We start from the raw sequence: 226,963 nt of genomic DNA, 5'->3' as shown, positions 1-226,963 counted from the left end.
CTCGTGCCGGACCGTGCCGGTCGCGGCCTGCGCCCCACCGACCAGGCCGCGCAGGCGCTTGAGCGGGGTGAACCGCCAGTCCTCCTCCATGCCGGTGAGGGCCGGGAAGTCGGCGACGTCGTACGAGCGGAGCGCCTGCGACTTGGTGCTGGGCGGCGCGGAAGCCTGGGTAGTCATCTCTTCCTTGGTCTGTTCTGCGACGACGGTGTCAGTTGAAGCGGAGGGCGGGCCGAGCCAGGCACGGCCCGCCGCAACGTGGACGGCGTCAGCCGACCGCGCCCTCCATCTGGAGCTCGATCAGGCGGTTGAGCTCCAGGGCGTACTCCATCGGGAGCTCCTTGGCGATCGGCTCGATGAAGCCACGCACGATCATCGCCATCGCCTCGTCCTCGCTCAGGCCCCGGCTCATCAGGTAGAAGAGCTGGTCGTCGCTGATCTTGGAGACGGTCGCCTCGTGCCCCATCGACACGTCGTCCTCGCGGATGTCGACGTACGGGTAGGTGTCCGAGCGGGAGATGGTGTCGACCAGCAGCGCGTCGCACTTGACCGTGCTCCGGCTGCTGTGCGAACCCTCCAGCACCTGCACCAGACCGCGGTACGAGGTGCGGCCGCCACCACGGGCGATCGACTTCGACACGATGGTCGAGGAGGTGTGCGGCGCGGCGTGCACCATCTTGGCGCCCGCGTCCTGGTGCTGGCCCTCGCCGGCCATGGCCACCGAGAGCACCTCGCCCTTGGCGTGCTCGCCGGTCATGTAGACCGCCGGGTACTTCATGGTGACCTTGGAGCCGATGTTGCCGTCGACCCACTCCATGGTCGCGCCCTCGTGGCAGACGGCGCGCTTGGTGACCAGGTTGTAGACGTTGTTCGACCAGTTCTGGATGGTCGTGTAACGGCAGCGGGCGTTCTTCTTGACGATGATCTCCACGACGGCGCTGTGCAGCGAGTCGGAGGAGTACAGCGGCGCGGTGCAGCCCTCGACGTAGTGCACGTACGCACCCTCGTCGACGATGATCAGCGTCCGCTCGAACTGGCCCATGTTCTCCGTGTTGATCCGGAAGTAGGCCTGCAGCGGGATCTCCACGTGCACGCCCTTCGGCACGTAGATGAACGAGCCACCGGACCACACGGAGGTGTTCAGCGCGGCGAACTTGTTGTCGCCGACCGGGATCACCGTGCCGAAGTACTCCTTGAAGATGTCCTCGTGCTCCTTGAGGGCGGTGTCGGTGTCCAGGAAGATGACACCCTGCTCCTCGAGGTCCTCGCGGATCTTGTGGTAGACCACCTCGGACTCGTACTGCGCCGCGACGCCGGCGACCAGCCGCTGCTTCTCCGCCTCCGGGATGCCCAGCCGGTCGTAGGTGTTCTTGATGTCCTCCGGCAGGTCCTCCCAGCTGGTGGCCTGCTTCTCGGTGGACCGCACGAAGTACTTGATGTTGTCGAAGTCGATCCCGGTGAGGTCCGCGCCCCAGGCCGGCATCGGCTTGCGGCCGAACAGCCGCAGGCCCTTCAGGCGCAGGTCGAGCATCCAGGCCGGCTCGTTCTTCTTCGCCGAGATGTCCCGCACCACCGCCTCGTTCAGGCCACGCTGAGCGGCGGCCCCGGCGACGTCGGAGTCGGCCCAGCCGTACTCGTAGCGACCGAGGGCGGCGAGCTGCTCCTCCTGGGTCAGGGGCTGGACGATCTGCTCGGTCATCTATCTGTCCTCACAGTGGTGACGGTGTTACCGGACTGGGCACGCGGCTGGGCCGGGATGTGCGTGGTGCACACCCCGTCGCCGTGCGCGATGGTCGCCAGGCGCTGCACGTGGGTGCCGATCAGACGGGAGATCACCGCGGTCTCGGCCTCGCACAGCTGGGGGAACTCGGCGGCCACGTGCGCCACCGGGCAGTGGTGCTGACACAGCTGGCCGCCGGAGGCGATCGTGGACGCGTTGGCAGCGTAACCCTCGGCGGTCAGCGCCCCGGCGAGCGCCTCCGCCCGCGCGAGGGGGTCGTCGCCGGCGTCCTCCATGGCGGCCCGGCAGCGGTCCTCCAGGGCGGCCACCTGGTCGGCGGCGAACGCCTCCACAGCGTCCGAACCGCCGTTGCTGGCGATCCAGCGCAGCGCGGCGGTGGCGATGTTGTCGTAGTGGTGGGTGCCGCAGCGGACCCGGGCCGCGTCGGTCAGCACGAACACCTTGGCCGGGCGACCCCGACCGCGGCTGCCCCGCACCGTCTGCTCGCGGGCGAGCACGTCGCCGTCGGCGAGCATCGCGTCGAGGTGCCGGCGGATCGCCGCCGGGCTGAGCCCGAGCGCCGAACCCAGCTGCGCGGCGGTGGTCGCCCCCCGCTCCAACAGGAGCTGGGTGACCCGGTCCCGGGTGGAAGGATCGGACGCGGCCTGCGACAACTCCAGCTCGGCGCGTCTGACGCCGCGCCGCGACCTGGAGCCGTCGCCGGCGACCGGAGCGGTCGCCGGCAGGTGCCCGGAGAGCTCCGCCGCGTTTTTCACAACGCCAACGTTACGTAATTCATCGGAGGCCCGCAAACCCGGGTCCCGGTGATCCCGACCACCGGCCCCGCCGAGTCACCTGATCGGGGTCAACTACGGTGCGTAGGATTCGCTCCGTGAAGCCTTCCGTCCGGTTCCCGGTCTCCGCCTCGCTGCTGCGCCGCCTCGCGTACGCCTCGATCATCGCGAACGTCGCGATCGTGGTCACCGGCGGGGCCGTCCGGCTCACCGCCTCCGGCCTCGGCTGCCCCACCTGGCCCCGGTGCACCGACGCGTCGTACCACACGACCGCCGAGATGGGCGTGCACGGAGTGATCGAGTTCAGCAACCGGCTGCTCACCTTCGCGGTCGGCATCATCGCGCTCGCCGTGCTGCTCGCCGTGCTGGCGCGGCGGCCCCGCCCGCGCGGGCTGCTGCCGCTGGCGGTCGCGGTCTTCCTCGGCATCCCGGCGCAGGCCGTGATCGGCGGGATCACCGTGCTGACCAACCTCAACCCGTGGGTGGTCGGGCTGCACTTCCTCGCCTCGATGCTGGTCATCGCCGCCGCGTACGCGCTCTGGCGGCGGACCGTCGAGCCGGACGGGCCGACGACCCCCACCGTGCCCGGCCCGCTGCGCACCCTCGCGCTGCTCACCACGCTGGTCGGCGCGGCGGTACTGGTGGTCGGCACCTGGGTGACCGGCAGCGGCCCGCACGCCGGAGACCAGGGCGCCGCCCGCAACAGCCTGGACCCCCAGGCGATCTCCCAGGTGCACGCCGACGGCGTCTTCCTGCTCATCGGCCTCTCGGTCGCGCTGCTGTTCGCCTTCCGGGCGGTCGGCGCGGCGCGGGCCACCCGGGCCGCCGCGGTGCTGGTGGCGGTGGAGCTGGGGCAGGGCCTGATCGGCTTCGTGCAGTACTTCACCCACCTGCCGGCGGTGCTGGTCGCCGCGCACATGCTCGGCTCCTGCCTGGTCCTGCTGGCCACCCTGGCGGTGCTCTGGTCGACCCGCGAGCGCCAGCCGGTCGCGCCGGCCCCGGACACGCTCCGCACCGACCAGCCGGTCCCCGCCACCGCCTGACCCCCCGCCCCGCGCCGCCCGCACCCCGGCCGCGTCGCGGCCAAGATCCGCGCAGTTTCCCTGAAAGAGACGCACCCGTGCCGGGTCAGGCGGGGCGGGCCAGGTGGGTGACGATCGCCTCGGCCAGTCGGTCGGGGGCGCCGTCGGCGTAGCCGATGAAGAGCGACGGCTCGGTCAGCTCCAGCTCCACCAGGACGGGCGAGCCGTCCGCGCCCGGGATGAGGTCCACCCGGGCGTAGAGCAGCCGGTCACGGCCGCCCGGCACCACGGCGAGCGTCCGCTCGGCAACGGCCAGCTGCTCGGGCGTGGCCGTCCGGGCGGCGATCTCCTCGGGCTTGTACAGCCCGTCCACGCCCAGATCCGGGCCGGTCAGCATCGCGCCCTTGCGGATCGCGTGGCTGAACCGCAGACCGTCCCGGCCGGCCAGGAAGAGCAGCGCGGTCTCCCCGACCGCGTCCACCGCCTCCAGGTACGGCTGCACCATGGTGACCCGCCCGGCGTCGGAGAGCCGCCGTACGTGCCGTACGGCCAGCTCCCGGTGCTCCGGGTCGGCGAGGTCGTAGCGGCCGGTGTCCTGGCTGCCGGCGCTGACCGCCGGCTTGATCACGTACTCGCCGCGCTGGGCGGGCGGGGCCCAGGACCGCCCGGGCTCGACCCACGAGGTGGGCACCGTCGGCACGCCGGCCGCGGAGAGCTCGGCCAGGTAGCGCTTGTCGGTGTTCCAGGCGACCACGTCGGCCGGGTTGACCAGGCGCGGCACCGTTCGCGCCCAGGCGACGAACTCGTCGCGGCGCAACGCGTAGTCCCAGGGCGACCGGAGCACGACCAGGTCGTACCCCGCCCAGTCGACGGCCGGGTCGTCCCAGACCGCGATGTCGGCGTGGACGCCTCGGGCGCCCAGCGGCGCGAGCACGAGCCGGTCGTCCGGGTCGAGGTCGACGAGCCGGTCGCAGGTGACGAGAGCGACCCGGGGTTCCCCCCGGGCCGACTGGTGGTGATTGATCAATTTATCTGTCAACGGGCCATCGTGCGCCGTGCCATCGACCGCCAGAGGTCGTTGCTCGGGCGCATCTGGTCCATCAGTTCACGCTCCCAGGCGTTCTCTACGGTGACTCCCGCCTTGGCGCAGGCCTGCCGCGCGACATCGGTGCCGTCCGCGAACTGGTCGGCCCACGCCCCGTCCTCACCCACGAGGACGATCCGCGCACCGCGCTTGCCGACGTACTCGATGACCGCCTTCGCCCCGCCGTGCCCGGCGGCGAACGACTTGATGCCCGAAACCAGACCGTTGGGGGCCTGCTCCGGTGCGGCCTGCTGAGCCGTCAGCGTCGTATCGGAACCATCTGCCATGACGCGAAGCCTAAGCAGACTTCCACCCCCATGTGCGAGAACCATGAACAATTTGTGATGCCAATTACCTACGGGTTTAAGGAAGACCACAGGTGATTCGCCCTGACATGTCCTGCTAAGTCGGGGCGAAACGGGCAGGGGGGATAGTCACGTTCTGTCCGGCTTGAGTCACCGAACTCAGGGCGAAAAAAATTCTGATGAATTCCGTGACCTGCGAGAGGTCATCCACTCCGGTGAGTGCCGGGGCTGGGGTCAGATCAGCGCGTCGAGCGCGACGGCCGCGAAGAGGATCGTGAGGTACGTGGTCGACCAGTGGAACAGCCGCATCGGCTTGACCGCCTCGCCACGCGCCGCCCGCCGGCACAGCTTGTGCGCCTCGACCACGAAGATGCCACCCACCACCAGCGCGGTGACGCCGTAGATCGGGCTCATCCCCAGCGGCCAGACGGCCAGCGAGGAGAGCAGGGTCAGCCAGGAGAAGATGATGATCTCGGCGTTGACCCGGCGCACCGAGGCCACCACCGGCAGCATCGGGATGCCCGCCCGGGCGTAGTCGGCCTTGTACTTGATGGCCAGCGCGTAGAAGTGCGGCATCTGCCAGAAGAAGACCACCGCGAACAGGCCCCACGCGGCGGGGGCCAGCGAGCCGGTGACCGCGGCCCAGCCGATCAGCACCGGCGCCGCCCCGCACGCCCCGCCCCAGAAGGTGTTGGCGGCGGTGGTCCGCTTCAGCCAGAGCGTGTAGACGAGGTCGTAGTAGGCGATCGCCGCCAGGGTCAGCCCGGCGGCCAGCCAGTTGGTGGCGGCGGCCATCAGGGCGACCGAGACCACCGCCAGCACCAGCCCGAAGACCAGCGCGTTGCGGGGCGTCACGGTGTGCGCCGGCAGCGGACGGCGCTTGGTGCGCCGCATCAGCTGGTCGATGTCCCGGTCGATGTAGCAGTTGAGGACGCTGGCCGCGCCGGCGGCGAGCGAGCCGCCGACCAGCACCACGGCGACCAGCCAGAGTGACGGCATGCCCCCGCCGGCGAGCATCATCGCCGGCACGGTGGTGACCAGCAGCAGCTCGACAATCCGCGGCTTGGTCAGCGCCACGTACGCCGACACCACCGCCCGCACGTCCCGCCGGCCGGTCGCCGACGCCTCCCCCACCGTGCGCACCGGCGGTTGCCCGGCAGAGTTGCTGACGGGGCGCTCAGTGATCATGCTCACGGATTGCCACCTTCCGGCGTCGGCAGGGGGGAGATCGGGTCGGCCCGGGCCCCGTCCGGGGTCCACACACCGCCCCACAGACTACGCGTCGTCGTTTTGGCTGCCCGGCGGACCCGACAACGGTGCGGGTCGTCACAGTGGGCATTGAACGACCGATCCGGTCGGAGACGTACAGACCGGCATGCAGAGATCCCCGGGCGCAGGTTTAGGGCCGCTCGATAGGGTCATCAGTGAGGGTTCCGCCCATCTGCCGAGGAGCACAACCATCGTGGCTGCCAACCGACCCGAGCTTCCCGCTCTCAACTGGTCCGACCTCGACCGCAGGGCCGTCGACACGGTCCGCGTGCTGGCCATGGACGCCGTGGAGAAATCCGGCAACGGCCACCCGGGCACGGCGATGAGCCTGGCCCCGGCGGCGTACCTGCTCTTCAACCGGGTCATGCGGCACAACCCGGCCGACCCGAACTGGCCGGGGCGGGACCGCTTCGTGCTCTCCGCCGGGCACTCCAGCCTGACCCTCTACATCCAGCTCTTCCTCTCCGGCTACCCGCTGGCCCTGGCGGACCTGAAGTCCCTGCGGCAGTGGGGCTCGCTCACCCCGGGTCACCCGGAGCACGGGCACACGCCGGGCGTGGAGACCACCACCGGGCCGCTCGGCCAGGGCCTGGGCAACGCGGTCGGCATGGCGATGGCGGCCCGGCGCGAGCGCGGCCTCTTCGACCCGGAGTCGGAGCGCGGCGAGTCGGTCTTCGACCACGACATCTGGTGCATCGCGTCCGACGGCGACATCGAGGAGGGCATCTCCCACGAGGTCAGCTCGCTCGCCGGCCACCAGCAGCTCGGCAACCTCACGGTGATCTACGACGACAACGAGATCTCCATCGAGGACGACACCCGGATCGCCAAGAGCGAGGACGTCGCGGCCCGCTACGAGGCGTACGGCTGGCACGTGCAGACGGTGGACTGGCGCCGCGGCGACGCCGACCAGGGCGACTACCACGAGGACGTCGAGGCGCTGTACCAGGCGCTGGTGGCGGCGAAGGCCGAGACCGGCCGCCCCTCCTTCATCGCGCTGCGCACCATCATCGGCTGGCCCGCGCCGAACAAGAAGAACACCGGCAAGATCCACGGCTCGGCGCTCGGCGCCGACGAGGTGAAGGCCACCAAGGAGATCCTCGGCTTCGACCCGCAGCAGACCTTCCAGGTCGACGAGGAGGTCCTCGGGCACGCCCGCCAGGTCATGGAACGCGGCACGCAGGCCCAGCAGGCGTGGACGACGGCCTTCGACGCCTGGGCCGGGGCCAACCCGGAGCGCAAGGCGCTCTACGACCGGATGGCCGGCCGGGTGCTGCCGCAGGGCTGGACGGAGGCGCTGCCGACCTTCCCCGCCGACGCCAAGGGCGTGGCCACCCGGGCCGCCTCCGGCAAGGTCCTGGAGGCGCTCGCCCCGGTGCTGCCGGAGCTCTGGGGCGGCTCGGCCGACCTGGCGGAGAGCAACAACACCACGATGAAGGGCGAGCCGTCCTTCATCCCGGCGGTGCACGCGACCAAGGACTTCCCGGGCGACGAGTACGGCCGCACGCTGCACTTCGGCATCCGTGAGCACGCCATGGGCGCGATCCTCAACGGCATCGCCCTGCACGGCGGCACCCGCCCCTACGGCGGCACGTTCCTGGTGTTCAGCGACTACATGCGCCCGTCCGTCCGACTCGCCGCGCTGATGAGGCTGCCGGTGGTCTACGTCTGGACGCACGACTCGATCGGCCTCGGCGAGGACGGCCCCACCCACCAGCCGGTGGAGCACCTGACTGCGCTGCGGGCCATCCCCGGCCTGGACGTGGTCCGCCCGGCCGACGCCAACGAGACCGCGTGGGCGTGGCGGCAGGCGCTGGAGCACACCGACCGGCCGACCGCGCTGGCGCTGAGCCGGCAGCCGCTGCCGACCCTGGACCGGAACGCCCTGGCGGGCGCGGAGGGCGTCGCCAAGGGCGGCTACGTGCTGGCCGAGGCGTCCACCGGCAAGCCGCAGGTGATCATCGTCGGCACCGGTTCCGAGGTGCAGCTCTGCCTCACCGCCCGGGAGCGGCTGGAGGCCGACGGCACGCCGACCCGGGTCGTCTCCATGCCCTGCCAGGAGTGGTTCTTCGAGCAGGACGAGGCCTACCGGGAGTCGGTCCTGCCACGCGGGGTAAAGGCACGGGTGAGCGTGGAGGCGGGCATCGCCATGTCCTGGCGCGGGATCGTCGGCGACTGCGGCGAGACCGTGAGCCTGGAGCACTACGGCGCGAGTGCCCCGCACACCGTGCTCTTCGAGCAGTTCGGGTTCACCCCCGACCGGATCGTGGCCGCGGCGCACGCGGCGCTGACCCGGGTGGGCGACATCACCGGTAACACGACCGGTAACTGAGGGGAGCGTGGACGGCATGACGGACAGGCTGGGTGAGCTCAGCGCCGCGGGTGTGGCGATCTGGCTCGACGATCTTTCGAGGACCCGACTGAGTTCCGGCGGACTGGACCAGCTGCGCCGGGAGAAGCACCTGGTGGGGGTCACGTCCAACCCGACCATCTTCGCGAAGGCGCTGAGCGACGCGGACGAGTACAACTGGCAACTGAAGGACCTCGCCATCCGTGGGGTGGACGTCGAGGAGTCCGTCCGCATGCTCACCACGTACGACGTGCGCTGGGCCTGCGACGTGATGCGCCCGGCGTACGACGCGTCCGCCGGGGTGGACGGCCGGGTCTCCATCGAGGTGGACCCGCGGCTGGCCCACGAGGCGGAGAAGACCGTCGCGGAGGCCGGGGCGCTGTGGTGGCTGATCGACCGGCCCAACCTCTTCATCAAGATCCCGGCCACCGAGGCGGGCCTGCCGGCGATCACCGCCACCCTCGCCCAGGGGATCAGCGTCAACGTGACGCTGATCTTCGGGCTGGACCGCTACTCGGCGGTGATGGAGGCGTTCCTCGCCGGCCTGGAGCAGGCGAAGGCGAACGGCCACGACCTGTCCAAGATCGGCTCGGTGGCGTCGTTCTTCGTCTCCCGGGTCGACACCGAGGTGGACAAGCGGCTGGAGAAGATCGGCTCCGACCAGGCGAAGGCGCTGCGCGGCAAGGCCGCCGTCGCCAACGCCCGGCTGGCGTACGAGCGGTACTGCGAGGTCTTCGGCTCCGACCGGTGGCAGGCCCTGGCCGACGCCGGCGCCCACCCGCAGCGCCCGCTGTGGGCCTCCACCTCGACGAAGAACCCGGACTACCGGGACGTCATCTACGTCGAGGAGCTGATCGCCCCCGGCACGGTCAACACCATGCCGGAGTCGGTCATCCACGCCTACGCCGACCACGGGGAGACCCGGGCCGACACCATCACCAGCTCGTACGACGAGGCCCGCAAGGTCTTCACCGACCTCGAGGCGGCCGGCGTCGACATGGCCGACGTGATCGCCACGCTGGAGCGCGAGGGCGTGGAGAAGTTCGAGGCGAGCTGGCTGGAGCTGCTCGACGGCGTCAAGAAGTCGCTGACCGAGGCGGCGAAGGGCGCCGGCAAGCCGGGTCGGGCCGCCAAGGGCAGCGCCCGGGCCGCCGAGCGGGCCGGGGGCAACGCGTGACGAACGGCGCCGGACGCGCCCCGGGCCGGCCCGGGGTGCTCCACGCCGTCGCCGTACCTCGTGGGGTGGCGACGTGAGCGACCTGCTGGCCGGCCTGGCGGATGCGGCCGCCGGGCTGGCCGTGTACGGCGCGGACGCGGTCGACCGGTCCGCGCCCGCGTCGGTGCGCGACGCCCTGGTGGCCCGGGGGGTGCCCGCCGCGCTGGCCGGGAGGGACCCGACGCTGTGGGGTCCGGAGGCCGAGGCGACGGCGAAGGCCCGCCTCGGCTGGCTGGACACCCACCTGCGCAGCCGGGAGCTCCTCCCCCAGCTCGCCGAGCTGACCGCGGAGCTGGCCGACCTGGACCACGTGGTGCTCGCCGGGATGGGTGGCTCGTCGCTCGCCCCCGAGGTGATCGCCCGGACGCTGGGCCGGCCGCTGACCGTGCTGGACACCACCGACCCGGGTCAGGTCCGGGCGGCGCTGGCCGACCGGCTGGAGCGGACCGTCGTGGTGATCTCCAGCAAGTCGGGCTCGACGGTGGAGGCCGACAGCCACCGCCGCGCCTACTGGCAGGCCTTCCTCGACGCCGGCATGACGGACGCGGAGGCCGCCCGGCACTTCGTGGTGGTCACCGACCCGGGCTCGCCGCTCGCGGACACCGCCGCCGAGATGGGCGTGGTCACCATCTTCGCCGACCCCGAGGTGGGTGGCCGGTACTCGGCGCTGACCGCGTTCGGGTTGGTCCCGGCCGCGCTGGCCGGGGCCGAGGTGCTGGAGCTGCTCGACGAGGCCGAGGCGCTGGCGGGGTCACTGGGCCGGGACCGGGACAACCCGGGCCTGGCGCTGGGGGTGGCCCTGGCCGCGGCGGCCACCACCGGCCGCGACAAGGTCGCCCTGGTCGGCGACGGCACCGGCATCGACGGGCTGGGCGACTGGGCGGAGCAGCTGCTCGCCGAGTCGACCGGCAAGGCCGGGGTCGGCATCCTGCCGGTGGTGGTGGAGTCCCCGGGGGCGCCGGGCGCCGCCGGCCCCGACGTGCTGACCGTGTCGTACGGCGGGGCGCTGACCGCCGGGGACGTGCCCGGCGCGGGGGGCACCCCCGACGTGGCGGTCAACGGCCCGCTCGGCGCGCACTTCCTGACCTGGGAGTACGCCACCGCGATCGCCTGCGTGGTGCTCGGGGTCGACCCGTTCGACCAGCCGAACGTCACCGAGAGCAAGGAGAACACCGCCCGGATCCTCGCCTCGGGTCCGCCGGCGGAGACGCCGTCGTTCGTCGAGGGCGCCGTCGAGGTGTACGCGCCGCCGGCCGCCCCGGGCGACCTGGCCGGCGTGCTGCGGTGGCTGCTCGACGGACTGGGCGACGACGGGTACCTGGCGGTCATGGCGTACCTCGACCGGCGGGCCGACGCGGCGGTGGCCGGGCTGCGCCCGCTGCTCGCGGAGGCGGCCGGCCGGCCGGTGACCTTCGGGTGGGGGCCGCGCTTCCTGCACTCGACCGGGCAGTACCACAAGGGCGGCCCGCAGGTCGGCAGCTACCTTCAGGTGACCGGCGCGGTCACCGAGGACCTGCTGGTCCCGGGGCGCCCGTACACCTTCGGAGAGCTTCAGGCGGCCCAGGCCGCCGGCGACCGGCGGGCCCTGGCCGGCCGGGAGCGGCCGGTGCTGCGACTGCACCTGACCGAGCGGGCGGCGGGCGTCGCCCAGCTGCTGGATGCGGCCGGACGGACACGGACGTGACGATGAATGACGTGAACCAGGCGGAGCGAGGAGGCGGCGTGAACCCGCTGCGCGACGCACAGGACCGGCGGCTGCCGCGGATCCCGGAGCCGTGCGCTCTGGTGATCTTCGGCGTGACCGGGGACCTGGCGCGCAAGAAACTGTTGCCGGCGGTCTACGACCTGGCCAACCGGGGCCTGCTGCCGCCCGGCTTCGTGGTGCTGGGCTTCGCCCGCCGCGACTGGGGCGACGGGGACTTCGAGTCCCTGGCCCACGAGGCGGCGAAGAAGCACGCCCGGACCCCGTGGCGGGAGGAGGTGTGGGCCCGGCTCGCCGGCAACATCAGGTTCGTCGGCGGCTCGTTCGACGACGACGCCGCGTTCGACCACCTCGCCGCGACCCTGGACGAGTTCCGCGACACCCACGGCATCCCGGGCAACGCCGCCTTCTACTTCTCCATCCCCCCGGCGGCCTTCCCGGTGGTGCTCAAGCAACTGGCCCGCACCGGCATGGCGGACAACGCCAAGTCCGGCGGCTGGCGCCGGGTGGTGGTGGAGAAGCCGTTCGGCAACGACCTGCCGTCGGCGAAGGCGCTCAACGACCTGGTCGACGACGTCTTCACCCGCCAGGACGTCTTCCGGATCGACCACTACCTGGGCAAGGAGACGGTCCAGAACATCCTCGCCCTGCGGTTCGCCAACAACCTGTTCGAGCCGCTGTGGAACTCCAAGTACGTCGACTCGGTGCAGATCACCATGGCCGAGGACGTCGGCATCGGCACCCGGGCCGGTTTCTACGACACCGTCGGCACCGCCCGGGACGTGCTGCAGAACCACCTGCTCCAGCTCCTCGCCCTGGTGGCGATGGAGGAGCCGACCAGCTTCGACGCCGACGAGATCCGCACCGAGAAGCTGAAGGTGCTCAAGGCGATCACCGTGCCGAAGGACGTCGCCCGGGACACCGTCCGAGGGCAGTACCTGCCCGGCTGGGTCGGCGGCGAGCGCGCGGTGGGCTACCTGGAGGAGGAGGGCGTGCCGGCGGACTCCACCACGGAGACCTACGTGGCCGTCCGGCTCGGCATCCAGAACCGCCGCTGGGCGGAGGTGCCCTTCTACATCCGGGCCGGCAAGCGGTTGCCCCGGCGGGTCACCGAGGTGGCCATCATGTTCAAGAAGGCGCCGCACCTGCCGTTCAACCCGGCGGACATGGAGTCGCTCGGCCCCAACCAGCTCGTCATCCGGGTCCAGCCCGACGAGGGCGTGGTGCTGAAGTTCGGCTCGAAGGTGCCCGGCACCACCATGGAGGTCCGCGACATCGCGATGGACTTCCAGTACGGCGAGGCGTTCACCGAGTCCAGCCCCGAGGCGTACGAGCGGTTGGTGCTGGACGTGCTGATCGGCGACCGGACCCTCTTCCCGGACGCCGCCGAGGTCGAGCAGAGCTGGCAGGTGGTGGACCCCCTGGAGCAGGCCTGGGCGGGTACGAAGCCGGAGCCGTACCGGGCCGGTGAGTGGGGGCCGCGGGCGGCCGACGAGATGCTGGCCCTCGAGGGCCGGGCCTGGCGGCGGGCATGACCGAGCAGAGCTGGAGGATCCGTTGATCGGCTTGTGGGACACCACCGGCAACGAGGTGGTCAAGGCGCTGGCCGCGGAACGCCGCAGCGCGGGCGGGGTGGCCAGCGGCATGGCGCTCACCCTGGTCGTGGTGGTGGACGAGAAGCGGGTCCGCGAGGCGGAGGCGGCGGCGACGATAGCCGCCGCCGCCCACCCGTGCCGGATCGTGGTGGTGGTCCGCGCGGACGTCGAGCGGGACCGCAACCGGCTGGACGCGGAGATCGTCGTCGGCGGCCGGCTCGGCCCGTGCGAGGCGGTGGTGACCCGGATGTACGGCCGGCTCGCCCTGCACGCCGAGTCGGTGGTGATGCCGCTGCTGGTGCCCGACGTGCCGGTGGTCACCTGGTGGCACGGCGAGCCGCCGGCCGAGATCGCCACCGACTTCCTCGGCGTGGTCGCCGACCGGCGGATCACGGACGCCGCGCAGGCCGCCGACCCGATCGAGGCGATCCGGCAGCGGGCCCGGGACTACGCCCCCGGCGACACCGACCTGGCCTGGACCCGGATCACCCCGTGGCGCACCCTGGTCGCCGGGGCGTTCGACACCACCCAGGCCCGGATCACCGAGGCGACGATCGTCGCGCCGCGGACGGACCCGACGGCGGCGCTGATGCGCGGCTGGCTGGCCGCCCGGCTCGGCATCGACCCGGGGTGGGAGCACACCGACCAGCACCCGCGGATGCGTGAGGTGCAGCTGCGCTGCGCCAACGGTGACGAGCTGACGCTCACCCGGGACGACAGCATCGCCATCTTCCGGCGTACCGGCCAGGAGGACCGGACCCTGCCGCTGGTCCGCCGGCCGCTCGGCGACGAACTGGCCGAGGAACTGCGCCGGCTCGACGCCGACCAGGTGTACGCCGAGGCGCTCGGCGCGGCGGCCGGTCTCACCGGCCTGGAGCGGCGCCCGGGCAACCGGGTGCACGTGTGGAAGGATCCGGCGACCGCCCAGCGGGCCGAGGCCGGGGTCACCGCACACGCCGGCACCAGCGCCACCCCCTGACCCGGACGGCGTGGGACGGGCCGGCGCGGCTCCTGCCACGCCGGCGGACAGACGCGACGGACGGGCCGACCGGCCCCCGGGCACGACGAACTGGGACCGCGCGAGAGCGGTCGGGAAACGAAGGCACAACATGAGTGAGGCGAGTGTCGCCGTACACGCCGACGCCGACCTGCTGGCGCAGGCGGTGGCGGCCCGGTTGGTGGTGAAGCTGCTGGACGCGCAGGCGGACCGGGGCCAGGCGTCGGTGGTGCTGACCGGCGGGCGGATCGCCGCGGCGGTGTACCGGGCGGTGGCGGCGCTGCCGGCCCGGGACGCCGTCGACTGGTCCCGGGTCGACGTCTGGTGGGGCGACGAGCGGTTCCTGCCGGGCGGCGACCCGGAGCGCAACGAGACCCAGGCCCGGGCGGCGCTGCTGGACGTGGTGCCGCTGGACCCGGCCCGGATCCACCCGATGCCGCCGTCGGACGGCCCGGCGGGCAACGACCCGGAGGCGGCTGCCGCCCGGTACGCCGAGGAGCTGGCCCGGGCGGCCCGACCGGGGCACGCCGCGCTCCCCCACTTCGACGTGCTGATGCTCGGCGTCGGGGAGGACGGGCACGTGGCATCGGTCTTCCCGGAGCACCCTGTGCACCACGACAACCGGCCGGTCAGCGCGGTGCGGGGCAGCCCCAAGCCGCCGCCGGTGCGGACCACGCTCACCCTGCCGGCGATCAACACCGCCGAGGAGGTCTGGCTGGTCGCCAGCGGGGCCGACAAGTCCCGGGCGGTGGGCATGGCGCTGGCCGGGGCGGGGCCGGTGCAGCTGCCCGCGGCCGGCGTGCACGGCGTGGGTCGTACCCTCTGGTTGCTGGACCGGGCCGCGGCGGCCGAGGTGCCGCCCCGGCTGCGCAGCCTGCGCTGAACGACGGACGGTGAGCCCCGGTCCCGGCGGGACCGGGGCTCCGGCGGGTCAGGCCCGGCCGCGACGTTGGCGCAGCGCGGCCAGGGCCTCGGCGAGGATCTCCTCGCCCTGCTCCGGGGTGCGCCGCTCCTTCACGTACGCCAGGTGCGACTTGTAGGGCTCGGTCCGGGCCCGGCCGGGCGGGTTCTGCGCGTCCGGCCCGGCCGGCTGGCCGCAGCGCGGGCAGTCCCACAGCGGCGGCGCCTCCGCCTCGGCGGCGATCAGGATCTCGACCCGGTGGTCGTTGCGGCACCAGTAGGCGACCGCCCGGCGTGGGGCCGGTGCGGCCCGCTCGGTCGGCCGCTCGGGGGTGGACCCGACCCGGGCGCCACGGATGACGTTGCCACTCGGCACGGCTGCTCGCTCCTGTCGTCGGTCGGGGGACCGCCGCTCGGGGCGGGCGGCGGCGACGCGGTGCGGCGGACAAAGAACTGCGCGCGGCCCGTCGTGACGGACCGCGCGCAGATTGTACGACCGGACGGGCTCGATCAGGACCCGCTGCTCATCTGCAGCCGCAGCCAGAGGCCGATCCCGACGATGCACGCGAACCAGACGATCCCCACCAGAACGGTGTATCGGTCGAGGTTCTTCTCGGCCACCGATGAGCCGGCCAGGCTGGAGCTGACGCCGCCGCCGAACATGCTCGACAACCCGCCACCCTTACCTCGGTGCAGCAGGATCAGCAGGGTGAGCAGGATGCTCGTGATGATCAACAACACGATCAACGTGTACGCGAACGCGATCGGCATGGCTGGGGTCAGTCCTCTCGTAGCGATCATCTGCCCGGGCAGGTCGGGCACGCGGCACCGACCGGCGGACGGGCGGAGTCAAGAATAGCGAGCCGTCAGCGGGCGATGTGCTCCGGGAACCGGCAGATCTGCGCGAATTCCTCGGCGTCCAGGCTCGCCCCGCCCACCAGGGCACCGTCCACGTCCGGCTGGGCCATGATCGCGGCGACGTTCGACGCCTTGACCGACCCGCCGTAGAGGATACGGACCTGCTGCGCGGTGCCCTCGTCGAAGGTCTTCACCAGGCGCTTGCGGACCTCGCCGCAGACCTCCTGGGCGTCCTCCGGCGTGGCCGTCTTGCCCGTGCCGATCGCCCAGACCGGCTCGTACGCGACGACGACCTGGGTGACCTGCTCCGGGGTCAACCCCTGCAACGCGGCGTCGAGCTGGTCGCAGCAGTGCGGCACGTGCCGGAGCTGCTCCCGGATCTCCAGGCCCTCACCGATGCAGAGGATCGGGGTGAGCCCGTTGGCCAGCGCCGCCGCCACCTTCGCGTTGACGACCGCGTCGTCCTCGTAGTGGTAGGCCCGCCGCTCGGAGTGCCCGACCACCACGTACGTGCAGCCCAGCTTCGCCAGCATCGGCCCCGAGATGTCCCCGGTGTACGCCCCGGACTGGTACGGCGACAGGTCCTGCGCGCCGTAGCCGATCAGCAGCTTGTCGCCGTCCACCGCGGTCTGCACGGTACGCAGGTCGGTGAACGGCGGCAGGACCACCGTCTCCACGTCGGTGAGGTGCTTCTCGGTCAGGCTCGCGGCCAGCTTCTGCACCAGCAGGTTGGCCTCGAGGTGGTTCAGGTTCATCTTCCAGTTGCCGGCCATCAGCGGCCGGCGGGTGACGCCCGCCATCAGTCCTCCAGTGCCGCGATGCCGGGGAGGGTCTTGCCCTCGAGGTACTCCAGGCTGGCGCCGCCGCCGGTGGAGATGTGGCTGAAAGCGGTCTCGTCCAGCCCCAACGCACGGACCGCAGCGGCGGAGTCACCGCCGCCGACCACGCTGAACGCGTCGGCCTTGGCGATCGCCTCGGCCACCCCGCGGGTGCCGTTGGCGAACGCGGCCATCTCGAAGACGCCCATCGGGCCGTTCCAGAAGACGGTCTTCGCCTGGGAGAGGGCGGCGGCGAAACCGGCCACCGTCTCCGGGCCGATGTCCAGGCCCACCCGGTGGCTCGGGATGCCGTCGGCGGGAACCGTGTCGTGCGCGGCGTCCGGGGCGAAGGCGTCCGCGGCCACCACGTCGACCGGGAGCATGATCTTGCCCGGGGACCGCTGCAGCAGGTTGCCGCAGGTCTCGACCATCTCCTCCTCGAGCAGCGAGCTGCCCACCTCGTGGCCCTGGGCCTTGAGGAAGGTGAAGCACATCCCGCCGCCGATGAGCAGCCGGTCGACCTTCGGCAGCAGCGCCTCGATCACCGCCAGCTTGTCGGAGACCTTCGAGCCGCCGAGCACCACCACGTACGGGCGCTCCGGCTCGCCGGTCAGCCGGGAGAGGACCTCGACCTCGCGCAGCACCAGCCGGCCGGCCACCTGCGGCAGCCGCGCCGGCACGTCGTAGACGCTGGCGTGCTTGCGGTGCACGGCGCCGAAGGCGTCGTCCACGTACGCGTCGCCGAACGCGGCGAGCTGGTCGGCGAAGCCGCCCCGCTCGGCGTCGTCCTTGCTGGTCTCGCCCTTGTTGAAGCGCAGGTTCTCCAGCAGCGCGACCTGGCCGTCGGCCAGGCCCTCCACCGTGGACCGGGCCGAGTCGCCGACGGTGTCCGAGGCGAAGTGCACCGGCGCGCCGAGCAGCTCGCCCAGCCGCCCGGCAACCGGGCGGAGGCTGAACTGGGGGTCCGGCGCGCCCTTCGGGCGACCCAGGTGCGAGCAGACCACGACCTTCGCGCCGGCCCGCACGAGTGCGCTCAGCGTCGGCAGGACGGCCCGGATGCGGCCGTCGTCCGTGATGTCACCGGTCTGCTTGTCGAGCGGGACGTTCAGGTCGGCGCGCACCAGCACGCGCCGACCCGACACCCCCTCGGCGAGCAGGTCGTCGAGGGTCCGGATGCTCACAGCGACGAACCCACCAGCTTGACCAGGTCCACCAGGCGGTTGGAGTAGCCCCACTCATTGTCGTACCAGCCGACGACCTTGACCTGGTTGCCGACGACCTTGGTCAGCGGCGCGTCGAAGATGCACGACGCCGGGTCGGTGACGATGTCCGCGGAGACGATCGGGTCCTCGTTGTAGACCAGGATGCCCTTGAGCGGACCGTCGGCGGCGGCCTTCAGCGCGGCGTTGACCTCGTCCACGGTGGTCTCGCGGTTGACGTTGACCGTCAGGTCGGTGACCGAGCCGGTCGGGATCGGCACCCGCAACGCGTACCCGTCCAGCTTGCCCTTCAGGTCCGGCAGCACCAGGCCGATCGCCTTCGCGGCGCCGGTCGAGGTCGGCACGATGTTCAGCGCGGCGGCCCGGGCGCGGCGCAGGTCCTTGTGCGGCGCGTCCTGCAGGTTCTGGTCCTGGGTGTACGCGTGGATCGTGGTCATCAGACCGTGCTGGATGCCGAACGTGTCGTGCAGGACCTTCGCCATCGGGGCGAGGCAGTTGGTGGTGCACGAGGCGTTCGAGATGATGGTGTGCTTGGCCGGGTCGTACTGGTCGTGGTTGACGCCCATGACGACCGTGACGTCCTCGTTCTTCGCCGGGGCGGAGATGATGACCTTCTTGGCCCCGCCGTCGACGTGCGCCTTCGCCTTGCTGGCGTCGGTGAAGAAGCCGGTGGACTCGATGACGACGTCGGCGCCGACCTCGCCCCACGGCAGCTTCGCCGGGTCCTTCTCGGCGTACGCCTTGATGGTCTTGCCGCCCACGGTGATCTCGTCGGCGGTTGCCTTCACCTCGTGCGGGAGGCGGCCCAGGATGCTGTCGTACTTGAGCAGGTGGGCGAGCGTCGCGTTGTCGGTCAGGTCGTTGACCGCGACGACCTCGATGTCAGCGCCGGACGCCAGCACTGCCCGGAAGAAGTTACGGCCGATCCGGCCGAAGCCGTTGATGCCAACCCGGATGGTCACAGGTCCCATCTCCTCGCGTTCTGGTCCGCCGGCGTCAGACCCGGGCCGGCGGAGGTGTGTTCGCCGACCGGTGGAGCCGGCCGTTGACGGTTCATCTCGGCCACCCCGCCGCGGTCCTGAAGGACCTGACCGCCCGAGGCGGTTTGCACGGCGAGGGATGCCTGTGCCGGCCCCCTTGCCGTACGCAGCGACCTTATCCGAGCGTGCGGTGTCGCGCTGCGGCGGGTGGTGATCCCGCTCGCATCACGCCGCCCCACCGTCCTATCAGACCACGAGCATGTCGGGTGTGACGGCTGCTTCCGTATCCGGGATGCCCAGGTCGCGGGCCCGCTTGTCGGCCAGCGCCAGCAACCGGCGGATCCGCCCGGCGATGGCGTCCTTGGTCAGCGGCGGGTCGGCGAGGGCACCCAGCTCCTCCAGCGAGGCCTGCCGGTGCTCCAGCCGCAGCCGACCGGCCGAGGTCAGGTGGTTGGGCGCGTCTTCGGCGAGGATCTCCAGCGCGCGGGTCACCCGGGCGGCCGCGGCCACCGCGGCGCGGGCGGAGCGGCGCAGGTTGGCGTCGTCGAAGTTGGCCAGCCGGTTCGCGGTCGCCCGGACCTCCCGGCGGACCCGCCGCTCCTCCCAGGCCAGCACGCTGGAGTGCGCGCCGATGCGGGTGAGCAGCGCGGCGATGGCGTCGCCGTCCTTGACCACCACCCGGTCCACCTGGCGCACCTCACGGTTCTTGGCCACGATGCCGATCCGGCGGGCGGCGCCGACCAGCGCGAGCGCCGACTCCGGGCCGGGGCAGGTGATCTCCAGGGCGCTGGAGCGGCCCGGCTCGGTCAACGAGCCGTGCGCCATGAACGCGCCCCGCCACGCGGAGACCGCGCAGCAGACGTTCGCCGCGACCACGTGCGGGGGCAGGCCGCGAACCGGCCGCCCGCGCACGTCCAGCAGCCCCGTCTGGCGGGCCAGCGCCTCGCCGTCCTTGACCACCCGGACGATGAAGTGGCTGCCCTTGCGCAACCCGCCGGAGGCGAGCACGTGGATCTCGCTCGGGTACCCGTAGACCTCGGCGATCTCCCGCCGGAGCCGCCGGGCCACCGCGCCGGTGTCCAGCTCGGCCTCCACCACCACCCGACCGGAGACGATGTGCAGCCCGCCGGCGAAGCGCAGCAGGGCCGCCATCTCCGCCCGCCGGCAGCAGGGCTTGGGCACGTCGACCCGACTCAGCTCGTCCTTGACCGCAGCCGTCATCGCCATAGTGCGCCCCTCCACGGACCGGTACCGGCGTGTCGCCGGTGATTACGTACGTGCTTAACGATCGGCGCCCAGGACAGGCACCAGCGCGGCGCCCAGGGCGGCCGGATCATGCCGGGGCGTGCCGTCGGTGACGGCGACGGGCGCGAGGAGCAACCGGGCACCCAGCGATTCTGCCGCACGTTCGACCGCTTCAGGGTCACCCACCGCCTTGGAGTCCGCCAGCACCACGTCCACCTTCAACTCGGACAGATAGCGGTGCAGGGTGGCCAGATGGTCGGCCTGGGACAGCCCGAGGGTCTCCTTCTCGGCCACCAGGTTGAGGGTGACCAGCCGTCGGGCCGGACTCGACACGATCGCGTGGGCCAGCCCCGGCACCAGCAGGTGCGGCAGCACGCTGGTGTACCAGCTGCCCGGCCCGAAGATCAGCCAGTCCGCGTCGTACACCGCGGCCACCGCCTCGGCGCAGGCGGCAGGCGCCGCCGGGGTGAGCCGCAGCGACTCGACCCGGCCGCTGATCACCGCGACCTGGTGCTGGCCGCGCACCGTGCGAACCTCGTCGGGGTGCTCGGCGTCGGCGCCGCGCACCCGGGCCTCGATGCCGACCGGCTGGCGGGACATCGGCAGCACCCGGCCGACCGCGCCGAGCATGGCGCCGGCGTGGTCGAGCGCGGCGACCGGGTCGCCGAGCAGCTCCATCAGGCCGCAGAGGACCAGGTTGCCGACCGCGTGCCCGGCCAGCGGGTCGCTGCCGCCCCCGCCACTCCCCCGACGCCCGCCGCACCGGCGGCCGCGGGGTTCGCGCCGGGATTCGCGGCAGGGTCCACCGCGGGGCTCGCGGCGCGGTTCGCGGCGGCGAAGCGGTGCTGGAAGAGCCCGGCGCTGCGCCGGGTGGCCGGGTGGTCGCCGGCCAGCGCGACGAGGGCCTGCCGCAGGTCACCCGGGGGCAGGCCGCCGCGCTCGGCCCGCAGCCGGCCGCTGGAGCCGCCGTCGTCGCCGACCGTGACCACCGCGGTGATGTCCAGGTCCAGCTCCGGTACGCAGTGCCGCAACGCCCGCAGGGACGCCGACAGGCCGTGCCCGCCGCCGAAGGCGACCACCTTCGTCGGGATCATTCCCGCCCCAGGTCCCGGTGCTGCGGGTTGGCGGCGATGCCGGACTGGCGCAGCCGGGCGGCCAACTCCTCGGCGATCGCGACGCTGCGGTGCTTGCCGCCGGTGCACCCCACCGCGACGGTCAGGTAACGCTTGCCCTCACGTTCGAAGCCGGCGGTGGTGGCGTTGACCAGGTCGGCGTACCCGGCCACGAAGGCGTCCGCGCCCTCCTGGCCCAGCACGTACGAGCTGACCGCCTCCTCCCGCCCGGTGTGCTCCCGCAACTCCGGCACCCAGTACGGGTTCGGCAGGAACCGGGCGTCCATCACGAAGTCGGCGTCGGGCGGCAGCCCGTACTTGAAGCCGAAGGAGAGCACCGTGATCCGCAGCCGGCGGGCCTCCTCACCGCCGAACAGCTCCTCGACCCGTCGCCGGAGCTGGTTGACGTTGAGGTGGCTGGTGTCGATGATCACGTCGGCCTGGTCGCGGGCCTCCTCCAGCAGGGCGCGCTCGACGGCGATGCCGTCGGCCAGCCGCCCCTCGCCCTGCAACGGGTGCGAACGCCGGACGCTCTCGAACCGGCGGATCAGCACTTCGTCGTCCGCGTCGACGAAGACCACCTGGGGAGAGAAACCGCGCTCCTTCAGCTCCCGGATCGCCCCGGCCAGGTCCGTGGAGAAGGCGCGCGAGCGGACGTCCAGCACCATCGCGGTACGCCGGGCGGCTCCGCCGGCCTTGAACGCCAGCTCCGCCATGTCCAACATCAACGCCTGGGGCAGGTTGTCGACCACGTAGTAGCCGACGTTCTCCAGTGCCCGGGCCACCGTGCTCCGCCCGCCGCCGGAGAGCCCGGTCACCACCACCAGGCTGGTGTCCCCCTCCGTGGGCGCCGGCTGCCCCGCAGCCGTGTCCGCCGGCACCAGGTCCGCCGTCGTCCGCGCCTCGCTCACCCGCTACCCCCCAGCCGTGGCGCCGCGGCCGGTCCGCCGCGCGCGGTCAATCAGCGACTCTAACGGCTCGGACCCCGTCCGTGATTCCACGGGGTGACGACCGGAACACCCGCTTGTCCGGTTCCGTCCCGAGCGCCCGCGTCGCTCGCGGCCGGCGCGCGTGGACCGGGGTGTCGGGGGACGCTCGTAGACTGCGCGGATGGTCTCCCCCACCGATCTGCGGACCGAGGACGCGCTGCGGGTGCTCCGGCGGGTGTTCGGCTACGATGCCTTCCGCGGCTTCCAGCAGGAGGTCGTCGACCACGTGGTGGCCGGCGGCGACGCGCTGGTGCTGATGCCGACCGGTGGCGGCAAGTCACTCTGCTACCAGATCCCCGCGCTGGTCCGCGACGGCGTCGCGGTCGTCGTCTCCCCACTGATCGCCCTCATGCAGGACCAGGTCGACGCGCTCACCGCGGTCGGCGTCCGGGCCGGCTTCCTCAACTCGACGCAGGACCTGGCCGAGCGGCGACGGGTCGAGGCGGCCTTCGTCGCCGGCGAGCTGGACCTGCTCTACCTGGCCCCGGAGGGGTTGGCCGTCCGGTCGACCCTCCAGCTGCTGGAACGTGGCACCATCGGGCTCTTCGCGATCGACGAGGCGCACTGCGTCTCGCAGTGGGGGCACGACTTCCGCCCCGACTACCTCAACCTCTCGATGCTGCACGAGCGGTGGCCGGGGGTGCCCCGCATCGCGCTGACCGCCACCGCCACCAGCGCCACCCGGACCGAGATCGCCACTCGGCTGAAGCTCACCGACGCTCGGCACTTCGTGGCCAGCTTCGACCGCCCCAACATCCAGTACCGGATCGTGCCCAAGCGGGAACCGCGCAAGCAGCTGCTGAGCCTGCTCCGCGACGAGCACCCGGGCGACGCCGGGATCGTCTACTGCCTCTCCCGCGCCTCCGTCGACAAGACCGCAGAGTTCCTCGTGCAGAACGGCATTTCCGCGCTGCCGTACCACGCCGGCCTGGACGCGACGACCCGCGCCGCCAACCAGCAGCGCTTCCTGCGCGAGGACGGCCTGGTCATGGTCGCCACGATCGCCTTCGGGATGGGCATCGACAAGCCCGACGTCCGCTTCGTCGCCCACCTCGACCTGCCGAAGTCCGTGGAGGGCTACTACCAGGAGACCGGCCGCGCCGGCCGGGACGGCCTGCCGTCCACGGCCTGGCTGGCGTACGGCCTCCAGGACGTGGTGCAGCAGCGGAAGATGATCGAGACGTCGGAGGGCGACCTCGCCCACCGCCGCAACCTCGCCGCCCACCTGGACGCGATGCTCGCGCTCTGCGAGACGGTCCGCTGCCGCCGTGTCCAGCTCCTCGAATACTTCGGCGAGTCGGGGACGGCCGCCTGCGGCAACTGCGACACCTGCCTCAACCCGCCGGAGTCGTGGGACGGCACGGTCGCCGCGCAGAAGCTGCTCTCCACCGTCTTCCGGCTGGACCGGGAGCGCAACCAGCGCTTCGGCGCCGGCCACTGCATCGACATCCTGCTCGGCAAGCAGAACGACAAGATCAGCCAGTACGGTCACGACTCGCTGACCGTCTTCGGCATCGGCACCGAGCTGCGCGAGGCCGAGTGGCGGGGTGTGGTCCGGCAACTGCTCGCCGAGGGCCTGCTCGCGGTCGAGGGCGACTACGGCACGCTGGCGCTGACCGAGGCCAGCACCGAGGTGCTGGGCCGCCGGCGCACGGTGACCATGCGCCGGGAGCCGGAGAAGGTGGCCTCCACCCGGTCGGCGAAGCCGCGGGGCGCGGCCACCGTGGTCGCCGAGCTGGACCCGGCCGCCACGGCGGTCTTCGAGCGGCTGCGCGCCTGGCGGGCGGCGACCGCGAAGGAGCAGGGCGTGCCCGCGTACGTCATCTTCCACGACGCGACCCTGCGCCAGATCGCCAGCGAGGCGCCGACCTCGCTGGCCGAGCTGTCCCGGATCAACGGCGTCGGCGAGAACAAGCTGGCGAAGTACGGCGACCAACTCCTCGCCGTGCTCGCCGAGGGCACACCCGCCTGACCGGACCGCTCTGGTCCGGCCCGGCCGACGCCGGGTGGGGAAGAGACGACGAAAGGGCCGGCCCCCGGGTGGGAGTCGGCCCTTTCGTTGGTTGGTGCTGGTGGGGTCAGGAGGCGGTGTAGCCGCGGGTGGCGATCCAGTCGGCGAGGTTGTCGACGCTGATGCGGTAGGAGGCCATGTTGGGGTCGGCGGAGTCGGCGATGGTGACGGTGTGGCCGTCGTCGCGGTAGCCGACGACGCTGATGTAGTGGCCGCCTTCGAAGGAGTGGGTGTTGCCGTCGGTGTCGGTGGTGGTGCCGGCGATGTTGGCGACCACGGCCCGGCCGTTGTCGACGGTGTGGACGATGTCGGCGCGCAGCTTGTCGGTCTGGGTGTCGTCGGCCTTGGGGCTGCGGATTTCGACGCTGTGGTAGACGTTGCTACCGGTTTCCTTGTTCAGGACCGGGGTGATGTCGTTGACGCTGTTGGTGCCGTTCTCGGTGGTGCCCATTTCCTTGGCCATGGCGTCGACGTCGATGGCCTTGCCCTGCACTGACAGGGCGTTGCGGGTGGCGGCGGGGCCGCAGTAGTAGAAGTTCGGCTGGGCCTGGTAGCGGACGTTGAGTTCCCGCTCACCGTGGTGCTTGCGGTCGGTCTGCACCTGCGCCGTGGCCTTGGCGGCGGGGGCGGCGTGGGCGGCGACGGCGGGGCCGGCGATGCCACCGGCGGTGGCGGCGATACCAGCGGCGGTCAGGACGGTGGCGCGGATCAGATCGGTACGCATGATGGCGTGCTCCTCTGCTCTGGGGGTGTGCACGACACCCGCACGGGGGTGCGGTCGCGCCGCGCGAAGGGGGGAAAGTCTTGAGGGGGATCGGCCCGGCGATCAGGGGGGACCTGCTCGGGCGTCCAGGGGGTGTAACGACCCGGGCCGGCGACACATTCCACCAGGGTTCTGGCCGCTGGGGCCGCGGGTTCCGGGGGATGTAACCGGGCCGGCCGGCCGGGTGTTCCCACGGCCAGGGCTCCAGGCCCCACCACCGGGCGAGACCCGCGGTGGTATGCCATGTTCAACGCCCCGACCCCGCCCCCCATTCCACCGCCGAGGTGCCCCCAGCCACCGGACGCCGGGCCACGAACCGACGCCAGGCGCACGGAGGGCCATGCTGATCCGGACATGCGGTCACAGACGGGCTGGGCCGTCCGGTTTCAAGATCCGCGCATTTTCGGGGACTCCAGGGACATTCACCCCGAACTCCGGCCGTCCATCGAGTTACGGACGGTCACCCTCGCTCGGCCCGCCAACCACCCCATCGCTCCCTTTGCTCTGCTTCACCATAGGCAACAGAAACGGCCCGCAACTGTTGCCTATGGTGAAGCAGAGCAAAGCGCGGGCGAGGAGTGGTCGCCGGTCGAGGCGGCCGAGTCGAAGAAGCCTGGGCAGGAGCTCCGGCGAACGACGAAACCGGGAACGCGACCTGAGCGATCTGGTCGGAAAAGGTGAAATGGCCGGGTCGCCAGTATCCGGGGGGGGTGGCCGACGTACTCAGGGAACCGGTCGATTAGCTCTGCGGTGTCTTGGTGCCCTCGTCCAGGGCGGCCAGGATCGCCTCGGCCGTCCGCTTCCCCACCCCGGGCACCTCGGTGATCTCCTCGACGGTGGCGGCGGAGAGGCGCTTGAGCGAGCCGAAGTGTCGCAGCAGCGCCTTGCGCCGTACGTCGCCCAGCCCGGGGACGTTGTCCAGCGCTGACTCGGTCATCCGCTTCGAGCGCCGCTGGCGGTGGAAGGTGATGGCGAAGCGGTGCGCCTCGTCGCGGACCCGTTGCAGCAGGTAGAGCCCCTCGGAGGTGCGCGGCAGGATGATCGGGAACTCGTCGTCGGGCAGCCACACCTCCTCCAGCCGCTTGGCCAGACCGCACAGCGCCACGTCGTCGATGCCCAGCTCGGCGAGGGCCTGCCCGGCGGCGCCGACCTGCGGCGCGCCGCCGTCGACCACCACGAGCTGGGGCGGGTACGCGAACTTGCGCGGCCGACCGGTGGTCGGGTCGATGCCGGGCCGGTCCGGGTCGCCGGCGGTCTCCTCGCCGATCTCCCCGGTCTCGGCGCGGGCGTCCAGGTAGCGGGCGAAGCGCCGGCGCAGCACCTCGGACATGGCGGAGAGGTCGTCGGTGGCTCCCCGGACGATGAACCGACGGTATTCGCTCTTGCGGGGCAGCCCGTCCTCGAAGACGACCATGCTGGCCACCACGTCGGTGCCCTGGATCTGAGAGACGTCGAAGCACTCGATGCGCAGCGGCGACGTCCGCATGCCGAGCGCGTCGCTGATCTCGTCGAGCGCCTTGCTGCGGGTGGTCAGGTCGCCGGCCCGCTTGAGCTTGTGCCGGGCGAGGGCGTCCTTGGCGTTGCGCTCCACGGTCTCCAGCAGCGACTTCTTGTCGCCGCGCTGCGGCACCCGCAGCGACACCCGGCTGCCCCGGCGGGTGGAGAGCCAGTCGGCGAGCGCGTCGGCGTCGGCGGGCAGCTCGGGCACGAGCAGCTCGCGGGGCACGTCGGCCTCGCCCTGCTCCCCGCCGTAGACCTGAGTGCAGAAGTGGTGCACCAGGTCGCCGATGCTCACCTCCTCGGTCTTCTCCACCACCCAGCCGCGCTGGCCGCGGATCCGGCCGTCGCGGACGTGAAAGACCTGGACGGCGGCTTCGAGGGGATCGTCGGCGAAGGCCACCACGTCGGCGTCGGTGCCGTCGCCGAGCACCACGGTCTGCTTCTCCAGTGCCCGCCGCAGGGCGGCGACGTCGTCGCGGAGCCGGGCGGCCCGCTCGAACTCCAACTGCTCGCTGGCCTCGGTCATCTCCCGTTCGAGCCGGCGGACCATGGTGTCGGTGCGGCCGGCCATGAAGTCGCAGAACCCGTTGACGATGTCGCGGTGCTGCTCGGCGGAGACGCTGCCGACGCACGGCGCGGAGCACTTGCCGATGTAGCCCAGCAGGCAGGGGCGGCCGACCTGGCCAGCCCGCTTGAACACCCCGGAGGAGCAGGTCCGCGCCGGGAAGACCCGCAGCAGCAGGTCGAGCGTCTCGCGGATCGCCCAGGCGTGCGAGTACGGCCCGAAGTAGCGCACCCCCTTGCGCTTCGCGCCCCGCATCACCTGGAGCCGCGGGTACTCCTCGTCGAGGGTGACGGCCAGGTAGGGGTACGACTTGTCGTCGCGGTAGCGGACGTTGAACCGGGGGTCGTACTGCTTGATCCAGGTGTATTCGAGCTGGAGCGCCTCGACCTCGGTGCCGACGGTGACCCAGTCGACCGACTCGGCCGTGGTGACCATCTGCTGGGTGCGCTGGTGCAGGCCCCACAGGTCGGCGAAGTAGGAGTTGAGCCGGCTGCGCAGGTTCTTCGCCTTGCCGACATAGATGACCCGGCCGGTGCCGTCGCGGAAGCGGTAGACCCCTGGCGACTCCGGGATGGTGCCGGGCGCGGGACGGTAGGTCGAGGGGTCAGCCACGCCAGCAAGCCTAGTCCGCACCCCCGACACCCGGCCCCGCCGCCACGGCCGCCCACCCGGCGGTCGACGCGGGGAAAGGGGTCAGGCGAGGGCGATCTGGTCGCCGTTGACCTTGACGTTCTTCGCGGCGAGCGGGCGGGTGGCCGGGCCCTGCTTCACCGAGCCGTCGCTGATCGAGAACCTGCTGCCGTGGCAGGTGCAGTTGATGGTGCCGCCGTCGACGTTCGACACCGGGCAACCCTGGTGGGTGCAGATCGGGTCGAAGCCCTTGAACGTCCCCGGCTCGGGCTGGGTGATCACCACGCCCTTGCTGGCGTACACCGCGCCACCCCCGACCGGGATGTCCGTGGTCCGGGCCAGCGGGGCGGAGGTGTCCCGGCTGCCGCCCTCGGCGTCGCCGGCCCCGGTCGCGCCCGGGCCGCCGCTGGTCGGGGCGGTGCCCCGGTTCCCGGAGTCGTCGTCGCTGCCGCAGGCGGCCAGCACGACCGACACCCCGACCGCGCCGGCGCCCGCGAGCAGGGCGCGGCGGGTCTGGGTACCCGGCCCGGTCAACACCTGATCATCACTCATGTCCGGCCTCTCTCTCGGCTGCCGCCGTCCGTCGCGATCGCGGCCACGTTCCTGGACACGGATCACTGTGCCGCACGGTTCATACCGGCGCGTCACGAAACGGATATCTGGACGGGCGGGCCGGTTACCCGACCCGCCCGCGTCGTACCGTCGGCTCAGCGCGCCCCGGCCGCCACCTTGCGGGTGCGGGTCTTGGTCGCGCCGCCGTTGGCCTTCGCCGCCCGGGACGTGGCCGCCCTGGCCCCCCTGGCCTCGCCGTCGAGCTTGAGCACCTGGCGCAGGAACTGGCCGGTGTGGCTCTCGGTCACCTCGGCGACTTCCTCCGGGGTGCCGGTGGCGAGCACCGTGCCGCCCCGGTGGCCGCCCTCCGGGCCCATGTCGATCAGCCAGTCGGCGGTCTTGATCACGTCGAGGTTGTGCTCGATGGTGATCACCGTGTTGCCCTTGTCGACCAGGCCCTCGAGGACCATCAGCAGCTTGCGGATGTCCTCGAAGTGCAGGCCGGTGGTCGGCTCGTCGAGCACGTAGACCGTCCGGCCGGTGGAGCGCTTCTGCAGCTCGGAGGCGAGCTTGACCCGCTGCGCCTCGCCGCCGGACAGGGTCGGCGCGGGCTGGCCGAGGCGGACGTAGCCCAGGCCCACGTCGACCAGCGTCTTGAGGTGCCGGTGGATGGCCGGGATGGCGGAGAAGAACTCGGCCGCCTCCTCGATCGGCATCTCCAGCACATCGGAGACGGTCTTGCCCTTGTAGTGCACCTCCAGGGTCTCCCGGTTGTACCGGGCGCCCTTGCAGACCTCGCAGGGGACGTAGACGTCCGGGAGGAAGTTCATCTCGATCTTGATGGTGCCGTCGCCGGAGCAGGCCTCGCAACGGCCGCCCTTGACGTTGAACGAGAACCGGCCCGGGCCGTACCCCCGGACCTTGGCCTCGGTGGTCTCGGCGAACAGCTTGCGCACGTGGTCCCAGACCCCCGTGTAGGTGGCGGGGTTGGACCGCGGCGTGCGGCCGATCGGCGACTGGTCGACACCGACGACCTTGTCGACGTGTTCCAGCCCGGTGACCCGGGTGTGCCGGCCGGGGACCATCCGCGCGCCGTTGATCTGGTTGGCCAGCACGGCGTGCAGGATGTCGTTGACCAAGGTCGACTTGCCGGAGCCGCTGACCCCGGTGACGGCGATCAGCTGGCCGAGCGGGAACGACACGGTGAGGTTGCGCAGGTTGTGCTCCCGCGCGCCGTGCACCACCAGCTCCCGGTCGGGAGTCTGCGGGCGGCGCTGCTTCGGCGTCGGGATCGACCTGCGCCCCGACAGGTACGCCCCGGTGACCGACTCCTGGTTTTCCAGCAGGGCCGGCACCGAGCCGCTGTGCACGATCTTGCCGCCGTGCTCGCCGGCGCCGGGGCCGATGTCGACGATCCAGTCGGCGACCCGGATGGTGTCCTCGTCGTGCTCGACCACGATCAGCGTGTTGCCCAGCCCGCGCAGCCGGATCAGCGTCTCGATCAGCCGGTGGTTGTCCCGCTGGTGCAGGCCGATCGACGGCTCGTCCAGCACGTAGAGCACGCCGACCAGGCCGGAGCCGATCTGGGTGGCGAGTCGGATGCGCTGCGCCTCGCCGCCGGAGAGGGTGCCGGCCGCGCGATCCAGGGAGAGGTAGTCCAGGCCGACGTCGAGCAGGAACTTCAGCCGGGCGTTGATCTCCTTGAGCACCCGCTCGGCGATCATCTTCTGCCGGTCGGTCAGCTCGATGCCGGCCAGCAGCTCCGCCGCCTCGCCGACCGACAGGTTGCAGACATCGGCGATGCTCCGGCCGGCCAGGGTGACCGCGAGCACCTCGGGCTTGAGCCGGGTGCCGCCGCAGGCCGCGCAGGGCACGTCCCGCATGTAGCCCTCGTACTTGTCCCGCGACCACTCCGACTCGGTATCGGTGTGCCGGCGCTCGATCCACTGCACCACGCCCTCGAAGCCGGTGTAGTAGGAGCGCTCGCGGCCGTACTTGTTGCGGTAGCGCACGTGCACCTGGTCGTCGGAGCCGTGCAGGATCGTCTTCTGGGCCCGGGACGGCAGCGCCCGCCAGGGCGTGTCGATGTCGAAGTGCTGGCTCTCGCCGAGCGCCTCCAGCAGGCGGAGGAAGTATTCCAGGTTGTGGCCGGTGGCCCACGGCTGGATGGCGCCCTCGCGCAGGCTGCGCTCCGGGTCGGGCACGACCAGCTCCGGGTCAACCTCCTTCTTGGTGCCCAGGCCGGTGCACTCTGGGCAGGCGCCGTACGGCGCGTTGAAGGAGAAGACCCGGGGCTCCAGGTCCTCGATCGCCAGGGGGTGGTCGTTGGGGCAGGCGAGGTGCTCGGAGTAGCGGCGCTCGCGGTCCGGGTCATCCTCCGGCAGGTCGACGAAGTCGAGCAGGACCAGGCCGCCGGAGAGGCCGAGCGCGGCCTCCACCGAGTCGGTCAGCCGCTGCTTGGCGCTCGCCTTGACGCTGAGCCGGTCGATGACCACCTCGATGGTGTGCTTCTCCTGCTTCTTGAGCTTCGGCGGCTCGGTCAGCGGGTGCACCACGCCGTCGACCCGGGCCCGGGCGTAGCCCTTGGCCTGGAGCTCGGCGAAGAGGTCGACGTACTCGCCCTTGCGGCCGCGGACCACCGGGGCCAGGACCATGAACCGGGTGCCCTCGTCCATCGCCAGCACCCGGTCGACGATCTGCTGCGGGCTCTGCTTGGAGATCCGCTCGCCGCAGACCGGGCAGTGCGGCTCGCCGATGCGGGCGAAGAGCAGGCGGAGGTAGTCGTAGACCTCGGTGATGGTGCCGACGGTGGAGCGCGGGTTGCGCGAGGTGGACTTCTGGTCGATGGAGACCGCGGGGCTGAGGCCCTCGATGAAGTCGACGTCGGGCTTGTCCATCTGGCCGAGGAACTGCCGGGCGTACGACGACAGCGACTCGACGTAGCGCCGCTGACCCTCGGCGAAGATGGTGTCGAAGGCCAGGCTCGACTTGCCCGACCCGGAGAGCCCGGTGAAGACGATCAGGGCGTCCCGGGGCAGGTCGAGACTGACGTCACGGAGGTTGTGCTCGCGCGCGCCACGGATGATCAGTCGGTCGGCCACGGTGCGTGTGCTCCCGGAAGAAGAGAGTGAGGCGGATCTGTCCGCTCCGAGCGGAGTCTGAGCGGTTTGCGGGCGCAGAAGAGACGCCCCGGCAACCTTAGCCCCGAGGTACGACAACTTTCCGCGCCCGCACATTCCCCCAGCTCAGGCCGGTGCGCGCGGTCCCGGGCGGGCCTGCGCGCACCGGCCAGCGGCTCAGTATCCGCCCGGCGACGGGGGCGGCGTCGGACGCGCGGTGCGCCGTCGACCGCCGCGCCAGCCGCCGCGACGTTCGGCGGCCAGCCGGACCTCCCGGCGGCGGCTCTCGAAGGCCACCTCCCGCTGCAGCCGGCGCCAGCTTTCCCAGCGCCGCGCCGGCAGCTCCCCGCTCTCCATCGCCTCCCGCACGGCGCAGGCGGGCTCGCCGTCGTGCGCGCAGTCGGCGTACCGGCAGCCGGTGGCCAGCTCGGCGATGTCGGCGAAGGCCCGGTCCAGGCCGGCCGAGCCGTCCAGCAGGCCGACCGCCCGGACCCCCGGGGTGTCCACCACCGCGCCACCGCCTGGCAGCGGCACGAGCGCCCGCCAGGTGGTGGTGTGCCGGCCCTTCCCGTCGACCCGCCGGATCGCCTGGGTGGGCATCACGACGGCGCCGGCGAGGGCGTTGACCAGGCTCGACTTGCCGGCCCCGGACGGGCCGAGCAGCCCGAGCGTGCGCCCAGGCGCGACGAACGGCCGCAGCGGGTCGAGCCCGACGCCCTGTTCGGCGCTGACCGGCAGCACCGGCACCCCGGGCGCGACGACGGCGAGCTGACGGGCGAGCGCGGCCGGGTCGGCGGCCAGGTCGACCTTGGTCAGCACGACCAGGGGTCGGGCCCCCGACTCGTGGACCAGGGAGAGCGCCCGTTCGATCCGGCCGACGTCCGGGGCCGGGTGGACGGGCTCGACGACCGCGGCGGCGTCGAGGTTGGCGGCGAGCACCTGCCCGCTGGCGTCCTTGCCGGCGGTCCGGCGGACCAGCGCGGTGCGCCGCGGCAGCACCGCCTCGACGGTCCACCGCCGGTCCGGCCAGGTGCCGACCAGCACCCAGTCGCCGGCGCAGGGCAGCGCGGACAGGTCCCGGGCGGCGGCGGCCAGCACCCCGCCACCCAGGCTGGCCCGGACCGGGCCGTCGGCGCAGAGCACGGTGCAGACGCCCCGGTCGACCCGGGCCACCCGGCCCGGACGGTGGTCGCTGCCCCGTCGTACGTGTGCCGCCCACCCGGCGTCCCAGCCGAGGGCGGTCAGATCCATGGTCATGGCATCCTCATCGGTGTCGAGGTGGTACCTGGCGGAACACGCGTGCTACGACCGGCATGATCACCACCACCTCCACTCCGGGTCCCGGTGCCGCGTTTCACGCCGACGGTAAGGGGCGCGCCGACGCGCCGAAAGCGATTTCCCCGGCGACGCCGCAGCGCCGGACCGCTAGTGCCGTGTCCACAAACGTTGGCCGGGTTGGTCGGGGTTGGGAAAATGTCGTAGGGCTGGTGTTGGCTTCGGTTCGTGCCTCGCCGTCGGGATCCCGCCGCCCCGCGGGTCGTGCATCGCACCGCCCGCGTCGCGTTGCGGGTGACGCCCGGCCAGCGGCGCCGTTGTTTCGGGCTGCTGCGCTGCGCCGGTGACGTGTGGGCGTGCGTGCTGGAGGTCAACGCGTGGCGACGCCGCCGCGACGACGCGCCGCTGGTCGGCTATCAGCAGCTGTGCCGGGAGTTGGCGGCGTCCGGGCCGGGCACGTTCGCCGAACTGGACACCACAGGTGCCCGGTCGGTGTTGCGCCGGTTCTCCGATGCGTGGTTCGCGGCGGCGAAACGCCGCAGCGTGGGTGACCTGTTGGCGCGGTTTCCGCGTCGGCGGCGGGGGTTGGTGCCGGTGCGCTGGTATCACGGCACGTTCACCCTCGACGGGCGCCGGGTGCGCATCCCCACAGCCAAAGGCACTGCGCCTTTCTGGGTGCGTCTGGCGCGGGAGGTGCCGTATCCGGTCGAGCAGGTCCGGTCGGTCACCCTGCTGTGTGAGGGAGGCCGGCTGTTCCTCGACGTGACCGCCGAGGTGCCGGTTGCCGTCTACCCACCCGGTGAACAACCGGATCCGGGCCGGGTGGCCGGGGTGGACCTGGGGATCATCCACCCCTACGCCGTGGCCGGCCCCGACGGGGAGGCACTTCTGGTGTCGGGGCGGGCGATCCGCGCCGAGCACCGCATGCACCTGGCCGACACCAAAGCCCGCCGCCGCGCCGTCGCCCGTCGGGCCCCGAAGCCGGGCCAGAGGGGATCTCGGCGGTGGCGGCAGTACCGGCGCCGGGCACGTCTGGTGGAGGGCCGGCACCGGCGCCGGGTCCGCCAGGCCCAGCACGATGCCGCCGCCACCGTGATCTCGTGGGCGGTGCGGCAGCGGGTGGGTGTGCTGCACGTCGGCGATCCTCGCGGGGTGTTGGACCTGCCGGCGGGGCGGCGGCACAACCTGCGGTTGCGGCAGTGGCAGATCGGCCGGCTCCTGCAGATCCTCACCGACAAGGCCACCCTCGCCGGCATCACCGTCCGGCAGGTCGACGAACGCGGCACCTCCTCCACCTGCCCCGCCTGCAGAAGGCGGGTGCCGAAGCCTCGTGGGCGGACCCTGTCCTGTCCGCACTGCGCATTCTCCGGTCACCGTGACCTGGTCGCGGCGGCCAGCATCGCCACTCGTGTTCCGGGCGGCGGATCCACCACCCCGACAGCCGTGGTGCTGCCGGAGGTGGTCACGCACCGTCGAGCCGGCCGGCACCTCCCCGGTGCCGGCAGGTCCCGACGTGACCCCCGCCGCCCACCACAGGCGGCGCGAGGATCGGTTGGCCCGCGGAGGCCCGCCCCACCACCCGGTGGGGAGTCGCTCGCCCAACAGGCGAGGATCCACAACACCCACCGAAAACCCGGTGAACGTTAGTGGACACCGCACTAGGGTCGACGGGTGACCACCGATCCGCTGCTGCTGACCGGCGAGGTGGACGACGCCACGGCCCGCCTGCTGCGTACCGTCGCCGGCTTCGACGCCGCGGACGTCGCCGCCGCGTCCCTGCTCCCGGGCTGGACCCGGGGGCACGTGCTGACCCACCTCGCCCGCAACGCCGACGGCTTCGTCAACCTGCTCACCGCGGCCCGCACCGGCGAGCCCATCCCGATGTACGCCAGCTCGGACGCCCGTACCGCGGACATCGAGGCCGGCGCCGGTCGCCCGCCCGCCGCCCTCCTGGACGACCTGCGGCGCAGCTCGGAGCGGTTCGCCGAGGCGGTCGACGCGATGCCGGTCGAGGCGTGGGCGGCGACCGTCGAGACGCGGCGCGGCCCGTGGCCGGCCGCCACCCTGGTCTGGGGCCGGCTCCGCGAGATCGAGGTGCACCACGTCGACCTGGCCGCCGGCTACCGGCCGGCCGACTGGCCGGAGGCGTTCGGCCAGCGGCTGCTGCACGAGGTGGCGACCGGGCTGGCCGACCGGCCCGACGCGCCAGCCATGGTGCTGCGCTTCGACGGCGTCCGCCACGAACTCGTCGTCGGTGATCCCGAGGGGGCGCCCACGATCACCGGCCCCGCACCCGAACTCGCCGCCTGGCTGATCGGCCGGAGCGTGGGCGAGGTGCTCACCGTCACCCCCGACGGCCCCCTGCCGACTCCACCTGAATGGATATAGGGACGCCATGACCTACAGCGGAGACGTCACCCCCGGCGGCGCGCCGGCGGTGCGTGAGCTCGACCGGCTCACCATCACCAAGATGTCGGTGGGCCCGATGGACAACAACGCCTACCTGCTGCGCTGCCGGGACACCGGCGAGCAGGTGCTGATCGACGCCGCCAACGAGGCGCCGCGCCTCCTGGAGCTGGTCGGCGACGGCGGGCTGGCCGCGGTGGTCACCACGCACCGGCACATGGACCACTGGGTGGCCCTGGAGGAGGTGGTCGCCAAGACCGGCGCCCGCCCGCTGGTGCACGCCGACGACGCCGACGGGCTGCCGATCGACGCGGAGCCGCTCACCGAGGGCGACACGATCGCGGTCGGTGACTGCGCCCTTGAGGTGATCCATGTCAAGGGGCACACCCCCGGCTCGATCGCCCTGCTCTACCGCGACCCGGCCGGCACCCCGCACCTGTTCACCGGCGACAGCCTCTTCCCGGGCGGGGTCGGCAACACGGAGAAGGACCCGGAGCGCTTCGGGCAGCTGATCGACGACGTGGAGCAGAAGCTCTTCGACCGGCTGCCGGACGAGACCTGGTTCTACCCGGGCCACGGCAAGGACAGCACCCTCGGCGCGGAGCGCCCCTCGCTGCCGCAGTGGCGCGCCCGCGGCTGGTGAGTCCACCGCCGCCGCCGGGCCGACCGGCCGCCCGTTCCCACCCCGACGGTGGCCGCGCCGCGCGGCCACCGTCGGCCCCCGTGGCCGGTCAGGCGGACGAAGCCGCGGCCAGCGCGCGGAGCCGGTGCCGGGTGGCCAGCAGCACCGGGCCGGCGAGCAGCAGGCCGACCGCCATGGTCAGCACCGTCGGGTTCGGCGCCCCGGGCAGCAGCCCGGTCACCGCCCGGGCGGCGGTGCCGAGGAGCACGTAGAGGCCCGCCCAGGCCGTCGCGCCGAGCGCGGCGCAGGCCGCGAAGCGCCGGTACGACATCCGCAGCCCGCCCGCGGCCAGCGGCAGCAGCGCGTTGAACACCGGCAGGAACGGCGCGACCAGCACCATCCGCCCCCCGCCGCGGCGCAGGATCGCCTCGGCCGCCGCCCACCTTGACTCGCCGATCCAGCCGCCCACCCGGCTGCGCCGCAGCTGGTCGCCCCAGCGCCGGCCGGCGAGGAAGCTGAGCGACCAGCCGGCGAGGCAGCCGGCCACCACCGCCGCGACGGTCGCCAGCCCGGTCGCCGGCCGGCCGGCGCCGACCGCGGCGAGGACCGCCGCGTCGCCGGGCACCAGCACCCCGAGCAGCGGTACGGCGTCGGCGAGCATGACCACGCCGAGCGTGCTCATCAGCAGCGCGGTGGGCAGCTCACCGACCTGGGCCAGCAGATCCATCATGGTCGGTACGCTATTTCCGTCCGGCCCCGCGCACATCGGGTCCGATCCCCCACCGGCCCCTGATCCCGGCTCGGGGTCGACCCCGAGCCACCGCCTGAGGTCAGGCCGGGCGCAGCACCTGCACCCGGCGCAGCGGGGAGTCCACGGACGGCTCGGTGGTGGGCACCGGATAGCTGGCCACCACCTCCAGCCGCCCCACGGGCAGGTGCCCCCGGTCAGGGTCGCCGACCAGCACCTCCGCGCCGCCGGCGACGGCCCGCTGCAGGAACGGCAGGACCCGGTCGGCCAGCGCCGCGTCGTAAAGAATGTCCCCGGCGACCAGCAGGTCCGCGGTCACCGTGGAGTCGAGCAGGTCGTCGGCGCTGGCGGCGACGCGTACCCGGTTGGCGCGCGCGTTGACCGTGACCGCCGCGACGGCGTACGGGTCGATGTCGTTGGCGACGACCTGGTCGGCGCCGGCGAGCGCGGCGGCGATGGCCACCAGTCCCGACCCGGCGGCCAGGTCGAGCACCCGGCGGCCGGCGACCAGCTCGGGGTGGTCGAGCAGGTGGCGGGCCAGGGCCTGCCCGCCGGCCCAGGCGGAGGCCCAGTACGGCGGCGGCAGGGAGCGGTCGGCCGCCGCCTCCATCCGGGCCCACCAGACGATCGCGTCCTCGGCCAGGTGCAGCCGCACCTCGGGCACGAACGGAGTCTCCACCAGCCGGAGCCGATCCAGACCGGAGCCGGGCAGGGCGATCTCCCGCTCCAGGTCGGCCAGCGCCGTGCGATCCCTCACCGGGGCAAGCATGCCCCGGGCCCGGGACGAACGGGCGGCTTTTCCGCTCTGCGCGGATTCCACGGGGCGCGCCGGCACTTCCGGCAGCGAATCGCGGCGCGGGGGGCTACTGTCGGGGAGGTACAGGGGCGATCATCGGCCGAGCGGTCGGTGCTCACCCGCATTGAACAGGGAGAGATTGCATGGCAACCGGCACGGTCAAGTGGTTCAACTCGGAAAAGGGCTTCGGCTTCATCGAGCAGGACGGCGGAGGCCCGGACGTGTTCGTCCACTACTCGGCCATCGCTAGCAGTGGTTACCGGGAACTCAACGAGGGCCAGAAGGTCGAGTTCGAGGTGACCCAGGGGCAGAAGGGGCCGCAGGCGGACAACGTCCGTCCCATGTAGCTCCGTGCCGGTGGCGGCGGTCGGTTTCCGACCGCCGCCGCAGCGCATCTCAGGCCGGTTCCGGCGCCCCCGGCAGGTCGCGTCGCCGCCGCAGCGGCCCGACCAGCAGGATCAGCGGGGTCAGCGCCAGCCAACCGGTCATCACCCACATCGCCCGGCCCGGCCCGTACGCGGCGCCGAGCGCCCCGGCCAGCACCGCCGCCAGCGGGATGGTGCCGTAGTTGAGCAGCTGCATGCTGACCGTCACCCGGCCGAGCAGCGCCCGCGGGGTGTACGTCTGCCGGAAGCTGCCCTTGACGACGTTGCCCACGGCGACGGCGAGGCTGATCACCACGCCCCCGAGGAGCAGCCAGACCGCTCCGAGCCCGGGCCCGGCGAGCGGGATGAGCAGGGCGGGTGGCCCGGTGCCCACGGCGGCCAGCAGCATCGCGCGGGCGGTGCCGACCCGGCGGGCGAGCCCGGTGGCGATGGTCGCGCCGACGATCCCGCCCAGGCTGGCCAGGCCGATCAGCAGCCCGACCAGGCCGGGCGGCAGCCCCGCGGAGCGGACCAGGAACACCACCAGGACGGCCTGGTAGCCGGTGAGCCCGATGTTGCTGGCGGCCCCGAAGACGGTCATCACCCGCAGGTACGGGTCGTGGGCGACGAAGCGGATGCCGACCGCCACCTCCCGGCGCAGCGACGGCGGCCCGTCGAGGCGGCGCGGCCGGGGCTCGACCGCGCGGATGCGCGCCAGGCAGGCGGCCGAGACGACGAAGCTCAGCGCGTCGAGCAGCAGCGCGGTGACCGCCCCGGCGAGCTGGGCGATCAGGCCGGCCAGCCCGGGACCGACGACATAGCTCGCGGTCTGCGTGGCCTGCAGCTTCGCGTTGCCCTCCGGCACCTCCGCCGGCCGCAGCAGGGTCGGCAGGTACGCCTGGTCGGCGGTCTCGAAGAAGACCCGGGCCAGGCCCCCGCCGAGCGCCACGGCGAGCAACTGTCCGATGGTGAGCACCCCGAGGACGGCGGCCACCGGGACGCTGAGGAAGAGCAGGGCCGACGCCAGGTCGCAGACGATCATCACCGGGCGGCGGGGCAGCCGGTCGACCCAGGCTCCGGCCGGCAGGCCGACCAGCAGCCAGGGCAGCCAGGCGGCGGCGGTGAGCACCGCGACCTGGAAGGTGGTCGCGTCCAGCACGGCCAGCGCGACCAGCGGTAGTGCCACCGTGGTCACGTTGCTGCCGACACTGCTGACCGCCTGCCCGGTCCACAGCAGCCGAAAGTCCCGGTGCCGGAACAGCCCGCCGCGGGGGCGTACCGGCGGGTCGGGCGCGCGGCTCGTCGTCGGCGCGCTCACGGCTGCGCCGGGATGCCGTACGCGAACAGGAAGACGGGCTCGCGGCGCCGCCCGTCGTCGGGCACCGCCCGGTCCGCCCAGCGGGCGAGCAGGTCGATCACCTCGCGCCCCAGCTCGGCCAACTCCTCCGGGGTGAGGTGCAGCCAGCGGTCGGTGGAGAAGGGCCCGTCGCCCCAGGCGGCCTGGGCCTCGTCGGTGGCGGCGTGCCAGGCCCGGGCGAGGGCGACCTGTCGGTCGAGGTTGAGCGAGGTGGCGGCGTCGGCGACGGCCCGGGCGGCGGGGTCGGCGTCGAAGTCGGTGTTGGACCAGCGCACCCCCCGGCTCTGCAGGCGCCACCACCGCTCCCGGCGATCCCGGGCCAGCTCGGGGGCCTCGATGACGAGTTCGGCGGTGGCCAGCACCTTGAGGTGGTGGCTGACGTTCGCCGGCGCCTGGCCGGTCCGCTCGGCGAGCAGGCCGACGGTCGCGGGGCCGTGCACCTTGAGCACGTCCATCAGGCGGCGGCGGAGCGGGTGGGCGAGCGCGGCGAGGACCCGGGAGTCGGTCACCTGTCGCACGTCGGGGTTCGGCATACGCCCACCCTGACATCGGCAACGACTGTTACGCAAGAGTTATTGCGAAGCAGTCGTTGCCGGATTGGTGGCCCTCCCGGCGCCGCGCCGCCGGTCAGGCGACCAACCGGCGGGCCATCTCGTCGGCGACGTCCTTGGCGATGGTGGGCGGGAGCGCCGCCGCGATCTTCTCCGGGGTGAGCCCGGCGAGCACGCCGGCCACGATCGCCCGCTCGTCGGTGAAGTCCCTGTTGGCGAGGTTGGTCAGCGCGACCCCGAGCGCGTCCACCCGCAGCATCAGGTAGTCGAGCTTGGCCACCACGCTGTTGCTGGCCGACTGGGACCCGGCTCCGTCCGGGTCGACGCTGCGCCCCATGCTCGGCCCGCCGTAGAACACGGCGGAGTAGAGGTTGGCGATCTGATTCTCGGCCGCGGCGCTCGTGTCGTCCTCCAGGAGTCCGATGGTGGTCAGGTAGCGGCGGAACAGCGGGGTCTGGTCCCGGTTCGCCTTGATCGAGTCGCGGAAGAAGCTGAAGTGGGTGTGGAAGAGGTGGGAGCTGTCGCCAGTGCTGCGCTTGCCGAGCCGGTCCCACCGCCGCACCACGGCACCGTCCGGCGAGTAGATGATCTCCCGGAGGCCCCCGGTGTCCGGGGCGCCGGCAACGCACTCCGCCACACACCAGCTGGAGAACGTGTAGAGGTTGTGGACGCGACCGCCGGACGGGACCTGGAAGGTGCCGACGTCCAGCGCGGCCGCGTCGAGGGTGAGACCGGAGGAGTCCCGGCTGGACTCCACCACGGAGTAGTCCTTCACCACCACCCGGTCCGAGCCGCAGTGGTAGCCGCCGCGGTGGCTGGGGTCGCCGACGATGCCGACCTCCGCGGGTTCGAGGTCGTCGGGTCGTACGGTGTCCGGATCGACGTTCAGATGGTTGAGCAGCAGACTGCGTACCGCCAACAGGTTCGTCGGAGCCCGCGTCATGGGTCTCCCCTTCCCGATCGTTGCCGGCCGGGCACGGTGATCACACCGCGTAGAGGCGGTGTGATCCGGGGATGCGCCCGGCGGGGTGCTGCACGGCACCGGGCAGTTGACCCGACGATATCCGGCTCTTCACCAGTTTGCCCATTTCAGAGGCACTATATGGAACTGGGAGAAGACTGTGGACCGACGTCGAGGAGGGGCAGGACGATCGCCGACGGATGCTCGGGGTCGTGCAGGATCTCCCGCCACCCTGCACGCAGCGTCACCGCCGTACCGAGCGGTTCGCCGGTGCCCGGGTTGCGCGCGTACCGGGGATGGGCGCCGCCGGAGACCTGGACCCGCAGCCGGTGCCCGGGGGCGAACCGGTGCGCGGTCGGCCAGAGGGTCACCGGCACCCGCGCCACACCGCGCGGACCGGTCGGGAAACGGCCCGGCGCGACCCGGACCAGACCGTCGCAGACGTTCCAGGACCTCCCCCGGCGGTCCACGTCGCAGAGCCGCACGAAGACGTCCAGGTAGGACAGTTCACTGCGGACCTGGATCTCGGCGCGGACCGGGCCGACCACCTCCACCGGCGCGTCGAGCGACGCGCTGGTGTAGGTCAGCACGTCCGGCCGGGCCTCCACGGGCCGGTTGTCCACCGCGCCCGCCCGCTGGGCGACCAGGAGCGGGCCGCCGAGCGACGGCGTGGGGTCGGCCGGGTCGTACCAGATCCGGTCCGGCGCGGACGGGGCCGGCGGGGCCGGCGCGAGGGCGCCCCCGGCGTGCAGGTGCCACCGGCTCGACGCGGCCGGCGGTGGCCAGTCGGGCAGGTCCCGCCAGCCACCGCCGGCTCCCCCGACGTGCACCCGTACCGGCGCGGTACGCGGACCCGCCCGGCCGGCCAGGTGCTCGTCGAGCCAGTCGAGGCCGTCTCGCAGGGCGGCCACGAAGAGCCCGGGGCTGCCGTGGGTCCACGGCCCGACGGTCAGCCGCGGGTGGGCGCCGGCGGCCCGCAGCGCGGCGTAGTCGTCGAGCTGGGCGGGGAGGAAGATGTCGTGCCAGCCGCTGATCATCGCCACCGGGGCGCGCACCTCGGCGATCCGGTCGCCGAAGACCCGGGACCGCCAGTAGTCGGCGTCCGGGGTGTGGTGGCGCAGCCACTCCTGGAAGAAGGGCACGGTGACGCCGGTGGCGATCCGGTCGGCCTCGGCCAACGGCAGGTGGGCCAGCGCGGCGGTCAGCCGGGGCTGCCCCCGCTTGAGTTCCCACTGCCGCGCCAGCCACGGCACGGTCTGCGCCTGGAGCAGCTCCGCCCAGGTCAGCACCGTGTCCAGGGCGAACGACTCGCCCGCGTACGTCGAGTCGCGGGTGCCCGAGGCGGTCACCACCGCGACCATCGCCTTCAGCTCGTCGGCCGCCTCGGCAGCGACGGCCCACTGCACGAAGCCCTGGTAGCTGGCGCCGAACATGCCGAACGCCCCGGACCACCAGCGCTGCCGGCGCAGCCAGTCGACGGTGTCCAGGCCGTCGTCGCGCTCGTGCACCAGCGGCGCGAACTCCCCGCCCGAGCCGTACGTGCCCCGGCAGGACTGGATGACCACGTGGAAGCCGCGCTCGGCGGCGAGCCGGCCGAGCAGCCGCACCGGCCCGCCCCGGCCGTAGGGCGTACGGATCAGCACGGTGGGCGCGCCGGGCAGGTCGGGGGTGTAGTGGTCGGTGCGCAGCGTCACCCCGTCGCGGACCCGGACCGGGATGTCCCGGGTGACGGTGACCCGACGGGTCCGGGGAGCCGGCAACCGCAGCGCCGCGGTGGCGAGCCGGGTGGCGAGCCGGTCGAGCACGACGGTCAGTCCGTGGCCCGGCGGGACGACTCGGGACGGGCGGCCCGGACCGCGTCCCGGTGTTCGCGCAGGGAGGCGCTCATCTCGGTCATGAACCGGTGGACCACCGCCAGTTCCTCGTCGCTGAACCGGCCCATCACCTGGTCGGTCCGCGTGCCGAGTGGCTGGAAGAACTCCTTCGCCAGGGCGGCGCCCCGGTCCGCGTAGTGCAGGAAGACCTTGCGCCGGTCGGCGGTGTCCCGGTCCCGCCGGATGTGGCCGGCCCGTTCCAGCCGATCGATCAGGGCGGTGACCGAGCCGGACGAGAGGTTGAGCTGCTCGCCGAGCCGTCCGGGGGTGATCGGGTCGCCGGCCAGCTCGGCGTCCATCACGGCGATCAGCGCCTGCAGGTCGGTCGCGTTGAGCCCGTGCAGGGCGGCGAAGGCGTGCCCGACGTGCTGCGCGTCCACGGAGTAGCGCCGCAGGTCGTTCGTGATGTCCGAGATCATCCGGCCGCGCGGGTCGTCCCGCCGCCGGTACATGCCGTGCGATGCCACGTCTCGTCGATCCCCCCTGTCGAACAGGCCGGTCAGCAGCATAGAACGCCGCCGACAATCTCGCCGATCGAGATGCTTGTCTCTCGAGTTGCCGAGCTAGTCTCGACGAGCGAAACTCTCGCCAGTCGAGATTTTACCGTCGAACCGTGAGGGCATCTGATGTCTCTGTTCACCCGCGTAGCCCGCGGTCGGCTCGCCGCGTGGCTCACCGTGGTCGCCGCGATCGCCGTCGGCGCGGCCGTGTTCGGGCTCCCCAAGCCGGACAATCCCGCGCCCGTGTCGTCCACCGGCCTCTCCGTCGAGTGGCAGTCGACCCAGGTCGAGCGGCTCCAGGAGCAGTTGCCGTCCAGTGGCGTCCAGCCGGCGATCGTGGTGGTCAGCCGCGACGACCGGGGCGCGCTCACCGAGCCCGAGCGGACGGCACTCACCGGCGTCTCCGCCGACCTGGGCCGGTTCGCCGTCGACGGCCGGGTCAGCCCGCCGCAGGTCTCCCCGGACGGCGCCGTCGCGCTCGTCGCCGTGCCGCTCTCCACCGCCGGCGACCAGGAACAGGTCGCGCAGACCGTCGACCAGTTGCGTGGGGCGTTGCAGAACCTGCCCGACGGCCTCACCGCCGAGGTCACCGGCGGACCCGCCTTCACCGCCGACCTCACCAAGGTCTTCGACGGCGCCGACACGACGCTGCTGCTCGTCACCGCCGCCGTCGTCGCGCTGCTGCTGCTGATCACCTACCGCAGCCCGTTCCTGTGGATCGTGCCGTTGGTCGTCGTCGCGGCCACCGAACAGCTCACCCTGCGGGCCGTCGACACCATCGTCCCGGCGGTCGGCATCAACCTCCAGGAGGGCGCCGTCACCGGCATCGCCAGCGTCTTGGTGTTCGGCGCCGCCACCGACTACGCCCTGCTGCTCATCGCCCGCTACCGGGAGGAGCTGCACCGGGAACAGGACCGCTTCGCCGCTATGCGGGGCGCCCTGCGGCGCACCGCCGAACCCATCCTCGCCAGCGGCTGCACGGTCGTCCTCGGGGTGCTCACCCTGCTGCTGTCCGAGCAGGAGACCAACCGCGCGCTCGCCGTGGCCTGCGCCACCGGTGTCGTGTTCGCCATGCTCTCGGCGCTGTTCGTCCTCCCCGCCGTCCTGGTGATCTTCGGCCGGGGCCTGTTCTGGCCGTTCGTGCCGCGGGTCGGCGACGCGATCCGCGAGGGCCGGCTCTGGGGCCGGCTGGGCAACGCCGTGCTCCGCCGTCCGGTGCCCGTCGCGGTGCTCGCGACCCTGCTGCTCGCCGGCCTGGCGCTCGGCAGCCTCGGCATCCGGACCGGCCTGTCCGAGACCGAGCAGTTCCGGGTCAAGCCCGAGGCGGTGGCCGGCGCCGAGACCCTCGCGCGGGCCTTCCCCGCCGGCACCACCCAGCCGGTCGCCGTGCTGACCAACCCCGCCGCGGTACCGGCGGTGACCCGGGCGGTGACGGCCGTGCCCGGCGTCGCCTCCGCCCAGCCCGGCGACGCGGGCGCCACGGTGGCCCAGATCGACGTCGTGCTGGCGGCCGAGCCGGGCACCCCGGCCTCGGACCGGGCGGTCGAGGCGCTGCGCGACGCGGTCGCCGCCGTCCCGGGTTCCGCCCCACCGGCGGTCGACGGCGCCGACCGGTTCGCCGGGGCCGTCGTCGGCGGGACGGTCGCGGCCACCTACGACACGGACGAGGCCAACGGGAAGGACCAGCGACTCATCCTGCCGATCATCCTGCTGCTCGTCGGCGCGGTGCTGGTGCTGCTGCTGCGCGGCCTGCTCGCGCCGGTGCTGCTGGTGCTCACCGTCATCGCGTCGTTCTTCGCCAGCCTCGGGGCGGCGTGGCTGCTCTTCGACCACGTGCTCGACTTCCCGGCGCTGGACAGCGGCGTGCTGCTGCTCGCGTTCGTCTTCCTGGTGGCCCTGGGCGTGGACTACAACATCTTCCTCGTCACCCGGGCCCGCGAGGACGCCCGCGCCGCCGGCACCCGGGACGGCATGCTCTCCGCCCTGCGGGTCACCGGCGGCGTCATCACCAGCGCCGGCGTGCTGCTCGCCGCGGTCTTCGCGGTACTCGGCGTGCTGCCGCTGATCACGCTGACCCAGATCGGGATCATCGTCTGCATCGGCGTGCTGCTCGACACCCTGCTGGTGCGTACGGTCCTGGTGCCGGCGCTGGCGTTCGTGCTCGGCAACCGGTTCTGGTGGCCGGGCCGGATCCGGCGGGAGCCCGACGCCCCGGTTGCCGGAGAGCACGTCCCCGCCGAGCCGGCCGCTGCGCGGGACTGATCCGTCCGACGAGGACTGGGGCCGTGGCGAGTTCCTCGCCACGGCCCCAGTTCGCGCGTCCGGTCAGTAGGTGAGGCAGACGCACTCGGTCATCAGCGCCCGCACGTTACGCACGTACTGCGGGTTGGGGATGGTCAGCGGCTCGCCCTCCCGGGCCACCGCGTTGTGCCCGTAGTTGTACGCCGCGATGACGGCGTTGAGCAGGCAGGAGTTCAGCTCGCTGGTGCACAGCGAGGCGTCCAGCCGGTAGTCGGCCTCGAAGTACATGTCGCCGATGTACTTGGTCAGCCAGGCGAGGTAGTTGGCGCCGAGGTACGCGTTGTCCCGGTAGTCGTTGATGTCGTACGACTGGCCGAAGCGCTGATTCATCCAGTCCGCGGTCGCCGGCATGATCTGCATCAGCCCGATCCCGCCGTCGCAGGCGACGATGTTGGACTGCCAGCCGCTCTCCTGCCAGGCGGTCGCCTTGAGCAGGTTGAGCGGGATGGCGATGTCCGGCGCGGAGGTCGGCCAGTAGGTGCGGGCGGCGGCGTCGCCGAGCGCCGCCTTGACCTGGCTGCGCGTCGCCTGGGTGCCCCGGTAGGTGGGCTGGCAGCCGCTCGGCGCCGGCTTCGGCGGGGGCGGCGGGACCCGCGTCTCGGTCGGCGGCTCAGGGGTGGCGAGCGGCCCTGCCGCCGTCCGGGTGGGCTTCGGCTTCGGCTTCGGACTGGCGCTCGGGCTGGCCTTCGCGCTGGGCGCCGCGCCCATCGCCTCGACCGCAGGCGGCGCCTCGCTCGGCTGGTCGGCGGGCGCCTCGACGGGCGCATCCGTGGGCAGCGCGACCGGCGCGGCCAGCTCCCGGGGCGCGGGTTCCGCACCGCCGCACCCGGTGATCCCGCCGGCCAACAGCAGGGCGGCCACCACCGCGGCACCCACCCGACCCGTTCCTCGACGCATCTGATCCCTCCCCGTGGCTCTGGCGGACCCTAGCAAGGACCGGCCGGGTCGCGGGGACCCCGAGGGCCGCTCACCGTCCGGTCCATCGACACCGGCCCGGCTCCGGCCCGCCGGTCCCCGGGCGGTTCCGCCACGGGCGCGCGTCGCCGGTCGCGGGCCGCGGGCGGTTGGTCGCCGGTCGGGCCGTCCGCAGCCCGCCCGTCGCCGACCGCCCGGTCCCGGGTGGCCCAGGCGACCATGAACACCGCCGTCCAGGCCATGCCGAGCAGGACGGAGGTGGCGGTGCCGCTGGCCGTGCTCCAGCCGAGATAGAGCCGGGCGCCGCCGATCGCCACCACGCCCGCGACGGCGACCGTCCAGGCGGCCACCGCCGCCGGCCAGGGCGCACCCCGGGACAGCAGCCAGGCCAGCGTGCCGAGGCTCGCCGTCACCACCGCGTTCTGAGTCGGAAACAGGACACCGACGTCGCCCGACCCGCCCGGCCCCGTGAGATCGGCCACCACGGCCAGCACCACCAGCGGAACGAACGCCCCCACCGTGCCGACCACGCTGAGCAGGTCGGCCCGCCACGGCCGGTGCCGCCAGGCCAGCACGGCGGCGACCAGCGCGACCACGACGATCAGCACCGAGCCGCGCACCACCGAGGCCGCCGTCGACGCGGCGTGGACCACCCCCGGGGTACGCCGGTCGGCGAACCAGTCGGCGAGCAGGCCGTCGACCACCGTGAGCCCGCTGTACCGGACCCCCGCCTCCAGCGCGTACGCCATGGCCAGCCCGGCGGTGAAGAGCAGCAGCAGGCCGGCGGCCAGGTTGAGCAGCAGCGTCCAGGCCGGCCCGATCCGCGTGGTGAGCAGGAAGAAGAGCACGCCGTAGCGGGCCCGCAGCCAGCGCAGCGGCGGCAGCGCGGCGGCCCGCGACACCAGCGCCCGCGCCGGGTCGGGGTTGCGGCCCAGCCACCGGCCGGCCAGCACCACGGCCACCAGGCAGGCCAGCAGCACCCCGACCGCGCCGGTGGCCCGGCCGAGCAGGTGGGAGACCCGCTCGTACGACTCGCCGGCGAGGTAGCCGAGCAGGACCGAGCCGCCCACCCAGGTGACCGCCCCGCCCAGGTTCCACGGCGCGAAGCGCCGGTACGGCAGGCCCGCCGCGCCGGCCAGCCGGGGCGCCAGGGTGCGGGCGAAGGCCACCCAGCGGGCGACGAAGATCCCCCGGCCGCCGAGCCGGTCGAGCAGTTCGTCCGCTTTGTGCCACCGGTGCGGGCCGACCCGGGCGCCCAGGCCGGAGGCACGCAGCCGCGGGCCGTACCGCCGGCCGGCCCGGAAGGCCAGTGTGTCGCCTATCACGGCAGCACCCGTCATCACCAGCAGCGCCGGAATAATCCGCAGCGTCCCCGCGTACGCTAAGAAGCCGACCAGCAACAGGGTCGCCTCTCCCGGCACCAGCAAGCCGAAGATCACCGCCGTCTCACCTGCGACGACCGTCGCGGCGACCAGGTAGATCAGCAGGGACGGCAGGCCCTGCAGCGACATCAGCAGGTCAGGCATCCGGTCCCCAGCAGCACGGGGGCCAGCATGCCAGCAGCTGGAACGGTCGGAACAGCAGTTTCGGCAGAGATCCGGGCGATCTCGGGGGTCACCCCGACACGCGCCCCGGCAACCGCAGACAGGAGTATGGAGGGTATGCAGCTTCGCACCGACCTCCGCAACGTCGCCATCATCGCCCACGTCGACCACGGCAAGACGACCCTGGTCGACGCCATGTTGCGGCAGGCCGGCGCCTACGGCGCCCGTGGTGAGGTAACCGAGCGGGTCATGGACTCGATGGACCTCGAGCGGGAAAAGGGCATCACCATCCTGGCCAAGAACACCGGCGTGCGGTACATGCCGGCGGACGGCTCCGACCCGGTGACCATCAACATCATCGACACCCCCGGCCACGCCGACTTCGGCGGCGAGGTCGAGCGCGGCCTGACCATGGTCGACGGGGTGGTGCTGCTGGTCGACGCGAGCGAGGGCCCGCTGCCGCAGACCCGCTTCGTGCTGCGCAAGGCCCTCAAGGCCCGGATGCCGATCATCCTGGTGATCAACAAGGTGGACCGGCCGGACGCCCGGATCAAGGAGGTCGTGGACGACACCTACGAGCTCTTCCTCGACCTGGACGCCGACGAGGAGCAGATCGACTTCCCGATCGTCTACGCCTGCGCCCGCGACGGCATCGCCTCGCTGACCCAGCCCGCCGACGGCTCGGTGCCGGACGACAGCAGCTCCCTGGAGCCGCTGTTCCGCACCCTGCTCGACACCATCCCGCCGCCCGCGTACGAGGAGGAGGCGCCGCTGCAGGCGCACGTCACCAACCTCGACGCCTCGCCGTTCCTCGGCCGCCTCGCGCTGTGCCGGGTCCGGCAGGGCACCATCCGCAAGGGCGAGACGGTGGCCTGGTGCCGCACCGACGGCAGCACCCAGCGGGTCCGCATCTCCGAGCTGCTGATGACCGAGGGCCTGGAGCGCAAGCCGGCCGACTCGGCGGGCCCCGGTGACATCATCGCGGTCGCCGGCATCCCGGAGATCATGATCGGTGAGACGCTGGCCGACGCGGAGAATCCCATCCCGCTGCCGCTGATCACCGTGGACGAGCCGGCCATCTCGATGACCATCGGCACCAACACCTCGCCGCTGGTCGGCCGGGTCAAGGGCGCCAAGGTCACCGCCCGGATGGTCAAGGACCGGCTCGACAAGGAGCTGGTCGGCAACGTCTCGCTGCGGGTCCTCCCGACCGAGCGGCCGGACGCCTGGGAGGTGCAGGGCCGCGGTGAGCTGGCGCTGGCCATCCTGGTCGAGCAGATGCGGCGCGAGTCGTACGAGCTGACCGTCGGCAAGCCGCAGGTGGTCACCCGGGAGATCGACGGGAAGACCTGCGAGCCGGTCGAGCGGCTGACCATCGACGCACCGGAGGAGTACCTGGGCGCGATCACCCAGCTCCTCGCGACCCGCAAGGGCCGGATGGAGCAGCTGGTCAACCACGGCACCGGCTGGATCCGGATGGAGTGGCTGGTCCCCGCGCGTGGCCTGATCGGCTTCCGCACGGAGTTCCTCACCGACACCCGGGGCACGGGCATCCTGCACCACGTCTTCGAGTCGTACGAGCCGTGGTTCGGCGAGCTGCGCACCCGGCAGAACGGCTCCCTGGTGGCCGACCGCGCCGGGGCGGTCACCCCGTTCGCGATGATCAACCTGCAGGAGCGCGGGCAGCTCTTCGTCGAGCCGACCACCGAGGTGTACGAGGGCATGATCGTCGGGGAGAACTCCCGCTCCGACGACATGGACGTCAACATCACCAAGGAGAAGAAGCTCACCAACATGCGGGCCTCGACCTCCGACGAGACCGAGAAGCTGATCCCGCCGCGCAAGCTGTCGCTGGAGCAGGCCCTCGAGTTCTGCCGCGAGGACGAGTGCGTCGAGGTGACCCCGGCCGCGGTGCGCATCCGCAAGGTGCTGCTCGACCAGGCCCTCCGCGGTCGCGCCGCCGCCCGCCGCAAGCACGCCGGCTGACCCATCCGCAACCCCCGGAGCCCGGACCGCCCCTCGGCGGCCCGGGCTCCGTCGTCTCCCCCCGGCCCCAACCCGCCCCGGCCTCGCCTCGCCCCGGTGACCATGACGTCATTGCCCCGGCACGCCGCCGGGGGCAGAAGCTTCATGATCACCGCGGCTGGTCGGGCCGTCGGTGGAGGCCGGAGGGGGTTCGGTGGGGTCAGCGGGGTCTGGTGGCGTGGAGGGCGAGGATGTCGGGGACCGGGCCGGAGCCGGACTCGGTGACCCGGGTCAGGGTCAGGCCGGCGGTGGTGACCGCGTTGAGCAGGTCGGCCAGGGGGACGTGCCAGGCGCCCACCCTGGCCCGGACCCCCTCCGGCGACCACGCACGGAAGCTGCGGTCCCGCACGGCGTACCCGCCGTCGATGACGATCCGCTGCGGGTCGGACCGGTCGGCGAACGCTCCGGTGAAGCAGGGGTGCACGCCCACGTGCACGAAGCGCCCACCCGGCGCCAGCACCCGGGCCGCCTCGGCGATCACCGCCGGGTAGTCCGGCAGGTCGGTGTGGCCCAGCACGCAGGTGACGGCGGGCAGGCTCGCGTCGGCTACCGGCAGCGCGGTGACGTCGCCCCGGGCCACCGGCAGGCGGGCCCGGGCGTGCCGGAGCTGCCCGCCGGAGAGGTCGACGCCGAGCGGGTCCCAGCCCAGCCGGCGCAGCTCGGCCGCGTGCACCCCGGTGCCGCAGCAGAGGTCGAGGCAGCGGCCGGATCCGGCGCCCAGCAAATCGGCGAGCTGCCGGCGGGCCCGGTCCATGTAGTCGGCGGACGTTTCGGTGGCGAACCGCTCGTACCAGTCGGCGATGGCGTCGTACGCGGGAGTCGTCGTCATCTCCGCACGTTAGGGCCTCCCGGCGCCGGACCGCTGCCCCGCCGCGCTCGATGATCGGCTACGGTCACCGGCATGATCTGGGAGGACCTCGACGCGCACCTGGACAAGGTGCCCGGCACCGTCTCCGCGTACGTGGGGCGGCTGGACGCGCCGCCGACCTGGACCCGGCTGCCCGACGCCACCCACTACGCGGCCAGCACCATGAAGGCCGCGGTGCTGGTGGCGCTGCACCGGGCCGCCGAGGCCGGCGCCCTCGACCTCGACACGCCGATCCCGGTGCGCAACGAGTTCGACTCCGCGCTGCCGGGCGCGCCGCGGTTCTCCTGCGCCCAGCACTACGACAACGACGACGCGGTGTGGGACCGGGTCGGCGGCTCCGCGCCGCTGCGCTGGCTCGCCGAGCGGATGATCGTGCGGTCCAGCAACCTGGCCACCAACATCGTGCTCGGCCAGGTCGGGCTGCCGGCGGTGGCGCGGGCGTGGACACTGGGCGGGGCCCGGCACAGCGTCACCGGCCGGGGCATCGAGGACTTCGCCGCCCGGGAGGCCGGCATCACCAACCTGGTCACCGCCGCCGACCTGGCCACCCTGCTCGGCGGGCTGGCGGTCGGCGCCGAGCGGCCGGGCCCGCTCGCGGCCCCGGCGAGCTGCGCCGCGATGCTGGACGTGCTGTTCGCGCAGGAGCATCGGGAGGACCTGGCCGCCGGGCTGCCCGAGGGCACCCGGATCGCGCACAAGAACGGCTGGGTGCACGGGGTCCGGCACGGGGCCGGGGTGGTCTTCCCGGCCGACGCCCCGCCGTACGCGATCGTCGTCTGCACCACCACGGACCTGGCCGACGGCGGGCCGACCGGCGAGGAGGTCGAGGACGACGCCTGCCGCCTGATCGCCGACGTCTCGGCCCGGGTCTGGGCCGCCCGCCACGACCTGGCCGGCTGACCCGGCCGGCGGTACCTCAGTCCAGCAGGTTGTCCCGCAGCGCGGCGACCACCTCGCCGGTGACGCCCAGCCCGTCGCGCAGGTACGCCCCGAACGTGCCGTGCACCCGGCGCACCTCGTCGTACGCGGCGTCCAGGTATTCCGAGCGCACCTCCAGCAGCGGTCGGGCCGTCGCCAGGTCGAGCTCCGGCTGCCGCCGGGTCATTGCGGCCAGCAGCACCTCGCGCAGGCTCTCGGTCAGCTCGTTGTGCCGCAGGTAGTCCGCCCGGATCGAGGCCTCGTCCACCCCCAGCGCGGTGAGCAGGACGACGGCCAGCCAGCCGGTGCGGTCCTTGCCGGCCGAGCAGTGGAACAGCAGGGGCAGGTTGCGTTCCCCGGCGGCCAGCCGCACCGCCGCCCCGAAACCGGCGCGGGCCGACTCCCCGGTGACGAACCACCGGTAGATCGCCGCCATCGCCGCCGGCATGCCCTCCCGGGCCAGCTCGTCGTACGCGGTCAGGTCGTGGCCGAGCAGCACCGCCGAGACGTACGTGAAGACCGGGTGGGCCGGGTCGTAGACCGGCAGGTGGACCACCCGGGGGTCGCCGACCAGGCGGTCCGGCGGGGCGACGTCCTGCTCGGCGGCGCCTCGCAGGTCCACCACGCAGGCCGGCGCCAGCTTGCCCAGCACCGGCAGGTCCTCGTCGGTCAACCGGCCCAGCGCGGCGGTCCGGAGCAGCCGGCCGGCGCGCACCCGCCGCCCGTCCGCCGCGGGCAGCCCGCCCAGGTCACGGGCGTTCGGCGCGCCCACCAGCTCCCAGTCCCGCTGCACCATCCGGCCTCCCCTGTTCGCGCCCGCCCGCGGCCACCCTGACCCCCGATGGCCGCCGGGTCCGGGGGCAGCCGGGCCGCGATGAGCGCGACCGAGTATAGGGTGCCGCACATGACGATCGCCGCGGTACGCACCCACCGGCTTTCCGCCCCCTTACACACCCCGTTCGTCACCGCGCTGCGCCGGACCACCACCGTGGACACCCTGGTCGTCGAGCTGGTCGACGACGACGGGCGGTCCGGTTTCGGCGAGGCGCCGCAGGTCTGGCAGGTGACCGGCGCGTCCATCGCCGGCGCGGAGGCGTGCGTCCGGGAGATCATCGCTCCGGCGCTGACCGGCCGGGACGCCGACGACCTGGTGGCGCGTTGCGGCGAGGTGCAGCGGGCGGTGGCCGGCAACGAGTCCGCCAAGGGGGCCGTCGACGCGGCGCTGCACGACCTGGCCGCCCGGCGGCTCGGCGTACCGCTGGTCCGGCTGCTCGGTGGGACGACCCTGCGGGTGCCGACGGACGTCACCCTGGCCGCCGGCGACGCGGTCGACCTGGCCGCGGCGGCGAAGCAGCGCCGGGCCGAGGGGTTCGACGTGCTCAAGCTGAAGGTCGGCACCGACGCCAGGGGGGACCTGGACCGGGTACGCGCGGTCCGGTCGGCGGTCGGGCCGGGGGTGCGGATCCGGCTGGACGCGAACCAGGGTTGGACGCCGCGGGAGGCGGTCCGGGTCATCCGCGGCATCGAGGACGCGGGCCTCGACGTCGAGCTGGTCGAGCAGCCGGTGGCACGCTGGGACCTGGACGGGTTGGCCTGGGTCAGCGACCGCGTCGACCTGCCGATCCTCGCCGACGAGTCGGTCTTCGGCGTACGCGACCTGGTCGAGGTGATCCGCCGCCGGGCGGCCGACATGGTGAACGTGAAGCTCGCCAAGTGCGGCGGGCTGCACCCGGCCCGCACCCTGCTCGACCTGGCCGCCGCGCACGGCGTCGGCACGATCGTCGGGTCGATGATGGAGAGCCAGATCGGTGTCGGCGCCGCGGCCAGCCTGGTCGCGGCCTACGGCACCACGGCGGTCTCGGACCTGGACGCCGCCTGGTGGCTGGCCTGGTCGCCGGTGCGGGGCGGGATCCGGTACGACGGCGCGACGGTCGTGCTGCCGGACGCGCCGGGGCTCGGCATCAGCTCGGTTAATGAAGTAAAGATGCAGACCCGTGGTTGATGACCGTTGGAATCTTTCATAGGGTCGCGGGAGACAGCGGCGCGAGCTGGGGGTGGACGTGGAGCTGCAACCGGGCCGCGAGGCCGTCGTCAGGGTCCCGGTGGCGACCCTCTGGGCCTCCCCCGACGCGGTGCGGCCGGTCGACCGCCCCGCCCTGTCCGACGCCCCGGACGTCCCGGCCTGGGTCGCCGGCCTGGACCACGACCAGCAGGTGGGCGACTGCGTGCTCAGCCAGCTGCTGCTCGGCGAGCGGGTGCTCGTCATCGAACTGCGCGTCGACGGCTGGGCGCACGTGGTCGCCGTCGAGCAGCCGGCCGCGAAGCTCGACCCGCGCGGCTACCCGGGCTGGCTGCCCGTCGCGCAGCTGGCCCCGCTCCGGGCCGAGCGGCAGCGGTCGCCGCAGTTCGTGGTCGACGCCCACGTGGCCGACCTGCACTTCACGCCCGGGGGTCCGCCGGCGCTCCCCGGTGTGGTGCTCGGCACGCGCCTGTACCGGGCCGGTCCGCTCTTCGACGGCTGGCTGCCTTTCCACGTGCCCGGGCACACCGAACCGCTCTGGGTTCCCGAGACCGACGTGGTTCCCCTCCCGGTCGAGCGGCCGGAGGCCAAGGAGGTGCTCGCGGTCGCCGACCGGCTCCGTGGTCTCCCGTACATCTGGGGCGGGCACTCCAGCCACGGCATCGACTGCTCCGGCCTGGTGCACCTCGCCTGGCGCCGATTCGGGGTGACCGTCCCCCGCGACGCCGACGACCAGGCCGAGGCGACCACCCCGCTGGCGCCCGGCGACGAACGCCCCGGCGACCTCTACTTCTTCGCCCGGCCCGGGCGCCGGATCCACCACGTCGGCATCGTCAGCGCCGAGCCGCACGGCGAGCAGCGGCGGATGCTGCACGCCTGCTACCGGCAGCGCCGGGTGGTCGAGGAGCAGCTGCCCGCCGACCGGCTCGCCACCCTGGTGGGCGCGCACCGGTTCTGACCCCGTACGCGGAAAGGGGGCGCTCCCGACGACGGGAGCGCCCCTTTCCGACGGGCGCGGTCAGCGCCGGGCTTCGGCCAGTTCGCGGCGCCGGTCGCGGGACGACTTGGCCAGGCTCGCCGCGGTGGCCACGGCCAGGGTGCCGAGGATGACCAGCAGGGAGAGCCAGATCGGGATGTGCGGGGCCCAGCCGACGTGCTGGCCGCCGTTGACGAACGGCAGGTTGTTGTCGGCGAGGGCCTCCAGCACGAGCTTGACCCCGATGAAGCCGAGCACCACGGCCAGGCCGTAGCTGAGGTAGATCAGCCGGTCCAGCAGCCCGCCGAGCAGGAAGTAGAGCTGCCGCAGCCCCATCAGCGCGAAGACGTTCGCGGTGAAGACCAGGTACGGCTCCTGGGTGATGCCGAAGATCGCCGGGATCGAGTCGAGGGCGAAGATGAGGTCGGTGGTGCCGATCGCGATCATCACGATCAGCATCGGGGTGAACAGCCGCCGGCCGTTCTCGTGGGTGGTCATCTTCGCGTCGTCGAAGTTCCGGGAGATCGGCAGCGCCTTGCGGCTCCACCGGATCAGCAGGTTCTCGCTGAACTCGTCCTCGTCCGGCTCGCCCTGCCGGGCCAGGTTGACCGCGGTGTAGATCAGGAACGCGCCGAAGATGTAGAAGACCCAGGAGAACTGGGAGATCAGCGCGGCGCCGGCGGCGATGAAGCCGCCGCGCATGACCAGCGCCAGCACGATGCCGATGAGCAGCACCTTCTGCTGGTACCGCCGGGGCACGCCGAACCGGGCCATGATGATCACGAAGACGAAGAGGTTGTCCACCGAGAGGCTGTACTCGGTGAGCCATCCGGTGTAGAACTGGCCGGCCACGCTCGGGCCGGAGGTGAGCCACAGGCCGGCGCCGAAGAGCATGGCCAGCCCGACATAGAAGCCGACCCAGAGGCTCGACTCACGGACACTGGGCTCGTGCGGGCGTCGACCGATGATGAAGAGGTCGACGAGCAGGACCGCCGTCATCGCGACGAGAGTCCCGGCCCACACCAATCCGGACACGTTCAATTCATCCTCCGGCAGACACGCAGCGTCGGGCACACCGTACGCCGGGTGAGGGGCCGGGGTGCGTCGACGCTGACTCTGGTGACTGTCGGAGGTCTCTTCCGCCACCGACCCGGTGACGGGCCGCTGACCGACGGAGCCGGGTCGCGCCGCCGGGGGTGGCGGGCGTCCGTGCTGACGACTCCGTCGCGAGGGAATACTCCCCTCCTCGGCCGCCATTCTTCACCATCCAGGGCGGCCGGCGCATCTCCGGCGGCCCTGATTGACGGTGGGATCACTTTTCGGGTGCGCGCGGGCCCATCCGCTGGGGCATCCTAGGAGGCTAGGTGCCCAATTGCCGGGTGCGGCCTCGGCATTGATCCGACGGGCGAGGACCGTGGTCGGTCGCGTCGCGTCGCGTCGGTAGCCGCCCCGCCGTGGCCGGCTTCAGGAGGCGGGCAGCAGCGGCTCGGCGAGCGACCAGCCGGCGGCCAGCAACGCGTCGCAGGCCGCCACCGCGGTGGCCAACCGCTCAGGGTGCGGACCGCGCAGCTCCACCACCGGCACCCCGCAGTCGGCCAACTCGGCCCGGAACCGCCCGGTCATCCAGGCCCGCAGGTGCTCCCCGTCGCGCAAACCGTCGTCGTCGAACGGGACGCCCTCGTGGTCGGTGAGCAGATACAGCGCCGGCCTGCGGGCCGCCGCGCGGACCGCCGGCGAGGCCGAACCGAGGTACCGCTCCTCCCAGACCGCGGTGGCCCGGGCGTCGGTGTCGCAGAACAGCAGGGGTCCGCTGGTCCGGGCCGCCGCGTCCTCGGCGGCCTGCTGCGCCCGGGCCACCTCGACGAAGTCGTCCCGGTCCCAGGTCACGTCGAAGACCGTCGCCGCCGGGCGCCGCGACCGCAGCTCGGCGAGCTTGCGGGCGGTCAACTCCCGCCCGTACTCGGGGACCCAGGCGGTGCGGTGGTGGGCCGCGAGCGCCGCGGCCATCGTCGTGGTGCCGGTGGACTCGGCCCCCACCACCACGACCCGGCGGACGAACCACGCCCGCGCCGCCGGGCCCAGCCACCGCCAGTGCCCCGCGGGGTCCGCCCGCACCGCGGTGCCGGAGACCGGCACCGCCCGCCGGTCGGCGTCCACGCAGACCGGCACGGCGTCGAAGCGGCGGGCCAACTCCGCGCCGTACGCCTCCGACGAGAAGACCGCGTCGACCGGTTCGGGCCCGACCGCCTCCCGGAACACCGCGCAGTGCGCGTCCCAGACCCCCGGGTCGGCGTGGTCCACCGGATGGTCGTCGTACCGGCCCACCACCCGGACCCACGGGGTGGCCGCGTGCGCCTCGCGCAGCCAGGCGACCCGGTCGGCCAGCGGGATCGACTCCCGCCGGGACGGCGCGACGACCACGGTGACCGCCGCGCAGCGGGCCGCGGCGGCCTCGATCAGCGCGTGGTGCCCGGCGTGCGGCGGGTAGAACTTCCCCACCACCATGCCATGCCGGAACTCCCGCTCCCCGGCGGGGGCGGTCACGCGGCCACCGGGGCCGGGCCGGGCGGCACCGCGGTCACCACCGACCGCTCGCGCAGGTCGGCCCGCCAGGCCCGCAACCCCACCACGCAGAGGGCCAGGAAGATCAGGTAGAGCCCGCCGGTCAGCCAGAGCCCCTTGTACCCGTAGAGCGGGATGTAGATCAGGTCGGCCACGATCCACAGCCACCAGCTCTCCACCAGCTTGCGGGTCTGCCCGTACGTGGCGAGCAGCGAGAGCGCCGTGGTGAGCGCGTCCGCCAACGGCACCGTGGAGTCGGTGACCCGGTCCAGCAGCGCCCAGAGCCCGGCGGTGAGCAGCACCCCGGCGACCCCCAGGGCCCACCACTCCCGGTGCCCGGTGCGGGCGACGGTGAGCCGGTTGCGCCGCTCCCCGCCGAAGAGCCAGTGCCACCAGCCGTACGCCCCGAGGACCACGTAGACGACCTGGAGGCCGGCGTCGGCGTACAGGCCGGCGGTCCAGAAGAGCAGCATGAGCAGCAGCACGTTGGCGATGCCGATCGGCCAGTTCGCGATGTGCTGCCGGGCGACGAGCCAGACGTTGACCACGCCGGTCGCGAAGCCGAGCAGCTCCGCCCAGGTGGTGCCGGTCCCCGCGACCGTGAACGCCGTACCGGTCAGCCAGTCGAGCATGTGGTCCTCCCCCGTGTTTCCGCGCGCCCACCCTAGAGCGCCGACCGGTACCGGGAAAGACCCCTGCCCCCGCGGTGAGCGGGGCGGCGTGCGAGGCTTCGGTCATGGTTCTTGAGGTCGCGCTGATCGACGTCATCCCCGGGCACGAGGACGCCTTCGCCGCCGCCTACGCGCAGGCGTATCCGATCATCACCGGCACCGAGGGCTGCCGCTCCGTCCGGATGACCCGGGGCATCGAGTCCCCCTCCCGGTTCGTGCTGCTGGTCGAGTGGGACTCGGTCGAGGCGCACGACGTCAACTTCCGGCAGAGCGAGAAGTTCCAGCAGTGGCGCGCCCTGATCGGCCCGCACTTCGCCGGCCCGCCCCTGGTCGAGCACTTCGTCGACGTGCCGGCCTGAGCTGTCGTACCTCCCGGTTAGCCTGCGCGCGACGCGCCGGCCACCGGTCCCGACGGGCAACGGGGGCGCCGGGCCCGGTGGCCGCGCGGCGACAAGTCGTTTGCGGCCGTCGTCCGCGCTTGGTTGAGTCCTGATCATGATGGAACGGATCGCCCTGGTGACCGGCGTCAGCCGGCGCGTCGGCATCGGCGCGGCGGTCGCCCGCGCGCTCGCGGCGGACGGCTGGCGGCTGCTGCTGACCGGCCTGCCCGGCTACGACGACGCCCAGCCCTACGGCGGCGACCCGGACGGGGTGCCGGCGCTCCTGGCCGAGCTGGGCGGCGACGTTCCCTACCTGCCGGCCGACCTGCTCGACCCGGCCGCGCCGGCGCGACTGGTCGCCGAGGCCATCCGGCGGCACGGCCGGCTCGACGCGGTGGTGGCGGTGCACGCCTACTCGACGCACACCCCGCTGGGCGGGCTCGACGCCGCCGAGATCGACCGCCACCTGCTGGTCAATGTCCGGGCGACGCTGCTGCTCGCGGAGGCGTTCGCCGCTGCCCACCGGAGCGGACCCGGCGGGCGGCTGGTGCTCTTCTCCAGCGGCCAGCGGCTCGGCCCGATGCCGGGCGAGCTGGCGTACGCGGCCAGCAAGGCCGCCGTGGAGAACCTCACGCTCCAGCTCGCCCCGCTGCTGATGCCCAACGGCATCACGGTCAACTGCGTCAACCCCGGCCCGACCGACACCGGCTACGCCGACCCGGAACGACTGGCCGCGGTGGCCCGGCTCTTCCCGAGCGGCCGCTGGGGCACCCCGGAGGACGCCGCCCGGCTGGAGCGTTTCCTCTGCTCCGCCGACGCCGACTGGATCACCGGGCAGGTGATCGACTCCGAGGGTGGCTTCCGGCGCCACCACTGAACGCGCTCAGCTCTCCCCGTCGCCGGGCGGGCCGCCGCCCACGGGAGCGCGGGGCCGGGGCACCACCGGTTGCTCGGCCCGCCGGGCCAGCAGCGCCGCCGACTCCGCGGCGGGCAGCGCCGCCGCCAGCAGCCGGTCGATCAGGTGCTCGTACCGGGCGACGTCGTCCTCGGCCACCAGCCGCAGATCGGTGGTGAGGGTCTCCACCATCACCGTGCGCGGGTCCGCCGGGTCCGGGAAGGCGTAGTAGGAGAACGGGGCGAGCGGATGCACGCTGCCTTCCGGCGCCGCGTCCCCGGGCAGCAGGCGGATGGTGACGTGCGGCCGGTCGGCGAGGGCGACCAGGTGCCGCAACTGCTCGCGCCACACGTCCGGCGGCGTGCCGCCAGGGTCGCAGGCGCGCTCGGCGAGCAGCGCCGTGTACGCCGGCGGGTCGGGGCGGCGCACCACCTCCTGCCGTACCGCCCGGGCCCGCACGTCGGCCTCCACGTCGACCTCGGAGCAGAGCGCCGCCCCCGCCGCCACCCGCAGCCGGGCGTACGCCGGGGTCTGCAGCAGCCCCGGCACCACGGCGGGCTGGTATTCCACGATGGTCGCCGCGCCCGACTCCAGCTCGGCGTAGTCGCGCTGGCGCTCACCCATCTCGCCCAGGGCCTTCCACCAGCCGCGGGCGGTGGCGGCGTCGCGGGCGATGACGATCAACGCCTCCCGCTGGCCGGGCGGGACCTGGTAGACGTCGAGCAGGTCGAGCACGTCGGCCAGGTCCGGCCGGCTCTGGCCCAGCTCGATCCGGGACAGCTTCGACGTGGACGCCCACCCCAGCCGGCCGCAGACCTGCTTCAGGGTGAGCGCATCCCGGTGGCGCAGGCGACGCAGCTCGGCGCCGAGACGCGCCCGCCGGATGACAGGACTTGCTGATGACGGCATCCAGGCCTCCCCATCGAGGGAGCGTACGCAGGACCGTCACGCAGGGCAATATCTCGCTCGCACACCGCAACCTCTCGGATCCCGGGATCCCTCGACCCCGGCGGGCCGGTCAGGGCCGGTACGTCCCGAAGGACCACACGTTGCCGATCAGGTCCCGGGCCGTGTAGTCGCGGGAGCCGTAGTCGGTGTCGAACGGCTTGACCACGATCTCCGCGCCGGCCGCCGCCGCCCGCTCGTGGTGCGCGTCGATGTCGTCGACCACCACGTAGATCCGGTGGTCGTCATCGGTCGGGCGGGCCGACGGTCCGGCCCCGGGGGCCAGCATGATCAGGTCGTCGCCGTAGCGGAGCTGGGCGTGCCGCACCTCGCCGTCGGGCCCCTCGTGCACCTCCTGCACGGTGAGACCGAACGCGGTGCGGAGGAACTCGACGGCGGCACGGGCGTTGGGATACCGGAACACCGGGTAGATGTTGCTCATGCGTCGATTGTGCGGCCGGCCCGATCAACCGGGATTGGACGAATGTGACCCGAGCGCCGTCGGGCTGTCGCCGGTGAACTCCCGGAAGTCGCGGATCAGGTGGGACTGGTCGTAGAAGCCGCAGCGCACCGCCAGCTCCGCCCAGCCACCGCCGGGGACCGGGTCCGTCGCCGGGGCCAGGGTCAGTTCGCGGCCCAGCGTCGCGTACGCGGCGTGGAAGCGCAGCAGCCGGGCCACCGTCTTCGGCGGCAGGCCCAACTCGTGGCGGAACCGGGCGGCCAGGTGCCGCCGGCTCCAGCCCACCTCGTCGGCGAGCGCCCCCACCCCGATCCGCCCTCCGCTGCCGGCCAGCAGCCGCCAGGCCCCGGACAGCGTCGCGTCGGTCGGTACGGTCGCGGCCAACCGGTCCGCCACCGCCGCGTCGAGCAGCGCAAAGCGGCCGGGCCAGTCCGGCGCGTCGGCCAGCCGGTCCCGCAGCCGGCGCAGCCACCCGCCGGGCAGCAGCTCGGCCGGCACCGCGCGGTTGGTCAGCTCGCCCAACGGCACGCCGAGCACCCGGCGCGCGGCCAGCGGCGTCAGCAGCAGCTGCACCCCGACGCCGACGCCCACGGTCCGGCTGGTGCAGTACGCGTCGAACGGCCCGGCGACGAACGAGTCCACCCCGTACGCGCTCCGCTCGGCGCGGCGGTGCTCGACGACGTCCAGCGGGGCACCCCAGCCAAGGATGAGCACCACGAAGGCGCCGGCCACCTCCCGGCGTACCAGCGGGCGCCCGACGTGTTCGCGGTAGCCGAGGTAGCGGTCGACGTACGGGAGCAGCCGGGGCGCGGGCAGGCCGACGACCGCCTCGGTGAGCCCGTCGGGCATCGGCGTCCCCGTCCCGTCACTTCACGCCGGCGGCGTCCATCCCGCGCAGCTCCTTCTTGAGGTCGGCAACCTCGTCGCGGATCCGCGCGGCCAGCTCGAACTGCAACTCCCGCGCGGCGGCGAGCATCTGGTCGTTGAGCTCCTGGATGAGGTTGGCCAGGTCGGCCCGGGCCATCCCCTCCCGGGACGGGGCGGCACCCACCCGGCTGCGGCTGCGGGTCTCCTTGACCGGCGCCTTGCCCCGGGAGAGCTGCCGCGCCGCGCCGCCGACGCGGCTGTTCTCGGTGTCCTCGGCCTCGCGGTAGATGTCGTCGAGAATGTCGTGGATCTTCTTCCGCAGCGGCTCGGGGCTGATCCCGTGCGCCTCGTTGTGCGCGAACTGCTTGGCCCGCCGCCGGTTGGTCTCGTCGATCGCGTTCGCCATCGACGGGGTGATCTTGTCGGCGTACATGTGCACCTGGCCGCTGACGTTACGGGCGGCCCGGCCGATGGTCTGGATCAGCGACCGGCCACTGCGCAGGAAGCCCTCCTTGTCCGCGTCCAGGATCGCGACCAGGGACACCTCGGGCAGGTCGAGGCCCTCCCGCAGCAGGTTGATGCCGACCAGCACGTCGTAGTCGCCCTTGCGCAGCTCGCGCAGCAGCTCGACCCGGCGCAGCGTGTCGACCTCCGAGTGCAGGTAGCGCACCCGGATGCCGTTCTCCAGGAGGTAGTCCGAGAGGTCCTCGGCCATCTTCTTGGTCAGCGTGGTGACCAGCACCCGCTCGTCCCGCTCGGTGCGCAGCTTGATCTCGTGCATGAGGTCGTCGATCTGGCCCTTGGTGGGCTTCACGATGACCTCGGGGTCGATCAGGCCGGTCGGGCGGATGACCTGCTCGACGAACTCCCCCTGGGCCTGCTCCAGCTCCCACGGGCCGGGGGTGGCGGAGAGGAAGACCAGCTGGCCGACCCGCTCCAGGAACTCGTCGAAGCGCAGCGGCCGGTTGTCGGCGGCGCTGGGCAGCCGGAAGCCGTGGTCGATGAGCATCCGCTTGCGGGACGCGTCGCCCTCGTACATGCCGCCGATCTGCGGGATGGTCACGTGCGACTCGTCGACCACGGTGAGGAAGTCGTCGGGGAAGTAGTCGAGCAGGCAGTGCGGCGGGCTGCCGGGCAGCCGGCCGTCGATGTGCATGGAGTAGTTCTCGATGCCGGAGCAGAAGCCGACCTGGCGCATCATCTCGATGTCGTAGGTGGTGCGCATCCGCAGTCGCTGTGCCTCCAGCAGCTTGCCCTGCCGGTCCAGCTCGGCCAGCCGCTCGCCCAGCTCGACCTCGATGTCGCGGATCGCCCGCTCCATCCGCTCCGGGCCGGCCGCGTAGTGGGTGGCCGGGAAGATCAGCAGGTGGTCGACCTCGCGGACCACGTCGCCGGTGAGCGGGTTGAGGTAGTAGAGCTTCTCCACCTCGTCGCCGAAGAACTCGATCCGCAGCGCCAGCTCCTCGTACGCCGGGATGATCTCCAGCGTGTCGCCGCGGACCCGGAAGGTGCCCCGCTGGAAGGCCATGTCGTTGCGGGTGTACTGGATCTCGACCAGCCGGCGCAGCAGCTTGTCCCGCTCGATCTCCTGGCCGACCCGGACCCGGACGGCCCGCTCGAGGTACTCCTCCGGGGTGCCCAGGCCGTAGATCGCCGAGACCGTCGCCACCACGATCGTGTCGCGCCGGGTGAGCAGCGACATGGTGGCCTTGTGCCGCAGCCGCTCGACCTCCTCGTTGATCGAGGAGTCCTTCTCGATGTAGGTGTCGGTCTGCGGGATGTACGCCTCGGGCTGGTAGTAGTCGTAGTAGGAGACGAAATACTCCACCGCGTTGTGCGGGAGCAGCTCGCTGAACTCCTTGGCCAGCTGGGCGCAGAGGGTCTTGTTGGGCGCGAGCACCAGGGTCGGCCGTTGCAGCCGCTCGACCAGCCACGCCGTGGTGGCGCTCTTGCCGGTGCCGGTCGCGCCGAGGAGCACCGTGTTGCGGTCGCCGCGCCGGACCCGACGCTCAAGGTCGTCGATGGCCGCCGGCTGGTCGCCGGCCGGCTGGAACTCGCTGACGACCTGGAAGCGGCCGTCGAGCCGGGGAATGTCGAGCGCCATGACATCAACGGTACGCCGCGGGTCCGACAGTTCCGGGCCGACCACGGAGGGTCCGTGATCGGCTTCGATATTCCCATTGTGTGCCACATCTCACCGGGCTAGGCTCTCGACGTAGGCCGCTCGCGGCGGCCGACCGGGCAGGTGGCCCCCCTCAGGGGACGGCCGCCCCCGGCACCGAGGGTCGCAGCACCCGGACATCACCGGCGTGCGCATCCGACGTGGTCGCGCTGGAGGCGCTGACCGGCCGCCGCGAGCGCCCCTGCTCGTCACCCGAACCCGGCAGCCGCGAGCGCCCCCACTCACGTCACCCGAACCCGGCAGCCGCGTTCTCCACGTGTGGAGACCCCTGCCGGGCGGGCCCCCCGCCCCACCCCCGCACCCGCCGCCAGCCGCGGCCGACGCCGCCGGGCCGCCGCCCCGCCGACCGGCGCGGCGGGGCCGCGTACCGGCGGCAACACCCCCGCCGACCACGGACCGGAACCCGGCCCCGGGGCCGACCCCGACGGCGCGGGGGACCCGCCGGCGCCGCCCCGCAGACGCCGGGCCACCCTGCTCGGGCTCGGCGTGGTGGCGACGGCCTCCGCCGCGGCCCTGGTCGCCGGGCTGCTCAGCTGGGGGCCGCCCGAGTCGGCCGACCCGGCCCGCCCGGCGACGGCGGCCGAGGCGGAACGGCTGGCGGCCATGCGGGTCACCGCCTACCGGGACGTCCGCTCCGGGGTGCGCGTCACCGTCGGCGCCGGAACGGCCCGGACCGAACTGGTCGGCTGGGTCGACTGGGCCCGGCCGCTGGTCTACCTGGACGTCGGCGGTCCCGGCGCCGGCGCCGACCGTGGCCTGCTCCAGGCCACCCCGGCCGCGCTGGTGGTCCGGCCCGACCCGACCGCGCCGGGCACCCCCGCTCCGCCGCCGCTGGTCCCGCCGACCGACCGCTGGCAACTGCGCGAACCATCCCCGGGGCGCGGCCTCAGCGCCGTGCTCGACCTGCTCCTCGCCCTACGCGGCGACCGACCCGACACGGTCACCGCGCAGGCGCGCTGGCTCGGCCGGGAATCCGCCGCCGGCACGCCCGTGGACGTGCTGGAGGCGCCGCTCACCACGGGCCCGGCCGGCACGGCCCCGGCGACGCCGGCACCGGTCCGACGGTTCCGGCTCTGGCTCGACCAGGACGCCCGGCTGCACCGGCTGATCGGACGGCTGCCTGACGACACGCCGGTCACCGTGGCGCTGGAACGCAGCGACCGGCCGACCCTGCGACCGGTCGACGCCCTGGGTGGCCGACCCGGCCTGGCCCGGGCGCTCACCGACGCCGAAGTCGACCGGCTGACCCGGTTGCCGACCCGGCTACGGGCCGCCGGTGGGGCCGCGCTGACCGGGACCGCGCCGCTCGGCCCGACCGCGAACCTGCGCGCGGCCGGCTGGCTGAGCTGGGCCGGCTCCACCGCGTACCTCGCGGTGGGGGAGGCCGGCACGCCCGGCCGCCGGACGTTGCGGCGCCACCAGACGAACGGGACCACCCGGGTCGAGGTACCGGCGGACGGCGGCACCGCGGAGCTGCCGGACCGGCCGCCGCTGCCGCCCCCGGCCGGCGTCACCTGGCCGCCCCCCACGCCCGCCGCCGACGACCTGGACCGGCTGGTCGACGCCGCGCTGCGGGCGGCCAGCACCCCGGCCGACCCCCGGTCGGCCGTCCGGCTCCGCGGCGACCAGCTCGCCGACCGCACCGTCGACGTCGTCGAACTGCGGGACCACCGGGCCCAGCTGCGCTACTGGATCGACCGGGACGGGCTGCTGCGCCGGGTGGAGCTGCGCACCGGGCGCGGCGTGTGGGCGCAGCTCGACCTCACCCCGGGACCGGTCCCGACGCTACCCACGGGCACGCCCCGGGCCGGCCCCACCCACCGGTCGAAGCCCCGCTGAGCCGGTCAGGGCCGCCAGCCGGTCCGCCCGGCCCACTCCTCCGCCCGCAGGTGCTCCTCGTCGAACCACGGATCCTTCAACGTGCCGTAGGTCGCGCTGTCCGGTGCCGAGGCCGCCAGCTCCCGCTTCAACTGGAGGTAGGCGGCCCGCTGGTCCGGGTCGGCGCGCAGGTGATCGCGCATCAGCAGGGCGTACCGCCAGCCCGGTGAGCCGGTCACCCGCAGGTGCAGATACACCGGGCGGCCGGGGTCGGCGCTGCCGTGCAACCGCTTCTCCCACCGTCCGCTGCCGGCCGGACGGGGGTTGTCCCACCACTCGCCCGGCAGCCGGGGGAACCCGGCGTCGGCGAGCCGCTCGGCCAGCAGCCCGTCCGCCTCGGCCAGCGACGGCACGCTGAGCTGAATGTCGATGACGTTCTTCGCGGCGAGCCCGGGCACCGCGGTCGAGCCGATGTGGTCGATGCGCAGGTCGGCGGGGGCGAGCGCGTGCCGGATCCGGGCGGCCAGCCGGGCGTACTGCTCCGGCCAGCTCGGATCAGGCTCCACGAGCACCACCTGCTCCGGCCGGACCGCCCGCCGCGCCCGCAGGTTCTCCTCGAACGGGACCAGCCGGTCCCGCCACAGGCCGTCCACCGCCGCGTACAGCTCAGCCAGGTCACCGTCGTTGCTCAACACCACGTCGGCCGCCACGCGCCGGCGGGCGTCGTCGGCCTGCGCGGCGATCCGCCGCTCGGCCTCCGCGCGGTCCATGCCCCGGTCGCGGGCCAGCCGCTCCAGCCGCGTCGCCGTCGCGGTCTGCACGACCACCACCAGGTGGTACGTCGGCGCGAGCCCCACCTCCACCAGCAGCGGCACGTCGTTGACCACCACCGCGTGCGGCGCCGCGGCGACCAGCTCGGCGGTACGCGCCCGCACCCGCGGATGGGTGATCTCCTCCAACCGGCGGCGGGCCGCCTCGTCGGCGAAGACGACCGCACCCAGCGCCGCCCGGTCCAGCGCGCCGTCGGCGTCGAGCACCCGGTCGGAGAAGGCGGCGACGATCTCGGCCAGCCCCTCCGTACCCGGGGCGACGACCTCGCGGGCGACCTGGTCGGCGTCCACGATCACCGCGCCCAGCTCGGCCAGCCGCGCGGACACCGCACTCTTGCCCGACCCGATCCCGCCGGTCAACCCCACCGTCAGCACCGGATCAGTCAACCCGATCACCCGGCCCCCGCCAAACCGCGCCCCGCGCGGGGTGGTGCCGGAAACGGCGAGGGCCCCGCCCCCGGCGACCCGGTAGTCCGGATCGCGGGGGCGGGGCCCGTCGTCGTCAGCGGGTCACTTGCCGCCGGCGAGCTTCTCCCGCAGAGCGGCGAGCGCCTCGTCGGTGGCCAGGGTGCCAGCCGGCTCCTCGGCCTGCCGGCTCGGGGCCGTGGTGGTCGTGGTGGTGGTGCCACCGGCGGCCACGGCCGGAGCCGGGTTCGCAGCGGCCTCGGCGTCGGCGGCCCGGGAGGTCTGCACCTGCTTGGTGTGGGCCTCCCAGCGCTGACGCGCCTCGGCGTACTGGTTCTCCCAGGTCTCGCGCTGCTTGTCGTACCCCTCGAGCCACTCGCCCGTCTCCGGGTCGAAGCCCTCCGGGTAGATGTAGTTGCCCTCGGCGTCGTAGGTCGCGGCCATGCCGTAGAGGGTCGGGTCGAAGTGCTCCTCGCCCTCGACGAAGCCCTCGTTGGCCTGCTTGAGCGACAGCGAGATCCGGCGGCGCTCCAGGTCGATGTCGATGACCTTGACCATGACCTCGGAGCCGACCTGGACGACCTGCTCCGGGATCTCCACGTGGCGCTCGGCCAGCTCGGAGATGTGGACCAGGCCCTCGATGCCGTCGTCCACCCGGACGAAGGCGCCGAACGGCACCAGCTTGGTGACCTTACCCGGCACGATCTGCTGGATCGCGTGGGTGCGGGCGAACTGCCGCCACGGGTCCTCCTGGGTCGCCTTCAGCGACAGCGAGACCCGCTCGCGGTCCAGGTCGACGTCCAGGACCTCGACCTCGACCTCCTGGCCGACCTCGACGACCTCGGACGGGTGGTCGATGTGCTTCCAGGAGAGCTCAGAGACGTGCACCAGGCCGTCCACGCCGCCCAGGTCGACGAACGCGCCGAAGTTGACGATCGAGGAGACGACGCCCTTGCGGACCTGCCCCTTCTGGAGCTTGTTGAGGAACTCGGTGCGCACCTCGGACTGCGTCTGCTCGAGCCAGGCCCGGCGGGACAGGACCACGTTGTTGCGGTTCTTGTCCAGCTCGATGATCTTGGCTTCGAGCTCGCGGCCGACGTACGGCTGCAGGTCGCGCACCCGCCGCATCTCGACCAGGGAGGCGGGCAGGAAGCCGCGCAGCCCGATGTCGAGGATGAGACCACCCTTGACGACCTCGATGACCGAGCCGCGGACGACACCGTCCTCGTCCTTGATCTTCTCGATCGTGCCCCAGGCCCGCTCGTACTGCGCCCGCTTCTTGGAGAGGATCAGACGACCCTCCTTGTCCTCCTTCTGGAGGACCAGGGCCTCGATGTGGTCACCGACCGAGACGACCTCGGCGGGGTCCACGTCGTGCTTGATCGACAACTCCCGAGAGGGGATGACACCCTCGGTCTTGTAGCCGATGTCGAGCAGGACCTCGTCCCGATCGACCTTGACGACGGTGCCTTCGACAATGTCGCCGTCGTTGAAGTACTTGATGGTCTCGTCGATCGCGGCGAGGAAAGCTTCCTCAGAACCGAGATCGTCGTGGGTGACCCGGGTGGCGCTCGAGGGGGCCTCGATGCTGCTCGTCATGTGGGCGGTTGCTCCGGTCGGATGGGTTGTCACAGCAGGCGTGGTGTCGCGGTGACCTTTTCGCGCCAGCGGATCCGCCGCCGGGACACACCGAACGATCGCCAAGAGAAGATCATTAGTGGCTCCGGTGACCGCGCACCTGCTCCCTGCCGAGGCACACGATCCGCGAGCGCATCGTCTAGCCTACCCGCTGCATTACCACAGCGTGCAAGGCCTCCCATCTCCTCGCGACCTCGTCAGCTGCGAAAGCGGAGATTTCGAACGGTAAGGTGCCACTGCTGTCTCGTCCGTCACATCAGCACCGCCGGCCCCACCCGTGGGCGCAGCCGGTCGGCCGGCGGTGGGCGGCGGGGCCTAGCGTGAGCGGGTGGATGACGACAGGGTGACCCGACGCCGGGTCGGCGACGCCGAGGTGCGCCGGGCCAACCGGGGCTGGTGGGACACCGACGCCGACGACTACCAGGCCGAGCACGGCCCGTTCCTGGGCGAGGTGGACTTCGTCTGGTGCCCCGAGGGGCTGCGCGAGGCCGACGTCCGGCTGCTCGGCGACGTCGCCGGCCGCCGGGTGCTGGAACTCGGCTGCGGCGCCGCGGCGGCCGCCCGGTGGCTGGCCACCCAGGGCGCCCGGCCGGTCGCCCTGGACCTCTCCGCCGGCATGTTGCGGCACGCCGCGCTCGCCGCCGCCACCACCGGGGTACGCGTGCCGCTGGTGCAGGCGGACGCCCTCGCCCTGCCCTTCGCCGACGCGGCGTTCGACACGGCGTGCACGGCATTCGGCGCGATCCCGTTCGTCGACGACTCGGCCGCCGTGATGCGGGAGGTGTTCCGGGTGCTGCGCCCCGGCGGCCGCTGGGTCTTCTCGGTGACCCACCCGATGCGCTGGATCTTCCTCGACGACCCGGGCGAGGGCGGCCTGACCGCGGTCCACTCCTACTTCGACCGCTCCCCCTACGTGGAACAGGACGAGCACGGGGTCGCCACGTACGTCGAGCAGCACCGCACCCTCGGCGACCGGATCCGGGAGATCGTCGGCGCCGGGTTCCGCTTCCTGGACCTGGTCGAACCGGAGTGGTCCGAGGGGCACGAGGGGATCTGGGGGCAGTGGAGCCCGCTGCGCGGCCGGCTCTTCCCCGGCACCGCCATCTTCGTCGCCGAGAAGCCGGCGGAGCGGTAGCCGTCGTTTCCGCCCGCCGGCCCCGGGTACCCGGCGGGCATGGCTGAGAAGGAGTTCCGCAGGGGCGACCACGTCTCCTGGGCCAGCCACAGCGGCCGGGCGCACGGCGTGGTCAAGGAGAAGCTCATCGACCGGACGCACATCCGCGGGCATCCCGTGAACGCGTCCGCCGAGGACCCGCAGTACCGGATCCGCAACGACGACTCGGGCCGGGACGTCGCCCACCGACCGGAGGCGCTGCGCCGTGAGCCGACGTGACGAGGGCCGCGACACCTTCCGGGAGTTCACCGAGGCGGTGAACATGAAGCCCGGCGAACTGCAGAAGTGGCTGGAGACCGACGAGTCGAAGCACGTCGGCTGGCGGAAGGGCACCAAGGGCGGCGAGTCGGTCGGCCACGAGTCCGGCCGGAAGATCATCGACCTGCTGCGGCGCAAGCGCGCGGACCTCGGCACCGCCGACTACAAGCACATGCGCAAGGTCATCGGGTACGTGCACCGGCACATGGCACAGCGCCCCTCCGGCGACATCCGGGACACCAGGTGGCGCTGGTCGCTGATGAACTGGGGCCACGACCCGCTGAAGGGCTGAGCGGTGCCGGCCGGCTCACCCCGGCGCGGACGGCGGGCTCGGAGACCGCCGGTCACCGACCGGCCCTGCTCGCCCCGGCGGTGCGCGGCTGGCCGCGAAGGCGTCCTCCCGGTCCAACTCCTCGGCGTAGTCGCAGACCGCCTGGACCTCGGCGAGGTAGCTGGCCTCGACCAGGTCCTCCCGGGTGGGGAAGTTGCGGTAGAGGGTGCCGATCCCGATCCCCGCCCGGCGCACCTCCCTTTCGCCTTATCGGATCTTGAGCTGAATCGAGCTGGCCATGCCACGTCAACCCGTGTCCTCCATGCCCACGATCACGCTCGGTGCCGATCTCCAGGTCGGCCGTGTCGGCTTCGGCGCGATGCAGCTCACCGGAGAGCAGGTCTGGGGGCCGTATCCGGACCACGACGGTGGGGTGGCGCTGCTCCGCGCCGTCGCGGAGGAGGGGGTGAACTTCATCGACACCGCCGACGTCTACGGCCCGCACACGAACGAACTGCTCATCCGCGAGGCACTGCACCCCTACCGGGAGGGCCTGGTCATCGCGAGCAAGGGCGGCTTCGTCCGGGGCGGATTCGACTACTCCACCCTCGGCTGGGTGGGCAACCCGAAGTACCTCCGCCAGTCGGCCATGATGAGCCTGCGGCGCCTCGGCCTGGCACTGTTCGACCTCTACTACCTGCACAGCGGCTACGCCACTGACGCCCCCTTCGAGGAGCAGATCGGCGAGCTGAAGACGATGCAGGATGAGGGGTACATCAAGCACATCGGCCTGTCCAACGTGACCGCCGCCCAGTTCGAGGTCGCCCGGTCGATCGCCGACATCTCCGCGGTGACGGCCCTGTACAACATCGGCAACCGCACCGGCGCGGACCTTCTCGCGGCCGCGGAGCAGTCCGGCGCGGTGTTCTCGCCCTGGCACCCCGTCAGCCTCCGCGACGGCGGGGACAACGCCGACCAGGTCGCCGCCGCCCTCGCTCCGCTCGCCGCCAGGTACGAGGCGACGCCCCAGCAGATCGCGCTGGCCTGGCTGCTGCACCGGTCCCCCGCGATGCTGCCCATCCCGGGTACGACGAGCCTCGCCCACCTGCGGGAGAACATCGCCGCCGCGCACATCCGGCTGACCGACACCGAGGTCGCCGAGCTGACCGCCCTCGTGCCCGACGACACCGCCCGGACCACCCGGTAGCCACGGACGTCACGGGCCCGAACGCGCAGCCTCGGCGCGCGGCGGGCGAGAGGTTGACCGGCTCGCCCCGTCCCCGTTCCGGGCGCCCGGACGGGGACGACGACCGGTCAGTGGTCGGCGCTGTTCCAGTCGCGGCCCTCGCCGACGGAGACCTCCAGCGGCACCGACAACGGGTACGCCTCGCCCATCTCCTTGCGCACCAAGGCCTCCAGAGTCTCCCGCTCGCCGGGGGCGACCTCGAGGACCAGCTCGTCGTGCACCTGGAGCAGGATCCGGGAGCGCAGCCCGGCGTCGCGCAGCGCGCGGTCGACGTGCAGCATCGCGACCTTCATGATGTCGGCCGCGGAGCCCTGGATCGGGGCGTTGAGCGCCATCCGCTCGGCGATCTCCCGGCGCTGCCGGTTGTCGCTGACCAGGTCCGGCAGGTAGCGCCGGCGGCCGAGGATGGTGGAGGTGTAGCCGTCCTGGCGGGCCCGGGCGACGACCTCCTGCAGGTAGTCGCGGACGCCGCCGAAGCCGGCGAAGTAGTTCTCCATCAGCCCGCGCGCCTCCTCGGCGCTGATCCCGAGCTGCTGGGAGAGGCCGAACGCGCTGAGCCCGTACGCCAGGCCGTAGTTCATCGCCTTGATCTTGCGCCGCTGGTCGGGGTTGACCGCGCCGACCTCGACCGAGAAGACCGACGAGGCCGTGGCGGCGTGAAAGTCGTGGCCGGAGTTGAACGCCTCGATCAGCGCGTCGTCCGACGACAGGTGCGCCATGATCCGCATCTCGATCTGGCTGTAGTCGGCGGTGAGCAGGGATTCGTACCCCTCCCCCACCACGAAGGCGCGGCGGATCCGCCGGCCCTCCTCGGTGCGGATGGGGATGTTCTGCAGGTTCGGTTCGGTGGAGGAGAGCCGGCCGGTGGCCGCCACCGTCTGGTTGAAGGTGGTGTGGATCCGGCCGTCGTCGGAGACCGACTTGAGCAGGCCGTCGACGGTCGACTTGAGCTTGGCCACGTCGCGGTGGCGCAGCAGGTGCTCCAGCACCGGATGCGGCTGCTGCGCGTAGAGCCACTGCAGGGCGTCGGCGTCGGTGGTGTAACCGGTCTTGATCTTCTTGGTCTTCGGCAGGCCCAGTTCGGTGAAGAGGATCTCCTGGAGCTGCTTGGGCGAGCCGAGGTTGAACTCCCGCCCGACGGCGGCGTACGCGCCCTGCGCGGCGGCCTTCACCTCGGCGGCGAAGTGGGCCTCCAGCTCCGACAGGTAGTGCGTGTCGGCGGCGATGCCGGTGCGCTCCATGGCGGCGAGCACCCGCATCAGCGGCAGCTCCACCCCGGCCATCAGCCGCAGGGACTGCTCGCCGTCGCGGGACAGCTCGGCGTCGATCGCGTCGGCCAGGTCGAGGGTGGCCCGGGCCTGGAGCATGAGGTTCTGCTCGGCCGCGCCGTCGTTGCCCAGCCCCTCCAGGGTGAGCTGGCCGGTCTCCGGCGCGTCGACCCGAAGCTCCCGGTGCAGGTAGCGCAGCGCCAGGTCGGTGAGGTCGTAGGAGCGCTGGTCGGGACGGGCCAGGTAGGCGGCGATCTGGGTGTCCCTGGCGATGCCGTGCAGCTCCCAGCCGTGCGCGGCGAAGGCCAGCACGGCCGGCTTGCTGTCGTGCAGCACCTTGGGGCGCTCGCCGTCGGCCAGCCAGCCGGCCAGGGCGGACTCGTCGGCCGGGTCGAGGGTGGCCGGGTCAAACCAGGCGGCCGCGCCGGCGGCGGTGGCCAGGGCCATCCCGGTCACCGAGGCGGTGTGCCGCCGGTTGGGGCCGGTGTCGAGCTTGACCGCCAGGCCGACGGGGGCGCCGGCCGGGGCGTGCGTCTCCAGCCAGCCGGCCAGCGCGCCGGGCTCGGTGAGCACTTCGCCGGTCAGGTCGAAGCCGGCCTCGGCCTCCGGCTCCACGGCCTCCAGGTACTGGTACAGCCGGTCGCGCAGGATGCGGAACTGGAGGGTGTCGAAGACCTGGTGCACGGCCTCCCGGTCCCAGCCCTGCCAGCGGGCGTCCTCGGGGCCGACGGGCAGCTCCAGGTCGGAGACCAGGCAGTTGATCTCGTAGTTGCGGATCACGTCGGCGAGCCGCTCGCGCAGGCTGTCGCCGGCCTTGCCCTTGATCTCGTCGGCCCGGGCGATGACGCCCTCCACCCCGCCGTACGTGTTGATCCACTTGGCGGCGGTCTTCGGGCCGACGCCGGGGATGCCGGGCAGGTTGTCGCTGGTCTCGCCGACCAGGGCGGCCAGGTCGCGGTAGCGCTGCGGGCCGACGCCGTACTTCGCCTCGACCGCGGCCGGGTCCATCCGGGCCAGGTCGGAGACGCCCTTACGCGGGTAGAGCACGGTGACGTCGTCGCCGACCAGCTGGAACGCGTCCCGGTCACCGGTGCTGATCAGCACCTGCATGCCCTGATCGCGGGCCTGGCAGGCGAGGGTGGCGATGACGTCGTCGGCCTCGTAGCCCGCCTTCTCCACCACCGGGATGCGCAGCGCGGCGAGGACCTCCTTCACGAGGCTGACCTGGCCCTTGAAGTCGGTCGGGGTCTCGCTGCGGCCGGCCTTGTACTCGGCGTACCGGTCGGTGCGGAAGGAGTGCCGGGAGACGTCGAAGGCGACCACGATGTGGCTGGGCTGCTCGTCGCGGAGCACGTTGATCAACATCGAGGTGAAGCCGTAGACCGCGTTGGTGGGCTGGCCCGTCGTGGTGGAGAAGTTTTCCACCGGCAGGGCGAAGAACGCCCGGTATGCCAGGGAGTGTCCGTCGACGAGGAGCAGGCGCGGCGTCGTAGCTGTCACGGCAGCGACTCTAGTCCGCGGCTCCGACACACCGGGACACCGGCACGGACCCCGGCGCGGCCGGCCCGCCGCGCCAGGGTCGTACCTCACAGCACCTTGGCCAGGAAGGCCTTGGTCCGCTCGTGCCGCGGATTGGCGATCACCTCGCGGGGCGTCCCGGACTCGACCACCACGCCGCCGTCCATGAAGATCAGCGAGTCCCCGACCTCGCGGGCGAAGCCGATCTCGTGGGTCACCACGATCATGGTCATGCCGTCCCGGGCCAGGTCCTTCATCACGTCCAGGACCTCGCCGACCAGCTCCGGGTCGAGCGCGCTGGTCGGCTCGTCGAAGAGCATCAGCTTCGGCCGCATCGCCAGCGCCCGGGCGATCGCCACCCGCTGCTGCTGGCCGCCGGAGAGCTGACCCGGGTACGCCCCGAGCTTGTCGCTCAGCCCCACCCGCTCCAGCAGTGCGGCGGCCCGGTCCCGCGCGGCCGCCTTCTTCTCCCGGCCGAGCAGCACCGGTGCCTCGACGATGTTCTGCAGCACGGTCATGTGCGGGAAGAGGTTGAACCGCTGGAAGACCATGCCGATGGAGCGGCGCTGCGCGGCCACCTCCTTCTCCCGCAGCTCGTGCAGCTTGCCGCCGTGCTCCCGGTAACCGATCAGATCGCCATCCACCCAGATGCGGCCGGCGTTGATCTTCTCCAGGTGGTTGATGCAGCGCAGGAAGGTCGACTTGCCCGAGCCGGACGGCCCGAGCAGGCAGCAGACCTCACCGGAGCGGACCTCCAGGTCGATGCCCTTGAGCACTTCGAGGGACCCGAAGGACTTGTGCACCTGCTCGGCCCGGACCATCACGCCGGACTCCGCCGCCGGCATGCCCGACTGCGTCGACACCGTGGTTCCCGTCATCGTTCCGCCGTCCCGCTCGCGTTGCCGCCGCTCTCGGCGGCGATGTCGCGCAGCCGCTGCCGGGCCCGCTCGCTGCGCCCGAACCCCTTGGAGAAGTGCCGCTCCAGGTAGTACTGCCCGACAAGCAGCACGCTGGTCAGCGCCAGGTACCACAGGGTCGCCGCCACGAGCATCGGGAAGACCTGGAAGGTCCGGCTACCCACCGCCCTCAGTTGGAAGAACAACTCCATCGACACCGGCACGAAGGAAACCAACGAGGTGTCCTTGAGCATCGCGATGGTCTCGTTGCCGGTCGGCGGGACGATCACCCGCATGGCCTGCGGCAGCACGATGCGGCGCAGGATCTGCCCCCGGCTCATGCCCAACGCCTGGGCAGCCTCGGTCTGCCCCTCGTCCACCGACTGGATGCCGGCCCGGACGATCTCGGCCATGTACGCGGCCTCCGACAGCCCCAGCGCCAGCATGCCGGCGACGAAGCCGGTGAGGATTTCCACCGCGGTGAAGCCGAACAGCCGCGCCTCGAAGTTCTGCACGCCGAAGAGGGCACCGATCTGCCGGTCGAAGGGCAGACCGAACTCGATGCGGGCCCAGAGGATGCCCAGGTTGCCGAAGAGGATCGCCAGCACCAGCCGGGGCACCGCCCGGAAGAACCAGGTGTACACCCAGGAGACGCCGCGCAGGATCGGGTTCTCCGACAGCCGCATGACCGCGAGGACGATGCCGAGCCCGATACCGATCACCATGGAGGTCACGAGCAGCGCGATGGTGCCACGCAGCCCCGCGATGATCGGCGGCCGGAACATCTCGTCGACCATGAACGCCCAGTTGAACGCCTTGTTCGTGACCAGCAGGTGCACGAACATGGCCGTCAGCACGGCGATCACGGCCACCGCGACCCAGCGCCCGGGGTGCCGCACGGGCACGGCCTGGATGGGTTCAGGCCGTGCCCGTGCGGGTGTTCCTGTGTCGACCGACATGGTCAGGCCGACGGGTTGAGCTCAGCGCTGGTGACGGCGCCGCCGTCGACGCCCCACTTCTGCAGCGCGGCCTTGTAGCTGCCGTCGGCGATGACCGCCTGGACGGCCTCCTTGACCACCTCGGCGAAGGCCTGCTGGTCCTTCTTCACCGCGTAGCCGTACGGGGCCGACTCGTAGATGTCGCCGAGCAGCGCCAGCTGGCCGCTGCTCTGCTTGACCGCGTACGCGCCGACCGGAGAGTCGGCCAGCATGGCGTCGTCCTTGCCGCTGACCACGGCTGCGGTCGCGTCACTCTGCGCCTGGTACTGGTCGATCTTGATGGCCGGCTTGCCGGCGTCGATGCACTTCTTCGACCGGGCGGTGATGTCGTCGACCTGGACCGTGCCGGTCTGGACGGCGATCTTCTTACCGCAGGCGTTCTCCAGGTCGACCCCGGCCGGGTTGCCCTTCTTGGTCGCCCACTGGGTGCCGGCGGAGAAGTAGCTGACCATGTTGACGCTCTTCAGCCGCTCCGCGTTGATCGTGAAGGACGAGACGCCGATCTCGTACTTGCCGGAGTCGACGCCGGGCAGGATCGAGTCGAACGGCGCCGACTCGTACTCGGCCTTGAGGCCGAGCTTCTGGGACACCGCGTTGAACAGCTCCACGTCGAAGCCGATCACCGTCTTGCCGTCGGCGTCCAGGAACTCCGCCGGGGCGTACGTCGAGTCGGTGCCGACCTTGAGCACACCGTCCGCCTTGATCGCGTCCGGGACCTTCGCGGCGAGCGCCGCGTCGGCCGCCGCCGTCACGGAGGGCCCGGCGCCCGGCTGGTCGGTGTTCTCCTTCTCACCGCAGGCCGCGAGCGAAAGGGTGAGCATGGCTGCGCCGGCGACGCCGAGCGCCGCCCGCCAGCGGTTATGAGGGGTGAACATGACTACTCCCTTTGCCAGATGTTGCGCCTGGGGCAACGCCGACCGAGGCCTCAGGCCACGCCAAGGTACGCCTCCTTGACCGCCGGGTCGTGCAGCAGGTCCTGGCCGGACCCCTCCTTGACGATCCGGCCGGTCTCCAGCACGTAGCCCCGGTGGGCCCGGGAAAGCGCCTGCTGGGCGTTCTGCTCCACCAGCAGGATGGTGGTGCCCTGCTCGTTGATCCGGGTGATGATCTCGAAGATCTGCTGGATCAGCATCGGGGCGAGCCCCATCGACGGCTCGTCGAGCAGCAGCAGCCGCGGCCGGGCCATCAGCGCCCGACCGACCGCGAGCATCTGCTGCTCGCCGCCGGAGAGCGTGCCACCGGCCTGCTTGCGCCGCTCGGCCAGCCGGGGGAAGAGGTCCATGACCATCTTCAGATCCTCGGCGATGCCCGACCGGTCCCGGCGGGTGTACGCCCCCATCTCCAGGTTCTCCAGGACGGTCATCCCGGGGAAGACGCCCCGGCCCTCGGGCGCCTGCCCGATGCCCCGGACCACCCGCAGGTCGGCGCGCATCCGGGTGACGTCGGTCCCGTCGAAGACGATCGAGCCCTGGGCCACCGGGCGCAGCCCGGAGATGGCCCGCATGGTGGTGGTCTTGCCGGCGCCGTTGGCGCCGATCAGCGCGACCACCTCGCCCTCGTTGACGGTCAGGCTGATCCCGTGCAGCGCCTGGATCCGGCCGTACAGCAGGGTCAGGTCCTTGATCTCAAGCAGCATCGGTCGGCACCCCCAGGTACGCGGCGATCACCTTCGGGTCCTCGCGGACCTCGGCCGGCAGGCCCTCGGCGATCTTCTTGCCGAACTCCAGCACCACGATCCGATCGGTCACGCCCATGACGAGACGCATGTCGTGCTCGATCAGCAGCACCGTGGTGCCGTTGTCCCGAATCTTACGGATCAGGCCGAGCAGTTCCTCCTTCTCCGCCGGAGTGAAGCCGGCGGCCGGCTCGTCCAGGCAGAGCAGGGTGGGATTCGTCGCCAGCGCCCGGGCGATCTCCAGCCGGCGCTGCTCGCCGTACGAGAGATTGCGCGACAGCTCCCCGGCGCGCCGCTCGATGCCGACGAAGCGCAACAGCTCGTAGGCCTTGTCCCGGCCCTGCCGCTCCTCCCGCCAGTGCCGCGGCAGCCGGAGCATCGCGGCGATCACGCTGGTCTTGTGGTGGGCGTCCGCGCCCACCATCACGTTCTCCAGCGCGGTCATCTCCGGGAAGAGCCGGATGTTCTGGAACGTCCGCGCGATGCCGGCCTTGGTGATCCAGGACCGGCGCCTGCCGTTGGTGCGCTGCCCCTTGAACCGGATCTCGCCCTGGGTGGGCCGGTAGACGCCGGTCATCGCGTTGAAGCAGGTCGTCTTGCCGGCGCCGTTCGGGCCGATCAGGCCGAGGATCTCCCCCTTGTAGAGGGTGAACGCGACGTCGTTGAGGGCGACCACACCGCCGAAGCGGAGGGTGACGTGGTCGACCTCCAGCAGCGGCTCCCGGCCGGCCGGATCCGTGGCGCCGGGGGTGGACTCCACCGGCGTGTCCGGACCCTTCTCCGGCGGGGTGCCGACGGTGCTGCGACCGTCGTCGGCGATGTCCCGCTCGCTGGTCTCGTCCCGCTCGCTGTGCATCTGCGGCTCACTCATTGGGCACCGTCTCCTGGGGAACCGCTTCCTTGCGCCGGTCTGCGAACTCGGCCGCCCGCCGCCGGTTGGGCACGATGCCCTGCGGTCGGAAGATCATCATGACGATGACGACCAGGCCGAAGATGAGGATCCGGTACTCGGCCGCGTCGAACTCGACCCCGATCAGATCGCCGGCGCCGCGCAGCCACTCCGGCAGGTACCAGGTGATCGCGCCACCGACGATCGCGCCCTTGATGTTACCGGCGCCGCCGAGAATGACCGCGGCGAGCACCAGGATCGAGCTTTCCAGCTGGAAGCTGTCCGAGTTGATGAACGTCTGCTTGCCGGCGAAGATCGCGCCGGTGAGGCCACCGACCGCCGCGCCGATGGCGAACGCCCAGAGCTTGTACTTGAACGTCGGCACGCCCATGATCTCGGCGGCGTCCTCGTCCTCCCGGATGGCGACCCAGGCCCGGCCGACCCGGCTGTTGGCCAGGTTCCGCATCGCGAAGATGATCACGATGATCAGGGTCAGGATCAGCCAGTAGTAGGGCTTGGAGTCCACCACGCTGAACAGCGGCTTGCCGTCCGAGCCGGTGCCCGGCGGGTGCGGCACCTGCGGGATGCCCCGCTGGCCCTGCAGCAGGCCGTCCTGCCGAGCGGCGTAGAGCCGGATCATCTCGGCGAAGCCGAGGGTCACGATGGCCAGGTAGTCACCGCGTAGCCGCAGGGTCGGACCACCGAGGATCACCCCGGAGATCATCGCCACCGCGATCGCCACCGGCACCGCCGCCAGCCACGGCCAGTTCGTCCCGAACCGGCTCTCCGGCGAGGTCAACAGCGCCACGGTGTACGCGCCGACCGCGTAGAAGCCGAAGTAGCCGAGGTCGAGCAGGCCGGTGAAGCCGACCACGACGTTCAGACCGACCGCCAGCAGGACGAAGATCGCGGTGTCGAAGAGCACCGCCGCGAAATCCGACTTGGTGGTGTAGAAGGCGAAGTACTCGCTGCCGATCGGGAAGCCCAGGTACTCGTAGAACCACTTGTTGGGCAGGATGTAGAGCAGGACCACCAGCGCCGCGATCGCGGTCCAGCGCACCTGCTTCGGCATCGCCGCCCAGCGACCCTTGAGCGCCGAGGTCCGTCCCTTGTCCACGGTGGCGGTCATGCGCGCGCCCTCCCGAGAGATTCGCCGAGCAGGCCGGTGGGCCGGAACATCAGCAGCACGACCAGCAGCACGAAACCGGTGAAGTCCTTCCATTCTCCACCGAAGAGCCCGGCCGCGTAGTTCTCCACCACCCCTAGCAGCAGACCGCCGAGCAGCGCGCCCCGCAGGTTGCCGATGCCGCCGAGCACCGCGGCCGAGAACGCCTTGAGCCCGATCAGGAAGCCGACGTTGAACTTGGTGTATTCGTAGCGGACGTCCCAGAGCAGGGCGGCCACGCCGGCCATGATGCCGCCGAGCACGAAGACCAGCAGGATGACCCGGTTCTTGTTGACGCCCATCAGGGCGGCGGTGTCCGGGTCCTGGGCGACGGCGCGGATGCCCCGCCCGAGCCGGCTGCGGTTCACGAACTGGTCCAGGCCGACCATCATCAGCAGGGTCACGGCGAGGATCAGCAGCTGGCGGTTGGTCACCGCGGCGCCGAAGACGGTGAAGACCGTCTCCGACGGGATCAGCGTCGGCATGCCGAACGGCGCGCGCTGGGTGCCGATGCCGAACGACTCGGAGAGCACGAACGAGGCGCCGATGGCGGTGATGAGGAAGGCCAGTGGCGGGGCGTTCCGCCGGCGCAGCGGGCGGTAGGCGACCAGTTCGACGGTGACCGCGGTGGCCGCCGAGGCGACGATCGCGACGGCGAGGCCGGCGAGGATCGCCACGATCAGCGGGCCGAAGGCCGGCGCCGGGGAGTTCTGGTTGTAGCCGAGGGCCTCCCAGGTCCACATGGCGGTGAAGGTACCGACCATGAAGACTTCGGAGTGGGCGAAGTTGATCAGGCGCAGGACGCCGTACACCAGGGTGTAGCCGAGGGCGACGAGCGCGTAGATCGCGCCCTGTTCCAGCCCGGTGATGGTCAGCGCCGGGAAGTTCCCGAACAGCTCATCGAAGTTCAAGTGGGGGCTCCAACTGTTGCGGCCAAGCGGCGCGGCCGGGAGAAAGCTCCCGGCCGCACACACCTGGTGTCCCTGGCGGGACCGGACAGAACCGGTCAGGCCTTGGGGATCTCGATGTCGGGGACGACCTTGCCCGCGTTCACCTTGAACGCCCAGACCAGCACCTGGGCCGGGTCCAGCTCACCGTTCGCCTCGAACTTGTAGGTCACGCCGGTGGCGCCACCCGCCTTGTTGTAGGAGTTGATGAAGCTGAGCAGGTCGGCCCGGGTGCCCTTGCCGGCCTTGATGCCCTCGAGCATGATCTTGGTGATGTCGTACGACACGTCGGCGTAGGTGCCCGGCTCGGCCTGCTCGAAGGCCGCCTTGTAGTCGGTCACGAAGGTGCCCTTGGCCGCGGTGGCCGGGGCGCACGGGCAGGTCAGGATCGTGCCCTCGGCGACCTGCTCGCCGGCGACCTTGATGAAGTTGGCGTCGTTGACGCCGTCACCGGCCACCATGGTGCCCTTCCAGCCGGCGCCCTTGAGCTGCTTGAGCAGCAGGCCGGCCTCGGTGTAGTAGCCACCGAAGAAGAGGACGTTGGCGCCGCTGCTCTGGATCTTGGTGACGACGGCGGAGAAGTTGGTCTGCTTGACCTGGATCTTGTCCTCGCCGGCGGCCGTGCCGATGACCTTCTTGACCTCGTCCACCAGACCCGCGCCGTACGCCGACTGGTCGTCGACGACGTAGACCTTGTCGGCCTTGAGGACGTTCTTGATGTAGCGGCCGGCGGCCGGGCCCTGCGAGGTGTCGTTGCCGACGCCCCGGTGGAAGATCTTCCAGCTCTTGGTGCTCAGGCTCGGGCGGGTCGCCGACGGGGTGATGATCGGCAGACCGGCCTGGTCGAAGATCGGGTCGGCGACCTCGGACTCACCCGAGAACGCCGGGCCGATGATGCCGACGACCTTGCTGTCACCAACCGCCTGCTGGGCCAGCGGGGCGGCCTTGGCCGGGTCACCCTGCGAGTCGTACTCGGTCAGGTTGACCTTGCAGTCGGCGTTGTCCTTGTTGTACTGGTCGATCGCCAGCTTGGTGCCGTTGCGCATGTGAATACCGAGACCCGCGGCGTCGCCGGTCAGCGGGCCGAAGAAGCCGATCTTCAGGTCGCAGGCGGCCTTGTCGCCGCTCGCCTCACTACCACTGTCGGCCTTGCAGGCCGCGCCACTGAAAACGAGCGCGGTGATGGCTACGCCACCAAGCACCCGAGCGAGCTTCTGCCTCACGGCTCGTACCCTCCTCCGTCCGAAGGCCCGGACCACCCACCGCGAATTGGACCTTGCAGCGTTGGCCGGACCGACCGCGATCCCGGTCTGGGCCGGGACGTTATCCCACTGGCGGGGCGTGCCGGTAGACCTAGATAGAGGGGTTGACCTAACCGTTACGTTGAGTGGCCGGATTCACAGATGTGCTGTAACACACTCGCCCGTGCCGTGGGAAAACACGGCAACCGACACCGGCCGGAAACACGCTGGTGGGAGGGTCAGCCGGGACTCCACGGCCCGCGCGCCGACCACACTGCGGCCCCCAAGTCGTTGTCCTCCAGCAACAGAACGGCCTCCCCGACACCGGCCACCGCCACCGTGCGGTCGCTGCTCGCCGGCACCGCCACCGGCAGGGCCACCGGCGACCACGCCGTGCCATCCCGGGAGAACCACCCGGCACCGGTCACCCCGCCCGCGGCCACCGCGAATGTGCCGTCGCCGACCGCGGTCAGTCCCCACACCCGGCCCGGCCGGTCCGTCCCCGCGCCGCCGAAGCCGCCGCCCGCGCGCCAGCTCCCGCCGTCACCCAGCCAGGCGCCCAGGCCGTCGCCCCGGCGTCCGACGGCCACTGCGCGCTCCCCCACCCGGACCACCCGCTGCAGGTCCGCGTCGACCCCGGCCGCCGGCAGCACCGCGCGCCGCCAGGCCCGACCGTCCGGCGAGGTCCACACCGCCGGATCCACGCCGGTACGCCCCGACGGCAGCATCGAGCCCACCATGAGCCACCCCGACGCCGTCGCCGTGCCGTCCGCCGCCCACGGCCGGCCCGCCGCGTCCGCGGCCAGCCCCGGCACCCCGCTGACCAGCCGGAAGTCGGTGCCGTCGGCGGAGACCCAGGCCGCCGCCCCGGTGGCCCGGTTGCCGGCGATCAGCCAGCCGCGCGGGCCACCCGCGATCCGGCCCACGTTGACCGCGTCCGGGCCGCCGAACACCTCGAACTCGGCCGGCACCTCCACCAGCGACCCGTCGGCGACCTGCCGCCAGGTACTGATCCGTGGATTGCCGTGCACCCCGCCGCTCTTCGCGCCCACCGCGGCCAGCCGGCCGTCCCGGCAGCCCGCCGCGGTCAGCACGTTCTCCTCGCCGTACGGGCTGCGCGGCACCGCACGCAGTGCCGTCCAGGCGATGGCGTCGGTGCTGGTCCACGCCGCCGGCCGGGTGCCGCCCGCCGCACCGGCAACCGCGCCCACCACGAACCACCGGCCCGCGCAGGCCGTCGCGTCGCGCAGCAGCAGCCGCCCGGGCGCGCCGGGTGGGGCCGGCAGGGTCACCGGCTGCCAGGCCGGCCGGACCGGCGCCGGCGCCGGGTCGGCGTGGCCGGTCGACCGGCAGCCGCCCAGCAGCACGGCCACCAGGCCGAGCACCGCCAGCGGACGCCGAGCACGCATGGCCGCGATCGTATCGACCATCGACGAGGCGCGGGGCCCGCCGAGGCGCCGGACTTTCCGTCAGGAGGCGGGCTGGGCCACCTCGCCGCCGGCGGTCTCGGCGAGGATCCGCTCGGCGACCTCCTTCATGGTCATCCGGTGGTCCATCGCGGTGCGCTGGATCCACTTGAACGCCTGCGGCTCGGTCATCCCGTACGTGGTCATCAGCGCGCCCTTGGCCCGCTCCACGGTCTTGCGGATCTCCAGCCGGTCGGTGAGGCCGGCCACCTCCGCCTCCAGCGCGGCGATCTCCGAGTACCGGGAGAGGGCGATCTCCACCGCCGGCACCAGGTCGCTCTTCTGGAACGGCTTGACCAGGTACGCCATCGCGCCGGCCGCCCGGGCCCGCTCCACCAGGTCCCGCTGGCTGAACGCGGTCAGGATGATCACCGGGGCGATCCGGGCGCCGGCGATCCGCTCGGCGGCGGCCAGCCCGTCCATGATCGGCATCTTGATGTCGAGGATGACCAGGTCCGGCTTGAGCTCCTCGGCGAGCTTGACGGCGGTCTCGCCGTCGCCGGCCTCGCCGACCACCTCGTAACCCTCTTCGACCAGCATCTCGGCCAGGTCCAGCCGGATGAGCGCCTCGTCCTCGGCGATCAGTACCCGCCTGCGCTCGGCATCCGTCTGCGTCTCGGCCACGAGCCACTCCCACCAGTCTGAACCCGACACCCGCCGTGCCGGGTGCCACCGCGCATAGCCTAGTGGGTAATCTAGTGGGGCCGAACTACAGAAGCCCCTGTAGCCCAACCGGCAGAGGCGCGATTCTCAAAAGATCGACAGTGTGGGTTCGAATCCCACCGGGGGCACCAAATCGTCGTACGGACGTTCGAAGATGTGTCCGTGCATCCACCCGAACTACGCACTCGAGCGCGGCGTCTGTACCTCGCCGGCGCGACCGTTGCTGAGGCCGCCCGCGCCGTCGGGGTCTCCTATCCCACCGTCCGACACTGGTGCAAAGTCCGACCGGAGCCGAAGCAACAGGGCACCGCGCTGCGCTGCTTCCGCTGCCGCGCCGACGTCGACAAGCCGACAGATCCCGGTCAGTACGCCTACCTGCTCGGCCTCTACCTCGGTGACGGACACCTGGTCACCACCGTCCGGGTTCCGGTGCTGCGCATTGTCTGCGCAAACGCCTGGCCGGGCCTGATCGACGCCTGCGAAGACGCGATGAAGAGCGTCCTGGCGGCCTCGGTGCAGCGCGTGCAGCAGCAGGGCTGCGTCACCGTGCAGAGCTACGGCAGACACTGGCCGTGCCTGTTGCCACAGCACGGGCCCGGCAAGAAGCATGAGCGGCCGATCGTGCTGGCGAACTGGCAGCGGGAGATCGTGGCGGCGCAACCGGGCGACTTTCTGCGGGGCCTGTTCCACTCCGACGGCTGCCGGTTCGCGAACCGCGTCACCGTCCGCGGCAAGAAGTACGTCTACCCGCGCTACATGTTCACCAACGAGTCCGCCGACATCATGGGTCTCTGCCAGTGGGCGCTCGACCTGCTCGGCATCGCCTGGAAGATGAACCGCCGCAACTCGCTCTCCGTCGCCCGCCGGGAGGCCGTCGCCGCCCTCGATCGGCACGTCGGCCCGAAGTCCTGACTCAGCCGATCGCGGCGAGCGCCCGCTCCAGGTCGGCGCGCAGGTCCTCCGGGTCCTCGAGGCCGACGGAGACCCGCAGCAGCGCGCCGACCGGCTTTGCCTCCCCGGCCACCGGCCGGTGGGTCAGCGACGCCGGGTGCTGGATCAGGGTGTCCACCCCGCCGAGCGACACCGCGTGGGTGATCAGCTCGCAGGCCCCGGCGACGGCCGCCGCGGCGGGCGCGCCACCGCGTACCTCGAAGGCGAGCAGGCTGCCGGTGCCGGACATCTGCCGGCCGACGAGCCCGGCCGGGTCGTGCACCGACGGGTGGTGGACCCGCTCGACGGCGGGGTGGCCGGCGAGCCAGGCGGCGAGCTTCTCCGCGCCGGCCTGCTGGGCGCGGACCCGCAGCGGCAGCGTCTGCAGGCCGCGGTGCAGCAGGTACGCGCCGAGCGGGTGCAGGATCGCCCCGGTGACGGCGCGGACCTGGCGCAGCCGGGTGGCCCACCCGGTGTCGCAGGCGACGACGCCGGCGAGGACGTCGCCGTGGCCGCCGATGCTCTTGGTGGCGCTGTGCAGCACCAGCGCGGCGCCGTGCCGGGCGGGCTGCTGGAGCACGGGGGTGGCGACGGTGTTGTCGACCAGCAGGGGGACGTCACCGGCGGCGTCGGCGAGGGCGGCGATGTCGACCAGGTCGAGGGTGGGGTTGGCCGGGGTCTCGACGACGACCAGCGCGGTGTCGGGGCGGACGGCGGCGGCGACCTCGTCGGGGCGGGCCCAGGTCACCTCGGTGCCGAGCAGCCCGGTGGCGAGCACGTGGTCGGTGCCGCCGTAGAGGGGCCGGACGGCGACGATGTGGCGCTTCCCGTCGCGGGTGGCGGCGAGCAGGGCGGCGGTGAGGGCGGCCATGCCGCTGGCGAAGGCGACCGCTTCGGCGGTGCCTTCGAGTTCGGCGAGCGCGGTCTCGAACCGGGCCACGGTGGGGTTCCAGAGCCGCTGGTAGACGGCGCTGCCGCCGGCGGGGAGGGTGCCGCCGGTGGCGAGGGTCTCGTACGCGTCGCCGCCCTCGTCGACCGACGGCAGCGGGTTGGTGGTGGAGAGGTCGATGGGCGGCACGTGGACGCCGAGTCCGGCGAGGTCGTCGCGCCCGGCGTGCACGGCTCTGGTGTCCACGGCTGTCATGACCGGAAGGGTCGAACATCAGCCCGGCATGAGGCAAGACAAGTGCATAAGATTCTCACAACAGGGCTTTCAACGTTGTGAAGTTCGGTGAATGATGCTTGCATGCCCGTTGCACCGAATGATGTACGGCCGTTCGCGGCCCTGGACGACGTCGACCGCGCGATCCTGACCGAGCTGGCCGCCGACGGCCGGCTGCCGAACAACGCCCTCGCGGAGCGGGTGGGGGTGGCCCCCTCGACGTGCCTGACCCGGACCCGGGCGCTGCGCGAGTGCGGGGCGATCCGCGGCTTCCACGCCGAGGTCGACCCGGCCGCGGTGGGACTGCCGTTGCAGGCGCTGGTGTCGGTGCGGCTGGCCGCGCACGAGCGGGCGGCGGTGGACGCGTTCCGGGCCCGGTCGGTGCGGCTGCCGGGGGTGGTGTCGGTGTTCCACGTGGCCGGCGCGGAGGACTACGTGCTGCACGTGCGGGCGGCCTCCGGGGACGCGCTGCGGGACTTCGTGCTCGACCACCTGGCGGTGGACCCGGCGGTGCAGCACACCCAGACCAGCCTGATCTTCGAGCAGGCGCGCGGTATGGGCTAAGGCACCATCCGGAACAAATTCCGGCGCGGGCGGGGTTGCTCAACGAGTGATAGACGTACCGTTGTCTGTTCTTGATCTTGCTCCCGTGGCCCGTGGGGCGACCTCCGGTGAGGCGCTGCGGCACACCACCGAGCTGGCCCGCCGCGCCGAGGAGTTGGGCTACCACCGGTTCTGGGTGGTCGAGCACCACAACATGCCGGCGATCGCGAGTTCCGCCCCGGCGGTGCTGCTCGCCCACCTGGCCGCCAACACCTCGACGATCCGGCTGGGCTCGGGTGGGGTGATGCTGCCCAACCACGCGCCGCTGGTGGTGGCCGAGCAGTTCGGCACCCTGGAGGCGCTGCACCCGGGCCGGATCGACCTGGGCATCGGGCGGGCGCCGGGCACCGACCAGGTGACCGCGCTGGCGCTGCGCCGGACCATGGAAGGGCTGTCGGCCGAGGGGTTCCCCCGGGAGCTGGCGGACCTGATGAACTACTTCAGCGGCGAGGAGCCGGGGCCGATCACGGCCACCCCGGGGCGCGGCCAGTCCCCCGCGGTGTGGCTGCTCGGGTCGAGCGGGTTCAGCGCCCAGCTCGCCGGGCTGCTCGGGTTGCCGTTCTCCTTCGCGCACCACTTCAGCGCGCAGAACACCCTGCCCGCGCTCCAGCTCTACCGGCAGAGCTTCCGGCCGTCGCAGTGGCTGGAGCGGCCATACGCGATGGTCGCGGTCAACGTGGTCTGCGCGGAGACCGACGAGCGGGCGGAGTGGCTGGCCGGGCCCAGCTCACTGTCGTTCCTGAAGCTGCGCTCGGGCCGCCCGGAGCCCCTGTCCAGCCCGCAGGAGGCGGCGGCGTACCCGTACAACGAGCTGGAGCGCGACTTCGTCCGGCAGCGCCGGGAGGGTCAGGCGATGGGCTCGCCGGAGACGGTCGGCCGCCAGCTGGGCGAGCTGCTGGAGCGCACCGGCGCGGACGAGCTGATGCTGACCACGATGGTGTACGACGTGGCCGACCGGGTGCGCTCGTTCGAGCTGGTCGCCGAGCAGGTGGCCGGCGGGCTGCGCCGCAACGGCTGAAACACGCTCTTCACAGCGACGTCACCCTGCCGTCGCGGGGCGCCCCTAACTTTAGGACCGGTGGTGGTACGGCATTCCCGGTCGGGACGGGTCGGGGGTGCTGCGGTGTGGTGCACCGGGTCGCCGACTGAGCGGATTCCGCGGTCGGTGACCCGGTGCCTGCCGTTTGGGGCCCGGACGCGCGACGGCACCGTCCCGGCCCTTGATCCGCGCCAAGCCACCTGATCGACTCGGGGCATGGCTGAGCACATGGACCCCGAGGAGTTCCGGCGCGCCGGGTACGCGGTGGTCGACTGGATCGCGGACTACTGGACGACGCTCGACCGGCGACCGGTGACCTCACAGGACGCGCCGGGCGCGGTGGCCGCCGCGCTGCCGGCCGGGCCGACCGAGCGGGGCGAGCCGGTCGAGGCGGTGCTGGCCGATCTGGACAGCCTCATCGCACCGCGGCTGACGCACTGGCAGCATCCCGGCTTCTTCGGCTACTTCCCGGCCAACACGTCCGGGCCGAGCGTGCTCGGCGACCTGGTCAGCTCCGGCCTGGGCGTGCAGGGCATGCTCTGGGCCACCGGCCCGGCCTGCACCGAGCTGGAGACGGTGATGCTGGACTGGCTGGCCGGGTTGCTCGACCTGCCGGCGCGGTTCCGCTCCACGGGCCCGGGCGGCGGGGTGATCCAGGACTCCGCGTCCTCGGCCGCGCTGGTCGCCACGCTGGCCGCGCTGCACCGGGCGAGCAAGGGCGGCTGGCGGGTGGACGGCATCGACCGGCGCTACCGGGCGTACTCGTCCACCCAGGGGCACTCCTCGATCGAGAAGGCCGCCCGGATCGCGGGGCTGGGCACGGACGGGGTCCGGGCGGTCGAGGTGGACCCGCGCACCCAGGCCATGCGCCCGGAGGCGCTGCGGGCGGCGATCGAGGCGGACCTGGCCGCCGGGGTGACGCCGGCGGTCGTGGTGGCGACGATCGGGACCACCTCCACCACGGCCGTCGATCCGCTGCCGGAGATCGGCGCGATCTGCGCGCAGTACGGCGTCTGGCTGCACGTCGACGCCGCGTACGCCGGATCGGCCGCGGTCTGCCCGGAGCTGCGCTGGACCCACGCCGGGCTGGAGTACGCCGATTCGTACTGCTTCGACCCGCACAAGTGGCTGCTCACCGGCTTCGACTGCGACGCGTTCTGGGTGGCCGACCGGGGCGAGCTGATCGAGGCGCTGACGGTGCTGCCGGAGTACCTGCGCAACGCCGCGACCGAGTCCGGCGCGGTGCTCGACTACCGGGACTGGCAGGTGCCGCTGGGTCGGCGGTTCCGGGCGCTGAAGCTGTGGTTCGTGCTCCGCTGGTACGGGGTCGAGGGGCTGCGGACGCACATCCGCGCCGGGGTGGCCCTCGCCGACCGCTTCGCCGAGCGGGTCGAGGCCGACGACCGGTTCGAGCTGGCCGCCGCGCACCCGTTCTCGCTGGTCTGCTTCCGGCTGCGGGCCGCCGACGAGCCGAACGCCGAGCTGCTGCGCCGGGTCAACGACAGCGGACGGGTGCACCTGACGCACACCCGGGTGGAGGGGCGGTACACGCTGCGGCTGGCGGTCGGCTCGCCGCTGACCACCGGGAAGCACGTCGACGAGGCGTGGGACCTGCTCCGCGCGGCGGCCGACGACCTGCTGCCCGGCTGAGGCCCGCGACTCCAGCTCGCCGAGGTGGCGGTGGCACCGCCGGCACGGCCCCGCCACCTCGCCGAACCGGCGCAGGTCGGCTGGCGGCGGATCAGCCCTCGACGGCGGCGGCCAGTCGACGGGACCCGTCCGCGTCGGCCGGCGCGGGCTCCACCACCACGGTCGCGTCGGCGGCGACCGGCGGCGCCGCAGCGGCGTCGGCAGTCGTCGCCGGGATCGCGTCGGCGGCGAGCGCCGCGTCGGCGACGGTCCGGGCCCGGCGGGTACGCCGCAGCGCCCGCACCGCCAGGGCCAGCGCGACCAGCCAGCCGGCCGCGAGCAGCACGTAGAGCAGGGACGGGACCGGTCCGCCCAGCCCGCCGGCGCGGATCAGCGTCCGGGCGTTGGACAGCACGATCACCCCGCCGATGGTGGCGCCGAGCAACTGGGCCGGGACGATCCGGACCAGCCAGGCGGCGATCGGCGCGGCGATCAGGCCGCCGACCAGCAGCGCAGCCACGGTGGGCAGCAGGAAGCCCTCGGCGCCCAGGCCGAGCAGGAAGCCGGCGCTGGCCGCGCCCGCCACCACGAACTCGGCGGTGTCCACGGAGCCGATCACCTTGCGGGGCTCCATCCGCCCGGAGACCAGCAGCGCCGGCGTGGCCACCGGGCCCCAGCCCCCGCCGCCGGTGGCGTCGACGAAGCCGGCCACCAGGCCCAGCGGACCGAGGAACCGCCCGCGCAGCGGGCCGGCGGCCCGGTTGGCGCGCAGCGGTCGGGAGAAGCGCACCAGCAGGTACGCGCCGAGGGTGAACAGGATCGCGGCCATCCAGGGCGCCGCGGCCTCGGTGGACATGGAGCTCAGGAAGGTGGCGCCGGCGAACGCGCCGATCGCACCCGGCACCGCGATGCGGCCGACCACCCGCCAGTCGACGTTGCCGAACCGCCAGTGCGCCACCCCGGCCGCGAGCGTGGTGCCGATCTCGGCCAGGTGCACCGACGCGGAGGCGGCGGCCGGCGCCACCCCGGCGAAGAGCAGCAGGGTGGACGAGGTCAACCCGTACGCCATGCCCAGCGCCCCGTCGACCAGCTGCGCCGCGAGCCCGACCAGAGCGAGGATCAGCAGCTTGCGCACGAGCGCCCCCTTTTCGCCATCTCCTATCGACTTGGTCGACAATGCGGCACGCAGGCGCTCCGGTCAAGTCCCCTATCCGGTTGATGGGACACGCCCGGACGGCCCCGAAGGGGCGCGGGTCAGCTCCAGGCGCTCGGGTCAGCGACGAGCTCGTTGACCCGGCCGGGCAGCGTGCCACTGGCCACGTCGGCGATGGTGACCAACTCCAGGATCTCCCGCTCGCTGGCCCGCAACGCGATCCAGACGTCCTGCAGGGCGCGCGCGGCGCCCTGGTAGCCGAGCTGCTCCGGGCGCTGCCCCCGGACGTGCGCCAGCGGGCCGTCGATCACCCGGATGACCTCCGCGAGGGAGATCTCCGACGCCGGCCGGGCCAGCCAGTAGCCGCCCTCCGGGCCGCGCTGGGCGTGCACGATCCCACCCCGGCGCAGCTGGAGCAGGATGCTCTCCAGGAACTTCGGCGGGATCTCCTGGGCCCGGGCGATCTGCTCGGCGGTCACCGGCCGGCTGCGTTCGGCCGCGGTGCCGTCTGCGACCGAGGCGAGCTCGGTCGCCGCGCGGAGGGCGTAGTCGACCCGGGCGGAGAGACGCATGCGGCAAGGTTAGTCCGCTGATCAGCCGCCCGGGTTGGCGACCCTCGGCCGATCGGTCACGGCCCGGCCACCGGCCGGTCAGGCGCCGACGCGGCGGAGCAGCCCCTCCTGCACCGCGCTGGCGATGTGCCGGCCGTCGGTGGTGAACATCCGCCCGGTGGCCAGCCCCCGCGCGCCGGAGGCGGACGGGCTCCAGCAGTCGTAGAGGAACCATTCGTCGGCCCGGAACGACCGGTGGAACCACAGCGCGTGGTCGAGACTCGCCCCGACCACGCCGCCGGGGCCCCAGACCTCGCCGTGCACCGACAGCACCGAGTCGAGCAGGGTCAGGTCGGAGGCGTACGCCAGGGCGCAGGCGTGCAGCAGCGGGTCGTCGGGCAGCTTGCCGTCGATGCGCATCCAGACCCGCTGGTACGGGTCGGCGGGCCGGTCGCCGGGGCGTACCCAGCCGGGCTCGCCGACGTACCGGACGTCGATCGGGCGCGGGATCTGCCCCCAGATGCCGAGCCGCTCCGGGTACCGGGAGAGCCGGTCGGTCATGGTGGGCACGTCCTCCGGCCCGGGCACGTCCGGCGGGGTGGGGGCCTGGTGGTCCAGCCCCTCCTCCTGGCGCTGGAACGACGCCGACATGAAGAAGATCGGCTTGTCGTGCTGCAGGGCCACCGAGCGGCGTACCGAGAAGGAGCGCCCGTCCCGGACGTTCTCCACCTGGTACTCGATCGGCTCCACGGGGTCGCCGGGGCGGACGAAGTAGCCGTGCAGCGAGTGCACGAAGCGCTCCGGGTCGACGGTGCGTCCGGCGGCGACCAGGGCCTGGCCGGCGACCTGCCCGCCGTACACCCGCTGCGGACCCACCGGCGGGCTCATCCCCCGGAAGGTCATCTCGCCGGTGTGCTCGAGGTCGAGGACCTCCAGCAGCTGGTCTACCGCGGCCTGGCCGGCCGCCGGACGCTCGGTCACTGCGCCGTCTCCGTTCGCGACTGCGGGGCTCGCGAACCCGGCTCACTCCTCGCGCTCACTGAAGGGCCCGCGCGGAGGCCGCGTCGACCAGGGAGCCGAGCTGGTGCACCCGCAGGGTGTTGGTGGAGCCCGGGGTGCCGGGCGGGCTGCCGGCCACGATCACCACGTAGTCGCCGGGGTTGGCCCGGTTGAGGCCGAGCAGCGCCTGGTCGACCTGACGGAACATGTCGTCGGTGTGCTCGACGAACGGCATCAGGAAGGTCTCCACGCCCCAGCAGAGCGCGAGCTGGTTACGCACCTCGGGGACCGGGGTGAAGGCCAGCAGCGACAGGTCGCAGTGCAGCCGGCTCAGCCGCTTGACGGTGTCACCGGTCTGCGAGAAGGCGACCAGCGCCTTCGCGCCGATGGCCCGGGCGATCGAGGACGCGGCGACGGTGAGCGCGCCGCCGTGGGTTCGCGGGTCGTGCTGGAGCCGGGGCACCCCGATCGAGCCGGCCTCGGTGGTGGTGATGATCTTCGCCATGGTGCTGACGGTCAGCACCGGGTACTTGCCGACGCTGGTCTCGCCGGAGAGCATCACCGCGTCCGCGCCGTCGAGCACCGCGTTGGCCACGTCCGAGGCCTCGGCCCGGGTCGGCCGGGAGTTCTCGATCATGGAGTCGAGCATCTGGGTGGCCACGATGACCGGCTTGGCGTTCTCCCGGCAGAGCTGCACGGAGCGCTTCTGCACCAGCGGCACCTGGTCCAGCGGCAGCTCCACGCCGAGGTCGCCGCGGGCGACCATGACGCCGTCGAAGGCCAGCACGATCGCCTCGAGGTGGTCGACCGCCTCGGGCTTCTCGACCTTGGCCAGCACCGGGCGGCGGACACCCTCCTCGTCCATGATCGCGTGGACCAGCTTGATGTCGTCGGCGGAGCGGACGAAGGACAGCGCGATCAGGTCGACGCCCAGGCCGAGGGCGAAGCGCAGGTCCTCGGCGTCCTTCTCCGACATCGCCGGCACGCTGACCGCGACGTTGGGCAGCGAGACGCCCTTGTTGTTGGAGACCGGGCCGCCCTCGGTGACCAGGCACCGGATGTCGTTGCCGGTGACGTCGCTGACCTCGACGGCGACCCGGCCGTCGTCGATCAGCAGCCGGTCGCCCGGCTTCACCTCCTGCGGCAGCTTGCGGTAGGTGCAGGAGACGCGGTCCTTGGTGCCGAGGATGTCGTCGCTGGTGATCACGACCGAGTCGCCGGTGCGCCACTCGTGCGGGCCGTCGGCGAACTTCCCGAGCCGGATCTTCGGGCCTTGGAGGTCGGCCAGGATCGCCACCGGGTGGCCGGCCGCGTCGGCCGCCTCGCGGACCAGGCGGTAGACGGACTCGTGATCGGCGTGGCTGCCGTGGCTGAAGTTGAGCCTCGCCACGTTCATGCCCGCCTCGACCAGGCCCCGGATGCGCTCGGGGGACGAGGTGGCGGGGCCGAGAGTACAGACGATCTTCGCGCGGCGTGTCACGCCCATCAGGCTAGTCTCTCCTTCGGATCGACCTGGCGGCCGACCCCTTGCGGACTGCGGAACTTCTGTCCAACGGCGCGGTGCCCGCGCGGCGGGCGGACGAGATCGCACCGGGGAACGTCGGATGTCGGCGGGCATCGGCGACCGCGCGGCGGAAATCGTACCGCCCACCCGCTCCGCTTTCGCCGGGGTGCTCCTGGAGTGCCCCCGGGGCGGGTGCACGGCGGCCACCCGACGCGTCGTCGCCGGGCGGGGCCGACGCCGACGGCAACCGGTTCCGCGTGGTCGACGCCAGCCGTGGCCGAGCGGGTCTAGCTCTGCGTCCTGGCGAGCGGGAACTCCAGCGAGCCGGCCGGGCAGAGGAAGGTCAGCACCTCGACCCGGTAGAGGCCGGCCTGCACGGCCGGGTCGGCCTCCATGACGCTGCGCACGTCGTCCACGGAGCCGGTCCGGGCCAGGCCGAAACCGATCGGCGGTTCGGGCTCGCGGGCCGGCCCGTCCACCGAGCCGTCGATCAGGACGATGCCGCGCCGCTGCAGCGCCCGCATGTGCTGGATGTGCTCGGCCTGCAACCGCTGCACCGTCTCCTCGGGCAGGGCCCGGCCCGACGGACCGGGGTAGAGCACGATGCACTCGTACGTGTCGAGCGCGAAGTCGACCTGCGGCGTTCCCGACATGGCGCCTCCTCCGAGACGTACGTCCGACCCGGGCACAGCGTCGCACGAGCCGAACCGCCGTAACGGGCGCTCGGCGCAACTGCCCCCGGGGCGGCCCGGTAGCCGACCCGCTGGGCCGTTCGTCCCGCCCCGCCGGCGGCCCGGCAAGATCGAGACGCGCCGGCCCGCAGCTGGGCCTGTCCCCCGGCACGTCGGTTGAGCGTGTCTCCCGCCACCATCGCGGGGGTCGACGTTGGGGCCGGCGTTTCCCGGGAACAAACACCAGTCGTTGACGACGACGGAACAGGATTGGGGATCGACTCATGGCGATCGACGCCGGCAAGCAGCCCGCGAAGGCCTCCGGGACGTACCGGATCGGCGGCGACCTCCAGGTCGTCCGGCTGGGCTACGGGGCGATGCAGATCACCGGGCCCGGGGTGTGGGGTGATCCGAAGGATCCCGCGGAGGCGGTCCGGGTGCTCCGCCGGGCGTACGAGCTGGGCGTGACGTTCATCGACACCGCCGACTCGTACGGGCCCTTCGTCAGCGAGCTGCTGATCAAGGAGGCGCTGCACCCGTACGCCGACGACCTGGTCATCGCGACCAAGGCCGGGCTGACCCGCTCCGGCCCAGGCGACTGGCGGCCGGTCGGCCGCCCGGAGTACCTGCGCCAGCAGTGCGAGCTGAGCCTGCGCCACCTGGGCCTGGAGAGCATCGGGCTCTACCAGCTGCACCGGATCGACGCGAAGGTGCCGCTGGCGGAGCAGCTCGGTGAGCTGGCCCTGCTCAAGCAGGAGGGCAAGATCCGGCACATCGGCCTGTCCGAGGTGACGGTGGAGCAGATCGAGGCGGCCCGGAAGATCACCCCGATCGTCTCGGTGCAGAACCTCTACAACCTGGCCGACCGCAGCGCCGAGGACGTGCTCGACCACTGCGAGCGCAACGACCTGGCGTTCATCCCGTGGTTCCCGATCGCCACCGGCAACCTGGCCAGGCCGGGCGGTCCGCTGGACGCCATCGCCAGCGACCACGACGCGACGCCCGCGCAGCTCGCGCTCGCCTGGCTGTTGCGCCGGTCGCCGGTCATGCTTCCCATTCCGGGTACGTCCTCCGTGGCGCACCTGGAGGAGAACGTCGCCGCGGCCGAGGTGCAGCTCACCGACGACGAGTTCGAGGCGCTCGCCAAGGCCGCCTGATCCCCGCGTACGCCGGACGGCCGGCCACCCCCGCTGGGGTGGCCGGCCGTCGCGTGCGTGCTACAGGGCGAAGCAGTTGGGCCGGATCGCGGCGTCGGTGAGCACCTGCCGCACCACCGTGTACGTCGTCCCGTCGAGGATGAGGCCGAGGTGGCCGACCACCCGCAGCGGGCACCACGACTGGATCAGCACGTTGGTCGCGCCGTCGGCGAGGCTGGCGTTGCCGACCGGCCGGACCAGCTCGTCCTGCCAGGTCCGGACGGTGCTCCAGCGCACCGCCCCGGGGGTGTCGTCGCCGCCGTTGAGGTCGGCGAGCAGGTCCGAGCCGATCGACATCTGCTGGCAGGCCACGATGCCGGCGCAGCTGCCCAGCCCGACGAAGGCCAGGATGTTGGCGACGTAGGTGCCCTGTTGCGGGCTGCCGAGGCTGAGGTAGTGGTCGACCTTGGCGGCGCCGCCGAGGAACTTGACGTACCAGCGGGAGACCAGGCCGCCCTCGGAGTGGGTGACCAGGTCCACCTTGGCCGCCCCGGTGCTGGCACGGACCTGGTCGACGTAGGTGGCGAGGGCACGGGCGGATTCGCGGATGTCGCCGAAGCCGAGGTTGGGCAGCTGGTAGATGGAGACCCGGAAGCCGTCGGCGCGCAGCCGGGCGGCGATCGGCTCGTACGCGATGGAGACGCCGATCAGTCCCCCGACGACGATGACGGGGTTGGCGCCGGCGAGGGCGGTCGTTTCGCCGGCTCCGGTGCTGGTGGTTGCCGCGCTCGTGGTGGTGGCGCTGGTGGTGGTGTGGTGGGGGCCGGCCTGGGCGGCGGTGGCCGGGATCAGCAGGGCGGCGACAGCGGTGGTGGCGGTGAGGATCGTTCGGAGCAGCATGGCTGCACCTCCGGTGGGAGGCACCCGGGGAGCCCGGGACGGTGGGTGGGGGGGTTCCGATCGATCGTGGAAACGATGATGCGTGGTCGATTTCACACTCGTCAATGGAAAGTTACGCGCCGGTAACCAGATATCGCGCCGGAGGCACAAACGGTCATAGCGCCCGGTGCCCCGTAACCGTCAACTATGGACGGCGGACGGCGGCACCGTCCCACTCGCCGGCACGTACGCCCTGGGCGACTGAGCCCGCCGGCACCTCGCGCCCCGGCCCTGACCCGGGTCTGGCACCCGCCGGGACGGATGTCCCGGGTGAGCCCTATGGAGCTGATGTCGTAGACGAATCACTGACCGGGCGGCGCGCGGACGGGTCGTGGTCGGCGTCGCACGATGAGTCGTTTATGACATCAGCTCCATAGGGACCCAGCACCCTGTTCCCGGACGGGCGGACCGGACCGGCCCGGCCAGCTCCACCCCGTGTCGGAGCGGCACCCCCGGCGCTACGGCTCCCGCACCGCCCCACGCGCGTCGGTCACGTCGTACCTTCTCTTCACCCGAGCTAGCTGCCCAGCGCCTGCACCCTGGCGATGGTCTCCTGGACGTGCTGCTTCGCCGGCTCACCGCCCTGCGCCGCCTGCGCGAGGGCCTGCCGGTACGCGTCGATCACGCCGATCAGCGGACCGGCCGCCACCCCTTCGAGGGCACCGGCGACCAGCGCCCGCGCCTCGGCGGCGTCCTGCGCCGCGGCGGCCGTCTTGGCCTTCGCCTCGTCCAGCTTCTGGGCCGCCGCCGCCAGCCTCGCCATGATCTGCGCCGCGCTCACACGCCCTCCCCCGGGCTGATCCTCGCCGAGCCGCCTGACGCGGCCGACCACCCCGGCCCGTCACGCCGAGAGCCGGTGACAGATCCTGACACGACGACGGCTCCGGCGGCACCCGTCAGCCGGCGGCGAGCAGGGCGGCGAGGCGGCGCAGCCGTACCCCGGGCACGGTCAGCGCCCGGGCCCAGCCGGCCGGACGCGACCACGTACCCCTCGGCGACCGCGCGCAGCAACTGCTCGTCGTCGGGCTCCTGCCGGACCAGGTGAAGGCGTCGCCCGATCACAAGCGCGGCTTATCGCCGCCGGTCGATCCGGTCCAGGACCGGGTCGTCGCTTCGGAGTGACGATCGAGGTGCGGCCGCCTGCCCCGGGCGGCCCGGAGGGGAGGGGAAACCATGACGGGTAGGGCGGACGTGGTGGTGGTCGGTGGCGGGATCATCGGCCTGACGGCGGCGGTGCGGCTGCGGGAAAGGGGCGCGCGGGTGACCCTGCTGGCCGCCGACGACCCGGCGGACATCGTTTCGGCGGTGGCCGCCGCCGTCTGGTATCCCAGCCATACCGAGGAGGACCCCCGGGTGCTGCGCTGGGCCCGGGAGACCCACACCGAGCTGGGCCGGCAGGCCGCGGCCGGCGTGCCGGGGGTGGTGGCCCGGCCGACCCGGATGCTGCTGCGCCGGCCGTGGGCGGGCCCACCGTGGTGGGCGGCGGCGACCGGCGACCTGGTCGCCACGCTGGGCACCGGGCCGTACTCGACGGAGCTGCGGTTCACCGCGCCGGCCGTGGAGATGCCGCCGTACCTGCGCTGGCTGCAAGAGCGGTTCACCGGCACCGGCGGGCGGTTGCTGCGCGGCCGGCTGGACCGGCTCGCCGACGGCTTCGCCCTGGCCCCGACGGTGGTCAACGCCACCGGCCTCGCCGCCGGCCGGCTCGCCGGCGACCCGGCCGTGCACCCGGTGCGGGGGCAGCTCGTGCTGGTCGCGAACCCGGGGCTGACCACCTCGGTCCGCGACGAGGAGAACCCGGCGGGGATCACCTACGTGCACCCGCGCTGGCACGACGTGGTGCTGGGCGGCACGTTCGAGCCGGGCGAGTGGGACACCCGGCCCGACCCGGCCACCTCGGCGGCGATCCGGCGCCGATGCGTGGCCCTGGTGCCGGAGCTGGCCGCCGCGCCGGTCCTCGGCGAACGGGTCGGGCTGCGGCCGGCACGGCACGGCGGCCCGCGCGTGGCGGTGGCGCCCGGGAGTGCGCCGGGACGCCGGCTGGTGCACGCCTACGGCCACGGCGGTGCGGGGGTCACCCTCTCCTGGGGCTGCGCGGCCGAGGTGGCCCGGCTGGCGCTGGACGACGCGGACGTGCCCCGGCCGGCTCAGCGCAGTACGCGGAACGCCAGCAGGTAGGCGCAGTACACCAGCGGCACCAGCAGGACGCAGATCACGAAGCCGAGCGGCACGAACCGCGACACCGGGGCGTCGCCGTCGAGCACCGGTCGCCCCCACCGGCCGAGCACCAGGTAGCCGGCGACGAACGACGCCACCGGCAGGCCGGCGCACATCGAGGCGTACAGGGTGCCGAGCCCGACCACCGCCAGGCCGGAGGCGACGACCATGACCAGCATCAGCACCGCCCCGGCCAGCGCGGCGCAGGTGTAGACGGCGGCCGCCCGGGCCAGCGGGGACCAGGTCGGCAGCAGCGCGGGCCGCCGGGCCAGCACGTCGGCCTGCTGCCCGTGCCGGTCCGCCTCATCGGCGAGCTGCCCGGCCGCCGCCAGCTCGGGGGCGGCTCCGGCGGGAGGCGCCGCGGCGTCGGCGTCGGCGCCCGACGGGGTGCGGCCGGCGTCGGCCGCGGCAGCGCCGAAGGCCCGGCCGAGCTGGTCGAGGCGCTGCCGCTGGACGGCGAGCCGCTGGCCGAGCTGGTCGGCGGCGGTGTCCAGCGCGCTGCGGCGTTGGGCCGCGGCGGCGACGGCCTTGTCCTCGCCGCGCCGCTGCGCGGAGAGCTGCCGGGCCAGCGCCGCGTACTCCTCGAAGCTGGTCACCTGTCGCCCCCGTCCGTCCCGGGTCCCTCGTGGACGAACGGCACGACCAGCCGGATGCGCTGGTCGTGCCGGTCCACCAGCAGTGCCCGGCCGGCGCGCGGGGTGTAGCTGAGGTCGTGCACGCCCAGGTGCAGGCCGAGCTCGACGCCGGGCACGTTCAGCGCAACCAGGCAGGCGACGTCGTCCCGGTTCTGCGCGCCGCCGAGGTCCTCGGCGAGCCGGCGCAGCCCTCGCCACCAGCCGAGCAGGTGCACCCCGTGTCCCGGCCCCTGGCGCAGCAGGGCCCGTAGGTCGTCGTGACCGGAGCGGAAGGTGGCCGGGTCGGTGGCGCCCAGCACGGCGGAGGCGGCGTCCATGCCGAACACCACGAGGTAGGTCCGGCCGGCGGCGGAGCCGCCGGGCTGGTCCGCAGTGGCGAGGGCGGCGATGCGGTCCGGCAGGGCGGACGCGTCGAGGCGTTCGACCGGATGGCCGGCGGCGGCCAGGGTCATCGCCAGGTCGTCGGCCAGCTCGGCCGTCCCGGCGGCGAGCGGGGCGAGCAGGAAGCAGGCCGTGCCGGGAGCGTGCTGGCGGGCCAGGCTGCGGGTGGCCGCCCGGAGCACGTCGGCACCGGCGGGGGCGGTGCCGACCACGCCCAGGTGCCGGCCGGGGGTGGCGTCCAGGGTGAACCCGGCGGCGCTGCCGGCCACGTCGACCGCGCGGCCCAGCAGGGCGAGCGGCGCGTCGCCGCCAGGTCGCAGCCCGGCCCAGGTGGCGTCGTCGGTCAGCCGCGGCGTCTCGTACCCACGGAAGACGGCGGGTGGCCGCGAGCCCGCCGGGCGGGCCTCCCACAGCTCGTGGCGCAGCGTGGCCAGGTCCCCGGCGGCGGCGTGCGCGTCGGGGAAGCGGACCACGGTGTTCGCGCCCGCCGCGCCGCCGGCGGTGTTGACCACCGCCGAGCCGACTTCCAGGGCCTTCGCCGCGTCGTTCAGCGGGTCGAGCACGCCGCCCCCGCCGGGCAGCGCCACCCGCAGCGGGAACTGGCCGAAGATCGCCTCGGCCCGGCCGTAGAGCGCCTCGACGCCCGTCGTGCCCTGACTGGCCAGCACCAGGTGCAGGCCGTACGAGCGGCCCGTGCGGGCCAACTCCTCCAGCAGATCGACGGCCTGCCGGGCCAGCGCGTCGTTGCCGGCCAAGAGCACCTGGAACTCGTCGACGACGGTGACGATCCGGGGTGGACGGTCGTCCGCGGGCAGGTCGGCGAGCTTGGTGACGCCGTGCCGCTTGAGCAGGTCGGCCCGCCGGGTCAGCTCCGCGCGCAGTTCCCGCAGCACGGCCACGCCGTACTCGCGGTCGGATTCGATGCCGACGGCGCGGGCGTGCGGCAGCCAGGACGGGTCGCGCTCGGTGGGGACGAACTCGGTGAAGCTCACCCCCTCCTTGAAGTCGAGCAGGAGGAGCTGGAGTTCCGCCGGGGCGTACCGGGCGGCCAGCCCGTGGAGCACGTCGAGCAGGAACACCGTCTTGCCCGCCCCGGTGCGACCACCGACCAGCCAGTGCGGGGTGGCATCGTCGAAGGCGACCGTCAACTGCTCCCGACCGGCCCGGCCGAGCACCGTACGCAGCCCGGGTCCGGCCGATTCCGCCCACCGCCGCGCGGGGAGCAGGTCGGTGAAGCGCAGCGCCTCTGCGCGGCGGGTGGCCGTGGCGAGCCGGGCACCGAGCGCGGCCACCGACGCGGCCGACGGGTCCCCGTCGAGCAGCACCGCGGCGGCCAGCCCGGTGCCGTCTGCGCTGTACGGCTGCCCGGGCGGGTCGCCGACCAGCGCGTACCGCTCGTTGAGCCGGAGCTGGGTGGTCGCGCCCAGCGGCGGCGGGGCGTCGCCCGGGCCGGCCGGCGGGTACCCGGCGAGCAGGACGCAGACCGCGGCGGCCGGCCCGGCGTGGGTCAGCGCGGCGAGCCGGGCCAGCTCCCGCGGCGGCGGCGCGGAGGCGACGACGAGCAGCAGCAGCTCCCGCCCGGCCGGACCGGCCTGCTGGGCGGCGCGGGCGTGCCGCTCCGCCTCATCGAGCAGGGCGGCCACGTCGGCGGCGGTGGTGGCCGGCGGGGCGAGCACCCCGGCGTCGAGCAGCGGGCGCAGCGGCAGGAAGGTGGCCCCGAAGGCGGCCGTGTCGATCCCGGCGACCCGGACCGCGCCGGCCGGGGCGGCGGCGAGCAGCCGGACGACCACGGCCCGCAGCAGTTCGCCGACCCGGGGGTCCCGGGCGTCGCAGTCCACCGCGAGGTGGGCGCCGCCGGCCAGCGACAGCAGCACCGGGAAGCCACCGTCCAGGGTGGTGGCCTCGCCGACGCGCACCGGCACCGGGGAGGCGGTGAGGTCGGCACCGCCGGGCGGGCCGGCGAGGTCGGCGCCGACCCGGGCCAGCCGGGCGACCAGTTCCGCGTTGTCCGGGGCCGGTGGCCCGGCCGCGGCGAGCGCCCGGCGGGCGTTCTCCCACCGCCGTACGGCCTCGCGGTGCGCGGCGACCGCCTGCCCGTACGCCGTCGCGAGCCTGCCCACCCTCTGCCCCCCGACGCCGCCGCGGTCCCGATCGAGGGGAACCCTAACGGACGCGCGCCGGCCCGGCACGGCGCGCGGCGCACCGAGGGTTGGTCGACTGTTCACCTCGCCGCCGCCGGTCCCGCCGGCATCGTTGGCCTGGTCCGACTTGCCTGCTCAGGGAACGACAACGGTGAACAGGAAAGGCGACGACGTGACCTCCTCCCCCATCTCCCGGCGCGCGGTCCTGCGCGGCGGCGCAGCCGGCGGCCTCGGCATCGTGGTGGCCGGCAACCTGGAAGCGATCGCGGGGCCGGTGGCGGCCCACGCCGCCACCCGTCCGGCCGTCGGCTACGGCGAGCTCGTGCCGGACCCGGCGGGTCTGCTGGCGCTGCCGCCCGGCTTCTCGTACACCATCGTGGCGCAGGCCGGCGCGACCCTGCTGGAGTCCGGGCAGCCGACCCCGAGCGACGCCGACGGCACCGGCTGCTTCCTCGGCCGCGAAGGCTCGGTGCTGGTCAACAACCACGAGATCGGCGGCGGCGAACCGTACCCGGTGCCCGCCCTGGCCGGCCTCACCTATGACCCGGGCGCCCAGGGCGGCACCACCACCATCGAGGTGGACGGGCACGGCCGGCGGCTGCGTGAGTACGTCAGCGTGGCCGGCACGCACAACAACTGCGCCGGCGGCATCACCCCGTGGGGCACCTGGCTGACCTGCGAGGAGACCGAGCAGCGCAAGGGCGGGAAGTTCCTCTACGACCACGGGTACGTTTTCGAGGTCGACCCGCACGACCGGGCGGCCAACCAGAACCCGGTGCCGCTGAAGTTCCTCGGCCGCTACTCGCACGAGGCGGTGGCGGTCGACCCGTACACCCACTCGATCTTCCTGACCGAGGACGCCGGCGGGCCGAACGGCCTCTACTTCCGGTGGACGCCGCCGGCCGGCTTCCGGGGAGGCAAGGGCGCACTGCGGGCGCTGGCCCAGCGCCCCGACGGCGACACCGCGGGCAGCCTCCAGGCGATGAGCTGCTACCTGGGCAGCCAGCACGTCGCCGACCTGTCCGAGGCCACCACGCCGGGCACCCGGTACAAGGTGGAGTGGGTGGACGTGCCGGACCGGGACGCGAAGACCGTCTCGGTGCGCAAGCAGTTCACCGACGAGCAGGTCACCCGCAGCCGCAAGCTGGAGGGCGCCTGGTGGGCCGACGGCGGGGCGTACTTCGTGGCCAGCTTCGCCCGGCTCTCCGACGGCAGCACCAACGAGCACGACGGCCAGGTCTGGTTCTACGACCCGCGCACCGAGACGGTCACCCTGAAGACCATCTTCGGGGTCAACCAGGACCCGGACGCCGACAACGGCAACTTCGACGGGCCGGACAACATCACCGTCTCCCCGTACGGCGGGGTGATCCTGGCCGAGGACGGCGAGGGGGTGTCCCACCTGGTCGGGGTGACCGCGCAGGGCAAGGCGTACCCGCTGGCCCGCAACGAGCTCAACGACAGCGAGTTCACCGGCCCGACGTTCAGCGCGGACGGGAAGATCCTCTTCGCCAACATCCAGTCCCCGGGCTACGTCTTCGCCATCACCGGCCCGTGGGGCCGGCCGAGCAACGCCGACGTCTGACCAGGGATTCCCAGCCGGCCGGCGGCCCTCACGAGGGGCCGCCGGCCGTCCGGTCAGGCGGGCCGCCCGGGCCGGGCACCCACTCCCGCAGTGGGAGTGGCCGCCCGGCCGCCCGACCCGGTCCGAGGCCGAGCCGGTAATCGGGAGCCGACGCTATGGAGCTGATGTCGTAGGCGAATCAGCCGGGCGGCCGGCGATCGCCTCTATCGCGCGGATGTGCCGGTAGGCGATCCAGAGTGGCGGGAACGCGCCGACGGCGAACGACAGGTCGACCACCGTCCAGAACCAGGGAATATCCCGGATCGGGCCGCAGATCAGGGCCAGCGGCACGATCCCGGCGCAGGCGATCATGCCGAGCTGGACGACCCACACGTTGCGCACCGGGTCCCGCAGCGGTCCCCAGAACGCCACCGCGAGCACCAGGTGGGCGAAGGCGAGCCAGTCGGTCCCGTACAGCATGAAGGGGTAGCGGTCCCCGGTCTCCACCAGTCCGGTGTGGACCCGCTCGATCCAGCCGACGAGCGCCGGGAGCTGACCGGCGAGCGGGTCGAGCGCCCGCAGGAGCCAGCGCACCTCGATCTCCAGTGGAAACGCGGTCACCCCGCTGAGGAACAGACCCACCACCACGACCCACAGCCACCCACGCACCCGGCGCAGACGCTTCTCGACGTCCATGACCGCAGCGTAACGATGATCTTCGTGGCGTCTCGTCCCGAACGAGTCGAACCCGGGCCGGAGGACCATGTCCTCGCTCACACCCGAAGACCACGGCCGGGCGGACCGCCGGCTGGGAGCCGGGCCGCCGACCGTGCCGGCCCGTTCAGTCGGAGCAGGGGCAGTCGGCCAGGTGGGCGGCCTTCCGGCTCCCACCCGTGAGCCGGGGCCGCCGGCGCCGGGGCGGCGCGCAGCCGGCGCACTCGTCGGCCGCGCGGACCGCCTGGCTGGACCGCAGCCGACCCGACCCCGGGCGGAGCCCGGCCAGGCGCAGGCCGGACGGCGGACCCCCGACCGGCAGGGCCCGGCGAGGCGCGACCGCCGTGGCCGTGGTCGCCGTGGGGGCCACCGCGGCCGTGGTGGCGGCGGCCGTGGTCGCGGCGGCCGTGGTCGCGGGCCGGACGATGCGGGCGGCGGTGGCGGCGACCCGGTGCACCGGACGGCGGACGGCGGGCGCGGCCATGGCCAGGGTGACCCGGCGGCGCACCCGGCCGTCGCGCAGCCGGTCCAGCGCCATGGCCGCGACGGCAGTCGCGACGGCGGTGACCGCGCCGGCCAGCACCAGGGTCTGCCGGGGCCCGGCGTGCTCGGAGAGCCAGCCGAGCAGGGGCGCGCCGACCGCAGCGGAGACCGAGCCGGTGACCGCGAGGGCGGCCAGCACCCGACCGCGCATGGCGTAGTCGGTGTCGAGCTGGGCGCGGGCGCCGACCGTGGTGTCGATGATCACCGCGGCGGCGGCGACGGGGAGGATCACCGCGGCGAAGCTCATGGTGCCCGGGGCCAGGCCGGCGACGATCTGGAGCACGCTGGCCAGCAGGCCGGCGCCGACCAGCATGCCGTAACCCAGCTCGCGGCGGCGGGCCGCGACGAGCGCGCCGAGTACCGTGCCGACCGCGAAGACGGTGGAGAGCAGGCCGTAGCCGGACGCCCCGCCGTGCAGCGGGCCGTCGCTCATCGCCGCCATGGTCACCTGGTAGTTGCGTCCCAGGCTGCCCAGCACGAACGACAGCGCCAACGCCACCAGCACCACCGGCTGGCGCAGCAGGTAACGGAAGCCGGCCCGGACCCCGCCGGTCGCCGGCGCCGGATCGGTCGCGGCCGGCTCCCCGGCGTGCCGCTCCCGGTCCCGTACCGCGAACAGGGCCGCCACCACCGCGACGAAGCTGACCGCGTTGATCAGGAAGAGCAACGCCGGGCCGACGGCGGCGACCACCACGGCGCCCACACTCATGCCCAGGATGCGCCCGGCCGAGTTGGTGAGCGAGCCCAGCGCCAGCGCGTTGCCGAGACTCTCCCGGTCGACCAGCGTCGAGGCCCAGCGGCCCGCCACCGGGCCCTCGATCGCCGACACCGCGCCGGTGACCAGGGAAATCGCGAAGATCGCCGGAAGGCCGCCCGCGCCCGTGATGGCGACCACGGCCAACCCGGCGGCCAGACAGGCGTGCGCGGCCTGGGCGCCGATCAGCAGCGGCTTGGCCGGCAGCCGGTCGGCCAACGCACCACCCCAGACGCTGAGCAGCAGCGTGGGCAGGGCCTGGAGCAGGACGGCGAGACCCATCGAGGTCGCCGACCCGGTCGCCGACAGGACGTACCAGTTGACCCCGAGCACCTGCATCCAGGTGCCGATCACGGAGACGAATCCCGCGCCCGCCCAGATCCGGTAGTTCCGGTGGCGCAGTGCGGCGAACGTGCTTCCGAGGGCCACGAGGGCCTCCCCGTCCAGACGACGACATGACGAAGCCGAACCCACGGCGGGTTCGGCAGCGGCCAAGTCTGCCGCTCCTTAAACCGATTTGCCGGCTTCGTGAGCAGGCTCACCGGTTCGACGGCGTCGAGGGCGGGCACGCGTCGTCATGCCGGCAGCCCCCGGTACGGACCGGACACCGACACCAGACACCCCGGTCCGGGACGGGTGCGTCCGGACCGGGGTGCGGGCGCGGGTGGCGCCTCTGGTCAGCGGGCGGCGAGCGGCTGGCGGGCCGGATCCACCGGGGCGGGGAGGGTGCCGACCCCACCCAGGTAGGAGTGGATCGCGGCGGCGGCGGCCCGCCCCTCGGCGATGGCCCAGACGATCAACGAGGCGCCCCGGTGCATGTCACCGGCGACGAAGACCCCGTCGGCGTCGGTCTGCCAGTCCGGCCGGGCGTCCACCGCCCCGCGAGTGTTGCGGGCCACCCCGAACTGGGCCAGCAGCGGCTGCTCCTCGGTGCCGTCGAAACCGATCGCCAGCAGCACCAGGTCGGCCGGCAGCTCCCGCTCGGAGCCGGGCAGCGCGGTGACGATGCGCCGGCCGTCCCGCTTCTCCACGGTCACCTCGGCGATCCGCACGCCCTTCACCTGGCCGGTGCCGTCGTCGACGAACTCCTGCACCGCGACGGCGAAGACCCGATCACCGCCCTCCTCATGCGCCGGGTAATTGCGCAGCACCCACGGCCAGGTCGGCCACGGGTCGCGCTCGGCGTCCCGGCTGGTCGGCGGCTCCGGGTAGAGGTCGAGCTGGTGGACGCCGGCCGCGCCCTGCCGGTGGGCCACGCCGAGGCAGTCGGCGGCGGTGTCGCCACCACCGATGATCACCACGTGCCTGCCGGCCGCGTCGATCGGGGTGCCGTCCGGGAGCACGGCCAGCGCCGGGCGGCCCTCGCCGGCCGCCGCCACCACGCGGTTGGCGGCCACCAGGTGCGCCATCGCCTGGTGCACCCCGCGCAGCTCGCGGCCCGGCGTCTCCGGGGTGTCCCGACCCTGCAACGCGCCGCAGGCCAGCAGCACCGCGTCATGCTCGGCGCGCAACTGCTCGGCGGTGACGTCGACGCCGACGTTCACCCTGGTGCGGAACTGGACGCCCTCGGCGGCGAGCTGGGCCAGCCGCGTGTCGATGTGCTGCTTCTCCAGCTTGAAGTCCGGGATGCCGTACCGGAGCAGGCCGCCGATCGCGTCGTCACGCTCGTACACGGTGACGGCGTGACCGGCGCGGGCGAGCTGCTGCGCGGCGGCGAGCCCGGCGGGCCCGGAACCCACCACGGCCACCGACCGGCCGGTCGGCGCCGGCACCGGGCGGGGCCGCAGCCCGCCGCGGGCCACCACCGCGTTGGCGATCTCCACCTCGACCTGCTTGATGGTGACCGGCTGCTGGCCGCCGAGGCCGAGCACACACGCCGCCTCGCAGGGCGCCGGGCACAGCCGGCCGGTGAACTCCGGGAAGTTGTTGGTGGCGTGCAGCGACTCCACCGCGGCGTCCCAGTTGCCGGTCCGGACCAGGTCGTTCCAGTCCGGGATGCGGTTGCCGAGCGGGCAGCCGTCGTGGCAGAACGGGATGCCGCAGTCCATGCACCGGGTGGCCTGCTCGCGGATCAGCTCCTCACCGGCCGGCGGGTACACCTCCCGCCAGTCCGAGATCCGCACCGGCACCGGGCGGCGCGCCGGCAGCCGCCGGTCGTAGCGCAGGAAACCGTTCGGGTCAGGCACGAGCCACCTCCTGGGCGCCCGCCCGCGGGGCGGGCGGCACCGGCATGGACGAAGCGGAAGGCGCCGACTGCGGTGTCGGGGCGGCCTGCGCCGCCAATGCGCTCATCACCGCGTCGTCGACGTCACGGCCGGCGGCTTCGGCGGCCCGCATGATCTCCAGCACCCGGCGGTAGTCCCGGGGCACCACGGCCGTGAACTCCTCCACCGCCTCCGGCCAACGCTTCAACAGCTCCCCGGCGACCGCCGAGTCGGTCTCGGCGAAGTGTCGCTGCACCAGCTCGTGCAGCCGGTCCCGCTCCTCGGGGCGCAGCGGGGCGAGGTCGACCAGCTCGGTGTTCACCCGCGGCCGGCCGAGCCGCCACACGAACGCGGTGCCGCCGGACATGCCGGCGGCGAAGTTGCGCCCGGTCTCGCCGAGCACCACCACCGTGCCGCCGGTCATGTACTCGCAGCCGTGGTCGCCGACGCCCTCGACGACGGCCACCGCGCCCGAGTTGCGCACCGCGAAGCGCTCGCCGACCCGGCCGCGCAGGAAGACCTCGCCGCCGGTCGCGCCGTACAGGATGGTGTTGCCGGCGATGATCTGGTCCTCGGCCCGCGCCCCCGGCCCGGCCTCGCCGTCGACGAACGGCGCCGCGGGGTCCGGGCGGACGATGAGCCGGCCGCCGGAGAGGCCCTTGCCGACGTAGTCGTTGGCGTCGCCGTGCAGCCGCAGGGTCACCCCGCGCGGCAGGAACGCGCCGAAGGACTGCCCGGCGGTGCCGCGCAGCAGGAACTCGACGGTGTCCTCCGCGAGGCCGGCGCCGCCGAAGCGGCGGGTCACCTCGCCGCCGAGCATCGCGCCGACGCTGCGGTGCTCGTTGCGCACCGCCACCTCCACCCGGACCGGCGTGCCGTCGCGCAACGCCGGCTCGGCGAGGGCGATCAGCTCGTTGTCCAGGGCCAGCTCCAGGCCGTGGTCCTGGGCCCGGATGCCGCGCCGCGCAGCGTCCGCCGGCAGCTCCGGCAGCTGGAGTACGGGCGACAGGTTCAGCCCGTGCCCCTTCCAGTGGTCGATCGCCGGGGTGACGTCGAGCAGCTCGGTCTGCCCGATCGCCTCCTCGATCGACCGGAAGCCCAGCTCGGCCAGGTAGCCCCGGACCTCCTCGGCGAGGAAGAGGAAGAAGTTCTCCACGAACTCCGGCTTGCCGGTGAACCGCTCGCGCAGCACCGGGTTCTGGGTGGCGATGCCGACCGGGCAGGTGTCCAGGTGGCAGACCCGCATCATCACGCAGCCCTCGACGATCAGCGGGGCGGTGGCGAAGCCGAACTCCTCCGCGCCGAGCAGCGCCGCGATGAGCACGTCCCGCCCGGTCTTGAGCTGGCCGTCGACCTGCACGGTGACCCGGTCGCGGAGCTTGTTGAGCAGCAGCGTCTGCTGCGCCTCGGCCAGGCCCAGCTCCCACGGGGTGCCGGCGTGCTTGAGCGAGTTCAGCGGGGACGCGCCGGTGCCACCGTCGTGGCCGGAGATCAGGATGACGTCGGCCTTCAGCTTGGCGACGCCTGCCGCGACGGTGCCCACGCCGACCTCGCTGACCAGCTTGACGTGCACCCGGGCGGCCGGGTTGACGCACTTCAGGTCGTGCACGAGCTGGGCGAGGTCCTCGATGGAGTAGATGTCGTGGTGCGGCGGCGGGGAGATCAGGCCGACGCCCGGGGTGGCGTGCCGGGTCCGGGCGATCCACGGCCAGACCTTGTTGCCGGGGAGCTGACCGCCCTCGCCGGGCTTCGCGCCCTGCGCCATCTTGATCTGCAGGTCATCGGCGTTGACCAGGTATTCGCTGGTCACGCCGAACCGGCCGCTGGCGATCTGCTTGACCGCGGAGCGGCGCTCCGGGTCGTGCAGCCGGTCGACGTCCTCGCCGCCCTCGCCGGTGTTGGACTTGCCGCCGAGGCGGTTCATCGCGATGGCCAGGGTCTCGTGCGCCTCCGCCGAGATCGACCCGTACGACATGGCGCCGGTGGCGAACCGCTTGACGATCTCGCTCGCCGGCTCGACCTCGTCCAGCGGCACCGGCGGGCGTACCCCGGTGCGCAGGGTGAACAGGCCGCGCAGCGAGCCGGCCTGCGCGGCCAGCTCGTCGACCTTGGCGGTGTACTGCCGGAAGACGTCGTACTGGCGGCTGCGGGTGGCGTGCTGCAACAGGAAGACCGTCTCCGGGTTGAACAGGTGCAGCTCACCCTCGCGGCGCCACTGGTACTCGCCGCCGACCTCCAGCCGGTCGGAGCCCTGCGCGCCCGGGGCCGGCCAGGCCAGGGCGTGCCGGGCGGCGACCTCGGCGTGGATCTCGTTCAGCCCGATCCCGCTGATCTTGCTCGGGGTGCCTCGGAAGTAGCGCTCGACCAGGCGGGTGTCCAGGCCGACCGCCTCGAAGACCTGCGCGCCGCAGTACGACGACACGGTCGAGATGCCCATCTTGGACATGATCTTCAGGACGCCCTTGCCGAGCGCCTTGACGTAGTTGCGGATCGCCTTTCCCGGGTCGACGCCGACCAGCGCGCCGGTGGAGATCATGTCCTCCACCGACTCGAAGGCCAGGTACGGGTTGACCGCCGCCGCGCCGTACCCGATGAGCACCGCCGCGTGGTGCACCTCCCGGCAGTCGCCGGACTCCACGATCAGCGCCACCTGGGTCCGCGTCTGCTCGCGGACCAGGTGCTGGTGCACCGCCGCGGTCAGCAACAGCGACGGGATCGGCGCCAGGTCGGCGTTGGAGTCCCGGTCCGACAGGACCAGGATCCGCACGCCGTCCTCGATCGCCTCGGAGACGTGCCGGCAGATCTCGGTCAGCCGGGCCTTGATCCCGGGGCCGCCGTCGCGGACCCGGTAGAGCCCGGAGACCCGGACCGCCTTGAAGCCGGGCAGGTCGCCGTCCTCGTCGATGGAGAGGATCTTGGCCAGCTCGTCGTTGTCGATCACCGGGTAGGGCAGCACGATCTGCCGGCAGCTCGCCGGGCCCGGGTCGAGCAGGTTACCCTCCGGCCCGATGGTCGACGCCAGGCTGGTCACCAGCTCCTCCCGGATGGCATCCAGCGGCGGGTTGGTGACCTGGGCGAAGAGCTGGTGGAAGTAGTCGTAGAGCAGCCGCGGCCGGGTGGACAGCGGGGCGATCGGGGTGTCCGTGCCCATCGAGCCGATCGGCTCCGCGCCCACCCGCGCCATCGGCGCGAGCAGAATCTTCAGCTCCTCCTCGGTGTAGCCGAAGGTCTGCTGGCGGCGGCGCACCGAGTCGTGGGTGTAGACGATGTGCTCACGCGGCGGCAGGTCGCCCAGGTCGATCAGGCCGGCGTGCAGCCAGTCGTCGTACGGCTGGGCGGCGGCCAGCTCCGTCTTGATCTCGTCGTCGGAGACGATCCGGTGGTTGACCGTGTCGACGAGGAACATCTTCCCCGGCTGGAGCCGCCCCTTGGCGACCACCCGGGCCGGGTCGAGGTCGAGCACACCCGCCTCGCTGCCCAGCACCACAAGACCGTCGGCGGTGCGCCACCAGCGGCCCGGGCGCAGCCCGTTGCGGTCCAGCACCGCGCCGACGATCTCGCCGTCGGTGAAGGCGACCGAGGCCGGCCCGTCCCAGGGCTCCATCAGGCTGGCGTGGAAGCGGTAGAAAGCGCGCTTGTCGGCGCGCATGTCCGGGTCGTTCTCCCAGGCCTCCGGGATCATCATCAGCACCGCGTGCGGCAGGCTCCGGCCGGACAGGTGCAGCAACTCCAGCACCTCGTCGAAGTTGGCCGAGTCGGAGGCGCCCGGGGTGCAGACCGGGAAGACCCGGCGGATGTTGCCCGGCAGGTGCCCGCCGGCCCCGCCGGCGGCTGAGGAACCGCCGCTGAGCATCGATTCTCGTGCCTGCATCCAGTTCCGGTTGCCGCGGATCGTGTTGATCTCGCCGTTGTGCGCGATGAACCGGTACGGGTGGGCCAGCGGCCAGGACGGGAAGGTGTTGGTGGAGAAGCGCGAGTGCACCAGCGCGATCGCGCTGACCACCCGGGAGTCGGTCAGCTCCGGGTAGTACGCCGGAAGCTGGTCCGGGGTGAGCATGCCCTTCCAGACCATGGTCCGCCCGGACAGCGACGGGAAGTACGCCGACGCGCCCCGCTCGGCGGTCTCCCGCTCGGCCTGCTTGCGCACGCAGAACGCCACCCGGTCCAGGTCCAGCCCGGTCAGCGCCGACCCGGCCGGGCCGGCCGGCGAGTCGGTCAGCCGGTGCGCGGCGAGGAAGAGCTGCCGGACCCGGGGCATCGCCGCGAGCGCGGTCTCGCCCAGGCCGCTCGGGTCGGTGGGCACGTCCCGCCAGCCGAGCACGTCGGCACCCTCGACCAGGGCGTACTTCTCCACCACCCGGCGCGCGAGGGCTTCGCCGCCGTCGTCGTCGGGCAGGAAGACCAGTCCGGTGGCGTACTGGCCGGCGGGCGGCAGCGGGAAGTCGACCACGGCGCGCAGGAACGCGTCCGGCACCTGGATCATGATGCCGGCGCCGTCACCGGTGTTGTGCTCCGCGCCCCGGGCGCCCCGGTGGTCCAGCCGGCAGAGCGCGCCGAGACCGTTGGCGACGACCTCGTGCGACCGGCGTCCGTGCAGGTCGGCCACGAAGGCCACACCGCACGCGTCGTGCTCCTGCGCGGGGTCGTAGAGCCCCGTCGCGGGCGGGGCCGACTGCGGGCTGTGAGGGTACGGAAAGGCCACCGGGCCTCCTGTCGTCACTCAGGTTGGATCATGGTCGGGACGACGTCGGCCCTTGTGGGTTTATTGAGTCTACGTTAGGGCGGCCGACACAAGGCCAGTTCGGATTGATCACACTTCCAGAATCTGGGACGTGTAGTCTCGCGCGGTGGATGTCGTACGCGCTGAGCTGTTCGACCGGTTGGAGCGTTTCTACGACGCGGTGCCCCGCGACGGCGCCCGCACCGAAGAATACGGCGCGCTGGTGCTCTTCGTCCGGGACGGCGCCGGCTGGCCGTTCTACGCCCGGCCCCGGCTCGACGCCACACAGCCGCCGTCGCTGGCCGACGTCACCGCCGTCCGGGCCCGCCAGCGGGAGCTCGGGCTGCCCGAGGCGTTCGAGTGGGTGCACGAGGTCACCCCCGACCTGCTCGCCGTAGCCCGCTCGGCGGGGCTGACCGTGCTGGAGGCGCCGCTGATGGTGCTCGACCCGGCCGGGCCGCCGGACCCGGCGACGTTCGGCGACGTAGCGGTGCGGGTCCTCGACCCGAGCTCCCCCGGTTTCGCCGCGGACGTGGCGATCCGGCGGGCCGTCGCGGCGGTCGGCTTCTCCAACGGCGGGACCGCGCGTGGGGAGGCCGGACCGGCGGAACGGGACGCGACGGTGGCCAGCCTCGACGTGGCCGCGCTCGAGGAGGAGGCCGTCCGGGTCGCGGACGGCCGGCGGATCTCGGTGCTCGCGGCGACCGCAGCCGAGGGGGCGCTGGCCAGCGGGATGGCGATGCGGGTCGGCGACGTCGCGGAGATCGCCGGGGTGGCCACCCTGCCGGTCGCCCGCCGCCGCGGCCTCGGCGCCGCGGTCACCGCCGCCCTGGCCCGTGAGCTGCGCACCGCCGGCACCGACCTGATCTTCCTCTCCGCCGGCAGCGAGGAGATCGCCCGCGTCTACCTGCGGGTCGGCTTCCGCCGCGTCGGCACCGCCTGCATCGCCGAACCGGCCGCCCTCATCGGCTGACCGGGCGGCTCGCCGGCGTCCGCCTCCGCTCCCGGAGGGTCAGACCGGCGGGTGCCACTGGGCGGCGGCGGAGGCGGCGGTGTTGCGCAGCCGGGGGCTGATCGTGCCGAGGGCGGCGTCACGGGCCCGCAGGGCCAGCCGGCCCCGGGTCTGCAACACCGCGGACATCCGGCGGGTCTGCCGGACCATGGTCGCCGCGCGGGGGCGGCGCAGCCGGTCGTACGACACCACGGCGTCGGGCAGCCGGGACTCGCGCAGCAGTGCGGAGAGGGTCGCGGCGTCCTCGAAGGCGAGGCACGCGCCCTGCCCGAGGTGCGGCGGCATGGCGTGCGCGGCGTCGCCGAGCAGCACCACGCCACCCGGGCCGGCCGGGAAGCCGTACGCCCGGGGCAGTGGACGCAGCTCGCGGATCTCCTGCTGGACCAGGTCGGCCGGGTCGGTGGCGTCGAGCAGCTCGGCGATCGGCGCGGGCCAGCCCGCGTACCAGCGCTTGAGCAGGGCGAGCTGGGTCTCCGGCGGCTCGGGGCGGGGCGCCCCGGCCGCGGTGGCCACCCAGTAGATGCCGCCCCGGCTGGAGCCGCCGGCGGTGCCCCGCTCCCCGAGCGAGGCGGCCACGAAGCGGTAGCCCGCGCCCAGCGTCTCCCCGCCCACCGGCTGGTCGGCGGGGAGTTTCGGCGCCCGGTACCAGGGGATCACCGCCCGCCAGGCGGCGCAGCCGGAGCTGACCACCCCCGACTCGGGGGCGAGCTGGCGGCGGATCTCGCTGTCGGTGCCGTCGGCGGCGACCACCAGGTCCGCCTCGACGGTGTGCCGGCCGTCGCCGACCGCCGGCCGCTCGCCGGCGGCCGCGCGCACCGTTCGGACGGTCACCCCGGTCCGCAGCTCCACCCGGTCACCGAGGCCGGCGATCAGCGCGTCGTGCAGGTCCTCCCGGTGCACCACCACCGGCATCCGCTCGGCCGGCGTCGGGCGGGGCTGTGCCAGCCAGTGCCCGTCCGGCCGGCGGACGCCGCCGTCGGCCAGCGGCGTGGCGATCGCGTCCAGGCCGGCGCCGAGGCCCAGGGCGCGCAGCGCGCGTACCCCGTTGGGCCAGAGCACGACGGCGGTCGGTTCCGGGCGGACCCGGTCGGCCCGTTCGAGGAGGGTGACCGACCACCCGGACCGGGCCAACGCGCCGGCCACCGCCAGCCCGCCGAGCCCGGCGCCGACCACCACCGCGGTACGCATCGCCGTCCCGCTCAGCTGTCCCGGTCGGCGGGGCGGGCGCCGGCGGCGCCGGCCCGGTCCTCGGGGACCGCGGCGTCCTCGGCCGGGGCCGGCTCGACCTCGGTACCTGCCGGGGTGGCGGCGGGCTCAGCCTCGGCCTGCTCGGCGGTCCCGGCCGGCTCGGTCCCGGCGCGGTCGGCGGCCTCCGCCGCCGTGGCGTCCCCGGTCGTGGCCGGCGCGTCCGTCGGCTCGTCGGGGACCTCCCCGGTCTCCTGGTACGCGCGGAACTGCTCCTCGCCGACCACCCGGTAGCCCTCCGGGGCGACCGCCCGCGGCCCGGCCTCCCGGGCGGAGAGGTCGACCTGCGACACGTCGCCGCCGGCCGGCGGGACCGGTGTCGCCGGGGTGCCGACCGGGATGAGGTACTCCCGCGGACCGCGGACCCGGAGGAAGTAGATCAGCGCGCCGAGGAAGACCAGCATGGCGGTCCAGACGTTGAGCCGCAGGCCGAGGATGTGGTTCGCCTCGTCGGTACGCATCAGCTCGATCCAGAACCGGCCCGCGGTGTAGCCCATCACGTACAACGCGAACGCCCGACCCTTCCCCAGCCGCAGCTTCCGGTCGAGGACGAGGACCAGCACGGCGACGCCGATGTTCCACAGCGCCTCGTAGAGGAAGGTCGGGTGGTAGAGGCCCGGCTGGAGGACCGGGTTGCCGGCGTCGTCGCGCAGCGCGTGCCCGGGGTTGTCCGGGTCCATCACGTGCACCTCGAGCCCCCACGGCAGGGACGTGCGGCCGCCGTACAGCTCGTTGTTGAACCAGTTGCCGAACCGGCCGACGGCCTGGGCCAGCGGCAGGCCCGGCGCCAGCGCGTCGGCGACCACGGCGAACGGGATGCCGAGCTGTCGCGCGGCGATCCAGGCGCCGAGCGCGCCACCGGCGACCGCGCCCCAGATGCCGAGACCGCCCTCCCAGATCGCGAACGCCTTGAGCGGCTGCCCGCCGGCGCCGAAGTACTTCTCCGGCGAGGTGATCACGTGGTAGATCCGGGCGCCGATGATGCCGGTCGGCACCGCCCAGACCGCGATGTCGAGCACCGCGCCGGGGGCCACGCCCCGCTGGCGCAGCCGGCGTTCGGTGACCACGCAGGCCACCGCGATGCCGACGATGATGCAGAGCGCGTACGCCCGGATCGGGACCGGTCCGAGCTGCCAGACGGCGGTGCTGGGGCTGGGCAGGGCCGCCAGTGGGGTCATCGGGGCGTTGGTCACGGGTGCACACGCTACCGGGGTGGACCGGCTCCGCGGCACCCCGGTCCGGTCGGCTTCGCCGGGCGGCTGACTTCTGGTTTGCACGGTCGTAGGCTCTTTGTCCATGGGCGCGCTCACCTGGGCGGTCGCGGCGGTCGTCAGCGACGACGCCGGTCGGGTGCTGCTCTGCCGGCAGGGCCGGGGCGAGCGACGTTGGGGGCTGCCCGGCGGGCGGCTGCGCCGGGACGAGAGCCCGGCCGCGGCGGTGCTCCGCAACATCCGCGCGGAGACCGGCTGGGAGATCGCGGCCGTGGACCTGGTGGGCCTCTACCGGCTCGGCGAGCGCGGCGCCGCTCCGCCCGCCGCCGGCCGGTGCGGGCCGCTGCCGGACGTGCTGGTGCACGTCTTCCGCGCCCGGGTGACCGGCGCTACGCCGACGGCGGACCCGGCGGGTGGCTGCCACCTGGGCTGGCACGCCCCGGCCGACCTGCCGGACGCCGTCACCCCGATCACCCGGGCCGCCGTCGCCGACGCGCTGGCCGGCCGGTCCGGGGTGCTGCGGGACGCCGGGCGGGAGCCGGCCCGGCCGCCCGGCGCGGAGGCTCCCGGGCGACGCGGCCGGCCCGCGCCGGCCGGTGAGCCGGCACCGCCGGGGCAACGGACCGAGGCGCCCGATGAGGCGGCGCCGTCCGGGCAGCGACCGGAGGCGGACGGCCTGCGGACGACCCCGCGCTGAGCGTGCGGGGGCAGGCTGCCTGGCGGTCCCTTTGGAGCTGATGTCGCAGACGATTCAGCCGCCCGCCTGGCCGGCCCCCTCCGCACCAGCCGGGCCCGCCGACCCGGACGCCGGTCAGCAGCGTGATGTCATGAACGATTCAGCTCCAAAGGCGACCGCGGGCCAACCGTTTCCGGCCGGAACGGCCGCCCGGCAGGGCGTCGGGGCCGGCCGGGCCAGCTCGCCGACCGGATCAGGCCGAGCGCCGCCAGGGCACGGCCCGAGGTCAGCGGACCGGGTTGCGCACGCCCTCGGCGAGCTCGGCGCTGAGCGTACGCAGCGCGGCCAGGCCGGCGGCCTGGTCCGGCGCGTCGAGCAGGCAGCGGACCAGGGCGCTGCCGACGATGACGCCGTCGGCGTACCCGGCGACGGTGCCGGCCTGCGCGCCGGTGCCCACGCCGAGCCCCACGCCGACCGGCAGGTCGGTGACGTCGCGCAGCCGGGAGACCAGGATCGGCGCGGCGTCGGAGGTCTGCGCGCGGGCGCCGGTGACCCCCATGATCGCCGTGGCGTAGACGAAGCCCCGGCAGTGCGCCACGGTCATCTTCAGGCGGGTGTCCGTGGAGGACGGGGAGACCAGGAACGTCCGGTCCAGGCCGTACGCGTCGGAGGCTGCCAGCCACTCGTCGGCCTCGTCCGGGATGAGGTCCGGGGTGATCAGGCCGGTGCCGCCGGCGGCGGCGAGGTCGCGGGCGAAGGCGTCCACGCCGTACTGCTCGATCGGATTCCAGTAGGTCATGGTGACCACCGGGGCGCCGGTGGCCGCGACGGCCTCGATGATGCGCAGCGTGTCGGCGGTGCGGACGCCGCCGGCCAGGGCGATGTCGCTGGCCTTCTGGATGACCGGGCCGTCCATCACCGGGTCGGAGTACGGGATCTCCACCTCGATGACGTCCACGCCCGCCTCGACCATCGCGGTCATGGCCGCGATGCTGCCCTCGACGGTCGGGAACCCGGCCGGCATGCAGCCGACCAGCACGGCCCGCCCGTCGGCGCGGGCCTTGTCGAAGGCGACGCCGATCCGACTCACGCTGTCACTCCTTGTCGAGGATGCCGAAGTACTCGCCGGCGGTGTGCACGTCCTTGTCGCCCCGGCCGGAGAGGTTGACCACGATGACCGGTTCCCGGCCCAGCTCGGCGGCGAGCGTCGGGGCGATCTTCAGCGCGCCGGCGAGCGCGTGCGCGCTCTCGATCGCCGGGATGATCCCCTCGGTCCGGCAGAGCAGCTCGAACGCGGCCATCGCCTCGGTGTCGGTGACCGGCGAGTAGGTGGCTCGGCCGATGTCGTGCAGCCAGGCGTGCTCGGGGCCGACGCCCGGGTAGTCCAGGCCCGCCGAGATCGAGTGCGACTCGATGGTCTGGCCGTCGGAGTTCTGCAGCACGTACGTGCGGGTGCCGTGGAGCACGCCGGAGGTGCCGCCGGTGATGCTGGCGGCGTGCCGGCCGGTCTCCACGCCCTCGCCGCCGGCCTCGAAGCCGTACAGCCGGACGCCGGTGTCGGGCACGAACGCGTGGAAGATGCCGAGCGCGTTGGAGCCGCCGCCGACACAGGCCGCGACCGCGTCCGGCAGCGCGCCGGTCAGGTCCAGGCACTGCTGGCGGGCCTCCTCGCCGATGCCGCGCACGAAGTCCCGGACCATCTCGGGGAACGGGTGCGGGCCGGCGGCGGTGCCGATCAGGTAATGGGTGTCGTCGACGTTGGCGACCCAGTCGCGCATCGCCTCGTTCATCGCGTCCTTGAGGGTCCGCGAGCCGGTGGTGACCGGGACGACGGTGGCGCCGAGCATCCGCATCCGGGCCACGTTGAGCGCCTGCCGCTGGGTGTCGACCTCGCCCATGTAGACCACGCACTCGAGGTCGAACAGGGCGGCGGCGGTGGCGGTGGCCACGCCGTGCTGGCCGGCGCCGGTCTCGGCGATCACCCGCTTCTTGCCCATCCGCCTGGTGAGCAGCGCCTGGCCGAGCACGTTGCGCACCTTGTGCGCGCCGGTGTGGTTGAGGTCCTCCCGCTTGAGCAGGATCCGGGCGCCCGCCTTGGCGGAGAACCGCTCGGCGGTGTAGAGCAGCGACGGGGTGCCGGCATAGTCACGCAGCAGGGCGTCGAACTCGGCGAGGAACGTCTCGTCGGTCATCGCCTTGCGGTATGCCGCGTCCAGCTCGTCGAGGGCCGCGACCAGTGCCTCCGGGACGAACCGGCCACCGAACCGACCGAAGTGGCCGGCGGCGTCGGGGACCTGACCGGCCGGGGCCGAGACGTTGGCGCTCATCGCGCTCCTCTCGCTGCTGACTGTCCCCGGCGCGGGTCAGCGCACCGGGCGGGGCGTTGCCGGGTGGTTGCCGGCGTTGACCAGTTCGGCGACCGCCTCGCGGGGGCTCTTCTGGGTGACCAGGCCCTCGCCGACCAGGACCGCGTCGGCGCCCGCCGAGGCGTAGCGGATGAGGTCGTGCGGGCCGCGTACGCCGGACTCGGCGATCTTGACGACTCTGCTGGGCAGGCCGGGCGCGATCCGTTCGAACACCGAGCGGTCGACCTCCAGGGTACGCAGGTCGCGGGCGTTGACCCCGATCACCTGCGCGCCGGCCTCCAGGGCCCGGTCGGCCTCCTCCTCGTTGTGCACCTCGACCAGCGCGGTCATCCCGAGCGACTCGATCCGCTCCAGCAGCCCGACGAGCGCGTTCTGCTCCAGCGCCGCGACGATCAGCAGCACCAGGTCGGCGCCGTGGGCCCGCGCCTCGTGCACCTGGTAGCTGGAGACCACGAAGTCCTTGCGAAGCACCGGGATGTTCACCGCGGCCCGCACGGCGGCCAGGTCGTCCAGCGACCCACCGAACCAGCGGCCCTCGGTCAGCACGCTGATCGCCCGGGCGCCACCGGCGGCGTAGTCGCCGGCCAGGTCGGCCGGGTCGGCGATCTCCGCCAGCCGCCCCTGGGACGGCGACGAGCGCTTCACCTCGGCGATCACGGCCACCCCGGGCCGGCGCAGGGCCGCGTACGCGTCCAGCGGCGGCGGCGCGGCGGCGGCGAGCTCCCGGATCCGCTCCAGCGGAACCTGCTCCTGCCGTCGGGCCACGTCCTCGCGGACGCCGGCCAGGATCTCGTCGAGCACGCTTACGGACGCCGCCGGACCGGCCTCGTCCCCCTCCGCGTGCGCATGCTCAGCAGTCACCAACGGACTCCCCTCTCCGGGTGTCATGGGCCGATGCTAGGGGGCGCCACCTGGCCACAAGTGCCGGGGGGTATGGCGCTCCTCACCAAATGGGCTGTGGCATCATGCCGGACTTCCGGTGAACGGAATGTCACGGTGTGCCACCACGCCCATCGACCGGCGTCACCTCCACCCGTCGACCCTCGTCGACCGCCCCATCGATCACCGCCCATGCTCCATCTCACCACGGCCGACCCGGGGGCGCAGTACGACGACGTCCGTCGATGTTGTGACCAAGCTCAAGGCCGAACGGCCCCGCCCAGGTCGTACCCCGGACGGCACAGTTGACCTGGCCTTCACGGCCGCGAAACGTGTGCCGGCGAGCATCTTCCTCGGGCAGACTCGATGAGGCGTCCGCCAACCGTCGCCAACGATCTCGTGCGGGGTGACCATGAGCACCAACGGGCCGAACCAGACCATCGGACTGACCACCATCTCCCGGACCGTCGCCTCCCTCGCCGTCGGCGTGGTGCACACCCTGGAACGGGCGATGGTGGGTGACGGCCGGACGCGGACCGCGCGCGGCAACGCCTGGGAGGCGGTCTGCGCCGACCGGGCCCGCGCCGAGCAGCGCCGGGAGCTGGACCGCCTGGTGGCCGAGCTGGCCGCCGCCCGGGCCGCCGCGCGGGACCGCCACGAGGTGCGCCACCCGCAGTCGGTCAACTGACCGTCGGGTCCTCACCCCGGTCGAGCGCGTCCCAGGCGTCCCGGGTGCCCCGGCCGACCGCCGGGCCGTCCGTCGCCGGCTGCTCCGCCGACCGGGCCGGCCGCTCGTAGCGCGTCCCCATCGCCGGCCAGTCGCCGCCGCGCAGCGCGGTGAGCAGGCCGCCGGCCGCCGCGATCAGCCCGCCGACCAGGCAGAACGCCGGCCACTGCCGGCTGACCCCACCGTCGAAGGAGGCGGTCAAGCCGTACCCGCCGCCGGCCGCCACGGCCAGGCCGAGCAGGGTCAGCAGCCCGCCCAGCAGCCGCCGGACCCGACCCCGGGTGGCCAGCACCGCGCCACCGCCGGCCAGCGCGACCAGCGCCAGCGCGGAGAGCCACGGCAGCAGGTCCGCGCCGGTGCGGGCGTGCCGGGACGGCGGCAGCGACCCGCGGGCGGTCAACTCGACCGACCAGGTCCGGGTGGCCGCCCAGAACGCCAGGCCCGCGCCGGCCAGGCAGAGCAGCACCGCGTACGTCAGCTCGCGCCGGCCCCGCGCGACCGACGCGGCGGTCGGAGTCGGCTCGCTCATCGGGCCGGCCTCAGGGTCTCGGCGGCGGCGATCGCGGCGAGCACCGCGGCGGCCTTGTTACGGGTCTCCTGGTCTTCCGCGGCGGGATCGGAATCGGCCACCACGCCCGCCCCGGCCTGCACGTAAGCCCGTCCGTCGCGGATCAGCGCGGTGCGGATGGCGATCGCCATGTCGAGGTCGCCGCCGAAGCCGAAGTAGCCCACGGTGCCGCCGTAGAGGCCGCGCCGGACCGGCTCCAGCTCCTCGATGATCTCCATGGCCCGCACCTTCGGCGCGCCGGAGAGGGTGCCGGCCGGGAAGGTCGCGGCGAGCGCGTCGAACGCGTTGCGGTCCGCCCGCAACTCCCCCACCACGGTGGAGACGATGTGCATGACGTGGCTGTACCGCTCGATGGTGGCGAACTCCGGCACCTCGACCGTGCCGGGCCGGCAGACCCGACCCAGGTCGTTGCGGCCCAGGTCGACCAGCATCACGTGCTCGGAACGTTCCTTCGGGTCGGCCAGCAGCTCGGCGGCGAGCCGGGCGTCGGCCTCCGGGGTGCCGCCCCGCGGCCGGGTGCCGGCGATCGGGTGCAGCAGCGCCCGCCGCCGGCCGTCCGCGCCCGTGCTCACCTTCAGGTGCGCCTCCGGCGAGGAGCCGACGATGTCGAAGCCGTCGAAGCGCAGCAGGTACATGTACGGGCTGGGGTTGGTGGTGCGCAGCACCCGGTAGACGTCGAGCGGGTCGGCGTGCGTCTGGCGCTCGAAGCGCTGGGCGAGCACGATCTGGAAGCACTCGCCCGCCCGGATCGCCTCCTTCGCCGCCTCGACCGCCTTCGGGTAGCCGCCGTCGGGCGTGCGGCTGACCACCTCGTCGGCGGGCGGTCGGTCGACGGTCGAGATCATGGGCGGAATCGGACGGGACAGCGCGGTGGTCATCGCGTCCAACCGCCCCACCGCGTGGTGGTACGCCGCCGCGACCAGGGGCGCCCGGTCCGGCGCGTCCGGCGGCGGCAGGATCGCGTTGGCGACCAGGATCGCCGAGCCGTCGTAGTGGTCGAGCACCACCAGGTCGGTGGCGAGCATCATGCCCAGCTCCGGCACGCCGAGGTCGTCCTCGGTCAGCTCGGGCAGCCGCTCGAAGCGGCGGACCAGGTCGTACCCGAGGTAGCCCACCATGCCGCCGGTCAGCGGCGGCATGCCGCTGGCCGGGTCCCAGGCCGGCCCGCCGAGGGCCGCGACGGTCTCCCGCAGCACCCGGACCGGGTCGCCGTCGACGGGCAGGCCGGCCGGCGGCTCGCCGGTCCACACCGCGACGCCGTCCCGCTCGGTCAGCGTGGCGCTGCTGCGCACGCCGATGAAGGAGTATCTGGACCAGGCCATCCCGGCCGAGCCGACGCCCTGCTCGGCCGACTCCAGCAGGAAGGTGCCGGGTCCGCCGGCGAGCTTGCGGTAGACCCCGACCGGGGTCTCCGCGTCGGCGAGCAGCCGCCGGGTGACCGGGACGACCCGCCAGTGGGCCGCCAGGTCGGTGAAGGTCGCCTGGTCCGGGCTGACCGCGCCGTCGGTCATGCGGCCGCCTCCGGGGAGGCCACCGGCAGCTCGGTGAAGAAGCACGTCCGGTGCCCGGTGTGGCAGGCCGCGCCGACCTGGTCGACGCTCACCAGCAGGGCGTCGCCGTCGCAGTCCAGGGTGACCGAGCGCACGTGCTGGTGGTGGCCGGAGGTGGCGCCCTTGACCCAGTACTCCTGCCGGCTGCGCGACCAGTAGGTGGCCCGGCCGGTGGTGAGGGTGCGGTGCAGCGCCTCGTCGTCCATCCAGGCGACCATCAGCACCTCACCCGTGTCGTGCTGGCGTACCACCGCGGCCACCAGGCCGTCGGGGGTGCGGCGCAACCGGGCGACGATGGCCGGGTCGAGCCGGGACGGGCGGACCGGGCCGGGGGCCGCGGGTTCGCCGGAGGTGGCGGGGGCGCCGGTCAGCGGCGCGTCAGAGGCGGGCACAGTGACCCATTGTCCCGCACGCGGCGCCGGGACCGGCGCGGTGTCCCGACCGCCGGGCACGGAGCGCGCGCCGGCCCGGCGGCCGCGTTCACGGCTAGTGCCCGACGGTTCGCATTCCTGCCTCGGTGTACCTTTCCCCGGCCACCGCACCGACCGGCACCGCCTCGCCGAGCCGGGCCTGCTGCTCCGGGGTGAGCTTGATGTCCACCGCCGCCGCGTTCTCCTCCAGGTAGCGGACCCGCTTGGTGCCCGGGATCGGCAGGATGTCGTCGCCCTGGGCCAGCAGCCAGGCGAGCGCCGCCTGGGCCGGCGAGCAGCCGATCTCCGCCGCCACCGCCCGGACTGCCTCGACCAGCCGCAGGTTGGCGTCGAGGTTGTCCTCGGCGAACCGCGGCACGTTCCGCCGCCAGTCGTCCGCGGCGAGCTGGTCGCGACCCGTGATCGCCCCGGTCAGCAGCCCCCGCCCGACCGGCGAGTACGCCACCAGGGACACGCCCAGCTCCCGGCAGGTGTCCAGCATCTCCCCCTCGACGTCCCGGCTGAACAGCGAGTACTCCATCTGGACCGCCGAGATCGGGTGCACCGCGTGCGCGGCCCGCAGCGTCGCGGGGCTCACCTCGGACAGTCCGATCAGCCGCACCTTGCCGGCCGCGACGAGCTCGGCCAGCGCGCCGACGGTCTCCTCGATCGGGGTCTCCGGGTTGCGCCGGTGCAGGTAGTACAGGTCGATGGTCTCCACGCCGAGCCGGCTCAGCGAGGCGTCGCAGGCCTCCCGGGTCCAGGCGGCGCTGCTGTCCACGAAGGCGCCCGGAGTGCCGGTGCCGCCGAAGCTGTCGCCAGTGGTCCGGTTGCCGAACTTGGTGGCCAGGAAGACCTCGTCCCGACGAGCCCGCACGACTGGGGCGAGCAGCCGCTCGTTCGCGCCGAAGCCGTACATGTCGGCGGTGTCCAGGTGGTTGACGCCGAGGTCGAGGGCCCGGTGCAGGGTCCGCGTCGACTCGGCGTCGTCGGCCCCGCCGTACGCGAAGCTCATGCCCATGCAGCCCAGGCCGATCGCCGAGACCTCGGGCCCGGTCGCGCCCACTCGTCGCCGGATCATGCCATCTCCTCCTCAGCCCTGCGATACGCGTCGATCTTGTAGTCGAGCACCTTCAGGTCCTCCTCCAGTTCGGCCATCCGCGCCAGCACCCGGGCCCGGTGCGCCTCGAAGAGCGCCCGCCGGGCGCCGAGCGTCCGGTCGCCCTGTCGGGCCAGCTCCGCGTAGCGGCGCATGTCCCGCACCGGCATCCCGGTCCGGCGCAGCCGGGTGAGCAGGAACAGCCAGTTGACGTCGCTCTCGGTGTAGCGCCGCCGCCCGGCGGAGTCCCGTCCGACCGGGGCGACCAGCCCTTCCTGCTCGTACCAGCGCAGCGTGTACGTGGTCAGGCCGACCCGTTCCGCCGCCTCACCGACGGTGAGGCTCATGTCGCGCGTGCTGATGTCCACGCCCCCAAGGCTTCCAGTTGGAGCGCACTCGAAGTCAACCGTTGCGCGAAGGGCCGTAATTCATCTACCGTTGATTTCAACGGATGATGAGTTTTGGAGGCGGACGATGGAGGACGCGGTGGCGGTCCGGGACCTGGTCGTCGACCGGGCACGCAGGCAGGTGCTCCAGAGCATCAGCTGCGCGGTGCCCCGCGGCACGGTGACCGGGCTGCTCGGGCCCAGCGGCAGCGGCAAGACCACCCTGATGCGGGCGATCGTCGGGGTGCAGACCATCAGGTCGGGCACGGTCACCGTGCTGGGCCGACCGGCCGGGGCGCCGGAGCTGCGCCGCCGGGTCGGCTACCTGACCCAGGCGCCCAGCGTCTACGCCGACCTGACCGTCCGGGAAAACGCTCGCTACTTCGCCGTCCTGCAGGGCCGGGGCCACGCCGAGGCCGACCGGGCGATCGCCGACGTCGGGCTGGCCGACGCCGCCGGCCAGCTCGTCGGCACCCTCTCCGGCGGCCAGCGCAGCCGGGCCTCGCTGGCCTGCGCCCTGGTCGGCGAGCCCGAGCTGGTCGTCCTGGACGAGCCGACCGTCGGCCAGGACCCGGTGCTCCGGGCCGACCTGTGGGCCCGGTTCCACGCGATGGCCGCCACCGGGACGACCCTGCTGGTGTCGAGCCACGTGATGGACGAGGCGGCCCGCTGCGACCGGCTGCTGCTCATCCGCGAGGGTCGGCTGATCGCCGACGACACCCCCGACGCGGTCCGCGCCGCCACCGGCGCCGACGACCTGGAGGAAGCCTTCCTCCGACTGATCAGGGCCAACGAGGCGAGCCCGCGGCACGCCGGAGCGGAGTCGTCATGAACATTCGCATCCTGGCCGCGACCACCGGCCGCATCCTGCGTCAGCTCGGTCACGACCGGCGCACCGTGGCCCTGTTGGTGGTGCTGCCCACCGTGCTGCTGACCCTGGTCTACTTCATGTACGTCGACCAGCCCACCCCGCCGGGGCAGCCCGCCGTCTTCGACCGGGTGGCGCTGATCATGCTGGGCTTCTTCCCGTTCATCATCATGTTCCTGGTGACCAGCATCGCCATGCTGCGGGAGCGCACCACCGGCACCCTGGAGCGGCTGCTCACCACCCCGCTGGGCAAGCTCGACCTGCTCTTCGGCTACGGCATCGCGTTCGGTCTCGCCGGCGCGGTGCAGGCGAGCATCGCCTCGGTGATCGCGTACTGGGTGTTCGACCTGGACACCGCCGGCAGCATCGGGCTGGTGGTGCTGATCTCGGCGGTCAGCGCCGTGCTGGCGGTCGCCCTGGGACTGTTCTGCAGCGCCTTCGCCCGCACCGAGTTCCAGGCGGTGCAGTTCCTACCGGTCGTGGTGGTGCCGCAGCTGCTGCTCTGCGGGCTGTTCGTGCCCCGCGGCGAGATGGCCGGCTGGCTCCAGGCGGTCAGCGACGCGCTGCCCCTGTCGTACGCGGTCGAGGCCCTGCAGGAGGTGGGCCGGCACGTCGACCCCACCGCCACGATGTGGCGGGACCTGGCGATCGTGGCCGGCGCGGCGGTGGCGGCGCTGGTGCTCGCCGCGGCCACCCTGCGCCGGCGCAGCGAATGATGGCCCGCCGGACCGGCCGGCGGCCCGGCAACCCGGACACCCGGGAGGCGATCCTCGCGGCGGCCCGGACCGCCTTCGCCGAGCGCGGCTTCGACGCCGCCTCGATCCGGGCCATCGCCACCGCCGCCGGCGTGGACCCGGCCCTGGTGCACCACTACTTCGGCACCAAGGAGGAGCTCTTCCGGAGCACCATGAACGTGCCCATCGACCCGGCCGAGCTGCTGCCGCGGGTGCTGGCCGGCGGCCCGGACGGGGTCGGCCAGCGGCTGGTGCGGACGTTCCTCGGGGTGTGGGACTCACCGGCCGGAGGCGCGGCGGTCGCCCTGCTCAGGTCGGCGGTCAACAACGAGTGGACCGCCCGCATGATGCGCGAGTTCCTGGTCACCCAGGTGCTCCGCCGGGTGCTCGACCACCTCGACATCGACCCGGCCGAGCTGCCGCTGCGCGGTTCGCTGGTGGCCACCCAGATGCTCGGGCTGGCGATGACCCGGTACGTCGTCCGGCTGGAGCCGGTCGCCTCCGCCGACCCGGAGACCCTGGCCGCCGCGATCGGCCCGACCGTGCAGCGCTACCTCACCGGCGACCTGTCCGCCTGACCGCTGCGGGCTGCGGGCTGCGGGCTGCGGGCTGCGGGCTGCGGGCTGCGGGCTGCGGGCTGCGGGCTGCGGGCTGCGGGCTGCGGGCTGCGGGCTGCGGGCTGCGGGCTGCGGGCTGCGGGCTGCGGTGAGTGTCATCCACGGGTGACCTCACCGGCGGTGGACATGCCGGTGAGCGATATGCCTCTCCGTCATATTTATGCCTCTCAGGCATATCGCTCACCGGTCAGGTAGCCGGGGGCGCAGCCTCCGGGCCCTGCCGACGGCGCGGTCGACGGCGCGGTCGACGGCGCGGTCGACGGCGCCGGGCGACGGCGCCGGGCGCGGGGCCGGCACCGTCGGGAGGCGGCTCCTAGCGGGTCTGCTCCAGCCAGGAGGCGTAGAGCAGGCCGTAGATCGACTCGGGATCCTTGACCAGTTCGTCGTGCGGGCCGCGCTGCACGACGCGGCCCCGGTCCACCACGATCACCTCGTCGGCGGCCTGCGCGGTGGAGAGCCGGTGGGCGATGGCGAGGGTGGTCCGGCCCCGGGTGACCGCATCCAGGGTGCGCTGGAGGCGTACCTCGGTGGCCGGGTCGACCGCGCTGGTCGCCTCGTCGAGCACCAGCAGGTCGGGGTCGGCGACGTAGGCGCGGGCGAGCGCGACGAGCTGCCGTTCTCCCACGCTGAGCGCCTCGCCGCGCTCGCCGACCGGGGTGTCCAGTCCCGCCGGCAGCCCGTCCAGCCAGTCGGCCAGGCCCAGCTCGGTGAAGGCGGCGGTGAGCTGCGCGTCGGTCAGCTCCGGCCGGGCGAAACGGACGTTCTCTCCGACGGTGGCGTCGAAGAGGAAACCGTCCTGCGGCACCATCACCACCCGGGACCGCAGCGAGTCGAACCGGACCTGCCGCAGCGGCACCCCGGAGAGCAGCACCTCGCCGGCGGTCGGGTCCATCAGCCGGGTGAGCAGCTTGGCGAAGGTGGTCTTGCCGCTGCCGGTCTCGCCGACCACCGCCACCCGGCTCTTCGCCGGGATGTCCAGGCGGACGTCGTGCAGCACCGGCGGGCCGCCCGGGTAGGCGAAGGTCACCCCGGCGAACCGGATGTCCAGCGGGCCGGGCGGCAGCTCGCGCCCCTGCGTGCCCGGGTCGGCCACGTCCGGGGCGACGTCCAGCACGTCCAGCACCCGGCGCCAGCCGGCGATCGCGTTCTGCGCCTCGTTGAGCACCTCGGTGGCGATCTGCACGGGCTGGATGAAGAGCGTCACCAGGAACAGGAACGCGGTCAGCTGACCGATCGACAGGGTGCGGTCGACGCCCAGGCTGACCCCGACGACGACCACGCCGGCCAGCGCCAGGCCGGCCGCCAGCTCCCCCACCGAGCTGCCCACGATGCTGATCCGGATGGCCCGCTGCTGGGCCTGCCGCTGCCCCTCGATCGCCGCGTCCAGCCGCCGGGCAGTCCGCCCGGCGATCCCGTACGCCCGGATCACCGGTGCGCCCACGACGCTCTCCGCGATGGTGCCGAGCAGCGTGCCCATCCGCTGCCGGACCAGGCCGTACGCGCCGGCGAGGCGGCGCTGGAGCAACCGGATCACCAGCACCGCCGGGGCGAACGCGGCGAGCACCACCAGGGTGAGCTGCCAGGAGTACGCCAGCATGACGATCGTGGTGACCACCAGCTGGCCCAGGTTGACGATCAGGATCACGCCGCCCCACTGCAGGAACGTGGTGATCTGGTCGACGTCGCTGGTCACCCGGGAGACCAGCGAACCGCGCCGCTCGGACTGCTGGTGCAGCATGGACAGGTCGTGCACGTGCCGGAACGCCCGGGTCCGCACACCGGCCAGGGCGGTCTCGCTGACCGTGAAGAGCCGGCGCATCATCAGGTAGCCGCAGGTGGTGGTGACCACCAGCACGGCGCCGGTGATCGCGACCACCCGCCACACCACGCCGAGGTCGAGGCCGCCGAGGATGCCGTGGTCGATGCCGCGCTGCACGGCGACCGGGACGGCCACCCGGCCGACCATGTAGATCAGGGCCAGCGCCACGGTGCCGGCCAGGCCGGTCTTCAGCTCCGGGGAGAGCGCCAGCCCTCGCCGCAGGGTCCGCCAGGTCGACTCGGTGCGCTCCGCCGGCTCCTTGGTGGTGGTGCTCACCGGTCAACCTCGACTTCCAGGCCGGAGGTCAACGGCGTGACCTCGTCGTACGTGCGGGGCTGCTCGCGGTCGTGCTCCGCCTGCTCGTACGCGGTGACCAGGTCGGCGTAGCCGGGGACGGTGGCCAGCAGCTCGGTGTGGGTGCCCCGGGCCAGCACCCGCCCCTGCTCCAGGTAGATCACCTCGTCGGCCAGGGCGATGGTGGCCCGCCGGTACGCGACCACCAGGATCGACGCGGCGGCGCCCGGCCCACCGCTCGGGGCGCGCAGGCCGGCCAGGATGGCCGCCTCGACCCGCGGGTCGACCGCGCTGGTGGCGTCGTCGAGCACCAGCAGCCGGGGCCGGCCGGCGAGCGCGCGGGCCAGGGTGAGCCGCTGCCGCTGCCCACCCGAAAGCGAGGTGCCGCGCTCGCCGACCATGGTGTCCAGCCCGTCGGGCAGGGCGGCGACGAACCCGTCGGCCTCGGCGAGCCGCAGCGCGGCCCACACCTCGTCGTCGCCGATGCCCGGACGGTCCAGGGCGATGTTCGCCCGAACGGTGTCGTCGAAGACGAACGGCACCTGGGCGACCAGGGCGACCGTCGAGGCGAGCGAGGCGGCGGTGAGGTCGCGGACGTCGACGCCGTCCAGGGTGACGGCGCCGGCGCGCGGGTCGACCAGCCGGACGGCGAGCGAGGCGATGGTCGACTTGCCGGAGCCGGTGGGCCCGACCAGGGCGACGATCTTCCCGGCCGGCACGGTGAAGGTCACCTCGCCGAGCACCTCGGCGCCGGGCAGGTGCGCCTCGGCCGGCTCGTACCCGAAGTGCACGTCGTGGAAGTCGAGGGTGGCCGGCGTCGGCTCGGCCGGGTCGAGGACGGTGTCGCCGTACGGCATCTCGCCGGTGGCGTCGAGGACCCGGCGCACCCGGTCCCAGCCGGCGACGCTGCGCGGCAGCTCGGCCAGCACCCAGCCGATGGCCCGGACCGGGAAGGCCAGCACGGTGAAGAGGAAGGCGACGCTGACCAGCTCGGCGACGCTGATCGCGCCGGCTCGGAGCCGGACCGCGCCGACCACCAGCACGGCGAGGGTGCCGAGGCTGGGCAGGGTCTCCAGCATCGGGTCGAAGATGCCGCGCAGCTTGCCGACGGCGATCAGGGCGTCGCGCAGCTCGCCGGCCCGGGACGCGAACCGCCCGGTCTCCTGGGCCTCCCGACCCATCGTCTTGACCACCAGGGCGCCGTCGAAGCTCTCGTGGGCGATGCCGCTGACCTCGGCGCGCAGCCGCTGGGCCCGGGCCTGGCGGGGGGCCATCCGCCGGGAGTAGACCACGTTGAGCGCGAAGAGCGCGGGGAAGACGGCGAGGCCGACCAGGGCGAGCGCCCAGTCGGTGAGGAAGAGCGACACGACCGCGCCGACCAGCATGACCAGGGTGCCCACCGCGAACGGCAGCGGCGCGATCGGGTACCAGGCCGCCTCGACGTCGGAGTTGGCGTTGGACAGCAGCGTGCCGGTGGCGTTGCGGTGGTGCCAGGACAGCGGCAGGTCCAGGTAACGGCGGGTGACCCGCCGGCGGTAGGCGGCCTGGAGCCGGAACTGCATGTAGCCGGCGCCGAGCCGGCGGCCGAAGATGCCGACCACCCGCAGCACGCTGATCCCGAACAGGGACGCGGCAGCCAGGGCGAGCACCCCGGCGCCGACGGAGCCGCGGGCGATCGCCGGTACCACGACGTCGCCGACCACCCGGCCGACGACGAACGCGCTGGCGATCACCATGAGGCCGAAGAGCACGCTCCCGGTCACCGCGACCGTGAAGATGCGCGGCTGTTCCCGGATGGCCCGACCGAGGACCCGTAGCCCTCTGCCGAGGACGTCCCGACTTGTCCCGCTCGCCACGCTCTCCCCCGCCGTAAGCCGCAATTATCTCCCTCATCCTTACCGGTCGGTGCCAGCTCCGCCGACCCGGAGGGGATATGTCCAGCGTCACTCCTACGGCCGGCGGCCCGCCGACCAGGGCGGCCGGCGCCGTCGTGGGCGGACACCGAGCGGCCCGCCGGGGCGCCGGGCCGCCTCCGGCGCGCCGAAACGCCGCCGCGACCCTACGATCGGGCCATGCCGCGGTACGCCCGATCGGAGCGCGAGGCGCTCGCCGACCTGCTGCTGGACGTGGGCCCGGACGCGCCGACGATCAACGAGGGGTGGCGCTGCCGGGATCTCGCCGCGCACCTGGTCGTGCGGGAGCGACGGCCGGACGCCGCCGCGGGCATCCTGCTGCCGCCGCTGCGCCGGTACGCCGAGGCGGTCCGCCGGCGGGTCGCCGCCCGTCCGTACCCGGAGCTGGTGGCGCGGGTCCGGCGCCCGCCCGCCTGGAGCCCGGTGAGCAACCCGCTCACCGACGAGCTGGTCAACACGATGGAGTTCTTCATCCACCACGAGGACGTGCGGCGGGCCCGCCCGGGCTGGCTGCCCCGGGACCTGCCGGCCGGCCTGTCGGCGGTGCTGTGGAAGCGGGCCGCCGTGCTGGCCCGGTGGCGTTGCGCCGGTTCCCCGCCGACCTGCTCGTCCAGGCGCCCGGGTTCGGCGAGCTCACCGTCGGCCGGGGCGGGGAGCGGCTGCGGTTGGTGGGCGCGCCGGGCGAGCTGGCCCTCTTCCTGTCCGGCCGGCAGCGGGTGTCCCGGGTGCAGATCGACGGTCCGGCCACCCCGGCCGACCGGTTGCGCAGGGCCAGCCTGGGCTTCTGACCGAATGTGCGGAAACGGTCACGGGCGAATCTGAACGGACCTCGACCCAGCGATCGGGACCGATTTGTGCTCCCGTACGCTGCTGCCCGCCGCCCCGCCCGCGGGCGGTGGGTAGGGGGCACGGATGCGGAGTTTCGCCGTCTCGGCACTGCGCGAACCCCCCTTCCCGGCGCGCCGGCACGCCGCCGTCGAACTGGTCGCCGGGGAGAGCACCGGGTGGGCGCGCGACCTCGGCCTGGTGGCCACGGCGGGCGGGCTGCGCCGGTTGCGCGGGGCCGCCCCGGCGGAGCTGGCCGGCCGGGCCTGCCCGGACGCGCCGGTCGACCGGTTGCGGCTGCTGACCGACCTGATCTCCTGGCTGTTCGTGATGGACGACGCCTGCGACGAGGACGGGCTGGGCGCCAGCCCCACCCGGCTCGCGCCCACGGTGGCGGACCTGCTGGGGGTGCTGGACCGGCACGGTGATCCGACGGCGCCCCGGCCGGTGGCGGCCGGGCCGCTCGGCATCGGGCTGGACGACCTGTGCCGGCGGGTCCGCGCGCTGGACCGGCCGGCGCTGCTGCTGCGGCTGATCAGCCAGCTCCGGGAGTACCTGCTGGCGTTGCTCTGGGAGGCGGCGAACCGGGAGCACCGCCGGGTGCCCGGGGTGGCCGAGTACGTGCAGATGCGCCGGCACACCGGTGGCGCCCGGCCCAGCTTCACCCTGACCGACCTGGCCTACGACGGTCTGCCCGGCGCGGGTCGGCGGGCCGACCCGGCGCTGGCCGCGCTGGACGGTCTCGCCACGGACCTGGTCTGCTGGTGCAACGACCTGTTCTCCTACGGCAAGGAGTTGGGCATGGCGCCGGACGTGCACAACCTGGTGACCACGATCGCCGGGGAGAGCCGGCAGGGCGAGGAGGCGGCGCTGTGGGCGGCGGCCGACCGGTTCAACGCGGGCCTGGCCACGTACGCCGAGCGGGAGGCCGCGTTGACCGGCGCCGGGGACGAGTCGGTGCAGGCCTTCCTGGTGACCCGCCGGAACTGGATCCGGGCCACCTACGACTGGTCGCTCACCGTTTCCCGGTACGCCTGATCCGGCGTTCCACGTCCCGGGACGCCGGCCGCCGTGGAATGGGAGGGCTAGCCGCTGCCCCGGTGCAGGCAATACTCTTCGGTAACCGCAGAATGGCGTGACCCCCGTCACGTCCTGTCCACCCCCGAAGGCGGCTACAGCGATGGCTCTCGATGTACCGTACCGTTCCATCCCCGACATGTTCCTCAAGCGCGTGGCGGCGACCCCCGACCGTCGCGCCTTCGCCCACCCCGCCCCCGACGACTCGGGACCGGTCTGGCTGAGCTGGGAGCAGGTCGGTCGGCGCGCCAAGGCGGTCGCGGCCGGGCTGCACGGGCTCGGCGTCGGCCTGGAGGATCCGGTGGCGATCCTGGCCAACACCCGCCTGGACTGGGTGATCGCCGACTTCGGCATCATGTGCGCGGGCGGCGCGACCACCACCGTCTACCCGACCACCGAGCCCGAGGACGCGACCTACATCATCGCCGACTCCGGGTCCCGGGTGCTCTTCGCCGAGAACCCGGCCCAGGCCGCGAAGATCGCCGGCGCCGAACTGCCGGCGCTGACCCACGTGGTGCTCTTCGACGGCACCCCCGACCCGGCCGCCGCCGTCCCCCAGCTCACCCTGGCCGAGCTGGAGGAGCGCGGGGCGCGGGCCCTGGAGGCCGAACCGGACCTGATCGACATGCTGGTCGCCGGGATCGGGCCGGAGCACCTGGCCACCCTGATCTACACCTCCGGCACCACGGGCCAGCCCAAGGGCGTCGAGCTGCTGCACGGCGGCTGGTGCTGGGAGGCCGTCGTGCAGGCCGAGACGAGCCTGCTGCGCGACGACGACCTGCAGTACCTCTGGCTGCCGCTGTCGCACTCGTTCGGCAAGACCCTGCTCTGCGGCTCGACCCACGTCGGCCTGCCGACGTACGTCGACGGCCGGGTGGACAAGCTGGTCGATCTGCTCGCCGTGGTGCAGCCGACGCTGATGTGCGGCGCCCCCCGGGTCTTCGAGAAGGTCTACAACCGGGCGGTCACCACCGCGCAGGACGCCGGCGGCGCGAAGGCGAAGATCTTCGCCTGGGCGGTCGGCGTCGGCAAGGCGAAGGTCGCCCTGGAGCAGGCCGGCAAGCCGGTCCCGGCCGGGCTGAAGTTGAAGTACGCGCTGGCCGAGAAGCTGGTGTTCAGCAAGCTCCAGGCCCGGCTCGGCGGGCGGATCCGGGTGCTGGTCTCCGGCGCGGCGCCGCTGAGCCCGGAGATCGCCACCTTCTTCGCCGCCGCCAACCTGCCCATCTCCGAGGGGTACGGCCTCACCGAGACCAGCGCCGGCAACTTCGTCAACCCGCCGGACGGGCTGCGGATCGGCACCGTCGGCCGGCCGATGGGCGACCTTGAGTGCCGGATCGACACCGACGGTGAGATCCTGGTCCGCGGCGAGCCGGTGATGCGCGGCTACCACAACCTCCCCGAGGAGACCGCCGCCGCGTTCACCGAGGACGGCTTCTTCCGCACCGGCGACATCGGCAGCCTGGACGACGACGGCTACCTGCGCATCACCGACCGGAAGAAGGACCTGGTCAAGACCTCCGGCGGGAAGTACATCGCGCCGTCGCACATCGAGGGCATGTTCAAGGCGATCTGCCCGTACACCTCGCAGGCGATCGTGATCGGGCAGGCCCGGAACTACTGCACCATGCTGGTCACCCTCGACCCGGACGCGATCAAGGGCTGGGCGGCCGGTGGCCCCCTCGCTGGCCGGGAGTACGCGGAGATCGTCGCCTCCCCGGAGGCGCAGGCGATGGTCGACGGGTACGTGGCCCAGCTGAACGCCAAGCTCAACCGGTGGGAGACGATCAAGAAGGTGACCATCCTCCCGCGCGACCTGACCATCGAGCACGGCGAGATCACCCCGTCGATGAAGATCAAGCGCCGGGGCGTGGAGAGCAACTTCGCCACCGAGATCGACAAGATGTACGCCGGGACGCTCGCCGAGCTCTGAGCGCACCCGTACCGGCCGGCGGCCGTGCCCCTCCGTCCCGGGGCACGGCCGCCGGTCCGTCAGCGGTCACAGGTGCCGCTGCCGCCACCGGCTCTGCTCCACCTCGGCGTCCATCTCCTCCTCCAGCGCGAGCTGGCGGACCTGGCGCCGCCGCCCGTCCTCGCTCACGGTCTCGGCGACCGTGGCGGCGACGCTGAGGACCGCCAGCAGCGCCAGCGCCACCAGCTCCGGCAGCCGGGCGGCCACCGGGGCGACCAGGGCGAGCACCGCCACCGCCGCCAGCAGCGGCCAGTGCACGGCCCGCAGCGCCCGCCGGGCGCAGGCCGCGAGGCTGAGCAGGTAGAGAGCCACCCCGCCGTACAGGACGGTGATCCAGAAGCCGCCGAGCGCCACCCCCCAGGTCGGCGTGTCGGACTCCGCGGCCTCCGCGAGCAGGTCCTTGAGGCCGAGGGCGAAGAAGATGATCCCGGCGACCATCGGCAGGTGCAGGTAGGTGTAGACGTCCCGGGCCAGCCGGGCGCGCGGCGCCGGCTCCCGGGTGTGGTGCAGCGTCTGCTCGACCGCGAAGGCCAGGGTGTCGAAGTACGCCCACCACAGCGCCGCCACGACGGCGATGCCGAGTGCCGCGGCGACCACCACCGGGCCGCTCAGCGGCAGGCCGCTGATGAACTTCGGGCCGATCCCCAACGCGATGACCGACTCGCCGAGGGCGACCAGGATGATCAGGGCGTGCCGTTCCGCCCAGTGCCCGGCGGAGACCACCTGCCAGTACGCGCCGCCCAGCGCCATCCCGGCGCCGTACTCCACCACCAGCGCCGCCGTCCAGAGGGCGAGCTGGAGCGCGATCGCCGCGGGCCGGTCGGCGACCCGCTGGGGCACCAGCCCGGCGGCGAGCAGCAACGCCGAGGCGACCACCGGCAGTGCGGCGAGCAGCAGCCAGCGCCGGCGGCGGACCGGGTCGGACCGGGCCACCCAGCCGAAGATCGCGAGCTGCGCCGCGCGGACCAGGAAGTAGCAGCCGGCGAAGACCAGCGGGCCGTTCAGCCCGCCGGGCCGGTCGACGAACGCCCCCGGCATGCTCAGCGCCAGCAGGAAGATGGCGGCCACGGTCACGAAGCCGACCACCGGCAGCACGCCCTGGTCGGCGCGGACCAGGTTGCCGACCATGGCGAAGCCCGTCCAGCACCACCACAGCAGCGCCAGCACCAGCAGGCAGCGGAACAGGTTGACCGGGGTGGGCAGGCTCGCGGTCAGGCTGGTGACGTTGAGGAAGGCGAAGACGAAGACCAGGTCGAAGAAGAGCTCCAGACGGGTCGTCCGGGACCCCGGCGCGCCGGGCCGCACGCCCCGCGACCACCGGGTGCCGCCGCCGTTCCCCACCTGCGCAGTCTCCCAGCCCCGGCGGTCGGCCCGAGCCCGATCCGGGCAGGTCGGAAAGGCTCGCGCTAGCGGCCGGGCGGCGCGCCCGCGCCGTGCTCGTCGAGGAAGGCGTCCCGCAGCGCCCGGCGGGCCTCGCCGAAGAGCACCACCTCGACGGCCACCATCGCGGCGCAGACCAGCGCGAGCAGCCCGAGGGCGGCCAGCGCCGGCAGGTGGTCGGCCACCGGCAGCAGCGCCACCAGCAGCACCATCGCCACCACCCGGGGCCAGTTGACCGAGCCCATGTTGCGCAGCCGGAACCCCAGGTGCCCGAGCAGGTAGAGGATCACCCCGCCGTAGAGGGCCAGCAGGCCCAGGCCGTGCAGCGGGTCGGTCAGCCGGTGGTGGCTCTCGTCCCCCACGTACGCGAGGACCTTCTTGAAGCCGAGGGCGAGCAGGATGATCCCGGCGACCATCGGCAGGTGCAGGTAGGTGTAGGAGTCCCGGCCCAGCGCGGCCCGCTCGGCGCCCTGGGCCCGGTGCAGCACCCGCTCGGCGGCGATCGCCACCACATCGAAGTACGCCCACCACAGCGCGGCGGCGACGGTGATGCCGAGGAAGGCGGCGACGATGATCGGCCAGGAGATGGGCAGCGCGGTCACCCCGACGCCGAGCGCGACGAGCGACTCGCCGAGCGCGATAATGATGATCAGGCCGTGCCGTTCCGTCCAGTGTGCGGCGGAGTAGAGCTGCCAGCCCCGGGCGCCGATGGCCATGATGCCGCCGTAGTCGATGGCGAGGGCGAGCACCCAGAGCAGGGTGCGGATCGCGACGACCCGTTGCGGGTCGTCGCTGAGCTGCTGGGGCAGCAGCGCGGCGGTGAAGAGCAGGGTCGCCCCGCCGAGCATCGGCAGCGCGGCCCGCAGCAACTGCCGACGCAGCCCCTCGTCGCCCCGGGCGGCGTGCCAGTAGATCACCAGGTGCAGCACCCGGACGGCCAGGTAGCAGGCGGCGAAGACCACCGGGCCGGAGAGCCCGCCGGGCAGGTCCACGAACGCCTCGGGAATGGTCACCGCGACCACGAACATGGTCCCGATGACGGCGAACAGGGCCAGCCGGACCACGCCCTCGTCGGCCCGCAAGGTGTTGCCCAGCCAGGCGTAGCAGCACCAGCACCACCAGAGCAGGGCCAGCACCAGCATGCCGCGGCCCAGCCCGCCCCAGGTCAGGTCGGCGGCCATCAGCGCGGTCACCTGGGTGAGCGCGTACACGAAGACCAGGTCGAAGAAGAGCTCCAGCGGGGTCACCGTGGCGCCCTCGGTCATCACCCGCATCCGCGGCGCGCGCCGCCTCCCGTCCGTCACCGCGCAAGTGTGGCAGCCGGCGCGGCGGGCCGTCGTCCCCGCATTTTCGGCGCGTCGCCGGCCTCAGAGACCGTCGGGTAACCGATTGAGGGCGGGCTGTTACGGCGAGAAACGTCGATGTCGGGTGCTCGACAAATGCGTCATCCCCGCCATGATCTTGATGTGTGTGCAACAGGGATCTTGGCGGGGACGACGCCCGTAGATGCTACTCATCCAGCCTGACCGACGCGATGTGGGCTGTCCTGGCTCCGTTGATGCCGGTGCGTGACCTGCGCAAAGGCGGACGTCCGCGGGTGTACGACGATCGGTTGATTCTGAACTCGATCTTCTATGTGCTGCGGTCGGGCTGTGCGTGGCGGTTGATGCCTCACGATCTGGCCCCGCCGGACGCGGCGCATCGGTGGTTCACCACCTGGCGCCGAGACGGCACGTGGGATGCCATCCACGACGAACTGCGGCGGCAGGTGCGCGTGCAGGCCGGGCGGGAACCCGAGCCCACGGCGGCGGTTCTGGACGCCCAGTCGATCAAATCCAGTGAGGGAGGTGAGTCTCGTGGATTCGACATGGGTAAGCGCACCACCGGCCGGAAACGACACCTGATCGTCGACACGATGGGACTCCTGCTCGTCGTCGCGGTCACCTCCGCCTCGGTACAGGACCGACCCGGCGGACGGGCGCTGCTGCACCGCCTCGCCGCCACCTTCACCACCATCGCCGTCGTCTGGGCCGACGGTGGCTACGCCAACAGCGTCGACACCAGTCTGCTGACCTGGGCCAAGACCCAACTCGGCATCCTGCTGCAGATCGTCAAACGCACCGACGACGTCAAAGGCTTCCAGGTCCTACCCCGCCGCTGGGTCGTGGAACGCACCTTCGGCTGGCTGATCCGCAACCGACGCCTGGCCCGCGACTACGAACGCCTCACCACCAACTCCGAGACCATGATCAAAGTCGCAATGATTCGACTCATGGCGATACGCCTGGCCCGTCAACCGACCCGATGGGCCAACACCGCCGAACGTGCAGCCGCTCGACGCATCAACGCCGAACAACTTTTCACAACGTAACCATCCGGTTACCCGACGGCCTCTCAGGCGATGACGGAGGGTTCCCGCCACTGCGGGCGGCCGGCGCGGTCCAGGTCGTAGCGGACCGCGGCGAGCCGACCCACCGCCTCCACCAGGTCCGCGGCGGGCAGGGTGAAGGGCAACCGGAGGAAGCGTTCGAGGGTGCCGTCCAGGCCGAACCGGGGGCCGGGCGCCAGCCGTACGCCGACCTCCTCGGCGGCGCGGGCCAGGGCGCTGGAGATCGGGCCGTCCAGCTCGGCCCAGAGCGTCACGCCGCCGCGCGGCACGGCGACCCGCCAGTCGGGCAGCCGGTCGGCCAGCGCGCCGATCAGCGCGTCGCGCTGGGCGGTGAGCTGGGCCTGCCGGGCGGCCACGATGGCCGGGGCGTCGGCCAGCAGGTGCACCGCGACGAGCTGGTCGAGCACCGGGCTGGCCATGTCGACCCCGACCCGGGCGGCGGCCAGCCGCTGCACCTGCGGGGCGGAGGCGCGGACCCAGCCGATCCGCAGGCCACCCCAGTAGGGCTTGCTCATCCCGCCGATGGAGATGACCCGGGAGTGCCGGTCGAAGGTGGCGGTCGGCGGCGGCAGCTCGGTGCCGTCCAGCGGCAGGTCCACGAAGGACTCGTCGATGACCAGGTCGGTGCCGGCGGCGTGGGCGGCGCCGACCAGCCGCTCGCGCAGCTCCGCCGGCATCAGGTGGCCGGTCGGGTTCTGGAACTCGGGGATCAGGTACGCCAGCTTCGGCCGGGTCTGCCGGATGCTGCCCAGCAGCAGGTCGGCGTCCCAGCCCGCGCCGTCGGCCGCCAGCCCGTGGGTGGTGATCCGGGCCCGGCGGGCGGCAAGCGCCGCGAGCGCGTTGGGGTAGGTCGGGGACTCGACCAGCACGCCGCCACCGGGCGACAGCGCCAGTCGCAGCACCAGGTCCAGCGCGTGCTGGGTGCCGCTGGTCACCATGATCTGCTCGGGGCTGGTCGGCAGGCCCCGCTCGGTGTACGACCGGGCGACCGCCTCGCGCAGCTCGATGATCCCGGTCGGGTGGTAGCCGGCCCCGCTCAGGTACCGCGGCAGGTCCTCGGCGGCGGCCCGGGCGGCGGGGACGAGCTGGCTCGGGGCGGCCAGCGCGGCGACGCCGAGGTCGATCATGTCCCGGTCGTCCAGCGGGGTCCACAGGCCGGTGCTGGCCACCCGGTGGGTGCCCGGGAGCATGGTCCAGCTGCCGGCGCCCCGGCGGCTGGCCAGGTGGCCGGTCTCCCGCAGTTCCCGGTACGCGGCGGTGACCGTGGTCCGGCTGATCCGCAGCGCCTCGGCCAGCTCCCGCTCGGCCGGCAGGCGTACCCCCAGGGGAAGCCGGCCGTCGGCGAGCAGTCCGCGGACCGCGGCGGCGAGCGCGGCGTAGTCCGGGCTGCGCCGGCGGCCGGGCAGCGCGTGCCACTGACCGAGCAGCCGGGCCAATTGGGTGCCACGCACCTGCGTCGTCATGGCCACCCCTCCCAAATTGGCTGCTTCAAGTGTGGAGATTGGCCCCTAGGGTGGCATGCATGGCAGTGATTGGCAATCTCCGGTACCGGCCGGCCAGGCGGCTGAGCCAGCTCTACGTCGGGCTCGCCCTCTACGGCGTCAGCATGGCGCTGATGATCCGGTCCGGCCTGGGGCTCGACCCCTGGGACGTGTTCCACCAGGGGCTCGCCGGGCAGACCGGGCTCTCCTTCGGCACGGTCACCATCGCCGTCGGCGCCGTCGTCCTGCTGCTCTGGATCCCGCTGCGGCAGCGCCCCGGCCTGGGCACCGTCAGCAACGTCGTGGTGATCGGCCTGGTGGTGGACGCCACCCTCACGGTCCTGCCGACCCACGCGCCGCTGCCGGTACGGATCGGGCTGCTGGTTGTCGGCATCGTGGCCAACGGCGCCGCCACCGGCCTCTACCTCGGCGCGCGGCTCGGCCCCGGCCCGCGCGACGGCCTGATGACCGGGTACGTCGCCCGCCGCCCGGGCCGGTCCGTCCGGCTGGTCCGCACCGTCATCGAGGTGACGGTGCTGGCGCTGGGCTGGCTGCTCGGCGGCACCGTCGGAATCGGCACCGTCGCCTACGCGCTCGCCATCGGGCCGCTGGCCCAGGTGTTCATCCCGCTCTTCGCGGTGGCCCCGGCTCCGCAGCCGGCGGCGTCCACCCCGGAGCCGGCGGTCTGCGCCGGTCCCGCCGGCCCAGCGGCCGAGGCGGCCTGACTCATCCGCGCCCGCTCCGGCCCGTGCGCCGTCGCCGCGGCCGACCCCCGAGCCGGAGCCGACGCGCGCGCCGCCACGGCCCGCGCCGCGCCCCATCACCGGGCCGACGCGGGCGGGGTGTGGACACCCACCGTCACCGGGGGCACGCCGACCGCCACCGGATGGGATCGCTTGGACCCGCGGTGAGCTGCGGTGATGTCCGATCGGGAAACTGGGTGTTTCTTCCGCCGTCGACGCCGGGCATCATTCGTGCATGGGGGAGAACGGATGGCGCTGGACCGACGCCTGGATCTTCGTCTCACTGGTCATCGCGAGCGGCGCCGGCCGGCACCGCCGGTCGGCCTCGACCCGGCGGCCCGAGGGCGTGCGCCTGGCTGACGTGCTCTCCACCGCCGACCACCTCAACCAGGCCATCCCGGAGCGGCACGAGGTGGAGGGCGCGGTCCGCCGGCTCGCCGGCGCCGGGCTGGTCAGCGTCTCGGACGGCTGGTTCCGGATCACGCCGGACGGGGAACGGCTCTGGCGCACCCGGCCCAGCGCCGGCGTGGCGACCACGGTGGACACCGTGCAGGGGGTGCTGAGCCGTCGGCACACCCCGGGTACCACCGACTGGAGCCTCGCCGAGGACGACCACGCCGCCGCCGTCCAGGAGTACGCCGTCCGCTCGATCCCGGCCCCACGCCGCTCCCCCGAGGGCCACACCGGCCGCGGCTGACCTGCCTCCGACCCCGAGCCCGGCCCTGGCCGATCGCCAGATCGGCGACCTGGCGCCATCCGACGCACCCGGACGCCGCCACCTCGGCGAGCTGGAGTCGATCACCGGGAGGGGCCGCTACCTCGGTGACGCGGCGTTGCGGTGCCGGGGTGACGGGCGGGGCGGGGTGGGTCAGCGGACGGGGTGGCCGGCTGCGCGCAGGGCGTCCTTGACCTCGCCGACGGTCAGCTCGCCGAAGTGGAAGACGCTGGCCGCCAGCACCGCGTCGGCGCCCGCGCCGATCGCCGGCGGGAAGTGCGCCACCTCGCCGGCGCCGCCGCTGGCGATCACCGGCACGTCGACCACCGCACGGACCGCCTGGATCAGCGCCAGGTCGAAGCCGGCCTTGGTGCCGTCGGCGTCCATCGAGTTGAGCAAGATCTCCCCCGCGCCCAGCTCCGCGCCGCGCCGCGCCCACTCGACGGCGTCGATCCCGGTGCACCGGCGACCGCCGTGGGTGGTCACCTCGAAGCCGCTCGGGGTGGTGCCGGCCGGGGCCCGCCGCACGTCGAGGGAGAGGACCAGCACCTGGCGGCCGAACCGGTCGGCGATCTCGGCGATCAGCTCCGGTCGGGCGATCGCGGCGGTGTTCACGCCGACCTTGTCCGCGCCGGCCCGCAGCAGCGTGTCGACGTCGGCGACCTGGCGTACGCCGCCGCCGACGGTGAGCGGGATGAAGACCGACTCGGCGGTGCGGCGGACCACGTCGAGCATGGTCCCCCGGTCGCTGGCGGAGGCGGTGACGTCGAGGAAGGTCAGCTCGTCCGCGCCGGCCCGGTCGTACGCCGCCGCGAGCTCCACCGGGTCGCCGGCGTCGCGCAGGTCGAGGAAGTTGACCCCCTTGACCACCCGCCCGGCGTCCACGTCCAGACACGGGATCACCCGTACCGCCACCGTCATGTCGCGAGCCTATCCAACGCGCACGGCACGGCGGCCGACCCGACCGGGCCGACCGCCGTGAACGAGTTCCGGGTCACACCCGGACGAGCATCTTGCCCAGGTTCTCACCGCGCAGCACGCCGAGGAACGCCTCCGGGGCGTTCTCGATGCCGTCGACGACGGTCTCGTCGTACGAGATCTTCCCGTCGCGCAGCCAACCGGACATCTCCTGGACGAACTGGTCGCGCAGGTGGCCGTGGTCGTTGACGAGGAAACCGCGCAGGGTGAGCCGCTTGCCGATGACCAGGGCCAGGTTGCGCGGCGCGGCCGGCGGCTCGCTGGAGTTGTACTGGGCGATCATGCCGCAGACGGCGACCCGGCCGTGCAGGTTCAACGCCGAGATCGCGGCCTCCAGGTGCTCGGAGCCGACGTTGTCGAAGTACACGTCGATGCCGTCCGGCGCGGCGGCCTTCAGCGAGTCGCGCACCGGGCCGTCGTGGTAGTCGAACGCGGCGTCGAAGCCGAGCGCCCCGAGCCGCTCGACCTTGGCGGCCGAGCCGGCGCTGCCGATCACCCGGGACGCGCCCCGGAGCTTGGCGATCTGGCCGACCATGCTGCCCACCGCGCCGGCCGCGCCGGAGACGAAGACGGCGTCGCCGGGCTTCATCGCGGCCACGTCGAGCAGACCGGCGTACGCGGTCAGGCCGGTCATGCCGAGCACGCTGAGGTACGCGCTCACCGGCGCCAGGCTCGGGTCGACCTTGCGGGCCGCCTTCGCGTCGAGCAGCGCGTACTCCCGCCAACCCAGGCCGTGCAGGACGGTGTCGCCGGGCTTGAGCCCCTCGGCCTCGCTGGCCACCACCTCGCCAATGGCACCGCCGTCGAGGGGGGCGTCGAGCTGGAACGGCGGCACGTACGACTTGACGTCGTTCATCCGGCCCCGCATGTACGGATCGACCGACATGAACTGGTTGCGGACCACGATCTGGCCCGGACCCGGGGTGGGCACCTCGGTGGTGACCAGGCGGAAGTTGTCGGCCGTGGGCCAGCCCTGGGGGCGGGAGGCCAGGTGGATCTCACGGTTGGTGCTCATCGGAGTCTGTCCTTTCGTACGCGAGGGAAGCGGGCCGGGACGGGCGCTCAGGCCGACGCGGCCTCGCGGACGGTGCGGACGACCTCGATGTTGCCACGGGTCGCGTTGGAGTACGGGCAGACCTGGTGGGCGGCCTCGACGAGCTGCTGCGCGGCGGCGCGCTCGACGGCGGGCAGGTCCACCACGAGGGCGACGGTCAGGCCGAAGCCGCCGCTGCCGTTCGGGCCGATGCCCACCTCGGCCTCGACGACCGAGCCGGTGACGTCGGCCTTGGCCTTGCGGGCGACGAGCCGCAGCGCGGAGTGGAAGCAGGCCGCGTAGCCGGCGGCGAACAACTGCTCGGGGTTGGCCGCGCCGCCGGCGCCGCCCATCTCCTTCGGGATCGCCAGGTCCAGGTCGAACGTGCCGTCCGAGGTGCGGACGTGGCCGTCCCGGCCGTCGCCGGTGGCCCGGGCGGAGGCGGTGTAAAGCACCTGCATGTCACTGCTCCTTGTGTCGGTGGATCGTCTCGGTGACCCGGGTGAGGGTGTCGCGCAGACCCACCAGCTCGGCCTCGGTGAGCCCGGTGGCGCAGGCGATCCGCATCGGCACGCCGTCCATCCGCCGCCGCAGGTCCCGACCCCGCTCGGTGAGACCCACCTCCACCCGGCGCTCGTCGCGCGCCGAGCGGTTGCGGACCACGAGACCCGCCGCCTCCAGGCGCTTGAGCAGTGGGGAGAGGGTGCCGGAGTCGAGCCGGAGCTGGGCGCCGAGCCCGGAGACCGTGGGGGCCTCGTCGCCGCGCTCCCAGAGCACGAGCAGCACCAGGTACTGGGGGTAGGTCAACCCGTGCTCGTCGAGGATGGGCCGGTAGACGTCGGTGAGGGCGCGCGACGCCGCGTAGAGGGCGAAGCACACCTGCCGGCGCAGCACCAGATCATCGGTCACGGCCAGAACCGTAGCGTGCAATTAAGTTGTGCACAACTAGTCTGGGTGCGACGTGGCCGTCCCCACAGCGGGGCGGCCGGGGTCACCGGTCGCCGAGCCAGGCCTCCAACTCGACCTCCACCAGCAGATCCGGGTCGATCAGCCCGGCCGCCACCACCATCGTCGCCGCCGGCCGGACCGCCCCGAAGATGGCGTTGTGCGCCCGGCCGACCTCGTCTGCGTAGCTCCGGTCGGTGATGTACATCCGGGTCCGCACCACGTCGCCGGGCTCCGCGCCCACCTCGGCCAGCGCGTCCAGGCCGATCCGCAACGCCTGAGCGGTCTGCGCCGCGGCGTCCCCGACGTGCGCCACCCGCCCGTCGACGGTCGACGTGCAGCCCGCCGTCCAGACCAGGTTCCCGGCCCGCACCACCCGCGAGTAGCCGTAGACGGCCTCCCACGGGCCACCCGAGCCGAGTCGGGTGACGACGCCGTCGTCGCCCGCGACCGCGGTCACGCCGCGGCCCGCAGCGTCTCCAGCGCCTCGGCGACGGTGAACGCGCCCGCGTAGAGCGCCTTGCCGGTGATCACACCCTCCACACCGACCGGCTCCAGGGTGGCCAGGGCGCGCAGGTCGTCCAGGGTCGAGACGCCGCCGGAGGCGATCACCGGGGCGTCGGTGCGCCCGCAGACCTCGCGGAGCAGGTCCAGGTTCGGCCCGCGCATCGTGCCGTCCTTGGTGATGTCGGTCACCACGTAGCGGGAGGCACCGGCCTTGTCGAGCCGCTCCAGCACCTCGAACAGGTCACCGCCGTCGCGGGTCCAGCCCCGCGCCGAGAGGGTACGACCGCGCACGTCCAGCCCGATCGCGACCCGGTCGCCGTACTCGCCGCAGACCCGGTCGCACCACACCGGGTCCTCCAGCGCGGCGGTGCCGATGTTGACCCGGGCCGCCCCGGTGCCGAGCGCCGCGTGCAGCGACTCGTCGTCCCGGATCCCGCCGGAGAGCTCGACCTTCACGTCCAACTGCCGGACCACCTCGGCCAGCAGGTGCGCGTTGGTGCCCCGGCCGAACGCGGCGTCCAGGTCGACCAGGTGGATCCACTCCGCCCCGTCGGCCTGCCAGGCCAGCGCGGCCTCCAGCGGGTCGCCGTAGGTGGTCTCGCTGCCGGCGGCGCCCTGCACGAGCCGGACGGCCTGGCCGTCGGCGACGTCCACGGCGGGCAACAGGATGAGGCTCAACGCTCTACTCCTCGCTTCAGGTACGACGGTCCAGGGCGATCACCACGATCGCCGGCAGGACCAGCAGCAACAACACGACCAACGCCAGCCGCAGCGCCAGGTCGTCGACGAAATACCAGATCCCCACCAGCGCCGCCCCGGTGAGCAGCACGATCGCCGCCCGCTCGCCCCGGGTGTGCCGGGCCAACCGGCCCGTACGGCCCCGCCGGATCGTCGGCGTCAGCCGGCGTACGACGGCGCGGCGGCGTTCCCGGCGGGCCACCCGGCGGCGCCGGACCGCGCGCTCGGCCTCCGCCTCGGCCTGGCGGACCGCCCGACGACGGGCCCGCTCCTTGCTCACCTCGCGCTCACAGCGCCACGTCGGGTTCGCGACCGCGGGGCTCGCAGACCCGGCTCACTCCTCGCGCTCACAGCGTGGTGAGCCAGTTGCGCAGCAGCGCGGCACCGGTGTCGGCCGACTTCTCCGGGTGGAACTGGGCGGCCGACAGCGGGCCCCGCTCCACGGCCGCCACGAAGTCGGTGCCGTGGTGCGCGGTGGTGACCTTGGCGCCCGCGGCGGCCAGACCCGCCAGGTCGTTCACCGCGTACGAGTGGACGAAGTAGAACCGGCTGTCGGCGGGCAGGCCGGCGAAGAGCACCGAACCCTCCGGCGCGTGCACAGTGTTCCAGCCCATGTGCGGCAGCCGCTCGGCGGGCAGCTTCGTCACCCCGCCGGGCAGCAGCCCGAGGCCCTTGGTCACCACGCCGTGCTCGTGACCGTGCTCGAAGAGCACCTGCATGCCGACGCAGATGCCGAGCACCGGCCGACCGGCTGTCACCCGCTCGGCGATGACCGGACCGGCGCCGAGCGCCTCGATCCCCGCCATGCACGCGGCGAAGGCGCCCACGCCGGGCACGACCAGGCCGTCGGCCTCGGCGGCGGCGGCCAGGTCGTCGGTGACCGTCACGTCCGCGCCGGCCCGCTCCAGGGCGCGCTCGGCCGAGCGCAGGTTGCCCGAGCCGTAGTCGAGCACCACGATCCGCTTGCTCATGCCGGCACTCCGCTGCGCTCCGTGCCGACATGAGACACCACGGCACTGTGCCTGATGATTCGCTCGCTGCGCTCGCTCATGCCGGCACTCCGCTGCGCTCCGTGCCGACATGAGACACCACGGCACTGTGCCTGATGATTCGCTCGCTGCGCTCGCTCATGAGCCCTCCCCGGGCAGCAGCCAGAGCAGCCCGCCGACGGTCGCCAGCACGGCCAGCAGCCCGGTGACCACCACCGCGGACCGCGGGGCGCCCTGCTTGTGCAACGACCAGGTCCCGCCGGCCAGCACGCCCGCGAGGATCAACAGCACCGTCCCCATCAGAGCGCGCCCTTGGTGCTCGGGATCGCTCCGGCGTTGCGCGGGTCGATGGAGGTGGCCTCGCGCAGCGCGCGGGAGACCGCCTTGAACTGGGCCTCGACCACGTGGTGGGCGTCCGCGTGGCCGCCGGGGCGGGCCGCCCGCAGCACGTCCACATGCAGGGTGATCCGGGCCGCCTGGCCGAAGGACTCCCAGATGTGCCGGGTCATGCTGGTCGGGTAGACCGGCCCGATGTACGGCGGGAGCGCCGGCTCGTCGTGCAGCACGTACGGCCGGCCGGAGAGGTCGACGGCGGCTCGCACCAGCACCTCGTCCATCGGGACGGTGGCCGAGCCGTACCGCCGGATGCCGGCCTTGTCCCCCAGCGCCTGGTCGAACGCGGCGCCGAGGGCGAGCGCGGTGTCCTCCATCGTGTGATGCGCGTCGATCTCCAGGTCACCGACGGTGCGCACGGTCAGGTCGAAGCCGCCGTGCCGGGCGATCTGGTGGAGCATGTGGTCGTAGAAGCCGACGCCGGTGCTGATCTCGGCCTGGCCCGTGCCGTCGAGGTCGATCTCGACGAGGACCTTGGTCTCCTTGGTGATCCGCTCCACCCGGGCGGTCCGGCTCATCAGATTCTCTCCATCGCGGTGAGGAAGGCGTCGGTCTCGGCGGGGGTGCCGGCGGTGACCCGCAGCCAGCCGGGCAGGCCGACGTCGCGGACCAGCACACCGTGCTCCAGCAGGGTGCGCCAGGCAACCGCCTGGTCGCCACGCACCTCGAACAGCACGAAGTTCGCGTCGCTGTCGGCGACCCGGTGGCCCCGGGCGCGCAGCTCGGCGACGATCCGGTCGCGCTGCTCCATGATCGCGACGACCGTGCCGAGCAGCGCGGCACGGTGGGCCAGGGCCGCACGCGCCGCGGCCTGGGTGAGCGCGGAGAGGTGGTACGGCAGCCGGACGAGCTGCACCGCCTGCACCACGGCCGGGTCGGCGGCCAGGTAGCCCAGCCGCCCACCGGCGAAGCCGAAGGCCTTGCTCATCGTCCGGGTGACCACCAGCCGCGGGTGACCGGGCAGCACCGCCAGGGCGCTGACCGTGCCGGGCCGGGCGAACTCGGCGTACGCCTCGTCGACGACCACCATGCCGGGCGCCTCGTCCAGCACCGCGGCGACCACGGCCGGGTCGAGCGCGGTGCCGGTCGGGTTGTTCGGCGAGCAGAGGAAGACCACGTCGGGGGCGTGCTCGCGGACCTGCGCGACCGCCTCGTCGGCGGTCAGCCCGAAGTCGACGCCGCGCCGCGCCGGGATCCAGCCGGTGCCGGTGCCGAGCGCCAGCAGCGGGTGCATCGAGTACGCCGGGACGAAGCCGAGCGCGGTGCGCCCGGGGCCGCCGAACGCCTGGAGCAGCTGCTGCTGGATCTCGTTGGAGCCGTTGGCCGCCCAGACCTCGTCGACGGTCAGCCCGTGGCCCAGGTAATCCGCCAGGTCGGCGCGGAGCGCCACCGCGTCCCGGTCGGGGTAGCGGTTGAGGTCGCGCAGCTCGGCCGCGACGGCCTTGCCGATCGCGTCCACCACCGGCTCGGGCACCGGGTAGGAGTTCTCGTTGGTGTTCAGCCGCACCGGCACGTCGAGCTGCGGCGCCCCGTACGGCGTCAGCCCGCGCAGGTCGTCCCGGATCGGCAGGTCGTCCAGCGTCGTCACGACGTGCCCTCCGCGAAGCGCACGCTGACCGCCTGGCCGTGTGCCGGCAGGTCCTCCACGGTCGCCAGGGTGACCACGTGCCCGGCGACGTCGCGCAGCGCGTCCTGGCTGTATTCGATCAGGTGGACGCCGCGCAGGAAGGACTGCACCGACAGGCCCGAGGAGTGCCGGGCGCAGCCGCCGGTGGGCAGCACGTGGTTGGAGCCGGCGCAGTAGTCGCCGAGCGACACCGGCGACCAGGCGCCCACGAAGATCGCCCCGGCGTTGCGGACCCGCAGCGCCCATTCGCGGGCGTCCACGGTCTGGATCTCCAGGTGCTCGGCCGCGTACGCGTCGACCACCCGCAGCCCGGCCGCCAGGTCGTCGACCAGGACGACGCCGCTCTGCTCGCCGGTGAGCGCGGTGGTGACCCGCTCGACGTGCTTGGTGGCCGGCACCTGCCGGGCCAGCTCCCGCTCGACCGCGTCGGCGAGCGCCACCGACGGGGTGACCAGCACACTGGCCGCCAGGGGGTCGTGCTCGGCCTGGCTGATCAGGTCGGCGGCGACGTGCGCCGGGTCGGCGGTGTCGTCGGCGAGGATGGCGATCTCGGTCGGGCCGGCCTCGGCGTCGATGCCGACCACGCCGCGCAGCAGCCGCTTGGCGGCGGTCACCCAGATGTTGCCCGGGCCGGTGATCAGGTCGACCGGCTCGCAGCGCTCCGCGCCGTCCGGGTCGACGGTCGACCCGTACGCCAGCATCGCCACCGCCTGGGCGCCGCCGACGGCATACACCTCGTCGACGCCGAGCAGCGCGCACGCGGCGAGGACCCGCTGGTCGGGCAGGCCCCCGTTGTCCTGCTGCGGCGGGCTCACGACGACCAGGGAGCGGACGCCGGCCGCCTGGGCGGGGACCACGTTCATCACCACGGTCGACGGGTACATCGCCAGACCGCCGGGGACGTAGAGGCCGACCCGGTCGACCGGCACCCAGCGCTCGGTCACCGTGCCCCCCGGCACCACCTGGGTGGTGTGGTCGGTGCGCCGCTGGTCGGCGTGCACCTTGCGGGCCCGGGTGATCGACTCCAGCAGCGCGGCGCGCACCTGCGGGTCGAGGGTCCCCTCGGCCTCCTTGATCGCCTCCACCGGCACCCGCAGGCGCTCCGGGGAGATGCCGTCGAACCGCTCGCTGGCCTCCCGGATCGCCGGGTAACCATGCTCCCCGACCGCCTCCACGAGAGGGCGGATCCGCTCGACGGCCACCGACACGTCGAGCCGGGCACGGGGCAGCAGGTGGCGCGGGTCACGCACCCCGCCGCGCAGGTCGATCCGATTCAACACCCTTGCGAGTCTAGGCGGCCGGTCCGGGAGCCGACCCGCGCCGCCCGGAGGCCGGGACGGTGAGCCGGGACACGCCGCGGGGCCGTGATCGGGATACGCTCGACGCGTGACTGCGCGGCTGCCGGTGTTTCCGCTCGGGACGGTGCTCTTCCCCGGGCTGGTGCTGCCGCTGCACATATTCGAGGAGCGCTACCGGGCGCTGGTGCGCCACCTGGTCGGGCTGCCCGAGGGGGCGCCGCGCGAGTTCGGCGTGGTGGCGATCCAGGCCGGCTGGGAGGTGGCCCCGGCCGGGCCGCCCGGCCGGCCGATCCCCGGCGGCGGGGACGTGACGCTGCACGAGGTGGGCTGCACCGCCGAGCTGCGGCAGGTCACCGAGCTGGCCGACGGCGGTTTCGACATCGTCACCGTCGGCCGGCGCCGGTTCCGGGTCGCCGAGGTCGACGACCGCTCCGCGCCGTACCTCACCGCCGAGGTGGAGTGGCTGCCCGAGCCGACCGGCACGGACGAGGTCGCCGACCTGCTCGCCGCCCGGGTGATCTCGGTGTTCCGGCAGTACCTGGGGCTGATCCGGCCGGCCCCGGAGGAGATCTCCGAGCAACTGCCCGAGGACCCGACGGTGCTGTCGCACCTGGTCGCCGCCACCGCCGCGCTGACCGTCGCCGACCGCCAGCGGCTGCTCGCGATCGACGACACCGCCGGCCGACTCCGCGCCGAGCTGCGGCTGCTCAACCGCGAGGCGGCTCTGCTGCGCCAGGTCCGGGCGGTTCCGGTGCCGCTGAGCGAGCTGGCCGGTCCGCCGGCGCCGAACTGAGCCCCTCCGTCGGGCCGACCCCCCACCCGCCGGCCCCGGCGGCCGGCGGCGGCCAGGCCCCGTACGGCTCCGGCTCGGGGCGCAGCGACGGCCAGCGGGACCAGCCGGCCAGCAGGGTGTACGTCACGGCGGCGCCGAACGCGGGCAGCAGCAGGTTGCCGTGCGGGACGACGAACCAGTCCACTCCACCGGCCCGCAGGTCGGCCGGCTTGGTGAAGGGCTGCCCGTCCGGGGCGGTCTCCAGCAGCCGCTGGTAGGTGGAGAGGCCGATCCGCCGGCCCACCTGCCAGGCCACCACCGCCGCGCCGAGGCCGCCCAGCGTGCCGGCGAGCAGCCCGACCGGCCCGCGGCGGCGGCGCAGCAGGAACCACAGGGCGATCGCGGCGAGCACGCCGAAGCCGAGCCCGAGCACGCTGAACCAGCCGTCGGCGGCGATCGGCTGCTCCGGCTGCGGGGTGGCGTAGATCGCCCCCTCGGCGGTCTTCACCACCGGGATGTCCGGCGCGACGGCCGTCCAGAGCAGCCCCAGCGGGGCGCCCAGGACGGTCAGCAGGAACGCGACCCCCACCGTCAGCCCGACGGCCCGGCGGACCCCGCGGGCGGGCCGGGCGGTCACGGCGGGCCCGGCGATCGTGACCGGGCGGTGCTCGGCTCCCGGGCCGGCCCAGGGGAACGGCTGGGTGCCCGGCGCGCCGGCCGGGGTGCCGGCCGGCGCCGGCAGGCCGGCGGGCGGGTCGACGGGCGGCGACTCGGGCCGGGGCTCCGCGCCGGCGGGACCGGGCTCGCCGGGCCGGTGCGTGGCCCGCTCAGGGTCAGGGGTGTCCGAACTCACCCGATGATCCTCTCAGGAGCCGGACGGCCGTGGGGCGGCGGTGGCGGTCAGCGGGCGAACGGTTCCAGCATCACCGCGGCGGCCTTGAGCCAGGCCTGCCGGGTCTCCGGCTGGAGCTGGTGGTACTCGATCGAGGAACCGGTCTCCAGCGCCGGGTCGTACGGCACCACGGCGACCGCCCGGGTCCGGGTGGCGAAGTGCCGCTCCAGGTCGTCCTGGAGCGACGAGCGGCCCGGCGTCGGGCAGGAGATCAGGGTGACCGCGTTGTCGGCCAGCTCCCCCATCCCCACCTCGTGCAGCAGGTCGAGCATCCAGTCCGCGCTGAACGCGGCGTCCTCGCGCGGCACGGTGGTCACCACGAGCTGGTCGGCGGCCTGCATGACGGTCCGCCAGTTCGCGCTCTCCACGTTGTTGCCGGTGTCCACGCAGACCACGTCGTGGGTACGCCGCAGCAGCTCCAGCACCCGCTTGACGGTGAACTGGTCCAGCCGCTGGGCGAACCGGGGGCTCTCCTCCCCGGCCAGCACGTCGTACGAGCCGTCGGAGGCGTGCCGCAGGTAGTCGTCGAGGTGTTCCAGGAGGGTGGCGCCCTCCAGGATCTCGATCTGGGCGAGGTCGTGGATCAGGTGCCGGATGGTCCGGGCGTGCCGGGCGCTACCGGCGCGCAGGCCGAGGGTGCCCCGCAGCTCGTTGTCGTCCCAGGCGAGCACCCCACGCCCGCGGACGCTGCCGACCGTGGCGGCGGCGAGCACGGTGGCGGTGGTCTTGTGCACCCCGCCCTTCGGGTTGGCGAAGGCGAGCACCCGGGGGGTGCCCAGCTCGCGGCGGAGCACGCCGGCGGCCCGGTCCACCTCGCTCTCCGGGGCGGGGGCCCGCCACTCCACCCGGGCCGGCTCGACCCGGGCCGGGTAGCCGTCGGCGATCGCCGGGGCCTGGTACGCGGCCGGCGCGGGCGCCGGCTCGGGCGGCTGGTAGGTCTCCGGCCGGTAGCCGCCGTTGTCCAGCAGCGCGTACCGGGACTCCACCGCCGGGGGCTCGTGCCGGTAGCCGTTGTCGAGGACGGAGTACCGGGACTCGACGGAGGCGGACCCCCGGTGCGGCTCCCGGTCCGGGTAGGCCGGTTCGGGGTCCGCCCGGTACGGCGGGTCGGCCCGGTAGGACGGCTCCGCGGCGTAGCCGGGCTCCACCGGGTAGGACGGCTCGGCCCGGTAGCGCGGCTCGGCCTGGTGTCCGGGGTCGAGGCGGTAGGCCGGCTCGACCCGGTAGGTCGCCTCGACGCGGTAGGCCGGCTCGGCGCCGTACGACAGCTCGGCGGGATGCCCGATCGCCTGGGCCCGCCCGGACCAGCCGTTGCCCGCGCCGCGCCGGGGCGGCGTCTCGGGCGGCGCCGCCGGGGGCTCCTCGGCGTGCTGGTCGGCCTCGGCGTGCTCCGCGCCGCGGCCGCCGAGCCGGGCCCGGTCGAGCAGCGCCCGCCACCGCGGTGCCGGCTCAGCCTGCCGACCCCAGCCGGTTTCGCTGCCGTCCAAGGCTCGCCCTCCCCAGCCACATCGATCTCCGCCTGACAGGCTACGAACGAAACCCTATTCGGACCACACCCGTCCGCGCACATCCCCCGGTGGGCATGCTCACCTGGGTGCCGTCGGCGCGCCGCCGCCGGCCGCGTCCGGGGAGGTCGGAGCGGTGATGGGCGGCGTTCACCCCGGCGCGGACCGGCCGGGGTCGGGTGAGCGTGCGCTCACCGTCGGTGCGGCTTCCGACGAATCGCCCACGGTGGGGGCGCTCCCGGCCGGCGCGGCTGACGCCCCGGCCAGTGCCGCGTCGGCGGGTGGCCGGGCCACGTCCCGCTGCTCGGGCAGCGGCGGGGTGAAGACCGTCCGGTCCAGCCGGCTCACCTCCGGGGCCGGGTCGACGGCCCGCACCCCGGGCCGGGCGGCCAGGCCGCGCAGCGCATCCGACGTGGCGCGGATCACCGCCGCGTACACGCAGGCGCACGCCGACCGGTACGCCGCCGCCTCCTGCGCCGCGACCCGCGCGCCGCTGTCGTACAGCCGGCGCAGGTCCGCGTCGTCGGACGCGGCGGGGGCGGCGGCGCGCGCCCGGTAGTCGGCGGCCTCCCCGTCCTTGCGCGCGGCCACCTCGGCCATCCCGCCGACCACGTCCTGCGGTACGCGCAGCGCGGCGATCCGGACGATCTCGGTCTGCCGGCCGGCCAGCGGCACCCGGGCCACCACCGCCGAGACCGGCGCCCCGCCGAGCGTCGCCGCGACCCGCTGCGGGGTCAGGTACGCCGAGAAGGACACCAGCGCGTACGTGCCGGCGGCCGGTCCGGTCGGGTCGGTCAGCCGGGCCAGCTCGTCGGCGGCGGTGCGCAGGTACCCGGGGATCGGGTCGCCGGCCGCCACGCCGACCCGGGTCACCTCGCCGACGGTGCGGTCAGTCACCGGCTCGCGTTGCCCGACCCGGGCGGCGACGAGCAGGACCGCGAGCGCGCAGAGCAGCGCCACCCAGGTCAGCCCGGACCGCGCGATGCCGCGGCGCGGGCGCGGCGACGGATCGGCGGGCACGGTCATCCCCTCGTCGGGCGATCTACGGATCGGCGCGGCGCTCAGTCGCGCAGGATCTCCAGCGCGCGCGCCAGGTCGTCGGGGTACTCGCTGACGAAGGTGACCTCGTCGCCGGTGCGCGGGTGCGCGAAGCTCAGCGAGCGGGCGTGCAGCCACTGCCGGCTCAGCCCGAGCCGGGCCGAGAGGGTCGGGTCGGCGCCGTAGGTGATGTCGCCGACGCACGGGTGGCGCAGGGTCGAGAAGTGCACCCGGATCTGGTGGGTACGGCCGGTCTCCAGGCGGACGTCGAGCAGGCTCGCCGCCGGGAACGCCTCCAGGGTGTCGTAGTGCGTGATGCTCGGCTTGCCCCCGGTGACCACCGCCCAGCGGTAGTCGTGGTGCGGGTGCCGGTCGATCGGCGCGTCGATGGTGCCGCGCAGCGGGTCGGGGTGGCCCTGCACCACGGCGTGGTAGCGCTTCTCCACCTCGCGGTACTTGAAGGCCCGTTTCAACGCGGTGTACGCCGGCTCGCTCTTGGCCACCGCCATGATCCCGGTGGTGCCCACGTCGAGCCGGTGCACCACGCCCTGCCGCTCGGCGGCGCCGCTGGTGGAGATCCGGTGGCCGACCGCGGCCAGCGCGCCGATCACGGTCGGGCCGGTCCAGCCGGGACTGGGGTGGGCGGCCACGCCGACCGGCTTGTCGACCACCACGATGTCGTCGTCGGCGTACACCACGGTCAGGCCGGGCACGGCCTGCGGCACCACGGTCGGCGGGGCGGCCGGGGCGGGCAGGGTCACCTCCAGCCAGGAGCCGGCCTTGACCTTGTGCGAGTTGGCCCGGACGGCGCCGTCGACCAGCGCGTCCCCGGCGTCGACCAGGGCCGCGGCGGCGGTCCGGGAGAGCCCGAAGAGCCGGGACACGGCCTGGTCGAGCCGCATCCCGTCGAGGCCGTCCGGCACGGGCAGGGAGCGGTGGTCGCCGCCGGCGGCGAAGGCCGAGGTCATGCCCGCCCCCGCTGCTCGCTGCCGGTGGCCGCCGCGTCGCCGGACCCGACCGGGCCGGTCGGCTCGGCGCCGGCCCGGCGGCCGTCGCGCTGCCGGCCGGTCAGCTCCAGCACCACGGCCAGGATCACGCCGCAGACGAGCGAGCTGTCGGCCAGGTTGAACACCGGCCAGACCTGCCCGTACGGGTCGAAGAGGCTGATCATGTCGACCACGTGCCCGACGAAGTGGCCGGGCGCGCGGAAGATCCGGTCGGTGAGGTTGCCGAGCGCCCCGCCCAGCACCAGGCCGAGGGAGACCGCCCACGGCAGCGACCGCAGCCGTACCGCCATCCAGGCGATCCAGCCGATCACCCCGATGGTGATCAGCGGGAAGACCCAGGTGTGGCCGGAGCCGATGCTCCACGCCGCCCCACTGTTGCGGGTCAGGGTCAGGTAGACGGTGCCGCCGAGCAGGGACACCGGTCCCCGGCCGGTCAGCCCGCTGAGCGCGAGCTGCTTGGTGACCAGGTCGGCCAGGAGCGCCACCAGGGCGACGCCGAGCAGGATCCCGACCGCCCGGCGTCGGGGCGTGCCGCCGCCCGACTCAGCGGTGCCGGCTCCGGCGGGCGGTGCTGCGGTCATCTGCTCCCCATCGACGCTCTCGGCGGTGATCCCTCACCGTCTCCACTCCGCCGCCGGGGAGCGGGCCTAGCGCCGCTCCTCCAGCTGCTTGCAGGTCACGCAGAGGGTGGCCGACGGGAAGGCGGCGAGGCGCTCCACCGGAATGGGGTTGCCGCACCGCTCGCACCAGCCGTAACCACCCTCGTCGAGCCGCTCCAGAGCCCGCTCGACCTGCGTGATCCGTTCCAGAATGCTGTTGGCTAGTGAGATCTCCTGCTCGCGCTCGAACGTCTTGGTGCCGGTGTCGGCCTGGTCGTCCCCGGCCGAGTCCGTCAGCCGGTCGCGCTGCAGCTCGGTGATCTCGCTCAGCGTCTGATCGTACTCGGCGCGCAACTCGTCGCGCCGGGCCGCCAGGGCCGCCCGGATCTTCTCGGTCTCCGCCGCGCTGCGGGTGGCCTTCGCCACCGGCTTGCGGCCGGCGGTCCTGGTATCGGCTGGCTTCGCCATCGTCAGCTCCCTCAGCCGCGGATGCGCGGCGGTCGGCGGTGCGGTGCCTGGGCAGGGGCCACCTGCCAGGGCGTCCCCAAGTACGGAAACGGGTGCACAGCGACCAGGGCCGCGCACTCCGGAGGGTGGCAAGAATACGGAACGTACAGGCGTCCGACAACGTGCCGCACCGTTGCTCCGCGTTTCAGGCCCGAACAGCCACCAATCAGGGCAAAAGGAACGCTAGCAGATTATCCGTCCCGGTCCTCGCCGTACTCGCCAAACCACCGGGCCAGCCGACCCCGGCGGCTGACCGCTCGCAACCGCCGCTCCACCTCGTCCCGGACCTCGGCCGTGGCGACGATGAGCAGGCTGTCGCCGACCTTCAGCCGGGTGTCCGGCCCGGGCACGAAACCCGCCCCGTCGCGCAGCACCAGGGTCACCGAGGCGCCCACCGGCAGCCGCAGCTCGTCCACGTGCACCCCGCCCAGCCGGGAACCAGGCGGCACCTCAAGCTGGAGCAGGTCCGCCCGCATCCGTTCGAGAGGGGCCGTCTCCACCCGGATCTCGGCCGCCTCGGCCGGGGCGGTCACCCCCAGCCGGCGGGCCGCCGGAGCAAGGGTCCCTGCCTGCACCAGGGTGAAGATCACCACCAGCACGAAGACCGCGTCGAAGAGCCGGTCCGCCCCCGGGACCCGCTCGGAGAGCGGGATGGTGGCCAGCACGATCGGCACCGCGCCACGCAGCCCGGCCCAGGACAGGAACGCCTGCTCACGCAGGCCGAGCCGGAACGGCAGCGCGGAGACCGCCACCGACAGCGGCCGGGCGGCCAGCAGCAGGGCCACGCCGGCCACCACCGCCGGCAGCACCGCGGCGTCCAGCCGGCCCGGCGACACCAGCAGGCCGAGCAGCACGAAGAGGCCGATCTGGGCCAGCCAGGCCAGCCCGTCGGCGAAGCCCAGGATGGCCTGCCGGTGCGGCAGCCGGGCGTTGCCGAGCAGCACCCCGGCGACGTACACGGCGAGGAAGCCGGAGGCGTGCAGCACCGCCCCGGCGGCGTACGCCAGCACGGTGAAGCCGACCACCGCGATCGGGTAGAGCCCCGCCGAGGGCAGCGCGGCCCGGCGCAGCGCCCACCGACCGGCGATCCCGGCCGCCACCCCGACCGCCGCGCCGACGCCCAGCTCGTACCCGACCAGGAGGACCTCGTACCACCACGGGTGGGCGGCGGGGGCGGCCCGGGAGAGCAGCACCACCAGGATCACCGCCGGGGCGTCGTTGATGCCCGACTCGGCCTCCAGGGTGGCCACCAGCCGGGGCGGCAGGCGCAGCCGGCGCAGGGTGGCGAAGACGGCCGCTGCGTCGGTGGAGGAGAGCACCGCGCCGTAGAGCAACGCCAGCCGCCAGTCCAGGCCGAGCAGCAGGTGCACGACGAGACCGACGACCACGATGCTGACCACCACGCCGACCGTGGAGAGCGCGGCGGCCAAGCCGAGCACCGGCCGCAGGGTGCTCCACCGGGCGCTCAGCCCGCCCTCCGCGATGATCACGATGAGCGCGCAGAAGCCGAGCATCCGGGTCAGCTCGACGTCGTCGAAGCGGATGCCCAGGCCCGCCTCGCCGATCGCCACCCCGAGCGCGAGGTAGACCAGGAGGCTGGGCACCCCGAGCCGGGTGGAGAACCGCACCGCGCCCACCGCCACCAGCAGGACGGCCGCGCCGAGCAGCAGCGCGAGATCCAGCCCGGGGGTCATCCGCGGCCGGCCCGGGCGGCCCTCACTCGGCCGATCCGTCGCGCAGCCGGCGCAGCACCCCGGGCAGCTCCGACGACGGGCGCTCGACCAGGAAGAGCTTGTCGCGGCTGGCCGCGCCGGTGCGCAGCGAGACCGTCGCCGCCCGGACGCCCAGCGCATCCGCGAGGGCGCGGCGGGCCGCCTCGGTGGCCCGGCCGTCGACCGCCGGGGCGTTCACGGCGATCACCAGGGCCGGCCCGTGCGGACCGTCGAAGCGGCCGCCGACCCGGGCCCGGGAGGCGCCGGCCTTCACCCGTACGGCCACGGTGAGCGTGTCGTCCATGGGAACCGGCACTCAGCTCGGTCGCGAGTCGGCGAGCAGCGCGGTGGCCGGGGCGCACCGGGCGCACGGGGTGAAGCCCAGCTCGACCGCCTCGGCAACCGGGATCCGGGACGGCACCCGGTCGAGCAGGTGCGGGCAACTGGCGAGGTGGTACCGCGGCCGGCCCTGCACCACGTGGACCGGGGTGGCCAGTTGGGCGACGAGCGCCTCGTCGTCGGGCCGGACCTGCTGGGCGTCCGGTTCGTCGAGCGGCTCGTCGGTGCCGGGCCCCGGGGCCGGCCGTGGCCGCAGGTCGGAGCCCGACGGTGCACCGGGTGGTTGCCGCCACCCGGTGCCCACCGTCGGAGGGACGTGCTGCAGGGGAATCTCTGGCTCCCCGACTCCCGCGCCGTACGCCGTGCGCGGCCCTGCCGGCCCGGTCGGACGCGTCCGACCGGTCGTCGCCCGGGTGGCGGCTGCCTGGCGGGCACCCGCGACGAGGGCGACGGCGGCCAGCAGGCTGGCCGCGATGGAGGTGATCAGCAGCGGACTGGACCCGCCGGCCAACCCGGCCACCAGGAGCACGACGGCGACGAGGATGAGCAGGATGCTGGCGACTATCACGGCTCACCCCCGCCGCATCGGGTCGGTCTGCGAGCGGTCGGCGGCCGCCGCGGGGACGGCCGCCGACGGCGGGATCAGCGGCCGGACTCGAGCGAGCCCGAGCGACCGCCACCGTACGAGCCGGCGAGGCTGGCTGCGGCGAGGCCGTTGCTGCCACCCGCGGCGCGGTTGCCCTCGGTGCGGTTGACCTCGGCCTCCAGCCCCTGGGCCCGGCCGTCGAGGTCCCGCAGCTGGCTCTCCAGGTACGCCTTGAGCCGGGTGCGGTACTCGCGCTCGAACTGCTTGAGCTCCTCGATGTGCTTCTGCAGCGCGGTGCGCTTGGCGTCCAGGCCGCCCATGGCCTCCTGGTGCCGCTGGCGGGCGTCGCGCTCCAGCGCGTCGGCCTTGGCGCGGGCCTCGCGGGTGACCTCCTCGGCCTTGGAACGGGCCTCGGAGAGCAGTTGGTCGGCCTCGCGGCGGGCGTCCGACACGTGGTCGTCGGCGGTGCGCTGGGCCATCATCAGCACCCGCAGCGCCTGCTGCTCGCCGTCCGCGCCGGCGGCCGGGCCGCCCTGGGTGCGGACCTGCTCCAGCTCGGCCTGCATCGCCCGGGCCGCCTGCTCGGCGGCCGCCTTGTCGCGCTGCACCCGGTCCAGCTGGGCCTTGACGTCGTTCAGCTCCGCCGCGAGACGGGGGTCGCCGCCGGGGCCGGCGGGGGCGGGGCCACGGCCGCCGCGCTCCACCTGGGCGCGCAGCTCGTTGTTCTCCTCGATCAGACGGGCGAGCTCGCGCTCGACCTCGTCCAGGAAGGCGTCGACCTCCTCCTCGTCATACCCCCGCTTGCCGATCGGCGGCTTTTTGAAGGCGACGTTGTGGACGTCGGCCGGGGTCAGCGGCATCGAAACTCCTCGGGTCAGTTGCGGCCGCGAAAGCAGCGCGCTGGTCAGGAGAAGTTCCTGATCAGCGGATCTAACACGAACTCCATCAGCACGAACAGGATAACCAGGAGCACAAGAGAGGCCAGGTCGATGCTCACGCTACCAATTCGCAGTGGTGGGATCACACGCCTCAACGTCCGCAGAGGCGGATCAGTGACGCTCCACACCGATTCCAGTCCCGCCGATGCTCCCCGTCCCGGTTGCCAGCGGCGACCGTACGCGAGGACGGCCCCAAGGACAAATCGGGCCAAAAGCACGAGCAGGAACAGATAGACGAGCAGGTACAGCACCTGGAACAGGATCGACAACACGGCAGGCGACGTCCCTCGGTCGGGCGGGCTAGCTCAGGCTGAAAAAGCCGCCCTCAGCGATCTTGGCCTTGTCCTCCGCGGTGACCTGGACATTGGCCGGTGAGAGCAGGAACACCCGGTTGGTCACGCGCTCGATCGTACCGCGCAGTCCGAACGCCAGCCCGGCGGCGAAGTCGACCAGCCGGCGGGCGTCCGCCTCGTCCATCTCGGTGAGGTTGATGATCACGGGCACGCCGTCGCGGAAGTGCTCGCCGATGGTGCGCGCCTCGCGGTAGGTGGTGGGGTGCAGCGTGGTGATCTGGTAGCGCTGCTCCTCCTCCGCCACCACGGCCCGCTCCCGCTGCTGGACCTGCGGGGCCAGGGCGAGGTTGTCCCGGGTGTGGTAGGTCAGCGCGCCCGAGGTCTCCCCGCTCCCCGACCGGGTGATCGACCGGACGCTGGACCGCTCGACCCGCTCCGGCCGCTCGCCGTCGACCCGGTCGGCCTCCGCCGCGCGGCTCGAGGCGCGCTCGGTCAGCCGACCCCGGTCACCGACCCGGGGACGCGGCGGCGGCTCCTCCGACTCGTCGTCGTCCTCGTCGGCGAACTCCTCGGAGTAACGACTCGACCGGTAGCGCGAGTCGCGGTAGCCGCCCTTGTCGTAGCCACCGTCCTCGTAGGCCCGCTCGTCGTCCTCCTCGACCAGACCGAGCCAGACCCCCGCCTTGCGCAGTGCACCCATCCCGCGCCCTTCCGTCCGCTGTGCGGCACGCACCCCCGTGCCGTGTCGCTTGATCACGAGTGGACAACCGATGCCCACCGGACCGGATCGGCAATCCCGTAGCGTGCGATTCGCGTCGCCCGCCATGGCCCCCGACAACGGGCTGCCGTTCCTGAACAACACTGATGTAATTTGCTTCTCTCGCGGTCAGGCTACCGCAGCGTGGGGCGCATTCCGAGCAACGCGCTGCCGACGCGGACATGTGTCGCGCCGTACCCGATCGCGATTTCCAGATCCCCGCTCATTCCGGCCGACAGCATCGTCGCCGCCGGATGTTGCCGGCGGAACCACTCCGCCACCTCGGCCAGCCGGGCGAACGCCCGCTCCGGCTCCCAGCCCAGCGGCGCCACCGCCATCAGGCCGCCCAGCCGCAGCGACCCCGCACCGGCCACCGCCTCGGCCACCGGGCCGAGGCCACGGTCCGGGTCCACCGAGTCCGGCAGCGCCCCGCCCCGGGGCGGGTCCCCGTCGATGCTCACCTGCACCAGCACGTCCAGCGGCCGGTCCCGGTCCGCGCCGGCCGCCGCCGCGGCGTCCAGCGCCCCGGCCAGGCGGACACTGTCGACCGACTGCACGACATCGGCGTACCGGACCACCGAACGGCACTTGTTGCGCTGCAACTGGCCGATGAAGTGCCAGCGCGGTCGTACCCCGGCCGCCGAAACCTCGGCGGCCTTGGGCGCCGCCTCCTGGTCTCGGTTCTCCCCCACGTCGGCGACGCCGAGCCCGGCCAGGGCCACCACGTCGCCGGCCGGGTAGGTCTTGGTCACCGCGATCAGGGTGACCTCGGCCCGGTCCCGGCCGGCGGCGGCGCAGGCGTCGGCGATCCGGGCCCGCACCTGGGCGAGCCCGGCCGCGAGCTCGGCACGACGGTCCGGTCGTACCGAGGCTGGTGTCTGGGTCACGGCGCGGCTCAGGAGCCGTTCTTGAGGAAGTCCGGCACGTCCACGTCGTCGAAGAGCACCCGACGCGGCGACTGCTGCGGCGCCGGCATGGTGGCCGGCGGCGTGACCGGCGGGCCGGTCTGCGCCGGCTGGTTCTGGTTCGGCTTGCGGGCCGGCTCGGCCGCCTTGTACGCGGGCGTGCCTCCGTCGAAGCCCGCCGCGATCACCGTCACCCGGACCTCGTCGCCGAGGGCGTCGTCGATGACCGCGCCGAAGATGATGTTGGCGTCCGGGTGGGCCGCGTCGGTGACCAGCTGGGCCGCGTCGTTGATCTCGAACAGGCCCAGGTCGGAGCCGCCGGCGATGGAGAGCAGCACGCCGCGCGCGCCGTCCATGCTCTGCTCCAGCAGCGGGCTGGAGATGGCCGCCTCGGCCGCCTCCACCGCGCGGTTCTCACCGCGGGCGCTGCCGATGCCCATCAGCGCGCTGCCGGCGCCGCTCATCACGCTCTTGACGTCGGCGAAGTCCAGGTTGATCAGACCCGGGGTGGTGATCAGGTCGGTGATGCCCTGGACACCGGAGAGGAGCACCTGGTCGGCGGTGCGGAAGGCGTCCATCATGGAGATGTTGCGGTCGCCGAGCGCGAGCAGCCGGTCGTTCGGGATGACGATCAGCGTGTCGCACTGGTTGCGCAGCTCGTCGATGCCGGACTCGGCCTGCACCTGGCGGCGCTTGCCCTCGAAGGAGAACGGCCGGGTCACCACGCCGATGGTCAGCGCGCCGAGCTTGCGGGCGATGTTCGCCACCACCGGCGCGCCGCCGGTGCCGGTGCCGCCGCCCTCACCGCAGGTCACGAAGACCATGTCGGCGCCCTTGAGCACCTCCTCGATCTCGTCGCGATGGTCCTCGGCGGCGTTCTTGCCGACGTCCGGGTTGGCCCCGGCGCCGAGCCCCCGGGTCAGCTCCCGGCCCACGTCGAGCTTGACGTCGGCGTCGCTCATCAGCAGCGCCTGCGCGTCGGTGTTGATCGCGATGAACTCGACGCCCTTGAGCCCAACCTCGATCATCCGGTTGACGGCGTTGACGCCGCCGCCCCCGATGCCGACGACCTTGATGACCGCCAGGTAGTTGTGCGGAGGTGTCATCTCCGGTCCTTTCCCTTCGAGATTGGCATGGGCCGACCCCACACGGCTTGGCCAGACCAGCGGTCGACGCAGTTCCCAGCGAGGGCGTGGGTCGAAACCCTCACCCTCTACTAGAGGCTCACAGTTATGTCAACCACTGATCCTCTTCGGGGCAACGTAAGCGCCTCCACGCCGAGAGCCAAGGACCCGCCCGGCGTGTCGCCGCCCATAGCGGGACGAGTCACGTCCCGCCGGCCGCCGCGCACCCCGCTGACCGGCGGATCACTGGAAGGTGACCACGTCCGGCGCGCTCACGTCGATCGTGTCGGCCTGCCGACCCAGCAGCGCCGTGGCCACCCGCGACTTGTCCGGATTCCGGGTGGCATCCCCCCACACCACCGTCCGGCCGTGCCGCAGCCGCAGCCTGATCCGGGCCAGCCCGGCCACGTCCACCGCGACCAGCTCGGCGCGCAGCTGCGGGCTCAGCGCCGCCAGCACCGCCAGCCCGGCCCGGGTGCCCGGATCGTCGGGCGCCGGCTTGCCGACCCGGACCAGCGGCAACCCGTCCGGGGCCCGGGGCACGGTCTGGAACACCACCCCGGCGCGGTCGAGCACGGCGAACTGCTCCCCCTGCGGCACCGCCGCCACGGCCGTCCGCTCCACCACCCGGATCACCAGCGTGCCCGGCCAGTCCCGGGACACCGACGCGCGCTCCACCGGCGCCAGCGCGCCGACCCGCCGGGCGGTCGCCGTCAGGTCCACCCGGGCCAACGGCTGGTCGTCCGGCACCGCCGCCGCGTCCCGCACCTCGACCGGCGTGACCAGCTTCGCGCCGACCACCCGGACCTCGCGGACCCCGAACAGGCCGGTGCCCAGCACGGTCCAGGCGACCAGCCCGGCCAGCGCGAGCACCCCGACCGCGACCGCCCAGGGCAGGGCGGCCCGCATCCGGCGCTGCCGGGCCCGGGCCATGAACCGCCGGGTCGACGGCGGGACCGCGTCGCTGCCCGCCCGGACCAGCTGCCAGCGCCGCACCGGTCCGCGCCGGCCGCCGTCCGGGCCGGGCGTCCGGCCCCGGGCCGGGCCGGGACTCATCCGGCCGCGGCGGCCGCGCCGTCCGTGTCGACGGCGGCGCCCACGGCCGTCGCGCCACCGGTACGGGCCAGCAGCGCGTCGAGCAACTGGTCACCCATCAGCGAGATGGGTGGCGCGCCCATGGTCACCACGACGTCCCCCGGGCGGGCCCGGCGGGCCACCTCGGCCGGTACCTCGTCCCACGAGTCCGCGAAGACCTTCCGGTCCGCCGGCAGCGGCACCGCCTCGATCAGCGCGGCCGAACCCTCGCCGGGCTGCCGCAGCTCACCCGGGCCGAAGACCTCCAGCAGCACCAGCTCGTCGGCGATACCGAGCGCCGCGGCGATCTCCGCCTGCAGGTCCCGGGTGCGGTACAGCCGGTACGGCTGGAAGACCACGATCAGCCGGCCCTCGCCGGCCACCTCGCGCAGCGTCTGCAGGGCCAGCGTCATCGAGGTCGGGTGGTACGCGTACTCGTCGTAGACCAGCACGCCGTCCGCGACGCCCTTGCGCTCGAAGCGCCGCCGGACGCCGGGGAACGCGCCCAGCGCGGCCTCCGCCGCCTCGACCGGCAGCTCCAGCAGGTACGCGGCGAGCACCGCCGAGGCGCTGTTGAGCCCCATGTGCCGCCCGGGCACCGGCAGCCGGATCTCGCCCAGCGACCGGCCCTCGATCCCGGCCAGGTAGCGCACCCCCTGGGCGGACGAGGCCATCTCGCTCAGCCGCAGGTCGGCGTCGGCGGCCTCGCCGTACGTCCACACCCGGCGCCCCTCGGCCCGCAGCGCCTCGGCCAGCCGCCGGCCGCCCGCGTCGTCGGCGCAGGTGATGATGAAGCCGTCCGGGTCGGTGAGCCGGGCGAACTCGGCGAACGTCGCCTCCAGGTTCGCCAGGTCGCCGTACGTGTTGAGGTGGTCCGCCTCGATGTTCGTGATGATCGACACGTACGGCCGGTAGATCAGGAACGAGCGGTCACTCTCGTCCGCCTCGACCACGAAGTACTCGCCGGTGCCGTGGTGCGCGCCGGAGCCCACCTCGGAGATCTCCCCGCCGATCACGAAGGACGGGTCGGCACCGGCCTGCTGGAGCACCATGGTCACCATCGAGGTGGTGGTGGTCTTGCCGTGGGTGCCCGCGACCGCCACGGTGCGCCGGCCGGTCATCGCCGCCGCCAGGGCCTCGGAGCGGTGCAGCACCCGCAGCCCGCGCCGGCGCGCCTCGACCATCTCCAGGTGGTCCTGCGGGATCGCCGAGGAGTAGACCACCGTGTCCACACCGTCGAGGTTGGTCGCCTCGTGGCTCATGTGGATGGTGCCGCCGAGCGCCCGCAGGCCGGCCAGGGAGGGCCACTCCCGCAGCTCGCTGCCGGAGACCGGCAACCCCCGGGTGAGGAAGAGCCGGGCCAGGCCGCTCATGCCGACCCCGCCCACCCCGATCAGGTGGATCCGGCCCAGGTCCTCCGCGGTCAGCGTGCCGGCGGGGGTGAACTGCGCGGTGTTCATGAGAGATACCTTCCCGTCGCGACGGTCCGACTCATCGGGCCACCGCCTCGTAGACGAAGTTCAGCAAGGCCTCGTCGCCGTCCCGGCGGCCGTACGCGGCGGCGGCGGCGCCCATCGCGTACAGCCGCTGGGGGTCCCGGACCAGCGGGATGACCGTCCGCTCCAGCCAGTCCGGGGTCAGCTCGGCGTCGTCGACGAGCAGCCCGCCACCGGCCTCCACCACGGGCAGCGCGTTGCGCTTCTGCTCCTGGTTGCTGTGCGGGTACGGCACGTAGATGGTGGGCAGTCCGATCGCGGCCACCTCGGCGCAGGTCATCGCCCCGCCCCGGGCCAGCATCAGGTCGGCGGCCGCGTAACCCAGCTCCATCTCGGACAGGTAGGGCAGGGTCACGTACGGCACCGGCAGGTCGGTGGGGACCGGCACCGGCTCGTTGCGGGCACCCATGACGTGCAGCACCTGCACGCCGTTGCGGGCCAGCTCCTTGGCCGACCCGGCGACCGCCAGGTTGATCGAGCGGGCGCCCTGCGAGCCGCCGGCGACGAAGAGCACCGGCAGGTCGGGGCGGAGTCCGAAGTGGGCCCGTGCGGCGTTGCGGACGGCCGCCCGGTCCAGCCCGGCGATCCCCCGACGCAGCGGCACGCCGACCACCCGGGCGTCGCGCAGCGACTCGGCCTGCGCCGGCTGGTGCGGGAAGCCCACGGCGACGTTCTTGGTGAACTTCATCCCGAGCCGGTTGGCCACGCCCGGGGGCACGTTCACCTCGTGGATGACGATCGGCAGCTCGCGCCGCCAGGCGGCCAGGTAGCCGGGGACCGACACGTACCCGCCGAAGCCGACCACGACGTCGGCCTGGACCTCGTCGATCACCTTGCCCGCCGCGCGGGACGCCTTCCACATCCGGTCCGGGGTGCGGACCAGGCTCATGTTCACCGAGCGGGGCAGCTGGTAGGCCGGGATCTGCCGCAGGTCGTAGCCGGCCGGCGGGATCAGCTCGTTCTCCAGGCCCTTCGGGGTGCCCAGGCAGGTGATCCGGACGCCCGGGTCGTGTCGGCGCAGGCAGTCGGCGAAGGCCAACAACGGGTAGATGTGCCCACCCGTGCCCCCTCCGCAGAGCACCACCGAACGCAGCGGACCCATCAGCGTCTCCTCTCGCTCGCCGCGCCGGCGCGCGTCCGGCTCGGCCGGGCGCCGCGGGCCGCGGCCTGGTCGTCGGGCCGCCGCGCCCGGGACCGGGGTACGGGCCCGGGGTCGGCCGGCGGTGACGCCGGGCGGCGACGCCGGCCGGGAAGCGGCGGTAACGGGGCCCACACTAGTCGGACCCACCGGGCCGGTGGACGGGCATGCAGGGCTCGGGCCGCGTCGGGCTCGGCGCGGGCGAAGGAGGCGAGCATCCCGACGGCCGCCAGGGTGACCACCAGGGCGCTGCCGCCGTCGGAGATGAACGGCAGCGGCACGCCGGTCAGCGGCAGCAGCCCGGTCACCCCGCCGATGTTGATCACGGCCTGGCCGACCAGCCAGGCGGTGACGCCGGCGGCGGCGAGCCGGCGGAACGGGTCCTCGACCCGCCGGGCGATCCGCAGCCCGGTGTACGCCAGCACGGCGAAGAGCACCAGCACCACGGTGCAGCCGACCACGCCCAGCTCCTCGGCGATGATCGCGAAGATGAAGTCGTTGTGCGCCTCGGGCAGCCAGCCGAACTTGAAGCTGCTCTTGCCCAGCCCCACGCCGAACCAGCCGCCGTGCTCGATGGCGTTTCGCGCCTGGACGATCTGATAACAGTTGTTCTCGATGCACTTGGCCGGGTCGGACTGATCGAGGAACACGGTGAGCCGGGCCAGCCGGTAGTTCTCGGCGTCGCGCGAGCCGGAGCCGGCGCCCAGGGAGGCCGCGGCGATCAGCAGGCCGACGCCGGCCAGGCCGACCGCCGAGAGCGCGGCGAAGACCTGCAGCCGGACGCCGGCCGCCCAGAGCAGCCCGACCACCAGGGCCAGCAGGCAGAGCATGCTGCCCAGGTCGTTGTAGCCGACCAGCACGAAGAGCAGGCCGACCACCGGGAAGAGCGGGGTGGCCAACTCCTTCCACCAGCCCAGCGCGGCGCCCTTGCGGGCGAGCACATGGGCGCCCCACAGCGCCAGCGCGAACTTGGCCAGCTCGGCCGGCTGGACCTGGATCGGGCCGAGATAGAGCCAGAGCAGCTCGGCGTGCAGCGGGCCGACCGACTTCACCCCGAACAGCGATTCCAGCGCCACCAGCAGGTTGAGCACGAGCAGCAGCACCACCGCCGCGCCCAGCGCCGGCCGGCCCAGCGCCCGGAAGGTCCGGGCGGGCAGCCGCTGGCAGGCCCAGAACGCCACGATGCCGATCACCGCGAAGATCGTCTGCTTGACCACGGACGCGGTCGCGTCGCCGTCCTCGGCGTAGTCCTTCACGCTGGTCGCCGAGAAGACCATGGTCAGTCCGAGCAGCAGCAGCAGGCCGGCGCTGGAGAGCAGCAGGTAGTAGGAGGCCAGGGGGCGGGCGAGCAGGCCACGCAGCGCGGCCAGCCCGCCGGCCGCGTCCAGGCCGAACAGCACGCCGGGCGGCTCGGCCGGTCGCGCCGGCGCGGGCGGTCGGCGGGTCTGCGTCTCGGTCGTGCCCTCGATGTCTCGTTCCTCCCCCACCCGCCCATCATCGCGGCTGGGCCGGCCCGCCCGTGGCGCAACCGCCCGGTCGGCGTGTCGGAACGCGAAAGGGAGGGGCCGCCGGGGCCCCTCCCTCTCCGTGTCGACGTCCCGCCTCAGGTGACCGCGGCGAGGAACTCGCTGTAGAACAGGCCCAGCGCGATGGCCACGCCGATCCCGGCGATGATCCAGAACCGGACCACGATGTTGACCTCGCTCCAGCCGGCGAGCTCGAAGTGGTGCTGCAACGGAGACATCCGGAACACCCGCTTGCCGGTGGTCCGGAAAGAGATGATCTGGATCACCACGGACATCGTGATGATCACGAAGAGCAGGCCGATGATCGGCAGCAGCAGGATGGTCCGGGTGGACATCGCCATGCCGGCGATCAGGCCGCCCAGGCCGAGCGCCCCGGTGTCGCCCATGAAGATCCGGGCCGGCGAGGTGTTCCACCACAGGAAGCCGACACAGGCCCCGGCCGCCGCCCCGGCGATCAGCGCGATCTCCAGCGGGTCCCGGACCGTGTAGCAGTACGCCTCGGTGTAGTTCGGGTCCGCGCACCAGTGCCGGTACTGCCAGAAGGCGATCAGCGCGTACGCGGCGAGCACCATCACCGAGGCACCGGTGGCCAGGCCGTCCAGGCCGTCGGTGAGGTTCACGCCGTTGGTCGCCGCCATCACCACCAGGATGATCACGATCACCGAGGCGACCTTGCCGATCTCCAGCACGGGGATGTCCCGGATGAAGCTCAGCGTGGTGCTGCCGACGGTCTCGGCATTCGTCCGGGCGCCGGTGACGTCGTACATCCTGCTCGGGAAGTAGAGCGCCACGATGCCGAAGATCGCCCCGACCAGGATCTGGCCGGCCAGCTTGCCGCGCTTGTTCAGGCCGCCGCTGTGCCGCTTGCGCACCTTGAGGAAGTCGTCGATGAAGCCGACCGCGCCGGAGAAGACCATCAGGCCGAGCAGCACCAGCGCGGTCATGGTCGGCTCGACCTGGGCGATCTGGGCGTCCGGCAGGGTGGTCAGCGCGAGGTGGCCGGCGACGTACGCGATCACCGTGGCCAGGATGAAGACCACGCCGCCCATCGTCGGCGTGCCCTTCTTGGTCTGGTGCATGGCCGGGCCCTCGGCCCGGATCGGCTGGCCGGCCTTGAGCCGGGTGAACACCTTGATCGCGATCGGGGTGCAGAGCAGCGAGATCAGGAAGGCAACCCCGATGGCGACGATGACCGCCCTCATGAGGTGACCCCCTCCCCGGTGGCCTCGCGCAGCGCGTCGGCCACCTCCCAGGTGCGGTACCGGGAGCCCTTCACCAGCACCACATCACCCGGTCGTAGCTCGCCCCGCAGCACCTCGACGGCCGCCGCCTGATCGGTGAGCAGCACCGACTCTCCTCCCCAGTCACTTACCGCTGTCGCGCCTTCCTGGATCGGCGCCGCCGGCTCGCCCACCACGAGCAGCCGATCGACGCCCAGCTCGGCCGCGAGCCGGCCGACCTGCTGGTGCCCCTCCCGTTCGAAGTCTCCCAGCTCGGCCATGTAGCCGAGCACCGCGACGGTACGCCCCTGCCCGCGCAGGCCGGCGAGCGCCCGCAGCGCGACCGCCGTCGAGGCCGGGTTGGCGTTGTACGAGTCGTCGATCACGGTGACCCCGTCGGAGCGTTCGAAGACGTCCATCCGGCGCGTCGAGACCAGCCCCAGCTCGCCCAGCGCGACGGCCAGCTCGGCCAGGGGCATCCCCAGCTCGCGGGCCACCGCCGCGGCGGCGAGGGAGTTGGAGACCTGGTGCCGCCCGGTCAGCCCGAGCCGCACCGGCGCGCTGCCCTCCGGGGTCACCAGGGTGTACGACGGGCGCCCCCGCCCGTCCAGCGTCACGTCCACCGCCCGCACGTCGGCGTGCGCCGCCTCGCCGTACCGGACCACCCGGGCGTGGGTGCGGGTGGCCATCGCGTCGACCAGCGGATCGTCGGCGTTGAGCACGGCCAGCCCGTCGACGGGCAGCGCCTCGACCAGCTCACCCTTGGCCAGGGCGATGGTCTCCACCGACCCGAACTCGCCGATGTGCGCGACCCCGACGTTGAGCACCACGGAGATCCGCGGCGGCACCACGTCGCAGAGGTAGCGGACGTGCCCCACCCCGCGGGCGCCCTTCTCCATCACCAGGTAGCGGGTCTCCGGCCCGGCCTGCAACGCCGTGTACGGGTGGCCCAGCTCGTTGTTGAACGAGCCGGGCGGCGCCACGGTCGGGCCGAGCCGCACGGTGAGCTGGGCGATCAGATCCTTGGTGGTGGTCTTGCCCGACGAGCCGGTCAGCCCGATCACGGTGAGCCCGGGCAGCCGGTCGACCACCGTGCGGGCCAGCCGCCCCATCGCGGCGAGGGCGTCGTCGACCAGCACCATCGGCACGCCGGGGACCTCCCGCGTGCCGAGCACCGCCACCGCGCCGGCCGAGACCGCCCCGGCGGCGTAGTCGTGCCCGTCCACCTTCTCCCCGGGGAACGCCACGAAGAGCCCACCCGGGGCGACCTTGCGGGAGTCGAACTCCACCGTCCCGGTCACCCGGACGTCCGGGTCGGCCGCGACCAGCCGCCCGTCGACGGCCGAGGCGACCTCGGCCAGGGTCAGCGGGATCACCGTCGACCCGCCAGGTCACCGAAACGGGCGCGCAGCGCCTCGGCCAGCTCCACCCGGTCGTCGAACGGGAGCACCTCGCCGGCGATCTCCTGGCCGCGCTCCTGCCCCTTGCCCAGCAGCGCCACCACGTCGTCCGGCTCGGCCAGCCGGACCGCCTCGGCGATGGCCGCCCGCCGGCCGTCCACCTCGATGATCCGGGCCGTCGTCCCGGCTGCGTACGCCCCGGCGAGCACCTCGGCGCGGATCGCCGCCGGGTCCTCGGTGCGCGGGTTGTCGTCGGTCACCAGCACCACGTCGGCTCCCTCCGCCGCGGCGGCGCCCATCACCGGCCGCTTGCCCCGGTCCCGGTCGCCGCCCGCGCCGATCACGCAGATCAACCGCCCGGTGCTCAGCTCACGCAGGGCGACCAGGACGGCCTCGATCGCATTGGCCTTGTGCGCGTAGTCGACGACGCCGCGCACCGGCGCGTCGCCGCTGACCAGCTCGAGCCGCCCCGGCACCCCGCCGCAGGCGGACACCCCGGCGACCGCGGTCGCCGGGTCCACCCCGGCGGCGACCAGGGTGGCGACGGCCAGCAGCGCGTTCGCCACGTTGTGCCGGCCCGGCAGCGCCACCGTGGCGGGCCGGGTCAGCCCGTCCGGGCCGTGCACGGTGAAGCGCTGGGCGTACCCCTCGCCGTCGATCCCGTCGGCCCACCAGGTGGCGGTCGGGTCGCCGGCCGCCGAGTAGCTGACCGTGGCCGGCTTGAACAGCGGGCGCAGCGCCGGGTCGTCGAGGTTGAGCACCTCGGCCCGGCACCGGCCGTCGAAGAGCCTGGCCTTGGCCGCGAAGTAGTCCGCCGAGTCGGCGTGGAAGTCCAGGTGGTCGGAGCCGAAGTTGGTGTAGCCGCCGACGGTGAAGCGGACACCACCGACCCGCCCCATGGCCAGGGCGTGGCTGGAGACCTCCATGACCACGGCGGTCACCCCGCGCTCCCGGGCGACGGCGAGCATGGCGTGCAGGTCGGTCGCCTCCGGGGTGGTCCGCACGCTGTCGATCACCAGGTCGCCCAGCCGGGTCTCCACGGTGCCGATCAAGCCGGTGGTGTGGCCGGCGGCGCGCAGCCCCGACTCGATCAGGTAGCTGGTGGAGGTCTTGCCGGCGGTGCCGGTCACCCCGATCACCGTCAACCCCGCGGTCGGGTCGCCGTAGACGGTCGCGGCGACGTCGCCGAGCACCGCCCGGGGGTCGTCGACCACCAGCGTCGGCAGGCCCGCCGCGGCGGCCAGCTCGGCGCCGGCCGGGTCGGTCAGCAGCGCCACCGCGCCGGCCTCGGCCGCCCCCGCGGCGAACTCCGCGCCGTGCCGGCGGGCGCCGGGCAGCGCCGCGTACAGGTCCCCCGGGTGGACCTCCTGGCTGGCGTGGGTCACCCCGGTCACGGCGACGTCGGCGGCCCCCTCGGGCGGCGCTACGGCGAGCCGAGCGGCGAGGGCGCCGAGCCGGACGGGCTGCACGGTACGGGGACGCGGATTGCCGGGCACGGCGTCAGACCCTACCCGGTCGTCCGGGTTCCGACCGCACAGCCGCCCCGGTGGTTCGTCGCCACTCACCGATGATGTCCCGTCCGCCCCGCTCAGCGCGGAAAGACCTCGAACTTGGGGGACCGGCTGGTCGCCGACGACGGCACCCGGTAGTGGCGCAGGGTGTAGCCCATCATCTCCCGGAAGGCCGGCGCGGAGACGGCGCCGCCCTCGCCCCCGGGGCTCCAGACGAAGACCGCCACCACGTAGCGGGGGTGCTCGGCCGGGGCCATGCCGATGAACGAGGCGACGTCGCCGGGCTGCCGCTTGCCGTCGGCGTAGCGCAGGCCGGTGCCGGTCTTGCCGGCCACCCGGTAGCCGGGTACGGCGGCGGCCAGGCCGGTGGCGCGCTCGTACGGGCCCTCGTCGACCGTGGTGACCGCCTCCAGCATGGTGCGCAGCGCGGCGGCGTTGGCCGGGCTGAGCACCGACCGGGTGACCGGCTTCGGGCCCGGTGTCCGCTTCCCGTCCGGGCCGATCACCTCCTTGATCAGGTGCGGCTGGACGTACGTGCCGTCGTTGGCGATGGCGGCGTACGCGGCGGCCATCTGCAGCGGGGTGGCGTCCACGCTGTGCCCGATCGGCACCGACCCGTACGACGAGCCGCTCCACTCGGCGGCGGGGAGCAGCCGGCCGGACGCCTCCCCCGGCATGCCCTCGCCGGTGGGCTGCCCCAGCCCGAACCGCTTCTGGTAGTCGATCAGCCGGTCCCGGCCCAGCTTGTCGGCGATCTCGATGGTGCCGACGTTGGAGGAGAAGGCGAGCATCCCGGGGATGCTCATCTTCCTCCCGTTGGCCGGGTGGGTGTCCTGGAAGGGTGTGTCGCCCTTCTGGATGGTGTTGGGCACCGGGAACGCGGTGTCCGGGGTGATCACGCCTTCCTGGAGGGCCGCGCCGTAGGTGATCGCCTTGTGGATCGAGCCGGGGTCGACCACGAAGCTGGTCGCCGCGTCCTCCCGGTCGGTGGGCCTGCTGCCGTCCGGGTCCGCCGCGTCGTACGTGGGGTAGCTGGCCTGGGACAGCACGTCGCCGGTGGAGACGTCGATGATCACCGCCGCGCCGACGCTGCCCCTGGTCTGCGCCATCCGGGTGCTGAGGATCCGCTGCGTCTGGAACTGCAGGTCCCGGTCGATGGTCAGCGTCAGCGAGCTGCCCGGCTTGGGCAGGGTCGTCTGGCTGTAGCCGCCGGGGATCGGGGCGGCCAGGTCGCCCCGGCCGATCTCGTACGTCTTCCTGCCGGCCTGGCCCTGGAGCAGGTCGTCGTACTTCGCCTCCAGCCCCTCCAGGCCGTTCATGTCCTGGCTGACGAAGCCGATCAGGTTGGCGCCCAGGTCGCCGCCGGGCACCTCGCGCCGCTCGTCCCGGTGCGTGCCGATGCCGGCCAGGTCCAGCGCCATGATCTGCTTGGCCTTGCCGACCTCGACCCCGCGCGCCAGGTACTCGAACTGCGACGGGACGCCCGTGGGCAGCTTGCCGGGCTTCATCTTCTCGGCGAGGTCCGACACGGGCACGCCGAGCAGCGGGGAGAGCAGCCGGGCGGTGGCGAACCGGTCCTTCACCCGGGTCGGGTCCGCGTAGACGTACCGCGCCTCGACGCTGTGCGCCAGCGGGGCGCCGGTCCGGTCGTAGATCGCGCCACGCGGCGCGGGCAGGTCGACCACCGCCAGCGGCCGGCCGGGGAGGCCGCCGTCGGCGTACGCCGGGGTGTCCACGGTCTGCAGGAAGACCAGCCGGATGCCGATCGCGGCGAACAGGGTCAGGGTGAGCAGCGTGCCGAGCCGCAGCCGGCGGCGCGGGTCGGCGAGCTTCGGCGGGCGGCGCGGCTTGCGCGACGGCCGCCGGGCGGCCGGCCGGTCCGGCCGGCGCGGGCCGGGCCGCCGCCGCGGCGCCGGCTCGTCGTCGTCGAACGGCTCCCGCACGCCGCGGGCCGAGACGGTCCGCACCACGCCGGCCCGACCGCCCGGGGCGGCCTCCCGTCGGCCGGTGCGGCCGGCGGGCGCACGGCCGCCGTCGAGCACCTGCAACGCGGGCCGGAACGGGTCGCCGGACCGGCTGCTGCGTGGGGTACGCCGCTGCTCCGCGCCCCCGGTGGGCGCGGACCGGGCGGCCCCGCCCTCGCGGATGGTGCGCCCCCGGGGCGTGTACGCCCGGGCGTCGGAGATCCCGCCGACGCCCGGCTCACCCGAGCGCGGGTCGGCGCCCCGACCGCCCCGGGACGAGCCGCGCCGGGAGCCCGTGGGGTCCCGGCGCGGTTCCTCCGATCTCGGGGGCACCTGACTACCTCCCGTTGCCCTGCTGGCTGGTGATCGCCGGCGCGCCCTCCGCCGGGTGCGGAACGCCGATCATCTTCCCGTCCGGCAGCCGGATGTACGCGGGGTCGTCGGACTCGACCAGGCCGAGCTTGCGGGCGTTGGCGGTCAGGTTGCCCGGCGCCTTCTGCTCGGCGATCTCCTTCTCCAGCTGCTGCTGGTCGACGTCGAGCTTGGCCTGCTGCTGCTGCAGCTTCTCCAGCTTGAAGGCGTTCTCGTTGATCTTCGTGTTGACCAGCAGGATGCCGAGCACCCCGCCGACCACCAGGACCAGGATCAGCCCGACGAACGGGGCCCGCGGCACGGAGACCGGCGGCGGCGGGGCGACCCGCAGCCGCGGCGCCGCGGCCGCGGTGGTGGCCTTCGTCCGCTCGGCCGGGCGCAGCGCGGCGCTGCCCTGGGTGGGGAACTCGCGCGCCCCCCGGGCGCGAGTCTCCTCCCGACGGTCGAGCCGGTCGGCCCCCGCCGTCGCCGTCGACCCTCGCGTGGTGCGCTGCGCCGCGGTCCGGCCCCCCGACCGCGGTGCGCGCTGAGCGATGCCGGTGTCCCGGCCGTCGCGCCTGTTGACGTTCATGTCCCCTCCCCCTCTTCGTCCGTCCCACTGCCGTCCCCGGGGGCCGACCGCGGATCCGTCCCGGATCCCGGTGACCCCGTCCCCGGTTGGTGCATCGCCTTGACCCGGCGGCGGTACCGTTCGCGGTCGGTACGCCCCTGCCGGGTCGCCTCCGGGTCGAGCCGTTCCGCGGCCCGCAGCCGCACCGAGGCGGCGCGCGGGTTCGCGGCCACCTCCGCCTCCCCGGGGAGCTCGGCGCCCCGGCTGAGCAGCCGGAACGTCGGGCCCGACCCGGGCAGTTCGACCGGGAGGTCGATCGGGCCCTTGCTGCGGACCCGGTCGGCGAGCGCCTGCTTGGTGAGCCGGTCCTCCAGCGAGTGGTAGGACAGGACCACCATGCGGCCGCCCACGGTGAGCTTGTCGAGAGCGGCCGGCAGCGCCGCCTCCAGCGCTGCCAGCTCCTTGTTTACCTCGATCCGTAAAGCCTGAAACGTTCTCTTTGCCGGGTGTCCACCGGTTCGTCGGGCTGGTGCCGGAATGCTCTCCCTGACCAGCTCGGCCAACCGCGCCGACGAGGTGATCCGGCCGCGCTCCCGCTCCCGGATGATCGCCGAGGCGATCCGCCCGGCGAACTTCTCCTCGCCGTACACCCGCAGCACCCGGGCCAGGTCCGGATGGGCGTACGTGTTGACCACCTCCTCGGCGGTCACCCCCCGGGTCTGGTCCATCCGCATGTCCAGCGGCGCGTCCTGCGCGTACGCGAACCCGCGGTCGGGCGCGTCCAGTTGCAGGGACGAGACGCCGAGGTCGAACAGGATCCCGTCGATCGCCGGGTAGCCGAGCCGGTCGAGCACCTCGGGCAGCTCGTCGTAGACGGCGTGCTCCAGGTGGATCCGGTCGGCGAACCGGGCCAGCCGGACCCGCGCGTGGGCGAGGGCCTCGGTGTCCCGGTCCAGGCCGATCAGCACCGTGTTCGGGTGCGCCTCCAGGACCGCCTCGGCGTGCCCGGCCAGGCCGAGCGTCGCGTCGACGTGGACGGTGCGTCCGTTCCGACCCAGCGCGGGGGCCAGCAACTCGAGACACCGCTCGAGCAGCACCGGCACGTGCGTGCCACGCAGCTCCCCCATGTCGACCCCCACTGGTTGAAACCCACTTCCGTCCGTTTGCGTGCTGTCGTCGCCACGACGCCTCGTCATACCGCCAGATCCCCATCCGCTCCCGCCCGCCGGAGGCCGCGGCCCCCCGATACGGATCGTGCGCCTGGCACCGGGGAAGGGGTGCCAGGAACTCGAAAGCGGCTGGAGATCTCGCAGTACGCCGGGCGTCGCCACGCCCTACAGACCGCCGGGCAGCACCCCCTCGGAGATGTCGGCGAAGTCGTCTTCGCTCTCCGCGAGGTAGGCCTCCCAGGCCGCCCTGTCCCAGATCTCCACCCGGCTGCTCGCGCCGATCACGACCAGATCGCGGTCGAGGGCGGCGTACGAGCGCAGGTGTGCCGGGATGGTCACCCGGCCCTGCTTGTCCGGCACCTCGTCATGCGCGCTGGCGAAGAAGACCCGGTTGTAGGCCCGGGCCGCCTTGTGCGTCATCGGCTGCGCACGCAACTGCTCCGCGATCCGCTGGAACTCGGGCATCGGGAAGACGTAGAGGCAGCGCTCCTGCCCTTTGGTGATCACGACACCCCCCGCCAGCTCATCCCGGAACTTCGCCGGAAGGATCAACCGGCCTTTGTCGTCCAGGCGCGGAGTGTGGGTGCCGAGGAACATCGGCCCAACCCCCTCGCCCTGAGCGGCGTTCGCGGCGCCGCTGACCCCCTGGGCCGGTGCGGCCCTCCCGGCCTCACCAATGCGCCCCACTCTACTCCACTTCCCTCCACCCGCAACCAGAAACGCCCGCGTGGCGCGCCGTTCTCGCCGGCAAAAGCGCACGTCAAACGGGGTGGGGCAGAGTGGAGGGCCGCGCCGGCCCGCCGGCCGCGTCCGCTACCCGACATTGATCGACTCCATCCGGCCGAGCGCGTGCCGCCCGTCCGCCGGGCCACCCCGGCCGAACGGATCGCCGTCGGCGGCGATCTGGCGGGGCCACGGGTCCGGTAACCTCGCTCGGGTGACCGACGCGAAGATGCCCATGCGGGCAAAGGTGGCCAGCTCCGTGTCGCGGACCGCCGCGGCGCTGTCGCGGGCCGCCGGCCGTGGCGACGGCTCGGTGATCGGCGGCTGGATCGGCCTCAAGATCGACCCGGACCTCCTCGTGCACCTGGCGGCGGGCCGGGCGATCGCCCTGGTGTCCGGCACCAACGGCAAGACCACCACCACCCGGCTCACCACTGCCGCCGTCGGCGTGCTCGGCCGGGTGGCCACCAACTCCTTCGGCGCCAACATGCCCACCGGCCACACCTCGGCCCTGGCAAAGGCCGGCAGCACCCCGTACGCCGTGCTGGAGGTCGACGAGCACTACCTCGCCCAGGTGCTGGCGGCCACCGAGCCGCACGTGGTGGCGCTGCTCAACCTCTCCCGCGACCAGCTCGACCGGGCCAAGGAGGTCGCCATGATGGCGCAGCTCTGGCGCGCGGCGCTGGTCCAGCACCCCGACGTGCGGGTGGTCGCCAACGCCGACGACCCGATGGTCGTCTGGGCCGCCACCCCGCCGGCCGACCCGGCCCGCGGCCACAACCCACCGCACGTCACCTGGTTCAGCGCCGGCCAGCGCTGGCACGACGACTCGTGGGTCTGCCCGGAGTGCGGCTCCACCATCGCCCGCAAGGACGACCAGTGGTGGTGCACGGGCTGCCCGCTGCGCCGCCCCGAGCCGCAGTGGACCGTCGAGGACGACGGTGTGCTCGACCCGACCGGCGCCTGGCACAAGATCCAGCTCCAGCTCCCCGGCAAGGTCAACCTGGGCAACGCGGCCACCGCCCTGGCGGTCGCCGCCGAGTTCGGCGTACGTCCGGTGGACGCGGTCTCCCGGCTCGGCGCGGTCACGTCGGTCGCCGGCCGGTACGCCCAGGTCGACCGGGACGGGCGCAACGTCCGGCTGCTGCTGGCCAAGAACCCGGCGAGCTGGCTGGAGGCGTTCGACATGGCCGACGAGGCGCCGACCCTGCTCTCCATCAACGCGCGCGACCCCGACGGGCTGGACACCTCCTGGCTGTTCGACGTCGACTTCGCCCCGCTGCGCGGCCGGCAGGTGCTGATCACCGGCGACCGGGCGTACGATCTGGCCGTCCGGCTGGACGTCAACGGCGTGCCGTTCCAGCACGTCCGGACCTTCGACGACGCGATCCGGGCGGTGCCACCGGGCCGCCTGGAGGTCATCGCCAACTACACCGCCTTCCAGGACATCCGAGCGGAGCTGGACCGTGTCAACTGAGAGCCTGCGCATCGTCTGGATCTACCCCGACCTGCTCTCCACGTACGGCGACCGGGGCAACATGCTGATCCTGGCCCGCCGCGCCCAGCTGCGCGGCATGCCGGTCGAGGTGCTGGAGGTCCGCTCCGACCAGCGGCTGCCCGCCACCGCCGACATCTACCTGATCGGCGGCGGCGAGGACGGCCCGCAGGCGCTCGGCGCCCAGCGGCTGCTCGCCGACGGCGGCCTGCACCGGGCGGTGGCCCAGGGTTCGGTGGTCTTCGGCGTCTGCGCCGGCTACCAGCTCCTCGGCACCTCGTTCTTCGCCAAGGGCACCCGGTACGCGGGGCTGGAGCTGCTCGACCTCTCCTCCGACCGCGGCCCCACCCGGGCCGTCGGCGAGCTGGCCGGGGACATCGACCCCCGGCTGAGCATCCCGCCGCTCACCGGGTTCGAGAACCACGGCGGCCGCACCCACCTGGGGCCCGGCGTGTCGCCGCTGGCCCGGATCACCGCCGGAATCGGCAACGACGGCGCCACCGAGGGCGCGTGGCGGGGCAAGCTGCTCGGCACGTATTCGCACGGGCCCGCCCTGGCCCGCAACCCCGCCCTGGCCGACCTGCTGCTGCGCTGGGCCACCGGCATCCACCAGCTCCCCGCGCTGGACGACACCTGGGCCGAGCGGCTCCGCTCGGAACGCCGCGCCGCGGTGGCGGCCGCCGTCCGGGCGTGATCCGCGCCGTCCGGCGGCTGCTCCGACAGCCGTCGGCACGTCGCTTCGCCCTGCTGCTGGCGCTGCTCGCCGGCTTCGGCGTGCTGCTGCTCCTGGCGCCCCGGCCGGACCCGGCCCAGCTTCCCCGGCTGGCCGACTCCCTCGACGGGTACGCCCCGGTCGCCGCGATCGTCGGCGGGGCGCTGCTGCTGGTGGCGCTGGTGCCGCGGACCTTCGTCACGCTCGCCGCCGGGGCGATCTTCGGCCCCCTGGAGGGCGCCGCGTACGCCCTCGGCGCCGCGCTGCTCGCGGCGGCGCTCGGCTTCACCGTCGGCCGCCTGCTCGGCCGGGACTTCGTCGCCGAACGGGTGCGCGGCCGGCTGGCCCGGCTCGACGGCTGGTTCGCCCGGCAGAGCGTGTTCGGGGTGATCACCGTCCGGCTGCTGCCGATCGCCGGCTTCGGGCTGGTCAGCTACGGCTACGGCACGACCGGCGCCCGGGTGCTGCCGTTCCTGGCCGGCAGCGTGATCGCCTCCGCCCCGACCGCCTTCGGTTACGCCGCCATCGGCGCGGCGGTCAGCTCGCCGGGCCACGTCAACTGGTACGCCGCCGCGCCGGCCAGCCTCGGCCTGATCGCCAGCGTGGTGCTGATCCACCGCTGGTGGCGCGCCGAACGGCGGCGCCGGGCGGAGCCGGCCTGATGCCCGTCGAGGAGCCGCTGCCCGGCGGGTTCATCGCCGAGGCGGTCCGGGTCGGCAACACGGTCCGCCGCACTCCCCCGCTGAACGCCGCTTTCGTGGCCGCGCTGCTGCGGCACCTGGACCGGGCCGGCGTCGACCTGGCGCCCCGCTACCTGGGCACCGACGAACGGGGCCGGCAGGTGCTGGGCCACCTCGACGGGCGGGTGCCCTGGCGGGAGCGGGAGGACGAGGCGTACTTCTCCGACGCCGCGCTGACCCGGCTCGGGCGGCTGATCCGCGCGCTGCACGACGCCTGCGCGTCGCCTTCGCCGGCTGGCACTGGGCCGCGCTGGGCGAGGGCGCCGACCCGGCCGAGCTGGGCCGCCGCTGCCGGCTGCTCTGCGACGCGTACGACGCCGCCGGGTCCGCCGCCGGGCCGACGCTGCCCCGCGCCGACCTGGTCGACGTCATGCTCGCGCAGCTCGAAGGCACCTGGCGGGGCATCGACGCGGGCGCCGAACGGGACGAGCCCGGGATGCGCCGGCTGCGCGCCGCGGGCGCGATCGACGGGGTGCGGCGCTGGCAGGAGTGGCTGCTCGTCCACCGGGCCAGGGTCGAGGCCGCCGTCCTGGCCTGATCGCCTGATCCCCGGCAGGTGTCGGGCCTCGGTGCGGTTCGGGGCGAGCAGCCCGGCCCAGGCCAGCTTGCGCAGCAGCGCGACCGGCCGGCGGAAGGTTCCCCCGGCCGCCGGCCCCCGGCCGCGCCGCCGCCAGGGCGACGCCTGCGATGTCCCGGCAGCCGGTCACGTCGGCACCGGCCGCTCCTCGGCACGCGGCTGCCCCCGCGAGCGTTATGCCTGAGAGTCATAAATATGCCGCAGAGTCATATCGCTCGCGACCACACCCACTTCCGGCAAAAGTAGACGTCGGCGGCGGGGTGCGGTAGCGCCGGAGGCGCGCCCCGAGGGGGCGCGCCTCCGGGTCGGCGGCACTGTCAGGCGACGACCGAGACCATCCGACCCTTCACCACGATGACCTTGCGGGGCTCCTTGCCGGCCAGCGCGGACGCCACCGCCACCAGCGCCGCCGCGCGCACCGTCTCCTCCGGCGCGTCGGCGGGGACCTCGACCCGACCGCGGACCTTGCCGTTGATCTGCACCGGGTAGGTCACCGTCTCGGCAACCAGCAGCGCCGGGTCGGCGGTCGGGAAGTCCGCGTACGCCAGCGAGCCGTCGTGGCCCAGCCGCCGCCACAGCTCCTCGGCGATGTGCGGGGCGAACGGCGCCACCATCAGCACCAGCGGCTCGGCCACCTCCCGCGGCGTGGCGGACAGCCGGGTCAGCGCGTTGGTCAGCTCGATCAGCTTGGCGATCGCGGTGTTGAACCGGACCCCCTCCATGTCTCCCCGGACCCCGTCGATCACCTGGTGCAGCAGCCGCCGGGTGGCCTCGTCGGCCGGCACGTCGGTGACCCGCGGGTCACCGGTCTGCTCGTCGACGATCGCCCGCCAGACCCGCTGCAGGAACCGGTACGACCCGACGACCGCGCGGGTGTCCCAGGGGCGGGACACCTCCAGCGGGCCCATCGACATCTCGTACACCCGGAAGGTGTCCGCGCCGTACGCCGCGCACATCTCGTCCGGGGTGACCACGTTCTTCAGCGACTTGCCCATCTTGCCGTACTCGCGGCGCACCTCGGTCTCGCCGTGGAAGAAGCGGCCGTCGACCTCGACGACCTCCTCCGCCGGCACCACGGCCTCGCGGGCGTCCCGGAACGCGTACGCCTGGATCATGCCCTGGTTGAACAGCTTGCGGAACGGCTCGAACGAGGAGACGTGCCCCAGGTCGAACAGCACCTTGTGCCAGAACCGGGCGTACAGCAGGTGCAGCACGGCGTGCTCGGCGCCGCCGACGTACAGATCGGTGCCGCCGCAGTCACCCGCGCCGCGCGGCCCCATCCAGTACGCCTCGTTCGCCGGGTCGACGAACCGCGCCGAGTTGGTCGGGTCCAGGTAGCGCAGCTCGTACCAGCAGGAGCCGGCCCACTGCGGCATCACGTTGGTCTCCCGGGTGTAGCGCTTCGGCCCGTCACCCAGGTCCAGCTCCACCTCCACCCAGTCGCGTCGCCGGGACAGCGGGGTCTCCGGGTTGCTGGCGGCGTCCTCCGGGTCGAACGTCTTCGGCGAGAAGTCGTCCACCTCGGGCAGCTCGACCGGCAGCATCGACTCGGGCAGCGCGATGGCGGCGCCGGTGGAGTCGTACACGATCGGGAACGGCTCGCCCCAGTAACGCTGCCGGGAGAACAGCCAGTCGCGCAGCCGGTAGGTCACCGCGCCGGCGCCGTGCCCGTTCGCCTCCAGCCAGGCGATGATCGCCGCCTTGGCGTCGGCGACCCCCAGACCGTTCAGGTCCAGGCCGCGGTCGGGCGCGGCGCTGTTGATCGCCGGCCCGTCCCCGGTGTACGCCTTGCCGTCGAAGCCCTCGGAGGGCTGCACGGTACGCACGATCGGCAGGTCGAAGACCTCGGCGAAGGCCCAGTCCCGCTCGTCCTGCGCCGGCACCGCCATGATCGCGCCGGTGCCGTAGCCGGCCAGCACGTAGTCGGCGATGAAGATCGGGATCGGGCGGCCGGTGACCGGGTTGGTGGCGTACGCGCCGACGAAGACGCCGGTCTTCTCCCTGGTGTCGGCCTGCCGTTCCACGTCCGTCTTGGCCGCGGCGGCCTTCCGGTACGCCTCGACGGCCGCGCGCGGGCTGGCGTGCCCACCGGTCCAGGCGTCCTTCGTCCCCTCCGGCCAGGTCGCCGGGACCAGCAGGTCGACCAGCTCGTGCTCGGGCGCCAGCACCATGTAGGTGGCGCCGAAGACGGTGTCCGGCCGGGTCGTGAACACCCGGATCGGCTCCAGGGTGGTGGGGAAGTCGATGTGCGCGCCCTGAGACCGGCCGATCCAGTTGCGCTGCTGCAGCTTGATCGGCTCCGGCCAGTCCAGGGTGTCCAGGTCGTCCAGCAGCCGGTCGCCGTACGCGGTGATCCGCATCATCCACTGCTTCAGGTTGCGCTTGAAGACCGGGAAGTTGCCCCGCTCGGAGCGGCCGTCGGCGGTGACCTCCTCGTTGGCCAGCACGGTGCCCAGCCCCGGGCACCAGTTCACCGGCGCCTCGGAGACGTACGCCAGCCGGTGGTCGTCGACGATCGCCCGCCGCTCGGCCACGGTCAGCTCGGCCCAGGGGCGGCCGTCCGGGGTCGGGCGGGTGCCGCCCTCGAACTCGGCGATCAGCTCGGCGACCGGGCGGGCCCTGCGCGCGTCCGCGTCGTACCAGGAGTTGAAGATCTGCAGGAAGATCCACTGGGTCCAGCGGTAGAAGTCGGTGTCGATAGTGGCCACCGTGCGGCGCTCGTCGTGGGCCAGCCCCAGCCGGCGCAGCTGCTCCTTGTACCGCTCGATGTTCGCCACCGTGGTGGTGCGCGGGTGGGTGCCGGTCTGCACCGCGTACTGCTCGGCGGGCAGGCCGAACGCGTCGAAGCCCATCGCGTGCAGCACGTTCCGCCCGGCCATCCGCTGGTAGCGGGCGAAGCAGTCGGTGCCGATGTAGCCCAGCGGGTGGCCGACGTGCAGGCCGGCGCCGGACGGGTACGGGAACATGTCCAGCACGTACAGCTTCTCCGCGCCCGCCCGCGGGTGGTCGGGGTCGGCCAACGGCCCGGTCGGGTTCGGGGCGTGGAAGGTGCCCTCCCGCGCCCAGGTGTCCTGCCAGCGGTGCTCGATCTCGTCGGCCAGGGCGGCGGTGTACCGGAACGGGGGAATGTCGGTGGCCGGTGCGGCTGCCTCACTCATGGCGTCTCCTCGGCGCTGTATGTCGGATATGGGGAGGTCTGCTGCGGGCACAAAAAAGCCCCTCGCGCAGGAGGGGCGGCCGTGCTGTCGCGCGTCAGCGCATCAGCACGGCTCGGTAAGGAGCAGGAAGACTCCGGCCATGACCGGGAGTGTACCCGCCCGGCGGCCGTCCACGCCGACCGCTACCGCTGGTCGGGACGCGCGGCGGCCCGGACCGGCCCCCCGGACGGGCCCGGCGAGGACGCCCCGTGACCGCCCGTTCCCCCGACCTGACGAATATTCCGGGCGTAACCGACCGACTGGCTGCGGGGGTCGGCGACAGCGGTAAACATGGTTAGCCTGAGAGGCCAGTGAGATTTTTGCGGCAGACGAGGCTCGCACGTCGCGAACCCAACGGCGGGTCCAGGTGCTCTATACAGAGCTGCCGTCCGGCGACGAGGAGGAGGCCCGTGACACAACAGACCTGGGACGAGCTGGGCGGTCTGCTGCCGCACGACGAGTTCCGCGCCGCCAGCGAGGCCATCGTGGCCAACATCGAGCAGGTCATCGAGGGCAAGACGGCCACCGTCCGGCTCGCCCTGGCCGTGCTGCTCGCCGAGGGCCATCTGCTCATCGAGGACGTCCCCGGCGTCGGCAAGACCAAGCTGGCCAAGGCCCTCGCCCGCTCGATCGACTGCTCCGTGCGCCGCATCCAGTTCACCCCCGACCTGCTGCCCAGCGACGTCACCGGGGTCAGCGTCTACAACCAGGAGACGCACGACTTCGAGTTCCGGCCCGGCGCGGTCTTCGCCAACCTGGTGGTCGGCGACGAGATCAACCGGGCCTCGCCGAAGACCCAGTCCGCCCTGCTGGAGTGCATGGAGGAGCGGCAGGTCACCGTCGACGGGGTCACCTACCAGTTGCAGACCCCGTTCATGGTGATCGCGACGCAGAACCCGATCGAGATGGAGGGGACGTACCCGCTGCCGGAGGCGCAGCGCGACCGGTTCACCGCCCGGATCGCGATGGGCTACCCGGACGTCGGCGCCGAGCTGGCCATGCTGGACGGCCACGGCGGCACCGACCCGCTGAACGAGCTGCGCCCGGTCTCCGACGCGGCGATCGTCCGCCAGCTCATCGCCACCGTCCGGCAGGTGCACGTCGCCGACGCGGTCAAGCAGTACGCGATCGACCTGGTGACCGCCACCCGGGAGGCCCCGGACCTGCGCCTCGGCGCCTCCCCCCGGGCCACCCTGCAGCTGCTGCGCACCGCCCGCGCGGTGGCCGCCCTGGAGGGGCGCGACTACGTCCTCCCCGACGACCTCCAGGCGCTCGCCGTGCCGGTGCTGGCGCACCGGATCATCCCGACCGCCGACGCGCAGCTGGCCCGCCGCACCACCGACGCGATCGTCGCCGAGCTGGTGCACCGGCTGCCGTTGCCGCACGACCGCAAGCGCTCCCCGTACGACACCCGGCCCGCCCCCGGCAACGGCCGCGGTCCGTTCGAACCCCGGAGGCCGTGAGGTGCGCGACGGCCTGCGCGGACTGACCACCCGGGGCCGCTCGTTCCTGGCGGCCGCGCTGGCCGCCGCGGTCTCCGCCGGCATCCTCGGCGAGAAGGACCTGCTGCGGGTGGCCATCCTGCTCGCCGTCCTGCCGCTGCTCGCGGCGGCGTACGTCGGGCGCAGCCGCTACAAGCTCGCCTGCAACCGGTCCCTGGAGCCGCACCGGGTGCCGGTCGGGGCCAGCTCCCGGGTGGTGCTGCGGCTGCAGAACCTGTCCCGGCTGCGCACCGGCACCCTGCTGCTGGAGGACCGGTTGCCGTACGCCCTGGGCAGCCGGCCCCGGGTGGTGCTGGAACGGCTCGGCGCGCACCAGGCCAGCTCGGTGGCGTACACGGTCCGCGCTGACGTGCGGGGCCGGTACGAGGTGGGCCCGCTGGTGGTCCGGCTCACCGACCCGTTCGGGCTGTGCGAGCTCACCCGGGCCTTCCCCAGCACCGACCACCTCACCGTCATCCCGCAGGTCACCCCGCTCCCCTCGGTCCGCCTCCCCGGCGAGTTCGCCGGCAGCGGCGACAGCCGGGCCCGCTCGGTCGCGGTGCACGGCGAGGACGACGCGGCCACCCGGGAGTACCGGATGGGCGACGACCTGCGCCGGGTGCACTGGAAGTCGACCGCCCGCACCGGCGAGCTGATGGTGCGCCGCGAGGAGCAGCCCTGGGAGAGCCGGGCCACGGTGGTGCTGGACACCCGCGCCTACGGCCACCGGGGCGACGGCCCGACGGCGAGCTTCGAGTGGACGGTCTCCGCCGCGGCCAGCATCGCGGTGCACCTGCGCCAGGCCGGATACAAGCTGCGCCTGGTCGCCGGCTCCGGCGCCGACGTGGACGCGACCGAGGGGGCCGGCGAGGGGCTGCTCCTCGACCACCTCGCCGAGGTCCGGCTGGACCGGCAGGTGGAGATCGCCACGCTGGTGCAGCGGGTCCGGCAGCGGGCCGACGGCGGGCTGATCATCGGCCTGTTCGGCTCGCTGACCACGGCCGAGGCGGAGCTGCTCGGCGGGCTGCGGAGCAGCGGCGCCACCTGCGTCGGCCTCGTGCTGGACAGCACCACCTGGCTCAACCTCCCGCCGAAGGCCCGGGCCGAGGCGGAGCACGCGCACGGCGCCGCGGCGCTCGCCCTACTGCAGAGCGGCTGGCGGGTGATCGGCGTGGACCACGGCAGCCGCCTGCCGGTGCTGTGGCCGCAGGCGGCCCGCGGCTCGCAGGGCTTCGCGCTGCGCGCGGCGCTCGCCGAGACGGTGGCCGGGGGCGTGCGATGACCGGAAGGACGACCTCGTGACCCCGACCCGGAACCTCGGCTTCGTCGCCGCCTTGGCGACCCTGCTGGCCGCGGCGCCGCTGTCGGCCATCTTCCAGCGCTGGACGTGGCTGATCGAGGCGGCCATCGTGGTGGCGGTGGTGGCCGGGGCGGCCGCGCTGAGCCGGCTGGCCCGGGCCCCGCTGTGGGGCCAGGTGCTGGCCATGCTCGCCGGCCTGCTGCTCGGCCTCACCTGGGTCTTCCCGGGCGGCACCGAGCTGCTCGCGTTCCTGCCCACCCCGGGCACCTTCGCCCACTTCGGCGAGCTGCTCGGCGCGTCGGTGCAGGACATGCGGACGTACGGCGTGGAGGTGCCGGACGTCGACTCGCTGCTGTTCCTCACGGTGCTCGGCGTCGGCGGGGTCGCGATCGTGGTCGACGTGCTGACCGTGGGGCTGCGTCGGCCGGCGCTGGCCGGCCTGCCGATGCTGGCGATCTACTCGGTGCCGGTGGCGGTCTACGTGGACAGCGTCCCCGCGACCCCGTTCGTGGTGGGCGCCTGCGGGTACCTCTGGCTGCTGGTCACCGACAACGTCGACCGGGTACGCCGGTTCGGCCGCCGGTTCACCGGCGAGGGCCGGGACGTGGACGTGTGGGAGGCGTCGCCGCTGGCCGCCGCCGGCCGCCGGCTGGCCGTGGTGGGCGTCGCGCTGGCCGTGGCGCTGCCGCTGGCCGTGCCGGGGATGACCGGCGGCCTGATGGACGCGGTCGGCTCCGGGCCGGGTAACGGCACCGGGCGGCCGGGTCAGGGTGGCAGCCCGGGCCGGATCGACCTCTTCGCCGCGCTGAGCGGCCAGCTCAACCAGTCCGAGGTGGCTGACCTGGTCAAGGTCACCACCACCGAGCCGGCCCCGTTCTACCTGCGCTTCGGAGTGGCCGACGAGCTGCGCCCGGACGGCTTCCGGGTACGGGTGCCAAGCGGCCGGCCGGCCAACCGGAACCTGCCCGATCCGACGGAGCGGGCCGGCCGGGGCGTCGAGCAGCAGCGCTACCGGGCCACCGTCGAGGTGAAGAACCTCGACATGCCCCTGCTGCCGGTGTACGCCGAGCCGGTGAAAACCGCGGATCTCAGCGGCAGCTGGCTCTACGACCCGAACCTGCAGATCCTCTTCTCCAACCGGGACAACTCGCGGGGCAAGCGCTACTCGTTCGACTACGTCCGCTCGACATTCAGCTCGGCGGCGCTGCGCGCGGCGCCGTCGCTCTCCGCCGACGACCCGGTGCTGCGCCAGCAGACCGTGGCTCCGGTGGTGCGCGAGGTGGACAAGCTGGTCGACCAGCTCGTCAAGGGCAAGCAGAACGACTACGACAAGGTGCGGGCCATCTACGACTACTTCTCGGTCGAGAACGGCTTCACCTACTCGCTGTCCACCAAGGGCGGCACCAGCGGCGACGACATCACCGACTTCCTCGCCACGAAGGTCGGCTTCTGCCAGCAGTACGCCGCCGCGATGGCGTGGCTGGTGCGCCGGGCCGGCATCCCGGCCCGGGTGGCGTTCGGCTTCACCAACGGCAGCAACTCCAGCGGCGGCACGTACGTGCTGACCAACCGGAACCTGCACGCCTGGACGGAGGTCTTCTTCGGCGGGATCGGCTGGGTCCCGTTCGACGCCACCCCGGCGGCGAGCGTGCAGGGTTCGATCCGGTCGGCCTGGGCCCCGGACACCGACTCCCCGGAGGAGGCCGCCCCGTCGGCGGGCAGCACCGCCGCCCCGGGCGGCGTGGACGCCTCGGCCGGCCCGGACGGACCGGACCGGGCCGACAAGGAGACCGACGCGGGCCTGGCCGTGGACGGTGGCGGCCCGGCCCGGCAGGCCCCGGTCTGGCCGTGGTGGACGGCCGGCGCGCTCGCCCTGCTGGCCCTGCTCGCCGCGCCGGCGCTGCTGCGCAGGGCGTTGCGCCGGCGCCGGCGGGCCTGGGCGCACCGGCCGGCGGCCACCGTGCTGGACGCCGCCCCCGGCACCCCCGGCGGGACGCGTGAGGTGCTGGTGGGTGTGGACGCGGACGCGGCCCGCGCGGACGCGCACGCCGCCTGGGACGAGCTGCTGGACACGCTGGTGGACTTCCGGGTGCCGGTCGACCGGACGGAGACGCCCCGGGCGACCGCCGACCGGCTGGTCCGGGACAGGCTCACCGAGGACGCCTCGGCGGCCGGGGCGGCCCGGCTGCTCGGCCGCGCCGAGGAGCGGGCCCGGTACGCGCGCGATCCGCTGACCGGCGAGCCGCTGCACCCGGCGCTGCGCACCGTACGCGGGGCGCTCGCCGCCCGGGCGGACCGGCGTACCCGCCTGCTGGCGGCCATGCTGCCGCCGTCGGTCCTGCTGCGCTGGCGGCGCGCCATCTCGGACGCCTCCACCCGGCTGGTGGCGGCGGGCGGCCAGGTGCGGCAGCGCATGGTGCGATGGAGTCCGCGTCGCCTGCTGGCCGGCCGCCTGGCCCGCTGATCCGTTCCGTCCGTCGGCGCTCCCCCGCCGGCGGACGGGACCCGGCGTGGCGACATTCCCACGTCCCCGCACCCGCCCCATCGGCGACCTGGAATGGATCAGTGCGGGGTTGCCGGACGAGGGCGGCAGGGCATGACGATGCGACGACGCTCGCCGGACCTTCGACGAGCTGTCGTCGCTGGCCCCCTCAGGGGCGCGGCGTGGTCAGCGGTGCCCCTCCGGGCGCTGCCGCCAGCGGTCCTCCATCCGGTCGAGGAACGAGCCCCGCCGGCCGCCGGTACGACCACCACGGGGACGACGGCGACTCGTCGTGCCGCCCACCACGTGCAGGTCAGGCGACTGGGACCGGCGGTGCGACTGCACCGCGTAGCCCAGCGAGGCCAGCATCACGACGAAGCCCGCCACGGCCAGCAGGGGCGTCTTGATCACGGCACCGTAGATCAACAGGGCCAGACCAGCAATGACCACGCCGGCAGCGACGAGCACGCGACGCCGCGCGTGGAAACGCGGGTCGCTGGCGCGAACGGCCGAGGCGAATTTGGGGTCCTCGGCAAGCGACCGCTCGATCTGCTCGAACAGCCGCTGCTCGTGCTCCGAGAGCGGCACGGCACTCCTCCCCGGTCACATTGGTCGGCCCGCTCGGGCCGACAGACCGTGGCAGCCAACCGGCTGCTTACCCGCAAGTCTACGAGGGGGCTCGCGCGTCGGAAAGCGGGACGACCTATGGTCGGGTCGGATTTTCGTCTCGACCCCGATGACGCCTGCCGAGAAGACTGGCCGGACCTATGACGGACCGCCCGAATCGGGCAGCCGCGGCGTCGGCCGCCGCCTCCGCCTCCCGCCAGCCGCGCTCCGGCGCACCCAGGATGAGCTGGCGCGGCGTCTCTCCGGCCGCGGCCAACCCCTCCACCCGTACGCCGACCAGGCGGATCGGCTCCCCGGGGTCGAGGGCGGTCCAGAGCGCCCAGGCGGTGTCGAACATCTCCCGGGCGGTGTCCGTCGGCACGACCAGGGTGCGGGACCGGTTGACCGTGCGGAAGTCGGCCAGCCGGACCTTGAGCGACACCGTCCGCCCCACCTGCCCGGCGGCGCGCAGCCGGGCGCCGACCTTGTCGGCCAGCGCGAGCAGGGACCGACGGATCTCCAGCGGATCGACGACGTCGGTATCGAAGGTCACCTCGGCGCCGATCGACTTCTCCACGTGCTCCGGGCTGACCCCGCGCGGATCCCGCCCCCAGGAAAGCTCGTGCAGGTGCGTCGCGGCGGCCTCGCCGACCGCCCGGCGGAGCAGCCCGAGGGGCGCCTCGGCCAGGTCGCCGACGGTGGCCAGGCCGAGCCGGCGCAGCGCCTCCGCGGACCGCTCCCCCACTCCCCACAGCGCCGACACCGGCAGCGGATGCAGGAAGTCGAGCACCCGGGGCGCCGGCACCACCAGCAGGCCGTCGGGCTTGGCCCGGGTGGAGCCGAGCTTGGCCACGAACTTGCTCGGCGCCACCCCGACCGAGCAGCTCAGCCGCTGCTCCTCGGCGACCCGACGGCGGATCAGCCGGGCGATCTCGGCCGGGGAACCGAACAGCCGGCGGGCGCCCGCCACGTCGAGGAAGGCCTCGTCCAGGGAGAGCGGCTCGACCAACGGGGTGACGTCCCGGAAGATCCGCATCACCGCCCGGGAGGCCGCCGTGTACTGCGGGAAGTCGGGCGGCAGGTAGACGGCGTGCGGGCAGAGCGCCCGGGCCCGAGCAGTGGGCATCGCGCTGCGGACGCCGTACCGGCGGGCCTCGTAGCTGGCGGAGCTGACCACACCGCGCGGCCCGATCCCGCCGACCACGACGGGCCGGCCGCGCAGCTCCGGACGGCGGCGCACCTCGACCGAGGCGAAGAACGCGTCCATGTCGACGTGCAGGATCGGGCAGCCGGTGTCGTCGGCGTCCGGCCCGAAGCGCGGATCATCGCCCCGGGGCAACGACTGGCTGCGGCCCATCCCAGCAGGCTAACCGCCGGGTCCGACAACCGAGCGGCCCGCCATCCGGCGATCCGGCCGGTCAGCCCCGGACGACCAGCAGCGGGATGGTCATCTCGGCCGCGGTGTCCGCGCCGTGGTACGCCACCAGGCGCGACTCCATCGGCTTCTCCGACCGGGTGGCGACCACGGCGTACGTGTCGCGGCAGACCACCACCACGTCACCGATCCGGCACAGGTGCTGCTCGGACACCGGCCCGAACCAGCCGGTGGCCACCGCCTCCTCGCGGGTCGTCACCCGGGCGGCGTCACCCAGCACCGCCGACCAGGCGGCCAGCACGTCGGCGACCGCGCCGGGCTCGACGTGCAGGTAGCGGACCCGGGGCTCACCGGCGAGCACCCGCACCCCCTCCCGCAGCCGAGGGTCGGTGTCGAAGTCGACCCGCCGGTCCGGCGGCACGTTGAGCTGGCCGTGGTCGGCCGTGACCAGCAGCGCGGCGTCCGACGGCAGCCCGTCGACCAGCCGGACGAGCAGCCGGTCCACGCCGACGGCGGCGAGCCGCCAGGGCGCCGAGTCGACCCCGGTGAGGTGGCCGTGCCGGTCCAGGTCGGGGTGGTAGCCGGAGACCAGGGTCGGGCCCGCGCCGGCCGCGAGGGCCGTGAGCATCTGCCGGGCCAACCCGTCCACGTCGGAGGCGCCCCGGTAGTCGCCGCCCCGGTTCGCGGCGAGGGTGAGGCCGCTTCCGCCGTACTCGGGGCGGCTGACCACGGTGACCGCGACACCGGCGGCGCGGGCCCGCTCGTACTGGGTGGGCACCGGCTGCCAGGCCAGCGGGTCCGGATCGCCGGCCCACTCGATGTGGCTGAGCACCCGGTCGGTGCCGGGGACCCGCACCTTGAAGCCGAGCACGCCGTGCGCGCCGGAGGCGGCGCCGGTGCCCAAGCTGACCAGGCTGGTCGGGGTGGTGGAGGGAAAACCGGAGGTGAGCGGGGTGCCGACGGTGGCGACCAGGCCGGCCAGAGTCGGCGCGTACGGGGCGGCGGTCGGGATCTGGTACCAGCCGAGCCCGTCCACCAGCAGCACGGCGACCCGCCGTACCCCGGCCAGCCGGGGACCCAGGCCGAGCAGGTCGACCGCACCAGGGACGCCGAGCACCGCCAGGGCGCTGGGCAGCACGTCGGCGAGGCTGCCGCCGCCGTAGCGCGGCGCGACCGGGTCGAGCGGACCGGGTCGCCCGGTGCCGGCGGGCGACAGGCCGGTCATGCCGGGCGGCGGGCGAAGAGGTGCAGCTGGGCGGCGAGGTCCCGGTACGGCGATCGGGCCGCCAGGGCCCGTTCCAGCTCGACCAGGGCGGCCGGCTGGCCGTCCGCCACCGCGGCGGGAAGCAGATCGGCGAGGACGCGTACCCCGTGGATCTCCTCGACGGTGAGCCCGGCGGTGGTCAGCAGCGCGGCGGCGCCGTCGACGTCGTACCGGCGGCGGAGGGTGTCCCGCGGCCCGGCGTTGCCGTGCGCGTCGGCGGCGAGCGCGGCGGCCACGTCGAGGTGGCCGTTCATCGCCCGGCCGAGCACGGCGGCCGCCCGGCCGGCCACCAGCACGCTGGCCGCGCCGCTCCGGCGCAGCGCGCCGACCAGGGCCGACACCACCGACGCCGGCTCGTCCACCACCTCCAGGACGGAGTGGCAGAGCACCAGGTCCACGCTGGCCGGCTCGATCAGCCCGGCGAGCGCGTCGCCGTCGCCCTGCAGCGCGCGTACCCGGTCGGCGACCCCGGCCTCGGCGGCCCGGCGGGTCAGCGCGGCGAGCGCGTCGGGGCTGGCGTCGACCACGGTGACCCAGTGGCCGGCCTCGGCGAGCGGGACGGCGAATCCGCCGGTCCCGCCGCCGACGTCGAGCACGGTGAGCCGCTCGCCGGCACGGCGCTCCAGCTCGGCCCGGAGCACCGACCAGATGACGGCGGTACGCGGGGTCAGCGTTCGAGTCTGCTCCACCCGGTCGAGCCTAGTCACCCGCGCCAGCGGACTCCCGGAGGCGGTGGCGGCTCTCGGGGTCAGGACTCGCCGCCGTCGGCGGGGTCCTCCTCCGCGTGGGAGCGGTGGGCGTTGGCCACCGGCCCGTCGGTCACCTGGTACTCGCGGGCCTCGACGTCGGCCGGCGACCAGCCGGCGGGCAGCCGGGTGCGCCGGGCGTTCGCCACTCCACCGGTGTGCGTGCTGTTCAGGGTCATCGTTCTTCCCCCATGCCGGGCGGGCCACTCTGCCCGCGCGTGCCGGAAGTCTCCCGCCTGCCGACCCCGAAAACCGTAATGTGGATCACTCCGCTCAGCGGAAATCCCGGGATGCCGGAGCCACGGGAGGCTCGATCGCGTCCAGCCGGTCCGCGGTGAGGCTGGTGACCCCCTCGTGCCGCTGCAACCGGCCCCGCACCACCAGTGCCGTGCTGGTGCGGGCGATTCGACGGTAGCGCTGCCAGAGCCCCGGCGAGCAAGTGACATTGAGCATGCCGGTCTCGTCCTCCAGGTTGAGGAAGGTGACCCCGCCCGCGGTCGCCGGGCGCTGCCGGTGGGTGACGATCCCGCCGACCCGGATCCGCTGGCCGGGCTCCACCCGGCCGAGCCGGGCGATCGGCACCGCGCCGAGCGCGTCCAGCCGGTCCCGGATGAACCGGGCCGGGTGGCTCTCCGGCGACAGGCCGGTGGCCCAGACGTCGGCGACGAGGCGGTCCACCGCCTCCATCCCGGGCAGGGTGGGCGCGGCCGCACCGGTCACCGTGCCGGGCAGCCGGCCCGGCCGGTCCTGCGCCGCCGCGCCGGCGGCCCAGAGGGCCTGCCGCCGGGTCAGCCCGAAACAGGCGAAGGCGTCCGCGGTGGCCAGCGCCTCCAGTTGCGCGGCGGTGAGACCCACCCGCCGGGCCAGGTCCGGCATGTCCCGGTACGGCCCGTGCGCGACCCGCTCCGCCTCGATCCGCTCGGCCACGTCGTCACCGAGGGTGCGTACGCTGCCCAACCCGAGCCGGACCGCCGGACCGCCCAGCCCCCAGGCGTGCGGCGGCTCCCCCGGCGCGCTCCCCCACCGGGTCTCCGGCGTCGACTCCAGCACCGCCTTGGCGCCGCTGGCGTTGATGTCCGGCCGGCGCACCTCGACGCCGTGCCGGCGGGCGTCATCGACCAGGGTCTGGGGCGAGTAGAAGCCCATCGGCTGGGCGTTGAGCAGCGCGGCCAGGAACGGCCCCGGGTGGTACCGCTTGAGCCAGGAGCTGGCGTAGACCAGGTAGGCGAAGCTCATCGCGTGGCTCTCCGGGAAGCCGTAGCTGGCGAATGCGGTGAGCTTGCGGTAGACGTCGTCGGCCAACTCCCCGGTGATGCCCCGCTCGGCCATCCCGGCGTACAGCCGATCGGCGATCTGCGCCATCCGCTCCACCGAGCGCTTCGCCCCCATCGCCCGGCGCAGCTGGTCCGCCCCGGCCGCGTCGAAGCCGGCCAGGTCGATGGCGAGCTGCATCAGCTGCTCCTGGAACAGCGGCACACCGAGGGTCTTCTCCAGCGCGTTGCGCATCAGCGGGTGCGCGAACGTCACCGGCTCCTGGCCGTTCTTGCGCCGGATGTACGGGTGCACCGAGCCGCCCTGGATCGGGCCGGGCCGGATCAGCGCCACCTCCACCACCAGGTCGTAGAACTCGCGGGGCTTGAGCCGGGGCAGGGTGGCCATCTGGGCGCGGCTCTCCACCTGGAACACCCCGACCGAGTCGGCCCGGCAGAGCATGTCGTAGACCTCGGGGTCATCCAGGGTCATGTCGCCCAGGTCGAGGGTCGTGCCGATCATGTCGTAGCCGTAGTGCAGCGCGGAGAGCATGCCGAGGCCGAGCAGGTCGAACTTGACCAGCCCGACCGCCGCGCAGTCGTCCTTGTCCCACTGGAGCACGCTGCGCCCGGGCATCCGGCCCCACTCCACCGGGCAGACCTCGATCACCGGGCGGTCGCAGATCACCATGCCGCCGGAGTGGATGCCCAGGTGCCGGGGAAACGTCTGCAACTCGTTGGCGTACGCGACCACCTGCTCGGGGATGTCCGCCACGTCGACCGAGGCGACCGAGCCCCAGCGGTCGATCTGCTTGCTCCAGGCGTCCTGCTGGCCGGGCGAGAAGCCGAACGCCTTGGCCACGTCCCGCACCGCCGACCGGGGCCGGTAGGAGATGACGTTGGCGACCTGGGCGGTGTGCTCCCGGCCGTACCGGGCGTAGACGTGCTGGATCACCTCCTCCCGGCGGTCGGACTCGATGTCCACGTCGATGTCGGGCGGCCCGTCCCGTTCCGGGGCGAGGAAGCGTTCGAAGAGCAGCCGGTGCCGGACCGCGTCCACGTTGGTGATCCGCAGCGTGTAGCAGACCGCCGAGTTGGCCGCCGAGCCCCGGCCCTGGCAGTAGATGTCCTGCTCGCGGCAGAACGCGACGATGTCGTAGACCACCAGGAAGTAGCCGGGGAAGCCGAGGTCGTCGATCATCCGCAGCTCGTGCTCCAGCTGCGCGTACGCCTCCGGATGGGCCTCGGGCGGGCCGTACCGCTCCCGGGCCCCCTGCATCGTCAGGTGCCGCAGCCAACTCATCTCGGTGTGCTCCGGCGGCACCGGGTACGCCGGCAGCTGCGGCGCCACCAGTTGCAGGTCGAAGGCGAGTTCCGCGCCGAACTCGGCGGCCCGGGCCACCGCCCCCGGGTACGCGCCGAACCGGGCCGCCATCTCCGCGCCGCTGCGCAGGTGGGCGGTGGCCGCGGCGGGCAGCCAGCCGTCGATCTCGTCGAGGCTGCGCCGGGCCCGCACCGCGGCCACGGTGGTGGCCAGCCGCCGCCGGCCCGGGGTGGCGTAGTGCACGTTGTTGGTGGCGACCGTGGGCAGCCCGGCGGTGGCGGCCAGCTCGGCGAGGGCGTCGTTGCGGTCGGCGTCGACCGGGTGGCCGTGGTCGGTCAGCTCCACCGCCACCGTCTCCGCGCCGAAGAGCGCGGTGAGCCGGTCCAGCTCCCGGGCCGCCGCGTCGACGCCCTCGGTGAGCAGCGCGCCCGGCACGTGCCCCTTGCGGCAGCCGGTGAGCACCAGCACGTGGTCGCGCAGCTCGTCGGCGACCTCCTCCAGCTCGCCGTAGACCGGGCGGCCCTTCTCCCCGCCGCGCAGCTGGGCGCGGGAGATGGTGGCGGCGAGTCGCGCGTACCCCTCGTGGCCGTGGGCGAGCACCAGCAGGTGCCGGCCGAGCGGGTCGGGTTCGCCGTTCTGCGGGCCGGGCAGCCCGAGGGAGAGCTCGGCGCCGAAGATGGTCGGCAGGTGCAGCGCGCGGGCCGCCTCGGCGAAGCGCACCACCCCGTAGAAGCCGTCGTGGTCGGTGACGGCGAGCGCGGTGAGCCCCAGCCGGGCGGCCTCCTCCGCCAGCTCCTCAGGGTGGCTGGCCCCGTCGAGGAAACTGAAGTTGGTGTGCGCGTGCAGCTCGGCGTAGGGCACCATGTCGTCCGGGCGGGGCAGCTCGGGCGCCTCGTAGTGCTGCCGCTTGCGGCTCCAGGCCGGGGAGTCGCCGCCGTCGGCGTCCACGGCGAGGGGATCCACCACGTGCAGGTGCCGCTCGTCCCGCGGCCTTCCGCCGCGTGGCCGCCCACCGTCGACCGACCGCCCGTCGCCGGACCGGCCGCCACCGGAACGCCCGTCGCCGGGCCGCCCGGAGAGCACGCGTTCCAGCTCGGACCAGGGCAGGTTGGGATTGTGGAAGCTCATCCGGCCGCTCCGGGTGCAGCGGCCTCGGGCAGCGCCGGGTACGGCCGCGTCCGGCGGTCGACGGTGACCCGCGCGACCGGCGCGACCGGCCACCGGGCGGCGACCGACCCCGCCGACGAGGGAAGGGTCGGTGAGCGATATGCCGGTGAGTCATAAATATGCCGGAGAGTCATATCGCTCACCGGGACACCCGTCTCCCGACCGGAGCCGAACCGCCCCGACCCGGTCGCGAACCGTCCCGGCTCAGTCATAGATCGCCTCCACCAGCCACTGACCGGCCTCGACGGCCAGCAGCAGGGCGGCGCCGTCGGCGAGGCAGACCTGGAACCGGGCCCGCCGCCGCGCCTCGGCCGGCGCCCACCAGCGCTCGTCCACCGGCCACGGGCCGGCCCAGCCGACGATCTCCGCCGGGCGGGCCGTACCCACGGTGAGCCGGGCCGGCGCGGCGCTCACCGCCAGGCGCGCGCTGACCACGACCGGCTCGCCGGCGGCGTCGTGCACGGTGGCGGCGAGCGGACTGGGCAGCACCACGGCCGGTGCGGGCGGCGGAAGCCGGCCGGGCCAGGGCGGGGTGCCACCATCACCCCGATCGGCAGCCCGGTCGGTGCCGGTGGCGCCAGCCGCGGCCGGCTCGCCCGGCAGCGCCGGCGGACCGGGCCGGGCCGGGAGCCGTTCGTCGCCCCAGGGCACGAACTGCACCTGGTCGGCCGGGGACCGGCCACCGCCGAGCACCGCGGTGACCACCGCCTCGGGGCCGAGGATGCCCTGCACCCGGCTCAACGCGCGGTGCGCCCGCTCCCGCTCCGCACCGGTCTCCCCCCACAACCCGGATTGCAGTCCGGCCTGGGCGAGCACCCCGTCCGGCACCAGCCGCAGCCGGATGATCCCGGCGGTCGGCCGGGTCGGCCGGGCGCCACCCCGACCGGTGCTGCCGGAGAGCCAGCCGTCCAACTGCCAGCGCACCCGGTCGGCGATGGCCGCGGCGGTCAGCAGGCCGTCGTGCCGCCAGACCCGGTGCAGCTCCTGGCCGTGCGCGGTGACCGCCTCGATGCCGAGCCGGGTGCAGGCCAGCCCGTACGCGGCGAGCCGCTCGTGCAGTTGCTCGGCCAGCGTCCGGGCGGCGAACGCCGCGGCGTCGACCCGGTCGATCGGCTCGTCGTGGTCGGACGTGACCGTCAGGTCCGCCGGTGGCTGCCGGACGGCGAGCGGCCGGTGGTCCTCCCCGGCGGCAAGCCGGTGGGCCAGCGCCCCGTCGAAGCCGAACCGGGCCAGCACATCGCCGGCGGGCAGCGCGGCGAAGCCCCCGAGGGTCCGCACCCCCAGCCGGCGCAGCAGGTCGGCCAGGGCCGGGCGGCCGAGCGCCTCGACCGGCAGGTCGGCCAGGAACTCCGACGTCCCGCCGGGCGGCACGATCCGCCCGTCCCGGGCGGCCAGCCCGGCCGCGAAGACCCCGTCGGCGATGCCGACCTGGCTCTCCACCGCGCAGGACTGGGCGACGTGCTCGACGATCCGCTCGGCCGCCGCCTCCTCGCCGCCGAGGTAACGGCTCGGACCCCGGGCCGCCAGCGCGCAGGCCCCGGGACGGACCACCTCGACCCCGGCGGCCACCTCCTCGACGGCGGCGACCACCGGCTCGAACGCCCGGGCGTCCCGGCCGGGGTCGTACTCGACGACGGTGAGCTGCGGGCAGCGCCCCTGCGCCTCGCGCCGGCGCAGCCCGCGACGCACCCCCTCGGCGCGGGCCCGCTCGGAGCAGGCGACCACCCGGTTGGCGTGCAGCACCGCGACCGGCTCGGTGGCGGGCACCCCGTCGGCGATCTCCGCGGCGAGGACCGGCCAGTCCGGGCACCAGAGCAGCAGCGTCCGCACCGGGGCCGCCGTCATGCCGGACCGACCAGGGTGAGCGCGCCGGTCACGCCGGACCGACCAGGGTGAGCCCGCTGCGGCGGGACGGAACGGCGGGGGTGGCCGAGGCGGCCGGCGTCACCGGGCGGAGCCGGCCGGCATCGGACCGACCGGTGCCGGACGCGGACGTGTCGGAGGCCGCGGGGCGGGAGCCGACGGCGCCCCGTCCGGCCAGCCCGGTCGCGCGGGGGATGACCCGGGTGAGCTCGTCGCCGGGCAGCCACACCTTGATCTCCTTGGGGCGGGCCGCCGCGCCGCGACCGCGCGCCGAGATGGTCACCTCCCGGCGGTGCAGCCGCCCCCGGCCCGGCCCGAGCCCCTCCCAGACGCCCCGGACCACCTGCAACGTGACGTCCGCGCCGTCCCAGCGGCCGTACGGGACAAGCACGCTGCCGCGCTGCCGGGCGCGGGCGGCCAACCGGTTGGCGACCGAGGCGGAGACCGTGGCCGGCACGGCGGTGACCACCACGTCCACCCCGTCGATGAGCGCGGCGATGACGGTGGGCCATTCCGGCCCCGGGTTCGGCACCAGGGCCAGCCGGTCCAGGGCGATGCCGGCCTCGGCCGCCGCGCCGGCCCCGAAGGTGGGCACGCCGACCACGGCGCACCACGAGCCGGCCCGGGACGCCTCGGCGAGCAGCGCCAGGATCAGCGACGTCGCGCCGCTGCGCCGGGGCTGCCCGGAGCCGATCGCGATGGTGCTGCCGCGGCGCAGTCCGCGGTTGGGCAGCAGCCCGGTCAGCTCCGGCCGGACCGGCAGCACCCGGTGGCCGCCCGCCGGGTCGGGTGCGCTCGCCGGACGCACCAGATCGGCCAGTGCGGCGGAACCGACCACCATGCGGCCCGCCATCGGACCAACCCCCTGTCGTGTCGCCCCGGGGACGGATCCCCGTGCTGTGCTGTGTCGCTGTGGATCAGCGGCGGCGGGTCCGGCCGGCGGGCTTCCCACCGCCGGCCGGACGCGCCGGGTCAGGCGGCGAGCCCGTCGAGCGACGGCTGGTGCGCCAGGCCGAGCGAGGTCTCCACCACCGTCACGAACTGCTCGGCGGCGCGGAGCAGGTCGTCGGCTTCGCGGGCGGCGACCACCCGGGGGATGCCGGCCTCGGCGGCGGCGCGCTTGCCGGCGCCGGCGGCGAAGTAGCGGGCCCACTCGTCGAGCCTCGGGGGCGACGGTGGAGAGCAGCACCCAGACGCTGGTGATCCGGTTGCGCCGGCCGGGGGCGGGGCGGGCCCGGGCGGCGAGCAGGGCGGCGGCGGCGCGCAACGCGGCGAGGTGGGCGGCGGCGTAGCGGAGGCCGTCGGGGCGGGTCTGCGCGGCCTCGGTCAGCCCGTGGCGGGCCACGGCGAGCAGTTGGGCGGGGGTGCGGTGCGGCAGCACGTGCGCCGGCACCGTCGGTGCCTGAGCCGGACTGGTCGGCATGGTGTCTCCTCCGCGTGACCGGGGCGGGCGCGTCGCCGGACGGATCGGATCCGCCGAGCGGGCGCCCGGAGCGGATGGTGCGGAGGAAGACGCACCGTGGTGGGGGCCGGCCGGGTGTGGAGCTTCCCCACACCACACCCGGCCGGCGTACCGGCGGGTCCGTCGCCCGCCGCCCGGGGGTCGTGGGCGGCGGGCGACGACCTGCCTGACGGGACCGGACTCGCGACTGCCCGGTGCCCGGTGCGGTCCGCGGAACCGCACCTCCCGGGATCCGGCGCCGCGAAACACCTCTCCCGGGCGTTGGAACGGGCGTACGACTGAATCGAACACTCGTTCTAACTGCTCTGACAGTACACCCCCCCTCCGACGAAAATGCAACGTGTGACGCGCCGCGGCTCGCCGGGGCCGGGTCGGATTCTCAGGGCGCGCACAGCAACGGCAAAGGTGTCCCCGAGGTGGTCGCCGCAGGGTGGACCCCATGACCGTCGCCAGCCGTCCCGAACCGACCGTCCGATGACCGCCGCCGTCACCGACCGGCGGGCCACGCGTCGCGCCCTCCCGGCGGTCCCCGGCTGGTGGGCCGACGTCGCGGGCAGCGCGGCCGTGCTCAGCCTGCTGGTGGTCACCGCGCTCTGGACCGGGGACCGGGGGGTGCAGGAGCTGTTCGGCGGCCTCGCCACCGGCCTCACCTCGCTCGGCCGGCTCACCGGCCTGCTCAGCGCCGACCTGATGCTCATCCAGGTGGTGCTGATGGCCCGGGTGCCGCTGATCGAGCGGCACTTCGGCCAGGACCGGATCGCCCGCTGGCACCGGCTCGCCGGCTTCACCTCGTTCCACCTGCTGCTGGCCCACGTGGTGCTGACCACCCTCGGGTACGCCGGCACCGCCCGGCAGGGCCTGCTCACCGAGACCTGGGACCTGGTCACGACGTACCCGGGGATGCTGCTGGCCACCGCGGCGCTGGCCCTGCTGGTGCTGGTGGTGGTGACCTCGGTCCGGGCGGCCCGGCGCCGGCTGCGCTACGAGTCCTGGCACCTGCTGCACCTGTACGCGTACCTCGGCATCGCCCTGGCGCTGCCGCACCAGCTCTGGACCGGCGCCGACTTCGTCGGCTCGGCGGCCGCCCGGGCGTACTGGTGGACGGTCTACCTGCTGGCGCTGGCCAGCGTGCTGGTCTTCCGCCTCGGGTTGCCGGCCTGGCGTTCGCTGCGGCACCGGGTCGAGGTGGCCGCGGTGGTCCCCGAGGCCCCCGGCATCACCTCGATCTGGCTGCGCGGGCGCGCCCTGCACCGGCTGCCCGCCCGGGCCGGGCAGTTCTTCCTCTGGCGGTTCCTGGACGGCCCCGGCTGGTCCCGGGCGCACCCCTACTCGCTGTCGGCACCCCCGTCCGGCGACCTGATGCGGATCACCGTCAAGGACCTCGGCGACGACAGCGCCCGGGTGGCCACCCTGCGCCCCGGCACGAAGGTGCTGCTGGAGGGGCCGTACGGGCGGCTGACCGGGGAGCACTGGCGCGGCCGCGGGATCACCATGCTCGCCTGCGGGGTCGGGATCACCCCGCTGCTGGCGCTGCTCTGGGAGCTGCCGTACGCCCCGGGCGAGGCGGTGCTGCTCTACCGCGCGCGTACCCCCGACGAGCTGGCCTTCGCCGCGGAGCTGGACCGGCTCGCGGCCGAGCGCGGGGTGGTCGTGCACCACCTGGTCGGCCCCCGGGCCCGGCGGCCGGCGTGGCTGCCCGCCTACGCGGAGGGGCTGACCGACGCGGAGGCCCTGCGCCGGCTCTCCCCCGGCATCGCCGGGCACGACGTCTTCCTCTGCGGCCCGGACGGCTGGGTCGAGGCGGCCCGCGCCGCGACCCGGGCGGCGGGGGTGCCCGACGCACACACCCATCACGAACGCTTCGCCTGGTGACAGGAGCGAAAGGAGGATCCATGCGACGGATCACCGTCTGGCTGCTCTCCACCGTGGCCGCCCTGGTGCTGCTGTTCAGCTACAAGACCAGCACGATGGGCCCCGGCGGGGAGAGCAGCGCGATCGCCGCCGGCTCCGACGGCTCGGCCGCGGGCTCCTGGTCCGCGACCGACGACTCGGGCGGCACGGACCCGGGCAACTCGGACTCGACAGGCTCGGACTCGACCGGCTCGGGCTCGTCGAACGGCTCGTCGTCCGGCGGCTCCTCGGCCAGCGGCAAGGCCACCGGCTCGGTGGCGCAGACCCGGTGGGGGCCGGTGCAGGTCCGGATCACCGTCACCAGCGGGAAGATCACCGACGTCACCGCCGTGCGGGTGCCGGACGGCAACCGCCGGGACCAGGAGATCAACGACTACGCGGTGCCGATCCTGCGGCAGGAGACCCTCGCCGCGCAGAGCGCGCAGATCGACACCGTCTCCGGGGCCACCGTGACCAGCGACGGCTACCGCGAGTCCCTCCAGTCCGCCCTCGACGCGGCACACCTGAAGTGAACGGGGTGACGACCATGAACCTGGCGGCGGAGCTGGACCGGCGGGCCTGGGTGGTGCAGGTGATGGGGCTGCCGGTCAGCGTGCACCTGCGCGGACCGCGGGTGCGGACGGACCCGGTGGCGGAACGGGTGGAGCGGGTCTTCGCCGAGCTGCGGGAGGTCGACGCGGTGTTCAGCACGTACCGGCCGGAGAGCGTGCTGGGCCGGCTCGGCGGCCGGCGGCCCGACCCGGCCACCGCCGCGCCGGTGGTGCGCGAGGTGGTGGAGCTCTGCGAGCTGGCCCGGCTGCGGACCGACGGGTGGTTCGACGCCGACCGCCTGCCGCTGCCCACCGGCGGCACCGGCTTCGACCCGTCCGGCCTGGTCAAGGGCTGGGCGGTGGAACGGGCCGCGCGGTGGCTGGCCGACCTGCCCGACCACGACCTCTGCCTCAACGCCGGCGGGGACGCGCTGCTGTGGACCGCGCCGGGCCGGCCCGCCTGGCGGGTCGGGGTGGAGGACCCCGGGCACTCCGGGCGGCTGCTCGACGTGCTGGAGCGGGAGCGCGGCGCGGTCGCCACGTCGGGGACCGCGCGGCGCGGCGCGCACATCGTGGACCCGCGCGCCGGCCGGCCCGCCGAGGCCGTCCGGTCGGTCACCGTGGTCGGCCCCGACCTGCTCTGGGCCGACGTGTACGCGACCGCGGCCGTCGCCCGGGGCGCGGACGCGCTCGACTGGCTGGCCACCCTCGACGGGTACGCCGGCCTGCTGGTGGACGCCGCCGGTCGGGTCCGGGCCACCCCGAACTGGCCCGGCACCCGACCGGCGGCTCAGACCCGCGCCGGATAGTCGGGCAGGTCGAGATCGGTGGCCAGCGAGCCGGTGCTCCGCACGAGCATCGACTGGACCGGCCGGGTGGCCAGCAGCCGGTTGCGCAGCCACAGCCCCCAGCGGGTGGTGGGGGCGAGGAAGTGGCCGGGGCTGGCGCCCCGCTGCCAGCGCATCGCGTAACCGCGCAGCCGGCTCTCGTACGCGCCGAGGGCGACCCGGTGGTCGCCGCCGGCCCGGGCCAGCTCGCCGGCGAGCACGTACGCCCCGACGACCCCGGTGCCGACGCCCATCCCGCCGAGCGTGACGCCCCAGGCGGCGTCGCCGAGCAGCACCGTCCGGCCGGTGTGCCAGCGGGGCACGCGCACCCGGCTGATCGAGTCGAAGTACAGCTCCGGCGCGGCGCGCAGGCCGGAAAGCAGGTGCGGCACGTGCCAGCCCAGCCCGGCGAAGGCGTCCGCGATCAGCTTCTTCTGCCGGTCGAGGTCGCGCCAGTCGAGGTCGAGCCATCCGGCGGCGAAGACGACGAAGGCGCCGGCCCGGTCCGGGTCGCGCTGGTCGGCGGCGACGCTGGCCATCCGCCCGGGGACGTTGTACTGCTGGGGGACGGTGCCCACGCCCAGCTCGTTGGGCAGGTCCCAGCCGGCGAGGTGGTGGCCGAGGTGCCGCACGTACGCCGACTCCGGGCCGAAGGCGAGCCGTCGGACGCCCGAGTGCAGCCCGTCCGCGCCGACCACCAGGTCGACGGTGCGCGAGGCGGCGCGGGCGAAGTCGACGTGGACCCCGTCGGCGGACTCGGCGAGGTCGGTGATCACGTCCCCGAACAGGTACTCCACCCGGTCGGCGCCGTGCTCGTACAGGATCCGGGACAGGTCCCGGCGGTAGACCTCCAGCTCGCCGCCGGCGAACTCGGCGGGCAGCCGGAAGATCTCCCGGCCGCGCTCGTCCACGCAGCTGATCGCCCCGGCGCGGGTCTGCCCGGCGCGCAGCTCGTCGAGCACCCCCATGGCGGCCAGCACGCCGAGGTGGGTGGGGCCGCGGAAGTCGACCGCGAAGCCACTGGCGCGCAGCGCCGGCGCCTGCTCGACCACGGTGACCTCGGCGCCGTAGCGGGTGAGCCACCAGGCGAGCGTCGGACCGGCGATCCCGGCCCCGGAGATCAGGACGCGCAGGCCGCCTAACGGAAGGGTGTGTGCCATCGGTTTCCCCCATGGATTGAAACTGTGTCCGTCGGACACAGCGTACTGTAGACACAGTTTTGGTCCCCGGACAAGACCGATCGAAGGAGCACCATGGACCGGGCGGGCACCGCGGGCGCGGCGGACAGGCGCACCCTCCACGAACTGCTGTGGGGCACACCGAGCGCGCCGCGACGCGGCCCCCGCCCCACGCTGACCCTGCCGGCGATCGCCCGGGCCGGTATCGCGATCGCCGACGCCGACGGGCTCGACGGGCTGACCATGCACCGGGTGGCCGAGTCGCTGGACGTGACCAAGATGGCGCTGTACCGGTACGTCCCCGGCCGGGCCGAGCTGGTCGCCCTGATGATCGAGGCGGCCGTCGGCGCGCCACCCGTACCGCCCCCCGGCGCCGACTGGCGCGGCCAGCTCGACCACTGGGCCCGGCAGATGTACGACCGGTTCCGCCGGCACCCCTGGGCGATCACCGCCACCGTCGGCGCCCGGGTCATGGGCCCGCACGAGCTCGGCTGGCTGGAACGGGCCGTCGCCGCCCTCACCGGCACCGGGCTGAACGGCGGCGAGATGCTCGACGTCGCGGTGCTCCTGCTCGGACACGCCCGCAACCTGGCCCAACAGGTGTCCGCCATGCCCACCGACACCCCCGAACAGGCGATGGAGTCCGGGCTCGCCAGCCTGCTCCGAGGCCGGGAGGACCAGTTTCCGGCGGTGCTCGCCGCGGTCGCCTCGGCGGCCCGGCACGCCGCCCAGGACCAGGCCCTCGACTTCGGCCTGGCCCGCATCCTCGACGGCGTGGACCTCCTGATCCAGACCCGCCACCCCTGACCCCGCCGGGACGGCGTGGCCGGGTGCGGCGGAAGGCGAGGGACCGGGAAGAATGAGCGGCATGCAGCCACACCCGAACGTGCAGGCGGTGCAGCGGGCGCTCGACGACGCGGGCGCGCGGGACTCGACCGGCGGACCCAGCCAGGTCCGGTTGCTGCCCGAGGCGGTGCACACCGCCGCCGCGGCGGCCCAGGCGCTCGGCGTCGAGGTGGGCGCCATCGCCAACTCGCTGATCTTCGACGCGGACGACGCGCCCCTGCTGGTGCTCACCTCCGGCGCGCACCGGGTGGACGTCGCCGGCCTGGCCGCGTCCCTCGGGGTCACCCACCTGCGCCGGGCCACCCCCGAGTTCGTCAAGGAACACACCGGCCAGGTCATCGGCGGGGTTGCCCCGGTCGGCCACCCCCGAGGGCTGCGCACCCTGGTCGACACCACCCTCGCCGGCCACGACGAGGTGTGGGCCGCCGGCGGCGTGCCCCAGGCGGTCTTCCCCACCACGTACGCGGAGCTGCTGCGGATCACCTCCGGCACCCCGACCGAGGTGGCGTGAGCGAGCGCGGCGAGGGCTTCGCCCCGATGTCGCGATTCACCGGCGAGCGTCGGCCGGCCAGCGCCCGCGACGTCACCCCGGACCTGGTCACGCTGCACGTGTGGCGGATCCCCCGGGCCGCGGTGCCCCGGGCGCTGGCCCGGATGGCGACGCATCCGCTGGGGCTGCGCCGCACCCCCGGCGTACGGTTCGGCAAGCTGCTCGGCACCGGGACCGGCACCGGCTTCGGTCCCGGCGACGCCGACCTGACCCGGTGGGCCGCGCTGGCGGTCTGGGACTCCCCCGCCGCGGCGGCCGGCTTCGACGACTCGCCGGTGGGCCGCTCATGGGCCCGGATCGCCCGCTCCTCGGCCCGGGTCGAGCTGCGCCCGCTGACCAGCCGGGGCGAATGGTCCGGCCGGCGGCCCTTCGGCGAGCCGCCCGGCGGCCGGGTCGACGGGCCGGTGCTCGCGCTGACCCGGGCCCGGCTGCGGGCCCGCCGTGCGGTCACCTTCTGGCGGGCGGTCCCGCCGGTCGCCGCCGCCCTGCACGCCGCGCCCGGGCTGCTCGCCCGGTTCGGCGTCGGCGAGGCCCCGCTGGGCTGGCAGGGCACGGTGAGCGTGTGGCGCGATCCGGCGGACCTGGTGGCGTTCGCGTACCGTCACCCGGAGCATCGCGCCGCGATCACCCGCACCCCCATCGAGGGGTGGTACGCGGAGGAGCTCTTCGCGCGGTTCGCGGTGCGCGACGTGATCGGCGACCGGACGGTGCTCGGGTGGGTCGCCGAGGGCGACCCGGAAACAGCGAGAGGACACGCATGAGGTTGGTGCGGTGGACGCCGGACGATCTCGTCCGGCGGCTGGACGACGTGGTGGCCGTCTACGGCGAGGCGATGGGCTACCGCGCCGACCTGCTGGAGGCCCGGCGCGGCTACATCGCCACCCACGTCCGCCGCCCCGGCTTCCGGGCCGTCGCCAGCCTCACCAGCGAGGGCCACCTGGCCGGCTTCGGGTACGGCTATCTCGGCGCCGCCGGCCAGTGGTGGCACGACCAGGTGCACCGGGCGCTCGACGCCGACGCCCGGCGACGGTGGCTGGCCCACTGCTTCGAGGTGGTGGAGCTGCACGTCCGCCCGCCCGCGCAGGGGCACGGCCTGGGCGCCGGCCAGCTGCGCGCCCTGCTCGGCATGGCGGAGGGGACGACCACCCTGCTCTCCACGCCGGAGGCCGACGAGCAGAAGTCCCGCGCCTGGCGGCTGTACCGCCGGTTCGGCTTCGTCGACATCCTGCGCCACTTCCACTTCCCCGGCGACGAGCGGCCGTTCGGCGTGCTCGGCCGGGACCTGCCGCTGCCCGCGCCGGGCCCCGGCGCCGCGCCCGGCCCGGCCCGGCCGTGATCCGGCGGCGGCTGCCCTGGGCGCTGCTGGCCGTCCTGGTCCTCGCCCAGATCTGCTACCCGCTCACCGGCGGCGCGACCCGGGCCGGGCTGACCGTGGCCACCGTCGTGCTCGGCTACCTGCTGTCGGTCGGCCACGCGCTGCTGCGCCGGGGTGCGCGGACGGCGGGGGCGCTGGTCGCGGTGGCCACCGGCGGCGGGTTCGCGATCGAGGCGGTCGGGGTGGCCACCGGTGTCCCGTTCGGCAGCTACGACTACTCCGGGGAGCTGGGACCGAAGCTGGCCGGGGTGCCGCTGATCATCCCGCTCGCCTGGACCTGGATGGCCTGGCCGGCCTGGCTGGCCGCGGTGCGGGTCACCTCGTCCCGACCCGGGCGGATCGCGCTGGCCGCGGTCGGGCTGGCCGCCTGGGACCTCTTCCTCGACCCGCAGATGGTGGCCGAGGGGTACTGGATCTGGCGGGACGCCACCCCGGCGCTGACCGGCCTGCCCGGCATCCCGGTCAGCAACTACCTCGGCTGGCTGCTCTTCGCCGTGCTGCTGATGGGCGCGCTGCGCCCCCTCGCCGGGCCGGCCGTGGACCGGGTCGACGGGCGGGACGCGCCGATGTTCGCGCTCTACCTGTGGACGTACCTCTCCAGCGTGCTGGCGCACGCGGTCTTCCTGCGGCTGCCCGCCTCGGCGGTCTGGGGCGCGGCCGGCATGGCGGTGACCGCCGTGCCGCTGGCGGTGACGCTGCTGCGTGCCCGGCGCGACGGCACCGACCGCCGGGAACCGCATCCGGCGCCGCGCGTCGACGCGCCGGCATGACCGCCGTCCTCGGCCTGATCGCCGCGGTCGCCGCGCTCACCGCCCACACCTGGGTCAACGCCACCCGCTGGCTGCGTCGCCCCGACGCCGGCCCGGTCCAGGTGACCGAACCGGTGGCGGTGCTGCTGCCGCTGCGCGACGAGGCCGACCGGGTGACGCCCTGCCTGCGTTCGCTCCTCGCCCAGCAGGGGGTGCCCGACCTGCGGATCGTGGTGCTCGACGACGGCTCCACCGACGGCACCGCCGACGTGGTGCACGCCGTCGCCGGCGACGACCCGCGGCTCACCCTGCTCACCGGGGTCGCCCCGCCGCCCGGCTGGCTGGGCAAACCGCACGCCTGCTGGCAGCTCGCCACCCGCGCCGACCCGGCCGCCACCGTGCTGGCCTTCGTCGACGCCGACGTGGTGCTCACCCCGTACGCGGTCGCGGCGGCGGTGACCGAGCTACGCGCGGCCCGGGCGGCGCTGCTGTCGCCGTACCCCCGGATCCTGGTGCGCGGCGCGGCCGACCGGCTGGTGCAGCCGCTGCTGCAGTGGTTGTGGCTGACCTTCCTGCCGCTGCGCGCGATGGAGCGCTCGCCGCGGCCCTCCCTCGCGGCGGCCGGCGGGCAGTTCCTCGTCGTCGACCGGGCCGGCTACCTGCGGGCCGGCGGGCACGCGGCGGTCGCCGACAAGGTTCTCGAGGACATCGAGCTGGCCCGCGCGATCAAGCGCGCCGGCGGCCGGATCGCCCTCGCCGACGGCTCGAAGCTGGCCGCCTGCCGGATGTACGAGACCTGGCCGCAACTGCGCGACGGCTACACCAAGTCGCTCTGGGCCTCCTTCGGCCGCCCGGTCGCCGCGGCCGCAGTGGTGAGCCTGCTGCTCCTGCTCTACACCGCTCCCCCGCTGGTCGCGGTGACGGCGCTGGCGGCCGGCGCGCCGAGGGTGGCGGCGCTCGCCCTGGCGACCTACGCGCTGGGCGTCGCCGGACGGGCGCTCAGCGCCCGGGCCACCGGCGGGCGGGCCTGGCCCGACGCGCTGGCACACCCCGCGTCGGTCGTGGTCCTCGGTTGGCTGACATTTCGGTCGTACCATCTGCGGAAGCGGCGCCGTCTGACCTGGCGGGGTCGCCCGGTCAGCTAGGAGGGCGCATGGCGCGGATCGTGGTCATCGGCGCCGGCGTGGGTGGGCTGGCCACCGCCGCCCGGCTGGCCGTCACCGGGCACGAGGTCACCGTCTTCGAGCGGGCCGACACCGTCGGCGGCAAGCTCGGCCGGCACGCCCACGACACCCCCGAGGGGTCGTTCCACTTCGACACCGGGCCAAGCCTGCTCACCCTGCCCGAGGTCTTCCACGACCTGTTCGAGGCGACCGGGGCCAAGCTCGACGAGTACCTCGACCTGACGCCGCTGGACCCGATCGTCCGGCACGTCTTCCCCTGCGACGGGCCGACCCTGGACTCCTGCGCCGACCCGGCCGAGTTCACCGCGCGGATCGGCGCGGCCCTCGGCGACCGGTCCGCCGCCGACTGGCAGCGGCTGTGGCGGCGGGCCGCCCGGGTCTGGGAGGCGTCGCACCGGGACATCCTGCGCCGCACCATCGACTCCCCCCGCGACCTGGCCGCGCTGGCCTGGCGGCTCGGCGACCTCGCCGCCATCGGCCCCGGCCGCACCCTGCGCGGCCTGGGCCGCAGCCACCTGTCCGACCCGCGGCTGCGGATGCTGCTCGACCGGTACGCCACCTACACCGGCGCCGACCCGCGCCGGGCCCCGGCCGCGCTGGTCGCCGTCCCCTACGCCGAGCTGACCTTCGGCGGCTGGTACCTGCGCGGCGGGCTGGGCACCCTCGCCGACGCGCTGCTCTCCCGCTGCCTCGACCTCGGCGTGGTCGTGCAGACCGGCACCACGGCCACCCGGATCGACGCCACCGGCGGCCGGGTCCACGGCGTACGCCTCGCCGGCGTCGCCGCGCCCGTCCCCGCCGACGTGGTGGTGGCCAACGTCGACGCGCTCACCCTCTACCGGGACCTGCTGCCCAGCCCCCGCCGGCTGGCCGGGCTCACCGACCGCAGCCTGGCCGGCTTCGTGCTGCTGCTCGGCGTTCGCGGCGACTCCGGGCTGGCCCACCACAACGTCTTCTTCCCCCGCGACTACGACGCCGAGTTCGACGCGGTCTTCGGCGACCCGGGACGCGGCATCCGGGCCCGGCCGGCGCTCGACCCGACCGTCTTCGTCACCGTCGCCGACGACCCGATGGTCCGCCCGGACGGGCACGAGGCGTGGTTCGTGCTGGTCAACGCCGCCCGGCACGGCAGCGCCCCGGGCGCGGTCGACTGGCGCCGGCCGGGACTCGCCGAGGCGTACGCCGACCGGATCCTCGACGTGCTCGCCGAGCGGGGCGTGGACGTGCGGGACCGGTTGGTGTTCCGGGAGATCCGCACCCCGGCCGACCTGGACGCGGCGACCGGCGCGCCGGGCGGGACGATCTACGGCACCGCGGGTGGGCTGCTCCGCCCGGCCAACCGGGGCCCGGCCCACGGGCTCTGGCTGGTCGGCGGCTCCAGCCACCCCGGCGGTGGCCTGCCCATGGTCACCCTGTCCGCCCAGATCGTCGCCGACCAGATCGGCCCCGCCTGGTAGTCCGGGTCGGGTCAGCCGGCGTCGATCAGGGCGCGGCGGACGGCGGAGAGGAGCTGCCCCAGGCCGAAGCCGGCCAGCAGCACCCACACCGTGGTGGCCATCGTGATCGTGCCGGCGGTGAGGTCCACGTCGACCAGCCCGGTCAACCCGGCGACCAGCAACCCGACCAGCGCCACGCAGACCCGGGTGGGCCGCTCCCCCACCGTCACCGCGCCGATCTCCCGCATGCCGGCGGAGACCGCCCGGGCCCGGACGTACTCGTGCAGCCAGGAGAGGCCACCGGCGGCGGCGACCAGCGCGCCCGGCGCGCCGATCAGCCAGAACGCGGTCAGCCAGGCGGCCTCGCCCAGCCGGTCGGCGACCGAGTCGTAGACGTAGCCGAGCCGGGTGGTCCGGTTGGTCGCCACCGCCACCGCGCCGTCGACGCTGTCCGCCACGGCGGCGAGCAGCACGAACAGCGACCCCAGGAACGGGCCGTTACCCGCCCGTCCGACGAACAGCGGCACGCAGAAGCACAGCAGCACCCCGACCACCGTGACCGGGGTCGGACCGACCCGGAGCCGACCCAGCACGTACCCGACGTGGTAGGCGAAGCGCAGCCAGGCGCGGACCACCGGCGCCGCCGTCCGGGGGTCGAACCCGCCGTGCAGCCGCGCCCACGCCGTCGCGTACTGGTCCCAACTCAGCTGTGTGCCCACCACGGGATCAACCGTAGAAGGGCGCTGCCGGTGTCGGCGGGACGGGTGGTCACACCCGCGCGCCGGACTGGAGGTGCTGCCAGACCTCGCGGGTGGCGGTGGACCGGTTGAGGGTGATGAAGTGGATCCCCGGCACGCCCTCGTCGAGCAGCTTCGCGCACATCTCGCTGGCCTGCTCGATGCCGAGCCGGCGGACCGCCTCCGGGTCGTCGGCGACCCGCTCGAACCGCTCGGCCAGCGCGGGCGGGAACGGCGCCCCGGAGAGCTGCGCGGACCGCTCGATGGTGCCGATCTGGGTCACCGGCATCACCCCGGCCAGGATCGGGGTGTCGCAGCCGGCCGCCCCGGCCCGGTCCCGCAGCCGCAGGTAGTCGTCGGCATCGAAGAACATCTGGGTGATGGCGAACTCGGCCCCCGCCCGGCACTTGCGGACGAAATGCGCGGTGTCGCTGGCCACGTCCGGCGAGCGCGGGTGCTTGTACGGGAAGGCGGCCACGCCGACGCTGAAGTCACCGGCGTCGCGGACCAGCCGGACCAGGTCCTCGGCGTAGCGCACGCCCTGCGGGTGGGGCACCCACTCACCGCCCGGGTTGCCGGGCGGGTCGCCCCGCACGGCGAGCACGTTGCGCACCCCGACCCCGGCGAGCCGACCGATGACGTGTCGCAGCTCGGCGACGGAGTGATCGACGGCGGTCAGGTGCGCCATCGGCAGCAGGGTGGTCTCGGTGGCGATCCGCTCGGTCACCGCGACCGTGGTGTCCCGCGTCGACCCGCCGGCGCCGTACGTGATGGAGACGAACGAGGGACGCAGCGACTCCAGCTCACGGATCGCCTGCCACAGCAGCCGCTCCCCCTGCTCCGTCTTGGGCGGGAAGAACTCGAAGGAGAAGGTCGGCTGGCCAACACGGATCAGCTCCCCGATCGCCGGCTGGGGATTCGGGAGGACCGAGGGAAGACCGAGCGCCACGCAACCGACTGTAGCGGTCAGCGCTCGAGGGACCCATGAGCTTCCCAGCGGGCGGACGGTGTCCGCCGGGAACGTCGTACCCCGGGGGTAGAAACGGGGCAGCGCGGTGGGCCGGCCGATGGCCGGCCCACGGGGGCCGCGCGGGGGTCAGCACGATCCGCGACGCGGAGCCTCCGGTCCAGTCGGCCGGATGTCCGGGTCGCCCGACCCGCGCCGACGCCCACCGGAGGACCGATGCCGCCGTTCCCGCCACCCGGCCCGCGCCTGCTCGGGCCGCTCCTGGCCGAGCTGCGGCTGACCCGCCGCTGGAGTCAGCAGCGGATCGCCGCCGAGCTCTGCGCCGCCTCCGGCGTGCCCACCCTGACCCGGCACGAGGTCTCCCGCTGGGAACGGCAGTTACGGCTCCCCGGCGACTTCTGGCTGGGCTGGCTCGCCGTCGTCCTCGACGTGCCGGGCGAGCTGCTCGCCGAGGCCGCGGCCCGCAGCCGCGGGGGCGGCACCTCGGCGACCGCCCGGGGCGGCTCCCGGTCGCGGGCGGCGCTGCTGGCCCTCGCGCAGCGCTGGCTGGCCGATCCGACCAGTACCGCGCTCGGCGGCCCGGCGTTCGGCTGGCCGGCCGGCCGCACCCCCGCCGGGTGGACCGCGGGGCCCGGCATGATCGGGGCCGGCCCGGCGGACGCGGGCCCGGCCGCGGAGATGACCGGATCGGGCGGAGCCGCGGCCGACGGCGACGACCTGGCCGAGCTGCGGCGGTGGGACGACCTGCTCGGCGGGGCGGACCTGGCCGGTCACGCGGCCCGCCGCCTCCGCCGGGCGGCCCGGACGCTCTCCGGCGCTGGTCCGGGAACCCGACGCCGGCTGCTGCCGGTGCTGGCCGAGGCGGCCCAGCTCTCCGGCTGGCTGGCCGCCGACGCGGGCGACCTGACCGGAGGCCTGGACGCCTACCGGTTGGCGCTGCAGGCGGCGGTCGCCGCCGGTGACCCCGCCCTCGGCGGGCACGTGCTCGGCTCGGCCAGCCACCTGCTCGCCGGCGCCGGGGACGCGGAGGGGGCGCTGGCCCTGGCCCGGACCGGGTACGCCGGGGCGCGCGGCGCCGCCTCGCCGGGGCTGCGGGCCCTGCTGCTGCACCGGGTGGCGCTGGCCGCCGCGCTCGGCGGGCGACAGCGGGCCGCCCGGCAGGCCCTCGCCGCGGCCGGCCGGCTGACCGGGCCGGAGCCGGGCCTGGAACCGGCCTGGCTCTACTGGCTCGACGACGGGGAGCTGGCGGCGATGACCGGGCGCACCCTCGTCGCGCTGGGCCGCCCCGGGCCCGCCGCACCGCTGCTGCGCCCGGCCGCGCAGGGTCGGGACCGCCCGCGCCGCGCGGCGGTCTACGGCGCCTGGCTGGCCCGGGGCCACCTCCAGCTCGGTGAGGTGGAGCAGGCCTGCGCGGTGGCCGGCGACGCGCTGCTCGACGCCGTCCGGTCGGGCTCCCCCGGGCGGTCGGCCAGCTCACCGACGTACGCCGGCGGCTCGCCGCGCACCGCGACGAACCGGCGGTGCGGCGCTACGCCGCGCTCCTCGCGGCGGCCCGCCCCTACCTGCCGACCGGGCCGACGGCCGCACCCGGACCGGCCCGCGCCCGGCCGCCCCGGTCGGCGTCCCGCGCGGCGCGCCGACATGGCGACGGGACGCGACCGGCGGGGACCGACTAGCGTCGTGGCGTGACCCACGCTGCTCCCGTTTCTCCCGTCGACCGCGCCGGCCTACGTCAGCGGATCGACAAGGCCCTGACCGAGTTCCTCGCCGGCCAGCGCGGCTGGATGACCGGTGTCGACGACGCCCTCCTGCCGGTCGCCGAGGCGATCGAGGCGTTCGTGCTGGGCGGTGGGAAGCGGTTACGGCCGGCCTTCGCCTACTGGGGTTACCGGGGTGCCGGCGGCGTCGACTCCGACCAGGTGGTGACCACCCTCGCCGCGCTGGAGTTCGTGCAGGCCAGCGCCCTGATCCACGACGACCTGATGGACCGCTCGGACACCCGGCGCGGCGAGCCGGCGGTGCACCGGCGATTCGCCGCCCGGCACCGCTCCGCCGGCTGGGGCGGCGACCCGGACGGCTTCGGCGACGCGGCCGCCATCCTCCTCGGCGACCTCTGCCTGGTCTGGTCGGACGAGCTGCTGCACTCCGCCGGCCTCGACCCGCGTACGGTGGCGCGGGCCCGGCCGGTTTTCGACGAGATGCGCACCGAGGTCACCGTCGGGCAGTACCTGGACGTGCTGACCCAGGCGACCGGGGACACCTCGCTCGAGCGGGCCGGCAAGGTCGCCCGCTACAAGTCGGCGAAGTACACGGTCGAGCGGCCGTTGCTGCTCGGGGCCGCGCTGGCCGACGCGCCGGTGGAGGTGCGATCGGCGTACTCGGCGTACGGGCTGCCGCTGGGCGAGGCGTTCCAGCTCCGCGACGACGTGCTGGGGGTCTTCGGGGATCCGGCGCAGACCGGCAAGCCGGCCGGCGACGACCTGCGCGAGGGGAAGCGGACCTACCTGGTGGCGGCGGCGCTGGAGGCGCTCGACGACGCCGGCCGGGAGCTGCTGCTCGGCGGCCTCGGCGACCCGGGGCTCGACGGCGCCGGGGTGGCCCGGCTGCGCGAACTGATCACCGACAGCGGCGCGCTGGCCCGCACCGAACAGCGGATCGGCGCGCTGACCGAGAGCGCCCTGGCCGCCCTCACCACGGTCGACCTGGACACCGAGGCCCGCCAGGCCCTCGTCGACCTCGCCATCGCCGCCACCCGCCGCACCGACTGACCCTCCGGCCCGGCCCGGCCCGGCCCGGCCCGGCCCGGCCCGGTGATCATGAAGTTGTTGTCACGACGCGCCAGCGGTGCCGGCGACAACTTCATGATCACCGGACCAGAGGCGGACCGGGGGGCCCGGGGTGGGTCAGAAGCCGAGGGCCTGGGCGCGACGCTTGACCTCGCGGGCGAGGTCGCCGCCGAGGGCGACGGCGGGCGTGCCGGGGAGGGTCGGGTCCTCCTCGTAGAGCCAGCGCAGCGCGGCCTCGTCGTCGTAGCCGGCGTCGGTGAGCAGGTTGAGCACGCCGGGCAGGTGCTTGAGCACGGTCTTGTTGGCCACCAGGTCGGCCGGGATCCGGCGGACACCGTCGCGGCGTACCGCGAGCAGCTCGCGGTCCCGGATCAGCTGGTGGACCTTGCTGATCGACAGGTCGAGCCGTTCGGCGACGTCCGGCAGGGTCAGCCAGGCGGCCGGGTCGGTGGGTCCGGGCAGGTCCGCGCCGGTGGCGGCCTGGTCGGCGGGTACGGAATCGGTCACCCGAACACCCTGCCACGTGCCCGCCGCGGGCCCGGCAACGGCACCCCCATCCGACGCGGCGGCCGGGAGCCCGGCGGACGGGGCGAGCGCGGCGGGACAAGGCAGATCCGACCCCGGCTGTAGCATCCTGTTCAACCTTCACCCTCCCGACACATAGACTGCCTGCCGATGGACACACAGGTCGCCGACACGTTGCTGGGCTCGCTGATCGACGGGCGCTACCGCATTCGCGGTCGCGTGGCCCGTGGCGGCATGGCGACCGTGTACACGGCCACGGACGAGCGCCTGGAGCGCACCGTGGCGGTCAAGATCATTCACCCGACCCAGGCTCCCGAGGCCCGGTCCCGGATGGCGGGCTTCGTCGCCCGGTTCACGGACGAGGCGAAGACCATCGCCCGGCTGACCCACCCGAACGTGGTCGCGGTCTACGACCAGGGCACCCACCGCGGCCTCCCCTACCTGGTGATGGAGTACGTCCGCGGTCGCACCCTGCGTGACGTCCTCGCCGAGCGGCGCCGGCTCAACCCGGACGAGGCCCTGGCGATCGCCGAGCAGATGCTCGCCGCGATCGCCGCCGCCCATCGGGCCGGACTGGTGCACCGGGACGTCAAGCCGGAGAACGTCCTGGTCGCCGAGGCGCCCACCGGCGGCCCGGCCAACCTGGTCGACAGCGTCGTCAAGGTGGCCGACTTCGGGCTGGCCCGGGCGGTCGAGGCGAGCGCCGAGGAGGAGAACGGCAACCAGCTGATGGCCACCGTGGCGTACGTGGCCCCGGAGCTGGTCACCGAGGGCCGCGCGGACACCCGCACGGACGTCTACTCGGCCGGGATCGTGCTGTTCGAGATGCTCACCGGTCGGGTCCCGTACGACGGCGACCGGCCGGTGGACGTGGCCTGGCAGCACGTCGACCGGGACGTGCCGGCGCCCTCGACGCTGGTGCCCGGCCTGCCCCGGGTGCTCGACGAGCTGGTGGCCCGGGCGACCCGGCGGGATCCGGGGGCCCGCCCGGCCGACGCGGGCGCGCTGCTGGCCGAGGTCCAGGTGGCCCGCGACGACCTGGGCAACGCGAACTCGCACACCACCGTGCTGCGGCGGCTCGGCGCCGACACCACGCCGATGTCCCAGCCGACCATGGCGGTGGCCGCCGTCCGCCCCGCGGAGCGGCCGGCCTGGGCCAGGCTGCCCGAGGGTGGCGGGCAGCGCCCGCACCGCCGCCGGGCCGCACCGGAGGGCGTCGACCTGGCCGCCGGGCTGGCCGGTCTGCGTACCCGCGTGATGGGCTCGCCCCGCGGCCGGCTGGCGGTCGTCGCGGCGGCCGTCGTGCTCGGCCTGGTGGCCGCGATCGGCGGCTGGTGGTTCGGGGTGGGGCGGTACACGGTCGCGCCGCAGTTGGTGAGCCTGAGCAAGGCGGACGCGGAGGCGCGGGCGGCGCGGGGCGGCTTCACCCTGGCGTACGCCGAACCGCGCTACGACGAGAAGGCGCCGAAGGACAGCGTGCTCGGCCAGGATCCGGTCTCCGCGGCCCGGATCGTCAAGGGCGGCACCATCACGCTGACCCTGTCGTTGGGGCCGGAGCGGCTGCCGGTGCCCGACGTGGTGGGCAAGGACTTCGAGCTGGCCCAGGCGGAGCTGACCGACGCCAAGCTGGTGGTGGCCAAGGGCACCGCCCGGTACGACGACAACCTGCCCGCCGGGGTGGTGGTGACCACCGACCCGAAGGTGGGCACGGTGGTCAAACCGGGCAGCAAGGTGACGGTCGTGCTGAGCAAGGGCAAGGCACCCATCTCGGTGCCGAACCTGGTCGGCAAGAACATCAACGAGGCCCGGGTGACGCTGGCCCAGCTCGGGTTGACCCCGGTGGAGACGTACAAGGACTCGGACAAGCCGAGGGACGAGATCCTCGGGCAGAGCCCGGCGGACGGCACCGGTGTGGAGAAGGGCGCGCAGGTCAAGCTGGACATCAGCAAGGGCTCGGCGGCGGTCGTCGTCCCCCGGGTGATCGACCTGCCCTGTCAGCAGGCGAAGCAGGTGCTGGAGAGCCAGGGCTTCCCGACGAACATCCAGCTCAACCCGAACGGCGTGGCCCGCTTCCAGAACCCGGGCGAGAACTCGCAGGTGCCCCCGGGCACCCCGGTCACGATCACCTGCCTGTGAACGCGCACCGGCCGATCGGCTCGCACACCCCCACCTCGGGTGGGCTGGCGAAGGCTGCCCTGCCGTACGTCGACGCGGCCGGCTCCGGGGTGGTGCAGGTCTACGTCTCGAACTCCCGGGGCTGGGCGCTGCCCGCGGGTGACCCGGCCCAGGACGCGCTGTTCCGCGACGGCTGCGCCGAGCGCGGTGTCCCGGTCTACATCCACGCGTCCCTGCTGGTGAACCTCGGCTCCCCCACCCCGGCGACGGTGGAGAAGTCGGCGCAGACCCTGGCGCACGCGCTCCGCCGGGGTGCGGCGATCGGCGCCCGCGGCGTGGTGTTCCACGCCGGCAGCGCGGTGGACGCGGGGCACGCGGAGGCGGCGATGCGGCAGGTCCGGGAGGTGCTGCTGCCGCTGTTGGACGAGACGGCGGCGTCGGGAGGCCCGCTGCTGCTGGTCGAGCCGAGCGCGGGCGGGGGCCGGTCGTTGGCCGCCCGGGTGGAACAGCTCGGCCCGTACCTGGACGCGGTGGACCGGCACCCCGGGCTGGGGGTCTGCTTCGACACCTGCCACGCCTGGGCGGCCGGGCACGACCTGGCCGCCGAGGGCGGCATGACCGAGACGCTGGACACCCTGGTGGCGACGGTCGGACCGGGCCGGCTGAAGCTGGTGCACGCCAACGACTCGAAGGACCTGGTCGGCTCGACCCGGGACCGGCACGAGAACATCGGCAAGGGCACCATCGGGGAGCCGGCGTTCGCCGAGCTGATGCGCCACCCGGCCACCGCCGGCATCCCGATCGTGGTGGAGACCCCCACGGAAAAGCACGAGGGCCACGCCGCCGACATCGCCACGCTCAAGCGCCTCCACCCCTGACCCCACCCGGGCGTTGATCAAGAGGTTTGCGTCCGGATCCGGACCGCGGACGACGCGAACCTCTTGATCAACGCGGCCGGCGCGGCGGGCGGGTCAGGCGCGCAGGATGCGGGTGAGGACGGTCGCAGCGCGGTCGACCGCCGCGTCGTCGACGTCGAGGTGGGTGACCAGGCGGGCGGTACGCGGGCCGAGCACCGAGATCAGCACGCCCTCGGCGCGGGCGGCGGCCGCGAGGGCCTTCGCGTCGAGCGGGTGCTTGGTGAGGTCCAGCGGGACGATGTTGGTCCGCGCGGCGGTGGCGAGCACCCCGAAGGGGGCTACCGCCTCGGCCAGCCGGGCCGCCTTGGCGTGGTCGGAGGCGAGCCGGTCGACGTGATGGGCCAGGGCGTACCGGCCGGCGGCGGCGAGGATGCCGACCTGCCGCATGCCGCCGCCCAGCCGCTTGCGGACGAACCGGGCCCGGGCGATCTTCTCCGCGCTGCCGACGACGAGCGAGCCGACCGGCGCGCCGAGGCCCTTGGAGAGGCAGACCGACAGGGTGTCGAAGAGCGCGCCGTACTCCGCGAGGGGCACGCCGTCGGCGACGTGCGCGTGCCAGATCCGGGCGCCGTCGCAGTGCACGGCGAGGCCGTTGTCGTCGGCGACCCGGCGCAGCTCACGCAGGGTGGCGAGGGGGATCACCCCACCGCCGCCCCGGTTGTGGGTCTGTTCCACCGCGATGGCCCGGGTCGGGACCGCGAAGTAGCCGTCGGGCCGCACCATGCCGGCGACCACGTCGGGGTCGATCTCCGCGCCGACCGCCGGCCAGGTCCGCGACGAGATTCCGCCGTACGCGGCCGCCGCCCCGATCTCGTACGTGACGACGTGCGCGTCGGCGTCGCAGAGCAGCTCGTCCCCGGGTCGCACGACGAGCTGGAGGGCGATCTGGTTGGCCATCGAGCCGGTCGGGGCGAACAGCGCCGCCTCGTGCCCGAAGAGCGCGGCGACCTCGGCCTCCAGCGCGGCGACGGTCGGGTCCTCGCCGTAGACGTCGTCGCCGACCTCGGCGGTGGCCATCGCCTCGCGCATCCCGGCGGTGGGCCGGGTCACCGTGTCGGACCGAAGATCAACAAGATCAGCCACGCAGCATCTCCGCAACCAGGAAGGCCAGCTCCAGCGACTGCTGGGTGTTCAGTCGCGGGTCGCAGGCGGTTTCGTACCGGTCGGGCAGGTCGAGGTCCTCGATGCCCTGGGCGCCGCCGAGGCACTCGGTGACGTCCTCGCCGGTCAGCTCGACGTGCAGGCCGCCCGGGTGGGTCTCCAGGCCGCGGTGCACCTCGAAGTAGCCGAGCACCTCGTCGACGATCCGGTCGAAGTGCCGGGTCTTGTAGCCGTTCGAGGACTCGTGGGTGTTGCCGTGCATCGGGTCGCACTGCCAGACCACCTTGGCGCCGGCCGCGGTGACCTTGGCGACGAGCGGCGGCAGGGCGTCCCGGACCCGGTGGTTGCCCATCCGGCTGATCAGGGTCAGCCGGCCGGGGATGTTGTCCGGGTTGAGCTTCTCGCAGAGCTCGATCGCCTCGTCCGGGGTGGTGGTCGGGCCGAGCTTCACCCCGATCGGGTTGGCGATCCGGGAGATGAAGTCGATGTGCGCGCCGTCGATCTGCCGAGTCCGCTCGCCGATCCACAGGAAGTGCCCGGACAGGCCGTACGCCCGCTCGCCGGAGACCCGGGTGAGCGCCCGGTCGTACTCCAGGGCGAGGGCCTCGTGGGAGCAGTGCAGGGTGACCGTGCGCAGCGCCTCGTCGTCGGTCATCCCGCAGGCCCGGATGAAGGCCAGCGCCCGGTCGATCTCCCGGGCGATCGCCTCGTAGCGCTCGCCGGCCGGGGAGTTCTTGACGAAGCCCTTGTTCCAGTCGTGCACGGCGTGCAGGTCGGCCAGCCCGCCGGCCAGGTACGCCCGGAGCATGTTCATCGCGGCGGCCGAGTTGGCGTACGCCCGGATCATGCGCTGCGGGTCGGCGACCCGCGCCTCCGGCGTCGCCTCCAGTGAGTTGATCATGTCCCCGCGGTAGGCCGGCAGGCCGCGCGCGTCGGTCGGCAGCGACCGGGGCTTGGTGTACTGGCCGGCGACCCGGGCCACCTTGACCACCGGCAGCGACGCGCCGTAGGTCAGCACGATCGCCATCTGGAGCAGGGTGCGGGCGTTCGCCAGCAGGTGGCTCTCGGTGTTGTCGGCGAACGTCTCCGCGCAGTCGCCGCCCTGGAGCAGGAACGCCTTGCCCTCGCAGACCAGCGCGAGCCGCTGCCGAAGCTGGTCGACCTCGTAGGGCGCGACGACCGACGGCACGGTGTCGAGCACCTTGCAGACCTCGGCGACCTTGGCCGGGTCCGGCCAGGGCGGGGTCTGGGCGCGGGGCAGCTCCCGCCAGCGGTCCAGGCCGAGGGCCGCGTCCTCGGCGGAGTCGACGGTCGGACGACTGGTCTGCAGTCCCGGGCTGCCCACCGCGGGGTGACTCAACTGATGCCACTCATGGCGCATGACAGAAAGCGTACGGCGACCGTCGGGGCCGCCCGTCGCCGAGGGGGACGGTTCCGGCAGTTGGGAGATCCCCGACACCGGCCGGTCGGCGCCGGTGACCGGTCAGGGGGTGACGCCCGGCTCGGGCGTGTTGCCGCCCGGGACCTCGCCGGCGATGCACCAGTCGGCGCCACTGCGGGTGACGGTGAACAGCAGCGGCCGGGTGGCCTTGCGGCTGCCGACGGCGACGGTGACCGCGGTGCTGACCTCCTGCCCGTGCGGGCTAGACCGGACGTCGGTGATGGTCGCCTGCGGGACGGTGAAGTGGTCGGCGAAATCACCGTTCGGGCCGGTGGCGGCGGCGTCGAAGGGCTCCTGCATGGGGGCGCAGAGCTGACTGCGGCCGGCGTCGACGTCCTTGGCCGCCATCGCGTCGAGGTACGCCTGCACCCGTTCGCGGGACTTGGCGGCGGCCTCCTCGGCCGGCACGCGCTGCGCCTGGGTCGCCGGGGCGCCGGCCTCGTCGTCCCCGCCGAAGCCGCAGCCGGCCAGGGTGAGCGGCAGGAGCGCGAGCAGGGCGACGGCGCTCGCCATCCTCGGGTGCGTCAGGCCCATCGGTCTCCTTCCATCGGCGCGGACATCGGGACATGCCGAGCGGCGAGTCTGTCACATCTGCGCCTGCACATGAACCGCCCGTCGCGGTCGAAATTTTCTGTTAACTTCCCTACGCTGAGTCGCCCAGGGGGCGCACCCATCAACGGAGCGTCAAGAAAGACCGCTCCTCCGTCAAATCGCCGTATCAGCGATCGAACCGCCGCCAACGTCGCGGAACGATGTTCACATGACGTCATGGCGGAGGGGACGGCAGGTCCCCGGGCCCGTGCCGGCGGACGCCGGACCACCGTCGGCCCAGGGGCCGGACGGGCTGGTCGGCCCGCCGACCGCACCGGAGGAGCAGGAACGGCGGCACGAGGCGCTGGTCGGCGTCCGGCTGATCACCGCCACGCCCGGGAGCCACCTGCTGGACTACCTGCGCACCGAACCATGCGCCGTGGGGGCCTGGTGGATCGCGGCCGACATCGACGCCGTGGTCCGGCTCTCCGCGGCCAGCCTGACCGTGCTGCACCGCGCCGTGGCGGACCTCCGGCGGCGCGGCGGCGCGGAGGTGGTCGTCACGCACACCATCCTCCGCGCGCTCGACCTCTCCGACGCCGCCGAACCACCCGCCGCGCAGGCGGCCCCGGCACGCGTCCCGTCACCCGCATGAGCCGCCCGTCCCCCGCCCCCCGGATCGTCGTCGGCGTCGACCGGTCCTTCGCCGGGTTGCAGGCGCTCCGAACCGCCGTGCAGCTGGCCCGCCGCGACGGCGCGCACCTGCACGCCGTACGGGCGTGGACGTTCACCCCGCTCTGGCGTCCCGGCACCATGCCTCGGCTCTGGCGGGAGGAGTACGCCCGGGCGGCCCACCGTTACGTGCGGGACGTGTTCCACGGGGCTTTCGGCAGCGTCCCCTGGGACGTGACCGTGCGGATCGTCGTGGAGCAGGGCTACGCCGGGCAGGTGCTGGTCGACCACGCCTGCCGGGAGACCGATCTCCTCGTCGTGGGCGCTCCTCGTCGTGGCCGGTTCGGTGCGGGCGGTGGACACGTCACCCGGTACTGCGTGACGCGGGCGGCCGTGCCGGTCGTGGCGGTGCCCGCGCCGGCGTGGGCTCGCGCGGACACCATCCGCCGCTTCAGCCGTGACCTCGAACGGTTCACCCGGTGACCGGTCTCGGGACACCGCGGATGCCATGCCGCGGCGGCCAGCCGGCGCGGTCGGCGCGGTCGGCGCGGTCGGCGCAGTCGGCGTCAAGGACGCGTAGTGATTGGCCGGATCGCCGTGCGAATCGTGTAGCGAGGCGGCAGTCCCCGCGAACCCCGGTCGTAACGTCGGGCTTCGCCGCCCGGTCGGGCGGCCACAACGGAAGGAAGGCAACCACGATGGACGAGGTCCCGGATACCTACGTCGTCCCGGTACGTACCGTGCCCGGACGGCAGTTGCTGACCGTGCGGACCGGCCGGCTCCCACAGGGGCAGCGGGTGGGTCTTGCCTTCACCACGGCGGACAAGCTCGCCAACGCGATGGGCGCGGACCAGCCGTGGACCCGGCTCTGCGAGTCCGCCCTGCGGACCATGCTGGCCCCGCTGGGCATCGACCGCATCCAGGTCGACCCGCTCCTGGTCGCGCCCCGGGTCGAGCCGGAAGCCGTCGGCACGCCCCGGCACCTCATCCCCATCCAGGCCGCGCCCGTGCTCACGGGTGCCCGGCAGGGCTGACATGTCGTCCCGCCTCATCCTGCTGCCGCCGGCACCGCTCCGCGGCCGGACGGCAGGCGACGCCGACGAGCCCGCTGTCACCGTCGAGATCTCGATCGTGATCCGCGCCGTCGAGTCCGCCGCGGAGGCCGCCCAGGACCTCGCCGAGCGGCTCTGCGCGGTCGCCCGCGGCGGAGCGCGGATCGAGAACATCCCCGCCCAGGCGGCCCACGTTGCCGGGGACACCGCGACGGCGCACCCCCGGGACGCTCGCCTCGCACCGGCGCGCCGGTTGCGGGTCGCGCCCGGACCGGCAGAGCCGGAACTCGTACTGCGACCGGTTCGACGGACCGCCCTGCTCAACGGCGCTCCGACCGCCATGACCCGGCTTGAGTACGACCTGCTGCTCTTCCTGGCCCGCCATCCGCACCAGGTGCTGACCCGGGGACAGCTGCTGAGCGAGGTCTGGGGATACGAGGACCTTTGCGGGGCGCGTACCGTCGACGTGCACGTGCGGCGGATCCGGCAGAAGCTGGCCGGGCACGGCCCGATCATCACCACCGTGCGCGGCGTCGGGTATCGCCTCGACGCCGTCGAGCGGCTCCGCGTCATGGCGGACTGACGACGCCCGGCCCGGCAAGGTCAAGACCCGGCCCACTTCAACCGGGCGTTCCGGAGGGTACGGGTTCTCGCCTCGGAAGCACCGCGAGCGGGCTGCCCGGGGCTGGACGGAGGTGCGGGCGGGGAGGGACGGGTGTGGCCCCTCCCCGCCGGGTGGGTGGTGCGTCGGCGCTCGGCTCAGCCGAGACCGCCCTTGATGGCACCGATCAGCTCGCCGTTGCCGGTGTCACCGGAGAGCTCCCAGAAGAACGCGCCACCGAGGCCCTGGTTCTTCGCATAGGTCATCTTGCCGCCGACGGTGGACGGGGTGTCGTAGCTCCACCAGTTGCTGCCGCACTTGGCGTACGCGGTGCCGGCGACGGTGCCGGTGGCCGGGCAGCTGTTCTTCAGTACCTTGTAGTCCTCGATGCCCTGCTCGTAGGTGCCCGGGGCGGGGCCGGTGGCGGTGCCGCCCGGGGCCGCCTGGCTCACCCCGGTCCAGCCGCGGCCGTAGAAGCCGATGCCGAGCAGCAGCTTGTTCGCCGGCACGCCCTTGGCCTTGAGCTTCTGGATCGCCGCGTCGGCCCAGAAGCCCTGCTGGGGGATGCCGGGGTACGAGTAGAGCGGGGAGTGCGGGGCGGTCGGGCCCTGGGCGTTGAAGGCGCCGAAGTAGTCGTACGTCATCGGCATCAGCCAGTTCAGGTTCGACGCCGCGCCGGCGTAGTCGGTGGCGTCGATCTTGCCGCCGCTGCTGCCGTCGGCGGTGATCGCCGCGGTGACCAGCGCGCTGGAGCCGAATTTCGCCCGCAGGGCGCTGATCACGTTCTTGAACGCGTTCGGGCCGCTGCTGTCGCACTGGAGGCCGCAGGCGTTGGGGTACTCCCAGTCGATGTCGATGCCGTCGAAGACGTCCGCCCAGCGCGGGTCCTTCACCAGGGCGTAGCAGGAGTCGGCGAAGGCGGCCGGATTCTGCGCGGCCTGGGTGAAGCCGGCCGACCAGGTCCAGCCGCCGAAGGACCAGAGCACCTTCAGGTTCGGGTACATCCTCTTCAGTTTGCGGAGCTGGTTGAAGCTGCCGCGCAGCGGCTGGTCCCAGGTGTCGGCGACGCCGTCCACACTGTCCGCCGCGGTGTACGCCTTGTCGTAGTCGGCGTAGCTGTCACCGATGCTGCACCGGCCGCCCGTGGTGTTGCCGAAGGCGTACAGGATGTGGGTGAGCTTGGCGGCGGACCCGCTGGTGTGGATGTTCTTGACGTGGTAGTTGCGGCCGTAGACGCCCCACTCGGCGAAGTAGCCGACCACCTTCTTGTCCCCGGTGGGCGGCGGCGTGGTGGGCGGCGGGGTGGTCGGGGAGGCCGTGGGCGAGGTCGTCGGGGATGGCGGGGTGGTGGTCGGGGTGCCGCCACCGGAGCAGGACGCGCCGTTGACGGTGCAGTTCAGCGGCCCGGCGTACGGGCCGGTGCCGTTGTAGCCCCAGCTGAAGCTCACCCCGGGGGCGAGCGGACCGGCCCAGCTCTTCTTGACCGCGACGTAGTGGTTGCCGCTGCTGGTGACGTCGGCGTCCCAGAAGCTGCTGATCGTGGTGCCCGAGGGCAGGTCGAACTCGATGCGCCAGGTGTCGACGCTGGCGCTGGTGCCGTTGGTGACGGTCACCTTCGTCTCGTGACCGGTCCCCCAGTCCTGGACCTTGGCGAACGTGGCGGTCACGCTGCCGGCGGCGGAGGCGGTGGCCATCGGCACCGCCGCGACCGCCAGCGCGACCACGGCACCGGCCCAGAGGGCCCGGCGGAGCGATCTCTTCATGTGACGCCTCCCCAAACAGTTAGGAAACCTTCCAGATTGGATGCTGAGACGCTACTCACGCCGTCAACACTTAGTCAAGATGTGCATACATCGATTTCTGCGGTCGCCGCCGGGCCCGTCCGGGAGGCGCGTAGCCTCGCGACATGACCGTTTTCGACGTCCAGATCGACGCCCTCGGCGGCGGCCCCGCCGACCTTTCGCAGTACCGGGGCCGCGCCCTGCTGGTGGTCAACGTGGCCTCCCGGTGCGGCCTGACCCCCCAGTACGCCGGCCTCCAGACCCTCGCGGACTCCTACGCCGACCGGGGCCTGACGGTGCTCGGGGTGCCGTGCAACCAGTTCGCCGGGCAGGAGCCCGGCACGGCCGACGAGATCAGCGAGTTCTGCCAGGTCAACTACGGCGTGACGTTCCCGCTCACGGAGAAGGTCGACGTCAACGGGCCGGCCCGGCACCCGCTCTACGGCGAGCTGGTGTCCACGCCGGACGCCGAGGGGTACACCGGCGACATTCGGTGGAACTTCGAGAAGTTCCTCGTCGCCCCCGACGGCACGGTGGCCGCCCGGTTCGCCCCGACGGTGACCCCGGACGCCCCCGAGCTGCGCGCCGCCGTCGAGAAGGTCCTCCCGGCCTGACGCCGCCAACCACGGTCGGGCCGCCGGCCGGGCCGGGCGATCGACAGGCCCGGGGCGACGCCGCGCCCGGGGTCTGTCGGTCCGGTCAGGTCAGCCGCAGCGCTGACCGTTGAGCGTGACGGCGGCCCGCACCGGCCCGGCTCAGCCCGCCAGGGCGGCCCGGACAATGGCCAGCTCGGCGACGAACTCGTTCGGCTCGCCGGCCTCGGCCCAGAGCTCGGCCAGCTCCGAGTCGTCGGCCACCACCCGGTCGAGCGCCTGGACGGCCAGCGGCCGTAACCGGTCCGGCAGGTCCGCCCGCCCGCCCGCGGTGAGGAAGTCCGGCGCGTACGCCGAGTCGACGCGCGGGACGCCCGGCAGGTGGGCGGCGACGACGGCGGCCGCGGCGACCGCCTCGACGGCGAGGTCGGAATCCAGGGGGCCGGGCTCGTCAAGGGCCGCCCGCAGCGCCCGCTCCACCAGCGCCGGGCGCCGCTCGGGCGCGGCGTCGTCCAGCTCGCCGCACCAGTCCGCCGCCGTGTCGTTGTCGAACGGTCCCGCCGCCCAGGTGCCCATCGATCCCCCGCTTCCGCTCCCGTGTGGAGGACCGAAGGCTAACTGCGGGGTCCGACAATCGGCCTCGCGTCCGGGACGGGCCGGTCCCGCCCCGGACGCGGGCCCGGTCAGCCGGCCGCGCCGCGGAAGACCGGGTAGTAGCCGCCGGCCTGCCCGGCGGCCGTCGGGTGGTAGGAGATGCCGAGGTTTGTGTAGTTCAACGCGTGCAGCCACTTCTCCCCGTAGCCGCAGAGCTGGTGGCCGACGAAGATCGACCGGACGTCGGCGAAGGTGAAGCCGGCGGCCGCCGCGGCGCTGCGGGTGATGTCGTCGACCAGGTTGATCCCCTCGTTGATCTTCGCGCGGGAGGTGTCGCCCAGCCCCACGCAGAGGGTGTCGAGCTGATAGAAGACCGGGTAGCCGACGACCACCACCCGGGCCGAGGGGGCGCGACTCCTGATTCCGTTGTAGACGTTGGCCAGCAGGCCGGACAGCTGGGCCCGGGCCTTGTCCTCGGCGGCCTGGACGGCGG

General features: G+C 73.8%; 202 protein-coding genes, 1 tRNA gene and 5 pseudogenes (2 of these 208 only partly in view). 71 read left to right on the top strand and 137 right to left on the bottom strand.

All coding sequences use genetic code 11. The features are described 5' to 3' along the window. The 3 genes from sufD to OG799_RS03210 form a co-directional block, all read right to left on the bottom strand. A protein-coding gene (gene sufD, locus OG799_RS03220) for a Fe-S cluster assembly protein SufD (protein ID WP_406042917.1) crosses the window boundary here: on the bottom strand, positions 1 to 177 show its start. It extends 966 nt beyond the left edge of the window; only the first 177 of its 1,143 coding nucleotides appear in the window; its start codon is at positions 175 to 177; its stop codon lies beyond the left edge, outside the window. Positions 178 to 265: 88 nt separating this feature from the next. Beyond that, positions 266 to 1,696, bottom strand: coding sequence for a Fe-S cluster assembly protein SufB (gene sufB, locus OG799_RS03215; protein WP_109944124.1), 1,431 nt, complete (start codon positions 1,694 to 1,696; stop codon positions 266 to 268). Next, positions 1,693 to 2,397 carry a helix-turn-helix transcriptional regulator gene (locus tag OG799_RS03210; protein ID WP_406046186.1) on the bottom strand — a complete coding sequence of 235 codons (705 nt, stop codon included), beginning with the start codon at positions 2,395 to 2,397 and terminating at the stop codon, positions 1,693 to 1,695. The genes sufB and OG799_RS03210 overlap by 4 nt, the downstream gene beginning before the upstream one ends. Positions 2,398 to 2,591: 194 nt before the next feature. On the opposite strand from OG799_RS03210, the gene OG799_RS03205 reads away from it, so the two are divergent. Continuing rightward, complete coding sequence (locus tag OG799_RS03205; RefSeq protein WP_406042915.1) at positions 2,592 to 3,554, top strand: COX15/CtaA family protein; 963 nt, start codon at positions 2,592 to 2,594, stop codon at positions 3,552 to 3,554. An 85-nt stretch (positions 3,555 to 3,639) separates the two neighbouring features. Here the strand turns inward: OG799_RS03205 and OG799_RS03200 are convergent, their stop codons facing one another. From OG799_RS03200 to OG799_RS03190, 3 genes are all read right to left on the bottom strand, one after another. After that, entirely contained in the window at positions 3,640 to 4,560 is a 921-nt protein-coding gene (locus tag OG799_RS03200) for a RimK family alpha-L-glutamate ligase (RefSeq protein WP_406046185.1), read from the bottom strand. Between the two features lie 8 nt (positions 4,561 to 4,568). Further along, positions 4,569 to 4,904 carry a hypothetical protein gene (locus OG799_RS03195; protein WP_089013506.1) on the bottom strand — a complete coding sequence of 112 codons (336 nt, stop codon included), beginning with the start codon at positions 4,902 to 4,904 and terminating at the stop codon, positions 4,569 to 4,571. Between the two features lie 252 nt (positions 4,905 to 5,156). After that, on the bottom strand, positions 5,157 to 6,116 hold the full coding sequence (locus OG799_RS03190) for a heme o synthase (protein WP_406042913.1): 960 nt from the start codon (positions 6,114 to 6,116) through the stop codon (positions 5,157 to 5,159). Positions 6,117 to 6,384: 268 nt separating this feature from the next. Between OG799_RS03190 and tkt the strand changes: the two genes are divergently transcribed. The 6 genes from tkt to pgl all read left to right on the top strand — a co-directional run bounded on the left by tkt (position 6,385) and on the right by pgl (position 14,934). Next, positions 6,385 to 8,523 carry a transketolase gene (gene tkt, locus OG799_RS03185; RefSeq protein ID WP_406042911.1) on the top strand — a complete coding sequence of 713 codons (2,139 nt, stop codon included), beginning with the start codon at positions 6,385 to 6,387 and terminating at the stop codon, positions 8,521 to 8,523. Positions 8,524 to 8,539: 16 nt separating this feature from the next. Continuing rightward, a complete protein-coding gene (tal, locus tag OG799_RS03180; protein WP_406042909.1) occupies positions 8,540 to 9,718 on the top strand; it encodes a transaldolase in 1,179 nt (392 codons plus the stop codon). Positions 9,719 to 9,791: 73 nt separating this feature from the next. Beyond that, positions 9,792 to 11,441, top strand: a complete 1,650-nt coding sequence (locus tag OG799_RS03175; protein ID WP_406042907.1) for a glucose-6-phosphate isomerase — start codon at positions 9,792 to 9,794, stop codon at positions 11,439 to 11,441. 2 nt (positions 11,442 to 11,443) lie between these two features. Further along, complete coding sequence (zwf, locus tag OG799_RS03170; RefSeq protein ID WP_406042905.1) at positions 11,444 to 12,994, top strand: glucose-6-phosphate dehydrogenase; 1,551 nt, start codon at positions 11,444 to 11,446, stop codon at positions 12,992 to 12,994. Positions 12,995 to 13,016: 22 nt separating this feature from the next. After that, positions 13,017 to 14,033 (top strand): glucose-6-phosphate dehydrogenase assembly protein OpcA, encoded by a 1,017-nt coding sequence (locus tag OG799_RS03165; protein WP_406042903.1) that lies wholly within the window; start codon positions 13,017 to 13,019, stop codon positions 14,031 to 14,033. 130 nt (positions 14,034 to 14,163) lie between these two features. Beyond that, the gene (gene pgl, locus OG799_RS03160; RefSeq protein WP_406042901.1) at positions 14,164 to 14,934 is read left to right on the top strand and encodes a 6-phosphogluconolactonase; all 771 of its coding nucleotides are present in this window, start codon (positions 14,164 to 14,166) and stop codon (positions 14,932 to 14,934) included. A 48-nt stretch (positions 14,935 to 14,982) separates the two neighbouring features. Here the strand turns inward: pgl and OG799_RS03155 are convergent, their stop codons facing one another. The 8 genes and pseudogenes from OG799_RS03155 to rapZ form a co-directional block, all read right to left on the bottom strand. Continuing rightward, on the bottom strand, positions 14,983 to 15,327 hold the full coding sequence (locus tag OG799_RS03155) for an RNA polymerase-binding protein RbpA (protein ID WP_406042899.1): 345 nt from the start codon (positions 15,325 to 15,327) through the stop codon (positions 14,983 to 14,985). Positions 15,328 to 15,461: 134 nt separating this feature from the next. Beyond that, complete coding sequence (gene secG / locus OG799_RS03150) at positions 15,462 to 15,722, bottom strand: preprotein translocase subunit SecG (protein WP_109805976.1); 261 nt, start codon at positions 15,720 to 15,722, stop codon at positions 15,462 to 15,464. 95 nt (positions 15,723 to 15,817) lie between these two features. Continuing rightward, positions 15,818 to 16,609, bottom strand: a complete 792-nt coding sequence (gene tpiA / locus OG799_RS03145) for a triose-phosphate isomerase (protein ID WP_406042897.1) — start codon at positions 16,607 to 16,609, stop codon at positions 15,818 to 15,820. After that, positions 16,609 to 17,808, bottom strand: coding sequence for a phosphoglycerate kinase (locus tag OG799_RS03140; protein WP_406042895.1), 1,200 nt, complete (start codon positions 17,806 to 17,808; stop codon positions 16,609 to 16,611). Before OG799_RS03140 ends, tpiA begins: the two co-directional genes overlap by 1 nt. Beyond that, positions 17,805 to 18,809: a type I glyceraldehyde-3-phosphate dehydrogenase gene (gap, locus tag OG799_RS03135; protein ID WP_406042893.1), complete on the bottom strand. Its 1,005-nt coding sequence runs from the start codon at positions 18,807 to 18,809 to the stop codon at positions 17,805 to 17,807. Before gap ends, OG799_RS03140 begins: the two co-directional genes overlap by 4 nt. A gap of 264 nt (positions 18,810 to 19,073) precedes the next feature. After that, the gene (gene whiA / locus OG799_RS03130; RefSeq protein ID WP_200212777.1) at positions 19,074 to 20,054 is read right to left on the bottom strand and encodes a DNA-binding protein WhiA; all 981 of its coding nucleotides are present in this window, start codon (positions 20,052 to 20,054) and stop codon (positions 19,074 to 19,076) included. A gap of 54 nt (positions 20,055 to 20,108) precedes the next feature. Beyond that, a pseudogene (locus OG799_RS03125) lies at positions 20,109 to 21,166 on the bottom strand (2-phospho-L-lactate transferase CofD family protein). Further along, entirely contained in the window at positions 21,163 to 22,068 is a 906-nt protein-coding gene (gene rapZ, locus OG799_RS03120; RefSeq protein ID WP_406046184.1) for an RNase adapter RapZ, read from the bottom strand. The pseudogene OG799_RS03125 and the gene rapZ overlap by 4 nt, the downstream one beginning before the upstream one ends. Before the next feature lie 226 nt (positions 22,069 to 22,294). Between rapZ and recQ the strand changes: the two genes are divergently transcribed. Continuing rightward, complete coding sequence (gene recQ / locus OG799_RS03115) at positions 22,295 to 24,145, top strand: DNA helicase RecQ (protein WP_406042891.1); 1,851 nt, start codon at positions 22,295 to 22,297, stop codon at positions 24,143 to 24,145. Positions 24,146 to 24,251: 106 nt separating this feature from the next. On the opposite strand, the gene OG799_RS03110 is transcribed toward recQ, so the two are convergent. The 5 genes from OG799_RS03110 to rsgA form a co-directional block, all read right to left on the bottom strand. Continuing rightward, positions 24,252 to 24,908 carry a C39 family peptidase gene (locus OG799_RS03110; RefSeq protein ID WP_406042889.1) on the bottom strand — a complete coding sequence of 219 codons (657 nt, stop codon included), beginning with the start codon at positions 24,906 to 24,908 and terminating at the stop codon, positions 24,252 to 24,254. Between the two features lie 778 nt (positions 24,909 to 25,686). Further along, complete coding sequence (uvrC, locus tag OG799_RS03105) at positions 25,687 to 27,624, bottom strand: excinuclease ABC subunit UvrC (RefSeq protein ID WP_406042887.1); 1,938 nt, start codon at positions 27,622 to 27,624, stop codon at positions 25,687 to 25,689. 81 nt (positions 27,625 to 27,705) lie between these two features. After that, positions 27,706 to 28,194, bottom strand: coding sequence for a Rieske (2Fe-2S) protein (locus OG799_RS03100; protein WP_406042885.1), 489 nt, complete (start codon positions 28,192 to 28,194; stop codon positions 27,706 to 27,708). A gap of 155 nt (positions 28,195 to 28,349) precedes the next feature. Further along, the gene (gene uvrA, locus OG799_RS03095) at positions 28,350 to 31,295 is read right to left on the bottom strand and encodes an excinuclease ABC subunit UvrA (protein ID WP_406042883.1); all 2,946 of its coding nucleotides are present in this window, start codon (positions 31,293 to 31,295) and stop codon (positions 28,350 to 28,352) included. A 195-nt stretch (positions 31,296 to 31,490) separates the two neighbouring features. Then, on the bottom strand, positions 31,491 to 32,570 hold the full coding sequence (rsgA, locus tag OG799_RS03090) for a ribosome small subunit-dependent GTPase A (protein WP_406042881.1): 1,080 nt from the start codon (positions 32,568 to 32,570) through the stop codon (positions 31,491 to 31,493). A 246-nt stretch (positions 32,571 to 32,816) separates the two neighbouring features. On the opposite strand from rsgA, the gene OG799_RS03085 reads away from it, so the two are divergent. Genes OG799_RS03085 through OG799_RS03075 form a run of 3 tightly spaced genes read left to right on the top strand, consistent with a single transcriptional unit; the run spans position 32,817 to position 35,637 of the window. Beyond that, the gene (locus tag OG799_RS03085) at positions 32,817 to 34,235 is read left to right on the top strand and encodes an RNA-guided endonuclease InsQ/TnpB family protein (RefSeq protein WP_406042879.1); all 1,419 of its coding nucleotides are present in this window, start codon (positions 32,817 to 32,819) and stop codon (positions 34,233 to 34,235) included. 24 nt (positions 34,236 to 34,259) lie between these two features. Beyond that, positions 34,260 to 34,976, top strand: coding sequence for a maleylpyruvate isomerase family mycothiol-dependent enzyme (locus OG799_RS03080; protein ID WP_406042877.1), 717 nt, complete (start codon positions 34,260 to 34,262; stop codon positions 34,974 to 34,976). Between the two features lie 7 nt (positions 34,977 to 34,983). Further along, positions 34,984 to 35,637: an MBL fold metallo-hydrolase gene (locus OG799_RS03075; RefSeq protein ID WP_406042875.1), complete on the top strand. Its 654-nt coding sequence runs from the start codon at positions 34,984 to 34,986 to the stop codon at positions 35,635 to 35,637. An 88-nt stretch (positions 35,638 to 35,725) separates the two neighbouring features. On the opposite strand, the gene OG799_RS03070 is transcribed toward OG799_RS03075, so the two are convergent. Further along, positions 35,726 to 36,346: a DedA family protein gene (locus tag OG799_RS03070; protein WP_406042873.1), complete on the bottom strand. Its 621-nt coding sequence runs from the start codon at positions 36,344 to 36,346 to the stop codon at positions 35,726 to 35,728. Positions 36,347 to 36,446: 100 nt separating this feature from the next. Beyond that, on the bottom strand, positions 36,447 to 37,133 hold the full coding sequence (locus OG799_RS03065) for a class I SAM-dependent methyltransferase (protein WP_406042871.1): 687 nt from the start codon (positions 37,131 to 37,133) through the stop codon (positions 36,447 to 36,449). A 170-nt stretch (positions 37,134 to 37,303) separates the two neighbouring features. On the opposite strand from OG799_RS03065, the gene OG799_RS03060 reads away from it, so the two are divergent. Further along, positions 37,304 to 37,507 carry a cold-shock protein gene (locus OG799_RS03060; RefSeq protein ID WP_007462771.1) on the top strand — a complete coding sequence of 68 codons (204 nt, stop codon included), beginning with the start codon at positions 37,304 to 37,306 and terminating at the stop codon, positions 37,505 to 37,507. Between the two features lie 49 nt (positions 37,508 to 37,556). Here OG799_RS03060 and OG799_RS03055 read toward each other — a convergent pair whose 3' ends face one another. The 5 genes from OG799_RS03055 to OG799_RS03035 form a co-directional block, all read right to left on the bottom strand. Then, positions 37,557 to 38,843: an MFS transporter gene (locus OG799_RS03055; protein ID WP_406042868.1), complete on the bottom strand. Its 1,287-nt coding sequence runs from the start codon at positions 38,841 to 38,843 to the stop codon at positions 37,557 to 37,559. Beyond that, positions 38,840 to 39,415: an ArsR/SmtB family transcription factor gene (locus OG799_RS03050; RefSeq protein WP_406042866.1), complete on the bottom strand. Its 576-nt coding sequence runs from the start codon at positions 39,413 to 39,415 to the stop codon at positions 38,840 to 38,842. The genes OG799_RS03055 and OG799_RS03050 overlap by 4 nt, the downstream gene beginning before the upstream one ends. Before the next feature lie 94 nt (positions 39,416 to 39,509). Beyond that, positions 39,510 to 40,376, bottom strand: coding sequence for a hypothetical protein (locus OG799_RS03045; protein WP_406042864.1), 867 nt, complete (start codon positions 40,374 to 40,376; stop codon positions 39,510 to 39,512). A gap of 155 nt (positions 40,377 to 40,531) precedes the next feature. Further along, positions 40,532 to 42,199 (bottom strand): CocE/NonD family hydrolase, encoded by a 1,668-nt coding sequence (locus OG799_RS03040; RefSeq protein ID WP_406042862.1) that lies wholly within the window; start codon positions 42,197 to 42,199, stop codon positions 40,532 to 40,534. Positions 42,200 to 42,204: 5 nt separating this feature from the next. Next, the gene (locus OG799_RS03035) at positions 42,205 to 42,720 is read right to left on the bottom strand and encodes a MarR family winged helix-turn-helix transcriptional regulator (protein ID WP_406046183.1); all 516 of its coding nucleotides are present in this window, start codon (positions 42,718 to 42,720) and stop codon (positions 42,205 to 42,207) included. A 174-nt stretch (positions 42,721 to 42,894) separates the two neighbouring features. Here OG799_RS03035 and OG799_RS03030 point away from each other — a divergent pair, with 174 nt between their 5' ends. Beyond that, the gene (locus OG799_RS03030; RefSeq protein ID WP_406042860.1) at positions 42,895 to 45,030 is read left to right on the top strand and encodes an MMPL family transporter; all 2,136 of its coding nucleotides are present in this window, start codon (positions 42,895 to 42,897) and stop codon (positions 45,028 to 45,030) included. Positions 45,031 to 45,093: 63 nt separating this feature from the next. Here OG799_RS03030 and OG799_RS03025 read toward each other — a convergent pair whose 3' ends face one another. Both OG799_RS03025 and OG799_RS03020 read right to left on the bottom strand, forming a co-directional pair. After that, on the bottom strand, positions 45,094 to 45,966 hold the full coding sequence (locus OG799_RS03025; protein WP_406042858.1) for a lytic transglycosylase domain-containing protein: 873 nt from the start codon (positions 45,964 to 45,966) through the stop codon (positions 45,094 to 45,096). Between the two features lie 29 nt (positions 45,967 to 45,995). Further along, positions 45,996 to 47,510: a DedA family protein gene (locus tag OG799_RS03020; RefSeq protein WP_406042856.1), complete on the bottom strand. Its 1,515-nt coding sequence runs from the start codon at positions 47,508 to 47,510 to the stop codon at positions 45,996 to 45,998. 135 nt (positions 47,511 to 47,645) lie between these two features. Here OG799_RS03020 and typA point away from each other — a divergent pair, with 135 nt between their 5' ends. Further along, positions 47,646 to 49,514: a translational GTPase TypA gene (typA, locus tag OG799_RS03015; protein WP_406042854.1), complete on the top strand. Its 1,869-nt coding sequence runs from the start codon at positions 47,646 to 47,648 to the stop codon at positions 49,512 to 49,514. A gap of 199 nt (positions 49,515 to 49,713) precedes the next feature. Here typA and OG799_RS03010 read toward each other — a convergent pair whose 3' ends face one another. Continuing rightward, complete coding sequence (locus tag OG799_RS03010; RefSeq protein ID WP_406042852.1) at positions 49,714 to 50,382, bottom strand: class I SAM-dependent methyltransferase; 669 nt, start codon at positions 50,380 to 50,382, stop codon at positions 49,714 to 49,716. 72 nt (positions 50,383 to 50,454) lie between these two features. Here OG799_RS03010 and OG799_RS03005 point away from each other — a divergent pair, with 72 nt between their 5' ends. Continuing rightward, positions 50,455 to 51,321: a serine hydrolase gene (locus OG799_RS03005; protein WP_406042850.1), complete on the top strand. Its 867-nt coding sequence runs from the start codon at positions 50,455 to 50,457 to the stop codon at positions 51,319 to 51,321. A gap of 16 nt (positions 51,322 to 51,337) precedes the next feature. Here the strand turns inward: OG799_RS03005 and OG799_RS03000 are convergent, their stop codons facing one another. Next, on the bottom strand, positions 51,338 to 52,135 hold the full coding sequence (locus tag OG799_RS03000; protein WP_406042848.1) for a tyrosine-protein phosphatase: 798 nt from the start codon (positions 52,133 to 52,135) through the stop codon (positions 51,338 to 51,340). Positions 52,136 to 52,243: 108 nt separating this feature from the next. Here OG799_RS03000 and OG799_RS02995 point away from each other — a divergent pair, with 108 nt between their 5' ends. After that, positions 52,244 to 53,341 carry a mandelate racemase/muconate lactonizing enzyme family protein gene (locus OG799_RS02995; RefSeq protein ID WP_406042846.1) on the top strand — a complete coding sequence of 366 codons (1,098 nt, stop codon included), beginning with the start codon at positions 52,244 to 52,246 and terminating at the stop codon, positions 53,339 to 53,341. Positions 53,342 to 53,399: 58 nt separating this feature from the next. Beyond that, the gene (locus tag OG799_RS02990; RefSeq protein ID WP_406042844.1) at positions 53,400 to 54,317 is read left to right on the top strand and encodes an NlpC/P60 family protein; all 918 of its coding nucleotides are present in this window, start codon (positions 53,400 to 53,402) and stop codon (positions 54,315 to 54,317) included. Positions 54,318 to 54,377: 60 nt separating this feature from the next. Here OG799_RS02990 and OG799_RS02985 read toward each other — a convergent pair whose 3' ends face one another. The 3 genes from OG799_RS02985 to pnuC form a co-directional block, all read right to left on the bottom strand. Next, the gene (locus tag OG799_RS02985) at positions 54,378 to 55,376 is read right to left on the bottom strand and encodes a TerC family protein (protein ID WP_406042842.1); all 999 of its coding nucleotides are present in this window, start codon (positions 55,374 to 55,376) and stop codon (positions 54,378 to 54,380) included. Between the two features lie 423 nt (positions 55,377 to 55,799). Further along, positions 55,800 to 56,879, bottom strand: a complete 1,080-nt coding sequence (locus OG799_RS02980; protein ID WP_406042840.1) for an AAA family ATPase — start codon at positions 56,877 to 56,879, stop codon at positions 55,800 to 55,802. Beyond that, entirely contained in the window at positions 56,876 to 57,529 is a 654-nt protein-coding gene (gene pnuC / locus OG799_RS02975; RefSeq protein ID WP_406042838.1) for a nicotinamide riboside transporter PnuC, read from the bottom strand. Before pnuC ends, OG799_RS02980 begins: the two co-directional genes overlap by 4 nt. A 104-nt stretch (positions 57,530 to 57,633) precedes the next feature. Between pnuC and OG799_RS02970 the strand changes: the two genes are divergently transcribed. After that, positions 57,634 to 57,927, top strand: a complete 294-nt coding sequence (locus tag OG799_RS02970; RefSeq protein WP_406042836.1) for an antibiotic biosynthesis monooxygenase family protein — start codon at positions 57,634 to 57,636, stop codon at positions 57,925 to 57,927. A gap of 136 nt (positions 57,928 to 58,063) precedes the next feature. Next, a complete protein-coding gene (locus OG799_RS02965) occupies positions 58,064 to 58,825 on the top strand; it encodes an SDR family oxidoreductase (protein ID WP_406042834.1) in 762 nt (253 codons plus the stop codon). 6 nt (positions 58,826 to 58,831) lie between these two features. On the opposite strand, the gene OG799_RS02960 is transcribed toward OG799_RS02965, so the two are convergent. From OG799_RS02960 to uvrB, 4 genes are all read right to left on the bottom strand, one after another. After that, positions 58,832 to 59,752, bottom strand: coding sequence for a helix-turn-helix domain-containing protein (locus OG799_RS02960; protein ID WP_406042832.1), 921 nt, complete (start codon positions 59,750 to 59,752; stop codon positions 58,832 to 58,834). A 109-nt stretch (positions 59,753 to 59,861) separates the two neighbouring features. Next, complete coding sequence (locus OG799_RS02955; protein ID WP_406042830.1) at positions 59,862 to 60,230, bottom strand: VOC family protein; 369 nt, start codon at positions 60,228 to 60,230, stop codon at positions 59,862 to 59,864. A gap of 24 nt (positions 60,231 to 60,254) precedes the next feature. Then, complete coding sequence (locus tag OG799_RS02950) at positions 60,255 to 61,097, bottom strand: helix-turn-helix domain-containing protein (protein WP_406042828.1); 843 nt, start codon at positions 61,095 to 61,097, stop codon at positions 60,255 to 60,257. Between the two features lie 16 nt (positions 61,098 to 61,113). After that, on the bottom strand, positions 61,114 to 63,219 hold the full coding sequence (uvrB, locus tag OG799_RS02945) for an excinuclease ABC subunit UvrB (RefSeq protein ID WP_406042826.1): 2,106 nt from the start codon (positions 63,217 to 63,219) through the stop codon (positions 61,114 to 61,116). Between the two features lie 336 nt (positions 63,220 to 63,555). On the opposite strand from uvrB, the gene OG799_RS02940 reads away from it, so the two are divergent. Then, the gene (locus OG799_RS02940; protein ID WP_406042824.1) at positions 63,556 to 65,136 is read left to right on the top strand and encodes a hypothetical protein; all 1,581 of its coding nucleotides are present in this window, start codon (positions 63,556 to 63,558) and stop codon (positions 65,134 to 65,136) included. A gap of 5 nt (positions 65,137 to 65,141) precedes the next feature. On the opposite strand, the gene coaE is transcribed toward OG799_RS02940, so the two are convergent. Then, positions 65,142 to 66,320 (bottom strand): dephospho-CoA kinase, encoded by a 1,179-nt coding sequence (coaE, locus tag OG799_RS02935; protein ID WP_406046182.1) that lies wholly within the window; start codon positions 66,318 to 66,320, stop codon positions 65,142 to 65,144. 135 nt (positions 66,321 to 66,455) lie between these two features. Then, a complete protein-coding gene (gene rpsA, locus OG799_RS02930; protein WP_406042822.1) occupies positions 66,456 to 67,949 on the bottom strand; it encodes a 30S ribosomal protein S1 in 1,494 nt (497 codons plus the stop codon). 367 nt (positions 67,950 to 68,316) lie between these two features. On the opposite strand from rpsA, the gene OG799_RS02925 reads away from it, so the two are divergent. The 3 genes and pseudogenes from OG799_RS02925 to OG799_RS02915 all read left to right on the top strand — a co-directional run. Then, positions 68,317 to 69,123 carry a class I SAM-dependent methyltransferase gene (locus tag OG799_RS02925; protein ID WP_406042820.1) on the top strand — a complete coding sequence of 269 codons (807 nt, stop codon included), beginning with the start codon at positions 68,317 to 68,319 and terminating at the stop codon, positions 69,121 to 69,123. 39 nt (positions 69,124 to 69,162) lie between these two features. After that, positions 69,163 to 69,381 carry a DUF2945 domain-containing protein gene (locus OG799_RS02920; protein WP_406042818.1) on the top strand — a complete coding sequence of 73 codons (219 nt, stop codon included), beginning with the start codon at positions 69,163 to 69,165 and terminating at the stop codon, positions 69,379 to 69,381. Further along, positions 69,368 to 69,709, top strand: a pseudogene (locus OG799_RS02915) (DUF3140 domain-containing protein); the annotation flags it as partial. The gene OG799_RS02920 and the pseudogene OG799_RS02915, both read left to right, overlap by 14 nt. A gap of 18 nt (positions 69,710 to 69,727) precedes the next feature. Here OG799_RS02915 and OG799_RS02910 read toward each other — a convergent pair. Further along, positions 69,728 to 69,946 carry a hypothetical protein gene (locus tag OG799_RS02910; RefSeq protein ID WP_406042816.1) on the bottom strand — a complete coding sequence of 73 codons (219 nt, stop codon included), beginning with the start codon at positions 69,944 to 69,946 and terminating at the stop codon, positions 69,728 to 69,730. Between the two features lie 67 nt (positions 69,947 to 70,013). Here OG799_RS02910 and OG799_RS02905 point away from each other — a divergent pair, with 67 nt between their 5' ends. Beyond that, a complete protein-coding gene (locus OG799_RS02905) occupies positions 70,014 to 70,898 on the top strand; it encodes an aldo/keto reductase (protein ID WP_406042814.1) in 885 nt (294 codons plus the stop codon). Positions 70,899 to 71,005: 107 nt separating this feature from the next. Here the strand turns inward: OG799_RS02905 and polA are convergent, their stop codons facing one another. The 11 genes from polA to OG799_RS02850 all read right to left on the bottom strand — a co-directional run bounded on the left by polA (position 71,006) and on the right by OG799_RS02850 (position 83,624). After that, positions 71,006 to 73,705, bottom strand: a complete 2,700-nt coding sequence (gene polA / locus OG799_RS02900; protein WP_406042812.1) for a DNA polymerase I — start codon at positions 73,703 to 73,705, stop codon at positions 71,006 to 71,008. An 86-nt stretch (positions 73,706 to 73,791) separates the two neighbouring features. Next, positions 73,792 to 74,544 carry an amino acid ABC transporter ATP-binding protein gene (locus OG799_RS02895; RefSeq protein WP_406046181.1) on the bottom strand — a complete coding sequence of 251 codons (753 nt, stop codon included), beginning with the start codon at positions 74,542 to 74,544 and terminating at the stop codon, positions 73,792 to 73,794. Positions 74,545 to 74,597: 53 nt separating this feature from the next. Then, positions 74,598 to 75,578, bottom strand: coding sequence for an amino acid ABC transporter permease (locus OG799_RS02890; RefSeq protein ID WP_406042810.1), 981 nt, complete (start codon positions 75,576 to 75,578; stop codon positions 74,598 to 74,600). Positions 75,579 to 75,580: 2 nt separating this feature from the next. Beyond that, positions 75,581 to 76,492, bottom strand: coding sequence for an ABC transporter substrate-binding protein (locus OG799_RS02885; protein WP_406042808.1), 912 nt, complete (start codon positions 76,490 to 76,492; stop codon positions 75,581 to 75,583). 50 nt (positions 76,493 to 76,542) lie between these two features. Further along, a complete protein-coding gene (locus tag OG799_RS02880) occupies positions 76,543 to 77,253 on the bottom strand; it encodes an ABC transporter ATP-binding protein (protein ID WP_406042806.1) in 711 nt (236 codons plus the stop codon). Beyond that, complete coding sequence (locus OG799_RS02875; protein WP_406042804.1) at positions 77,243 to 78,163, bottom strand: ABC transporter ATP-binding protein; 921 nt, start codon at positions 78,161 to 78,163, stop codon at positions 77,243 to 77,245. The genes OG799_RS02880 and OG799_RS02875 overlap by 11 nt, the downstream gene beginning before the upstream one ends. Then, the gene (locus OG799_RS02870; RefSeq protein WP_406042802.1) at positions 78,156 to 79,310 is read right to left on the bottom strand and encodes a branched-chain amino acid ABC transporter permease; all 1,155 of its coding nucleotides are present in this window, start codon (positions 79,308 to 79,310) and stop codon (positions 78,156 to 78,158) included. The genes OG799_RS02875 and OG799_RS02870 overlap by 8 nt, the downstream gene beginning before the upstream one ends. Continuing rightward, complete coding sequence (locus OG799_RS02865; RefSeq protein WP_406042800.1) at positions 79,307 to 80,257, bottom strand: branched-chain amino acid ABC transporter permease; 951 nt, start codon at positions 80,255 to 80,257, stop codon at positions 79,307 to 79,309. Before OG799_RS02865 ends, OG799_RS02870 begins: the two co-directional genes overlap by 4 nt. Positions 80,258 to 80,352: 95 nt before the next feature. Then, positions 80,353 to 81,516, bottom strand: a complete 1,164-nt coding sequence (locus OG799_RS02860; RefSeq protein ID WP_406042798.1) for a branched-chain amino acid ABC transporter substrate-binding protein — start codon at positions 81,514 to 81,516, stop codon at positions 80,353 to 80,355. Between the two features lie 257 nt (positions 81,517 to 81,773). Further along, positions 81,774 to 82,943, bottom strand: a complete 1,170-nt coding sequence (locus OG799_RS02855) for a hypothetical protein (protein ID WP_406042796.1) — start codon at positions 82,941 to 82,943, stop codon at positions 81,774 to 81,776. Positions 82,944 to 83,003: 60 nt separating this feature from the next. Beyond that, the gene (locus OG799_RS02850; RefSeq protein ID WP_406042794.1) at positions 83,004 to 83,624 is read right to left on the bottom strand and encodes an ANTAR domain-containing response regulator; all 621 of its coding nucleotides are present in this window, start codon (positions 83,622 to 83,624) and stop codon (positions 83,004 to 83,006) included. A gap of 93 nt (positions 83,625 to 83,717) precedes the next feature. Here OG799_RS02850 and OG799_RS02845 point away from each other — a divergent pair. Together OG799_RS02845 and OG799_RS02840 are read left to right on the top strand one after the other, a co-directional pair. Continuing rightward, positions 83,718 to 83,794 (top strand) — tRNA-Leu (locus tag OG799_RS02845). 31 nt (positions 83,795 to 83,825) lie between these two features. Beyond that, positions 83,826 to 84,575 (top strand): helix-turn-helix domain-containing protein, encoded by a 750-nt coding sequence (locus tag OG799_RS02840; RefSeq protein ID WP_406042792.1) that lies wholly within the window; start codon positions 83,826 to 83,828, stop codon positions 84,573 to 84,575. A gap of 1 nt (position 84,576) precedes the next feature. Here the strand turns inward: OG799_RS02840 and OG799_RS02835 are convergent, their stop codons facing one another. Next, positions 84,577 to 85,737 (bottom strand): trans-sulfuration enzyme family protein, encoded by a 1,161-nt coding sequence (locus OG799_RS02835; RefSeq protein ID WP_406042790.1) that lies wholly within the window; start codon positions 85,735 to 85,737, stop codon positions 84,577 to 84,579. Between the two features lie 102 nt (positions 85,738 to 85,839). On the opposite strand from OG799_RS02835, the gene OG799_RS02830 reads away from it, so the two are divergent. From OG799_RS02830 to OG799_RS02820, 3 genes are all read left to right on the top strand, one after another. After that, positions 85,840 to 86,319, top strand: a complete 480-nt coding sequence (locus OG799_RS02830) for an Lrp/AsnC family transcriptional regulator (protein ID WP_302763004.1) — start codon at positions 85,840 to 85,842, stop codon at positions 86,317 to 86,319. Between the two features lie 46 nt (positions 86,320 to 86,365). Next, positions 86,366 to 87,376 (top strand): LLM class flavin-dependent oxidoreductase, encoded by a 1,011-nt coding sequence (locus OG799_RS02825; RefSeq protein ID WP_406042787.1) that lies wholly within the window; start codon positions 86,366 to 86,368, stop codon positions 87,374 to 87,376. Between the two features lie 237 nt (positions 87,377 to 87,613). Next, positions 87,614 to 89,047 (top strand): pyridoxal-dependent decarboxylase, encoded by a 1,434-nt coding sequence (locus tag OG799_RS02820; RefSeq protein WP_406042785.1) that lies wholly within the window; start codon positions 87,614 to 87,616, stop codon positions 89,045 to 89,047. A gap of 91 nt (positions 89,048 to 89,138) precedes the next feature. Here the strand turns inward: OG799_RS02820 and OG799_RS02815 are convergent, their stop codons facing one another. The 5 genes from OG799_RS02815 to OG799_RS02795 all read right to left on the bottom strand — a co-directional run bounded on the left by OG799_RS02815 (position 89,139) and on the right by OG799_RS02795 (position 93,886). Then, positions 89,139 to 90,161, bottom strand: coding sequence for a sulfite exporter TauE/SafE family protein (locus tag OG799_RS02815; RefSeq protein ID WP_406042783.1), 1,023 nt, complete (start codon positions 90,159 to 90,161; stop codon positions 89,139 to 89,141). A 119-nt stretch (positions 90,162 to 90,280) separates the two neighbouring features. Next, the gene (locus OG799_RS02810; protein ID WP_406042781.1) at positions 90,281 to 90,751 is read right to left on the bottom strand and encodes an RrF2 family transcriptional regulator; all 471 of its coding nucleotides are present in this window, start codon (positions 90,749 to 90,751) and stop codon (positions 90,281 to 90,283) included. A 78-nt stretch (positions 90,752 to 90,829) separates the two neighbouring features. Continuing rightward, positions 90,830 to 91,711, bottom strand: a complete 882-nt coding sequence (locus OG799_RS02805) for an acyl-CoA thioesterase (RefSeq protein ID WP_406042779.1) — start codon at positions 91,709 to 91,711, stop codon at positions 90,830 to 90,832. Between the two features lie 55 nt (positions 91,712 to 91,766). After that, the gene (gene pyk, locus OG799_RS02800; protein WP_406042777.1) at positions 91,767 to 93,215 is read right to left on the bottom strand and encodes a pyruvate kinase; all 1,449 of its coding nucleotides are present in this window, start codon (positions 93,213 to 93,215) and stop codon (positions 91,767 to 91,769) included. Between the two features lie 305 nt (positions 93,216 to 93,520). Continuing rightward, positions 93,521 to 93,886: a YciI family protein gene (locus OG799_RS02795; RefSeq protein WP_406042775.1), complete on the bottom strand. Its 366-nt coding sequence runs from the start codon at positions 93,884 to 93,886 to the stop codon at positions 93,521 to 93,523. A gap of 302 nt (positions 93,887 to 94,188) precedes the next feature. Between OG799_RS02795 and OG799_RS02790 the strand changes: the two genes are divergently transcribed. Beyond that, entirely contained in the window at positions 94,189 to 95,061 is an 873-nt protein-coding gene (locus tag OG799_RS02790; protein WP_406042773.1) for an aldo/keto reductase, read from the top strand. 60 nt (positions 95,062 to 95,121) lie between these two features. Here the strand turns inward: OG799_RS02790 and OG799_RS02785 are convergent, their stop codons facing one another. Together OG799_RS02785 and OG799_RS02780 are read right to left on the bottom strand one after the other, a co-directional pair. Continuing rightward, positions 95,122 to 95,940, bottom strand: a complete 819-nt coding sequence (locus OG799_RS02785) for a lipase family alpha/beta hydrolase (protein ID WP_406042771.1) — start codon at positions 95,938 to 95,940, stop codon at positions 95,122 to 95,124. A gap of 556 nt (positions 95,941 to 96,496) precedes the next feature. Then, positions 96,497 to 96,760: a DUF6244 family protein gene (locus OG799_RS02780; RefSeq protein ID WP_406042769.1), complete on the bottom strand. Its 264-nt coding sequence runs from the start codon at positions 96,758 to 96,760 to the stop codon at positions 96,497 to 96,499. A 392-nt stretch (positions 96,761 to 97,152) separates the two neighbouring features. On the opposite strand from OG799_RS02780, the gene OG799_RS02775 reads away from it, so the two are divergent. Further along, entirely contained in the window at positions 97,153 to 98,157 is a 1,005-nt protein-coding gene (locus OG799_RS02775) for an FAD-dependent oxidoreductase (RefSeq protein ID WP_406042767.1), read from the top strand. Here the strand turns inward: OG799_RS02775 and OG799_RS02770 are convergent. Further along, a complete protein-coding gene (locus OG799_RS02770) occupies positions 98,127 to 98,792 on the bottom strand; it encodes a hypothetical protein (RefSeq protein WP_406042765.1) in 666 nt (221 codons plus the stop codon). The two genes, OG799_RS02775 and OG799_RS02770, sit on opposite strands and share 31 nt — an antisense overlap. Continuing rightward, complete coding sequence (locus OG799_RS02765; RefSeq protein ID WP_406042763.1) at positions 98,789 to 101,332, bottom strand: FtsK/SpoIIIE domain-containing protein; 2,544 nt, start codon at positions 101,330 to 101,332, stop codon at positions 98,789 to 98,791. Before OG799_RS02765 ends, OG799_RS02770 begins: the two co-directional genes overlap by 4 nt. A 193-nt stretch (positions 101,333 to 101,525) precedes the next feature. On the opposite strand from OG799_RS02765, the gene OG799_RS02760 reads away from it, so the two are divergent. Further along, positions 101,526 to 102,938, top strand: coding sequence for an alkaline phosphatase PhoX (locus OG799_RS02760; RefSeq protein WP_406042761.1), 1,413 nt, complete (start codon positions 101,526 to 101,528; stop codon positions 102,936 to 102,938). Positions 102,939 to 103,091: 153 nt separating this feature from the next. On the opposite strand, the gene OG799_RS02755 is transcribed toward OG799_RS02760, so the two are convergent. The 4 genes from OG799_RS02755 to gltB form a co-directional block, all read right to left on the bottom strand. After that, entirely contained in the window at positions 103,092 to 103,613 is a 522-nt protein-coding gene (locus OG799_RS02755) for a hypothetical protein (RefSeq protein ID WP_406042759.1), read from the bottom strand. 145 nt (positions 103,614 to 103,758) lie between these two features. Then, positions 103,759 to 105,357, bottom strand: a complete 1,599-nt coding sequence (locus OG799_RS02750; RefSeq protein ID WP_406042757.1) for an MFS transporter — start codon at positions 105,355 to 105,357, stop codon at positions 103,759 to 103,761. Positions 105,358 to 105,605: 248 nt separating this feature from the next. Continuing rightward, positions 105,606 to 107,114 (bottom strand): glutamate synthase subunit beta, encoded by a 1,509-nt coding sequence (locus tag OG799_RS02745; protein ID WP_406042755.1) that lies wholly within the window; start codon positions 107,112 to 107,114, stop codon positions 105,606 to 105,608. Beyond that, positions 107,107 to 111,834, bottom strand: a complete 4,728-nt coding sequence (gltB, locus tag OG799_RS02740) for a glutamate synthase large subunit (protein WP_406042753.1) — start codon at positions 111,832 to 111,834, stop codon at positions 107,107 to 107,109. Before gltB ends, OG799_RS02745 begins: the two co-directional genes overlap by 8 nt. Positions 111,835 to 111,979: 145 nt before the next feature. Here gltB and OG799_RS02735 point away from each other — a divergent pair, with 145 nt between their 5' ends. After that, positions 111,980 to 112,825, top strand: coding sequence for a GNAT family N-acetyltransferase (locus OG799_RS02735; RefSeq protein ID WP_406042751.1), 846 nt, complete (start codon positions 111,980 to 111,982; stop codon positions 112,823 to 112,825). A gap of 39 nt (positions 112,826 to 112,864) precedes the next feature. Here OG799_RS02735 and OG799_RS02730 read toward each other — a convergent pair whose 3' ends face one another. Both OG799_RS02730 and lgt read right to left on the bottom strand, forming a co-directional pair. Continuing rightward, complete coding sequence (locus OG799_RS02730) at positions 112,865 to 114,052, bottom strand: FAD-dependent oxidoreductase (RefSeq protein WP_406042749.1); 1,188 nt, start codon at positions 114,050 to 114,052, stop codon at positions 112,865 to 112,867. Between the two features lie 11 nt (positions 114,053 to 114,063). Next, positions 114,064 to 115,302, bottom strand: a complete 1,239-nt coding sequence (gene lgt / locus OG799_RS02725; RefSeq protein ID WP_406042747.1) for a prolipoprotein diacylglyceryl transferase — start codon at positions 115,300 to 115,302, stop codon at positions 114,064 to 114,066. Positions 115,303 to 115,405: 103 nt separating this feature from the next. On the opposite strand from lgt, the gene OG799_RS02720 reads away from it, so the two are divergent. After that, positions 115,406 to 116,017, top strand: coding sequence for an NUDIX hydrolase (locus tag OG799_RS02720; protein ID WP_406042745.1), 612 nt, complete (start codon positions 115,406 to 115,408; stop codon positions 116,015 to 116,017). A 265-nt stretch (positions 116,018 to 116,282) separates the two neighbouring features. Here the strand turns inward: OG799_RS02720 and trpA are convergent, their stop codons facing one another. From trpA to trpC, 3 genes are read right to left on the bottom strand one after another with little or no spacing between them, the layout of a single operon-like run. After that, positions 116,283 to 117,086 (bottom strand): tryptophan synthase subunit alpha, encoded by an 804-nt coding sequence (gene trpA, locus OG799_RS02715; RefSeq protein WP_406042743.1) that lies wholly within the window; start codon positions 117,084 to 117,086, stop codon positions 116,283 to 116,285. A 4-nt stretch (positions 117,087 to 117,090) separates the two neighbouring features. Further along, on the bottom strand, positions 117,091 to 118,323 hold the full coding sequence (gene trpB, locus OG799_RS02710) for a tryptophan synthase subunit beta (RefSeq protein ID WP_406042741.1): 1,233 nt from the start codon (positions 118,321 to 118,323) through the stop codon (positions 117,091 to 117,093). A 36-nt stretch (positions 118,324 to 118,359) separates the two neighbouring features. Beyond that, the gene (gene trpC / locus OG799_RS02705) at positions 118,360 to 119,163 is read right to left on the bottom strand and encodes an indole-3-glycerol phosphate synthase TrpC (protein WP_406046180.1); all 804 of its coding nucleotides are present in this window, start codon (positions 119,161 to 119,163) and stop codon (positions 118,360 to 118,362) included. 490 nt (positions 119,164 to 119,653) lie between these two features. On the opposite strand from trpC, the gene OG799_RS02700 reads away from it, so the two are divergent. Further along, positions 119,654 to 119,929: a hypothetical protein gene (locus OG799_RS02700; RefSeq protein ID WP_406042739.1), complete on the top strand. Its 276-nt coding sequence runs from the start codon at positions 119,654 to 119,656 to the stop codon at positions 119,927 to 119,929. Here OG799_RS02700 and OG799_RS02695 read toward each other — a convergent pair. The 5 genes from OG799_RS02695 to OG799_RS02675 all read right to left on the bottom strand — a co-directional run bounded on the left by OG799_RS02695 (position 119,922) and on the right by OG799_RS02675 (position 123,963). Continuing rightward, positions 119,922 to 120,497 (bottom strand): Trp biosynthesis-associated membrane protein, encoded by a 576-nt coding sequence (locus tag OG799_RS02695; protein ID WP_406042737.1) that lies wholly within the window; start codon positions 120,495 to 120,497, stop codon positions 119,922 to 119,924. The two genes, OG799_RS02700 and OG799_RS02695, sit on opposite strands and share 8 nt — an antisense overlap. Further along, complete coding sequence (locus tag OG799_RS02690) at positions 120,494 to 122,047, bottom strand: anthranilate synthase component I (protein WP_406042735.1); 1,554 nt, start codon at positions 122,045 to 122,047, stop codon at positions 120,494 to 120,496. The genes OG799_RS02695 and OG799_RS02690 overlap by 4 nt, the downstream gene beginning before the upstream one ends. Further along, complete coding sequence (gene hisI / locus OG799_RS02685; RefSeq protein WP_406042733.1) at positions 122,044 to 122,478, bottom strand: phosphoribosyl-AMP cyclohydrolase; 435 nt, start codon at positions 122,476 to 122,478, stop codon at positions 122,044 to 122,046. The genes OG799_RS02690 and hisI overlap by 4 nt, the downstream gene beginning before the upstream one ends. Before the next feature lie 94 nt (positions 122,479 to 122,572). Next, positions 122,573 to 123,577: an aldo/keto reductase gene (locus OG799_RS02680; protein ID WP_406042731.1), complete on the bottom strand. Its 1,005-nt coding sequence runs from the start codon at positions 123,575 to 123,577 to the stop codon at positions 122,573 to 122,575. Beyond that, the gene (locus OG799_RS02675; protein WP_406042729.1) at positions 123,574 to 123,963 is read right to left on the bottom strand and encodes a MerR family transcriptional regulator; all 390 of its coding nucleotides are present in this window, start codon (positions 123,961 to 123,963) and stop codon (positions 123,574 to 123,576) included. Before OG799_RS02675 ends, OG799_RS02680 begins: the two co-directional genes overlap by 4 nt. 106 nt (positions 123,964 to 124,069) lie before the next feature. On the opposite strand from OG799_RS02675, the gene OG799_RS02670 reads away from it, so the two are divergent. From OG799_RS02670 to OG799_RS02660, 3 genes are read left to right on the top strand one after another with little or no spacing between them, the layout of a single operon-like run. After that, positions 124,070 to 124,813, top strand: coding sequence for an ABC transporter ATP-binding protein (locus OG799_RS02670; protein WP_406042727.1), 744 nt, complete (start codon positions 124,070 to 124,072; stop codon positions 124,811 to 124,813). Then, positions 124,810 to 125,565: an ABC transporter permease gene (locus OG799_RS02665; RefSeq protein WP_406042725.1), complete on the top strand. Its 756-nt coding sequence runs from the start codon at positions 124,810 to 124,812 to the stop codon at positions 125,563 to 125,565. Before OG799_RS02670 ends, OG799_RS02665 begins: the two co-directional genes overlap by 4 nt. Then, on the top strand, positions 125,565 to 126,161 hold the full coding sequence (locus OG799_RS02660; protein WP_406042723.1) for a TetR family transcriptional regulator: 597 nt from the start codon (positions 125,565 to 125,567) through the stop codon (positions 126,159 to 126,161). Before OG799_RS02665 ends, OG799_RS02660 begins: the two co-directional genes overlap by 1 nt. A 352-nt stretch (positions 126,162 to 126,513) precedes the next feature. On the opposite strand, the gene OG799_RS02655 is transcribed toward OG799_RS02660, so the two are convergent. Continuing rightward, positions 126,514 to 128,295, bottom strand: coding sequence for an ABC transporter ATP-binding protein (locus tag OG799_RS02655; RefSeq protein ID WP_406042721.1), 1,782 nt, complete (start codon positions 128,293 to 128,295; stop codon positions 126,514 to 126,516). Then, positions 128,292 to 130,169 carry an ABC transporter ATP-binding protein gene (locus OG799_RS02650; protein ID WP_406042719.1) on the bottom strand — a complete coding sequence of 626 codons (1,878 nt, stop codon included), beginning with the start codon at positions 130,167 to 130,169 and terminating at the stop codon, positions 128,292 to 128,294. Before OG799_RS02650 ends, OG799_RS02655 begins: the two co-directional genes overlap by 4 nt. Positions 130,170 to 130,385: 216 nt before the next feature. Between OG799_RS02650 and OG799_RS02645 the strand changes: the two are divergent. The 3 genes and pseudogenes from OG799_RS02645 to OG799_RS02635 all read left to right on the top strand — a co-directional run bounded on the left by OG799_RS02645 (position 130,386) and on the right by OG799_RS02635 (position 134,058). Further along, positions 130,386 to 131,014 (top strand): annotated as a pseudogene (locus OG799_RS02645) (TIGR03085 family metal-binding protein). Between the two features lie 124 nt (positions 131,015 to 131,138). Further along, complete coding sequence (locus OG799_RS02640; RefSeq protein WP_406042717.1) at positions 131,139 to 132,089, top strand: terpene synthase; 951 nt, start codon at positions 131,139 to 131,141, stop codon at positions 132,087 to 132,089. 142 nt (positions 132,090 to 132,231) lie between these two features. Further along, positions 132,232 to 134,058, top strand: a complete 1,827-nt coding sequence (locus OG799_RS02635; RefSeq protein WP_406042715.1) for an AMP-dependent synthetase/ligase — start codon at positions 132,232 to 132,234, stop codon at positions 134,056 to 134,058. Positions 134,059 to 134,124: 66 nt separating this feature from the next. On the opposite strand, the gene OG799_RS02630 is transcribed toward OG799_RS02635, so the two are convergent. Beyond that, positions 134,125 to 135,438 carry a low temperature requirement protein A gene (locus OG799_RS02630; protein WP_406042714.1) on the bottom strand — a complete coding sequence of 438 codons (1,314 nt, stop codon included), beginning with the start codon at positions 135,436 to 135,438 and terminating at the stop codon, positions 134,125 to 134,127. A gap of 65 nt (positions 135,439 to 135,503) precedes the next feature. After that, entirely contained in the window at positions 135,504 to 136,781 is a 1,278-nt protein-coding gene (locus OG799_RS02625; protein WP_406042712.1) for a low temperature requirement protein A, read from the bottom strand. A gap of 164 nt (positions 136,782 to 136,945) precedes the next feature. On the opposite strand from OG799_RS02625, the pseudogene OG799_RS02620 reads away from it, so the two are divergent. Continuing rightward, positions 136,946 to 137,770 (top strand): annotated as a pseudogene (locus OG799_RS02620) (IS5 family transposase); the annotation flags it as partial. Positions 137,771 to 137,871: 101 nt separating this feature from the next. Here the strand turns inward: OG799_RS02620 and OG799_RS02615 are convergent. After that, a complete protein-coding gene (locus OG799_RS02615) occupies positions 137,872 to 139,329 on the bottom strand; it encodes a PLP-dependent aminotransferase family protein (protein ID WP_406042710.1) in 1,458 nt (485 codons plus the stop codon). 59 nt (positions 139,330 to 139,388) lie between these two features. Between OG799_RS02615 and OG799_RS02610 the strand changes: the two genes are divergently transcribed. Together OG799_RS02610 and OG799_RS02605 are read left to right on the top strand one after the other, a co-directional pair. Further along, positions 139,389 to 140,072 (top strand): YitT family protein, encoded by a 684-nt coding sequence (locus OG799_RS02610; RefSeq protein ID WP_406042708.1) that lies wholly within the window; start codon positions 139,389 to 139,391, stop codon positions 140,070 to 140,072. Positions 140,073 to 140,325: 253 nt separating this feature from the next. After that, positions 140,326 to 140,787, top strand: a complete 462-nt coding sequence (locus tag OG799_RS02605; protein ID WP_406042706.1) for a hypothetical protein — start codon at positions 140,326 to 140,328, stop codon at positions 140,785 to 140,787. 171 nt (positions 140,788 to 140,958) lie between these two features. Here OG799_RS02605 and hisF read toward each other — a convergent pair whose 3' ends face one another. The 12 genes from hisF to hisD all read right to left on the bottom strand — a co-directional run bounded on the left by hisF (position 140,959) and on the right by hisD (position 149,295). Next, positions 140,959 to 141,726 carry an imidazole glycerol phosphate synthase subunit HisF gene (gene hisF, locus OG799_RS02600; protein ID WP_406042704.1) on the bottom strand — a complete coding sequence of 256 codons (768 nt, stop codon included), beginning with the start codon at positions 141,724 to 141,726 and terminating at the stop codon, positions 140,959 to 140,961. A 73-nt stretch (positions 141,727 to 141,799) separates the two neighbouring features. Continuing rightward, a complete protein-coding gene (locus tag OG799_RS02595) occupies positions 141,800 to 142,798 on the bottom strand; it encodes an NADP-dependent oxidoreductase (RefSeq protein ID WP_406042702.1) in 999 nt (332 codons plus the stop codon). A gap of 47 nt (positions 142,799 to 142,845) precedes the next feature. Further along, positions 142,846 to 143,277, bottom strand: a complete 432-nt coding sequence (locus OG799_RS02590) for an organic hydroperoxide resistance protein (protein WP_406042700.1) — start codon at positions 143,275 to 143,277, stop codon at positions 142,846 to 142,848. 1 nt (position 143,278) lies between these two features. Further along, entirely contained in the window at positions 143,279 to 143,725 is a 447-nt protein-coding gene (locus OG799_RS02585) for a MarR family winged helix-turn-helix transcriptional regulator (protein ID WP_406042698.1), read from the bottom strand. Between the two features lie 82 nt (positions 143,726 to 143,807). Further along, positions 143,808 to 144,221 (bottom strand): RidA family protein, encoded by a 414-nt coding sequence (locus OG799_RS02580; protein WP_406042696.1) that lies wholly within the window; start codon positions 144,219 to 144,221, stop codon positions 143,808 to 143,810. Further along, complete coding sequence (gene priA / locus OG799_RS02575) at positions 144,218 to 144,946, bottom strand: bifunctional 1-(5-phosphoribosyl)-5-((5-phosphoribosylamino)methylideneamino)imidazole-4-carboxamide isomerase/phosphoribosylanthranilate isomerase PriA (RefSeq protein WP_406042694.1); 729 nt, start codon at positions 144,944 to 144,946, stop codon at positions 144,218 to 144,220. The genes OG799_RS02580 and priA overlap by 4 nt, the downstream gene beginning before the upstream one ends. 16 nt (positions 144,947 to 144,962) lie before the next feature. Next, positions 144,963 to 145,286, bottom strand: a complete 324-nt coding sequence (locus OG799_RS02570; RefSeq protein WP_406042692.1) for a hypothetical protein — start codon at positions 145,284 to 145,286, stop codon at positions 144,963 to 144,965. 67 nt (positions 145,287 to 145,353) lie between these two features. Further along, positions 145,354 to 145,977, bottom strand: a complete 624-nt coding sequence (gene hisH, locus OG799_RS02565; RefSeq protein WP_406042690.1) for an imidazole glycerol phosphate synthase subunit HisH — start codon at positions 145,975 to 145,977, stop codon at positions 145,354 to 145,356. 156 nt (positions 145,978 to 146,133) lie between these two features. Continuing rightward, complete coding sequence (locus tag OG799_RS02560) at positions 146,134 to 146,295, bottom strand: hypothetical protein (RefSeq protein ID WP_406042688.1); 162 nt, start codon at positions 146,293 to 146,295, stop codon at positions 146,134 to 146,136. Then, positions 146,295 to 146,906, bottom strand: a complete 612-nt coding sequence (gene hisB, locus OG799_RS02555) for an imidazoleglycerol-phosphate dehydratase HisB (RefSeq protein WP_406042686.1) — start codon at positions 146,904 to 146,906, stop codon at positions 146,295 to 146,297. Before hisB ends, OG799_RS02560 begins: the two co-directional genes overlap by 1 nt. Then, a complete protein-coding gene (locus OG799_RS02550; RefSeq protein ID WP_406042684.1) occupies positions 146,906 to 147,976 on the bottom strand; it encodes a histidinol-phosphate transaminase in 1,071 nt (356 codons plus the stop codon). Before OG799_RS02550 ends, hisB begins: the two co-directional genes overlap by 1 nt. Continuing rightward, entirely contained in the window at positions 147,973 to 149,295 is a 1,323-nt protein-coding gene (gene hisD, locus OG799_RS02545) for a histidinol dehydrogenase (protein WP_406042682.1), read from the bottom strand. The genes OG799_RS02550 and hisD overlap by 4 nt, the downstream gene beginning before the upstream one ends. A 106-nt stretch (positions 149,296 to 149,401) precedes the next feature. Between hisD and OG799_RS02540 the strand changes: the two genes are divergently transcribed. Next, positions 149,402 to 150,106, top strand: coding sequence for an LON peptidase substrate-binding domain-containing protein (locus OG799_RS02540; protein ID WP_406042680.1), 705 nt, complete (start codon positions 149,402 to 149,404; stop codon positions 150,104 to 150,106). Here the strand turns inward: OG799_RS02540 and OG799_RS02535 are convergent. From OG799_RS02535 to mraZ, 25 genes are all read right to left on the bottom strand, one after another. Next, positions 150,021 to 150,938, bottom strand: a complete 918-nt coding sequence (locus tag OG799_RS02535; RefSeq protein WP_406042678.1) for a DUF2567 domain-containing protein — start codon at positions 150,936 to 150,938, stop codon at positions 150,021 to 150,023. The genes OG799_RS02540 and OG799_RS02535 overlap by 86 nt on opposite strands. 47 nt (positions 150,939 to 150,985) lie before the next feature. Then, positions 150,986 to 152,464: a MinD/ParA family protein gene (locus tag OG799_RS02530; RefSeq protein ID WP_406042676.1), complete on the bottom strand. Its 1,479-nt coding sequence runs from the start codon at positions 152,462 to 152,464 to the stop codon at positions 150,986 to 150,988. A gap of 168 nt (positions 152,465 to 152,632) precedes the next feature. Then, positions 152,633 to 153,502: a hypothetical protein gene (locus tag OG799_RS02525; RefSeq protein ID WP_406042674.1), complete on the bottom strand. Its 870-nt coding sequence runs from the start codon at positions 153,500 to 153,502 to the stop codon at positions 152,633 to 152,635. A gap of 41 nt (positions 153,503 to 153,543) precedes the next feature. Continuing rightward, positions 153,544 to 154,488, bottom strand: coding sequence for an RluA family pseudouridine synthase (locus tag OG799_RS02520; protein ID WP_406042672.1), 945 nt, complete (start codon positions 154,486 to 154,488; stop codon positions 153,544 to 153,546). Beyond that, positions 154,485 to 155,108, bottom strand: a complete 624-nt coding sequence (lspA, locus tag OG799_RS02515) for a signal peptidase II (protein WP_406042670.1) — start codon at positions 155,106 to 155,108, stop codon at positions 154,485 to 154,487. Before lspA ends, OG799_RS02520 begins: the two co-directional genes overlap by 4 nt. Positions 155,109 to 155,174: 66 nt before the next feature. Continuing rightward, positions 155,175 to 155,594: a TraR/DksA C4-type zinc finger protein gene (locus OG799_RS02510; protein ID WP_007463005.1), complete on the bottom strand. Its 420-nt coding sequence runs from the start codon at positions 155,592 to 155,594 to the stop codon at positions 155,175 to 155,177. Positions 155,595 to 155,824: 230 nt separating this feature from the next. Beyond that, positions 155,825 to 157,327 (bottom strand): potassium/proton antiporter, encoded by a 1,503-nt coding sequence (locus OG799_RS02505; protein ID WP_406042668.1) that lies wholly within the window; start codon positions 157,325 to 157,327, stop codon positions 155,825 to 155,827. 22 nt (positions 157,328 to 157,349) lie between these two features. Further along, positions 157,350 to 157,649 carry a DUF167 domain-containing protein gene (locus OG799_RS02500; RefSeq protein ID WP_406042666.1) on the bottom strand — a complete coding sequence of 100 codons (300 nt, stop codon included), beginning with the start codon at positions 157,647 to 157,649 and terminating at the stop codon, positions 157,350 to 157,352. A gap of 12 nt (positions 157,650 to 157,661) precedes the next feature. Further along, positions 157,662 to 158,252 (bottom strand): hypothetical protein, encoded by a 591-nt coding sequence (locus OG799_RS02495; RefSeq protein WP_406042664.1) that lies wholly within the window; start codon positions 158,250 to 158,252, stop codon positions 157,662 to 157,664. A gap of 74 nt (positions 158,253 to 158,326) precedes the next feature. Further along, the gene (locus OG799_RS02490; protein WP_406042662.1) at positions 158,327 to 159,130 is read right to left on the bottom strand and encodes a DivIVA domain-containing protein; all 804 of its coding nucleotides are present in this window, start codon (positions 159,128 to 159,130) and stop codon (positions 158,327 to 158,329) included. A 44-nt stretch (positions 159,131 to 159,174) separates the two neighbouring features. Further along, the gene (locus tag OG799_RS02485) at positions 159,175 to 159,480 is read right to left on the bottom strand and encodes a YggT family protein (protein ID WP_406042660.1); all 306 of its coding nucleotides are present in this window, start codon (positions 159,478 to 159,480) and stop codon (positions 159,175 to 159,177) included. A 28-nt stretch (positions 159,481 to 159,508) separates the two neighbouring features. Next, positions 159,509 to 160,201, bottom strand: coding sequence for a cell division protein SepF (locus OG799_RS02480; RefSeq protein WP_406042658.1), 693 nt, complete (start codon positions 160,199 to 160,201; stop codon positions 159,509 to 159,511). Between the two features lie 191 nt (positions 160,202 to 160,392). Continuing rightward, a complete protein-coding gene (locus tag OG799_RS02475; RefSeq protein ID WP_406042656.1) occupies positions 160,393 to 161,145 on the bottom strand; it encodes a YggS family pyridoxal phosphate-dependent enzyme in 753 nt (250 codons plus the stop codon). A gap of 8 nt (positions 161,146 to 161,153) precedes the next feature. Next, positions 161,154 to 162,269, bottom strand: coding sequence for a cell division protein FtsZ (gene ftsZ, locus OG799_RS02470; protein ID WP_406042654.1), 1,116 nt, complete (start codon positions 162,267 to 162,269; stop codon positions 161,154 to 161,156). Positions 162,270 to 162,530: 261 nt separating this feature from the next. Continuing rightward, positions 162,531 to 163,343 carry a cell division protein FtsQ/DivIB gene (locus tag OG799_RS02465; RefSeq protein ID WP_406042652.1) on the bottom strand — a complete coding sequence of 271 codons (813 nt, stop codon included), beginning with the start codon at positions 163,341 to 163,343 and terminating at the stop codon, positions 162,531 to 162,533. Beyond that, complete coding sequence (gene murC / locus OG799_RS02460) at positions 163,340 to 164,821, bottom strand: UDP-N-acetylmuramate--L-alanine ligase (protein ID WP_406042650.1); 1,482 nt, start codon at positions 164,819 to 164,821, stop codon at positions 163,340 to 163,342. The genes OG799_RS02465 and murC overlap by 4 nt, the downstream gene beginning before the upstream one ends. A 31-nt stretch (positions 164,822 to 164,852) precedes the next feature. After that, positions 164,853 to 165,959 carry an undecaprenyldiphospho-muramoylpentapeptide beta-N-acetylglucosaminyltransferase gene (murG, locus tag OG799_RS02455; protein WP_406042648.1) on the bottom strand — a complete coding sequence of 369 codons (1,107 nt, stop codon included), beginning with the start codon at positions 165,957 to 165,959 and terminating at the stop codon, positions 164,853 to 164,855. Further along, positions 165,959 to 167,395, bottom strand: a complete 1,437-nt coding sequence (locus OG799_RS02450) for an FtsW/RodA/SpoVE family cell cycle protein (RefSeq protein ID WP_406046179.1) — start codon at positions 167,393 to 167,395, stop codon at positions 165,959 to 165,961. The genes murG and OG799_RS02450 overlap by 1 nt, the downstream gene beginning before the upstream one ends. Before the next feature lie 203 nt (positions 167,396 to 167,598). Next, the gene (mraY, locus tag OG799_RS02445; RefSeq protein WP_406042646.1) at positions 167,599 to 168,723 is read right to left on the bottom strand and encodes a phospho-N-acetylmuramoyl-pentapeptide-transferase; all 1,125 of its coding nucleotides are present in this window, start codon (positions 168,721 to 168,723) and stop codon (positions 167,599 to 167,601) included. After that, the gene (murF, locus tag OG799_RS02440) at positions 168,720 to 170,117 is read right to left on the bottom strand and encodes a UDP-N-acetylmuramoyl-tripeptide--D-alanyl-D-alanine ligase (RefSeq protein WP_406042644.1); all 1,398 of its coding nucleotides are present in this window, start codon (positions 170,115 to 170,117) and stop codon (positions 168,720 to 168,722) included. Before murF ends, mraY begins: the two co-directional genes overlap by 4 nt. Beyond that, entirely contained in the window at positions 170,114 to 171,637 is a 1,524-nt protein-coding gene (locus tag OG799_RS02435; protein WP_406042642.1) for a UDP-N-acetylmuramoyl-L-alanyl-D-glutamate--2,6-diaminopimelate ligase, read from the bottom strand. Before OG799_RS02435 ends, murF begins: the two co-directional genes overlap by 4 nt. Before the next feature lie 92 nt (positions 171,638 to 171,729). Further along, positions 171,730 to 173,949 carry a peptidoglycan D,D-transpeptidase FtsI family protein gene (locus OG799_RS02430; protein WP_406042641.1) on the bottom strand — a complete coding sequence of 740 codons (2,220 nt, stop codon included), beginning with the start codon at positions 173,947 to 173,949 and terminating at the stop codon, positions 171,730 to 171,732. A gap of 4 nt (positions 173,950 to 173,953) precedes the next feature. Further along, the gene (locus tag OG799_RS02425) at positions 173,954 to 174,559 is read right to left on the bottom strand and encodes a hypothetical protein (RefSeq protein ID WP_406042639.1); all 606 of its coding nucleotides are present in this window, start codon (positions 174,557 to 174,559) and stop codon (positions 173,954 to 173,956) included. After that, positions 174,556 to 175,665 (bottom strand): 16S rRNA (cytosine(1402)-N(4))-methyltransferase RsmH, encoded by a 1,110-nt coding sequence (gene rsmH / locus OG799_RS02420; RefSeq protein WP_406042637.1) that lies wholly within the window; start codon positions 175,663 to 175,665, stop codon positions 174,556 to 174,558. Before rsmH ends, OG799_RS02425 begins: the two co-directional genes overlap by 4 nt. A gap of 207 nt (positions 175,666 to 175,872) precedes the next feature. Next, a complete protein-coding gene (gene mraZ, locus OG799_RS02415; RefSeq protein ID WP_406042635.1) occupies positions 175,873 to 176,304 on the bottom strand; it encodes a division/cell wall cluster transcriptional repressor MraZ in 432 nt (143 codons plus the stop codon). A 355-nt stretch (positions 176,305 to 176,659) separates the two neighbouring features. On the opposite strand from mraZ, the gene OG799_RS02410 reads away from it, so the two are divergent. The 4 genes from OG799_RS02410 to OG799_RS02395 all read left to right on the top strand — a co-directional run bounded on the left by OG799_RS02410 (position 176,660) and on the right by OG799_RS02395 (position 179,915). Beyond that, the gene (locus OG799_RS02410) at positions 176,660 to 177,907 is read left to right on the top strand and encodes a MurT ligase domain-containing protein (RefSeq protein WP_406046178.1); all 1,248 of its coding nucleotides are present in this window, start codon (positions 176,660 to 176,662) and stop codon (positions 177,905 to 177,907) included. Further along, complete coding sequence (locus OG799_RS02405) at positions 177,897 to 178,619, top strand: type 1 glutamine amidotransferase (protein ID WP_406042633.1); 723 nt, start codon at positions 177,897 to 177,899, stop codon at positions 178,617 to 178,619. Before OG799_RS02410 ends, OG799_RS02405 begins: the two co-directional genes overlap by 11 nt. Then, on the top strand, positions 178,517 to 179,299 hold the full coding sequence (locus OG799_RS02400) for a TVP38/TMEM64 family protein (RefSeq protein ID WP_406046177.1): 783 nt from the start codon (positions 178,517 to 178,519) through the stop codon (positions 179,297 to 179,299). The genes OG799_RS02405 and OG799_RS02400 overlap by 103 nt, the downstream gene beginning before the upstream one ends. Before the next feature lie 448 nt (positions 179,300 to 179,747). Then, positions 179,748 to 179,915 (top strand): hypothetical protein, encoded by a 168-nt coding sequence (locus OG799_RS02395; protein ID WP_406042631.1) that lies wholly within the window; start codon positions 179,748 to 179,750, stop codon positions 179,913 to 179,915. Between the two features lie 356 nt (positions 179,916 to 180,271). Here the strand turns inward: OG799_RS02395 and leuS are convergent, their stop codons facing one another. Continuing rightward, positions 180,272 to 183,112: a leucine--tRNA ligase gene (gene leuS, locus OG799_RS02390; protein ID WP_406042629.1), complete on the bottom strand. Its 2,841-nt coding sequence runs from the start codon at positions 183,110 to 183,112 to the stop codon at positions 180,272 to 180,274. A gap of 449 nt (positions 183,113 to 183,561) precedes the next feature. Between leuS and OG799_RS02385 the strand changes: the two genes are divergently transcribed. From OG799_RS02385 to OG799_RS02375, 3 genes are read left to right on the top strand one after another with little or no spacing between them, the layout of a single operon-like run. Further along, positions 183,562 to 184,614 carry an AAA family ATPase gene (locus OG799_RS02385; RefSeq protein WP_406042627.1) on the top strand — a complete coding sequence of 351 codons (1,053 nt, stop codon included), beginning with the start codon at positions 183,562 to 183,564 and terminating at the stop codon, positions 184,612 to 184,614. Between the two features lies 1 nt (position 184,615). Continuing rightward, positions 184,616 to 185,914, top strand: coding sequence for a DUF58 domain-containing protein (locus OG799_RS02380; RefSeq protein ID WP_406042625.1), 1,299 nt, complete (start codon positions 184,616 to 184,618; stop codon positions 185,912 to 185,914). A 16-nt stretch (positions 185,915 to 185,930) separates the two neighbouring features. Continuing rightward, a complete protein-coding gene (locus OG799_RS02375) occupies positions 185,931 to 188,396 on the top strand; it encodes a DUF3488 and DUF4129 domain-containing transglutaminase family protein (RefSeq protein WP_406042623.1) in 2,466 nt (821 codons plus the stop codon). Between the two features lie 204 nt (positions 188,397 to 188,600). Here OG799_RS02375 and OG799_RS02370 read toward each other — a convergent pair whose 3' ends face one another. The 9 genes and pseudogenes from OG799_RS02370 to OG799_RS02330 all read right to left on the bottom strand — a co-directional run bounded on the left by OG799_RS02370 (position 188,601) and on the right by OG799_RS02330 (position 199,432). Further along, positions 188,601 to 189,002, bottom strand: a complete 402-nt coding sequence (locus tag OG799_RS02370; RefSeq protein ID WP_406042621.1) for a DUF3040 domain-containing protein — start codon at positions 189,000 to 189,002, stop codon at positions 188,601 to 188,603. Between the two features lie 115 nt (positions 189,003 to 189,117). Continuing rightward, positions 189,118 to 190,377 carry a DNA polymerase IV gene (locus OG799_RS02365; RefSeq protein WP_406042619.1) on the bottom strand — a complete coding sequence of 420 codons (1,260 nt, stop codon included), beginning with the start codon at positions 190,375 to 190,377 and terminating at the stop codon, positions 189,118 to 189,120. A 61-nt stretch (positions 190,378 to 190,438) separates the two neighbouring features. Then, on the bottom strand, positions 190,439 to 191,620 hold the full coding sequence (locus OG799_RS02360) for an alkaline phosphatase family protein (RefSeq protein WP_406042617.1): 1,182 nt from the start codon (positions 191,618 to 191,620) through the stop codon (positions 190,439 to 190,441). Then, positions 191,617 to 192,366 carry a methyltransferase domain-containing protein gene (locus OG799_RS02355; RefSeq protein WP_406042615.1) on the bottom strand — a complete coding sequence of 250 codons (750 nt, stop codon included), beginning with the start codon at positions 192,364 to 192,366 and terminating at the stop codon, positions 191,617 to 191,619. Before OG799_RS02355 ends, OG799_RS02360 begins: the two co-directional genes overlap by 4 nt. A gap of 41 nt (positions 192,367 to 192,407) precedes the next feature. Next, positions 192,408 to 192,584: a hypothetical protein gene (locus OG799_RS02350; protein ID WP_406042614.1), complete on the bottom strand. Its 177-nt coding sequence runs from the start codon at positions 192,582 to 192,584 to the stop codon at positions 192,408 to 192,410. 94 nt (positions 192,585 to 192,678) lie between these two features. Further along, entirely contained in the window at positions 192,679 to 196,107 is a 3,429-nt protein-coding gene (locus tag OG799_RS02345) for an error-prone DNA polymerase (protein WP_406042612.1), read from the bottom strand. A 243-nt stretch (positions 196,108 to 196,350) separates the two neighbouring features. Next, positions 196,351 to 197,991 carry a DNA polymerase Y family protein gene (locus OG799_RS02340; RefSeq protein WP_406042610.1) on the bottom strand — a complete coding sequence of 547 codons (1,641 nt, stop codon included), beginning with the start codon at positions 197,989 to 197,991 and terminating at the stop codon, positions 196,351 to 196,353. 28 nt (positions 197,992 to 198,019) lie between these two features. Continuing rightward, the gene (locus OG799_RS02335) at positions 198,020 to 198,862 is read right to left on the bottom strand and encodes a hypothetical protein (RefSeq protein WP_406042608.1); all 843 of its coding nucleotides are present in this window, start codon (positions 198,860 to 198,862) and stop codon (positions 198,020 to 198,022) included. 119 nt (positions 198,863 to 198,981) lie between these two features. Beyond that, a pseudogene (locus tag OG799_RS02330) lies at positions 198,982 to 199,432 on the bottom strand (SAV_6107 family HEPN domain-containing protein). A gap of 513 nt (positions 199,433 to 199,945) precedes the next feature. On the opposite strand from OG799_RS02330, the gene OG799_RS02325 reads away from it, so the two are divergent. From OG799_RS02325 to OG799_RS02315, 3 genes are read left to right on the top strand one after another with little or no spacing between them, the layout of a single operon-like run. Further along, positions 199,946 to 201,343 (top strand): ferric reductase-like transmembrane domain-containing protein, encoded by a 1,398-nt coding sequence (locus OG799_RS02325; protein ID WP_406042606.1) that lies wholly within the window; start codon positions 199,946 to 199,948, stop codon positions 201,341 to 201,343. A 20-nt stretch (positions 201,344 to 201,363) separates the two neighbouring features. Continuing rightward, positions 201,364 to 201,894 carry an FMN-binding protein gene (locus OG799_RS02320; protein ID WP_406042604.1) on the top strand — a complete coding sequence of 177 codons (531 nt, stop codon included), beginning with the start codon at positions 201,364 to 201,366 and terminating at the stop codon, positions 201,892 to 201,894. 14 nt (positions 201,895 to 201,908) lie between these two features. After that, complete coding sequence (locus tag OG799_RS02315) at positions 201,909 to 202,721, top strand: FAD:protein FMN transferase (protein ID WP_406042602.1); 813 nt, start codon at positions 201,909 to 201,911, stop codon at positions 202,719 to 202,721. On the opposite strand, the gene OG799_RS02310 is transcribed toward OG799_RS02315, so the two are convergent. Continuing rightward, positions 202,703 to 203,899: an FAD-dependent monooxygenase gene (locus OG799_RS02310; RefSeq protein ID WP_406042600.1), complete on the bottom strand. Its 1,197-nt coding sequence runs from the start codon at positions 203,897 to 203,899 to the stop codon at positions 202,703 to 202,705. The two genes, OG799_RS02315 and OG799_RS02310, sit on opposite strands and share 19 nt — an antisense overlap. Positions 203,900 to 203,992: 93 nt before the next feature. On the opposite strand from OG799_RS02310, the gene OG799_RS02305 reads away from it, so the two are divergent. From OG799_RS02305 to OG799_RS02275, 7 genes are all read left to right on the top strand, one after another. Continuing rightward, positions 203,993 to 204,724, top strand: coding sequence for a TetR/AcrR family transcriptional regulator (locus tag OG799_RS02305; protein WP_406042598.1), 732 nt, complete (start codon positions 203,993 to 203,995; stop codon positions 204,722 to 204,724). A gap of 61 nt (positions 204,725 to 204,785) precedes the next feature. After that, positions 204,786 to 205,274 (top strand): YbaK/EbsC family protein, encoded by a 489-nt coding sequence (locus tag OG799_RS02300; protein WP_406042596.1) that lies wholly within the window; start codon positions 204,786 to 204,788, stop codon positions 205,272 to 205,274. A gap of 26 nt (positions 205,275 to 205,300) precedes the next feature. After that, on the top strand, positions 205,301 to 206,074 hold the full coding sequence (locus OG799_RS02295) for a monooxygenase (protein ID WP_406046176.1): 774 nt from the start codon (positions 205,301 to 205,303) through the stop codon (positions 206,072 to 206,074). Beyond that, entirely contained in the window at positions 206,071 to 206,649 is a 579-nt protein-coding gene (locus OG799_RS02290; protein ID WP_406042594.1) for a GNAT family N-acetyltransferase, read from the top strand. Before OG799_RS02295 ends, OG799_RS02290 begins: the two co-directional genes overlap by 4 nt. Continuing rightward, positions 206,649 to 207,458 carry a carotenoid biosynthesis protein gene (locus tag OG799_RS02285; RefSeq protein WP_406046175.1) on the top strand — a complete coding sequence of 270 codons (810 nt, stop codon included), beginning with the start codon at positions 206,649 to 206,651 and terminating at the stop codon, positions 207,456 to 207,458. Before OG799_RS02290 ends, OG799_RS02285 begins: the two co-directional genes overlap by 1 nt. Then, entirely contained in the window at positions 207,455 to 208,582 is a 1,128-nt protein-coding gene (locus OG799_RS02280; RefSeq protein ID WP_406042592.1) for a glycosyltransferase, read from the top strand. The genes OG799_RS02285 and OG799_RS02280 overlap by 4 nt, the downstream gene beginning before the upstream one ends. 8 nt (positions 208,583 to 208,590) lie before the next feature. Then, positions 208,591 to 210,078, top strand: a complete 1,488-nt coding sequence (locus tag OG799_RS02275; protein WP_406042590.1) for a phytoene desaturase family protein — start codon at positions 208,591 to 208,593, stop codon at positions 210,076 to 210,078. 11 nt (positions 210,079 to 210,089) lie between these two features. Here the strand turns inward: OG799_RS02275 and OG799_RS02270 are convergent, their stop codons facing one another. Both OG799_RS02270 and metF read right to left on the bottom strand, forming a co-directional pair. Next, on the bottom strand, positions 210,090 to 210,779 hold the full coding sequence (locus OG799_RS02270) for a CDP-alcohol phosphatidyltransferase family protein (RefSeq protein ID WP_406042588.1): 690 nt from the start codon (positions 210,777 to 210,779) through the stop codon (positions 210,090 to 210,092). A 46-nt stretch (positions 210,780 to 210,825) separates the two neighbouring features. Next, positions 210,826 to 211,743: a methylenetetrahydrofolate reductase [NAD(P)H] gene (gene metF, locus OG799_RS02265; protein WP_406042586.1), complete on the bottom strand. Its 918-nt coding sequence runs from the start codon at positions 211,741 to 211,743 to the stop codon at positions 210,826 to 210,828. Positions 211,744 to 211,977: 234 nt separating this feature from the next. Between metF and OG799_RS02260 the strand changes: the two genes are divergently transcribed. Then, entirely contained in the window at positions 211,978 to 213,450 is a 1,473-nt protein-coding gene (locus tag OG799_RS02260; protein ID WP_406042584.1) for a transcriptional regulator, read from the top strand. Further along, positions 213,447 to 214,529 carry a polyprenyl synthetase family protein gene (locus OG799_RS02255; protein ID WP_406042582.1) on the top strand — a complete coding sequence of 361 codons (1,083 nt, stop codon included), beginning with the start codon at positions 213,447 to 213,449 and terminating at the stop codon, positions 214,527 to 214,529. The genes OG799_RS02260 and OG799_RS02255 overlap by 4 nt, the downstream gene beginning before the upstream one ends. Before the next feature lie 135 nt (positions 214,530 to 214,664). On the opposite strand, the gene OG799_RS02250 is transcribed toward OG799_RS02255, so the two are convergent. Next, on the bottom strand, positions 214,665 to 215,054 hold the full coding sequence (locus tag OG799_RS02250; RefSeq protein ID WP_406042580.1) for an Rv2175c family DNA-binding protein: 390 nt from the start codon (positions 215,052 to 215,054) through the stop codon (positions 214,665 to 214,667). Between the two features lie 168 nt (positions 215,055 to 215,222). On the opposite strand from OG799_RS02250, the gene pknB reads away from it, so the two are divergent. Together pknB and OG799_RS02240 are read left to right on the top strand one after the other, a co-directional pair. Then, positions 215,223 to 217,208, top strand: a complete 1,986-nt coding sequence (pknB, locus tag OG799_RS02245) for a Stk1 family PASTA domain-containing Ser/Thr kinase (protein ID WP_406042578.1) — start codon at positions 215,223 to 215,225, stop codon at positions 217,206 to 217,208. Continuing rightward, positions 217,205 to 218,065, top strand: coding sequence for a deoxyribonuclease IV (locus OG799_RS02240; protein ID WP_406042576.1), 861 nt, complete (start codon positions 217,205 to 217,207; stop codon positions 218,063 to 218,065). Before pknB ends, OG799_RS02240 begins: the two co-directional genes overlap by 4 nt. Before the next feature lie 93 nt (positions 218,066 to 218,158). Here the strand turns inward: OG799_RS02240 and OG799_RS02235 are convergent, their stop codons facing one another. From OG799_RS02235 to OG799_RS02225, 3 genes are all read right to left on the bottom strand, one after another. Beyond that, a complete protein-coding gene (locus OG799_RS02235) occupies positions 218,159 to 219,187 on the bottom strand; it encodes a threonine aldolase family protein (protein WP_406042574.1) in 1,029 nt (342 codons plus the stop codon). Further along, positions 219,180 to 220,586 carry a class II 3-deoxy-7-phosphoheptulonate synthase gene (locus OG799_RS02230; protein ID WP_406042572.1) on the bottom strand — a complete coding sequence of 469 codons (1,407 nt, stop codon included), beginning with the start codon at positions 220,584 to 220,586 and terminating at the stop codon, positions 219,180 to 219,182. The genes OG799_RS02235 and OG799_RS02230 overlap by 8 nt, the downstream gene beginning before the upstream one ends. A 102-nt stretch (positions 220,587 to 220,688) precedes the next feature. After that, positions 220,689 to 221,180, bottom strand: coding sequence for a hypothetical protein (locus tag OG799_RS02225; protein ID WP_406042570.1), 492 nt, complete (start codon positions 221,178 to 221,180; stop codon positions 220,689 to 220,691). A gap of 226 nt (positions 221,181 to 221,406) precedes the next feature. On the opposite strand from OG799_RS02225, the gene OG799_RS02220 reads away from it, so the two are divergent. The 4 genes from OG799_RS02220 (at position 221,407) to OG799_RS02205 (ending at position 223,484) form a co-directional block, all read left to right on the top strand. Beyond that, positions 221,407 to 221,832, top strand: coding sequence for a hypothetical protein (locus OG799_RS02220; RefSeq protein WP_406042568.1), 426 nt, complete (start codon positions 221,407 to 221,409; stop codon positions 221,830 to 221,832). Continuing rightward, positions 221,829 to 222,332 carry a universal stress protein gene (locus tag OG799_RS02215; RefSeq protein WP_406042566.1) on the top strand — a complete coding sequence of 168 codons (504 nt, stop codon included), beginning with the start codon at positions 221,829 to 221,831 and terminating at the stop codon, positions 222,330 to 222,332. Before OG799_RS02220 ends, OG799_RS02215 begins: the two co-directional genes overlap by 4 nt. 215 nt (positions 222,333 to 222,547) lie before the next feature. Further along, positions 222,548 to 222,883, top strand: coding sequence for an SAV_915 family protein (locus tag OG799_RS02210; RefSeq protein WP_406042564.1), 336 nt, complete (start codon positions 222,548 to 222,550; stop codon positions 222,881 to 222,883). A gap of 1 nt (position 222,884) precedes the next feature. Further along, a complete protein-coding gene (locus OG799_RS02205; RefSeq protein ID WP_406042562.1) occupies positions 222,885 to 223,484 on the top strand; it encodes a winged helix-turn-helix domain-containing protein in 600 nt (199 codons plus the stop codon). A 176-nt stretch (positions 223,485 to 223,660) separates the two neighbouring features. Here OG799_RS02205 and OG799_RS02200 read toward each other — a convergent pair whose 3' ends face one another. Beyond that, positions 223,661 to 225,265: a glycosyl hydrolase family 18 protein gene (locus OG799_RS02200; protein ID WP_406042560.1), complete on the bottom strand. Its 1,605-nt coding sequence runs from the start codon at positions 225,263 to 225,265 to the stop codon at positions 223,661 to 223,663. Between the two features lie 143 nt (positions 225,266 to 225,408). Here OG799_RS02200 and OG799_RS02195 point away from each other — a divergent pair, with 143 nt between their 5' ends. Continuing rightward, on the top strand, positions 225,409 to 225,897 hold the full coding sequence (locus OG799_RS02195) for a glutathione peroxidase (protein ID WP_406042558.1): 489 nt from the start codon (positions 225,409 to 225,411) through the stop codon (positions 225,895 to 225,897). Positions 225,898 to 226,038: 141 nt separating this feature from the next. Here OG799_RS02195 and OG799_RS02190 read toward each other — a convergent pair whose 3' ends face one another. After that, positions 226,039 to 226,452 (bottom strand): DUF4259 domain-containing protein, encoded by a 414-nt coding sequence (locus OG799_RS02190; protein WP_406042556.1) that lies wholly within the window; start codon positions 226,450 to 226,452, stop codon positions 226,039 to 226,041. A 107-nt stretch (positions 226,453 to 226,559) separates the two neighbouring features. Beyond that, positions 226,560 to 226,963, bottom strand: the 3' portion of a protein-coding gene (locus OG799_RS02185) for an SGNH/GDSL hydrolase family protein (protein ID WP_406042554.1). The gene runs 400 nt beyond the window's last position; only the last 404 of its 804 coding nucleotides appear in the window; its start codon lies off the right edge, out of view — the gene reads right to left on this strand; it ends in the stop codon at positions 226,560 to 226,562.

Source organism: Micromonospora sp. NBC_00898 (assembly GCF_045207895.1).
GTDB lineage: Bacteria > Actinomycetota > Actinomycetes > Mycobacteriales > Micromonosporaceae > Micromonospora.
Note: the sequence above shows the minus strand (reverse complement) of the source record. Positions and strands in the feature narration are given on the sequence as shown.

What these genes read in the sequence shown, in the direction of transcription:
- OG799_RS02615 (WP_406042710.1), bottom strand. Translation starts at nt 139,329, where the DNA reads ATGACGACGCAGGTGCGTGGCACCCAATTGGCCCGGCTGCTCGGTCAG.
- hisH (WP_406042690.1), bottom strand. Translation starts at nt 145,977, where the DNA reads ATGAGCAAGCGGATCGTGGTGCTCGACTACGGCTCGGGCAACCTGCGC.
- OG799_RS02965 (WP_406042834.1), top strand. Translation starts at nt 58,064, where the DNA reads ATGATGGAACGGATCGCCCTGGTGACCGGCGTCAGCCGGCGCGTCGGC.
- OG799_RS02395 (WP_406042631.1), top strand. Translation starts at nt 179,748, where the DNA reads ATGCTCGCGCAGCTCGAAGGCACCTGGCGGGGCATCGACGCGGGCGCC.
- murC (WP_406042650.1), bottom strand. Translation starts at nt 164,821, where the DNA reads ATGAACACCGCGCAGTTCACCCCCGCCGGCACGCTGACCGCGGAGGAC.
- OG799_RS02260 (WP_406042584.1), top strand. Translation starts at nt 211,978, where the DNA reads ATGCCGCCGTTCCCGCCACCCGGCCCGCGCCTGCTCGGGCCGCTCCTG.
- OG799_RS02200 (WP_406042560.1), bottom strand. Translation starts at nt 225,265, where the DNA reads ATGAAGAGATCGCTCCGCCGGGCCCTCTGGGCCGGTGCCGTGGTCGCG.
- OG799_RS02510 (WP_007463005.1), bottom strand. Translation starts at nt 155,594, where the DNA reads ATGGCGAAGCCAGCCGATACCAGGACCGCCGGCCGCAAGCCGGTGGCG.
- OG799_RS02365 (WP_406042619.1), bottom strand. Translation starts at nt 190,377, where the DNA reads ATGGGCCGCAGCCAGTCGTTGCCCCGGGGCGATGATCCGCGCTTCGGG.
- ftsZ (WP_406042654.1), bottom strand. Translation starts at nt 162,269, where the DNA reads ATGACACCTCCGCACAACTACCTGGCGGTCATCAAGGTCGTCGGCATC.
- rpsA (WP_406042822.1), bottom strand. Translation starts at nt 67,949, where the DNA reads ATGACGAGCAGCATCGAGGCCCCCTCGAGCGCCACCCGGGTCACCCAC.
- mraZ (WP_406042635.1), bottom strand. Translation starts at nt 176,304, where the DNA reads ATGTTCCTCGGCACCCACACTCCGCGCCTGGACGACAAAGGCCGGTTG.
- OG799_RS02520 (WP_406042672.1), bottom strand. Translation starts at nt 154,488, where the DNA reads ATGACCTCGGCCTTCGCCGCCGGCGGCGACCACCGCTCCCTGCCCGTG.
- hisB (WP_406042686.1), bottom strand. Translation starts at nt 146,906, where the DNA reads ATGAGCCGGACCGCCCGGGTGGAGCGGATCACCAAGGAGACCAAGGTC.
- OG799_RS03020 (WP_406042856.1), bottom strand. Translation starts at nt 47,510, where the DNA reads ATGCCTGACCTGCTGATGTCGCTGCAGGGCCTGCCGTCCCTGCTGATC.
- OG799_RS02730 (WP_406042749.1), bottom strand. Translation starts at nt 114,052, where the DNA reads ATGCGTACCGCGGTGGTGGTCGGCGCCGGGCTCGGCGGGCTGGCGGTG.
- OG799_RS03075 (WP_406042875.1), top strand. Translation starts at nt 34,984, where the DNA reads ATGACCTACAGCGGAGACGTCACCCCCGGCGGCGCGCCGGCGGTGCGT.
- OG799_RS02755 (WP_406042759.1), bottom strand. Translation starts at nt 103,613, where the DNA reads ATGGACGTCGAGAAGCGTCTGCGCCGGGTGCGTGGGTGGCTGTGGGTC.
- OG799_RS03005 (WP_406042850.1), top strand. Translation starts at nt 50,455, where the DNA reads ATGATCTGGGAGGACCTCGACGCGCACCTGGACAAGGTGCCCGGCACC.
- OG799_RS02480 (WP_406042658.1), bottom strand. Translation starts at nt 160,201, where the DNA reads ATGGGTGCACTGCGCAAGGCGGGGGTCTGGCTCGGTCTGGTCGAGGAG.
- OG799_RS03070 (WP_406042873.1), bottom strand. Translation starts at nt 36,346, where the DNA reads ATGATGGATCTGCTGGCCCAGGTCGGTGAGCTGCCCACCGCGCTGCTG.
- OG799_RS02795 (WP_406042775.1), bottom strand. Translation starts at nt 93,886, where the DNA reads ATGTCGGGAACGCCGCAGGTCGACTTCGCGCTCGACACGTACGAGTGC.
- OG799_RS02215 (WP_406042566.1), top strand. Translation starts at nt 221,829, where the DNA reads ATGAGCCGCCCGTCCCCCGCCCCCCGGATCGTCGTCGGCGTCGACCGG.
- OG799_RS02875 (WP_406042804.1), bottom strand. Translation starts at nt 78,163, where the DNA reads ATGAGTGAGCCGCAGATGCACAGCGAGCGGGACGAGACCAGCGAGCGG.
- OG799_RS02665 (WP_406042725.1), top strand. Translation starts at nt 124,810, where the DNA reads ATGAACATTCGCATCCTGGCCGCGACCACCGGCCGCATCCTGCGTCAG.
- OG799_RS02360 (WP_406042617.1), bottom strand. Translation starts at nt 191,620, where the DNA reads ATGACCGGCCTGTCGCCCGCCGGCACCGGGCGACCCGGTCCGCTCGAC.
- OG799_RS02425 (WP_406042639.1), bottom strand. Translation starts at nt 174,559, where the DNA reads ATGAACGTCAACAGGCGCGACGGCCGGGACACCGGCATCGCTCAGCGC.
- OG799_RS02500 (WP_406042666.1), bottom strand. Translation starts at nt 157,649, where the DNA reads ATGGACGACACGCTCACCGTGGCCGTACGGGTGAAGGCCGGCGCCTCC.
- OG799_RS03000 (WP_406042848.1), bottom strand. Translation starts at nt 52,135, where the DNA reads ATGGTGCAGCGGGACTGGGAGCTGGTGGGCGCGCCGAACGCCCGTGAC.
- OG799_RS02960 (WP_406042832.1), bottom strand. Translation starts at nt 59,752, where the DNA reads ATGCCGTCATCAGCAAGTCCTGTCATCCGGCGGGCGCGTCTCGGCGCC.
- OG799_RS02810 (WP_406042781.1), bottom strand. Translation starts at nt 90,751, where the DNA reads ATGCGTCTCTCCGCCCGGGTCGACTACGCCCTCCGCGCGGCGACCGAG.
- OG799_RS02505 (WP_406042668.1), bottom strand. Translation starts at nt 157,327, where the DNA reads ATGACCCCCGGGCTGGATCTCGCGCTGCTGCTCGGCGCGGCCGTCCTG.
- OG799_RS03060 (WP_007462771.1), top strand. Translation starts at nt 37,304, where the DNA reads ATGGCAACCGGCACGGTCAAGTGGTTCAACTCGGAAAAGGGCTTCGGC.
- tal (WP_406042909.1), top strand. Translation starts at nt 8,540, where the DNA reads ATGACGGACAGGCTGGGTGAGCTCAGCGCCGCGGGTGTGGCGATCTGG.
- OG799_RS02890 (WP_406042810.1), bottom strand. Translation starts at nt 75,578, where the DNA reads ATGTCGGTCGACACAGGAACACCCGCACGGGCACGGCCTGAACCCATC.
- murG (WP_406042648.1), bottom strand. Translation starts at nt 165,959, where the DNA reads ATGGGTCCGCTGCGTTCGGTGGTGCTCTGCGGAGGGGGCACGGGTGGG.
- OG799_RS02595 (WP_406042702.1), bottom strand. Translation starts at nt 142,798, where the DNA reads ATGAGCACCAACCGTGAGATCCACCTGGCCTCCCGCCCCCAGGGCTGG.
- hisF (WP_406042704.1), bottom strand. Translation starts at nt 141,726, where the DNA reads ATGACGGTGGCGGTACGGGTGATCCCGTGTCTGGACGTGGACGCCGGG.
- OG799_RS03100 (WP_406042885.1), bottom strand. Translation starts at nt 28,194, where the DNA reads ATGAGTGATGATCAGGTGTTGACCGGGCCGGGTACCCAGACCCGCCGC.
- OG799_RS02465 (WP_406042652.1), bottom strand. Translation starts at nt 163,343, where the DNA reads ATGAGTCCCGGCCCGGCCCGGGGCCGGACGCCCGGCCCGGACGGCGGC.
- OG799_RS02300 (WP_406042596.1), top strand. Translation starts at nt 204,786, where the DNA reads ATGCAGCCACACCCGAACGTGCAGGCGGTGCAGCGGGCGCTCGACGAC.
- OG799_RS03050 (WP_406042866.1), bottom strand. Translation starts at nt 39,415, where the DNA reads ATGCCGAACCCCGACGTGCGACAGGTGACCGACTCCCGGGTCCTCGCC.
- OG799_RS02830 (WP_302763004.1), top strand. Translation starts at nt 85,840, where the DNA reads ATGCCCGTTGCACCGAATGATGTACGGCCGTTCGCGGCCCTGGACGAC.
- OG799_RS03025 (WP_406042858.1), bottom strand. Translation starts at nt 45,966, where the DNA reads ATGCGTCGAGGAACGGGTCGGGTGGGTGCCGCGGTGGTGGCCGCCCTG.
- trpB (WP_406042741.1), bottom strand. Translation starts at nt 118,323, where the DNA reads ATGAGCGCCAACGTCTCGGCCCCGGCCGGTCAGGTCCCCGACGCCGCC.
- OG799_RS02880 (WP_406042806.1), bottom strand. Translation starts at nt 77,253, where the DNA reads ATGCTGCTTGAGATCAAGGACCTGACCCTGCTGTACGGCCGGATCCAG.
- secG (WP_109805976.1), bottom strand. Translation starts at nt 15,722, where the DNA reads ATGCCGATCGCGTTCGCGTACACGTTGATCGTGTTGTTGATCATCACG.
- mraY (WP_406042646.1), bottom strand. Translation starts at nt 168,723, where the DNA reads ATGAGGGCGGTCATCGTCGCCATCGGGGTTGCCTTCCTGATCTCGCTG.
- OG799_RS02195 (WP_406042558.1), top strand. Translation starts at nt 225,409, where the DNA reads ATGACCGTTTTCGACGTCCAGATCGACGCCCTCGGCGGCGGCCCCGCC.
- pknB (WP_406042578.1), top strand. Translation starts at nt 215,223, where the DNA reads ATGGACACACAGGTCGCCGACACGTTGCTGGGCTCGCTGATCGACGGG.
- OG799_RS02335 (WP_406042608.1), bottom strand. Translation starts at nt 198,862, where the DNA reads ATGGCGGGCCGCATGGTGGTCGGTTCCGCCGCACTGGCCGATCTGGTG.
- OG799_RS02340 (WP_406042610.1), bottom strand. Translation starts at nt 197,991, where the DNA reads ATGACGGCGGCCCCGGTGCGGACGCTGCTGCTCTGGTGCCCGGACTGG.
- lspA (WP_406042670.1), bottom strand. Translation starts at nt 155,108, where the DNA reads ATGACCGCAGCACCGCCCGCCGGAGCCGGCACCGCTGAGTCGGGCGGC.
- OG799_RS02315 (WP_406042602.1), top strand. Translation starts at nt 201,909, where the DNA reads ATGAACCTGGCGGCGGAGCTGGACCGGCGGGCCTGGGTGGTGCAGGTG.
- OG799_RS02350 (WP_406042614.1), bottom strand. Translation starts at nt 192,584, where the DNA reads ATGACCCTGAACAGCACGCACACCGGTGGAGTGGCGAACGCCCGGCGC.
- tpiA (WP_406042897.1), bottom strand. Translation starts at nt 16,609, where the DNA reads ATGGCGGGCGTCACCCGCCGGCCGCTGATGGCCGGCAACTGGAAGATG.
- OG799_RS02305 (WP_406042598.1), top strand. Translation starts at nt 203,993, where the DNA reads ATGGACCGGGCGGGCACCGCGGGCGCGGCGGACAGGCGCACCCTCCAC.
- recQ (WP_406042891.1), top strand. Translation starts at nt 22,295, where the DNA reads ATGGTCTCCCCCACCGATCTGCGGACCGAGGACGCGCTGCGGGTGCTC.
- OG799_RS02690 (WP_406042735.1), bottom strand. Translation starts at nt 122,047, where the DNA reads ATGACCGACGGCGCGGTCAGCCCGGACCAGGCGACCTTCACCGACCTG.
- OG799_RS02790 (WP_406042773.1), top strand. Translation starts at nt 94,189, where the DNA reads ATGGCGATCGACGCCGGCAAGCAGCCCGCGAAGGCCTCCGGGACGTAC.
- OG799_RS02345 (WP_406042612.1), bottom strand. Translation starts at nt 196,107, where the DNA reads ATGAGCTTCCACAATCCCAACCTGCCCTGGTCCGAGCTGGAACGCGTG.
- rsgA (WP_406042881.1), bottom strand. Translation starts at nt 32,570, where the DNA reads ATGACCATGGATCTGACCGCCCTCGGCTGGGACGCCGGGTGGGCGGCA.
- OG799_RS03035 (WP_406046183.1), bottom strand. Translation starts at nt 42,720, where the DNA reads ATGTACCGGCGGCGGGACGACCCGCGCGGCCGGATGATCTCGGACATC.
- OG799_RS02950 (WP_406042828.1), bottom strand. Translation starts at nt 61,097, where the DNA reads ATGCCCGACGGGCTCACCGAGGCGGTCGTCGGCCTGCCCGCGCCCCGG.
- OG799_RS02220 (WP_406042568.1), top strand. Translation starts at nt 221,407, where the DNA reads ATGACGTCATGGCGGAGGGGACGGCAGGTCCCCGGGCCCGTGCCGGCG.
- zwf (WP_406042905.1), top strand. Translation starts at nt 11,444, where the DNA reads ATGAATGACGTGAACCAGGCGGAGCGAGGAGGCGGCGTGAACCCGCTG.
- OG799_RS03065 (WP_406042871.1), bottom strand. Translation starts at nt 37,133, where the DNA reads ATGCTTGCCCCGGTGAGGGATCGCACGGCGCTGGCCGACCTGGAGCGG.
- OG799_RS02225 (WP_406042570.1), bottom strand. Translation starts at nt 221,180, where the DNA reads ATGGGCCTGACGCACCCGAGGATGGCGAGCGCCGTCGCCCTGCTCGCG.
- OG799_RS02995 (WP_406042846.1), top strand. Translation starts at nt 52,244, where the DNA reads ATGACGATCGCCGCGGTACGCACCCACCGGCTTTCCGCCCCCTTACAC.
- uvrB (WP_406042826.1), bottom strand. Translation starts at nt 63,219, where the DNA reads ATGGCGCTCGACATTCCCCGGCTCGACGGCCGCTTCCAGGTCGTCAGC.
- OG799_RS02635 (WP_406042715.1), top strand. Translation starts at nt 132,232, where the DNA reads ATGGCTCTCGATGTACCGTACCGTTCCATCCCCGACATGTTCCTCAAG.
- OG799_RS02855 (WP_406042796.1), bottom strand. Translation starts at nt 82,943, where the DNA reads ATGCGTGCTCGGCGTCCGCTGGCGGTGCTCGGCCTGGTGGCCGTGCTG.
- OG799_RS03110 (WP_406042889.1), bottom strand. Translation starts at nt 24,908, where the DNA reads ATGCGTACCGATCTGATCCGCGCCACCGTCCTGACCGCCGCTGGTATC.
- OG799_RS02660 (WP_406042723.1), top strand. Translation starts at nt 125,565, where the DNA reads ATGGCCCGCCGGACCGGCCGGCGGCCCGGCAACCCGGACACCCGGGAG.
- OG799_RS02695 (WP_406042737.1), bottom strand. Translation starts at nt 120,497, where the DNA reads ATGAGCGAGCCGACTCCGACCGCCGCGTCGGTCGCGCGGGGCCGGCGC.
- OG799_RS02205 (WP_406042562.1), top strand. Translation starts at nt 222,885, where the DNA reads ATGTCGTCCCGCCTCATCCTGCTGCCGCCGGCACCGCTCCGCGGCCGG.
- OG799_RS02920 (WP_406042818.1), top strand. Translation starts at nt 69,163, where the DNA reads ATGGCTGAGAAGGAGTTCCGCAGGGGCGACCACGTCTCCTGGGCCAGC.
- pyk (WP_406042777.1), bottom strand. Translation starts at nt 93,215, where the DNA reads ATGGGCGTGACACGCCGCGCGAAGATCGTCTGTACTCTCGGCCCCGCC.
- OG799_RS02325 (WP_406042606.1), top strand. Translation starts at nt 199,946, where the DNA reads ATGACCGCCGCCGTCACCGACCGGCGGGCCACGCGTCGCGCCCTCCCG.
- OG799_RS02905 (WP_406042814.1), top strand. Translation starts at nt 70,014, where the DNA reads ATGCCCACGATCACGCTCGGTGCCGATCTCCAGGTCGGCCGTGTCGGC.
- OG799_RS02280 (WP_406042592.1), top strand. Translation starts at nt 207,455, where the DNA reads ATGACCGCCGTCCTCGGCCTGATCGCCGCGGTCGCCGCGCTCACCGCC.
- OG799_RS02210 (WP_406042564.1), top strand. Translation starts at nt 222,548, where the DNA reads ATGGACGAGGTCCCGGATACCTACGTCGTCCCGGTACGTACCGTGCCC.
- OG799_RS02290 (WP_406042594.1), top strand. Translation starts at nt 206,071, where the DNA reads ATGAGGTTGGTGCGGTGGACGCCGGACGATCTCGTCCGGCGGCTGGAC.
- OG799_RS03030 (WP_406042860.1), top strand. Translation starts at nt 42,895, where the DNA reads ATGTCTCTGTTCACCCGCGTAGCCCGCGGTCGGCTCGCCGCGTGGCTC.
- pgl (WP_406042901.1), top strand. Translation starts at nt 14,164, where the DNA reads ATGAGTGAGGCGAGTGTCGCCGTACACGCCGACGCCGACCTGCTGGCG.
- OG799_RS02275 (WP_406042590.1), top strand. Translation starts at nt 208,591, where the DNA reads ATGGCGCGGATCGTGGTCATCGGCGCCGGCGTGGGTGGGCTGGCCACC.
- OG799_RS02870 (WP_406042802.1), bottom strand. Translation starts at nt 79,310, where the DNA reads ATGACCGCCACCGTGGACAAGGGACGGACCTCGGCGCTCAAGGGTCGC.
- OG799_RS02610 (WP_406042708.1), top strand. Translation starts at nt 139,389, where the DNA reads ATGGCAGTGATTGGCAATCTCCGGTACCGGCCGGCCAGGCGGCTGAGC.
- OG799_RS02955 (WP_406042830.1), bottom strand. Translation starts at nt 60,230, where the DNA reads ATGAGCAACATCTACCCGGTGTTCCGGTATCCCAACGCCCGTGCCGCC.
- OG799_RS02670 (WP_406042727.1), top strand. Translation starts at nt 124,070, where the DNA reads ATGGAGGACGCGGTGGCGGTCCGGGACCTGGTCGTCGACCGGGCACGC.
- OG799_RS02820 (WP_406042785.1), top strand. Translation starts at nt 87,614, where the DNA reads ATGGCTGAGCACATGGACCCCGAGGAGTTCCGGCGCGCCGGGTACGCG.
- OG799_RS02230 (WP_406042572.1), bottom strand. Translation starts at nt 220,586, where the DNA reads ATGCGCCATGAGTGGCATCAGTTGAGTCACCCCGCGGTGGGCAGCCCG.
- sufB (WP_109944124.1), bottom strand. Translation starts at nt 1,696, where the DNA reads ATGACCGAGCAGATCGTCCAGCCCCTGACCCAGGAGGAGCAGCTCGCC.
- rsmH (WP_406042637.1), bottom strand. Translation starts at nt 175,665, where the DNA reads ATGGGGGAGCTGCGTGGCACGCACGTGCCGGTGCTGCTCGAGCGGTGT.
- OG799_RS02295 (WP_406046176.1), top strand. Translation starts at nt 205,301, where the DNA reads ATGTCGCGATTCACCGGCGAGCGTCGGCCGGCCAGCGCCCGCGACGTC.
- OG799_RS02700 (WP_406042739.1), top strand. Translation starts at nt 119,654, where the DNA reads ATGAGCACCAACGGGCCGAACCAGACCATCGGACTGACCACCATCTCC.
- typA (WP_406042854.1), top strand. Translation starts at nt 47,646, where the DNA reads ATGCAGCTTCGCACCGACCTCCGCAACGTCGCCATCATCGCCCACGTC.
- OG799_RS02410 (WP_406046178.1), top strand. Translation starts at nt 176,660, where the DNA reads ATGCCCATGCGGGCAAAGGTGGCCAGCTCCGTGTCGCGGACCGCCGCG.
- OG799_RS02560 (WP_406042688.1), bottom strand. Translation starts at nt 146,295, where the DNA reads ATGGGGACGGTGCTGTTGATCCTCGCGGGCGTGCTGGCCGGCGGGACC.
- OG799_RS02720 (WP_406042745.1), top strand. Translation starts at nt 115,406, where the DNA reads ATGGGCGCGCTCACCTGGGCGGTCGCGGCGGTCGTCAGCGACGACGCC.
- OG799_RS03045 (WP_406042864.1), bottom strand. Translation starts at nt 40,376, where the DNA reads ATGACGCGGGCTCCGACGAACCTGTTGGCGGTACGCAGTCTGCTGCTC.
- OG799_RS02835 (WP_406042790.1), bottom strand. Translation starts at nt 85,737, where the DNA reads ATGACAGCCGTGGACACCAGAGCCGTGCACGCCGGGCGCGACGACCTC.
- OG799_RS02640 (WP_406042717.1), top strand. Translation starts at nt 131,139, where the DNA reads ATGCGGAGTTTCGCCGTCTCGGCACTGCGCGAACCCCCCTTCCCGGCG.
- leuS (WP_406042629.1), bottom strand. Translation starts at nt 183,112, where the DNA reads ATGAGTGAGGCAGCCGCACCGGCCACCGACATTCCCCCGTTCCGGTAC.
- OG799_RS02590 (WP_406042700.1), bottom strand. Translation starts at nt 143,277, where the DNA reads ATGCAGGTGCTTTACACCGCCTCCGCCCGGGCCACCGGCGACGGCCGG.
- OG799_RS02895 (WP_406046181.1), bottom strand. Translation starts at nt 74,544, where the DNA reads ATGGTCCGGGCCGAGCAGGTGCACAAGTCCTTCGGGTCCCTCGAAGTG.
- OG799_RS02775 (WP_406042767.1), top strand. Translation starts at nt 97,153, where the DNA reads ATGACGGGTAGGGCGGACGTGGTGGTGGTCGGTGGCGGGATCATCGGC.
- whiA (WP_200212777.1), bottom strand. Translation starts at nt 20,054, where the DNA reads ATGGCGATGACGGCTGCGGTCAAGGACGAGCTGAGTCGGGTCGACGTG.
- OG799_RS02885 (WP_406042808.1), bottom strand. Translation starts at nt 76,492, where the DNA reads ATGTTCACCCCTCATAACCGCTGGCGGGCGGCGCTCGGCGTCGCCGGC.
- OG799_RS02785 (WP_406042771.1), bottom strand. Translation starts at nt 95,940, where the DNA reads ATGCTGCTCCGAACGATCCTCACCGCCACCACCGCTGTCGCCGCCCTG.
- OG799_RS02190 (WP_406042556.1), bottom strand. Translation starts at nt 226,452, where the DNA reads ATGGGCACCTGGGCGGCGGGACCGTTCGACAACGACACGGCGGCGGAC.
- OG799_RS02970 (WP_406042836.1), top strand. Translation starts at nt 57,634, where the DNA reads ATGGTTCTTGAGGTCGCGCTGATCGACGTCATCCCCGGGCACGAGGAC.
- OG799_RS02605 (WP_406042706.1), top strand. Translation starts at nt 140,326, where the DNA reads ATGGGGGAGAACGGATGGCGCTGGACCGACGCCTGGATCTTCGTCTCA.
- OG799_RS02320 (WP_406042604.1), top strand. Translation starts at nt 201,364, where the DNA reads ATGCGACGGATCACCGTCTGGCTGCTCTCCACCGTGGCCGCCCTGGTG.
- OG799_RS02490 (WP_406042662.1), bottom strand. Translation starts at nt 159,130, where the DNA reads ATGCCGCTGACCCCGGCCGACGTCCACAACGTCGCCTTCAAAAAGCCG.
- OG799_RS02680 (WP_406042731.1), bottom strand. Translation starts at nt 123,577, where the DNA reads ATGATCCGGCGACGAGTGGGCGCGACCGGGCCCGAGGTCTCGGCGATC.
- OG799_RS03010 (WP_406042852.1), bottom strand. Translation starts at nt 50,382, where the DNA reads ATGACGACGACTCCCGCGTACGACGCCATCGCCGACTGGTACGAGCGG.
- OG799_RS02310 (WP_406042600.1), bottom strand. Translation starts at nt 203,899, where the DNA reads ATGGCACACACCCTTCCGTTAGGCGGCCTGCGCGTCCTGATCTCCGGG.
- pnuC (WP_406042838.1), bottom strand. Translation starts at nt 57,529, where the DNA reads ATGCTCGACTGGCTGACCGGTACGGCGTTCACGGTCGCGGGGACCGGC.
- OG799_RS03195 (WP_089013506.1), bottom strand. Translation starts at nt 4,904, where the DNA reads ATGGCAGATGGTTCCGATACGACGCTGACGGCTCAGCAGGCCGCACCG.